This window comes from Paenibacillus sp. HJGM_3 (genome assembly GCF_045062745.1).
Classification (GTDB): domain Bacteria; phylum Bacillota; class Bacilli; order Paenibacillales; family NBRC-103111; genus Paenibacillus_AA.
In genome coordinates this window covers 57,672-288,357 of the sequence record NZ_JBJGED010000001.1, presented here as the reverse complement: position 1 = coordinate 288,357, position 230,686 = coordinate 57,672, and the positions used below count along the sequence as shown (strand labels likewise).

At 53.3% G+C, this 230,686-nt stretch carries 204 protein-coding genes and 1 riboswitch (1 of these 205 running past the window's edge); of the genes, 138 read left to right on the top strand and 66 right to left on the bottom strand.

From position 1 onward, the window contains the following. Positions 1-1,889 carry the 5' portion of an alpha-galactosidase gene (locus ACI5FR_RS01285; RefSeq protein WP_405449246.1) on the bottom strand. Its footprint begins 451 nt before the window's first position, so 1,889 of the gene's 2,340 nt are visible here — the first part of the coding sequence; the start codon lies at positions 1,887-1,889; the stop codon falls past the left edge of the window. 451 nt (positions 1,890-2,340) lie between these two features. On the opposite strand from ACI5FR_RS01285, the gene ACI5FR_RS01280 reads away from it, so the two are divergent. Beyond that, positions 2,341-2,472, top strand: coding sequence for a hypothetical protein (locus ACI5FR_RS01280; RefSeq protein WP_405449243.1), 132 nt, complete (start codon positions 2,341-2,343; stop codon positions 2,470-2,472). 371 nt (positions 2,473-2,843) lie between these two features. On the opposite strand, the gene ACI5FR_RS01275 is transcribed toward ACI5FR_RS01280, so the two are convergent. After that, a complete protein-coding gene (locus ACI5FR_RS01275) occupies positions 2,844-3,710 on the bottom strand; it encodes an AraC family transcriptional regulator (protein WP_405449241.1) in 867 nt (288 codons plus the stop codon). Positions 3,711-3,946: 236 nt separating this feature from the next. On the opposite strand from ACI5FR_RS01275, the gene ACI5FR_RS01270 reads away from it, so the two are divergent. The 3 genes from ACI5FR_RS01270 to ACI5FR_RS01260 all read left to right on the top strand — a co-directional run bounded on the left by ACI5FR_RS01270 (position 3,947) and on the right by ACI5FR_RS01260 (position 7,729). Beyond that, positions 3,947-5,233, top strand: coding sequence for a neutral/alkaline non-lysosomal ceramidase N-terminal domain-containing protein (locus ACI5FR_RS01270; RefSeq protein ID WP_405449238.1), 1,287 nt, complete (start codon positions 3,947-3,949; stop codon positions 5,231-5,233). Between the two features lie 100 nt (positions 5,234-5,333). Then, a complete protein-coding gene (locus ACI5FR_RS01265) occupies positions 5,334-6,668 on the top strand; it encodes a DegT/DnrJ/EryC1/StrS family aminotransferase (RefSeq protein WP_405449235.1) in 1,335 nt (444 codons plus the stop codon). A 50-nt stretch (positions 6,669-6,718) separates the two neighbouring features. After that, entirely contained in the window at positions 6,719-7,729 is a 1,011-nt protein-coding gene (locus ACI5FR_RS01260) for a Gfo/Idh/MocA family protein (protein ID WP_405449232.1), read from the top strand. A gap of 396 nt (positions 7,730-8,125) precedes the next feature. Here the strand turns inward: ACI5FR_RS01260 and ACI5FR_RS01255 are convergent, their stop codons facing one another. Continuing rightward, the gene (locus ACI5FR_RS01255; RefSeq protein WP_405449229.1) at positions 8,126-8,611 is read right to left on the bottom strand and encodes a DUF3574 domain-containing protein; all 486 of its coding nucleotides are present in this window, start codon (positions 8,609-8,611) and stop codon (positions 8,126-8,128) included. Between the two features lie 381 nt (positions 8,612-8,992). Between ACI5FR_RS01255 and ACI5FR_RS01250 the strand changes: the two genes are divergently transcribed. From ACI5FR_RS01250 to ACI5FR_RS01235, 4 genes are all read left to right on the top strand, one after another. Then, positions 8,993-10,264 carry a sensor histidine kinase gene (locus tag ACI5FR_RS01250; protein ID WP_405449227.1) on the top strand — a complete coding sequence of 424 codons (1,272 nt, stop codon included), beginning with the start codon at positions 8,993-8,995 and terminating at the stop codon, positions 10,262-10,264. After that, positions 10,246-10,845, top strand: a complete 600-nt coding sequence (locus tag ACI5FR_RS01245; RefSeq protein ID WP_405449224.1) for a response regulator — start codon at positions 10,246-10,248, stop codon at positions 10,843-10,845. Before ACI5FR_RS01250 ends, ACI5FR_RS01245 begins: the two co-directional genes overlap by 19 nt. Positions 10,846-10,919: 74 nt before the next feature. Beyond that, positions 10,920-11,405 carry a DinB family protein gene (locus ACI5FR_RS01240; protein ID WP_405449221.1) on the top strand — a complete coding sequence of 162 codons (486 nt, stop codon included), beginning with the start codon at positions 10,920-10,922 and terminating at the stop codon, positions 11,403-11,405. A gap of 156 nt (positions 11,406-11,561) precedes the next feature. Continuing rightward, a complete protein-coding gene (locus ACI5FR_RS01235) occupies positions 11,562-12,368 on the top strand; it encodes an MBL fold metallo-hydrolase (RefSeq protein WP_405449218.1) in 807 nt (268 codons plus the stop codon). Positions 12,369-12,404: 36 nt separating this feature from the next. On the opposite strand, the gene ACI5FR_RS01230 is transcribed toward ACI5FR_RS01235, so the two are convergent. Continuing rightward, positions 12,405-12,863 (bottom strand): DUF3995 domain-containing protein, encoded by a 459-nt coding sequence (locus ACI5FR_RS01230; protein ID WP_405449215.1) that lies wholly within the window; start codon positions 12,861-12,863, stop codon positions 12,405-12,407. Between the two features lie 290 nt (positions 12,864-13,153). Here ACI5FR_RS01230 and ACI5FR_RS01225 point away from each other — a divergent pair, with 290 nt between their 5' ends. From ACI5FR_RS01225 to ACI5FR_RS01210, 4 genes are all read left to right on the top strand, one after another. Further along, a complete protein-coding gene (locus ACI5FR_RS01225) occupies positions 13,154-13,291 on the top strand; it encodes a hypothetical protein (RefSeq protein WP_405449213.1) in 138 nt (45 codons plus the stop codon). Positions 13,292-13,416: 125 nt separating this feature from the next. Continuing rightward, positions 13,417-14,184 (top strand): RNA polymerase sigma factor, encoded by a 768-nt coding sequence (locus ACI5FR_RS01220; protein ID WP_405449210.1) that lies wholly within the window; start codon positions 13,417-13,419, stop codon positions 14,182-14,184. A 15-nt stretch (positions 14,185-14,199) separates the two neighbouring features. After that, complete coding sequence (locus ACI5FR_RS01215; RefSeq protein WP_405449207.1) at positions 14,200-15,189, top strand: cysteine peptidase family C39 domain-containing protein; 990 nt, start codon at positions 14,200-14,202, stop codon at positions 15,187-15,189. 221 nt (positions 15,190-15,410) lie between these two features. Further along, positions 15,411-15,827: a VOC family protein gene (locus ACI5FR_RS01210; RefSeq protein ID WP_405449204.1), complete on the top strand. Its 417-nt coding sequence runs from the start codon at positions 15,411-15,413 to the stop codon at positions 15,825-15,827. 169 nt (positions 15,828-15,996) lie between these two features. On the opposite strand, the gene ACI5FR_RS01205 is transcribed toward ACI5FR_RS01210, so the two are convergent. Then, on the bottom strand, positions 15,997-16,953 hold the full coding sequence (locus tag ACI5FR_RS01205) for a sigma-70 family RNA polymerase sigma factor (RefSeq protein ID WP_405449202.1): 957 nt from the start codon (positions 16,951-16,953) through the stop codon (positions 15,997-15,999). 219 nt (positions 16,954-17,172) lie between these two features. Between ACI5FR_RS01205 and ACI5FR_RS01200 the strand changes: the two genes are divergently transcribed. The 6 genes from ACI5FR_RS01200 (at position 17,173) to ACI5FR_RS01175 (ending at position 22,107) form a co-directional block, all read left to right on the top strand. Next, complete coding sequence (locus tag ACI5FR_RS01200; RefSeq protein ID WP_405449199.1) at positions 17,173-17,868, top strand: polysaccharide deacetylase family protein; 696 nt, start codon at positions 17,173-17,175, stop codon at positions 17,866-17,868. 12 nt (positions 17,869-17,880) lie between these two features. Next, positions 17,881-18,600 (top strand): kasugamycin N-acetyltransferase AAC(2')-IIb, encoded by a 720-nt coding sequence (gene aac(2')-IIb / locus ACI5FR_RS01195; RefSeq protein WP_405449197.1) that lies wholly within the window; start codon positions 17,881-17,883, stop codon positions 18,598-18,600. Positions 18,601-18,637: 37 nt separating this feature from the next. Beyond that, on the top strand, positions 18,638-19,171 hold the full coding sequence (locus ACI5FR_RS01190) for a cysteine hydrolase family protein (RefSeq protein ID WP_405449195.1): 534 nt from the start codon (positions 18,638-18,640) through the stop codon (positions 19,169-19,171). Between the two features lie 116 nt (positions 19,172-19,287). Beyond that, positions 19,288-20,154: an AraC family transcriptional regulator gene (locus ACI5FR_RS01185; RefSeq protein WP_405449192.1), complete on the top strand. Its 867-nt coding sequence runs from the start codon at positions 19,288-19,290 to the stop codon at positions 20,152-20,154. Positions 20,155-20,395: 241 nt separating this feature from the next. Next, a complete protein-coding gene (locus tag ACI5FR_RS01180) occupies positions 20,396-21,106 on the top strand; it encodes a copper homeostasis protein CutC (RefSeq protein WP_405449189.1) in 711 nt (236 codons plus the stop codon). After that, positions 21,103-22,107, top strand: coding sequence for an asparaginase (locus ACI5FR_RS01175; protein WP_405449186.1), 1,005 nt, complete (start codon positions 21,103-21,105; stop codon positions 22,105-22,107). The genes ACI5FR_RS01180 and ACI5FR_RS01175 overlap by 4 nt, the downstream gene beginning before the upstream one ends. A gap of 51 nt (positions 22,108-22,158) precedes the next feature. Here the strand turns inward: ACI5FR_RS01175 and ACI5FR_RS01170 are convergent, their stop codons facing one another. After that, the gene (locus ACI5FR_RS01170) at positions 22,159-23,007 is read right to left on the bottom strand and encodes an alpha/beta hydrolase fold domain-containing protein (protein ID WP_405449183.1); all 849 of its coding nucleotides are present in this window, start codon (positions 23,005-23,007) and stop codon (positions 22,159-22,161) included. A gap of 90 nt (positions 23,008-23,097) precedes the next feature. Next, entirely contained in the window at positions 23,098-23,814 is a 717-nt protein-coding gene (locus ACI5FR_RS01165; RefSeq protein WP_405449181.1) for a VOC family protein, read from the bottom strand. Positions 23,815-24,092: 278 nt separating this feature from the next. Between ACI5FR_RS01165 and ACI5FR_RS01160 the strand changes: the two genes are divergently transcribed. From ACI5FR_RS01160 to ACI5FR_RS01140, 5 genes are all read left to right on the top strand, one after another. Then, complete coding sequence (locus ACI5FR_RS01160; protein ID WP_405449179.1) at positions 24,093-24,947, top strand: alpha/beta fold hydrolase; 855 nt, start codon at positions 24,093-24,095, stop codon at positions 24,945-24,947. Between the two features lie 15 nt (positions 24,948-24,962). Beyond that, complete coding sequence (locus ACI5FR_RS01155) at positions 24,963-25,943, top strand: phosphotransferase enzyme family protein (protein WP_405449176.1); 981 nt, start codon at positions 24,963-24,965, stop codon at positions 25,941-25,943. A 103-nt stretch (positions 25,944-26,046) separates the two neighbouring features. Further along, positions 26,047-26,400 (top strand): hypothetical protein, encoded by a 354-nt coding sequence (locus ACI5FR_RS01150; RefSeq protein ID WP_405449174.1) that lies wholly within the window; start codon positions 26,047-26,049, stop codon positions 26,398-26,400. Between the two features lie 195 nt (positions 26,401-26,595). Next, positions 26,596-27,258 (top strand): VOC family protein, encoded by a 663-nt coding sequence (locus ACI5FR_RS01145; protein WP_405449171.1) that lies wholly within the window; start codon positions 26,596-26,598, stop codon positions 27,256-27,258. Between the two features lie 8 nt (positions 27,259-27,266). Next, a complete protein-coding gene (locus ACI5FR_RS01140; protein ID WP_405449168.1) occupies positions 27,267-28,607 on the top strand; it encodes a helix-turn-helix domain-containing protein in 1,341 nt (446 codons plus the stop codon). A 42-nt stretch (positions 28,608-28,649) separates the two neighbouring features. Here the strand turns inward: ACI5FR_RS01140 and ACI5FR_RS01135 are convergent, their stop codons facing one another. Beyond that, positions 28,650-32,255, bottom strand: coding sequence for a discoidin domain-containing protein (locus ACI5FR_RS01135; RefSeq protein ID WP_405449166.1), 3,606 nt, complete (start codon positions 32,253-32,255; stop codon positions 28,650-28,652). A gap of 18 nt (positions 32,256-32,273) precedes the next feature. Beyond that, positions 32,274-33,395: a HupE/UreJ family protein gene (locus ACI5FR_RS01130; RefSeq protein ID WP_405449163.1), complete on the bottom strand. Its 1,122-nt coding sequence runs from the start codon at positions 33,393-33,395 to the stop codon at positions 32,274-32,276. Positions 33,396-33,744: 349 nt separating this feature from the next. Here ACI5FR_RS01130 and ACI5FR_RS01125 point away from each other — a divergent pair, with 349 nt between their 5' ends. Both ACI5FR_RS01125 and ACI5FR_RS01120 read left to right on the top strand, forming a co-directional pair. Continuing rightward, a complete protein-coding gene (locus ACI5FR_RS01125) occupies positions 33,745-35,640 on the top strand; it encodes an FAD-dependent oxidoreductase (protein WP_405449160.1) in 1,896 nt (631 codons plus the stop codon). 2 nt (positions 35,641-35,642) lie between these two features. After that, the gene (locus ACI5FR_RS01120; protein WP_405449157.1) at positions 35,643-36,632 is read left to right on the top strand and encodes an FAD-dependent oxidoreductase; all 990 of its coding nucleotides are present in this window, start codon (positions 35,643-35,645) and stop codon (positions 36,630-36,632) included. Positions 36,633-36,665: 33 nt separating this feature from the next. Here ACI5FR_RS01120 and ACI5FR_RS01115 read toward each other — a convergent pair whose 3' ends face one another. After that, positions 36,666-37,523: an AraC family transcriptional regulator gene (locus tag ACI5FR_RS01115; RefSeq protein WP_405449154.1), complete on the bottom strand. Its 858-nt coding sequence runs from the start codon at positions 37,521-37,523 to the stop codon at positions 36,666-36,668. Positions 37,524-37,620: 97 nt separating this feature from the next. On the opposite strand from ACI5FR_RS01115, the gene ACI5FR_RS01110 reads away from it, so the two are divergent. Next, complete coding sequence (locus ACI5FR_RS01110; protein WP_405449152.1) at positions 37,621-38,418, top strand: sugar phosphate isomerase/epimerase family protein; 798 nt, start codon at positions 37,621-37,623, stop codon at positions 38,416-38,418. 70 nt (positions 38,419-38,488) lie between these two features. Here the strand turns inward: ACI5FR_RS01110 and ACI5FR_RS01105 are convergent, their stop codons facing one another. Then, the gene (locus ACI5FR_RS01105) at positions 38,489-39,559 is read right to left on the bottom strand and encodes a nitric oxide synthase oxygenase (RefSeq protein WP_405449796.1); all 1,071 of its coding nucleotides are present in this window, start codon (positions 39,557-39,559) and stop codon (positions 38,489-38,491) included. 257 nt (positions 39,560-39,816) lie between these two features. Here ACI5FR_RS01105 and ACI5FR_RS01100 point away from each other — a divergent pair, with 257 nt between their 5' ends. The 3 genes from ACI5FR_RS01100 (at position 39,817) to ACI5FR_RS01090 (ending at position 42,038) form a co-directional block, all read left to right on the top strand. Beyond that, a complete protein-coding gene (locus ACI5FR_RS01100) occupies positions 39,817-41,043 on the top strand; it encodes an MFS transporter (protein WP_405449149.1) in 1,227 nt (408 codons plus the stop codon). Positions 41,044-41,080: 37 nt separating this feature from the next. Next, positions 41,081-41,752, top strand: a complete 672-nt coding sequence (locus ACI5FR_RS01095; RefSeq protein WP_405449146.1) for a GNAT family N-acetyltransferase — start codon at positions 41,081-41,083, stop codon at positions 41,750-41,752. 100 nt (positions 41,753-41,852) lie between these two features. Continuing rightward, on the top strand, positions 41,853-42,038 hold the full coding sequence (locus ACI5FR_RS01090; protein WP_405449143.1) for a hypothetical protein: 186 nt from the start codon (positions 41,853-41,855) through the stop codon (positions 42,036-42,038). A 59-nt stretch (positions 42,039-42,097) separates the two neighbouring features. Here ACI5FR_RS01090 and ACI5FR_RS01085 read toward each other — a convergent pair whose 3' ends face one another. Next, complete coding sequence (locus ACI5FR_RS01085; protein ID WP_405449140.1) at positions 42,098-43,384, bottom strand: serpin family protein; 1,287 nt, start codon at positions 43,382-43,384, stop codon at positions 42,098-42,100. A 122-nt stretch (positions 43,385-43,506) separates the two neighbouring features. After that, on the bottom strand, positions 43,507-43,770 hold the full coding sequence (locus ACI5FR_RS01080) for a transposase (RefSeq protein WP_405449138.1): 264 nt from the start codon (positions 43,768-43,770) through the stop codon (positions 43,507-43,509). A 148-nt stretch (positions 43,771-43,918) separates the two neighbouring features. Here ACI5FR_RS01080 and ACI5FR_RS01075 point away from each other — a divergent pair, with 148 nt between their 5' ends. The 3 genes from ACI5FR_RS01075 to ACI5FR_RS01065 all read left to right on the top strand — a co-directional run bounded on the left by ACI5FR_RS01075 (position 43,919) and on the right by ACI5FR_RS01065 (position 47,313). Next, on the top strand, positions 43,919-44,374 hold the full coding sequence (locus ACI5FR_RS01075; protein ID WP_405449135.1) for a DUF2269 family protein: 456 nt from the start codon (positions 43,919-43,921) through the stop codon (positions 44,372-44,374). 65 nt (positions 44,375-44,439) lie between these two features. Next, the gene (locus ACI5FR_RS01070) at positions 44,440-45,912 is read left to right on the top strand and encodes a CAP-associated domain-containing protein (protein WP_405449133.1); all 1,473 of its coding nucleotides are present in this window, start codon (positions 44,440-44,442) and stop codon (positions 45,910-45,912) included. Positions 45,913-46,062: 150 nt separating this feature from the next. Further along, positions 46,063-47,313: an NAD(P)/FAD-dependent oxidoreductase gene (locus ACI5FR_RS01065; protein ID WP_405449130.1), complete on the top strand. Its 1,251-nt coding sequence runs from the start codon at positions 46,063-46,065 to the stop codon at positions 47,311-47,313. Here the strand turns inward: ACI5FR_RS01065 and ACI5FR_RS01060 are convergent. The 3 genes from ACI5FR_RS01060 to ACI5FR_RS01050 form a co-directional block, all read right to left on the bottom strand. Continuing rightward, positions 47,276-47,989: a 3D domain-containing protein gene (locus ACI5FR_RS01060; protein WP_405449127.1), complete on the bottom strand. Its 714-nt coding sequence runs from the start codon at positions 47,987-47,989 to the stop codon at positions 47,276-47,278. The genes ACI5FR_RS01065 and ACI5FR_RS01060 overlap by 38 nt on opposite strands. 197 nt (positions 47,990-48,186) lie before the next feature. Continuing rightward, a complete protein-coding gene (modB, locus tag ACI5FR_RS01055) occupies positions 48,187-48,855 on the bottom strand; it encodes a molybdate ABC transporter permease subunit (RefSeq protein WP_405449794.1) in 669 nt (222 codons plus the stop codon). A 175-nt stretch (positions 48,856-49,030) separates the two neighbouring features. Further along, positions 49,031-50,245, bottom strand: coding sequence for a threonine synthase (locus ACI5FR_RS01050; RefSeq protein ID WP_405449124.1), 1,215 nt, complete (start codon positions 50,243-50,245; stop codon positions 49,031-49,033). Between the two features lie 192 nt (positions 50,246-50,437). On the opposite strand from ACI5FR_RS01050, the gene panD reads away from it, so the two are divergent. The 23 genes from panD (at position 50,438) to ACI5FR_RS00935 (ending at position 71,692) form a co-directional block, all read left to right on the top strand. Next, positions 50,438-50,860, top strand: a complete 423-nt coding sequence (gene panD / locus ACI5FR_RS01045) for an aspartate 1-decarboxylase (protein ID WP_405449121.1) — start codon at positions 50,438-50,440, stop codon at positions 50,858-50,860. Between the two features lie 174 nt (positions 50,861-51,034). Continuing rightward, positions 51,035-51,436: a DUF6220 domain-containing protein gene (locus ACI5FR_RS01040; RefSeq protein WP_405449118.1), complete on the top strand. Its 402-nt coding sequence runs from the start codon at positions 51,035-51,037 to the stop codon at positions 51,434-51,436. Further along, positions 51,433-51,825 (top strand): hypothetical protein, encoded by a 393-nt coding sequence (locus ACI5FR_RS01035; RefSeq protein WP_405449117.1) that lies wholly within the window; start codon positions 51,433-51,435, stop codon positions 51,823-51,825. Before ACI5FR_RS01040 ends, ACI5FR_RS01035 begins: the two co-directional genes overlap by 4 nt. After that, on the top strand, positions 51,822-53,285 hold the full coding sequence (locus tag ACI5FR_RS01030) for a multicopper oxidase family protein (protein ID WP_405449114.1): 1,464 nt from the start codon (positions 51,822-51,824) through the stop codon (positions 53,283-53,285). The genes ACI5FR_RS01035 and ACI5FR_RS01030 overlap by 4 nt, the downstream gene beginning before the upstream one ends. A gap of 158 nt (positions 53,286-53,443) precedes the next feature. Continuing rightward, a complete protein-coding gene (locus tag ACI5FR_RS01025; RefSeq protein WP_405449112.1) occupies positions 53,444-54,553 on the top strand; it encodes a sensor histidine kinase in 1,110 nt (369 codons plus the stop codon). Beyond that, complete coding sequence (locus tag ACI5FR_RS01020) at positions 54,546-55,235, top strand: response regulator transcription factor (protein ID WP_405449109.1); 690 nt, start codon at positions 54,546-54,548, stop codon at positions 55,233-55,235. The genes ACI5FR_RS01025 and ACI5FR_RS01020 overlap by 8 nt, the downstream gene beginning before the upstream one ends. A 152-nt stretch (positions 55,236-55,387) precedes the next feature. Beyond that, positions 55,388-55,945, top strand: coding sequence for a hypothetical protein (locus ACI5FR_RS01015; protein ID WP_405449107.1), 558 nt, complete (start codon positions 55,388-55,390; stop codon positions 55,943-55,945). Next, positions 55,899-56,441 carry a cupin domain-containing protein gene (locus ACI5FR_RS01010; RefSeq protein WP_405449105.1) on the top strand — a complete coding sequence of 181 codons (543 nt, stop codon included), beginning with the start codon at positions 55,899-55,901 and terminating at the stop codon, positions 56,439-56,441. Before ACI5FR_RS01015 ends, ACI5FR_RS01010 begins: the two co-directional genes overlap by 47 nt. 211 nt (positions 56,442-56,652) lie before the next feature. Next, positions 56,653-56,997: a c-type cytochrome gene (locus ACI5FR_RS01005; RefSeq protein ID WP_405449102.1), complete on the top strand. Its 345-nt coding sequence runs from the start codon at positions 56,653-56,655 to the stop codon at positions 56,995-56,997. Between the two features lie 70 nt (positions 56,998-57,067). Next, positions 57,068-58,045, top strand: coding sequence for an ABC transporter substrate-binding protein (locus ACI5FR_RS01000; RefSeq protein WP_405449099.1), 978 nt, complete (start codon positions 57,068-57,070; stop codon positions 58,043-58,045). Then, on the top strand, positions 58,035-59,051 hold the full coding sequence (locus ACI5FR_RS00995; protein WP_405449097.1) for a FecCD family ABC transporter permease: 1,017 nt from the start codon (positions 58,035-58,037) through the stop codon (positions 59,049-59,051). Before ACI5FR_RS01000 ends, ACI5FR_RS00995 begins: the two co-directional genes overlap by 11 nt. Then, positions 59,048-59,830 carry an ABC transporter ATP-binding protein gene (locus ACI5FR_RS00990; protein WP_405449095.1) on the top strand — a complete coding sequence of 261 codons (783 nt, stop codon included), beginning with the start codon at positions 59,048-59,050 and terminating at the stop codon, positions 59,828-59,830. Before ACI5FR_RS00995 ends, ACI5FR_RS00990 begins: the two co-directional genes overlap by 4 nt. An 87-nt stretch (positions 59,831-59,917) precedes the next feature. Further along, entirely contained in the window at positions 59,918-60,793 is an 876-nt protein-coding gene (locus tag ACI5FR_RS00985) for a sensor histidine kinase (RefSeq protein ID WP_405449093.1), read from the top strand. 22 nt (positions 60,794-60,815) lie between these two features. Beyond that, on the top strand, positions 60,816-61,430 hold the full coding sequence (locus ACI5FR_RS00980) for a response regulator (protein WP_405449791.1): 615 nt from the start codon (positions 60,816-60,818) through the stop codon (positions 61,428-61,430). 57 nt (positions 61,431-61,487) lie between these two features. Then, positions 61,488-62,072, top strand: a complete 585-nt coding sequence (locus ACI5FR_RS00975) for an SCO family protein (RefSeq protein WP_405449090.1) — start codon at positions 61,488-61,490, stop codon at positions 62,070-62,072. 389 nt (positions 62,073-62,461) lie between these two features. Continuing rightward, entirely contained in the window at positions 62,462-62,800 is a 339-nt protein-coding gene (locus tag ACI5FR_RS00970) for an ArsR/SmtB family transcription factor (RefSeq protein WP_405449087.1), read from the top strand. A 12-nt stretch (positions 62,801-62,812) separates the two neighbouring features. Further along, the gene (locus ACI5FR_RS00965; protein ID WP_405449085.1) at positions 62,813-63,313 is read left to right on the top strand and encodes an SRPBCC family protein; all 501 of its coding nucleotides are present in this window, start codon (positions 62,813-62,815) and stop codon (positions 63,311-63,313) included. Between the two features lie 141 nt (positions 63,314-63,454). Then, entirely contained in the window at positions 63,455-64,033 is a 579-nt protein-coding gene (locus tag ACI5FR_RS00960) for a dihydrofolate reductase family protein (RefSeq protein ID WP_405449083.1), read from the top strand. Between the two features lie 39 nt (positions 64,034-64,072). After that, positions 64,073-64,981 carry an alpha/beta fold hydrolase gene (locus tag ACI5FR_RS00955; RefSeq protein WP_405449080.1) on the top strand — a complete coding sequence of 303 codons (909 nt, stop codon included), beginning with the start codon at positions 64,073-64,075 and terminating at the stop codon, positions 64,979-64,981. Positions 64,982-65,254: 273 nt separating this feature from the next. Next, positions 65,255-67,915 (top strand): family 78 glycoside hydrolase catalytic domain, encoded by a 2,661-nt coding sequence (locus tag ACI5FR_RS00950; RefSeq protein WP_405449077.1) that lies wholly within the window; start codon positions 65,255-65,257, stop codon positions 67,913-67,915. Positions 67,916-67,992: 77 nt separating this feature from the next. After that, positions 67,993-70,197 (top strand): glycosyl hydrolase family 95 catalytic domain-containing protein, encoded by a 2,205-nt coding sequence (locus tag ACI5FR_RS00945; RefSeq protein ID WP_405449074.1) that lies wholly within the window; start codon positions 67,993-67,995, stop codon positions 70,195-70,197. A 197-nt stretch (positions 70,198-70,394) separates the two neighbouring features. Next, positions 70,395-70,748 carry a VOC family protein gene (locus ACI5FR_RS00940; protein ID WP_405449071.1) on the top strand — a complete coding sequence of 118 codons (354 nt, stop codon included), beginning with the start codon at positions 70,395-70,397 and terminating at the stop codon, positions 70,746-70,748. A 62-nt stretch (positions 70,749-70,810) separates the two neighbouring features. Next, a complete protein-coding gene (locus ACI5FR_RS00935) occupies positions 70,811-71,692 on the top strand; it encodes a phosphotransferase family protein (RefSeq protein ID WP_405449070.1) in 882 nt (293 codons plus the stop codon). Between the two features lie 283 nt (positions 71,693-71,975). Here ACI5FR_RS00935 and ACI5FR_RS00930 read toward each other — a convergent pair whose 3' ends face one another. Further along, the gene (locus tag ACI5FR_RS00930) at positions 71,976-72,560 is read right to left on the bottom strand and encodes a TetR/AcrR family transcriptional regulator (protein WP_405449067.1); all 585 of its coding nucleotides are present in this window, start codon (positions 72,558-72,560) and stop codon (positions 71,976-71,978) included. Then, entirely contained in the window at positions 72,535-73,320 is a 786-nt protein-coding gene (locus ACI5FR_RS00925) for an alpha/beta fold hydrolase (RefSeq protein ID WP_405449064.1), read from the bottom strand. The genes ACI5FR_RS00930 and ACI5FR_RS00925 overlap by 26 nt, the downstream gene beginning before the upstream one ends. Before the next feature lie 556 nt (positions 73,321-73,876). On the opposite strand from ACI5FR_RS00925, the gene ACI5FR_RS00920 reads away from it, so the two are divergent. Together ACI5FR_RS00920 and ACI5FR_RS00910 are read left to right on the top strand one after the other, a co-directional pair. Further along, the gene (locus tag ACI5FR_RS00920; protein ID WP_405449062.1) at positions 73,877-74,605 is read left to right on the top strand and encodes a suppressor of fused domain protein; all 729 of its coding nucleotides are present in this window, start codon (positions 73,877-73,879) and stop codon (positions 74,603-74,605) included. Positions 74,606-75,060: 455 nt separating this feature from the next. Then, complete coding sequence (locus ACI5FR_RS00910; RefSeq protein WP_405449059.1) at positions 75,061-75,804, top strand: polysaccharide deacetylase family protein; 744 nt, start codon at positions 75,061-75,063, stop codon at positions 75,802-75,804. A 122-nt stretch (positions 75,805-75,926) separates the two neighbouring features. Here ACI5FR_RS00910 and ACI5FR_RS00905 read toward each other — a convergent pair whose 3' ends face one another. Further along, positions 75,927-78,416 carry a PQQ-binding-like beta-propeller repeat protein gene (locus tag ACI5FR_RS00905; RefSeq protein WP_405449056.1) on the bottom strand — a complete coding sequence of 830 codons (2,490 nt, stop codon included), beginning with the start codon at positions 78,414-78,416 and terminating at the stop codon, positions 75,927-75,929. A 302-nt stretch (positions 78,417-78,718) separates the two neighbouring features. Between ACI5FR_RS00905 and ACI5FR_RS00900 the strand changes: the two genes are divergently transcribed. The 3 genes from ACI5FR_RS00900 to ACI5FR_RS00890 all read left to right on the top strand — a co-directional run bounded on the left by ACI5FR_RS00900 (position 78,719) and on the right by ACI5FR_RS00890 (position 81,250). Beyond that, positions 78,719-79,462, top strand: coding sequence for an RNA polymerase sigma factor (locus ACI5FR_RS00900; RefSeq protein WP_405449053.1), 744 nt, complete (start codon positions 78,719-78,721; stop codon positions 79,460-79,462). 23 nt (positions 79,463-79,485) lie between these two features. Further along, on the top strand, positions 79,486-80,475 hold the full coding sequence (locus ACI5FR_RS00895; RefSeq protein ID WP_405449051.1) for a hypothetical protein: 990 nt from the start codon (positions 79,486-79,488) through the stop codon (positions 80,473-80,475). Positions 80,476-80,707: 232 nt separating this feature from the next. Further along, a complete protein-coding gene (locus ACI5FR_RS00890) occupies positions 80,708-81,250 on the top strand; it encodes a DoxX family membrane protein (protein WP_405449049.1) in 543 nt (180 codons plus the stop codon). A 60-nt stretch (positions 81,251-81,310) separates the two neighbouring features. On the opposite strand, the gene ACI5FR_RS00885 is transcribed toward ACI5FR_RS00890, so the two are convergent. Further along, on the bottom strand, positions 81,311-81,757 hold the full coding sequence (locus tag ACI5FR_RS00885; RefSeq protein WP_405449789.1) for an 8-oxo-dGTP diphosphatase: 447 nt from the start codon (positions 81,755-81,757) through the stop codon (positions 81,311-81,313). 220 nt (positions 81,758-81,977) lie between these two features. On the opposite strand from ACI5FR_RS00885, the gene ACI5FR_RS00880 reads away from it, so the two are divergent. From ACI5FR_RS00880 to ACI5FR_RS00870, 3 genes are all read left to right on the top strand, one after another. Beyond that, positions 81,978-83,009, top strand: coding sequence for a hypothetical protein (locus ACI5FR_RS00880; RefSeq protein WP_405449046.1), 1,032 nt, complete (start codon positions 81,978-81,980; stop codon positions 83,007-83,009). A gap of 94 nt (positions 83,010-83,103) precedes the next feature. Next, a complete protein-coding gene (locus ACI5FR_RS00875) occupies positions 83,104-84,339 on the top strand; it encodes an MFS transporter (protein ID WP_405449043.1) in 1,236 nt (411 codons plus the stop codon). A gap of 551 nt (positions 84,340-84,890) precedes the next feature. Then, a complete protein-coding gene (locus tag ACI5FR_RS00870; protein WP_483875157.1) occupies positions 84,891-85,790 on the top strand; it encodes a dienelactone hydrolase family protein in 900 nt (299 codons plus the stop codon). A gap of 149 nt (positions 85,791-85,939) precedes the next feature. Here the strand turns inward: ACI5FR_RS00870 and ACI5FR_RS00865 are convergent, their stop codons facing one another. The 8 genes from ACI5FR_RS00865 to ACI5FR_RS00830 all read right to left on the bottom strand — a co-directional run bounded on the left by ACI5FR_RS00865 (position 85,940) and on the right by ACI5FR_RS00830 (position 92,913). Next, positions 85,940-86,839 (bottom strand): 3'-5' exonuclease, encoded by a 900-nt coding sequence (locus ACI5FR_RS00865; protein WP_405449041.1) that lies wholly within the window; start codon positions 86,837-86,839, stop codon positions 85,940-85,942. A 50-nt stretch (positions 86,840-86,889) separates the two neighbouring features. Then, on the bottom strand, positions 86,890-87,873 hold the full coding sequence (locus ACI5FR_RS00860) for a DNA-3-methyladenine glycosylase family protein (RefSeq protein ID WP_405449039.1): 984 nt from the start codon (positions 87,871-87,873) through the stop codon (positions 86,890-86,892). After that, on the bottom strand, positions 87,833-88,438 hold the full coding sequence (locus ACI5FR_RS00855; protein ID WP_405449036.1) for a methylated-DNA--[protein]-cysteine S-methyltransferase: 606 nt from the start codon (positions 88,436-88,438) through the stop codon (positions 87,833-87,835). The genes ACI5FR_RS00860 and ACI5FR_RS00855 overlap by 41 nt, the downstream gene beginning before the upstream one ends. Next, positions 88,435-89,001, bottom strand: a complete 567-nt coding sequence (locus tag ACI5FR_RS00850; RefSeq protein WP_405449035.1) for a bifunctional transcriptional activator/DNA repair enzyme AdaA — start codon at positions 88,999-89,001, stop codon at positions 88,435-88,437. The genes ACI5FR_RS00855 and ACI5FR_RS00850 overlap by 4 nt, the downstream gene beginning before the upstream one ends. A 175-nt stretch (positions 89,002-89,176) precedes the next feature. Continuing rightward, positions 89,177-90,376 (bottom strand): cytochrome P450, encoded by a 1,200-nt coding sequence (locus ACI5FR_RS00845; RefSeq protein ID WP_405449032.1) that lies wholly within the window; start codon positions 90,374-90,376, stop codon positions 89,177-89,179. 155 nt (positions 90,377-90,531) lie between these two features. Beyond that, positions 90,532-91,470, bottom strand: coding sequence for a glutaminase A (glsA, locus tag ACI5FR_RS00840; protein ID WP_405449029.1), 939 nt, complete (start codon positions 91,468-91,470; stop codon positions 90,532-90,534). 26 nt (positions 91,471-91,496) lie between these two features. Then, the gene (locus tag ACI5FR_RS00835) at positions 91,497-92,198 is read right to left on the bottom strand and encodes an alpha/beta hydrolase family protein (protein ID WP_405449026.1); all 702 of its coding nucleotides are present in this window, start codon (positions 92,196-92,198) and stop codon (positions 91,497-91,499) included. Between the two features lie 127 nt (positions 92,199-92,325). Further along, entirely contained in the window at positions 92,326-92,913 is a 588-nt protein-coding gene (locus ACI5FR_RS00830; RefSeq protein WP_405449024.1) for a CGNR zinc finger domain-containing protein, read from the bottom strand. 169 nt (positions 92,914-93,082) lie between these two features. On the opposite strand from ACI5FR_RS00830, the gene ACI5FR_RS00825 reads away from it, so the two are divergent. After that, on the top strand, positions 93,083-93,583 hold the full coding sequence (locus ACI5FR_RS00825) for a DinB family protein (protein ID WP_405449021.1): 501 nt from the start codon (positions 93,083-93,085) through the stop codon (positions 93,581-93,583). Here ACI5FR_RS00825 and ACI5FR_RS00820 read toward each other — a convergent pair. Then, positions 93,580-93,843: a hypothetical protein gene (locus ACI5FR_RS00820; RefSeq protein WP_405449019.1), complete on the bottom strand. Its 264-nt coding sequence runs from the start codon at positions 93,841-93,843 to the stop codon at positions 93,580-93,582. The genes ACI5FR_RS00825 and ACI5FR_RS00820 overlap by 4 nt on opposite strands. A gap of 187 nt (positions 93,844-94,030) precedes the next feature. Between ACI5FR_RS00820 and mscL the strand changes: the two genes are divergently transcribed. From mscL to ACI5FR_RS00805, 3 genes are all read left to right on the top strand, one after another. Then, entirely contained in the window at positions 94,031-94,501 is a 471-nt protein-coding gene (mscL, locus tag ACI5FR_RS00815) for a large conductance mechanosensitive channel protein MscL (protein ID WP_405449016.1), read from the top strand. Between the two features lie 188 nt (positions 94,502-94,689). Beyond that, positions 94,690-95,772, top strand: coding sequence for a Gfo/Idh/MocA family protein (locus ACI5FR_RS00810; protein ID WP_405449013.1), 1,083 nt, complete (start codon positions 94,690-94,692; stop codon positions 95,770-95,772). Between the two features lie 56 nt (positions 95,773-95,828). Then, the gene (locus ACI5FR_RS00805; RefSeq protein WP_405449010.1) at positions 95,829-96,797 is read left to right on the top strand and encodes a sugar phosphate isomerase/epimerase family protein; all 969 of its coding nucleotides are present in this window, start codon (positions 95,829-95,831) and stop codon (positions 96,795-96,797) included. Positions 96,798-96,867: 70 nt separating this feature from the next. Here ACI5FR_RS00805 and ACI5FR_RS00800 read toward each other — a convergent pair whose 3' ends face one another. Both ACI5FR_RS00800 and ACI5FR_RS00795 read right to left on the bottom strand, forming a co-directional pair. Beyond that, positions 96,868-98,028 carry a serine hydrolase domain-containing protein gene (locus ACI5FR_RS00800; RefSeq protein WP_405449008.1) on the bottom strand — a complete coding sequence of 387 codons (1,161 nt, stop codon included), beginning with the start codon at positions 98,026-98,028 and terminating at the stop codon, positions 96,868-96,870. Positions 98,029-98,121: 93 nt separating this feature from the next. After that, positions 98,122-98,946 carry an AraC family transcriptional regulator gene (locus tag ACI5FR_RS00795; RefSeq protein WP_405449005.1) on the bottom strand — a complete coding sequence of 275 codons (825 nt, stop codon included), beginning with the start codon at positions 98,944-98,946 and terminating at the stop codon, positions 98,122-98,124. A 196-nt stretch (positions 98,947-99,142) separates the two neighbouring features. Between ACI5FR_RS00795 and ACI5FR_RS00790 the strand changes: the two genes are divergently transcribed. The 9 genes from ACI5FR_RS00790 (at position 99,143) to ACI5FR_RS00750 (ending at position 110,643) form a co-directional block, all read left to right on the top strand. Continuing rightward, complete coding sequence (locus ACI5FR_RS00790; RefSeq protein ID WP_405449003.1) at positions 99,143-100,141, top strand: D-2-hydroxyacid dehydrogenase; 999 nt, start codon at positions 99,143-99,145, stop codon at positions 100,139-100,141. Beyond that, positions 100,138-101,352 carry a glycerate kinase gene (locus ACI5FR_RS00785; RefSeq protein ID WP_405449000.1) on the top strand — a complete coding sequence of 405 codons (1,215 nt, stop codon included), beginning with the start codon at positions 100,138-100,140 and terminating at the stop codon, positions 101,350-101,352. The genes ACI5FR_RS00790 and ACI5FR_RS00785 overlap by 4 nt, the downstream gene beginning before the upstream one ends. Before the next feature lie 825 nt (positions 101,353-102,177). Beyond that, positions 102,178-102,453, top strand: coding sequence for a DUF2277 domain-containing protein (locus tag ACI5FR_RS00780; protein ID WP_405448997.1), 276 nt, complete (start codon positions 102,178-102,180; stop codon positions 102,451-102,453). Further along, on the top strand, positions 102,450-103,331 hold the full coding sequence (locus tag ACI5FR_RS00775; RefSeq protein ID WP_405448995.1) for a patatin-like phospholipase family protein: 882 nt from the start codon (positions 102,450-102,452) through the stop codon (positions 103,329-103,331). The genes ACI5FR_RS00780 and ACI5FR_RS00775 overlap by 4 nt, the downstream gene beginning before the upstream one ends. Positions 103,332-103,365: 34 nt before the next feature. Then, on the top strand, positions 103,366-103,902 hold the full coding sequence (locus ACI5FR_RS00770; RefSeq protein ID WP_405448994.1) for a hypothetical protein: 537 nt from the start codon (positions 103,366-103,368) through the stop codon (positions 103,900-103,902). 336 nt (positions 103,903-104,238) lie between these two features. Beyond that, positions 104,239-107,727 (top strand): CBM96 family carbohydrate-binding protein, encoded by a 3,489-nt coding sequence (locus ACI5FR_RS00765; RefSeq protein WP_405449784.1) that lies wholly within the window; start codon positions 104,239-104,241, stop codon positions 107,725-107,727. A gap of 205 nt (positions 107,728-107,932) precedes the next feature. Further along, positions 107,933-108,439: an SRPBCC family protein gene (locus ACI5FR_RS00760; protein ID WP_405448992.1), complete on the top strand. Its 507-nt coding sequence runs from the start codon at positions 107,933-107,935 to the stop codon at positions 108,437-108,439. Positions 108,440-108,487: 48 nt separating this feature from the next. Continuing rightward, positions 108,488-108,964, top strand: a complete 477-nt coding sequence (locus tag ACI5FR_RS00755; RefSeq protein ID WP_405448990.1) for a VOC family protein — start codon at positions 108,488-108,490, stop codon at positions 108,962-108,964. Between the two features lie 188 nt (positions 108,965-109,152). Next, entirely contained in the window at positions 109,153-110,643 is a 1,491-nt protein-coding gene (locus ACI5FR_RS00750; protein ID WP_405448987.1) for a sodium:solute symporter family protein, read from the top strand. An 83-nt stretch (positions 110,644-110,726) separates the two neighbouring features. Here ACI5FR_RS00750 and ACI5FR_RS00745 read toward each other — a convergent pair whose 3' ends face one another. After that, entirely contained in the window at positions 110,727-111,032 is a 306-nt protein-coding gene (locus tag ACI5FR_RS00745) for a hypothetical protein (RefSeq protein WP_405448984.1), read from the bottom strand. A 159-nt stretch (positions 111,033-111,191) separates the two neighbouring features. On the opposite strand from ACI5FR_RS00745, the gene ACI5FR_RS00740 reads away from it, so the two are divergent. Next, positions 111,192-112,607 (top strand): PQQ-dependent sugar dehydrogenase, encoded by a 1,416-nt coding sequence (locus tag ACI5FR_RS00740; RefSeq protein ID WP_405448982.1) that lies wholly within the window; start codon positions 111,192-111,194, stop codon positions 112,605-112,607. Positions 112,608-112,699: 92 nt separating this feature from the next. Here the strand turns inward: ACI5FR_RS00740 and ACI5FR_RS00735 are convergent, their stop codons facing one another. Continuing rightward, the gene (locus ACI5FR_RS00735; protein ID WP_405448980.1) at positions 112,700-115,255 is read right to left on the bottom strand and encodes a PEP/pyruvate-binding domain-containing protein; all 2,556 of its coding nucleotides are present in this window, start codon (positions 115,253-115,255) and stop codon (positions 112,700-112,702) included. A gap of 689 nt (positions 115,256-115,944) precedes the next feature. Here ACI5FR_RS00735 and ACI5FR_RS00730 point away from each other — a divergent pair. Then, complete coding sequence (locus ACI5FR_RS00730) at positions 115,945-116,652, top strand: aspartate/glutamate racemase family protein (RefSeq protein ID WP_405448978.1); 708 nt, start codon at positions 115,945-115,947, stop codon at positions 116,650-116,652. A 158-nt stretch (positions 116,653-116,810) separates the two neighbouring features. Then, positions 116,811-117,347 (top strand): dihydrofolate reductase family protein, encoded by a 537-nt coding sequence (locus ACI5FR_RS00725; RefSeq protein ID WP_405448975.1) that lies wholly within the window; start codon positions 116,811-116,813, stop codon positions 117,345-117,347. An 80-nt stretch (positions 117,348-117,427) separates the two neighbouring features. Here ACI5FR_RS00725 and ACI5FR_RS00720 read toward each other — a convergent pair whose 3' ends face one another. Next, the gene (locus tag ACI5FR_RS00720; protein ID WP_405448972.1) at positions 117,428-117,697 is read right to left on the bottom strand and encodes a zinc ribbon domain-containing protein; all 270 of its coding nucleotides are present in this window, start codon (positions 117,695-117,697) and stop codon (positions 117,428-117,430) included. Positions 117,698-117,773: 76 nt separating this feature from the next. Further along, a complete protein-coding gene (locus tag ACI5FR_RS00715; RefSeq protein ID WP_405448971.1) occupies positions 117,774-118,676 on the bottom strand; it encodes a helix-turn-helix transcriptional regulator in 903 nt (300 codons plus the stop codon). A gap of 678 nt (positions 118,677-119,354) precedes the next feature. On the opposite strand from ACI5FR_RS00715, the gene ACI5FR_RS00710 reads away from it, so the two are divergent. Continuing rightward, complete coding sequence (locus ACI5FR_RS00710; protein WP_405448969.1) at positions 119,355-120,293, top strand: carbon-nitrogen hydrolase family protein; 939 nt, start codon at positions 119,355-119,357, stop codon at positions 120,291-120,293. A 117-nt stretch (positions 120,294-120,410) separates the two neighbouring features. Here the strand turns inward: ACI5FR_RS00710 and ACI5FR_RS00705 are convergent, their stop codons facing one another. Beyond that, complete coding sequence (locus ACI5FR_RS00705) at positions 120,411-121,112, bottom strand: MerR family DNA-binding transcriptional regulator (RefSeq protein ID WP_405448966.1); 702 nt, start codon at positions 121,110-121,112, stop codon at positions 120,411-120,413. Positions 121,113-121,361: 249 nt separating this feature from the next. Here ACI5FR_RS00705 and ACI5FR_RS00700 point away from each other — a divergent pair, with 249 nt between their 5' ends. Both ACI5FR_RS00700 and ACI5FR_RS00695 read left to right on the top strand, forming a co-directional pair. Further along, on the top strand, positions 121,362-121,760 hold the full coding sequence (locus tag ACI5FR_RS00700; RefSeq protein ID WP_405448964.1) for a DUF6022 family protein: 399 nt from the start codon (positions 121,362-121,364) through the stop codon (positions 121,758-121,760). A 264-nt stretch (positions 121,761-122,024) separates the two neighbouring features. Next, positions 122,025-123,443, top strand: coding sequence for a serine hydrolase (locus ACI5FR_RS00695; RefSeq protein ID WP_405448961.1), 1,419 nt, complete (start codon positions 122,025-122,027; stop codon positions 123,441-123,443). Between the two features lie 443 nt (positions 123,444-123,886). Here ACI5FR_RS00695 and ACI5FR_RS00690 read toward each other — a convergent pair whose 3' ends face one another. Further along, the gene (locus ACI5FR_RS00690; protein WP_405448958.1) at positions 123,887-124,594 is read right to left on the bottom strand and encodes a metal-dependent hydrolase; all 708 of its coding nucleotides are present in this window, start codon (positions 124,592-124,594) and stop codon (positions 123,887-123,889) included. 321 nt (positions 124,595-124,915) lie between these two features. On the opposite strand from ACI5FR_RS00690, the gene ACI5FR_RS00685 reads away from it, so the two are divergent. From ACI5FR_RS00685 to ACI5FR_RS00655, 7 genes are all read left to right on the top strand, one after another. Beyond that, a complete protein-coding gene (locus tag ACI5FR_RS00685; RefSeq protein WP_405448956.1) occupies positions 124,916-125,116 on the top strand; it encodes a cold-shock protein in 201 nt (66 codons plus the stop codon). 235 nt (positions 125,117-125,351) lie between these two features. Further along, positions 125,352-125,621 carry a hypothetical protein gene (locus ACI5FR_RS00680; RefSeq protein WP_405448953.1) on the top strand — a complete coding sequence of 90 codons (270 nt, stop codon included), beginning with the start codon at positions 125,352-125,354 and terminating at the stop codon, positions 125,619-125,621. A 119-nt stretch (positions 125,622-125,740) separates the two neighbouring features. Next, on the top strand, positions 125,741-126,187 hold the full coding sequence (locus ACI5FR_RS00675; protein ID WP_405448951.1) for a VOC family protein: 447 nt from the start codon (positions 125,741-125,743) through the stop codon (positions 126,185-126,187). A gap of 265 nt (positions 126,188-126,452) precedes the next feature. Continuing rightward, complete coding sequence (locus ACI5FR_RS00670; RefSeq protein WP_405448949.1) at positions 126,453-126,860, top strand: VOC family protein; 408 nt, start codon at positions 126,453-126,455, stop codon at positions 126,858-126,860. Between the two features lie 216 nt (positions 126,861-127,076). Continuing rightward, entirely contained in the window at positions 127,077-127,541 is a 465-nt protein-coding gene (locus ACI5FR_RS00665) for a VOC family protein (protein WP_405448947.1), read from the top strand. Positions 127,542-127,865: 324 nt separating this feature from the next. Beyond that, complete coding sequence (locus ACI5FR_RS00660; RefSeq protein ID WP_405448944.1) at positions 127,866-128,513, top strand: RNA polymerase sigma factor; 648 nt, start codon at positions 127,866-127,868, stop codon at positions 128,511-128,513. A gap of 21 nt (positions 128,514-128,534) precedes the next feature. After that, complete coding sequence (locus tag ACI5FR_RS00655; RefSeq protein WP_405448942.1) at positions 128,535-129,017, top strand: GyrI-like domain-containing protein; 483 nt, start codon at positions 128,535-128,537, stop codon at positions 129,015-129,017. Between the two features lie 179 nt (positions 129,018-129,196). On the opposite strand, the gene ACI5FR_RS00650 is transcribed toward ACI5FR_RS00655, so the two are convergent. Beyond that, positions 129,197-129,880, bottom strand: a complete 684-nt coding sequence (locus tag ACI5FR_RS00650; protein WP_405448940.1) for a DUF1796 family putative cysteine peptidase — start codon at positions 129,878-129,880, stop codon at positions 129,197-129,199. A 270-nt stretch (positions 129,881-130,150) separates the two neighbouring features. On the opposite strand from ACI5FR_RS00650, the gene ACI5FR_RS00645 reads away from it, so the two are divergent. The 7 genes from ACI5FR_RS00645 (at position 130,151) to ACI5FR_RS00615 (ending at position 136,522) form a co-directional block, all read left to right on the top strand. Next, positions 130,151-130,732 carry a P-loop nucleotide/nucleoside kinase family protein gene (locus tag ACI5FR_RS00645; protein WP_405448937.1) on the top strand — a complete coding sequence of 194 codons (582 nt, stop codon included), beginning with the start codon at positions 130,151-130,153 and terminating at the stop codon, positions 130,730-130,732. Positions 130,733-131,561: 829 nt separating this feature from the next. Then, complete coding sequence (locus ACI5FR_RS00640; protein ID WP_405449783.1) at positions 131,562-132,716, top strand: DUF418 domain-containing protein; 1,155 nt, start codon at positions 131,562-131,564, stop codon at positions 132,714-132,716. 25 nt (positions 132,717-132,741) lie between these two features. Beyond that, positions 132,742-133,854, top strand: coding sequence for a sensor histidine kinase (locus tag ACI5FR_RS00635; protein WP_405448934.1), 1,113 nt, complete (start codon positions 132,742-132,744; stop codon positions 133,852-133,854). Between the two features lie 4 nt (positions 133,855-133,858). Then, a complete protein-coding gene (locus tag ACI5FR_RS00630; RefSeq protein WP_405448931.1) occupies positions 133,859-134,467 on the top strand; it encodes a response regulator in 609 nt (202 codons plus the stop codon). A gap of 249 nt (positions 134,468-134,716) precedes the next feature. Beyond that, positions 134,717-134,908: a RidA family protein gene (locus ACI5FR_RS00625; RefSeq protein ID WP_405448928.1), complete on the top strand. Its 192-nt coding sequence runs from the start codon at positions 134,717-134,719 to the stop codon at positions 134,906-134,908. Between the two features lie 407 nt (positions 134,909-135,315). After that, positions 135,316-135,660: a VOC family protein gene (locus ACI5FR_RS00620; protein ID WP_405448925.1), complete on the top strand. Its 345-nt coding sequence runs from the start codon at positions 135,316-135,318 to the stop codon at positions 135,658-135,660. A 55-nt stretch (positions 135,661-135,715) separates the two neighbouring features. Further along, entirely contained in the window at positions 135,716-136,522 is an 807-nt protein-coding gene (locus ACI5FR_RS00615) for a class I SAM-dependent methyltransferase (protein ID WP_405448922.1), read from the top strand. 96 nt (positions 136,523-136,618) lie between these two features. Here ACI5FR_RS00615 and ACI5FR_RS00610 read toward each other — a convergent pair whose 3' ends face one another. Genes ACI5FR_RS00610 through ACI5FR_RS00600 form a run of 3 tightly spaced genes read right to left on the bottom strand, consistent with a single transcriptional unit; the run spans position 136,619 to position 139,255 of the window. Further along, positions 136,619-137,626, bottom strand: coding sequence for an ABC transporter ATP-binding protein (locus ACI5FR_RS00610; RefSeq protein WP_405448919.1), 1,008 nt, complete (start codon positions 137,624-137,626; stop codon positions 136,619-136,621). 30 nt (positions 137,627-137,656) lie between these two features. Further along, a complete protein-coding gene (locus ACI5FR_RS00605; RefSeq protein ID WP_405448918.1) occupies positions 137,657-138,457 on the bottom strand; it encodes an ABC transporter permease in 801 nt (266 codons plus the stop codon). 6 nt (positions 138,458-138,463) lie between these two features. Further along, positions 138,464-139,255 (bottom strand): ABC transporter permease, encoded by a 792-nt coding sequence (locus ACI5FR_RS00600; RefSeq protein ID WP_405448916.1) that lies wholly within the window; start codon positions 139,253-139,255, stop codon positions 138,464-138,466. Between the two features lie 141 nt (positions 139,256-139,396). Here ACI5FR_RS00600 and ACI5FR_RS00595 point away from each other — a divergent pair, with 141 nt between their 5' ends. Together ACI5FR_RS00595 and ACI5FR_RS00590 are read left to right on the top strand one after the other, a co-directional pair. Then, positions 139,397-139,534, top strand: a complete 138-nt coding sequence (locus ACI5FR_RS00595; protein ID WP_405448913.1) for a hypothetical protein — start codon at positions 139,397-139,399, stop codon at positions 139,532-139,534. A 14-nt stretch (positions 139,535-139,548) separates the two neighbouring features. Beyond that, on the top strand, positions 139,549-139,944 hold the full coding sequence (locus tag ACI5FR_RS00590; protein WP_405448911.1) for a GNAT family N-acetyltransferase: 396 nt from the start codon (positions 139,549-139,551) through the stop codon (positions 139,942-139,944). Positions 139,945-140,707: 763 nt separating this feature from the next. Here ACI5FR_RS00590 and ACI5FR_RS00585 read toward each other — a convergent pair. From ACI5FR_RS00585 to ACI5FR_RS00575, 3 genes are all read right to left on the bottom strand, one after another. After that, positions 140,708-142,702 (bottom strand): hypothetical protein, encoded by a 1,995-nt coding sequence (locus ACI5FR_RS00585; protein ID WP_405448908.1) that lies wholly within the window; start codon positions 142,700-142,702, stop codon positions 140,708-140,710. 23 nt (positions 142,703-142,725) lie between these two features. Then, entirely contained in the window at positions 142,726-144,285 is a 1,560-nt protein-coding gene (locus tag ACI5FR_RS00580) for a glycoside hydrolase family 3 protein (protein ID WP_405448905.1), read from the bottom strand. A gap of 219 nt (positions 144,286-144,504) precedes the next feature. Then, positions 144,505-145,914, bottom strand: coding sequence for an extracellular solute-binding protein (locus tag ACI5FR_RS00575; RefSeq protein WP_405448903.1), 1,410 nt, complete (start codon positions 145,912-145,914; stop codon positions 144,505-144,507). Positions 145,915-146,344: 430 nt separating this feature from the next. Between ACI5FR_RS00575 and ACI5FR_RS00570 the strand changes: the two genes are divergently transcribed. Beyond that, positions 146,345-149,635, top strand: coding sequence for a hypothetical protein (locus ACI5FR_RS00570; RefSeq protein ID WP_405448901.1), 3,291 nt, complete (start codon positions 146,345-146,347; stop codon positions 149,633-149,635). Then, positions 149,625-151,196 carry an FAD-dependent oxidoreductase gene (locus ACI5FR_RS00565; RefSeq protein ID WP_405448899.1) on the top strand — a complete coding sequence of 524 codons (1,572 nt, stop codon included), beginning with the start codon at positions 149,625-149,627 and terminating at the stop codon, positions 151,194-151,196. Before ACI5FR_RS00570 ends, ACI5FR_RS00565 begins: the two co-directional genes overlap by 11 nt. A 498-nt stretch (positions 151,197-151,694) precedes the next feature. Here the strand turns inward: ACI5FR_RS00565 and ACI5FR_RS00560 are convergent, their stop codons facing one another. The 3 genes from ACI5FR_RS00560 to ACI5FR_RS00550 all read right to left on the bottom strand — a co-directional run bounded on the left by ACI5FR_RS00560 (position 151,695) and on the right by ACI5FR_RS00550 (position 154,510). Beyond that, on the bottom strand, positions 151,695-152,489 hold the full coding sequence (locus ACI5FR_RS00560) for an ABC transporter ATP-binding protein (protein ID WP_405448897.1): 795 nt from the start codon (positions 152,487-152,489) through the stop codon (positions 151,695-151,697). Then, positions 152,489-153,415, bottom strand: a complete 927-nt coding sequence (locus ACI5FR_RS00555; protein ID WP_405448894.1) for an ABC transporter permease — start codon at positions 153,413-153,415, stop codon at positions 152,489-152,491. Before ACI5FR_RS00555 ends, ACI5FR_RS00560 begins: the two co-directional genes overlap by 1 nt. Before the next feature lie 69 nt (positions 153,416-153,484). Continuing rightward, positions 153,485-154,510, bottom strand: a complete 1,026-nt coding sequence (locus ACI5FR_RS00550; RefSeq protein ID WP_405448891.1) for an ABC transporter substrate-binding protein — start codon at positions 154,508-154,510, stop codon at positions 153,485-153,487. A 323-nt stretch (positions 154,511-154,833) separates the two neighbouring features. On the opposite strand from ACI5FR_RS00550, the gene ACI5FR_RS00545 reads away from it, so the two are divergent. From ACI5FR_RS00545 to ACI5FR_RS00505, 9 genes are all read left to right on the top strand, one after another. Beyond that, positions 154,834-156,954 carry an ATP-binding protein gene (locus ACI5FR_RS00545; RefSeq protein WP_405448888.1) on the top strand — a complete coding sequence of 707 codons (2,121 nt, stop codon included), beginning with the start codon at positions 154,834-154,836 and terminating at the stop codon, positions 156,952-156,954. Continuing rightward, positions 156,951-157,637: a response regulator gene (locus ACI5FR_RS00540; protein ID WP_405448886.1), complete on the top strand. Its 687-nt coding sequence runs from the start codon at positions 156,951-156,953 to the stop codon at positions 157,635-157,637. The genes ACI5FR_RS00545 and ACI5FR_RS00540 overlap by 4 nt, the downstream gene beginning before the upstream one ends. Positions 157,638-157,793: 156 nt before the next feature. Then, a complete protein-coding gene (locus ACI5FR_RS00535) occupies positions 157,794-162,596 on the top strand; it encodes an Ig-like domain repeat protein (protein ID WP_405448883.1) in 4,803 nt (1,600 codons plus the stop codon). Beyond that, complete coding sequence (locus ACI5FR_RS00530; protein WP_405448881.1) at positions 162,593-169,045, top strand: S-layer homology domain-containing protein; 6,453 nt, start codon at positions 162,593-162,595, stop codon at positions 169,043-169,045. Before ACI5FR_RS00535 ends, ACI5FR_RS00530 begins: the two co-directional genes overlap by 4 nt. 185 nt (positions 169,046-169,230) lie before the next feature. Continuing rightward, positions 169,231-170,211, top strand: coding sequence for an aldo/keto reductase (locus ACI5FR_RS00525; protein WP_405448879.1), 981 nt, complete (start codon positions 169,231-169,233; stop codon positions 170,209-170,211). Positions 170,212-170,713: 502 nt separating this feature from the next. Beyond that, positions 170,714-172,015, top strand: coding sequence for an SGNH/GDSL hydrolase family protein (locus ACI5FR_RS00520; protein WP_405448878.1), 1,302 nt, complete (start codon positions 170,714-170,716; stop codon positions 172,013-172,015). A gap of 338 nt (positions 172,016-172,353) precedes the next feature. Then, entirely contained in the window at positions 172,354-172,713 is a 360-nt protein-coding gene (locus tag ACI5FR_RS00515; RefSeq protein ID WP_405448877.1) for a DUF6220 domain-containing protein, read from the top strand. Continuing rightward, positions 172,688-173,176, top strand: coding sequence for a multicopper oxidase domain-containing protein (locus ACI5FR_RS00510; RefSeq protein ID WP_405448874.1), 489 nt, complete (start codon positions 172,688-172,690; stop codon positions 173,174-173,176). The genes ACI5FR_RS00515 and ACI5FR_RS00510 overlap by 26 nt, the downstream gene beginning before the upstream one ends. 170 nt (positions 173,177-173,346) lie before the next feature. Next, on the top strand, positions 173,347-173,568 hold the full coding sequence (locus ACI5FR_RS00505) for a hypothetical protein (RefSeq protein WP_405448871.1): 222 nt from the start codon (positions 173,347-173,349) through the stop codon (positions 173,566-173,568). A 174-nt stretch (positions 173,569-173,742) separates the two neighbouring features. Here the strand turns inward: ACI5FR_RS00505 and ACI5FR_RS00500 are convergent, their stop codons facing one another. Next, the gene (locus tag ACI5FR_RS00500) at positions 173,743-174,564 is read right to left on the bottom strand and encodes an AraC family transcriptional regulator (protein ID WP_405448868.1); all 822 of its coding nucleotides are present in this window, start codon (positions 174,562-174,564) and stop codon (positions 173,743-173,745) included. A gap of 196 nt (positions 174,565-174,760) precedes the next feature. Between ACI5FR_RS00500 and ACI5FR_RS00495 the strand changes: the two genes are divergently transcribed. From ACI5FR_RS00495 to ACI5FR_RS00485, 3 genes are read left to right on the top strand one after another with little or no spacing between them, the layout of a single operon-like run. Further along, positions 174,761-176,107, top strand: a complete 1,347-nt coding sequence (locus ACI5FR_RS00495) for an ABC transporter substrate-binding protein (protein ID WP_405448867.1) — start codon at positions 174,761-174,763, stop codon at positions 176,105-176,107. 16 nt (positions 176,108-176,123) lie between these two features. Beyond that, the gene (locus tag ACI5FR_RS00490) at positions 176,124-177,698 is read left to right on the top strand and encodes a glycosyl hydrolase family 28-related protein (protein ID WP_405448865.1); all 1,575 of its coding nucleotides are present in this window, start codon (positions 176,124-176,126) and stop codon (positions 177,696-177,698) included. A gap of 21 nt (positions 177,699-177,719) precedes the next feature. Then, positions 177,720-178,754, top strand: coding sequence for a glycoside hydrolase family 26 protein (locus ACI5FR_RS00485; RefSeq protein ID WP_405448862.1), 1,035 nt, complete (start codon positions 177,720-177,722; stop codon positions 178,752-178,754). Here ACI5FR_RS00485 and ACI5FR_RS00480 read toward each other — a convergent pair. Then, positions 178,742-179,869, bottom strand: a complete 1,128-nt coding sequence (locus ACI5FR_RS00480; RefSeq protein WP_405448861.1) for a sulfite oxidase — start codon at positions 179,867-179,869, stop codon at positions 178,742-178,744. The genes ACI5FR_RS00485 and ACI5FR_RS00480 overlap by 13 nt on opposite strands. After that, positions 179,869-181,185: a serine hydroxymethyltransferase gene (locus tag ACI5FR_RS00475; RefSeq protein ID WP_405448858.1), complete on the bottom strand. Its 1,317-nt coding sequence runs from the start codon at positions 181,183-181,185 to the stop codon at positions 179,869-179,871. Before ACI5FR_RS00475 ends, ACI5FR_RS00480 begins: the two co-directional genes overlap by 1 nt. Before the next feature lie 64 nt (positions 181,186-181,249). Next, positions 181,250-181,329: riboswitch (ZMP/ZTP riboswitch) on the bottom strand. A 158-nt stretch (positions 181,330-181,487) separates the two neighbouring features. Between ACI5FR_RS00475 and ACI5FR_RS00470 the strand changes: the two genes are divergently transcribed. From ACI5FR_RS00470 to ACI5FR_RS00450, 5 genes are all read left to right on the top strand, one after another. Continuing rightward, positions 181,488-182,318 (top strand): GDSL-type esterase/lipase family protein, encoded by an 831-nt coding sequence (locus ACI5FR_RS00470; protein ID WP_405448856.1) that lies wholly within the window; start codon positions 181,488-181,490, stop codon positions 182,316-182,318. Further along, positions 182,319-183,242 (top strand): ABC transporter ATP-binding protein, encoded by a 924-nt coding sequence (locus ACI5FR_RS00465; protein ID WP_405448854.1) that lies wholly within the window; start codon positions 182,319-182,321, stop codon positions 183,240-183,242. It abuts the gene before it with no gap. Then, entirely contained in the window at positions 183,235-184,215 is a 981-nt protein-coding gene (locus ACI5FR_RS00460) for an ABC transporter permease subunit (RefSeq protein ID WP_405448851.1), read from the top strand. The genes ACI5FR_RS00465 and ACI5FR_RS00460 overlap by 8 nt, the downstream gene beginning before the upstream one ends. 162 nt (positions 184,216-184,377) lie before the next feature. Continuing rightward, the gene (locus ACI5FR_RS00455; RefSeq protein WP_405448849.1) at positions 184,378-184,824 is read left to right on the top strand and encodes a DUF5946 family protein; all 447 of its coding nucleotides are present in this window, start codon (positions 184,378-184,380) and stop codon (positions 184,822-184,824) included. 120 nt (positions 184,825-184,944) lie between these two features. After that, positions 184,945-185,298 carry a hypothetical protein gene (locus ACI5FR_RS00450; RefSeq protein WP_405448846.1) on the top strand — a complete coding sequence of 118 codons (354 nt, stop codon included), beginning with the start codon at positions 184,945-184,947 and terminating at the stop codon, positions 185,296-185,298. Between the two features lie 98 nt (positions 185,299-185,396). On the opposite strand, the gene ACI5FR_RS00445 is transcribed toward ACI5FR_RS00450, so the two are convergent. After that, a complete protein-coding gene (locus tag ACI5FR_RS00445; protein ID WP_405448844.1) occupies positions 185,397-186,005 on the bottom strand; it encodes a hypothetical protein in 609 nt (202 codons plus the stop codon). Then, on the bottom strand, positions 186,002-186,820 hold the full coding sequence (locus ACI5FR_RS00440) for a hypothetical protein (protein WP_405448842.1): 819 nt from the start codon (positions 186,818-186,820) through the stop codon (positions 186,002-186,004). Before ACI5FR_RS00440 ends, ACI5FR_RS00445 begins: the two co-directional genes overlap by 4 nt. Before the next feature lie 293 nt (positions 186,821-187,113). Between ACI5FR_RS00440 and ACI5FR_RS00435 the strand changes: the two genes are divergently transcribed. The 4 genes from ACI5FR_RS00435 to ACI5FR_RS00420 are packed head-to-tail and all read left to right on the top strand — an operon-like array spanning position 187,114 to position 192,885. After that, on the top strand, positions 187,114-188,049 hold the full coding sequence (locus ACI5FR_RS00435) for an ABC transporter permease (RefSeq protein WP_405448839.1): 936 nt from the start codon (positions 187,114-187,116) through the stop codon (positions 188,047-188,049). A gap of 13 nt (positions 188,050-188,062) precedes the next feature. Then, entirely contained in the window at positions 188,063-188,983 is a 921-nt protein-coding gene (locus ACI5FR_RS00430; protein ID WP_405448836.1) for a carbohydrate ABC transporter permease, read from the top strand. A gap of 31 nt (positions 188,984-189,014) precedes the next feature. Continuing rightward, positions 189,015-190,643 (top strand): extracellular solute-binding protein, encoded by a 1,629-nt coding sequence (locus ACI5FR_RS00425; protein ID WP_405448834.1) that lies wholly within the window; start codon positions 189,015-189,017, stop codon positions 190,641-190,643. A gap of 22 nt (positions 190,644-190,665) precedes the next feature. Then, positions 190,666-192,885, top strand: a complete 2,220-nt coding sequence (locus tag ACI5FR_RS00420; protein ID WP_405448831.1) for a helix-turn-helix transcriptional regulator — start codon at positions 190,666-190,668, stop codon at positions 192,883-192,885. A gap of 55 nt (positions 192,886-192,940) precedes the next feature. Here the strand turns inward: ACI5FR_RS00420 and ACI5FR_RS00415 are convergent, their stop codons facing one another. From ACI5FR_RS00415 to ACI5FR_RS00405, 3 genes are all read right to left on the bottom strand, one after another. Next, positions 192,941-193,549 (bottom strand): nucleotidyltransferase domain-containing protein, encoded by a 609-nt coding sequence (locus tag ACI5FR_RS00415; RefSeq protein WP_405448829.1) that lies wholly within the window; start codon positions 193,547-193,549, stop codon positions 192,941-192,943. Between the two features lie 26 nt (positions 193,550-193,575). Further along, positions 193,576-195,972: a sigma-70 family RNA polymerase sigma factor gene (locus tag ACI5FR_RS00410; RefSeq protein ID WP_405448826.1), complete on the bottom strand. Its 2,397-nt coding sequence runs from the start codon at positions 195,970-195,972 to the stop codon at positions 193,576-193,578. Between the two features lie 222 nt (positions 195,973-196,194). Next, positions 196,195-197,373, bottom strand: a complete 1,179-nt coding sequence (locus ACI5FR_RS00405; RefSeq protein ID WP_405448824.1) for a ParB/RepB/Spo0J family partition protein — start codon at positions 197,371-197,373, stop codon at positions 196,195-196,197. Positions 197,374-197,483: 110 nt separating this feature from the next. Between ACI5FR_RS00405 and ACI5FR_RS00400 the strand changes: the two genes are divergently transcribed. The 6 genes from ACI5FR_RS00400 to ACI5FR_RS00375 all read left to right on the top strand — a co-directional run bounded on the left by ACI5FR_RS00400 (position 197,484) and on the right by ACI5FR_RS00375 (position 201,786). Then, entirely contained in the window at positions 197,484-198,092 is a 609-nt protein-coding gene (locus ACI5FR_RS00400) for a GNAT family N-acetyltransferase (protein ID WP_405448821.1), read from the top strand. A gap of 176 nt (positions 198,093-198,268) precedes the next feature. Continuing rightward, a complete protein-coding gene (locus tag ACI5FR_RS00395; RefSeq protein WP_405448819.1) occupies positions 198,269-198,874 on the top strand; it encodes a TetR/AcrR family transcriptional regulator in 606 nt (201 codons plus the stop codon). A 381-nt stretch (positions 198,875-199,255) separates the two neighbouring features. After that, positions 199,256-199,795 (top strand): P-loop nucleotide/nucleoside kinase family protein, encoded by a 540-nt coding sequence (locus tag ACI5FR_RS00390; protein ID WP_405448816.1) that lies wholly within the window; start codon positions 199,256-199,258, stop codon positions 199,793-199,795. Beyond that, positions 199,792-200,724 (top strand): phosphotransferase family protein, encoded by a 933-nt coding sequence (locus ACI5FR_RS00385; protein ID WP_405448814.1) that lies wholly within the window; start codon positions 199,792-199,794, stop codon positions 200,722-200,724. The genes ACI5FR_RS00390 and ACI5FR_RS00385 overlap by 4 nt, the downstream gene beginning before the upstream one ends. Before the next feature lie 14 nt (positions 200,725-200,738). Next, entirely contained in the window at positions 200,739-201,029 is a 291-nt protein-coding gene (locus ACI5FR_RS00380) for a hypothetical protein (RefSeq protein ID WP_405448812.1), read from the top strand. Further along, a complete protein-coding gene (locus ACI5FR_RS00375) occupies positions 201,022-201,786 on the top strand; it encodes a hypothetical protein (protein WP_405448809.1) in 765 nt (254 codons plus the stop codon). The genes ACI5FR_RS00380 and ACI5FR_RS00375 overlap by 8 nt, the downstream gene beginning before the upstream one ends. Positions 201,787-202,448: 662 nt before the next feature. Here the strand turns inward: ACI5FR_RS00375 and ACI5FR_RS00370 are convergent. Beyond that, positions 202,449-207,386, bottom strand: coding sequence for a P-loop domain-containing protein (locus ACI5FR_RS00370; RefSeq protein WP_405448806.1), 4,938 nt, complete (start codon positions 207,384-207,386; stop codon positions 202,449-202,451). Between the two features lie 319 nt (positions 207,387-207,705). Between ACI5FR_RS00370 and ACI5FR_RS00365 the strand changes: the two genes are divergently transcribed. From ACI5FR_RS00365 to ACI5FR_RS00355, 3 genes are all read left to right on the top strand, one after another. After that, the gene (locus tag ACI5FR_RS00365) at positions 207,706-209,430 is read left to right on the top strand and encodes a sensor histidine kinase (protein ID WP_405448803.1); all 1,725 of its coding nucleotides are present in this window, start codon (positions 207,706-207,708) and stop codon (positions 209,428-209,430) included. After that, on the top strand, positions 209,408-210,937 hold the full coding sequence (locus ACI5FR_RS00360; protein ID WP_405448801.1) for a response regulator transcription factor: 1,530 nt from the start codon (positions 209,408-209,410) through the stop codon (positions 210,935-210,937). The genes ACI5FR_RS00365 and ACI5FR_RS00360 overlap by 23 nt, the downstream gene beginning before the upstream one ends. A gap of 88 nt (positions 210,938-211,025) precedes the next feature. Then, on the top strand, positions 211,026-212,336 hold the full coding sequence (locus ACI5FR_RS00355; RefSeq protein WP_405448799.1) for a glycosyltransferase family 39 protein: 1,311 nt from the start codon (positions 211,026-211,028) through the stop codon (positions 212,334-212,336). Between the two features lie 66 nt (positions 212,337-212,402). Here ACI5FR_RS00355 and ACI5FR_RS00350 read toward each other — a convergent pair whose 3' ends face one another. Beyond that, complete coding sequence (locus tag ACI5FR_RS00350) at positions 212,403-212,555, bottom strand: hypothetical protein (protein ID WP_405448797.1); 153 nt, start codon at positions 212,553-212,555, stop codon at positions 212,403-212,405. A 181-nt stretch (positions 212,556-212,736) separates the two neighbouring features. On the opposite strand from ACI5FR_RS00350, the gene ACI5FR_RS00345 reads away from it, so the two are divergent. Further along, positions 212,737-212,964 carry a DUF1128 domain-containing protein gene (locus ACI5FR_RS00345; RefSeq protein ID WP_405448796.1) on the top strand — a complete coding sequence of 76 codons (228 nt, stop codon included), beginning with the start codon at positions 212,737-212,739 and terminating at the stop codon, positions 212,962-212,964. 60 nt (positions 212,965-213,024) lie between these two features. On the opposite strand, the gene ACI5FR_RS00340 is transcribed toward ACI5FR_RS00345, so the two are convergent. Continuing rightward, positions 213,025-214,212, bottom strand: a complete 1,188-nt coding sequence (locus tag ACI5FR_RS00340; RefSeq protein WP_405448794.1) for a glycosyltransferase family 2 protein — start codon at positions 214,210-214,212, stop codon at positions 213,025-213,027. A 130-nt stretch (positions 214,213-214,342) separates the two neighbouring features. Here ACI5FR_RS00340 and yyaC point away from each other — a divergent pair, with 130 nt between their 5' ends. Next, on the top strand, positions 214,343-214,948 hold the full coding sequence (gene yyaC / locus ACI5FR_RS00335; RefSeq protein WP_405448792.1) for a spore protease YyaC: 606 nt from the start codon (positions 214,343-214,345) through the stop codon (positions 214,946-214,948). Positions 214,949-214,957: 9 nt separating this feature from the next. Here yyaC and ACI5FR_RS00330 read toward each other — a convergent pair whose 3' ends face one another. Both ACI5FR_RS00330 and ACI5FR_RS00325 read right to left on the bottom strand, forming a co-directional pair. Then, complete coding sequence (locus tag ACI5FR_RS00330) at positions 214,958-215,203, bottom strand: hypothetical protein (protein ID WP_405448789.1); 246 nt, start codon at positions 215,201-215,203, stop codon at positions 214,958-214,960. Positions 215,204-215,419: 216 nt separating this feature from the next. Beyond that, positions 215,420-215,731 carry a winged helix-turn-helix transcriptional regulator gene (locus tag ACI5FR_RS00325; RefSeq protein ID WP_405449780.1) on the bottom strand — a complete coding sequence of 104 codons (312 nt, stop codon included), beginning with the start codon at positions 215,729-215,731 and terminating at the stop codon, positions 215,420-215,422. Between the two features lie 129 nt (positions 215,732-215,860). On the opposite strand from ACI5FR_RS00325, the gene ACI5FR_RS00320 reads away from it, so the two are divergent. From ACI5FR_RS00320 to ACI5FR_RS00310, 3 genes are all read left to right on the top strand, one after another. After that, the gene (locus ACI5FR_RS00320; protein ID WP_405448787.1) at positions 215,861-216,259 is read left to right on the top strand and encodes a DoxX family protein; all 399 of its coding nucleotides are present in this window, start codon (positions 215,861-215,863) and stop codon (positions 216,257-216,259) included. Between the two features lie 158 nt (positions 216,260-216,417). After that, a complete protein-coding gene (locus ACI5FR_RS00315; RefSeq protein ID WP_405448785.1) occupies positions 216,418-216,648 on the top strand; it encodes an H-type small acid-soluble spore protein in 231 nt (76 codons plus the stop codon). 126 nt (positions 216,649-216,774) lie between these two features. Then, entirely contained in the window at positions 216,775-217,620 is an 846-nt protein-coding gene (locus ACI5FR_RS00310) for an aldo/keto reductase (RefSeq protein ID WP_405448783.1), read from the top strand. Between the two features lie 355 nt (positions 217,621-217,975). Here ACI5FR_RS00310 and ACI5FR_RS00305 read toward each other — a convergent pair whose 3' ends face one another. The 3 genes from ACI5FR_RS00305 to ACI5FR_RS00295 all read right to left on the bottom strand — a co-directional run bounded on the left by ACI5FR_RS00305 (position 217,976) and on the right by ACI5FR_RS00295 (position 223,087). Next, the gene (locus ACI5FR_RS00305; RefSeq protein ID WP_405448782.1) at positions 217,976-219,379 is read right to left on the bottom strand and encodes an MFS transporter; all 1,404 of its coding nucleotides are present in this window, start codon (positions 219,377-219,379) and stop codon (positions 217,976-217,978) included. Between the two features lie 92 nt (positions 219,380-219,471). After that, the gene (locus tag ACI5FR_RS00300) at positions 219,472-220,755 is read right to left on the bottom strand and encodes a DegT/DnrJ/EryC1/StrS family aminotransferase (protein WP_405448779.1); all 1,284 of its coding nucleotides are present in this window, start codon (positions 220,753-220,755) and stop codon (positions 219,472-219,474) included. Between the two features lie 124 nt (positions 220,756-220,879). Next, positions 220,880-223,087: an AraC family transcriptional regulator gene (locus ACI5FR_RS00295; protein ID WP_405448777.1), complete on the bottom strand. Its 2,208-nt coding sequence runs from the start codon at positions 223,085-223,087 to the stop codon at positions 220,880-220,882. Positions 223,088-223,357: 270 nt separating this feature from the next. Here ACI5FR_RS00295 and ACI5FR_RS00290 point away from each other — a divergent pair, with 270 nt between their 5' ends. The 3 genes from ACI5FR_RS00290 (at position 223,358) to ACI5FR_RS00280 (ending at position 226,901) form a co-directional block, all read left to right on the top strand. Further along, a complete protein-coding gene (locus ACI5FR_RS00290; RefSeq protein ID WP_405448774.1) occupies positions 223,358-225,022 on the top strand; it encodes an extracellular solute-binding protein in 1,665 nt (554 codons plus the stop codon). Positions 225,023-225,086: 64 nt separating this feature from the next. Beyond that, the gene (locus ACI5FR_RS00285; RefSeq protein WP_405448771.1) at positions 225,087-225,983 is read left to right on the top strand and encodes an ABC transporter permease; all 897 of its coding nucleotides are present in this window, start codon (positions 225,087-225,089) and stop codon (positions 225,981-225,983) included. 33 nt (positions 225,984-226,016) lie between these two features. Continuing rightward, positions 226,017-226,901 (top strand): carbohydrate ABC transporter permease, encoded by an 885-nt coding sequence (locus tag ACI5FR_RS00280; protein ID WP_405448768.1) that lies wholly within the window; start codon positions 226,017-226,019, stop codon positions 226,899-226,901. A 95-nt stretch (positions 226,902-226,996) separates the two neighbouring features. Here ACI5FR_RS00280 and ACI5FR_RS00275 read toward each other — a convergent pair whose 3' ends face one another. From ACI5FR_RS00275 to ACI5FR_RS00265, 3 genes are all read right to left on the bottom strand, one after another. Then, positions 226,997-228,517 (bottom strand): extracellular solute-binding protein, encoded by a 1,521-nt coding sequence (locus tag ACI5FR_RS00275; RefSeq protein WP_405448766.1) that lies wholly within the window; start codon positions 228,515-228,517, stop codon positions 226,997-226,999. A 27-nt stretch (positions 228,518-228,544) separates the two neighbouring features. Further along, entirely contained in the window at positions 228,545-229,414 is an 870-nt protein-coding gene (locus ACI5FR_RS00270) for a carbohydrate ABC transporter permease (protein ID WP_405448763.1), read from the bottom strand. A gap of 88 nt (positions 229,415-229,502) precedes the next feature. Then, a complete protein-coding gene (locus tag ACI5FR_RS00265; RefSeq protein WP_405448760.1) occupies positions 229,503-230,417 on the bottom strand; it encodes an ABC transporter permease in 915 nt (304 codons plus the stop codon). Positions 230,418-230,686 lie beyond the last annotated feature (269 nt).

Here is a 230,686-nt window from a genome sequence, read left to right as displayed (position 1 = left end):
TAGGTAGGGCCGTGTTCCAACTCAAGTTTGTCCAGCGAGAGCTCCATTTTTATGGTCGCAGGTTCGGTGTTCAAGACGCCGATAACGTTCCATTCGTCCCAATCCTTCTCGACCTTCAAATTGAATATTTTGGGCCAATCCGGATATACGGCGTCAAACAAATCTGCCGGTTTGGCCATCTTGTTGTATGGCGGAAGCGACTTCTTGATAAGCGCAAGCCGTTCTTCGCCAATGGTCGAAATGTCGTCCCCGAGCATCACGGGACCGCCTGACAAAGCAAACATGCTGACTGTGATAATCGCTTCGTTCAAAGGAACAGGCTTATCGATGGTCATCACATTGAAAGCGTCGTTATAATACAACTTCCGATCTGTAAAATAAGTGTTGGCCATTGTGGTCGATACGGTTCGAATCAAATTCCACGTATTGATCGTATACATGGCAGGGTATTCATTCATCCCTTTTATAAGCGGACGTCCTTCACCGCAATCGGGGGCAACCCTTACAGCATCGACACAACCGATGTTTTGGAATGTTGTTCCGGTCGAAGACAAAATATACGCATCCTCGCCTGCAGCTTCCCGGATCGTTTTCAAAGCCTCTCTGTATACTTCGGGACCTTTCACCTTGGAGCGGTCAAAATATTCATCATAGAGGAAGTGTCCCGGGGTCGAGCCCGATCCCGTATAAAGAAAATCGATCATATAGTACCTGATCCCCAGCTTCTGATAAAATTCAAAGGTTCGCTTCAAAAAGTCAACCGTATCGGGATGACTTCCATCCAGGCAATAGAAGCCAACCCGTTCGTCAGGCGGCAAATCCCCGGACTTCCCGAACCTCCACCTGGAATTGCTTTTGACGAACTCTCCTTGCCTTTTTAACAGGTGGTGCTTGTGTTCTTCAAACAGCGGACTCAACTTGTCCGGTATCCAGAAGGGAGCGACCCAAAAGCCAAGACGTTGTCCGTTTTTCGCCAATTTGGAAACAAGCCATTCGATATCGTGGGGGAACGACGTTTTGTTAAATGCTGTCCAGTTTCCCGGCAGCATATGCTTTAAATTGCCGATGCTTACCCAGAAATTCGTGACATCAAACCCTTCGAGTCTCGTTTGGATGGCGGCGGAATTCTCCAGCACAAGTTCTTCGTACGTTTGTTGGGTAAAACCGTCCCTCCATGTCCATCCTCCGAGCCAGCCGACGGACGGTTTCGGGGCTATCCGGGGCTTGTAATAATGGCTCACCTTCGCTGCCCAATTTTCCAAAGACGCGAATGGATCGTATGACCAATCGCACCCGATCGTTTCGGACTCGATTTCCTGATCCGGCTGAAGCTCATAATCATCAAAGTCGCAGTAACCATCAACATGAATCTTGTTGTGGGACGTGCTGTATGCAATCTCCGTATTTATTCGGTCAAAGGTCATAAAGCTGCAGTTGAATGCAAGTTTATGGGACCGATTATACAGCAAACCGACCGTTTTGCTCCGGTGACAGTTGTTTTCAGAATAAAGCTTTTTCACATAATTATCGGTAACCCAGGCCGTTTGACAAAGCGCCACCGTTTCCTCGGCTCCCTCGCCAAGATCAATACTGCCGCTCTTGTGCAATAAATGGCATTTCCCGAGCTTTATGGCTGTTTTTCCAACATTTTTGACCCGGGCTTTTATGGTCAAGAAGCATTCTTCTTCATATAACCGGAACGAAACCGCAAACTTCTTCCCCGTACCTGAGGCGCCGCAATCGGCAACAAGTTCCGAGTATCGTCCATGCAAGTCTTTGCCTTGATTCATTTCGACCGAATTGGTTTTCTCCAGACAGCGGATCTGGGAGCCATCTACTTCCCATACGAGCGAAAAGGATTCCATGACCAAGCGTTGATCTGCAGTCATTGACCATGTTCCTGCAACGGAATCAATTGAAATTGCTCCGAATTTGTTACTTAACGGGTATAACATGCCTATAAACACCTCAATGTTTGAATTTTTATGGTTTTTACTCCAGATTCGTCGATCCCGGAGTAACAACCATTAATTTAACTGGATGCGGTTTATTCGCCTGCGATGACTGTAAGGCATTTCGGTCGACCTCCTTCTTGTTGGTGCAAGCCGTTCCACAGCCAGCAAGATGCGATTGAAGCTAACATGACACTTTTTTTGTATTGCATGGCGGGTGCCCAGCCTATTTAATTATCTCTTGCTGTACGGTGCGGAAACAGCACATATCGTCTGCTTTTATTGTCATATTGGCTTTGCTTCTCAGTGTGTGACTGCGTGCACGTTTTTCTACAATAAAGGCGTACGGAAGACAGGGGCATTCGGTTATGGAGTTGGTCTTGTCGTCATGTCGAAAGCAATGGTAAGCGAGATCGCCAGCCAAGTTGGCTTCGACTATACCTTGCCTTTAAACCGGAAATCGATTTTGAACGGTTTGGGCGAGAAGAGCGACGGTGGTGGGGACGGAAAAGCCAAATAGACGAGGGGGCACCGCCTAAAAAAAGCGACCTGCTAATGGGATATTTTATGCGTGGGGGATACACCATTCGGCTGATAAGCTGACGGATTTAGTTGTGCAGCCAGTCAGCTTAGAGGATCTCCAGCTCCAGAGCCGAGGGGGGGAGAAATCGTTCCTGCTTGGAACAGAGAGAACAGCTATCGAGGAGCAATGGGGACAGGCCGAGGGGCAAAATGCTTTCCGGGGCGATATGTATGGCCAGCTTAGCGTTCATTATGGCTCAAGCGTCAATGCCTGATTTGCACGGGATTTAGTCAGATTGGGATGACGCCTCGGATCATACATGCCCCCTTACCCTTCCGCCTCTCGCGCAGCATTGTCACGCAAATCTGTTACGTCGATCGGTATTTATCAGGCGTTACTCCTTTAATCTTTTTGAACACCCGGTAAAACGTGCGGGATGAATTAAACCCGACTTCAGCGGCAATTTCCGTAATCGTCAGTTCAGACGACAACAGCAGACTAGTTGCACTACGAATTTTTAAGGCATGGATATAATCGTGGAAATATTGACCGGTATATTTCTTCGTTGCATGGCTGATGTACGACGGACTGAGATTGAATTTTTCGGCTATGCCATTCAAGGTCAGATGATGGTCCATATAATTCAGATGGAGATAAGAGATGATCTCCCAGATGACCGGCGCGGTCTCTGATCGGCCTTGTCTCGACAAGTCAGGCTGTGTCTGCTGCCGGGAACGGACAAACATAAGCAGCGCCTCTGCCAGCTTCATTCGGATCAAGCCGATTCTGCCGATCTGGTCGTCGTCGTATTCGCTGTTCAAGTCGGCCATTATGACCAGCATCCGCCTTAGGCTTTCCTGCTCGAAATAGGCGAATGACGGATGGGACGAGCCCGTTTTCCACAATAGATGGTACACGGAGGAGTCTAGAGACAGATCGGATAAGATGCCGATGCTGAACATGCAGCAATATTTGTAGATCGAAGAACCGGGATTGGAGTGAATCTCGTGATAGTGGTGCGGCAACAGCAGCGTAGCCGTGCCAGGTCGAAATGCATGCGGAACCCCGTTTATCGTCTCAGTTCCGTGCCCGTCGATCACAAATGAAAATTCGGCAAAGTCATGATAATGGAGGGAGGTGTTTTCAAACTGGTTTATGGAGATGTAAAAAGGAAATTGTCCTTTGGCCATCTTTGAATAAGCAACCGCATCATGATATACCGGATATGTCTTCATCCAACCCCACCGCCTGACAGAAAATATGGCACAACGAAACGATAGAATGGCACACTTTGCAACTATTCTCAGTTTATCATGAAGTTGCATTACAGATAAGGGGAGTCAAGCAATATCAAAACAGGGGGGATGCTGCCTCTTCTCTCGCGGAAGGATGGAAATGCAAGCCGGAGCTGTCCCCGGCTGCTCCGAATCTATGTTATGTAAACTTCAAGACGATGGAGCTGAAAACGGAAATGGAATTTTTGCTGGGCACAAACAAGATCGACATTACTCCCGACCCTCCCGTGCCGCTGGCCGGGTACAGCAGTCGCCAAGGCGTCTTTGAAGGCGTGCATCACCCCATCTACGCAAAAGTATTGCTGTTCCGACAGTGGGACGAAGAAAAGGGAAAGGCGCGCAACCGCCTTCTCGTCGCCGCCGACCTCATCTGGTGGGGAACGGAGCTTACAGAGAAGCTGCGTCGGGAGCTTGCGTTGCGCTGGGGCATGGGCGCGGAAGACATCGTCTTGAGCGCCTCCCACAGCCATTCCGGCCCACAAACGTCCCTGCTTATGCCGTCTCTCGGAGCGGCGGACGAAACGTATTTGCAGGAGGTCGAGCGAAAGCTGCTCGCCGGAGTCGAGCAGGCCGAGGCTAATCTCGAGCCGGTCGTAATCCAGCGGGGGTCCGGTACATGCGATATTGGCATTAACCGCAGAAAACTGGCGGACGGCAAAATCGTCGGATCGCCGAACGAGCAAGGACCGGCCGATCCTGAGGTAACGGTAATCCGTTTCGTCAACCGAACCGGAGAAGCGAAAGCGTTGATCGTCCATTATACGTGCCATCCTACAACGACCAGCGACAATTTTGTATCCTCGGAATTTTGCGGTATAGCGATGGAACGGTTGGAACAAGAAGCGGATAACCGCTGTGTCGCTTTGTTCTTGCAAGGATGCTGCGGCGATGTGCGTCCTTCGCTGCACCGCGACGGCAAGTTTTACAGCGGACACGATGAAGATGTGCGGCGGCTTGGAGCGCGTTTCTACGAATCGGCCCGGGAAGTGCTCGTCCGCCCGATGCAGACGCTGCAGCCCTGCTCGCCGGGAGGGGCGCACATCAAACTTCCGTTGTCGTTCGCTTCCGTCCCGTCCTTGGAGGAGCTTGCTGAATATAGCCAGTCGGCTGATGCCGGAGTACACGAATGGGCGAAGCTGCTGCTGGACCATCCGGAACTGGTTCGGCCGGCCGCAGAGTTCGATATGGTGCGAATGGATCTATCCGAAGGGTTGTCGCTTCTCGCCATGAACGCAGAGATGGTGGTGGAATACGGGCTGTTTGTCAAAGAGATGTCCGGCCGAGGCGTACTGCCGGTCGCTTATTGCAACGGAATGATCGGTTACGTGTCTACCGCCAGGCAGCTCGGTGAAGGCGGATACGAGCCGGTCGGCTCCTGCAAGTACTTCGGTCTCTGCTCTCCCTTTACGGAAGCGGCTGAGCCTGCGATCCGCGAAAAGCTGGCCGCCCTTATACGGATATAGGACGGAACTACGCCGATACGTATGCGGCTATGATCGATCGGCTAGAAGTCGAAGCTAACGCACTATTACAGAAAAGAAATCGGACAAGGAGTGGAAGAAAATGAGCAGTAACGAAAAGCTTGCCCTATTCGGAGGACCGAAAGCTCTCCATCTGCCGGTTGGTGACATGTTCAAATGGCCGATTATTACCGAGGAAGACGAAGCGGCCGCTTTGCAGGTCTTGCGGGACGGCTCGATGTCCGGCATTGACATCACTCAGAAATTCGAGAAAGAATTCGCGGAGTGGCTGAACATGGACTACGCGCTTGCTTTCAATAACGGAACGAACTCGCTGCTCGGCGCTTTTTACGGCTGCGGAATCGGCATAGGCGACGAGGTCATCTGCCCGAGCATTACGTATTGGGCCTCCGCCCTGCCTGCCTACTGTCTCGGAGCTTCCGTCGTATTTGCGGAAATCGATCCGGTGTCGCTTTGTCTGGACCCCGGAGATATCGAACATCGCATTACCGGCAAAACGAAGGCGATCGTGGTCGTACATTACCTTGGACATCCGGCGGACATGGACCCGATCATGGCGATAGCCAGAAAACATAATCTGAAAGTAATTGAAGATGTCTCCCATGCCCAAGGGGGCTACTATAAGGGATGCCGGGTCGGCACGATCGGCGACGTTGGCGCGATGTCGCTTATGGCAAGCAAATCGTTTGCGATCGGCGAGGGCGGCATTTTCGTTACGAACGACCGGGAAATTTACGAGAGGGCCGTCGCATTCGGGCATTACGAGCGGTACAATTCGGATGTTCGCACGCCTTATTTGCAGCCTTATGCGGGACTGCCGCTCGGCGGCTATAAATTTCGCATGCATCAAATCAGCTCCGCTGTCGGACGCGTGCAGTTAAAATATTATGACGAGCGGATTAACGAAATCGACAAAGCGATGAATTACTTCTGGGAGCAGCTTGAAGGCGTGCCGGGACTTAAACCGCATCGCCCGGAGCCCGGTACGGGCAGTACGATGGGCGGCTGGTATGCCACGCACGGACATTACGTGCCGGAGGAGCTTGGCGGGCTGTCGTTGACCCGTTATTGCGAAGCGGTCCGCGCGGAGGGTGTAGGGATCAACCCCGGCTGCAACCTGCCTCTACATCTACATGCCCTGCAGCACGAGGCGGACGTATACGGTCATGGCAAACCAACCATCATCGCCAACGCATCCCGTGACTTGCGGCAGCCAAAAGGTAGCTTGCCCGTCTCAGAAAGCGTTGCAGCGAGAACGTATTCCCTTCCCTGGTTCAAACATTACCGGCCAGAGATCATCGATCAATATGCCGCGGCATTCCGCAAAGCGGCGCTGCAGTACGAGGAGCTGCTTCCGGGCGATCCGGGCAATCCGGAAAAGATGGGCGGCTGGAACTTCTTCAAGGCAGGAAACTAACCTCGCCTGACTGTTCCAGGGTAATTTATCCGTCCAAAGGGGGCTCATCCATGTCTTATCGATTCGGAATATACGGCTGCCAGCACGGTCATATCCTCTCCTTTATCGATCAAATGCTGGCTTTAGGAGGAACGTGTTCAGGTATTTACGAGCCTGATTCCCCTGGCTTGGCGCAACAAATATCGGATCGCCACGGAATTCCGCTCGTAGATAACCCCGACGTCTTCATCGAAGATCGGGTAAGCATCATCGGATCGTCGGCGATCAATAACAGGAAGATCGATGTTGTGGAGTGGTGCGAGCGTCACGGTAAACATGTGATGCTGGATAAACCTGTCGTTACGAACCGCAAGCAGTTGGAACGGCTTGAAGCGGTATTCGACCGGGGGACGATTCAAGTAGGCGTATTGCTGACCGAGCGGTTTCGCCGTTCGATCTTTACGCTGAAGCAATCGATCGATGCCGGCCAGCTTGGCCGAATCGTCAGTATTACGATGCGCAAGCCTCACCGGCTCTCTCCGGCTTCCCGCCACGCCTGGCATTTCTCCAAGGAAGAGAACGGCGGCTTGCTGATCGACTTGTTCATTCACGATTTCGACCTGCTGCGTTTCCTTACCGGCCAGGAAATTACCGCGATCCAGAGCCAAATGGCCAAGCATATCGCTCCCGAGCATCCGACCTTCTTCGATACGGCTTCCGCACAAGTGATGATGAGCGACGGGACGCTGGCTCAACTGTATGCGGATTGGCATACGCCCGATCCGAGCTGGACGTGGGGTGATTGCCGACTCTTCATTACCGGCACGGAAGGATGCGCTGAGCTGCGCTTAAGCGGCGACCCCGCCGTGGAAGTCGGGGAGCTTTATTTCCAAATCACCCGCGACAAACCGTTCGCGAAAGCGGAACTGCTGCCCGATCCGGATACAAACCTTACTCAAGATTTCATCCGCCGGATCGAAGGGAGGACGAGCATCATCACGCACCGGGATATCGTGGAGACCATCCGTGCGACGGTGCTTGCCGATGAGAGTGCTTTGGTGTTTGATATTTTTAAACGGTAATAATTCATGGAGTAACAGCACGGCGGCTATTCCTGAATCCTCTATTAAAGTTCCCGAACCGAAGTGTCGAGTATATGGATAATCCGCGCTTTCCATCATTCGGTGCAGGTTTGGTTCTTCCTGCCACTATGTCTCGCTCCCCCTGACGTCTTTTTTCGTTCGTGAGGGGATCCCAGAGGATGGCAATATTTTGAGATTCTCGTCCGGGAATGGGGAGTATAAAGTATATAGTTTTTTGTAAGACGCAACGAAGGCGAAGCTGCCGGCATGATGGGCAGCTTCGCCGCTTTCTAATGGGATCGTCCTGAGTGTTATGGAGACAACACCCCATACCCAACGTTGGACGGTCGTTATGTCGACCCCGGCTTTAGCCGTAAACCGATTAAACGCTCCGTTTTATTCAATGAAATACATTTTGCCGTCCACTTCGAGGGAAACGGACGATTGCGTCAAATCTTTTTTGAGCTGCTTCGCGTAAGCCACGACTTCGTTCAACGATTGATTGTCGAGTTTGTCCGCGAAGCTGTAGACGATCGTAACCTTTTCTTTGATCAGCTTCTTGTCGCCGTCGATCCAACCTCCGATTCCGTCGATGGCGGTCGCCCCGCCGAACAAGTTCGAAAATTTCGTTAGCGCCTGGTCGACGAATCGATCGTGAGCTTCATCCGCGATCGGTATTGTTCCATTCACCGTCGAAGGCACATAAATTTTGACTACGTGATTCAAGCTCGCCTGCTTTTGCAGGTCGCTTCCGCCGTTATCCGCCGCGACCGCCGACTCGGCGAAAACTTGCAGCGGGTTCGTCGCCGATTGGAGCGGCAGCCATAAAAGCGCGACCGCCAATAAGCCCAGCAAACCGTATCTGATTCTTTTGTTCTTCATTTCCGTTCCTCCTCGCGATGATCGAATTTCAAGCTGTCTAGCGACAAATAAATGGTAAAACGTTCGGCGCGTTATGGGGAGGGCCGAAAAAATACCCCTTCCCACAATTCGCTTAACATGCTATTATAGATAATTTTTATTGCGACGATCGGCTTATCGAATTTGTCGAAAAAATGATTACTTAGAGCCGTGACTTTCGGCTCGGAATCGAATACCCTTTTTAAAGACTTGAGCGAAGGCATAAAGGTGTGAAGCATGGTTGTACTTTGGGCTGCACTGTGGCTGATCTGCGTTATCCTTATTTTCGCAGACCCCAAAAACGAAAAAATACGATGGACGTGCATCGTCGCTTTCTGCGGAGGGTGCGGAGGGTTAACCGTAATGCTCGGCCATGAAATAGATCGTCCTCCTTGGATACTGCTTCTCGACGGATGGCTGTCGTCGATCGGACATTACGGTACACCCTACTCGATCCTCATCTTCGGCCTCGTGTTCGCGGATGTGCCGAAATCGCCGCTGAAAAAGCGGTTGAGCAAGCTGTTGTTCTTCGCTCCCGTTGTTGCTATGTATCTGATGTATCCCGTTTATCCGGAGCTCCAAGCCGACTACAAAGTGCTATCCCTTTGGGTTACGCCGTATATTATCGGGTCCAATCTGATCATGATCGTCTCTACGTGGCGGGAAAAACGGCCGGCTATCAAAAGTCAGAAGCTGCTTACGACCATCGTAGTCGTGCCGATGACTTCGTTCGCGCTCATAACGAATATATGGCTCGAAGCAGTCGGCATCGTTGGGGTGTGGAACTACAACCCTTGGATTATCGGGGCGCAGTTTTTGCTTTTCGTCTACATAGCGATTCGGTATGGCTTCCTGGGCGTCCAGGTGCGGGTGGAGAAGCAGCGCCGCGATTCGACGATGAAAGCCGTCGCTTCGGGAACGCTGCTGCTGAACCATGCGATCAAAAACGAAATCGCCAAGATCGATCTTTTGGCTACCGGGTTGAAGGACAACGTTCCGGCGCATTACGCGAAGCCGCGTGAAGACATCGATCTGGTTTTACGTTCGACGAGGCACGTATTGGAGCTGTCCGCCCGCATCCAGCAAAAGCTCGACATTTTGGATCTCGAGCCGTCTGAATTCTGGCTTTCGGAGTGCGCCGAGCAAGCTGTCGAGCTGCTGAAGCCCCTTATCGAATCGAAAGGAGCAGGCATCATCAAGCAGTTTGACGTAGATTTGAAGATGGTCGGGGATTCCGTACATATACGAGAGACGATTGCGAACATCGTCAAAAACGCGCTCGAGGCGCTGGACGCTGGCGGAACCGTTTTATTAAAAGCTTACCGTACGCGCAGAACCGCTTATCTCGACATTACGGACACGGGAAAGGGGATCGAAAAAGCGAAGCGCGCCCTCGTGTTCGATCCGTTCTATTCGACGAAAGGAAGGACAGGGAATTACGGACTAGGCCTGACATACTGTTATAACGTGATGCAAAAGCACGGCGGATCGATTTCGGTCAAAAGCCGGCCCGGTCAGGGGACCACGTTCACGCTGTCGTTTCCGATGAAACGAGTGGCCTGCGTTTCCACATTCCCCTCCGTCCGATCGTCCAATCCATCTAGGGAAGGCGGCATATGGACAAAATTAAACTGATGATCGTCGAAGACGATCCGGTATGGATGAAAGGCTTGACCGAGTATATCGAAAAAGAAGGCGATATCGTCGTCGTGAAGCAAGCGTTATCCAAGGAAGAAGCGACCGGTATAACCCCGCCCGAGGTCGACGTCGTCTTGATCGATTTGCAGCTATCCGAAGACGGCGGGGAATTATGCGGTCTCGGGGTCGCGAGCCGCTTGGCGGAACTCGGCGTGGACAAAATGATTATGCTCACCTCGCGGGACGAACCGGACATTATACTGGAAGCGTTCGACCGGGGAGCGATCAATTATATTATGAAATCGTCCTATAAAGACATCCCCAGAGCGGTGCGGGATGCGAGAGACGGAAAAGTTAGCCTGCACTCCGACGTGTCCGGCGTCCTAACGGCCGAGTTGCGCAAGGAGCGAAAGCTTAAAAGATTGACGCCAACGGAGCGCGAAGTCTACGAATTGAAAAATCAAGGATTCAGCAGGGTGCAAATCGCGCAGAAGCTGTACAAGTCCGTAGAGACGGTCAAAAAACAGGTGAAGCTCATCCAGAGCAAATTGAATCCGACAAGCGACAATGAACAATAACTTAGCAATTCATAAGAAACGCGCTCCCTGGGTTTACCTTATAATTGAGATAGCCGACAAAGGAGGAGATTCATATGAGTACTGTACAGGAGTTGTTGGAAGAACTGCGTCGGGAGGCGCTGTCTACTCGCCGTGTTCTGGAGCGTATTCCGGAAGCTAGCCTGAGTTGGAAGCCGCATGCCAAATCGATGTCGCTTGGGCAATTGGGCTTGCATACGGCAGGATTGCCTGGAGGGCTCGCCGAGCTGCTGAATGTCCCTGTCCGTGAAATGCCGATTGTGCCACTCCCGGAAGCGGGATCCGTCTCGGAGATTCTCTCGGTGCTCGAGGAACAGGTAGCCACGGCGGAGGAAATCCTTCGTTCATGGGGAGACGAAGGTCTTCGCGACACGTTCAGACTGACCGTGCAGGGCGCCGTCGTCATCGAGTCGCCGCGAATCGAGCAGGTCCGCACGTTACTTCTCAATCATTGGTACCACCATCGGGGACAGTTGACGGTGTATCTTCGGTTGCTGGATGTTCCGGTACCTGGTATTTACGGTCCCAGCGCCGACGAGTGAGGCCTTACAGAATAGGAGAAGGACACCATGCCGCATGGTGTTCTTTTTTTTATCCACTCAGACACTCGACCCCCTTGTTGACGTATTGGCAGGATCATGCAATAGTGGTCTTGAATCATCCTTCTCATGAAAAATCGCTGCTAGGAGGAGAAAGTAATGAAGGTTCACTTTTTGGGAACGGCTGCGTTCGAAGGCATCCCTTCTATGTTTTGCCGATGCGACCTGTGTCAGAAAGCGAAGCAGCTCGGCGGCAAAAATATCCGGACACGGACATCGGTCATGATAGACGATGAGTTGAAGGTTGATTTTCCTCCGGATACATATCTGCACATGCTGCGGGACCAGCTCGATCTGGAGACGATTCGGGATCTGGTTCTCACCCACTCGCATTCCGATCATTTGTATGCCGAGGATTTGCTCGCGAGGTATCCGGGCTACGCGCGTTCTTCGGAACACAAGATAGGGGTCTACGGGAATGACCTTTCGATCCTCAAATGCAGGGAGGTGCTTGGAACGGGAAAAGATAAGTTCGACTTACGTAGAGTCGTTCCATTCCGGCGTACGGAATTGCAGACCGCGTCTATTGTACCCTTGCCGGCCTATCATGACCAGAAGGAGACTTGCCTCATCTACTATATTGAAAAAAACGGAAAAGCGATTTTATACGGCCATGACAGCGGGTGGTTTCCGGACGAGACGTGGGAGTGGCTGCGTGATAAAAAGCTGGATCTGGCCATTCTTGAGTGCACGAGCGGTTGGCTCGACGCCTCTACTCACATGAATATCGAATCAACTGTGCGGACCAAAGAGCGGTTTGTGGAGTGGAACATGCTGCAGCTAGGCGGCCAAGTGGTGGTCACCCATTTTTCCCACAATGCCCACCTTCTTCATGAGGATTTGCTGGCCATCTTCGGTCCGCACGAGATCACGGTCGCCTATGACGGTATGGTGCTGCAGATCTAACTTTATTGAAGCTGCCGGTTTATCGGCAGCTTCGGTTCATTTTAGTTTATAACCAGCCAGTACATACAAAAGTCCGCCACAGATCCAGTAGGGCTCCCAGAAGAGGAGTCTCCATCTAAACGCATATGGGGTCAAATCAAAATGCAATACGTTCATCGCGGATAGGGAAATGGTAATGAAATTACCGACACCATACAGAATCATAAAGATTCCGGCTATAAGGCAAACAATAGATAACGGTCTCCTTAACTTTGTACGGGCATTGCTGCTTCTAAGCAAACCGAATAAAAGAACCACACCTGCTAATTTGACAATCCCGGTGACCCAAACGAAGGCGATAAACCCCGGAGGACGGGTCAGCGCCATTTCGTAGATGCTCCCGCCCAACGATTCAACTCCGATCATCCCGCCGGCCGCCCAGTAAAAACTCATGAAGGCAAAAAGCGCGGTCCACATCATTCCGGCGTAAATAAACCATGGTGTACGGAATCTCATTTCGTTCTACCTCACTCCTTTCACCTTTTAGGAGCCCGACAAGTGCCTAATGTCCGTTGCAATTACCGAAGGCTTCCTTTTCAGTTGTCATCTAAACACCTCAACCGTTTTGTATACAATATTATATGATCAGGTAGATAATAGGAATGGACAACCACTAAGAGCTTTTTATATGTTGCAGGTTCATTTCATAGGGAAAGTTAGGAGTGAAGTTGTAGGTGGGATATTGAAATAGGAACATACGTTCGTTATAATGAGGATATGAACGTACATTCCTAGGAGGTTCTTGTATGCAACAACCCGCCGATCAGCAAGAGAAGTTCAAGATCATCCAATGCTACACCTGTCTGAGCGAGTACCCGGTGCCCATCGACGCCGGCTGTACAATCTGTCCTTCCTGCGGTCAAAGGTCTTGCTCGGAGGGATGAGCATTGTACAACATACGAATTATGATTCGAACAATTTTCGTATAGGTTGTAAGGTTTCTCCGACATGCGGCATCTAAGATTACATGACACGAATCAAGACCACGATGGCTTTCAGGGGTGAAGCTGTGTATACGCAAGAGCTGATGCAACCTCATGTTGCGTCTGAGCAAGAGGCTTCCGAGCCGGTAGCGTCGCTTCCGGACGCGCAGCTTGTCGAGTTTGCACGCACCGGCAATCGGGAGGCGTTCGGCGAATTGGTGCGGCGGCATCGGGAAAGAGCGTTAGGGTGGGCATCCTCGATCACGCAGGACGGCCATCTGGCGGAGGACGTTGTGCAGGAGGCGCTTCTCTCGGCTTTTTTGCATATCGAAACGCTGATGGAGCCTGGACGGTTCCAATATTGGCTGCAGCGGATCGTCCGCAATCAAGCGATGATGAAACTTCGCAGGGGAGGTCCGAATGGAAAAGAGAGCTCCTTTTCCGCTCTGGACGCCCGAAACGCGGATAGGCCGGCACAGCTAGGTGAAGTGTCCCTCCTGGACCGCTTGCTGTTCAGGATGACCAGCCGGTTGGACGAAGAGCGCTTCGATCGTCAAGATCCGCAAGTGCGGCTGATGCGAAAGGAGCTCTATGTCGGCTTGTACGAGCTGTTGCGATGTTTGACGCCGAGAGAACGCTCCATCTTCGAGGCACATGTGTTCCAACAGCTGTCGCCTGGTGAAATTGCGGATGCCCTTGGCGTTACGATAGGCTCTGTGTACACTTCCATTTCCCGATCGCGTACGAAGGTGCAGAGGGAACGAATTCGTGTCTATTTTCATGGATATGCGCAGGAGAAGAAGCGAGCCGGCTCTACGACTCGCCGAGTGCTTGCGCCGCCGATCCCCATGTGAGGAGATGACTGTATTATGAGAGAACGTTCTTGGGAAAAGACCTTTACAGCCGCAGCGCAATCGATTTATGCCGTCCTGCAGTACACCGATAAGAAAGATATGTACACGCTGGTCGACGTGATGGGGCTGACGGATCATGCATTCCGCATCAACATCCATCCGGGCGATGTCAGCCCGGCGGGACCGACGATGTTCTCGCCGACGGAGCTTTTGGAGAAGGGTCTCCATATTCTCGGCTTCACCTGCGAACACCTGCATGGGTTTCGTACGCCGGCCCCGCCGGAGAAGCTGGAGCAGGCGGTCAAATTCGCACAGGAAACGATTGACCGGGGCATCCCGGCCATCGGCTGGAGCTTGTTTATTCCCGAATTTGGCGTGATTTATGGATACGATGATGAGAAACAGGAGCTCTACTGCAAGGACCCGTCCCACGAAGGCCCGCTGCCTTATGCGAAATTGAACGAGTTGCCACTTAACTTCGTCTGTATGGTGCGCGTCCGGGAATCGATTCCGGTTGACCCGAAACAAGCGTGGAAAAGGGCACTCGACCGCATCGTACCCTTTGCCCGTGAGCAAGCCCCGACCTTGTCTAAAGAATTCAGGCATGGTCTGGCCGGTTACGAGGCCTGGATCCAAGCGTTCCGTAACCGTACGGTGAATCCCTTCGGCAATGCCTACAACGCGGAGGTTGTCGGGGATGCCAGGGAATATGCGACGCAGTTCTTACGGTCCCTGCCGGCCAAGTGGCCGGGGAATTCGGAGCCGGATCAACGGGTTCGGGAGTTGGCTGAGGAAGCGGCCGTCCATTATGAGAAGGTAGCCGAAGCGCTGCTCGACTTCCAGCAGCTGTTCCCGCACCCGCATGGCGGAGAGCCGAACGACCCGGCGAATGCGGCAGAGGCCATCCGATTGCTCCAGCTGGCCCAGACAAGCGAAGAAGCCGGTGTCGTCTTGTTGGAGCGGATGCGAGCGGAGCTTGCTGGAGTGGAAACCGTAACGTCTTGATGGATGACGAATTCCTTTTTATAGAGGTTCAATCTTTATCCCTGCCCAATAAGAATAAGCAACCTTAAGGTGAATGGCGGGTATCCGAACTCAATACCAAGTTAATTTTCAAAATTTACGCTTCCGAATCCATGAGACCGATGAATTCCCGGATCGGCTGTCGTCTATATAAACGAAGGCATAAATGAACACAACTAATTTGACGAAGAGGTGTTTTGAAAATGGCATTAACGTCCGCATTCACGAGCTTCAACCTGCCTGTAAAAAACGTAGAACAATCGAAAGCGTTCTTCACCGGACTCGGATTCGAGCTCAACCCGCAATTCCCCGATAACGAGAATTCGGTAGCCATCGTGATCGGCGACAACCTGCAGGTCATGCTGATCAATCAAGCATTCTTTAATACGCTCACGGAGAAGGAATCCGTCGATACGAGCAAGTATGCGCAGATGACGATCGCATTGGCCTTCGAGAGCCGGGAAAAGGTCGATGAAATCGTGAATACCGCGGTCTCCTTGGGCGGGAAATTGCACGCTGACCCTGAAGATCATGGGTTCATGTATCATTGGGGCTTCGTGGACTTGGACGGCCATCTGTGGGCCATTAACTACATGAACATGGATGCGGCACAAGGTTAAGGCTAACGGAGAGCACGCTCGTACTAGGGTTCAAAAAGAAAGACGCCGGGCATCTTCCCCGGCGTCTTCTTCGCGATGATTAGTTTTGTTCGGTATGGGATTGGAGCTTTCTCATGATATTCGTCGTTTGGTTATTCTCAATGAAATAGACGTAAGCCGATGACGAAATTCATTGGTCAATTCGCTCAGGCAGCCCAAATCGCGAAAATAATGGCGTATGAATGAAGTTTTGAACGTGCAGGATTTGATTTTCTTTGGTTTCGATGACATGGATGCCCCAGGGTACCAGGCCAGAGCCCTCTTTGCCCGGCATATACTGGGCCAACGCCGGATAACCGCCATTCACCGTAATGGGCACCAATCGCGAACCTTCGCAATGCCAGCGAGTAAGCGAATAGAAGGCGGACAAATCTTCCTTGCCGCGGATCCACATCTCGAAGGGCGGCATCGACATGCAGCCTTCCTCGTGGAACAACGCGACGAGCGCAGCAATATCGAATTGCTCGAAGGCCTCCACATACCGGGACAGCAGCTGCTGCTCCGGTTGAACGTCCATGCTGCTGAGCTCATCCGAGCGAAGCTGCGCCCGGTCCATCGTCTCTCGGGCTCTTTGCAAGGCGCTGTTCACCGCTGCCGGCGACATCGCCAACGTTTCCGCGATCTGCTTGGAGGACCATTCAAATACATCCTTCAAAATGAGTACCGCGCGCTGCCGCGGAGGCAAGGTCTGCAGGAGAGCGATGAAGCACAGTTGAAGGGTATCTCTGCGGACGAGCCGATCCTCCGGATTGCCCCCAAAGTCGGGAGACGGCCAGATCCAGGCAGAGTCCGGCAGCGTGTCGCGCGGCTCGACGATGGCGACGGCCGGATCGAACAGGTCAACGGGAAGCGCGCGGCGTTTGGATTGTCTCAGCTTGTCCAAGCACAGGTTGGAGGCAATCCGATAGACCCAAGTTTTGAACGAGGAATCCTGTCTGAACGTGCTCCAGCTCTGCCAGATCCGAATACTCGTCTCCTGAACGGCATCATCCGCATCGTCCATGGAGCCTAGCATGCGGTAACAGAACGAGGTTAAGCCCGGCTTCAAGCTTGCAAATAATGGTTCGTCAAATGCGGTCTCGTTCATCGCGGCCTCCCTTAACGATCTCCCCGAAGGGCGGTACCTTCATTATATGCAATGAAGCGGACAGCCTCAATAGAATAAATGAAGGCATGAGTACCCTGGCTGTCGCCTACATTCTGGGTGAGGCTGGAGACCTTAGCGCTACGCACATGACCATGCATTTTTTATTTCAATTTCCGGGCAATGTAGTAGACTTGGATTATAGGGAAGGAGGGAGTAGCCGTGTGGAGAAAAATAAGTATAGCTGGCCTGATCTTATTAGTGATCGTGCTGCTATTATACGGGATGCAGAGGCTGATGAACTCGCGGAGCTTTCAGTTATTCGGAGGCATTACGGATCATGTGGAGACGAGCGAGAAAGTCGTGGCTCTAACCTTCGATGATGGGCCGACTGGGAACGTAGAGCAAATCTTGCCGGTCTTGAGCAAGTACCAAGCGAAGGCAACCTTCTTCGTGATCGGCAACGAGTTGAAGAGCCACATGGAAGAGGCCCGACGGATCGTGGATGCTGGGCATCAACTGGCCAACCACTCGTACTCCCATGAACGGATCCTCTTCAAAAGCCGATCCTACGTGCAGCGTGAAATCGAACAAACGAACGACTTGATCCGGGAGGCGGGCTACAAAGGGGAGATTGTGTTCCGTCCACCCTATGGGAAGAAGCTGTTCAGCTTACCGCATTATTTGCACGATCAAGGCATGCCGACGATTATGTGGAATCTCGAACCCGATACCTACTATACTTCCGTGGCAGACAAAGTAGAGGCTGTGAGAAAAGAAGTAAAGCCGGGCTCCATCCTTTTACTGCATCCCATGTATGATAAGACGGGACAACAATTACAGACGATCGAGGGTATATTGGAACACTTGACCCAGCAAGGGTACCGCTTCGTAACGGTGAATGAGTTGAGAAGCTAGAGGGAGGGAAGCATGAGCGAACGTGAAGAAAGCAAACCAACCGTCCATGAACTGATGGAGAGGCATGTCGAAGCGATGTTCACACATGACCTGAACAGGCGCATTCGGACGATCAACGAGCCCTGGCCCGGTGAGGCTTTGGCCCCTCGTTTTTTCTTGGGGCGTACTATAGAGGGAACGGCGATCTGTCGATTTCGGTATGATATCCCGGAGCGGCTAATCGAGCCTTTGGAGGAATTGTGTGCCGACGAACCGGCGGTCAGTGACTTCCAGAGTAAACCGAAACATTTCGACGCTTACCTGAACTACCTCCAGGCGGACAAGTTTACGATGGGACCCTGCTTCCTTGTCCCTCGTGAAGCCGCGTCGACTAGGCAGGTCGTCCGGCTTACCCGGGACAATATCTCGGAAGTAGGGCTCGATGGGTTCGAATGGCTGGCTGAAGAAATAGACTACGTACAGCCTTGTATAGCTTTCTTACACGCTAACCGGGCTGTATCGATTTGCCGCAGCGTTCGCGTTACATCCCAAGCACACGAAGCTGGGCTCGAGACCTTGGTCGAATATCGTGGCAAGGGATATGCCGCCGCCGTTGTAGCCGATTGGGCCATGGAGGTGCGGAAGGGAGGAGGTCTCCCGTTATACAGTACTTCGTGGGAGAACCTAGCTTCCCAGAGGGTAGCGAGCAAGTTGGGCTTGTCCTTTTATGGAGTGAATTTCACAGTCGTTTAATCAGACGTACCGTGTGAAACGAGAGGAGAGCTTCATCATGAATAAGAATACAGCCCTTCTGGTCATTGATGTGCAAAACGGCATGTTTCTGGAATCCTATCCTGTCTATGATGGTGATGGTTTGCTAGAGAGAATCAGCGGACTGATCCAAAAAGCTAGAGCATCTGATGTTCCCGTTATCTATGTCCAGCATAATGAAGGGGAGGGGGAACCGCTCGAAACCCATAGTGAGGGCTGGCACATACACCCCAAGATCGCTCCCGCCCGCGGGGAAATCATCATTCAGAAGCAGAAGCCTGACTCCTTCCACGAGACGAATCTCCAATTGGAATTGGAAGCACTCGGGATTCAAAAAGTCGTCTTGGCAGGTCTTCAAACGGACTTCTGTATCGATGCCACATGCCGTCGAGCCACCGAATTAGGGTATCAAGTCACGGTGGTTCAAGACGGTCATAGTACGTATAGCCAAAGGGACCAAACGGCGTCACAAATCATTGAGCGATACAACGATCAGTTTCGGTCGTTCGCGGAGCTCCTGGAGTCGTCGAGTATTGAGTTTTGCTGGGATTGATAGCGTGGATCAAGCCCATCCGTGACAATACGAAGCACGCTCGAACAGGAAGGTACACAGCAACTCTTCTAAACTGGAAGAGAAAGGAGATGAGAGAACCAGTGGAGGGGCTCCGATTGCTTCGGCAAGCGATTGATTACGTGGAAGAACATCTGCATACGGACATCGAGATCGACGATATCGCTAGGGCTGCTATGTCATCGAAGTATCATTTTCAGCGGATGTTCCATGCTTTGACGGGTTTTACGGTAGCCGAATATATACGCAACCGTCGACTTACGCTTGCGGCGGAAGAGTTGGCCGGGACGGGAAGTAAGGTCATCGATATTGCGCTGAAGTATGGTTATGAGAGTCCCGAAGCATTCGCCAAAGCATTTCAACGGATGCATGGCGTAACGCCGCTTGCCGCAAAGAAAAAGAATGTGAAGCTCAAAGCTTTTCCTCGAATCTCCTTTCAAATCCAGATTAAAGGGGAAACCGAAATGAATTATCGCATTGTGGAGGAAAATGCTTCAACAGTAGTCGGCAAGGATGTTATTATCAAGAAAGATGCGTTCACTGAAATACCCGGATTCGTGGAGGAGATTTGGAAGAACGGCACGCATGACCGGATTAACGAAGTTGTCGGCAGACCAGCGGGCTCATTGTTAAACGGATATTACTTTGATTTTAGCGAGGATGGTACTAGGCGTTATTTGATGGGTACCGATCTGCTGGAAGGAACGGTCGCCCCGGAAGAGTTGACCATCCTTCATGTCCCTGATCAAAGCTATGCAGTGTTCGATAGTAGAGAATCGATTCCGGATGACGTTGAGATCGGGTTAGAAATCCAAAACGTCTGGAAACGAATATATACCGAGTGGTTCCCATCTTCAAATTTTGAACAGGTGGAAGGACCGTGTATGGAGAAATACTATTGGGCGAATGACAGTCACACCGAATCCATTTGTGAGGTATGGGTCCCGATAAGAAGAAAGGAATAACTTTCATATAAGGCTGCCACTTTGGCGGCCTTTATCAGTAAGTGAGGGAAAGAGGGCGGGCAGAGGGAGTGTAGAAGCGAAGCGTTCGCCTTTGAAATCCTGTGCTCACCTATACCAATAACAATTCAAAGTACAAGATTTCAACAGCGATCGGAACCCCTCTGCCTGCCCTCCCCACGCGCCTAACTGAACGCTACGACCAATGGAGAATTATATTTCGCATCAAGGTGGTGGAACCAAATTGATCTTGGAAATTATCGCGACGAGCGTAGAAGACGCGGTGGCGGCCGAGCAAGCAGGAGCTGGGAGAATTGAGCTCATCTGCGCGCTTCAAGAAGGAGGGCTAACCCCCAGCTACGGACTAATAGAACGGACACTTGCATCCGTCTCCATCCCGGTTCGCGTGATGATCCGGCCGCATAGCAGAGATTTCGTGTATACCGTCGATGAGCTCGAAACGATGCTGGCGGACATCCGAATGGCGAAGCGATTGGGCGCTTCCGGCTTGGTGTTCGGGGCATTAAATGCCGACGGCCGGGTCTCGGTGCCGGCTGTTCAACGTTTATGCGAGGCAGCGGCCGGGCTGCCCGTGACATTCCATCGAGCGTTCGATGATACTCCGGATTTGTATGAGACGCTGCAGGTGCTGGAGACGATTCCGGTCATAGACCGGGTGTTGACCTCGGGAGGCCACCCCGAAAGCGCTTGGAATGCGCGGACGACGCTGTGTGAGCTGCAAGCCGGGACACCGCTTCGTCTGATTGCAGGGAAAGGGCTGCAGCCGGACAATTTGGATTCGTTTCTGGCCGAGACGCAGTTGACGGAAGTGCATTTGGGTACCGGAGTACGCTTCGGACATCGGGCAAGCGGCGGGATCGACAAAGAGAAAGTAAGGCAAGCGGCCGACATCATTCATCAAACCGAGCAGAAAAGGAAGGCGAGGTCCAATTGAACAAAGCAGCATTACTGCTTGAGGAATGGCGGGGAACTATCGCCGAAACCGAATTTTGGGGTCACCTGGTTGGAGTCGACAGTCAGGGCGCGATTCGATATCAGGCGGGGGATCCGTACTACGTAACTTATTTGCGTTCGGCGGCAAAACCGTTTCAAGCGCTTCCCTTTTTCCGAAGACAGCTGCATAAGCGATACGGTTTAACCATGGAGGAACAGGCCGTCCTCACGGCATCCCACCGGGGGCAGCCGTTTCATGTGGAGGCTCTCGAATCTCTACTCCGCAAGCTCAACTTGAATGAGGACCAGTTAGTATGCGGCGCGACCTACCCGCTGCATGCGCCCAGCCACTATCAGCTGTGTCATGAATGCAGGGAGGAGCGGAGATTGTACCATAACTGCTCGGGGAAGCATCTTGGCCTGCTGGCGGTCTGTCTTGCCGAAGGGTATGCTCTGGAAGGATATGAGCAAGTCGATCATCCGCTTCAACGGGAAGTCCTCGCTGCCGTAAGTGAAATGGCGGGCCTGCCTCAGGAACACATTCAGCTCGGGATCGACGGCTGCGGCCTTCCGGTGTTCGCCATGCCTCTGTACAATACCGCTCAAGCGTTCTTGAAGCTGGCACGTCCCGAATTGATCGGAGACCCTGCAACCTCTGAGGCGGTCCGCGATTTGACGGCCGCGATGAACGGCCGGCCGGAGTGGGTGTCCGGTACCCGGCTCATTTGTCCGGCGTTGCTGATGGATTCCAACATTGTCGCCAAAGGGGGAGCCAAAGGCATTTACTGCTTCGCGCTTAAGCGGGAGGGGCTCGCTTTTGCCTTCAAGGTTTTAGACGGAAGCGAAGAGAAATGGCCTTACTTGGTTGCCTCGATCCTGCTACAAATCGGCTATCCCGATGAGAATACGATCGGCCGCTTGCTGGAGCTCTGCCCCGAAGAAATCCGCAACAGCAGAGGGGAGATTGTCGGTCGGCATCAAGCCGGATTCCGCTTGAACTAATAAGAACCTCTGGAGGGGCCGACTCCAGAGGATCTTACGCTGTTACATGAATTACCGGACCGCTTTGAAGCAATCTAACAAGAACTCGACCATTTCGCCGGGACGAACCGGGTCTCCCACGTGTCGTAGAATGAACGGTTTGCCGAGCGCGTCGTACTTCTGTTTTAGTACGTAACCATGCATAGGATGATGAATGACCTCGCCTACGGGAGCGTCTGCCGGGATGTGAGGCTTATCCATATCCAATTCGTAGTGGTACACCATAAAAGCAGGAGGGGCCGCCGGAGACATGTGATTGATCGCGGACGCCTCTTCGGCGAGCTTCAGGATTTCCGGACGGTACAGGTCGTCCAGAGAAGGGATGCCGTAAAACAGGGCAAGATTGGGTTGAATATGCGGTCCTTCATAAATGCCTTCGTAAAACCGCTGATCCTTCGAGGCCTGGGTTCCGAACCCGATGAATCCGCAAACCTCGGAAGAGATCCGCTCTATCGGGTCGGAGCTATCCGGCTTGGCCAGATTCCCTTTGAGCGCATTCCACAGGGCGATGTGCCCGCCGGCCGATGAACCGGATGAAGCGACTCTGCCTGGATCCAGTCCCCAGGAGTCCGCCATGCCGCGAACGAACTGGATCGCACGGGTTCCATCTTCCATAGGGGCTGGAAACGGATCTTGAGTAATGAAACGGTAATTGCATGTCACAACGGAAATGCCGGCTTCCAGGCACTCCTGCATTAAGCTATTGGAGAGAATTTCCGCTTTGCCGCCTCCCACATACCCGCCTCCATGGAAAAATATGAGTACCGGCGAAGGACGGCCTCCGAGGTCCACGATATAAGCATCCAGCACATTCCGGGTATCAGGACCATAGGAAACATCCTTGTATTCTTTTACTTGCATGAGACTAATCCACCCCTTCTATTTTATCCGCAAATCTCTTTTTTTCGTTTCCTATCATACCACAGACTTCCTGAATAGAGTTGAATCCTCCTATTCTACTTGTAAAATATCATGATATCTTCGATGCAGCTTTTTCCAGTTGGGTAATTGCAAGTCGCTTTCATGGAATAGCGCCAAAAGTTTGTCGTTTATCTTTTGATGGATCATTTGATCTCGCTGTAAATAAATATCCAGAGCAACCAGCAAGATTTTAGCGCGATCCATTTGACTCACTTCGATTGAAGACAGATCTTCCGGGAAAAATTTCACCAGCATCTTGAATGCAGTTAGGCAATCCTCTTTTGAATACAATAAATCGTATAATGTCTCAAAATGTTTGGCATACTCCTTGCTTTCCAAACTTCTATAAAAAGCAGACTCGGTCAAGTGAATAGTTCGAGTTCCGACAAATAAGGTATTCCCTCCCGGATCGGTAATCATAAATCTTCTGTCTTCTGCCAAATCCTTTAATTTAGATATTCGCGGAATTCCGGAACGGGGAATCTTTCCATTAGCCCGTTTGTATGCTGAGGTGAAAGTCTCATACAGTTGATCGACATCATCAACTTCTACATAGCACATGTTTGGATTTTCATGAGGTAATGTTTGTTTGCTTCCATAAAAATGCATCTCAATTGCACCATAGCTCAGGACTGCATATGGACTATGATGATTTAATTGATTCGTTGTTTTAAACCCCAGCTGTTCATAAAAAGCAACCTGATCTTTAATGGATGGACACGGTAAAATTGGAATGATTCTATTCATTTAGACTACAACTCCAAATCATATTGATTTTCTGTATTCACTTTACATATTACTATATTAGTGCAAATGCTAAAGTTTGATAGGTTTAATAGGAGAGAGTATTAAAAAAGGTTGGCATGTGCTTCAAGGTTATGTTGAAGTGCGTGTTCGCGAAGGCGATGGCGAATGTGACAGAGCAGCCGATTGATTGGTTGAAACGATTCTTGGCAACGTTCCGGAAGAACGATTGTGCTATGATTTTAGGTATTGGATTTCGATTAGGGAATGGAGGACTAGTAATGAAAGGAACAGTTGCGAGCGTTAATGGGGTATCTCTCTGGTACATCACGCAACGGGAAGGAGTTCCGATCGTGCTCCTGCATGGAGGTCCGGGGGGCTACGATTATATGGAGCCGGTGGCCGACTTGTTGGATCATCGGCGCTATCTAACGATCCGTTATGACCAGCGGGGAAGCTGGAGGTCCGAAAGGAAAGGACCTTATACCGTGGAGACCTTCATAGAGGATTTGGAACAACTTCGGGCGCATTTGCGTCTGGAGCGTTGGGTTGTGTGCGGCCATTCTTGGGGAGCCTCGCTTGCATTAGCTTATACGGTCAAGTATCCCTCCCGCGTGAAGGCGTTGATCTACATATCTGGGACGGGAATTAATCCCGCGTGGCATGCCGACTATCGGGTGAACCGTCTCAACCGGATGAACGCGGCCGACAGAGAACGATACGCTGGTTTGCGTGCGATCGTGGATACGTTGGAAGGCGAAGCGAAGGAGGAGACCCGTATCCGGATCCGGGAGCTTAGCTTGAGAACGGATGTAGTGAAACAAGATCAATACGATCGACTCCCCCGAATGGAGGAGCCTTTTGTGAACGATGAAGTGAATCGGACGGTAGGCTCCGACAGCAACCGCTATTTGGAGAATGAGGCCTTCCAATCCAAGGTTGCAACCATTACGTCTCCTTCGCTGTTCGTGCATGGGGACGTGGACCCTCGATCGTATCGATACGTGAACGAACTCGCGGATCGCGTACCGGGCGGTGAATTCCGATTGATTTCCGATGCGGGTCATTACCCCTGGCTAGACAACCCTGCTGCTTTGGGAGAGCATCTCAACGATTTTTTGGCCCGAAAAGTATAGGAAGGTGTTCGTGAGATGACGGATGAAGCAGTACACGGGGTGCTGAGCCAATACGGAATGCATCAATCTAGAATTGAGTTTCTCCGCCATAATGAGAATCGGACGTACAAAGTCACGGATCCAGATCAAGGGAGCTCCTACCTGCTGCGCATCCATCAACCGGTGACAGGCAATTTCAGAGGGGTGCAGCATACAGATCAAGGTCTATGGAATGAACTGGAGCTGTTGGAGGCGATTACAGCCCAAACGAATCTCAGTTTTCAATCCCCCGTCCGGAACGATCGCCAAGCGCTCATTACAGATATGGAATATGAGGGGAAGATCGTTCATTGTTCGCTTCTTACATGGATTGAAGGGAGGCAGCTGCTGAAGGAAGACGTATCGAATGATAGAACGGTGGTCCGATTGGGTGCTCTGACGGCTGAGCTCCACAAGTTCTTCCGGACCTACGATCGGGTCTCGCCCGAACATCGGCCTAGTCATGGCACGGAACGGCATATCCAAATGCTGCAGCAAATTCAAAACGGGGTTGAGCTGGGGCTGATTCTTCCTTCGGATTATCGTCTGATGGAAGAAACGATCCGCCTGATCAACTCCCGGCTCGAAGGGAAGGGCAAACGACAGGACAACTGGGGCCTCGTTCACGGGGATCTGAATATGGGCAATCTGATCGTATCCGGGGACGGAGAGCTCAGTTTTATCGATTTTAGTTTGTTTGGCTATGGCTACTTTTCGCTGGACGTTTCGATGGGGGCCTTAATGGTTCCTGCGGAACTAAGGAGTCGGTTTCTCGAAGGATATTACGGTACCAGCGAAGTTCCTGCAGTGGATTGCGACACGCTGGAAGGGTTTATGCTGGTTGCCATTCTTGGTTATTACGCCTTTCATATGAAAAACGAGGCGGTTCATCCCTGGATTCGGGAACGAGCGCCTATCTTGTGCGCCAGGCAATGTCGCCCTTTTCTATCGGGACAGCGAATCTTGGACAACTTGTAGGATAAGGGCTTCCGCCCATCCTGATAATTTTAGACATACCCCGGCTCCTAGCGATCCCTTATACTGGTAACAGAAGGTGCCAATTACTAGGAGGTTTCTGAAAATGGAGCATAGCGCCAAGAAATCCAACCCTCAACTCCCAGCAGAAGACTATAAGCCTACTTCCATCCCGCATGCGTGGAAGGTGCTCCACGGCAGCATGTTCCCGACGAAGGGGGAGCACGCGGTGACGCCGGCGGGACCGCTGCAAACGCTCGGAAGCATGAAATTCGCGGCGATTCGGTGCGTGGGCTTGGACCAATTCGGCCGACTCATCCCGGAGGCGGCGAAGCGATGGAGCGAGCGGCTGCACGCGATTCCGAACCGCGTTCATCCGGAGCTGCATTTCGGAATAGCGCCTTGTTCGAACTCGCAAGATGCGTCCGACACGCACGTATTATTTGGCCGTGGAGGTTAGCGATTTCGCCGGGATTCCGGAGGAATTCGACCGTCTGGACATTCGCGCAGCTCTATATGCGGTCGTCCCGGCGGCAAGATCGCAACGACCCTCGAGGATCACGAGGAAGCGGTCGCTTGGTTCGAACGGCACGCAGGATGGAAGATCGCCCGGTCCGAGAACTGGAAGCCGGCACCCCAGGCGGTTCAGGGACGCATGACGCATATGGGCTGGGGCGTATGGATCGAGTCCGGCGTTACGGAGGAAGGGGCTCCGGTACCGTCGGTAACGAAGGGGCGCTACGACCCGCACGTGCGTTGGCGGTGGAAAACGGCGGATCTTGCCGGGAAACGGCGGGAGCTGCTCGGTGCCGGGGTGCGGGTATCGGAAATGTATTCCGACCCGCAGGGCCGAGCCAGCTTCGATCTGTGGGCGACGAAGAACGAAATGCTATTGACGGTCGTGGAGGATCCGGCGTGGAACGACCCTTCGCTCGGCGACGCGAACCAGTTCCGGATTACGGTGTCGGATTTGCCACGCTCGATCGAGTGGTACCGCCACTATATCGGGATGGAGCTGGTGCTGGACCAGTCTGATCAGGGGTATGCGGTCATGACGCTCGGGATCAACTACCACCCGGAGGGAAGATCGGAATGGATCCTGGAGGAGCAGTCCGATCGCCCAGTGACCGGACCGGTGGATGGGATGTTCCGGCCGCGCTGTATCATTCAGAGCCGGGATGCCTTCTTCCGCTACCATCGGTTCTTGCAGGAGAGCGGTGCGCAGGTGTCGGAAGTATTCGGATTTCTTCAACGGGGCATGGTCTACTGCCATGTATACGATCCCGACGGCAACCGTTTCGATCTGGGCAGCATGTAGCTCGCGCGATGACGTATAGAGATTCCGTTCAACTGGCAATCGATTATATCGAGTCGCATCTTTTCGAAGAGATGGAGCTTGCCTGGATCGCGGAGCAAGCCCATCTGTCCCAAGCCCATCTGTATCGGATGTTCTATGCGCTGACCGGTCATCCCGTGAAGGAATACGTGCGCAAACGGCGGATCAGCGCGGCGGCCGACCATCTCCGTTATTCGTCGATTCCCGTCGGGGACGTAGCCGTCGCCTGCGGCTTCGACTCCTATTCCGTCTTCGCCAAAGTGTTCAAGCGGATCGTCGGGATGACCCCGACCGCTTACCGCGAGGCGGACTTGTTCTTCAGCTTCGAGCCGATTCAAATGCGGGAGCGGGTCCAATACGCGGAGGAACGGGAGCAGACGGAACGGTTCCCGGATGTCAGGGTGATCCGGATGTGGCCGCAACCGATGTTCAGCTATGTGCACATTGCCGGGAGGGAAGAAGGATTGGAGGAAGAGGCTTTTCGGAAGGTAACCTTTATGATTCGTTCCATGGAAGCCCCGATTTCCCAGTACCGGCTGTTCGGGTACAATGTGGACCTTCCTCCGGTCGACGGCCGCCCCCAATATGGGTACAAGATGCTGCTCTTCGGTACAGAGCGTCCTGACGCGAGCTGGGGTTTTCAGGAGGAGGAATTTCCCGGGGGCCTGTACGCGGTGCGCAAAACGAGTACGGCTCACCCGGCGACGGTCATCGAGACCTGGAATCGGCTGTTGGCCGAATGGCTCCCTGCCAGCCGGTTCCAGCGCGGGACGCAACCGTACCTGGAAGAGTTCGTAAGCTACGAGGGCGAGCCGATCCGGATGAATCTGTATATGCCGGTCGAGCGCCAGAATCGGCAGGAACGGATCGAAGTAGTGAGCGTGCCGGCTCAGGAAGCTTTATGCTTCCGCAGCTCGGGCAAGCGGGCCCAGGCTGAAGCCGAAGCGGGGCTCATCGCTTGGTACAAACATCACGGGACGGACTATCGGTCGTGGGGCTGCCGTTATTACATCGCTTTTTCGTACGGAATGTCGGAGGATGCCGACTACTGGTGGGAGAACGGCATTCTCGGCGGCTTGCCTCCACCCTCCTGCAGGGAAGGGGCTGCCTGCCGCAAGGTTGCCTCGGGGCTGTATGCCTGCATGGTGACGGGAACGTACGGGTCCTTGATTGGGTTCCTGACCCTTCTTCATCGTTGGGTGGACGCCAACCGGACCTATCGGATCGATGAGGAGCGTCTCTGGTATGCGGAGTATCATCCAGTGGAGGGTGCCAGTCTGGAGCGGGACTCCATTGTGAAGCTTTATTTGCCGATTAAGGAATCTATGTGAAGAAGCCCTGTCGATGGACAGGGCTTCTGCGTTGTTCTCTTCCTATGTTCCATCCCGGTTCAAGGGAACCTTTACTTCCACCGTGGCCTGCTTGGTATTCCCGGCAAGATCGGTGGCCGTATACGTGATCGTATATACCCTGCCGTTGCCTTGGCCAGACCGTTCCGCCCGAAGATCGAATACCGTGTCGGGCGTTCCGAAGGCTGCGTTTTGAATATCGTCTGTTGTGTCGCCATCGTCTGTTCCATTATCCGGCTCATTGCTAGCGATGGAGGTCAACTGCCACGAGGCGATTCCAGACAAGGCATCCGAAGCATACACGGACGCATGCACCGTCACCATCTTATGATTGGCCGGCCATAGCTCATATTGATCTAGCTTCACTTGAATTTCCGGCACCGTCCGGTCGATCTTCACATCCAACGTCCGGATCGGCTCGATGTTACCCGCATTGTCTATCGCCTGGTACTGGATACGACTGATCCCTTCCTCCTCAACGGGGAACGGAATGGAGTAATACACCCAGGTCGCTCCGCCATCCAGGCTGTACCGGGTTTCGGCACCGGACAAATTATCGGTCGCCGTCAGGTGAACCCACTCGTCCTGATTGGACCAGCTGCCTCCGCTCGGCTGAGAGACGGTCACAGGTGCCGTTCGATCGATTTTCACATCCAGCTTCTTGGGCGGTTCGATATTCCCGGACTGGTCTACGCTCCGGTACCAGATCGGATTCACGCCTTCCTCCGAGATCATGAGCGATCCGGTATACGGGCTCCATGTCGCTCCATTGTCCCGGCTGACCTGGATGCCCGCGAGACCCGACATCGCATCGGCAGCCGTCAGCGTCGCCCTCACCGGCGAGAACCAACCGTGCCAGAGCGGAGAGCTGCCCGTGGAAGGAGGGTTTTGAGGCGCTCCCGCTTCGCGGCCATAGATTTCAATCTCCGCCAGCTGCATGTGATAATTATGGTTGGAGTCCTGCCGTAAGTCCGTACCGGTTATCTTCACGAACCTTGCTGCTGTCCTCGGGAACGAGAAGCTCTCTCCCCCGGTCGGTTGGTGATAGCCGGTCTCTTCGACGACCGTGGTCCAGTTCGCATTGTCCTTGGAGACCTGGATGGTGAAGTCTTTGGGAAATCCGACTCCCAGATTGCCCGCATCGTTTCTCGGATAGAGCTCGACGAGATTGATATCGCGGACATTGCCCATATCCACGGTGATCCACTCGGTGTGATTGTTCTTGATGTCGTTGTAGCTGGTCCAGCCCATAGCGTTGATGGAATCCCTGGAGCCGTCCACGGCGGCCTCCTTCGACCAGCCCCACTTGGCCACATCGCTGGACGCCAGCACCTTCCTGCTCTTGGCAAAGTTGGTCCACGGCCCTACCGGTTCGAAAGGAGGCGGGGTAAACACCGGCGTTTGATAGTAAGGCATAAGCTGGACGGAAGTAGCAGGCGGCACCCGATCATCCGGCATCGAGCCGGGATCGAAGGGGAATACCGCGGATGCCGCGGAATTCCCGCTCGCGTCCGTGGCTGACGCATACCACCCGTCCTGGTTGTCGCCGATGCCTTGGATGGGAATCGTAGCCGTAGAGTTGCCAGGAACAGCCTGCACGGTCCCGATGGGGACCGTCTCAATTTTATGAATCCCAATATAGTCGGTCGCGAGCGCGATCTCTCCCTTGGCCAGGTTCAACGGGAAGGTTGCCTGCTCCAGTCGGTCTTCGAAGAAATTATAATCGTTCATATAGGGCGAGTATGTGTTCATATACATGCGCTTGCTAGCGGCGTCGAATTGCAACAGGCGCAAGTAGCCCTGCCCGCCAAGCGGCCCGCCTTGATAATCGGACAGCACCTCATAGACGACACGACCGTTGATCCGCTTTACGTTGTAGAATGCCCCGTGATAGTGGCCGCTTACCGTGAGAAACACATTTTCGTTGGGGGCTACGATCTTCTCCATGATGTCCTTCCCGTTCACCCCGTACTTCCCGCTCGGATCGATATAAGCATGGGTCCCGACGATAGCGTACCGGTCCTTGTATTGCTGAAGGACTTGATTGGCCCATGTGACGGTATCGGTGTCGATCGTGCCATACACCCCGAGGTAGAGGATGACGAAGTCCATGCCTCCCGCCGAGATCAGATCGTAGTGGTGCCGATTATTATCCTTGTCCCCGCCGTACCACGGCTTGCCCTCGTACCGGTCGCGACCGAAATATCTCCAGTAGTTGACATACTCATTGGCCTCATGATTCACGTCGTGATTGCCGGATACGACTCCATATGGCACAGAGGCATCATCCAGGATCTTCATGCTGGCGTTGGCCCGCTGCCACTGCACTTCGTCATTCCAGGAATCGACGATGTCGCCGGTATGGAGCACATACTGGATCTTCTTCGCGGACTGATTGTCGACGATCCACTGCGACATGGTGTCATAGATGGCCGGGTAGTTTTTGCTGTAATATTGCGTGTCGGTCATCCAGACGAAGGAGAAGTCGTATTCGCTCTCCCCAGGCAATTTTCCCGGCTCCGTAACGTTCTTCTGCGAGAGGCCAACCATCAGCTTGGCCGTCTGATCCTTGACCATCCTCGCAGGAACAAGCTTGCCCTTCACGATGAAATCGCTCTGACCGTCTCCCGTCCGGGCATTAAGCGCCGTCCAGGCGCCGGAAATATAGTCCCATGCATATAACGTGGTGACTTGATCGGTCTTGCCCTTCCAAGTGACGTTCAGCTCGCTCAAGCCACTGATGTCCTCATTGATATGCAGGTCGTACCGTTGATAAGGAGCGTTCAGCGCCTGGGTCGTGTAGTAGTCGCCGTCCGGCGCCGCCATGCCGGCTATGGCGGACGAGGAGAAGGCGGTATCTCCCGCCCCTTGCCCATTGCCGCTTGGCACCCCCGACGCTGTTTTGTTATCGAAGCCCGTGCTGCCGCTTGACGTTAGATCGGCGACAGGCACCGTATTCCGCCGGTAGAAGCTCACGTCCACCGGGGTGCCGGAGGCATGATGAACCTGCACCTTCAGCTCCCCGGACTCGTGTATGCCGTTCACCGGCTTGTCCGGCGCAGGCGTCCGATACACCTCGACCTCCGAGAGCTGCATCCGGTATTTGCTCTCGCTTACGGCGAACCTGAGGCTCGTTCCTTCGATCTTGACATATCTGGCGTCGACGGGCTGGAAGGAGAACCGCTGCGCTTCCATCCCCGGCTGTCCATAACCGTTTATTTCCCGTACCGTCATCCAGGTCGCACCGTCTACGGAGACCTGGATGTTCATGTCTATGGGGAAGGAATCGTAGGCTACGCCCGGGCTGATCTCCCGCGGGTAGAGGTCGACTCTCCCGATGCGGGTCGCAGCCCCCAGATCGATGGTGATCCATTCCTTGTGATTGCTCGTAAGATCCGAGTCACTGGTCCAGCCGTAGGATTTGGTGCCGTTGCCCCGGATCCCGTCCGTCGCTTTGGCCAGTCCCCAGCCGGCGGCAGCCTCCAGTGAACTGGAGGCCGTCACGGTTTTGCCGCGCGCCAGGTTGGGGTCTGGATCGTCCGCCGCCTGCGTCGGGAGGGACAGGGACACCATGATCGTACTGAAGAGCAGCGAAGCTACGAGCAGCCATACCATCGTTTTTTTATTCACCTGATGAACCTCCTTAGGTTATAGGATCCGTTCAAAAAACCAATAGGTGCCGAAGAGCGCGATCGCTCCGGATAGACTCCAATTCACAGGGGATTGAAGCTGTCTGGCCCGCAGAAATCCTAGAATGGGAACGATCAACAGGACTACAAGCAATTGACCCAATTCCACGCCCACGTTGAAGGAAATTAGCGGAAGGGACAAATCCGCCCCCAGCTTCCCGCGCAACAGATCGGCAAATCCGAGTCCGTGTACGAGCCCGAACAGCAGGGTAATGACCGGGCGCCATTCCATGGACCGTTTCCAGACGTTCTCTATAGCTATATAAACAAGGCTTACTGCAATCAACGGCTCTACGATCCCGATGGGAACCGTGAGGATTTCCGTCACCGAGAGCGCAAGCGTAAGGCTGTGCCCCACCGTAAACGCCGTCAAAAGCTTCACGTACCGCTTCAAGGTCCCGCCTGCGAGCAGAATGCCCAATAAGAATAGCAAGTGATCGTAACCGGACAGGATATGCTCGATTCCCATCTTGACGTATGTCCAGCCGGTCAGCACCCAGGAGGGCACAGAGACGGGCACCTTATTAGTGGCGCCGGATGGAGTTACGGTTGCTCTGAAGGTTTGTTTAGTTTGATCGAACACGATTTCCCTCTGTTTCCCTTCGGCGGTCAGGAGGGCGATGTTCTGGTGGCCGGGATCAAATCCGTCGTAGAAAACTTTGTACTCGATTGCATAGGCCGTTACCGGCTCAGAGAAAATGTAGTCCAGCAGAATGCGCAGCATAAGGTGACTCCCTCGCTCGACGAAGCTCGCCTCTGTCACCACAGGCTTTCCTACGGTATCGCCGCCGGTTACTTTCAAGTAATCCGATGCATATTCTCGCAGCATCTCCTTGCTGGCAATCGCCTCGTCGTTCTCCAAGCTACCGTTTCGGTTCAGATCCAGCTCGATTAGCTGCCCCATAAGATCCGCAGGCAAATAGAGATCGAATCGGATCGAGCGGCCGTCTACCGTAATGTCCGAATAACCGATCGAGGAGTAATGCGCTTCAGCCGATTGCGGCAGCCCTCCGCCGCCCATGCCAATCGCAGCGATGAGCAGCAGGAGCATTCTGCATCTGGTCAACCAGGATGTGATCATTAGGCATCCTATCCTTTCGTTTCAAGCATCCGGCACTTGTAGGAATCCATCCAACACCTCCCTTGCAACCGCAGTACAAGACGCCTGCCCTCTATCGACAAGGAGACTTATCCAGTTTCATTATAGAAATGGAAACAATCACCTGAATATAATACAAATCACAGAAACCTTGCCCATTTTATACCAAAAGGACAACCGCCAGCTCCAATACGCAGTAGCGACAAAATGACAAAAACAAGTGACCGCCTAACATTGTTTCATCGTCGGGGGCTCATATAAATTAGAGGTAGCGAGTCGTAAGCCATGCAGCAGGTTTTCAAAATTTGATGAGTGGTGAGGAAAGACGAAAATGGTAAAACTGCGCACAGACGTTTTGGTAGTAGGCGGAGGAACTTCCGGCGTTACGGCAGCCATTGCCGCAGCGGAGGAAGGCGTGCAAGTAACCCTAGTAGAGAGGGATAGCGCACTGGGAGGCGTCGGCGTTCGGGCCGGTATACACGCCTACTATTACGGCAGCCCCGGTGGCATCCAGGATGAGCTCGACGAGCTGACGCACGATTTGAACAAACGTTGGGGAGGCAAAGCGATTGGACTCCACCCTGAGGCCAAGGGAGCGGTTATCGAACAAAAAATGGCCCAATTAGGAATCCGGGTCGTATATGAAGCGACGGTAGCGGAAGTGCTGCTGGATGGCACCAAAGTCGTAGGCGCGATAGTGGAAAGCGAGCAAGACCGTATAACGATCGAAGCCGCTGTGACGATTGATTGTACGGGAGACGGGGATGCGGCATTTCTCGCCGGTGCTTCGTACACGCTGGGAAGAGAGTGGGACGGATGTCAGCATGCGTATTCATTAATTCCACGCTTTGTGAACGAGAAGCATGTGCTGCGATACAAAAACTATGATTTAGGATGGATAGATGTCACGGATTGTGCGGATGTATCCCGGGCCTATCGTATGGGGCGACGATATGCGTGGAGAGGATCGGAAACTCCCGAGAACACGCACTTCCTGGTCCTCGGTCCACAGCTTGGGGTAAGGGAAGGGCGCCGAATCACCGGAGCGTACATCTTGCGACAAGACGATCTATTGCTGGACAAACGCTTCGATGACGTTGTAATGCGATGTTATGCCCATCACGAGAATCACGCCTATGATTACGCGAATGAAAGCGACTTGTCGCAGATTTGGATCGGCGTTCTGGGCAAATGGAAGTTTTTGTTCGGCGGAGATGTGCCTTATCGATGTCTGCTTCCCGAGACGGTGGACGGGTTATTAATCGGGTGCCGCGCATTATCGCAGGATCATGATTGCGGGAACTTATTCCGCATGCAGCGGGATATGCAGAAGCTCGGCGAGGTAGCGGGAGTGGCGGCCGCGATGAGCGTTAACCAGGAGGTACCCTCGAGGCAAGTTGATGTCCATCTCCTGCAGCGGAAACTGATCGCCAGAGGGGTGTTAAATGAAGCGGACTTAACCAGAGAAAGCTCCCCCTGGTTGACGTTTGCCGGAGAGACGGGCGACGATCGTCAGCGGGTGATCCGGAATGGAGCTCAAGTCGAGGACATTCAAGCGATCATCCGGTATTTGGGGACCGAGGAAGAACCGACTGCGCTTTGGTGGTTGTGGCACTTCGGCGAATCGTCCATCCCTCCTCTATTGGACGCATCCCGGTTGGCAACAGGTCGAATTCAGCGCGGAATCGCATTCGCTCTTGGCTTGCTGAAGCACCCGGATAGTGTCCCTTGCCTCGTGGAGACGTTTAGGAGCGGAGCCCAGGATAAGCCGAACGAGCTCGACCGCACAATGGAAAGCTGGATGTCCGCCCTCGTCTTGCTGCGCCGGATGGGTGACGCTTCGGTGGTCGAGGATGTTCTTCAGTTGTTGCCTGCCGAACGGAGCAGCACGACGCTTTTGCTCTTTCTGCACTACTTGATTTCGATCTCGGGGCAATTGAACGACAGCCAGAAGCAACGCGCACAGCTGCTCATTCGATCCGTCATTTCCGACTCCGAAATCGGAAACGATTACACCTTGCACGGCTCGGGCGTGTCCATCCCGGCCACCCCATACACAAGATCCATCAAGTGGAGCATCGATGTAACAAGCTTTTATTTACTGGAGATGCTCGGCGGAGAGGGTCGGAGTCTCTTGCAGCAGGCTTGCCAAGATGACCGGGGTTATGTTCGCGTCGCGGCGGCCACATTGCTCGCACGGTTGAAGCCAATAAAAGGAGGGAAGTAAAAGTGGCACAAGCCTATGATGCCATAGTAGCGGGAGGCGGAATTGCCGGAGTAGCGGCAGCGCTTGCTTTGGCCCGACAAGGAAGGAGCGTCGTCCTCATCGAACCTTCCGGGACACTGGGACGGGAGATCGTGCGCGGTCGCAATCAACGGGTCGCGTTGTCTCGGTATACAGGCGAGTCCCCTTCGATCGATACGTTTTTGCGTTGTCTTCAACGGCGCCAAGGCTGGTTTCATCATCGAGAAATCGATCCCAGCGTTGCTGCGATCGCATTCGACGATATGGCCGAGCAGCATCGGATTCAGGTTTTGTTCCATGCCTGGCCCTCACGTGTAGAAGTGGAGGGGCGTGCGGTGACAGGACTCGAAATCGCCACCAAAACGGGATATTCCCGTATCGAAGCTCCAAGGGTCATCGATGCTACGGTTCATGGGAAGCTCGCCCAACATTCCTTCATCCGGGAGCGCAATCCTTTTGAAAAGTCCGTACTACACGTCATATTCAACGGAGTTGAGGGGGAATGCACAGCCAATCATGTGTTGTCGGCGAACAATCTTGGTGAACTACAGGTCATGTGCCGGCCCACTTATTGGAAGGAAGAGTGGAGGGTCTCGTTCATTGCTCGCAGCAGGGTAACCCGCCCGGAATGGATTCGCTGCCTTCCTTCCCTGCTCCCCGACTTGAGGCGGCTTATACCGGCGCTGGGCCGAGGCAATCTAACCCTCGTAAGTGAAGATGTGTGGCTGACGCCTGAGTTTCATCTCCATACCAACTCGAGGGATGATCGACACCTCGGCTATGTCGAGGCCTTAGACGGCAGTCCCTTCGAGATCCGCCATAACATGCTGGGCGATCCGAACACCATTCTGGGGTTAACTTTGTCAGGCACATGGCTGAAGAACTTTCCGTTCGATCCCGCCCTGGAAGTGAGGTCCATCGTGAACGCTTTTAGGCTAGGCGATCTTGCAGGCCAGTCACTGGCTGGTGTCTAACGGTCCGCCATCCGAATGAGCAGCAGTAAATCGTCAAGGCTGCTGTCCGCCATGTGTTTTTCGCCATTTTCCCGGCGGCATCCCGGAATACCTGCTGAATGCGCGCGTGAATGTGTAGGGGTCTGGATAGCCAAGAGTCATGCCTATCTCGCTGATCGAATACGTTGCCGATTGCAGCAGCTCCATCGCTTTCTCCATCTTTAACCTCTCCAAATAGCGCACGGGGCTCATTCCAACCTTTTGCGTAAATACTTTGGAAAAATAGCCCCGGTGCACGGAAGCGAAGTCGGCCACGTCTTGGACGGAGATGTGTTCCATATAGTGCGTGTTCATATAATTAATGCTTCGCGGTATCCAGTAGTCGGGACCCTCGTGGGATACGGAAGCTTCGTCCTCGGGCATCAAGTGGCTGAACATGCGGTACAACGAAGCTTGATGCTCCAAATGGCGCTTGAACCCATCCGTCGGGGGGACAAACACTTGCTCGAGCGTATGCTGCAATTCCTTCGTCATGACTTGCCTAAGGTAAGGGGCGGTCGGGCGAAAACCGGCCGTGGCCATAGACGCCGGGACTTGGGGACCGTCGAATGAAATCCAGATCATCCGGAGCCGCTTGTCATCCGGAAGGTATCGGTATTGGTAAGGGATTCCCGGATACATGCAAAATACGTCGCCTTTGACCAGGGCAACCTGCTGCCCGCCGAAAGTTAATTCGACCTTGCCTTCCATGACGAAGTGAAAGTTGTGATATTGGAACATGATGGGTCCTACTTGATACTCGGGCTTCGCTATGTTGCGGCCGGCCCGAAGCAGCCACATTCCCCCCTCTTTGGCAAATGCTTCAGGAACAAAGTAGATCATTTCCGCAAATTCTTTCGCATTTTCTTGCATGATCGGCATCCCCTAGCCCATGACGATTTTAGTATAATTTCACTGATTATAGCATGGGGCTATTTAAGGACGAAACTCTACGAATCGAGGATGACGGATGAAGCTCGGAATGCCCACTCTAGTAGAATATAGATCGATTGAGGAAAACGTGAGGTTGTGCAATGCGCTTGGGCTGGACTTTATCGAGTTAAATATGAACCTGCCTATATGCATCCCTGAACAACTAAGCGCGGAACAATTGAGAGGGTACAAGGAAAAGTACAGAGTAGACTTTATTGTGCATCTTCCGGAAGAGCTCGACGTGGCCTCCTGCCACCCTTCCATCCGGAGAGGACACTTGGAACGCTGCCGGCAAACGATGGAATGGGCGAGCGCAGCGGGCATCCGGACGCTGAACATGCACCTCAACCCGGGAATCTACTTTACATTGCCGCATCAAAAAGTATGGATACACGAGCAGTATGAAACCTTATACACCGAATTGCTGCACGAGGCTTATACGGAGCTGTATAAGTGGGCGGAGGCGTATCGGGTGGAGCTCTGTATCGAGAATACGGGAAACTTCCACATGCCATTTGTTCGCAAAACACTGGAGCTGTTAAGCGGGTTCCAGCGCTTCGCCCTGACGTGGGATGTCGGCCATGACGCAAAAGCCGGGTTTGTGGAAGAATCGACCTTCACGCGTCTGTACCCGTCCCGTATCCGTCACATGCATCTGCACGATTACAACGGAAAATCGGATCATCAGCCGCTTTACACGGGAATCGTCCCCATAGACGACCGGCTGGCGCTGGCCCGGAAGGAGAATTGGTCGGTCGTGATTGAAGTGAAGACGAGCGAGTCCTTGACGGAATCGGCTGCCGCGTTGAGGACGAAGGGCTATCTCCCGGAATAGAAGACGATTGCAGTTCGATTTTGCCATTGCAAAATCGAACTGCAGTGCATGCGAGCATAGTTACGCACGGCTAATAGGGTACCGGCAGCGCAAGAAAGTTCGGCTTCACCAGCTCGTTCGCGTAAGACTGGTGCCAGATCCCGGTCGTCGCCGGGGAGACAGGCGGGATGAGCCAGCTCCAGTCGCCGGTCACCCGGCGGCCCGCGCTCGTCTCCAACCGGTCGAACAGCTGGAACTGCTCCGCGGCCGTGTGGTGGTCGACGATGCTGACGCCGGCTTCCTTGAACGAATGCAGCACGGCGACGTTCAGCTCGACCAGCGCCTTGTCCTTCCACAGAGAGACGTTCGTGCCCGTGTCGAGTCCCATTCGGGAGGCGACGGTCGCCAGCATGTCGTAGCGGCCTGCGTCGGCGAGGTTGCGAGCTCCGATCTCCGTCTCCATGTACCAGCCGTTGAACGGGGCGCAGGGATACGCGAGGCCGCCTATCTCGAGCTGCATGTCGCAGATGATCGGGACGGCGTACCACTGCAGATGGAGGTCCTCGAACCAGCCGAATTCGGGGTGGCGGATCGGCACCTCCAGCGCGGCATCCGCCGGCAGCTCGAACCAGTGCGGCGGCCCGTCCCCGACCTGAATGATCAGCGGCAGCAGGTCGAAGGCCGTTCCGCGCCCGCGCCAACCGAGCCGCTCCGCCGCCTGCGTCAGACGGACGGAGGCCCGGTCGCCGACTACCCGGCCGTCCGAACCCAAATATCCGGCGTAGCGAAGCAGCTGATGGTTCCATAGCCGAATCGAAGGTTTGCCCGGGAGCGCAGGAGAGAACACGCTTATGGTCGGCACGATTTTGCCCCGATTGGTAGCTTGCCGGATATGCCGGAGCAGCGCCTCGAAGATCGCGTCCTCCTCCTCCAGCCCGCGGAAATCCAGCACCTGCAGCGACTTCCAGAACAGACGGCCGATACAGCGGTTGCTGTTGCGCCAGGCCAGGCGGGCGCCGTGCTCAAGCTCCTGGAACGTATGGTCATAGCTGCCCGTCGCGAGCAGCTGCCGTTCGATCTCGGCGAGCCGTCGGGGGATGTCGCCCGGCCGGCCCAACTCGGTGTAGCAGCCGCGGATGAACGATTCCACTTCCTGCAGCATGAGAGATGTTATTTGATGCCCTGCGTGTCCACCACTTTTCACGAGCAGATGCCCCTTCCTGAATTGACAGCCCTATGTCAATAGCTATTGTCGATAAACCTATTGTAGCGCTCCGATGCGTAGCCGTTCCACTTGGAGCAGGCTGCTGACACCGGTTTTGCTGCCAGTTGTCGGGTTTTCGCCACAATTCGGGTTTCATCTTGACTTGCCCCCCTAGCGTGCTATAATCGCTAGAATGAGAGCAAGGGGGAGTCCGCATGGCGAGAGCCGAGAGGAAGACGATGTCCACCGCGGCCACCGTCTTCCCGATCTTATTCGCAATCAGCATCGTGCACCTGTTGAACGACACGATGCAATCTACCGTATCGGCCTTGTTTCCGATTCTCAAAGATTCGCTTCAGCTTACATACGGCCAGATCGGCCTCATCGCCTTCGCGATGAACATGACGGCTTCGGTGCTGCAGCCGATCGTAGGCTGGTCGTCCGACCTGAAGCCCCGTCCGCTTATCCTGCCGATCGGGGTCGTCTTCACGCTGGCCGGTGTCGTCGGGCTGGCGCTTGCGCCGAACTTCGCGACGATTCTGCTCGCGGTGACCGCGATGGGCGTAGGCTCGGCCATCTTCCACCCGGAGTCCTCGCGCGTAGCTTACCTGGCCGCCGGAGCGCAGCGGGGGCTGGCCCAATCGATCTTCCAGGTGGGCGGGAACATCGGCAGCTCGCTCGGACCGATTATGACCGCCGTCCTGTTCGTCCATATCGGGCAAGGCGGGGTGCTCTGGTTCACGATCGCCGCAGCGGCTGCCATAGCGATTCAGGCCTACGTGGCACGCTGGTACGGCAATCGGCTATCCCAGCCGCGACCGGCGGCATCCGGACGTGCGCGCCAAGCCGGCTCGACCTTGGCAAGCAGCTTGTCAGGGAGCCGGATCTTCTGGGCGATGGTCATTCTGGTGTTTCTCGTCTTCTCGAAGCATGTGTACATGTCCAGCATTACGAGCTTCTACACGTTTTATTTGATCGGCGACTACGGGGTGTCCGTGCAGCATTCGCAATGGTTCCTGTTCGCCTTCCTGGCCGCTTCGGCCGCCGGGACGTTCTTCGGCGGACCGCTCGCCGACCGATACGGCCGCAGGTCCATTATCTGGCTGTCGATCCTGGGGACCGCGCCGTTCTCAATCGCGCTCCCGTACTCGAACTTGGTCGTTTCGGGCATCATGTGCGTGTGTGCCGGGTTCGTGCTGTCGTCGGCGTTCTCGATCATTGTCGTCTACGCCCAGGAGCTGCTGCCCGGCAAGGTCGGACTTGTCTCCGGTCTGTTTTTCGGGCTCGCGTTCGGGCTGGGCGGCTTGGGGTCGGCGGTGCTTGGCTGGATTGCGGATGCGACGAGCATTGCGTTTATGATGAAGATGTGCGCGTATCTCCCGCTGTTGGGCGTCATGGCGATATTCCTGCCGAAGGACCGGAACCGCGAAGCGGCTGCTTGAGCAGTATTCAACAATTAGAAGAGGAGTGGATGGGAAAATGGAGTATATCAAAATAGCGGGGATCGACGATCCGTATTTTCAAGCGATGCATCGACTCATGGGGCAAGTGTTCCCGGCGGAGGAAGTGCTGGAAGCTAGCGCTTGGGCCGAGCCGCTGCAGGATCCCGGCATTCAAGTGTTCGTAGCCGTGCACGAGGGAGAAGTGGTCGGAGCGACCGAATACCGCTATTATCCGGACATGCAGGTGGCGATGACGGATTTTACGATAATCGGTCGGGAGGGGCTCGGGATCGGGCCATTCTTGGCGCGCCGTCGCCAGAAGCACTTGTTCCAGCTCGTCGAGCAAAGCGGGAGCCGGCTGATCGGCATGTTCGCGGAGATCTACAACCCGTATCTGGCCCGGGAACACGCATTCGGCGGCGTAAAACCGATGGATCCGTTCGTCCGTCGGGAGGTGCTCGCACACTTGGGCTACCGGCGTCTCGACTTCCCTTACGTACACCCTTCCTGGCAGCAGGATGGTACAGGGGTGCATGAGCTTGATTTGTGCTTCCTCGCCTACGACGAGAACCTCTCCGATCTGCCGGCGGCGCTCGTCGTTCAGTTCTTGCGCACGTACTACGCCGTCCTGGAGCGGAAGCCCGAAGCCTGGTACGAAATGATCCGCCAGCTGGAAACGAAGGAGACGGTAGCGCTCCGTCCGATCTAACCAGAACCGTCACATATGCATAGCTATCGCCTCCAAGCGCATACTACGTTGGACTGCAATCCCATTGATGTCCAATTTGGTAAAGGAGAGCGCCTGCACAATGTCAAACAAATACAACAACAGCATGCATGACGCACAGCCGGGCGATAAGCAAACCCCGGACACGAACGAGATCGGCGAGCTGCGCAACGGCCGGCTGAGCCAGATCAAGAATTCCAACCCGACCGGAGAAGGCCGGGAGAACGAGTATATCAGCGAGCTGGAGAATTCCCGCTCCGAGGAGTAGGGCATAGACGGCCCCCGATCGATGTGGATCGGGGGCCGTACTTTATAATGTGGGGTTTCTTAGCCTTGCACGGGATCTTGGATCGAGCCGACGAACAGGACCGCTCCGGTTGACCGATCCTGAATCGCGATCAGGAAGGGCCGGTTCATCTCCATCCGGAAGGGTGGCGTGGTCGGGACCATCGCCGAGGAGGTTTTGACTCCGACGGAGGTGACCGCCGCCGCTTCCGTGCCTTTCTCATCGACTTGAATGAACGTTTTGTGCTTCACTTCGCCGATGAACGCCTGAACGGGCGGGGTCAGCAATCCGCTGAAATCAGCCTGACGGTCATCGAACGCGATCGACATCCCGAGCGATTTCAGCGCATCGTTCAGCTCGAGCTCGCTCTCCAGCTTGAAGCGCGGCAGCAGCACTTCGCCTTGCTGCGGCTTCCAGTCGGCCAGCGTCCGGTCCCACTCTCCGGCACGCGCCAGGCGCTCCGTGAATGTCTCTAGCTTAGCCCCCTCGTCCGGCAGCAGGATGAGCATACCGAGATTGCCGTCGCCGTAAGGGAGCCGAACGGCTTGGTACCCGTCCGCTTTTTTATACTCGAACGATCCGCTCCTCTGCATGAACGGATAAGTCTTTTTGGTTCCGTCGGCTAGCGTGAAGGCCGCGTCGCGTGTAGCGTCCTTGCTGAACGTTGTCGTCCAGGACCCCTTAAAATAAACCGCGTTCAGCAGCAGCATGATGACGTTCGGGTCCATGGGGGCTTTTACGATCGAATCGATTTTGCCCTTCGTCTGCTTGTCGACCCACTTATTGATCTTGTCGACGGTCTTCGGATCGCCGAAGTCGACGGATGCCGTCTCCGCTTTGTAGAAATCCTTGTTCGTCTTCAGGAAGGCTTCTTGGAACTTCAAGCTTCTCTCGTTCTTCGCCCAAATCGAATTCGCGATCGACAGCTCGACCTTCGGGTCGGCATGCGTCAGCCGGTCCTGCAGCTCGGCTGCCGAGCGGTTCCATGTGTCCGCGTCCAACACGTCGAGATGCAGCGTCTTGGCCATCGCCTCACGCGTAGCGCCTTGGGCACCGTTTAGCACCATCGACAGTGCGATCGCTACGCTGGCGGGCGAGATGAACACATTCTCCTTGGGTTTAGCCGCCGAGAGTCGAGCATACAGCTCCAGGCCAAAGGCGTTGTAGGCCGGAGCGATCGGGCTGACCGCCTCGACGCCGGGACTGGGGCTAGCCGGGCCGGACGAATGAACAGAAGGACGAGGGATGGCGGATTTGGCGTTCGTTCCGCATCCTGCAACCGTTGTCATCAAGAGCAAAGCGACGAGTCCGCTCAGGGTTCGCTTCATCTCCATTACTCCCCCTCGAGTATAATAAGGTACACCCTATCAGACGGGCGGGGCCGCGGAGATGTTGCAGGATGAAGCTGCCGGGGAAGGGATTAGCCCCTCCCGGCAGCGGGCACCAGCGGTTACTTATCCCCGCGGTCGATATGGCGTCTCGGGGAGTCGAGGACGGCGTGCTCCGGCACGAGCCGGTTCATATGCGGATGCTCGGTCTCGCTCGTCGTCCGGTCGACCTCATAGCGGACCAGCTCCCAGGCCGTCGTGCCGAGCATCGGATCCGCATCGAATACGTCGCCGCGGCGGTAAAATTGCTCCCGGCCCCATTCATTCGAATATACACCGTCAATCTCCACGGGTTCCCCGGAAATAGGGTTCATTGATTCTGGCATTTATTGCTCATCCTCCTTTGCATATAGACTTCCATAAGATTCCCCAAAATTTTTGTTCCAATGAAGGAAAATGCTTCCCTCTTGCGAATATATATGAGCTGTATTAGGACTAAGGTCCTGCATAAACGATGCAAAGGAGCCGTTCGAAATGAAATTTTTAGTCTTGATCCATGTGCTTTCGGCCATTATCGGAGTCGGTCCGACATTTTTCGCACACGTGCTGTACCGTCCGAAGCAAACCGTGAATGAACTGCGGCAATCCGCCAAGCTCGCGGGCCTGCTGGAGTTTTTCCCGAAGATCGGAGGGACGATCGCCGTCCTGAGCGGCCTACTGCTGTTCTGGCTTGGCGAGTATGGCACCTTCACGCAGCTGTGGCTCCTCGGCTCGCTTATCCTGTACGTGCTGATCCAGATTGTAGTCATCGCCCTCGCCACGCCTCCGGCCAAGAAGCTGGCCCAATGGCTGGCCGACCCGGCCAATAAGCATCATCAAGACACTTTGCCCGAAGCGCCGAAGCAGCTGCTGCGCCAAGTGAACAACTTGTTCTACGTCGCTACCAGTATGGGAACGCTGCTGTTCATTTTCATGATATTGAAGCCGTAAGCAACGTCTCGTACCGACAGTAACCCCTCCCGGGAATCGAATAGTGTAGGAAAGGAGGGACGGACATGTTGAACCCGAAGAACAAATGGAAAGCGCTAAAAGGATGCTTCGCGGTCTGCCTTGTAATCGCTTCGTTGGCAGGGGCAGCGCTGGCGGGAAAATATGAGTCGGACGCGGCCGGAAACGCCGGATTCTCCGATACAAGGGGACATTGGGCGACCGATGCGATCGCATGGGGCGTGTCGCAGCGAATTGTGAACGGTTACGAGGACGGGGGCTTCCATCCGGACCAGCCTGTGACCGAGGCGGAGTTCGTCGCCATGCTGCTGCGGGCTTTCCCGGTGGCGGGTACGAGCTATGTGGAGACGCTGACTCCGTGGTACGGCGCGTACTTCGCCTATGCGCAGGGGCAGAATTGGCCCGTAGAGCCGGTTCTGGCGAACGAGACTTATCCGCGGGGGGAAGTCGCCCGGCTGATCGCCGCTACGCAAGGGCAGCAGCTGGCGATGGACGATGCGATCCGGTTGCTGCTGCAGCGCGGCTTGGCCCAGGGCAAGACGTCCGCCACGGTCGAAGGCTTCAGCAAGCAGGATGCGCTGACGCGGGCGGAGGCCTTGCAGTTCATTCATAATCTAGTGCAGAAGAAGCTGACCTTGTCCTCGGCGCCTCCGCTGATCAAGAAGCCGGCGCCTTATATGGTGCGCGGCATCGCCATCGGCAATTTCGAGAGCGACGTCATCGCCAAGCTCGGGCAGCCGCAGCGCAAGGACAAGAGCGAGTACGCGTTCGAATGGTACATCTACAACTCGGATTACTCGAAATATGCGCAGATCGGCATTCAGGACGGCCAAGTGGTAGCGCTGTATTCCAACGCGGCGACATGGTCGACGGATTCGGGGCTGCAGGCAGGGAGCGCGGAAGCGGCTTTGAAGGCCGCGTACGGCGACCCGATGAAGACACTCACGAAAGGAAACACGCGCTACAGCTTGCCGAATCTCGATACCGAGCCCACCTATGAGCTGAACGGCAATTACGTCACCTTTTTCCTGGATGCGCATGAGGAGAACCGGCTGACGGCGATTCAAATTATTCGCAAAGATGCGGAGTCCTCGAAAGCGGACTTCTACGGCACCGGCAGCGAAGAGCTGAGGACCGCCTACGAGCGGGAGCTGCTCGATCTGGCGAATGTGGAGCGTACGAGACGCGGCAAACGGGCGTTCACATGGGACGAGAAAATCGCCGGAACGGCGCGCAAGCATAGTCAGGATATGGCGGTACAAGACTATTTTGACCACACGAATCTGGCGGGTCTCGATCCGTTCGCCCGCATGCGCGCGGATCAAGTGCTGTACAGCAAGGCGGCCGAGAACATCGCAGCCGGGCAGCGGAGCGCGATCTTCGCCCACAGCGGCTGGATGAACTCGTTCACGGGCCATCGCGAGGCGATTCTCGGCGACACGCTTCGTCTGGGCGTGGGCGTTTACTTCGGCGGCAGCCTGGACATCTATTATACGGAAAACTTTTATACGCCTAGATAGGCGGGGAATCGGTTCCTGACCGGCTTGTTCACCCGAAATATCCCTAAGCAGGATCGTAGGAGGAACGGCAAGGATATTGTGGGCGAATTCGGGCAACCCTTCTAAGATCGACTCATTATCGACAGACGACGGAAGGGAAGACGAACCGGGATGAACTTGCGCACTGGCACATTTCTATGGCCCTCCACCTTGCCAGAGGCGAGAACATACCCGTCCTTGGACAAGGACGCGGATTGCGAGGTGCTGGTGATCGGGGGCGGGGAGTCGGGATCGCTCGTCTCCTATCAACTGAACGAGCAGGGCGTCGATACGATTCTCGTCGACAAGCGGCCGGTGGCGCACGGTACGTGTTCCGCCAATACGGGGCTGCTGCAGATGTCGAACGACAAGCCTCTGACGGCGTGCATGCATACGTTCGGCCAGGAATTCGGCGCCCGGTTCTACGCGCTGTGCCGACAAGCCGTGGACGACCTGGAAGCGATCGCAGCCAAGCTGGTGTACAGCCCGGAGTTCCGGCGCCGGCCCAGCTTGTACTATGCGAGCTGCCCGGATGATGTCCCGCAGCTGCGCGACGAATACGAAGCGCTGCGGGGGATCGGGTTCCCCGTGGAATTCTGGGATCGCGACCGGATTGCCCGGCACTTTTCCTTCGAGAAACCCGGAGCGATCTATACGCAGGGCGACGCCGAGGTGAACCCGTTCAAGCTGGTGAATGCCCTGATCCATACGGCCCACGACCGCGGACTGCGCGTGTATACGAATACCGAAATTACGGATTGCCGGGTCCAGCATGACCGCGTGGTATTCCAGGCGGGAAGACACCGCATCCGGGCGAAATACGCGGTCTACGCGACGGGCTATGAAGCACAGGAAGAGCGTCGCCATCCGAACGCCGTGATGAGCAGCTCATTCGCCATCGCCACGAAGCCGCTGCCGGCGTTTCCCGGCTGGCATGAGCGCTGTCTCCTTTGGGAGACGGCCCGGCCGTATCTCTTCATCCGTACCACGGTCGATCATCGCATCGTTATAGGCGGATTCGATGAAGGGACCGTATCTCCCGAAGAGCGGGAGATCATGCTGCCCCACAAGCGGGAGGTGCTGCTCGAGGCCCTGCGCCGGCTATTCCCGGCCATACCGGACCTGGAGGCCGAGTATGCTTGGACCGCTGCGTTCGGCAGTACGCACGACGGGCTCCCGATGTTCGGGGAGCGCCCCGGGTATCCGCAATGCTTCTTCCTCCTCGGATATGGCGGGAACGGGACCGTCTATAGCATGATCGGCTCCAACCTGGTCGCGGATCGGATCGTACACGGCCGATCTTCTCCGGACCTCGAGCTGTTCCGGCTCGACCGGGCGGCGCATGCTAGGCCGACAGTACGTAGACCAGTACGTTCTTCTTGATGCCGAATTGGCGTGCTTGCGACAAGTCGTTCATGAACACATCGATACGAGCGCCTCGGATCGCGGATCCGATATCCTCGGCCGTGCGTACTCCGATTCCGTCGATGAACACCTTCGTGCCGATCGGAATGACCCCGGGATCGACCGCGATCGTGCGCCCTTCCGTGGCGCTGCTGCCGCTATAAGTCGTGCCGTAACCTGGGTCGGACGGACGTTTGCCGGTCGACTCCATACCGGCGGTGTAGGCGGTGAGCGTAGACACGAGCACCTTGCTGACGGTGGGTGCCGTGCCGGAAGGCAGCTCGATGTCGATGAATTTGTTCGGGATGATCAGCTCCTGGCCGATTTTCAGCGAACGCGGGTCCTTGATCTGGTTCACCGCAGTCAAGACGTCCACGGTGATGTCGAACGTTCTGGCAATATTATAGAGCGTATCGCCCGCATTGATCTGGTATTTCATCGGCTGGGGAGCCGCTGTAGGTTCCGGCTGGACCGGGATCGGGACCGGCTGTACGGCATAGGCTTCTTCGCAGCACCCGCCCGGAATTTCCGAGTGTGTGAATAACGCTTCGTAGGCGAGAGCGCGGCCCGCTCCCAGCGAGAAGAGAATGGCGACGGCAAGACTGAGGACGAGAATCCGACTTTTTCCATAACAACGATACAGCTGATGCAGCATGATGAGCCTCCTATCGATTGTTGCTAGAATGGCAAACTCGGTTTGCTAGTAACTAGAATTGCCACCGGATTGCGATTCTAAACGTACGATGGGAGATTCATAGTTTCTCATTCCAGAATGCTGGACGCAAAAGAAGCCGACCCCGGGAGACGGAGGTCGGCTATTCAATGTCGGACGAGTCCGACTCCTGCTAGATTTCAAGCGCGGGATCGGACGATATACAGCATGGCGAAGGAGAGCAGGACGATCATGGCCGTCCAGCTCCAGGCCTGGCTCATGTCGCCGGACTCCACCGCGACATAGATCGCGGTAGGGACCGTCTGCGTGCGGCCCGGGATGTTCCCGGCCACCATCAGGGTAGCCCCGAATTCACCCAGTCCCCGCGCGAATCCGAGGATGTAGGCGGACACGAGCGACCGTGCAGCGAGCGGCAAGGTGATCCAGCGCAGCACCTGCCATTCGCTGGCCCCGCTGGACCGTGCGGCGTTCGCGTAGTCCGGATTGATGGAGGAGAGGCCGCTCTTCATCGTCTGGTACACGAGCGGAAAGGCGACGACGACGGCGGCGATGACACCGGCCCACCAGGTGAAGATGATCGTCCGGTCGAACCAGCCTTCCGCGAGTCGGCCGAGCCAGCTGCGTCTGCCGAGCGCGACGAGCAGCAGGAACCCGACTACGGTGGGCGGGAGCACGAGCGGCAGCATGAAGACGGTCTCGACGACCGTCTTGCCGAACCATCGCGTCCGCGTCATCCACCAAGCGGCGGAGGTGCCGAGGAGCAGCACCGCGACGCTGGCGATTACGCTGATCTTAATCGAGAGCAGGACCGGCTCGAGGAAGGAGGTCAGATCGGCTTGACTCAACATAGCTTCGAGCGCTGGCGCTGAGCCGAGGGAGGGCTTGAGAGTGAGCTTGAGAGCGAATTTGGCAGTGAGCGTGATAGTAAGTGCATCGGCGGGCCGTCCTTTGGCAATAGAATATAGCCTCATTATACTATAAAGCTCCCTCAGGGAGGGAGGTCTCCGAGGGAGCTTCGATCGATCAGGACGGGAGCCACAGCTTCAGCTGTTCGTAATTTTCCACCGTTGGCGGCTCCGGAGACGGCTTCCACGGCAAGTACTTGTCGGCGTGCGCGGTATGGAACAACACGACCGACTCCTTCGGTCGGATCCAACCCTGCGCCCGCAGCTGAATCGCCCCTGCGAGCGTCGCGGCGGCTTCCGGGGAGGAAGAGAGGCCTTCGAGCCCTAAGCGCCGCTGCGCCTCGGCGATCTGCTCGGCGGTGACGGATACGGCGGTGCCGCCGGTTCTGCGGAGGATCGACGCGATCAAACTGCCGTCGGGCGGATTCGGGACGCGCAGCCCGGTCGGGCTGGAGCTGACCGGCTCCGGCGCCGGCTGCACTTGGGTGTCGCCGTTCCTCAGCGCGTCGACGATCGGGGTGCAGCCCCGCTCCTGGACGCTGACGAGCCGCGGCAGCTCGCTCTGCAGCCAGCCGAGCTCGTGCAGCTCCCGGAACGCCTTCCACAGCCCCACGATGCCCGAGCCGCCTCCGGTCGGATAGACGATCACATCGGGGAGGCGCCACCCGAGCTGCTCGGCGAGCTCGAGCCCCATCGTCTTCTTGCCCTCCACGCGTCCCGGTTCGCGGAGCGTCCCCGCATTGAACCAGCCTTGCTCGGCCTTGCCGGCTTCGATAATCGCGCCCGCGTCATGGATGAGCCCCCGGACTTGGAAGGTGAAGGCGCCGAAGCGCATGCACTCTTCTATAATGATGCCCGGGCAATCTCTCGGAACGAGGACGACGGCCTGCATGCCGGCACGGGCCGCATAGGCGGCCATCGCCGAGGCGGCATTGCCGTTGGACGGCACCGCCACCTTCGTCACTCCGTACTCGTGCAAGAGCGAGATCGTGGAAGAGAAGCCGCGAGCCTTGAAGCTGCCGGTCGGGTTCTGTTCCTCCCGCTTCACGAACAGCTGCCGGACCTCGAGCTCCCGCTCCAACCTGGGCATGCGGATGAGCGGTGTGCCGCCTTCCCCTAGCGAGACGATCGATTGCTCATGCAGAACCGGCAATAGCTCCTTGTAGCGCCACATGGAGGCAGTGCGGCCCAGGAGCGTGTTCGGGGAGAGCTTGGCGGCCACCTGCTCCAGGTCGTATTCCACGAGCAGCGAACCGCCGCAAGTACAGCGGCCTTTCAATTCAAACGCGATCGCCTTGTTACAGCAGGTACATCGCAACCGGAATCTGTCCATGCTCAACCTCCGTGTTGGAATTGGTCGGTTTGGGTCGACAGAGAATCGTCTTTCTCCAACATACACAAAGGCCGGGTTAGGGGAGACGGCCTCTACCTAAGCGTCCCATAGAAGGGTAGACGCCCAACCCATTTGGGCGAGCGCTACATAGTATGGGGTAGGGTTGCGATAACCAAGAAGGGGAGAGGCGCTGTGCAGAGGTGGATGTGCAAGGGGAAGCTCCATCGGGCCACCGTGACGGAGGCCCGGCTGGACTATGTAGGGAGCATCACGATCGATTCGCTTCTAATGCGGGAGGCGAACATTCTTCCGTATGAGATGGTGCAGATCACGAGCCTTCGCAACGCGACTCGCTGGAAGACCTACGCGATCCCGGCGCCGGAAGGGTCGGGCAAGCTGTGCCTGAACGGTCCGCCGGCCCATCTGTTCCAGCCGGGCGATCTTGTCATCGTGCTCAGCATGGGCATGGTGAACGAGGAGGAGCTGGTGCAGCTCAAGCCGAGCGTCGTGTTCGTCGACGAGGCGAACCGGATCACGAGCGTGGAACGCCACGATCTCGTCGTGGAGCGGCAGGAGGCCGAGCTGGAGGGGAAGAAGGGCGACGCGCCGTCGTGATGGGCATAGAATAGGCAAAGGGTCTCCGCGCACAATCTGATGCGGGAGACCCTTTGTGTTTAGAGTATAAGATTTGCTTAAGAATGGCTTAAGAATCGCAAAATAGATTTTCAACAACTCCTTGCTATGATAACTCCTGTCAAACGCATCCTAATCCGCTAGGGGAGATAAGAAGTGGCTAAAGTTTCTAGAAAGCTGTTCGTGCTGGCAGCCGGGTTGTTCGTTATCAGTGTCATGATCCAAATCTATTTTGCGGGAATGGCTATTTTCTCGGATTCATCGTACTTGTACAACCATATTGTATTCGTACGATTTATGGAAATTTTCCCCGTTTTGATGGTTATCCTGTCCTTTACGGGTAAATTGCCCAAGTATTGCAGGTGGATGAGCGTGCTCCTGTTCTTGTTGATTTATGCCCAGTACATTACGGCCAATATCCCTGAAGCCGGCGCCGTTCATCCTGTTCTTGCAGCCGTTCTTTTTACTGTTTCCGTCATGACGGTTTTACATGCCAAGAGGGTCGTGTTTCCCAATTCAAACGTGATTCTGAAATCCGGAGGAGTGGAAAAGCAATGAGAGCAAAGATGAATGGGTCTTTGATCATAGGCTTGGCAGCTTTGGCACTGGTAAGACCGCTGATGGATCTGGTCGGTTTGCATGATTTATTGGGTGAGCGGGCATCGGGTACGATCATAACGATCGGGGTTCTGATTATATGGTTAGTGGTCGTCGTGTCAAGGCGTATTAATCGTCCGTTGCTTCATTTGATGCTTACCGGACTGCTGTACGGGGTTTTTACGATTGTGATCAGCGCGACGTTTGCCCCGCTCTTCCCCAGTCAATCTATAGCGAATCCATATGCGATTACGGGTATCGTCATTGTGCATGCCATATGGGGAGTACTGATCGGATTGATTGCGATAGCGATTATTAAAATAAAGAGGAAAGTGAAAACGGACAAATGAAACGATATTTTCGATCTATACCGTGCCTACTGCTGTTCCTGGCACTCGGGCTGGCCGGATGCTGGGACGATACGACGAATGTCGGTACACTTCAATTTAAGAATCCGGTGAATATCCCGCCCCTCCTTGAACCGACAATTGATAACGCTGGCACGAAGCGCTTTACCTTGACCATGCAGTCAGGCACAACCGAATTTTTTAAAGGAAAGGATACACCGACTTGGGGGATCAACGGCTCCTATTTGGGGCCGACCATCCGTGTTTCGCGCGGCGATCAAGTTTCATTCGAGGTGAACAATAATCTGAAGGAAACCTCCACCTTGCATTGGCACGGAATGAGGTTACCTGCGGAGATGGATGGCGGTCCACACCAAATGATAGAGGCGGGTGAGACTTGGAAACCGCATTGGACAATCGATCAGCCTGCGGCGACAACATGGTACCATCCTCATCTGCACGAGAAGACCGCCCTGCATGTGTATCGTGGAATCGCCGGATTGTTTCTGATCGAAGACGAGGAATCGACCAAGCTGCCTTCTGATTACGGAGTTGACGATATCCCGATTATTATTCAAGATAAGCTGTTCCAAGGTAACGGGTCTCTAAGCGAGAAAGTGAATCTGGAGCCGTTCGGTTTGCTTGGCAATCAGATCTTGATCAACGGGACGCACGATCCGTATTTGAAGGTCACATCAAGCCAAATCCGGTTCAGACTGCTGAACGGCTCAAATGCCAGAGGGTATACGATCGGCTTCTCGGATAACCGGACATTTCGATTAATCGGGAACGATGCCGGACTTCTCCCTGAGCCGGTTTCGATCGAGCGGCTCTTATTAAGTCCCGGTGAGCGTGCGGAAATTGTGATCGAATTCAAGCCAGGCGAGGAAACGATCTTGCGCAGCTTCAAAGGCGGAGATGGAATACTTAACGGCGAGTTCGAATTGATAAAGATAATCGCGGACCAACAATTGGCGAATTCGCCGCCCCTCCCCAAACAAATTACCAAGGAGCCTCCGATCGAAGTGCCGGGTCAAGCGACTGAACGAAAGTTCCGCCTGACGACCGAATCGAAAATAAACGGCAAGAAGATGGACATGTATCGGATCGATCAGGTCATTCCGGCGGGCTCGCGGGAGATATGGGTGATTACGAATAATGGATGGGACCATAACTTTCATATTCACGATGCCGCCTTCACGATCTTGGATAAGAACGGGAAAGCTCCGCCGGTGTATGAACGAGGGAGAAAAGATACGGTCTTTATCCCAAAAGGAACCACCGTTAGATTAGCTGTAGATTTCGGAAGCTATCCCGACCCCGACACGCCTTACATGTATCACTGTCATCTGCTTTATCATGAAGATAGCGGAATGATGGGGCAATTCGTCATTGTCGAGCCGGGCACCGAATCCCAAGTTTCGAGGCAGCTTCCCGAAGGGGAGAACGATCACGGGCACTAAATAGCCGAATGTATGGAAGCTTTAGAAGAGACGATGTCAACAGGCAGCGTCTCTTTAGGTCGTTTCAAACCGGCGACGGAGGAAAGGAGTACAGGGATAAACGTCGAATCGTAAGAAGGAAAGCCATCCTAATAAAATTCCATTCAGGCGGTGCACCAATGTCGATTAGAAAAAAATTGGTTCTTTCGAATATTGCGATGATCGCAGCGCCTTTCGCACTCTTTCTCTTGATTGAAATGCTTGCCGGATATATTCTCCTCTACACCCGAGGGGGCAGGCTGGAAGCCGCGGACCTTGAGCAACTGACCCCGATACGAGTGACGGGCTTGCTATTTGCGATCACGGCTTCCAACGGAATCATAACCTATGTCGTTTCGAAGAGCATCTTGCAGCAGGTCCGAATACTCACACAGGCGGCAAAAGAAATATCCCAGGGCAATCTGGAGTTTTCCATGACGGTCAAGAGCAACGACGAGATTGGCGAGCTTGCGTCCATCTTCGAACAGATGCGGGGTAAACTGCTTGAGGCAAGAGAGTTGCAAACCAAATACGAGGAGAACCGCAAGGAATTGATCGCAAGTATTTCTCATGACCTTCGGACCCCGATGACATCGATTAAAGGATACGCAAGAGGGATCGTCGATGGAGTGGCCCGATCCCCGGACAAGGTAGAGCATTATGCACGAACCATCTATCACAATGCCGGCGCAATGGAGAAGATGATTAATGAGCTGTTCCTGTATTCCACGCTTGATTTGAAGAAAGTGTCGATGCAGCTGGAGGAAGTGGACTTGAGGTCGTTTTTGTTCGATTATCTGGAAGAGTTGTACGATAGGCTGAAGCAGGATGGGGGGCGCGTCGTATTTACCAATGATCCGGATGAATCTTATGTCGTTATGGCAGACCGATCCCAGATCAGGCGAGTCGTGGAGAATATCGTGCAAAATAGTTTGAAATACATGGATAAACCGGCGAAGTCAGTCGAAATAAGATTGTTGTCCGAAGCGAAACGGGTGAGGGTCGAAATAGAGGACAATGGGATCGGAATTGCGCCGGATGCCTTGCCTTATATTTTCGAGAGCTTCTACCGTGCGGATGCGGCCCGAAATTCCTCTACCGGCGGCAGCGGGCTTGGAATGGCGATCGCCAAGCAGATTATAGAAGCCCATGACGGGCACATCGGGGCTTCCAGCATCGTGCATCAAGGAACGATTGTTTATTTTTATCTCAACAAGCCACCGGAAAGGTTGGGAGAGCCGAATGCCTAGGATATTGATTATTGAGGACGAACAGGACATCGCCGAGTTGGAGAGGGACTACCTGGAATCATACGGGATCGAGAGCGATATTGCGGCTACCGGAGAAGAGGGCCTTCGGAAAGCTCTGACCTATACGTACGACCTTATCCTGCTTGACCTTATGCTGCCGGTAATCAATGGATTTGAACTATGCAAGAAGTTGCGACAAGAAATCGACATTCCGATCCTGATCGTCACTGCCAAGAAAGAAGACATCGATAAAATACGAGGCTTCGAACGCGGAGCGGATGACTATATCGAAAAGCCGTTCAATCCGAATGAATTGGTCGCCAGGATAAAAGCTCATATCGCCCGGTATAACCGTCTCATTCAGAAGGACGGCGAAGTACATGCCATTCGAATCGGAGAGATTACGATCGAAACGCGCTCCCGTCGCGTATTTGTCCGAGGAGTCAAACGTACCTTGACGGCGAAGGAATATGAGCTGCTTACGTTTCTGGCTTCCAATCCCAATATCGTATTCAGCAAGGAGCATTTATTTGAGCGCATATGGTCGCCGGATTCGATCGGAGATAGCTCCACGATCACCGTCCATATCCGAAAAATACGCGAGAAAATTGAAGAGAACCCGTCCGAGCCTCAATACATCGAAACGGTTTGGGGCGTTGGGTATCGGTTCAGAAAAGAATAGCCGAAGCTTCGTTTGCCTTTGACCCGTTTTTATGGGTTGAAGGCATTTTTTATTTAAGAATGTGTTAAGAATTGAACAAGCCGCCGTTAATGTCCCTTGAGTATGCTTATAGCCATACAGCCACAAAGGCATATTCAAGGAGGAAATCGCTCATGGATCGAAAACGAATGCTCACTTTGCTGACGGTTAACGTGCATCTCTGGATTCAATGGATCATGTTGGGTTCAATGTTTCTGAACACGTTCATGGTGTACCCCAATATCTTCCATGAAATCCCTACGTCGTTGAACACGGCGATGGAATTTATGCAAGTCGCCAGTCCGCACACCTATTTCCCGCCTCTAGGACTGGCAAGTTGGATTAGCGGAGTATTGGCGATTCTGTTTAGTTGGAAATACAAACAAGCCAGATTATTGGTTATCGGCAGCGTGCTGATGATGTTTGTCGAAGGGGCGGCTTCGGTCATCTGGGAATGGCCGCGGAACGAGATCATGTTTATAGAAGGGCCGGCCGTTCATTCCACTGAGGTGCTTCAACAAGTATACAACGAATTTATTAGGGTCCATTGGTTCCGCGTGATTTGCAATATTCTCGGCTCGATCCTTATTTTTCTCGGTTTCTTGAGAGTATACCGGCCAAATGAAGGCGAGAGGAGCAATATTCATGGCGGACCTAAAGAAATCAATCGGGAAAATGCTAACCTTCGCTAACGGCAATCAGATCACTTTAAAGCAATATGGAAAGGATCACGAAGGAGAATATTTGATTCTAGAGCACCTGATAAGTAAACCAGGGGCGATAAACGGGCCGCATTGGCATCCGGTTCTTGAAGAAAAATTCACAATCGTCGAGGGAAACATGCGTTTCCGGATTGACGGCAAAACATTGGATATCGGAAAGGGAGAGCACGTTCTGATCCGGCCGAAGCAGGTCCATCAGGCCTGGAGTGTCAGCGACGAGAGCGTGCGCATGATTCACGAAATTCGCCCGCCCGGCCTTCACTGGAGCATGTTCGAGCTTTTGCACAAGCTTGAGGCTGAAGGTAAATTAAACGCAAAAGGGATCCCAAGAAATCCCCTTTGGATGGGGCTTGCCTGGGAAACCATGGACGGGTTCATCGTCGGTCCTCCTGAATGGGTTCAGCGTGTCTTCCTGGGGTTGTTTGCCAAGCTTGCATCCGCCGTCGGATATACGTATGAAAAGTAAACGAGACGTATTCAATCTCTTTTCGGTAGAAAATGGTATCTTGTGTGCCGCAATTTTGCGGCTCCTTTTTATTTCCGCAATTGAAGCTCGAGGAGTTATTCGTCTTTCTCATTTTTGTCATATTTGTAGCTCTTTTTAGTCATTTAAGTCCGGAAGCCTATTGTTAGAATGTTGCCATAGATTGGTGAAAAGGAGGGAGTCGGTTGGCTCAATGATGAAAACATTTTGCTTGATGCTGCTATCGATGGCAACGTTCGTTCTTGCCGCCGGTTGCCAAGGGAACCGCCAGGGAGCCGAAGAGCACGAGGCTCTTGCCGACCCGAACAACAAAGCCGCCGTTGCGATCTATAAACGACAATGTATTTCTTGTCATGCGGCTGATTTGGGAGGTCGCGTCGGACCGAGTTTAAAGGAATTGGGGGCAATCATGTCGACGGAGCAGATCGCTGGGAAAATCGCCGAAGGCGGGAGCGGGATGCCGGCGTTCTCGAACAAATTGACCAAGGAAGAAATAAACTTGCTGGCGGTATGGCTGGACCAATTGGAGACGCGGTGACGTAGTCTTCTTAGAGTTCAACGTGCGATTCTATTCTATCAAAACGAAGCGAGAAAGAAGGAACAGAACATTGAACCGTAAAATCTCTATCACGCTGATGAGCCTCATCTTCATACTGATGCTGCTAGGCTGCAACTCCACCTCCAATACGGATGATATCCATAACCACGATAGTGCCGCGAGTACGGGCGATGCGGGCGAGCCGTACTTGACCTTTACCGATGATAGGGGCAAGGAAGTCGTCCTGCAGTCGAAGCCTGAACGCATAGTCATTCTGAATGAGGCGCTGGAATTGTTCTACCAGCTTGGGGGCCATGTGGTCGGGAGAGCGAGCGCACCTGCCGTTACGGTCCCGGAGGGGGCCGAGACTGCCGTTGACGTCGGGCTGATCAACCAGGTTAGTCTGGAAAAAATCACAAGCCTGGAACCGGACCTTGTGATCGGACATCCCTTCTTTCATACTCCATTGATTGACGCACTTGCAGTCGCGGATATTCCATTCGCCTTTCTTAAAATCGAAAGCTACGACGATTTCCAAAGCAAGGGGAGGCTGCTCGGGAGCATTATAGGAAACATGCCGGAGACCGAAAAAGCGCTGAAAGAGACCGACGAGCGAATCCGGAATATAGTACAAAAAGTGCCTGACCGTTCGCCGACGTTCGCTATTCTTACGATTATGCCCATGGGGATATCGATTGCAGTCCATGACAGCCTCGCACTCGACATCGCCGAACGACTGAAAATGAAGAATGTGGCAATCGCTACGCCGTCCGGGCACATTCCTGGCTCCGTTCCTTACAGCATCGAAAAGTTAATAGAAGCGGATCCGGATTATTTGTTCATCAGCGTGCACGGTACGGAGCAATTCGGCCAGAAGAAGCTGAAAAGCGACCTGGAGAGCAACCCGGCATGGGCTTCACTTCGGGCGGTCAAGGAAGGCAGGATGGCGTTTCTAACTTCGGATTTCGTAAATCCGGCTGGGTTGAATGTCGATCGGACATTCCAGTATATGGCCAAGCTGGTGTACCCAGAGATCTATGGAAGCTAGAACGGCATCGAATGTACGAGGCTCCTTGCCATGGCGGATGGCTGTCTTCGCTACACTCGCGCTGTTGGCTACAGCGGGTATCGTATTCAGCATCGTCAGCGGTGCGGTCCAAGTCGGCTTAACGGATATTTACCGCGTACTTACGGGCGAGGTGCAGGGATCCGTCCAGGCGATCATATGGAATGTCCGACTGCCCAGAACGCTAATCGCCGCTCTCGTAGGCATCAACCTATCGCTTGCAGGTACTTTGTTGCAGGGCGTCATGCGGAATTCGATGGCGGATCCGCACATTATTGGTGTTTCTTCAGGCGCGGGATTGTTCGGTATCGCGACGCTGGTCATGTTCCCTGCCTATTCCTACTTGATGACGCCAATAGCGTTTGTTGGGGCGATCGTCGCCTGCATGATTATTTATGCGCTCGCTTGGCAAAACGGCGTCAGTCCAGGCCGCCTCATTCTGGCCGGGGTAGCCGTCTCCGCGTTTTTCAGTTCGGGCATCTCGGGGTTGCTCGTATTTTACAGCGATCGAGTGGACGGAGCCTTGCTCTTTATGGTCGGCGGGCTTTCGGCAAAAAGCTGGCCTCATCTGCAGTTGCTGCTGCCGTACACCATCGTCGGCGTCTTGTTCGCGCTGATGGCTGCACAGCGTATAAACATCTTGATGCTCGGCGATTCGGATGCAAAAGGAATAGGCTTAAACGTTGAGAGAATGAGAGTTGGAGTGACAGCTGCAGCAGCGCTTCTATCCGCAAGCGCCGTCAGCGTCGTGGGTCTGCTCGCGTTTGTAGGCCTTGTCGTCCCCCATGCCGCAAGGCTGCTCGTCGGCAACGATTACCGGCTGCTGCTCCCGGCTGCCATGCTGCTTGGCGTCGCCGTGCTTACCATTTTCGACACGGTCTCCCGAATCGTATTCGCACCGGTCGAGCTGCCCGTCGGGATTATCATGGGAGCGGTCGGCGCTCCGTTATTTCTGTATTTGCTGAGAAAGCGAGGAAACAGGGAATGATTCACGCAGAGCGCCTCGTTGTCCGGTATTACGGAAATAAAGTGATGGACGATGTGAGCATCGGGTTCGAACCGGGACTCGTACACAGCATTCTCGGTCCGAACGGCTGTGGGAAAAGCACGTTGTTGAAGGTACTCTCCCGTCAGCTGCAAGGGGAGCATGGAGTTGTTTACGTGGACGGGAAAGATGTCAGGGCATGGGGGACGAAGCCGTTCGCGCGGCAGATGGCCATGCTTGCGCAGTCCCAGGAACGGTTGACGGATATTAGCGTTTATGATCTTGTTTCATACGGACGTTTTCCGCACAAAGGTTTCATGCAGAGGCTGGACGGAGGCGATCGCCAAGTAGTCGATTGGGCGCTTCAGTTAACTGGGATGAGCGCCTTCTCGACCAGAAGCGTGCAGGAATTGTCGGGCGGGGAGCGCCAACGGGCCCGCATCGCCATGGCGGTCGCCCAGCAACCCAAGGTGCTGCTGTTGGACGAGCCGACAACCTATTTGGATATTTGTCATCAACTCGAAATTATGGAACTAGTCGTCCATTTGAATCGTGTCGAGCAAATGACGGTCATTATGGTGCTGCACGAATTGAATCATGCCGCGGCATTTTCCGATCGCATTACAGTTATGAGACGAGGCGCCATATACGCCCAGGGAAAGCCTATCGACGTGATTTGCCCGAAGATGCTGCGGGACGTATTTCAGGTGGACGCCTTCGTAGAACAGGAAGTAGAAAGTGGTTGTCCCGTGATTAAAAGGATGAAACTATTGCGGAATTAGGAGAATGCGCTCGATGTTGAAATTGTTCGAGTACAACTGGCAAGTGCGCAATGATGACAGTGGATGAATTGTTAGAGAAAGGAGGGGGTGGGCTTGTCTTATCGTCAAATCAAGTGGCTCATCCTTGTAATCCCCACCATCACAATCGGCTTGTGGGAATATGTCCGGCATGAGTTCCTCTTGCCGTATATCTCCATGGAATTAGGCAATTGGCTCGCTCCGGTAATCGTATTCGCCGTGACTGTAACGTTTCTGGTGAAATTGTTTTCCATCATGGAAGCCGTGCAGGAAGAATTGAACCGCGAAAGAGCGCATAAAGCCGCTTTGGAAGAGCGGGAGCGCATCGCCCAAGAGCTGCACGACGGAATTGCTCAATCGCTCTTCCTACTGTCCGTCAAGGTGGACCAAATGAAGCTGGCAGGTGAAGCTCAAGACAATCTAGGCCTATTGGGCCTCCAAAAGACCGTGCACCAAGTCAATCAATATGTTCGTCAGGCGATTGCCAACTTGCGATTTCCGTCCAAACTCCCATCGCTACCTTGGTTCGAAACCATTCAAAATATGCTGCATGATTTTAAGGCAGAAACCGGACTGACCGTCGAGATGGATTGGACGTTAGGGGAAGACAAGCTGACCTCGAAGGAAAAAGTGGAACTCTCCGCCTTTGTGCGCGAAGCGCTGCTCAATGTAAGAAAGCACGCTGCGGCTTCACGAGTTCAGGTCAAGTGCAAAGCGGAGGGCGAAGGCTGGTTTTGCAGGATCCAAGACGACGGCATCGGATTCGATGGAGATCCGTTTCGCCACAAGGACCGGTTTGGTTTAAGGATCGTGAAAGAACGTTCTGAAGAAATGAATTGGCAACTGCACCTTGGTCGACAAGACAAATATACGGTAATCATGCTTCGCAAAGAAGGGAAGGTGAAGCCTCGTGAACCGGCCGTTTCGGATATTGATCGTGGATGATCATGAGCATGCGCGGGAAGGCATGAAAACCATCCTTAATATGGATGCGGGATTCGAGATCGTGGGCGAGGGGCGGAACGGGGCGGAAGCCGTCGAACTGATGGATCAGCTAATGCCGGGTCTTGTTCTAATGGATATTAACATGCCGGAGATGGACGGGCTTGAAGCGACCAAACAGATCAAGGAACGTTACCCGTATGCCAAAATTATCATCGTCACCGTATCAGACGAGATCACGTACTTATTCGAGGCGTTGAAAAGAGGTGCCCAGGGCTACTTGTTGAAAAACCTCACCCCGTCTTCGTGGCTTCAGTATTTGCGGGCGGTTGCGGTCGATGAGGTCCCCATGTCAAGAGAGTTCGCGCTGCGGCTGCTGCAGGAGTTCTCGCGCAAAAAGTTGGCTAGACGAGATACACAGCTTACAGGAAGGGAAAAAGACATTCTGGAATGCGTCGCCAGCGGAAGGAGCAATCGGGACATATCGCTGAAGCTCGCCATATCGGAACATACCGTGAAAAATCACTTGAAAAACATTATGCAGAAGCTTCATATGGAGAATCGCGTGCAATTGGCGAGGTTTGCTTATGAACAAGGATGGGTTTCGCAGTCTTTTTCAGACGACGGCGCACAAAAATGAAATCCTCCCTCTACAGGTACTCTCGGAATCAAAAAAATGTGAAAGGAGAGAAAACATTTGGTTAGAAGAAGCAGATATTTGCCTGCCCTGTCGTTACTGTTTGCATTCTTGTTCCTACTTGCCGCCTGCACCGAAGGCCAGTCGAGTAAAATGAACTCCAAACTGGAATCGTTCCGGTATACGAATCAGTCCGGAAACCCAATCGCGCTAGAGGATTTGAGCGATACGGTTTGGGTGGCGAACTTTATTTTTACGACTTGCACGACTGTGTGCCCCGGTCTCACCGCCAATATGGCACAATTGCAAAAGGAATTGAAATCCGCCGGCATTGAGGCTGAACTCGTAACGTTCTCTGTCGATCCCGAAAAAGATCGCCCCGATGTGCTGAAAACGTATCTCGGCAAGTTTGACGCGGACTTCGCAAACTGGCACGCATTGACGGGATATTCCTTTGAGGATATGCGACGCTACGCCAAAGATAATTTCAAAATGGCGATCGTGCGGGACACACGCTCAGATCAGGTCATTCACGGAACCTCGTTCTATCTGGTTGACAAGACTGGAACGGTTGTTTCCTACTATGACGGCAAAATGCCGCCTTATGATCAGATTAAAAAAGACATCAAAGCGTTATCCAAGTAATGTCCATAAAGAGGAGAGAAAGTGCATGGGAACAAGTAATTGTCTTTGCTTTTGACAAGAACTTATTCACATTGCCGATTGTGACTAGATTGCGAGGGCCAACAAGGCTGCCGGCTTGAGTCGGTAGCCTCTTTTCACCAAATCTTTTCACCAAACACCAAAGCTTCCATTTCCGTGCCGTTCGCGCTCTGTCTTCTGCTCAAAACTATCGTTTTCGGCGCGGCTGCCGCTGCCTTGTATGCCGGGTTTTCGCATTATCAATTTATTCCTTAATTAAGGCTTTACTTTATAAAACAAATGATGTATTATAAAACTACAGACATACGAAGACATCAATGGACCGTGCTACAGAACGAACAACGGAAAGGAAAGGAGGAGAACAACGATATATGCCTGTAGATATATTTTCAGCTTTGGCAGATCCGACTAGACGAAAAATATTGGAGATGCTGGCGGACCATGACGGATACCCCGCATCGGAAATTCACAGTCAATTCCAGATCAGCGCCCAGGCGGTTTCCCAGCATCTGAAGATCCTTCGGGAAGCGAACCTGGTGTACGTGGAGAAGAGAGCGCAGCAGCGCATATATCGGATTGACACCGAAGCCTTGGGCGAGCTGGAAGACTGGCTGCATAACATGAAACGGCGCTGGAGCAGCCGGCTGAATGCGCTGGACGCCGTCCTGAAAGCCGAGATGGAAAAGCTGAAAAAAAATCAGAAGGAATAGGAGCGATATCCGATGAATGCAAGTTCCAACAAGCAAGACATCGTCATTACGCGCGAGTACGATTATCCGGTGAACCTCGTGTGGAAGGCGTGGACCGACCCGAAGCTGGTTATGAAATGGTGGGGTCCCACGTACTATACGTCGCCCCGATGTGAAATCGATTTTCGTGAAGGCGGGAAATATGTGTTCTGCATGCGCGCACCGGACTCGCACGGCGGCTTGGAGTCGTACTCGGCGGGCATTTATAAGAAAATAGTGCCGATGGAGCGGCTTGAATTCAATCAATATTTGTCCGACCGTGAAGGAAACGCCATCGACCCGGTTCAGGCGGGTGTCCCGGCGGATTTCCCGGCGAATGTCGAGTTTGTGATCGAGTTCATCGCCAACGGAGCTAAGACGGAGCTCAAGATTACGGAGTACGGTTGGACGGTTGGAGAGATGATGAAATATGCCATCATGGGAATGGAGCAGTCGCTGGATAAGCTGGCGGCAAGTCTGGCTGATTTCAAGTAAAAAAAACCTCCGTAGCCTCCCGCCGCCTGTCATTGGGGAATGTCTCGCGGCCGGAAGCTCCATGAGGTTCGTAACTGTAAAGCAAATATATCATATGACAAATAAAAGTCAATCCAACCAATAAGAAACGAGGAGATATAGATGGGAAACCTTATTGCTTCGGTAAGCTGCACGCTGGATGGTGTTTTTACAGGTCCGCAAGGTGATGAAAATAACATGGTAAGCTGGGCGATGCCCGGAATTATGGACTCCGTCGGCGACAATCTGGTTATGTTCCAGAAAGCCGGCGCGATCTTGATGGGGCGGGTTACGTACGAAGGCTTTGCGGGCTTTTGGCCGTTCCAGGAGGGGGACTTTGCCGATGCCATGAACAAAACTCCCAAGTATGTGGCCACGCGCAATCCGGAGTTTACGGAAGTGCACTGGGGCGACTACGGCGACAAGATCTCGCTGCTTGCCGGAGATTTGAGCCGGAGCGCAGCCGAGCTTAAGAGCCATATCGAAGGTGATATCATCGTGCCGGCAAGCGCCGGTCTTGTACAGAGTTTACTGAATGCCGGGTTACTGGACGAAATCAATATGATCATCCACCCTGTCGTACTCGGGAGCGGCAAAAAATACTTGGATAGCATTGCCGCAAGAAACGACCTGAAGCTTATCCGTACCCAACATTATGAAACTAGCGGTTCCATAAGGCTGCGTTACGAGGTAGTCAAATAAGATTGGCATACAACCATATGAATGCGAAGGAGACCTTCCATGAACCATGTTAACCATCATAAACCGCAGGCGCGTTTAACCAAAAAATTCATGCTAGCCCTGCTCGTCGCTGTCGCGATTATCGCACTCCAATTCAGGCTTCCAACCCAGATCGGCGCGGAGCCGGCGAATCATCCATCCAACAAAACGGTAATGAAACATAGCGGTTATGCGGATGTAAACGGTCTGCACATGTATTACGAAGTATATGGTAAAAGAAATAAAGGAACGCCCCTTGTACTCCTCCACGGTGCATTTATGAACTTGGACAGTTCGTTCGGTCAGTTGATCCCGGAGCTTGCCAAAACTCGCACTATCATCGCTATTGAGCAACAAGGTCACGGCCGAACGGCGGATATTGACCGTCCGCTGAGCTATCAGCAGATGGCAGACGATACGGCGGCACTGCTTGAACAGATAGGTGTCGAAAAAGCGGATTTCTTCGGCTGGAGCATGGGCGGCAATATCGCAAGCCAGATTGCGGTCCGTCACCCTGAAATCGTGGACAAGGTTGCCGTTACCGGCGCGAATTTCGGACCGATCATAACCGCCTTTACCCCTGAGGGCTACAATGGCTTCGTGAGCATTCCGGACGATTTCGCGCCCCCCGCACTCAAGGAGCCTTACGATAAACTGGCGCCGAAGCCCGAGCAGTGGTCCGAAGTTGTCGTCAAGGTTCGCGAAATGGGAATAGCCTACCAAGGAATTTCAGCCGACCGGCTTCGCGATATCCAAGTTCCGTTCATGGTCATGGCCGGCGATCACGATACTGTCGATTTGAACCATCTCCTCGATACATATCGGCTGCTCCCAAAAGGGTCATTGGCGGTTGTCCCGAATAGCGACCACTTCCTGCCTGTGATGCGGTATCAAGATGTGCTAATGCTGCTGGAGGATTTTCTGAAATAATAACAATCGTAAAATGATAATTTTAAACCGGCTCGCCGCATTCGAAAAACCCTCCCAATCGGAGGGTTTTTCCTGCTGCTGGAGCGCACGAGCGCTCCGGTCAAGGTACGACTGTCACGTTTAGAGTGCATAAGCGGTAAGCCAAGATCAAAAAAACGAACATAATGTAAAAATCACGCGATATGATACCGAATGGCAAGCAACTATAATATTTTTTATAGGGCCTATATTTACATCTCTATCGAAACGGAACGTTCAGGAGGGATCACTGCCTTGTCGTTAAATACGGAAAATGCGGGCTTCGGTGGATGGAAGGCGCAGTGGATCACGAAGCCGACCACGCATCACAAAAGCTGGAGTCGGTACAGTGTCGAAGTTAAGATCACCGTGGAAACCCGCGGCGCAAACGTCCTCTTCGGCGTCCGGGATGAGAGCGATTACATCGGCTGTGCGCTGGATGCGGAAGAGCGTACGGTTTCGCTTTATGCGGTCGAAGGCGGCGTCCGCCGGGAATGGGGGAAGGCGCCGGCGCCGGAGCTCGAAGGGCAGCCCGCGAATGTCGCCGTGGCGATCGTGCAGAGCGCCGATACGGTGCGCGTTTACCTGAACGGGCGGCAAGCGTTGACGGCCAGCGACATCGAGCTCCGGCCCGGAACGGTAGGCTTCAAGACCGATGCGGGACAAACCGCCGTATATCAAGAGTTGCGTGTATATGCCGAAGACGGCCGCTCCTTATATGTGAATCGGTTCTATGAACCGACCGCCATTCAGTTCACCGCAAGCAGCGCCAATTCGCCCGGCATCGGCCTTCGGCTCGACGAGAACACCGTATCCGTATGCGAGTCGCCGGTATCCGTGGACAGCCCCTTGTTTCGCCGCACGTTTACGATACCTGCCGGCGTCGTCAAGGCGGTCGCACACGTCTATGCCGCCGGCTGGTACGAGCTGCGCATCAACGGCCGCAAAGTCGACAACCGCGTGCTCGCTCCGGCCAACACGCCGTACGACCGCATAATGCTATACGATACGTACGACGTGACGAGCGCACTGGTGCTCGGGGGCAACGCCATCGGGCTGTGGCTAGGGAACGGCTATAATCTTAATTACTCCCGGTGGGGCTGGAAATGGAAGCGGGATAAAGCGGCGATCCTCCAGCTTGACATCGAGTTGGCCGACGGCACCTCGCAGCAAATCATAACGGACGAATCGTGGCTGACAACCGATAGCCCGATTATGACGAACGACATCTACGATGGGGAGACGTTCGATGGCCGGAGGGAGCAGCTTGGCTGGGATACCTACGATTTCCAAGGCGAAGGCTGGTTGCCTGCGATTGCCGCCGTTCCTCCGGAAGGAGAGCTGCAGCCGAATGCGCAACCTCCCGTGAGGAAGTTCGATCCGCTTGAGCCGGTACGCATCCTTCGCCCGCGCGACGGCGTCCTCGTGTACGACTTCGGCCAGAACATCGCCGGCTGGGTAGATGTGCGGGTCGAGGGGGCGGCGGGCAGTAAGCTAACGCTAAAGTACAGCGAGTTGATCGATGCGACGGGAAACATCGATCCGTGGACGAATCGGCGTGCAAACGCAACGGATGTCTATATTCTGACCGGCCGCGGGGTCGAGAATTACGAGCCGCGCTTCACGTACCACGGCTTCCAGTACGTGGAGGTGAGTGGCGGACTCGAGCCAATCGAGATGTGGGCGGTGCCGATTCACGCAGACGTACGGGAGATCGGCCGCTTCGCCAGCTCGGATGCGATGCTCAACCGCATTCAGCGCAACATCCGCTGGTCGCTCTTGAACAACCTAGTCAGCATCCCGACCGACTGCTGCCAGCGCGACGAGCGGACACCTTGCTTGATGGATTCGGCGACCGTCGAGGAAGCGGCCATCCACAACTTCGATATGCGCCTCTACTATCGGAAATGGCTGGGCGACATCGCGGACAGTCTGGGCAATCCGGACTGGAGCGGGGACAAGGTGACGCTCCCGTGGTATTTATATTGGTATTACGGGGACACGGAAGTGCTGCAAGACAACTACGAGTCGATGAAATCGTACATCGACCATTTGCTGGCCAAGTGGCCGGGCGGCATCGTGGAGGAAGGCTTCGGGGACTGGTGCGCGCCGAACGAGGACGGATGGGAAAATTATTTTCGCGAAGTCGCCATTGTGAATACAGCCTTGTATTACCGGCAAGCTGCGGTGGTCTCCGAGGCGGCCGGCGTCCTGGGACAGGCGGAGGACCGCCGACATTACGCGGCGCTGGCGGCGGCGATCAAACGCGCTTTCCACGCGCGCTTCCATCAAGGCGGAGGGGTGTATGGCAGCGGCTCGCAAACCGCGCAAGTGATGCCACTCGCTTTTGGCATCGTGCCCGAAGATAACGTGATGCAAGCCGTAAGCAGCTTGGTCGCCGCTATCACCGCCAAAGATAACCATCTGGACACGGGCATTTACGGTACTCGCTATTTACTGGACGTCCTGGCCGATCACGGGCATATCAACCTGGCCTATACTCTGCTGACCCGGGAAGATTATCCGAGCTTCGGCTGGCAAATCGGGCAAGGAGCGACAACCTTGTGGGAACAGTGGAGCTTCAAGGGCGGCATGCACTCCCACGACCACGCGATGTTCGGGGGTATTGGTACTTCCTTCTATACGCGGCTGGGCGGCATTCAACCGCTGGCCCCCGGCTATGCCAAGATCGGCATCCGGCCCTACGTGCCGAACGGGTTGGAGTGGGTGGAAGCCTGTGTCGATACGGCGAAAGGGCGGATCGTCTCCGCATGGCGAAAGGAAGGAGACCGTCTCCACTTCGACATCGAAATTCCGGCGAAAACGACGGCGGTCGTCGCGCTGCCTGACGGAACGGCATCGTTTGCCCGGGTGGAGCATATAGTGGGTCCCGGCCGCCATCAATTTACGGTGTAACTGACACGGATGGAAAGCGAAAAACCGCAGGCCGGAGGGGCTTGGGGTTTTATTGCAAAACGTGGGGAGGTCACATCATGTCAGCAAATGATACAATCCGCATTGTCCGGCAGCATAAGGGAATCTGGGAGTTGCCCCCGGCCATCAACGACACAAATCGTTTCTCGGATGCACCGCTGTTGGGCAATGGAGATGTGGGGATCATCGTCTTAGGGACCATCGACGCCTTTACTTTTGTGGCAGGCAAAAACGAGTTTATTTCATTGGAGGAAGGAAGACCGAAAGCGATGGCGGCCATTGAGCTGCGCATTCCCGGCATGGCTGGCGCATCGCATCATGTGGAGCAAGAGATAGCCGTAGGGAAGGTGAACGGCACGTTCACCTTGGACGGCAATACGATTAGGATGACGAGCTGGGTGCAGGCGACGGACAGTTCCCGGAACTTATGCATCGTTACGTTCACGTATACGGGACAGACGGCCCAGCAAGCGATGGTGCAGCTGAGGCCGGGGCTGCAAAACAACTACGGGGCGATACAAGCGTCGATCGGACACATCCTGTACCAGGACGTTCGAGCCGATCACGAAGATCTGTTCGAAGGAACTGAAACCTGTCGAGTTCGTATGGCTGCCCGTATCGTCGGAACGACTGGGACGGTTAGCGGCGGCACCCTGCAATGGACGATGCTGCCCGGAGGCGTCTATTCGCTAGTTACTTGCATCATGAGCCAGGCTGACGATCCGGCGTTCAAGGCGGTTGCGCTAGATCAGGTGAATGGCATCACGGAGCTGGATATCGAGGCCAAGCTGCGCTCGCACGAAGCTTGGTGGGAAAGCTTTTGGAGCCAATCATTTGTCGAAATCCCCAATAAAAGCATTGAAAAACAATACTACGGCTCGCTCTATTTGCTGGCAAGCTGTATGAGGGAAGGGGAGATGGCGCCCGGCTTGTACGGGAATTGGCTTATCAAGGACCCGGCATGGGGCGGCACCCCTCCGCTTAATTATAACTACCAGGCCCCTTATTTTTGCACGATTCCGACCAATCATATCGAACTGGCGGCAAATTATGAGAAGGTTATTATGGATTGGGTGCCGACAGCGGAAGCCAACGCAGCCAAAATTGGCCACGCCGGCGTTTATTATGAAGCGTATATCGGCTTGCTGCCCCGCGGCCCCTTTTTTAGCAGCTACAATTGGACGGGGCTCGATCATCTTGACCGCGACTGCTTCATGATGCAGAAATCGAATGCAGTGTTCGCGGCGATCCCCATGATTTTGCGTTACTATTACACGAGTGACTTGGACTATGCGAAGGATGTGTATGAGCCGTTTTTGAAAAAGGTGGCCGATTTCTGGATCAGCTACCTTCGATGGGATGGCAGACGTTATGTGATCGATGACGATTACGTGCACGAAGGACCGAATAAAATCGGGCCGCAAACGAATCCGTTAACGTCCTTAGGCTTCGTCAGGCTGCTCTTCCAAGCGTTGATCGAGATGAGCATTGAACTGGGGACAGATGAGGCGCAACGGGCGATTTGGCAGAACAGGCTGGATCATCTTAGCGACTATCCTACCTTTGTTCGCAATGGGCGGACCGTGTTCCGCAATCAAGAGTCGGGTACATCGGAGGAATGGACCCGGGAATATTTGCCGGATGAAGACTTCTCTGTCTGGAGCACTCCCTGCGCGATTCCGGAGATGGCATTGATGTACCCGGGCAGCCAAATCGGCTTGCTAAGCGATCCCGCATTGCTCGAGATAGCCCAAGAAACGGTGAAACAGCAAGCGAAATGGGAAGACGACAATATGATCTGCTTTTTCTATCCGTCTGCGGCAAGGGTGGGCCATGATCCGGCTGATATTTTGCAGCATTTGGAACAACTGATCGCCAAGTTCACGTATCCGAACATGGTTTACTCGCTGAATGGCGGCGGCATCGAAAATTTCAACGCTGTACCGGCCTTGCTGACGGAAATGTTCGTTCAATCCCATCAGCATAAGCTGCACGTTTTCCCGAATTGGTTAAGTGCTGCCGACGCGGCTTTTGGCGATCTTATGGCGTATGGCGGGTTCCTTGTCTCGAGCCGAATTGCCGGCGATGTTGTGCAGGAGGTGAAGGTGCTCAGCCGGAAGGGACGTTGTCTCACGCTGTTTAACCCATGGCCGAACGAATCGGTGCGGGTCTATCGCAACGGCGTCGAGAGCGAGGTGCTGTCAGGCGGCGAAATAACCGCGGCCACCTCGGAGGGAGAGGAGCTGCGTTTCGTTCCTATTTAGCCGGCGGTCTCTATGGCTACGCTTACGGGGGAACGATTGTTAAATAAGGAGCAGTATTGCCAGACATGACGGCAGCCGGAGCACGATCGGCTGCCGTTTTCCGTTGAAGTGAACAGGCAGGATACTTCCAATAACTGTAGAATACATTCGGTTAAGTCGAACACTAGATAAATCATGGGGAAAAGGTGGTACTTGTTTTGGAATGGAAAAAGGCGTCCCAATGCTTGATAGTATCTGATGTGGGTAAATCCCAAGAATATTACCGTGATCGGCTTGGCTTCAAAATGGAAGGTCAGTTTGTGGAACGAGATGGAGTAAGTTTCTTAATCAAACAAGCTGCGGATAAAGATTTGATTCGGCCCAACCATACTGTAAATGGGTATATGGAGACATACATCTGGGTTGACGATGTAGATTCCGTTTTTGGTGAATTAAAGACAAGAGGAGCAATCCTAGACGCCGAACCGACAAATCAATCTTACGGAATGAGAGAATTCCTGGTTTATGATCCTGATGGTTATCGTTTTTGTATTGGTGGACCATTGAGGTAGATTTGCAGTCAGAGGTTTTTAATCGGGATTATCGTTTGCAACCCAAAACGAGGAGATAGTTTATGAGTTCCATTCTAAACGTTATTGAAAAGTTAAAGCTGAACGTCTTGAATGTTGAAGATGTTCCAGAGTCATTTAGTTCTGATGTATACAAACTTACTCTTGCCAGTGGAGAAAACGTTTTTGCAAAAATTCCATTTAACAAGGATAAACTGTATCGTGAATTTCAGATGCTTGAAACATTAAAGGGTATAATACCTGTTCCTAAGGTATTGGACATTTGGTACGGGGATGAAAGTACGACTGGAGCATTGATTCTTTCAGCAATTCAAGGTATGCCGTGTACAGGAGACATTGATGAGAAACTAGCTTTTCAAATTGGCGTGTTTCATGCGATGCTTCATGAGGTTAAAACTCCAGGTTACGGTTACCATGTGACTGATGGATTTAAGATTGTTGACCAAAATAATTGGAGACTACATATCAAAGGTAATTTTGAAAAGTGGAAAGAGCCTTGCAAAGAGATTCTTGATTCAGAGCTGTATGAAAGATGTATCCTTCACTTCGATGGAGTTTTCTCTGCTTTACCGGATCCTGACGGACCATGCATTGTTCACATGGATTTTAGACCAGGTAATATATTGGTGAATGGTAACGAGGTTGCCGGCATTATTGATTTCGAGAGTGCCCGTGGCGGATCGTCGGAAATAGATTTTACAAAAGTCAATCGATATTTTTGGGAAGTGAATCCGAGAACAAAGCTACCGTTCATGGAAGGTTATCAATCGATTCGACCTATGTTGGCTCTGGAAAGAGTGCTGCCATTTTATGATATTTACGATGCTTTCAGCGCAATTGTTTGGTGTAAAAACAGAGGAATTGAAAAAAATCAAACGTTTCTTCAGGAAAATATTGTTACTTTAAGGAATTCGGTGAGTTATTGAGTATAGTTGTTTAGATTTGATAGGGCAGGCCATCCCGCAAAGGATGGCTTTTTACTAGCTGATTCCCTAAGAGTTAGTCAAAAGAGAAAGGAATAGGGGAGACCGGAGGATTGGAATGGAAGCAGTTCACACATAATGGTTGAACTAACGGAGAAGTTAGTTCAATAATCCAGCGGCAGTCTAGGACTTAATTTTCCAGTCCAAGGCTGCCCGCTAGTTTTATATTGGAGTCATATGTCTGTACATTTTGTCGACTGCGGAATGCCCGGGCCTAACATAACGATCAAGTACAAAATTGTTGGATGATCTGCTCTTTTATTTCGTCGACCGGGTAACCGTCAGGGTAAGTGGATATCATCAGCATGGCTCCATGAAGCGTTGAGGAGAAGTATAGCGACCTTAATTGCTCGTCTGCGGCCCCAAGTCCGGCGAACATCCCGCACTGCACTTCGAATTGCTTGGCCATCGCCTCGTTGAGCATTTGACTGTATTTGGACAGCACCTTGTCTTCTTCCGGCTGGGTTTGCAAATGCAGATAAAAACGATACACCTGAGGACGCTTCTTGACGTTATCGAGAGCGCCTTCGACAATATGTTTCAGTTGATCGGACGGCGTATCGAGTGCGGAAGCCGCCTCCATCACTCGGCTAATTTCGTCGATCCGGAATTGTACCATCTCCGCAAGAAGCTCTTCTTTTCCTTTGTAATAATTGTACATCAAGCCTTTGGAGACGCCGGCCTGTTTCGCTACATCGTCGATCGAAGCGTCGTGGTACCCTCGTTCGATAAAAATCTCCATCGCCGACGTGCGAATATTTTCCTTGGCGGCTTGACGAATTCGTTCATTTTCTTCCCGGGTTCGAGGCATAGTCGAGTTCTCCCTGAACAAATTTCCGGATATGTTCGGCGAGCTCTACCGCGTGGGTTAAAGTCAGCATGTGATCCGCCCCCTCGATTTCTATAAATCGGATCGAAGGGACCCGCTTGAATTGCTCGGCGATCTTAAATATATCCGGCCATTCGATTGTACCATGAACGAACAGCGTCTTCACGGCGATCTCCTCCAATCTTTCCATCGCCGGCGGTTCGGGCCAACGGAGTTCGAAGCTTCGCCATTCGGTAAACACTCGGGTCATATAGAGTTCAGCCATTTCACGCAGGAAATCCCGGTGCAGGCCAGCCATCGTGAGGCGATAATTCGGCCCGGACAAGGACAATTCCACCAGTTTCGCGATATCGGGAGCGGCCGCATTAACGGACGTCATCCAATCGGTAAATTCCTTGGAAAAGGGGAAGCCCGTTAACGAAGGCGCAATCAATACAAGCCGCTCAACCATCGAGGGATGCGATAGCGTAAAATCCGTCGCCGCCTGCCCGCCCATGGAATGGCCGACTAGTGTGGCTCGATCGATACCCACATGTTCGAGCAGCTTGCGCAAATCGTTCACAAGGCTGGTCGGTTCTTGCGGAGCAGGCGAGCGTCCGGTCCCCCGGCCGTCGAAGGTAATGACTTTGTTCGATAGTGCCAAAATCGGCGCGACATATTTCCACTCTCTCGAATCGACGCCGGGGCTGTGAATCATTACGATCGGCGAGCCATCTCCCTGAATTTCGTAAAAAAGATCCATGGAAATCTCCTCCTCCAAATGGCAAAATCATCGCTTTCATCCCCATTATATCAATAGACTGAACAGTCAGTCAATATAAAATCCATCTTGTTATATCCCGCATTTCAACTGACAATTACTATTACGATATGCTCTAAAAATGCCCAGATCTAAATAGCAAAGGAAGGACTTAGGTATGGAACCGGGGGCGGTTTGCTGTTAAGAGAAAATAAACCATCTTACTGAAAATTATCAAGACCTTGCTAGCTGTATATCCTCGGAATGGGAAAATATATTGCAACAATCAAGAGTTAATATGCCATGAACATGATTTGTTTTTCACCAAAGCAAATGATTGTCTTGAATTTTATAATGAAAAGTTGGCAAAATTATGTTTCATTAAAAAAACGAACTAAATGAGCTTGATGGAAGTTGAGAAATTTTAACCCCAATGACTTCTCGATAATGTCTCGGGATATCCATAAGCAACGGGCACGATACCGTGACAGATAAACTGTGATTTACGCGAGATCATATATGGGTTAAAATGGTAGTAAATAGTTGATAGGTGATCCGAATGAGTTCAGAGCTTTCAAAATCAGGGCAGCCGATTTATCGTCATGAGGAGAGAAAATCGGATTTTCAATTTGCTAGTGGAAACGAAGAGAACATTGAAAGAATCAGCAGCCATGTGGAGAAATACATTGGAAAAATTGATAGAGTCTTTCACGAAGTCGTGTCCGATCTGATCCATCTGGATGTTCTGGCCGTCCATCCATCGCCCACGCGGAATTATTACACGTTCATTACATGCGGCATGAGCGATCTGCCGATGACGGTGCCTCCTGGAGCAGAGAAACTCCGATTTGCAGAGCTCTTGTTATGTGTACCCAGTGACTGGATGATATCCGAACAAGCCTTCCAGCAGGAAGAGCATTATTGGCCCATCCATTGGTTGAAGAAATTAGCCAGATTACCCCATGAGTATAATTCGTGGTTGTACTATGCGCATACGATTCCTAATGGCGATCCTGCTCAGCCCTTTGCCTCCAACACGCGCTTTTCGGGCATGATGCTGGGTCTCCCCACAATAGCCAGCCATGCCAAGGAGTTCTTCACGTTAACGATGCCTGATGATAAAGAGGTTCATTTCTTTAGTCTGATTCCGCTGTATACCGAGGAAATGGAGTATAAATTGCAGCATGGAGCTGACTCCTTGTTTGACAAACTAGGGAAAGCTGGCGTAAACGAAATCGTAAATGTTAAGCGGAAAAATGTTTGCAAGAAGTCCTTTTGGCTGTTTTAATTTAACCATTATAGGTACCAGGTTGAACGCATCTTGATCTATCACCCGGCCCCTAAAGCGTACCGAGACAAAGAACAACTGTGTGATTTTTATTGGCATACAAACATCTGGAAAATCAACCTTCTATTTTGAGAAGTTCTTTAAGAGACATATGAGAATCAACCTTGATATGCTCAGGACAAGCAAGTATTAGGGTAGCTCGTTCTATGTTAGGCACGGGCTAAGAAGAGTGGTACTGCGAAGGAAAAGCCTGTCGCCTCTTTGTAGGAGATAGGCTTTTTTGATATTTAAGGAGAGAGGGACGGAGAACGATCGTTGAACAAATAATTGGAGCGAAATTAAACGTTAATATTTATCATAAATTGGATCGCTTAACGTGAGGGCGGTGAGCTTATCTCGATTTGGTATTTCGGTTATAGTGGAGGAAGGAATATTTCTAGATCGGAGGTACTGGAATGAATCAAAGTTACATTTTACATATAGAGGGAACTTCCGAAACGATGTCGGACGCAGCGAGGGAAAAGCTGATCGGTTGGCGCGAGAGGGCGGTCGAACTCGCGCGTCGGCATGAACGACTTGTATACTTAAACGGTCCGGATGAGCGGCGGGTCGCTTTGACTTTCGACGACGGTCCCGATGAGCGGATTACTCCGATGATCGCGGAAACGTTAAGCCGATACGGGGCCAAAGGCAACTTTTTCTTTGTCGGCAGCAAAATGGAGCAGTACCCAGAAGTGGTGAAGGCGGTAGATGAAGCCGGTCACCTGGTTTTTGGCCACAGTTATAATCACGATCGTCTGACTACGCTGGCCATGCCCGACCTCGAGCTTAATTTCCGGCAAACGCAAACGATCATTCGAAAGATTATCGGCAAAGAGCCGGCGATGTTCCGTCCTCCGTTCGGAGATGCCAACGAAAACGTCATCCGTACGGCGTATAAGGAGGGCCTGACCACCGTCTTGTGGTCACTTGATACACTCGACTGGTCGCAAAAGGAGGAAGAGCACATCCGCTGGAACGTTGCCACTTACGTCCGTAACGGGGAAATTATACTGATGCACTCTAGCCCCGGCTGTATCGAAACGGCGAATGCACTGCCGCGAATGATAGAGGATCTTCAGAGCAAACAAATACGCATCGTCGATCTGGCCGAGCTGCTGCAGCTTCCGGCATATACAACAGGTGAACGGCGATCGTGATTCATCTTACTATGTGTACGGAGGTTACCTAAGTGCCGACGTCTTCACATAGCAAAAAGACGCTGCGTCATCTTGTGAAGATGGCGGCAGCGTCTTTTGTTAAATCGGAAAATTGTTTTTTCTCAGAATGCGTATCGCAGCAATCGCGAATTGTTCGTAAAATACAGGTTGCCGAATTCATCCTTCGCCAAATACGACCCCGCATTTTCCAACAGGACGGTAACTTGGTGGGAGTCCTTATCGATCTTGAACAAACGGCCATGGATCGTGCCGTACATATGTCCGCCTTGTCCGATCATCATCTTCGCGTCGCGGTTAACGCCGGATTGCGCGACCGCTGGCGGATAGACCACATCCGGGAACGTGTGGTCGAACGTATCGAACGTGGACGTCTCTGTGTTATAGAGGAAGAAATAGCCTTCGGCGAAGCCCCAGATGTTGCCGTCCGGCCCTACTTGTAAATCCGTGATCGCTTTCAATCCGCTTACCGGAAGATCCACGAGCTCGGTTTGCCCCGTATCGGTATGGAATTTAAACATCTTCGGATCGGAAGTAACCGGGTCGATGCCGGCACCGCCCCATACGGTCGATCCGCCGTAGACGATCTTATCCTTGTAGGCAAGTGCAATGATACTTTGGTTCGGTACGATATTCTTGTAAACGGTTTTGCTTGCGGTAACTGGATCGTAGACGGTGAACGCACCCTCCAGTTTGCCATAGTCGGGTTGAGTGCCGACGAACAATTTGCCTTCTCCCGTAGCCATTCCGAATGGCCGGTCTTGCTGCGAGGATCCAAGCTCGAATACTTGCTGCGGCGGGTTGTTCGGACCAAGCGGTTGCGTCGTGTCGAACCTTGAGATGCGGGCCCCGGGATACACGCCGAAATAAATGTCTGTTCCAAGTTTGGTCATGTTCTCCGATTGTCCAACCCCGTTATATTCATACGACAGATCGCTGCGGAGAGGGGTGTACACACCGGCACCGCCAACGAGATAACCGGTCGTATAGATTTTGCCGTCCGGGCCGTCAAGCAGACTGCGGATGAGGTTCGGAACGCCACTTACAAGGATATCTTCATAGGAAGTTTTGCCGGTTTGGAAGTTATACTTGAACAATCTCGGCGACTTCGACGAGTTCAATGCTGCAACCAGCGTGTCACCCGGCCAGTTGACCTGGTCGGACAATTTGGCGATGCTCATTCTTTGCGGAGTAGCCGGAATATTGACGCCAATCTCTGCAGTAGTTTTGGCCGTTAGGTCATAGCTGTAAATTTTGTTGTTAGCCACATAGTAGATCTTGTTGTCGCGAACGGGGGTTATACCTATGGAATGAACCAGATCAATTACCGCTTCGGGTCCGGAAGCTCCCCGATCATTAAGATCATAGACAAGGGTCTTATAGGTTCTCAGCACACGGACGAACATTTTACTGCCGCGTATGTCGATGTTATAAGTGAACGACTCGCTCTTGTAAGCTTGCGGGAGCAGGTCCACTTTCTCACCGGTCGTTTCGTTGATGCGGATCAGCGCTGCATGGGAGCCGATCCCCGCATAAATATCCTTATGAACCGGATCATAACCGATGCTTCGAACGTAGGCTTCTTTTGGAACGACCGGATTGTCGCCGATCTTGCTAATCCCTTTGCCTGGTTCGTATTTGAAAACAGCCGCATTGTTCGAGGTGCCGCCATACACGGAACCGTTGTCGCCGGCAGCGAGGTCCCACACGTAGGCTTCTCCGGCAACCGCTTGACCTAGGTCGACAGCTGCGTCCGAACCCGGCTTGTACTGGTACAAATGACCGTTCGAATAGGAGCCTACGTAGACGGTCCCGTCAGAGGCTGTAGTTGCAGCCCATCCGCCGGATGCGCCAACCAACGCAGCTTGATGCATCGTCTTGCCGGTTGTCAAATCGACAGCCACGATCTTGGCAGGGATAGAAGCGTCGCCAACGACGCCGTCGACGACGACAAAGACGGATTCGTTGCCTTTCTCGTCTTTACCGAACGTCGCGGAATGGATTGTAGAATTCGTAATCTGCACTCCGAGATCGGTCAGCGTAGTGGTCAGCAGGAGGTCGTCGAAATAAACGGTACCTTTATTGGAATGTTCGCTGTATAGCATCGCCGTATAGGAAGCTGTATTCGCAGGGGCATCCGCTTTCACTTTCAGCGTCGTCCATTGATTATCCGGCGATTCTGAGGTAGTCGCCTCGGTATGGAGCAGCTCGCCTGCAGCATCATAGAATCGTAACTGCAGCTGGGCCTCACGACCTTCCATGTAAGCCCGTATGTAGGCGATCATCGTTTCGCCCTGTTGAATTGGCTTGGATGCGCTTTCAAGTCCGAGGTTATGACATTTCGGGCTGCCGGCTAGCTTGGCGCTATGCGTGCCCGTGTACGCCTGTTCGTTCGAAGCGGTGATCTGACCGGTACAGTCTTTCTCCAGCGCCTTTTGCTCGTGCTTCTCCTTGTCGACGTCAAAACGCGGAGTCCAACCCGTCAGATTGGATTCGAAGCTGTAATTGTCCGCCAAAATATCTGAGGCGTAAACGGGTATTGCGGCGAATACGAGAATCAGCATAAGCATAATTCCTACTGCTTTTTTACCCAATTCAATTCTCCTCCTTCGAATGGTGTGCTCCTTTTCTAGCTGAATTACACATGGGCGGGTCTTCCACATTATAAACGTAGATATTCCTGTAAAGGAGACAAATCCTGAATGACGAAAGCCAGATTTTAATGTCTCTGGGAAAATAAGTCTTAAGACGCAGCTTCCCTGGGACCTTCACCGTTTCCTCGATTTGATTCATGGGAAATCCATATCAAGAATAGTTAAAAATTTATTTAAATGATGATAGATTTAGCAGGATAGTGGCATCTGAAGAAAGCGCAAAGAGAGAGGTGTATAAGCAGGTGCGTCAGGATTTGTGGAAGGAAGAAGAGCCTGAGTTTTCTGTGGAGCTGGCTCCGGAGCACGAACTTGTGGAGCGTGCCCGCTCAGGAGATCAACAGGCGTTTGGCGAATTGGTACGCCGGCACCGCGCCAAAGCGCTTGGTTGGGCTTCTTCGATTGCGCAGGATGCCTATTTGGCGGAGGATATCGTACAGGATGCGCTCATCAGCGCTTTCCTGCATCTAGGGACATTGATGAGCACCAGCCGCTTCATGCCCTGGCTGAAGCAAATTGTGCGCAACCAGGCCCATATGCGCCTTAGACGCGGCAGAGGTCCGAACGGCAGAGAACAGACCTTTACCACGGTAGAGGAGAACTCTTCAGTCTCATGGGATCAGGTGGACATGCGGAACATTGACAGCATTTTGTTCCACTTGAGCAAATCTGTACTGGAGCGGGGGCGCGAGCAGGATCCGTCCGTAGTCGTCGTTCGCCGCGAAATGATCGAGAGCATACGTTCCTTGCTGCAATGCCTCAGCCAGAAGGAAAGAGCGGTATTTGAGGCGCATTTCTTCCGCCAGCTATCCATTCACGAAATCGCCGACCTGTTCCATACTTCATCTTCGAACATTTACAACTTCCTCTCACGTTCGCGCAAAAAAGTACAGAAGGAGCGGATTCGTATTTATTTTGTCGACTTTGCCAAACGAAGAGTGGAGCAGAAGCTCCCGACTAAAAAGATATTGGCCATCCCATTTGAGTAACTCGTGAAGGAGCGATCGACCAGATGTCAACCAAGGTTCTAGGACCCGCGCTGTTAACCTGGACGCAGGCGGCACAAACGGTCTACGGTATATTGCAGTACACAGATAAGAAGGGGATGTTCAGTATCGAGGATGTCATGGGGTTTTCCGGCCATGCGTTCCGCATTACGATTCACCGGGAGACGGTAAACCCGGCCGCTCCTACGGTTTATTCACCCTTTGACTTGATGGGAAGAACGTTTCAATTATTCGGCTTTCAAGTCGAGCAAATCGGCATCCCCACTCCTGCCTCTCCTGAAAAGCTGGAGGAGTTCATAACATTCGTGCAATCGAGCATCGACAAGGGAATGCCGGTAACCGGCTGGGACTTGTTTGTCCCGGAGTTTGGTATTATATACGGCTACGACCATGATAAACAGGTGTTATACGCGCGCGATGTGGAAAAAGACGGAACGATTGCTTATACCGAAATCAACAACCGGCGCTATCAGTTTCTCCATGCGATGGCGATATCGGACTCTCAGCCTGTAGAAATGATGTCTGTTTTGCGGGAGTCGTTAAAACGGACTATAGCGTTTAGCAAAGGAGAGTTCCAGAAGCCCGATCACGAACCTTACCGTAACGGACTCGCCGGCTTTGACGCATGGATTGAAGCGTTTACCAACAAAAAGATAGACGTCCTGGGCAACTCCTATAATTTGGCTATCATTGCGGATGCACGGGAGTTTGCCGTGAAGTTTCTTAGAGGTTTTAAACAAAAATGGATGGGAACAACGGAGCTTGAACAGCAACTGCTGAAGTTGGCGGATGAGGCCGCCGATTATTATCAACAAGTGGCAGACCCTCTTATTAAAATGCGCGCGATGTTTCCATTTCCGCAGAGCGGCGAACCGAACGACCCGATTCAGGCCATGCGAGCGATCGAGCTATTGAAGCTGGCAAAAGCTGCAGAAGAGAAGGGCATCGATGTGATGGAGAGGATATTGGATCTTCTCACCAAAGAAGTTGTGTAACGGTTGGGCGTGGATGATGGAACCCAACATGTTGGATAATGCGATGGAACCGATCCATCGCTTACATCATCTATGGCGGTTACGTATCGATGAAAACGCTCGTTTGGTTCGACCAATCCAAGGCACAGAATCTGTGATTATTATCACAGCTCATATACGGCCGGCATGGTACATTATGGGTGGAGATGATCGGTCTCCAATGTGAAATTAATCACAAGAGGAGTGTTGGAAAATGGTAAACTGGATGCGCACGAACAAATGGGCCGCCGCACTGCTGCTCGTCGTGAGACTGTATATCGGTTGGACATGGATGACCGCGGGTTGGCACAAATGGACGGGAGGCTTCAATGCCGAAGGTTTCCTGAAGGGGGCGATCGCGAAGCCGATCGTTGACAAAGCGACGAATGAGCTCGTCTACCCCACATTCACCGGCTTCCTGGAGCATTTCGCGCTGCCCCATGTGAATTGGATTAACTTCATGATCCCGCTAGGTGAATTCCTCGTCGGCCTTGGGTTACTTCTGGGGGCGCTGACTACGGCCGCTGCGTTCTTCGGTCTGCTCATGAACTTCATGTTCCTGTTCGCCGGAACCGTAAGCACGAATCCTTGGATGGTGCTGATCGGCGGGATCGTGTTCCTGGCAGGCGCCAATGCGGGCCGGTTCGGAGCCGACTACTACTTGCTGCCGCTGCTGCGCGACCTGACGATGAAGCTGACCCCGAAGCGTAAAGGCAAGGACACGCTTGGCGGCAAGCACCGTCCGATGCATGCGTAACCGTCCAGGCGAATAGAAGAAAGCCGGAGGCCCGGTGGGCTCCCGGCTTTGTGTCTTCCATTAAGCATAGCGCCGATCCGTCTTCTTGAGCTCGATCCGGTCGCGGGCATCCCATTCCACGCTGCGTTCGAACGTGCCGGGTGCGAAGAACAGAGGAAATCTCCGCTTGAACCAATCCTGCATCGGCAATTGCAGCGCTTCGTCCTTCTCCACCCACAGCAGCTCACCTTCGGGCGGAGACTCCAGCAGTTCTCCTTCGAACGATGTCGCCAAATAATTGAACACCATATACCGCAGCCCTGCTACCGGATCGCAAAACTCATCCAGCCCCTTATAAACGATGTCCTTCACAAGCAAGCCGGTCTCTTCACGGACCTCCCGGATGGCACCGTTCACGATACTCTCGGGGAAGTCCACCTTGCCGCCCGGAGCGATGTAGCCCGGAAACCCTTTGCGGTCCGGCCGGTTCACGAGCAGCACTTTGCTGCCGTCCTGCACCATGCACATCGTGTAGAGCTTATATGTAACTCCGGCTCCTACTCCTACTTCCACTGTCACTGCCCGGTCCCTCCTCCTGGATTATCCTCGATAGCTCTTACTAGGAAAAGTACCTCTTCTCCACGGAGGCTGTCAAGCCGATACGCGAATCTACTGTTGAAAAAGAAGGAATTTTGTGGAAAAAGGGAGAATATAGGAGATAAATTCCTTTTTCAAAGGCAGGGAGCTTATGCTAATCGCTTGGCGATTGATAGACCCGAAGCTGCTCGCCCGGATCGACCTGATCAGTGCGGGGCTCGGCATCGTATACGTCCTTCTGAATCGGCTGCTGGGCTTACCCTGGTCCGGCTTGCCCAGTGTCTGCGTGATTGCGCTCAGCCTGCTGACGTTTGCGGCGAAGCGCCGGTCCAAAGCCGTCTATGCGGCGGCCGCTTATGCGCTCCTGACCGGGATTGCGGCATACTGGGTTCATAGGAGTTGGGACGTACCGTATCATGGGCTGGATGTGTGGCTGCCGGTGATAGCGTTCCTCGCGGCGCTGCTGTTCGAGTGGCAGACGGGTTGGCTGACGGGCATGCTGGTCGGCTGGTGGGGGATCGTACTGTTCGCTAGCTATACCCAAGGAGATCTCGTAGACGCTGCCGAGTTCGGAGATTTGCTCGTTCACATGCCGCTGCTGCTGATCGCAAGCTTGCTCACGTCCTTGTTCTCCCGCAGGCAGCCGTACGTCTATACGGGAGATCGAATGGACAAGTTGGATTTTATCTTGATCCTGCTCGGCATTGGGTATATGTGGTCGGCCTGGAGCGTGCCCGGGACGCCGACGCTGCTTCCAGTCCTGTATATGGGGCTGACTGTGACGTCCGCCTATGCGAGACGCGGGCATCCCTCGTGGGTGGGTGCCTCTGCCTATGGATTACTGGCACTCGTAATTGGTCTGCAGCTGCTTCCCATCCTGGGCGGCGGCGGCTTGTATCTCGTGATTCTGCTGCCGATGGCCGCATTCGGGCTGACGCTGGCGTTCGCGGTTCGCACGGAAATCCTAACGGCGCTCGGGGCGGGCTACTGGATCGCGATCGGTGTGGCCAGCCTGCGCGAGCCATGGGATGGAGCCTTGGAACATGCGGCTCATCTGTTCAGCTATGAGGCCGCGACGAGAGCGATGGGCTCGCTCTGGTGGATGCTGCCGGCGGCCGCGCTCTGGCTTGTGACTCCCTGGCGGTTCCGGCTGCTTCAGCGTTCGAAGGCGTCGCCTCGATAGACGGTTATATCGGTTTTGTCCCTTGTCTCGTGCCCCGGGATCGGCTATCCTTAGATTTCAGCCGGGACTCAAATGTTGTTAGGGGGTTTATGAAGTGTCATCGAAAGGAAGTTTTTTGAAAAATCGGTTTATCCAGTCTATTCTGCTCTCGGGGCTTCTGCTGCAAATCGGGATCTGGGTGCGGAATTACGCCATCTTGCTCTTTGTCATGGAACAGACGAACGAAGATCCGTTCGCGGTCTCGATGATCTTCGTCGCGGAATTCGCGCCGATCTTCATCTTCTCCTTCATTGGAGGCACGTTCGCCGATCGCTGGCGGCCGAAGCGGACGATGGTCTGGTGCGACGTCCTGAGCGCGGTCTCGATCTTCGCCGTTCTGCTCGCGATGACTCTAGGGTCTTGGAAGGTCGTCTTCCTGGCTACATTGGTGTCGGCGATCCTCTCGCAGTTTTCCCAGCCGTCCGGGATGAAGCTGTTCAAAATTCACGTGCCGGAAGAGCAAATGCAGCTCGGCATGTCGATGTACCAGACGATGTTCGCCCTGTTCATGATTCTCGGGCCGATTCTCGGCACGTTCGTGTACCAGACGTTCGGCATCGAAGTCGCGATCGGCGTCATGGGCGTGGCGTTCCTGCTGTCGGCCGCCGTGCTGTCGTTCCTGCCCCGCGATCCAGAGCAGACCGAAACGAAGGAGCCGACTACGATTCGCCAAGAGATGGCCGCCGGCTTCCGCTACGTGATGTCGAGCAAGGTGCTGGTCAGCCTCGGCGGTTGCTTCGCGGCGGCGGGCTTCGCGCTCGGCCTGACCCAGCCGCTCACGGCGTTCCTGGTGACGGAACGGCTCGGCCTCGCGAAGGAGAACCTGCAATGGCTCATGATGGCGAACGGTATCGGGATGATTATCGGCGGCGGGCTCACGATGGCGCTGGCCAAAAAGGCGAGTCCGCAAAAGCTGCTCGTCCTCGGGATGACCGTCAGCGCGGCAGGGTTCCTTACCTGCGGCTTGTCGACGAACCTGTACGTGACGCTGGCCGGCGAGTTCGTAAGCGGCCTCGTGCTGCCCTGCATCCAGATCGGCATCAATACGCTCATCCTGCAAAGTACGTCCGCCGACTTCGTCGGCCGGGTGAACGGCATCCTGAATCCGCTGTTCATGGGGGCGATGGTCGTCACGATGAGCCTGGCCGGCTTGCTCAAGAAGACGTTCTCGATCGTCATCATGTTCGAAGCGGCGACCGTGTTATTCGTGATCGGCATCCTGGCGATCATCCCGCTGCTGCGCTTGCCGACGCAACAGGCCCAAGCGCCTGCTGTACAGCAAGGAGACTAGACAAAAAGGCAAGAGCAGTTCGCTGCTCTTGCCTTTTTGAACTTAGTGTGAGTAACGTGCAGAATAACAGAATGAAAAGAAAGTTAATAAAAGGAGGATTGAGCTTTGTAACGAATTAAGTCATGATCCGAGAGAAGGGAGTCATGCATTATGAAAGAGTTCTTTGGAATAGATGAAGCACAAGAAACCGGGAAATATACTTTTACGCCCGCCTTAAAAGTCGGTAACATCGTATTTGTAATGGCCGGCTGAAGACGAGCTTACACAGGGAAGTGGTTCGCCTGGACAAGCTATTCTCAACAAGGAATGGATGACAACGCTTTACGAGCTATTAGAGTCGCTTCCCGGACGGAACCGGCACATTGTTGCGGCGCATGATGGAGGATGTGGGCAAAGGCGTCGATGTGAACACCGCGCTGCGCAATGCGGTGGAACGGAACGACAAGCAGATTCAGCCGTAGGATTTCGTGACGATGGCTTGGTTCGCGTAGAGCGTCAAGGCCATCGTCAACTGGTCCTTTAAATATTTTACTGATCCAAGGAGAATCGAAATGAACGAATTCCATGACGCTACGCAAAAATGGCTGGATTTGATCGGCAAGCCCAACAACTATGACTACAAGCATCGACTGCAGCTACTTCGCAAATTCGAGACGGCCGAGTTTAATGGAGAGTTGTATGAGCAAGCAAACGGCCCTGGTACCGTGCAGCGGACACTCATGATGTTTCCGAAAACGTATAAAGGAGATCTGCCAGCCGTAGTCGTTCCGTTCTACTACCCCGATCGGATGGCAGGATATAACCTCGACACGCTCGAGCCAACGGACGAGCCTGATTTGGCGATGGCGCTGCATCTTGTACGCCGCGGCTATGTAACGATCACGGCGGAGGCCTATCACTTGACCTACCAGAATCTCGAACTGGAACGTCAAGATTTCTCACGTTGGCGGCGAACGGCCGACATTCTGCTTCAAGACCACCCGGAGTGGACGGGCATGGGCAAGCTGATTGCCGATACGCAGCTGTTGGTGGATGCTTTGTGCGCCGACCCCCGGGTTGATCAAGAACGGCTTGGTATTGCCGGGCATTCGCTTGGAGGAAAAATGGCGCTGTACACCGGTTGCTTGGATCACCGCATCAAAGCGATCCTGTGCAGCGATTTCGGGATGGATTGGGATCGGTCGAATTGGTCGGAACCGTGGTATTGGGGAGACAAGCTCGATACCTTAAAAGCCGCCAATAGGGACCATGCGGAGCTTCTCCGAATTACCGGTCGGAAGCCTTTTGTTCTTATCGCAGGACTTTATGACAATGAAGACGCTTTGGACTCCATAAAGTGTGCTGGCTATACCGATCCGTCGCGGTATCTCTTTATCAATCACGCGACTGGTCACCGTCCGCCGCTGGATGTTCTTGAACAAGGATATGACTTCTTACAGAAGTGCTTCTAACCACATCGGAAAGTTTAAGTTCGGTGAAGCGCTGAGCGCGTCCGAACGCATCCGACCACATAAGCGAGCTTTTCTGGCAGAAGAACCTGAAGCCGTGCCATGACGTGCGCTCCAGGTTCTTCTTGCGCGTACGGCATCGGCGATAACTCCTATTCAGCTAAAATCGGTCTTTCCCCAGAACCCGCGGACTTAGCTGCGCCTGATGCACTTGCTGCAGTACCCGCATTACCCGCAGTTCCATCTACTGCACCCACCGCCTCGCTTGTCGCCGACCCCGGCTTCCCAGCAGTGCCCGCCTTCTGCACCTTCGCCAGTTCGTCGGCGAACACCTGCTGCAGCTCGGCTTCCTTCCGGGGATCGTCCAGCGGGATTTTGTCCTTGAAATAGTGCTCGACGACCCATTCCCACTTCGGAGCCACCTTCTGCGACACCATAGCGCGGATTGCGTTCTTCACCGTCCGCCGCTCCTTGGCGTTCGAGAACATGTCCTTGTACTGCTGGGTGTACGCGTAATCGAGCTTGTCCGCGATCGCCCGGAACACATGGGCGGTCATCCGGGCATCGTCCAGCGCCCGATGGGCGTTGCCTTCCGCTTCGATCCCCAGATCGGCCAAGGCGGTGTCGACGCTGACGTCGTTCGAGACGTTTTTGTAGCGCAGATAACCCTTCAGCAGATCGTAATAGTTCACGGCCAGCCAGAACGAATCGTCCAGCTTGTGCATCCGCGTGTCGAGCACGATGCGCTTCAAGTCTTCGCCGCCCCATGTGAACAGCAGGAACGACTCGCTGCGGTTCAGCCACTCGATGAACCGCCCGATCACCTTGGGGAACCGGGCCGCCCGGTCGATCGATTCTTGCGGGATGCCGGTTTTCTTCTTAATGAAGCTATTCAATTTGGAAAAATAAACGGGTTTGATAAACGACTCGAATTCATCGACCTGCTGCAGCTCGGCGTTGAGCCGAACGGCTCCGATCTCAATGACCTCCATAGGCAGGTCGCTCGCGAACTTGCGGCCGTTGAATTCGATGTCCAATATGATGTAGTCCATTGCTTGGTTAGCCCCCTGATCCTGCCGTGCGTACAACGATTGTCTGTCTCTTATTGTACCACATTTGGAGCGGGAGCAGGGGAAGGGGTCAAGCTGCGCCACAGATAGAAGACGGCGTAAGCCTCCCAGCCCCGCCAGCGGGAGAACAGCCGCTTCATTTCCTCTTCGGTCGGCTTGCGGTCCAGGCCCAGCTGCTGCTTCAGCGCATTGTGCAGGCCGGCGTCGCCGATCGGGAACGCGGCCGGGTCGCGCAGGCAGCGCATCATGACATAGTGCGCGGTCCACGGGCCGATGCCGCGAATGGCGAGCAGCCGGCGTTCGACGGCGCGGTCCTCTTCTTCGTCCCGCGCCGCGAGCAGCGCTTCCTTGGACAGCGCACCGTCCGCGATCAGCCGGGCCAGGCCGATGATGTATTCGGCCTTCTTGCCCGTGAATTGCAGCTCGCGCAGCGCTTCGGGTGAGAGGTGTTGGACTGCGGCGGGCTGCGGGAACCGCCACAGAACGAGCCCGTCCTGCTCGACGGGCTCGCCGAACGTGTGGACGAACCGCTGCTTGAGCGCATAGGCGAACGGCAGGTTGACCTGCTGCCCGATGATCGCCCAGCAGAGCGCCTCGAACAGGTTCGGGATACCTACGATACGCAGTCCTCTGAAGCTATCGGCGAGCGGCTGCAAGAGCGGGTCGCTCGCCGTCAGACGGTAGAACGGCGTCAAATCGGTGCGGAGATCGAGCCAGTCGGTCACGAAGCTGGCGACCTCAGGTACGGCTGCTGCTGGCGCATCTCCGGCTAGACGTACGGTGAGCACGTTCCGGTCGATCTCATGTTCCTTCACCGTAACCCATACCGGATGTCCGGCCGTCTCAATCAGCTTGTGCACGGTGCGGCCTTCAACAAGATGCATACATTCGGCAGGAGACCGGGTCAAATAATGCAAGGTCTCGTCATAGCTGTATGGCTCCGGCAGGGGAAGCGTCAACCGCCGGGCGTCCACGTCAAAACTGAAAGCGGGCATGTCCGGTTGCCGTATAGGCATGAAACCCCTCCAGCCGGAGCAGCTGCTCCTTGACATTGAGGCCCCCGCGGAACCCGGTGAGCGTCGCATTCTTGCCGATGACCCGGTGGCACGGAATGACGATCGGCACAGGGTTCGCCCCGTTGGCCGTTCCGACCGCTCTGGTCGCGGCAGGACTGCCGATTGAAGCGGCGATGTCCGAATAGCTGCGCGTCTCGCCGAAGGGGATCTGTGCGAGCGCGCGCCAGACGGACGTCTGGAACGCGGTTCCCCGCAGATCGAATGGCAATGTGAAAGCAGTACGTCTGCCCTCCAGATATTCCAGCAATTGCTCGGCATAGGGAGCCATACGGGACGGATCCTCAATCAACAGCGCGCCGGGAATATGCTTCTCGACCCAGCTCTGAAGCGTATCGAAAGCTTCATTCGGCCAGGTGATCCGGCACAAGCCCCTACCCGTCGCAGCTAGATAGAGCGGCCGGTTCTGGAACAAACCGGGCGTGATCGCGCTCCAGTACACTTCGGTTATGTCGGAAGGTTCAGTGTGCGATGTGGATGTAGGGGATGCGGTATATACTGTGGTCATGACAATCCTCCTTGAGCTCGATAAGTTTGCGGCGAGCATCCGTAGGTTCGATGGAATACGGCGGTGAAATGGGACGCGCTGCGAAACCCGACCGCTCTCGCGATATCGGCGACCGGATGGTTCGACTGCGTGAGCTTGCGCCTCGCGGTCTCGAGCCGCGTCTGCATAAGCTGTTCGGCGGGCGTCCTGCCGGTCGTTCGTTTGAACGTGCGCTGCAGATGAAACGGGCTGATGTTCAACCGGCTCGCCATCACCGCAAGCGTCAAGGGTTCGGCGTACTGATGCTGGATCAGCTTCAACGCCGCTTGAGCGAGCTGCGCGTCGGGACCGTTCTGTCCCGGGGTATCCGGCTTGCATCGCTTGCAAGGCCGGAACCCGGCCCGGAGCGCCGCTTCCAGGCTATCGTACACCCGGACGTTCTCCGGCTTCGGGATCCGGGAGCGGCAGGATGGCCGGCACACGATCCCGGTCGTGGCGATGCCGACATAGTAGATGCCGTCGTATCGGGTGTCGCGCCGCAATATCGATTCATAGACGGCTTGGAACCGTTCGGACTCCGTCACATGTGTTCGCCTCCTTCATGCGAACATTATACCCCGATGCCCGTGCCGGAATAAACCGTTCAACAATAGGACAGCAAGATTCCGACAGCCGCGGAACGCGAACAACCCGTTCATGGCCTTAAGCCGGAACGGGTTGCAGGGTCGGGATGTATGCGAGAACAAGATCGCCGTCATGTTACTCCGATACTTTAACAGAAAAAGATTTCACTCCGAACACGAACGGACTCGGGATCGGCTGAAGTGGCTCGTCCCGGTTGTGGGCAATGTGAGCGAACCGGTCGAGCAGCAGATTCAGCGCGACATTCGCTTCCAGACGTGCGAGCGGTGCGCCAAGGCAGAAGTGGATCCCGAAGCCGAATCCCAGATGGGGGTTCGGCTTCCGGTCCGGGAGGAACGTATCCGGGTCCTTGAATTTATCGGGGTCCCGGTTGGCCGCCGCGACCCAGTTCACAATCTGGGAACCGGCTCGGATCCGCTCTCCACCTAATTCGACGTCGCTAACCGCGACCCGGCCGATGGCCTGGATAGGCGGGTAATAGCGCAAAACTTCTTCCACGGCTGTCGGCATTAGTTCAGGCTGACTTCGAAGGAGCTCCTGGACGTCCGGATGCTCAGTCATGTAACGGACGGCGTTCGTAATCAGATTGGTCGTCGTTTCATTGCCGGCTACGAGCAATAGGATGCAGAAAGCAAGCACCTCTTGATGGGTCAGCTTCTGGCCTTCGATCTCGGCATCGAGCAAGAGAGAGATCAGGTCCTCTTCCCGCTGATGGCGGCGTTCCTCAATGATGCCCGTGAAGTAGCCGGCCAGCTGGCGGATCGCATTCTGGCGTTGGGCCATGACGGCGCGCATCGCATCGTCCGAGTTGTCTTGTGGTCCGGTAACAAGGGTATCGGACCATTCCTTGAACAGTTTGCGGTCCCGCGGATGGATCCCAATGAGCTCGGCAATGACAATGACGGGCAGGGGACCCGCAAAATCCCGCACAAGATCCAGTTCTCCGCCGCTTGCGGTCTCATGGATCAGCTCAAGGGCAATTTCCGCGATGCGCGGCTCAAGGGCGGCAATCGCTTTGGGCGTGAAAGCCTGATTGACCAGATTGCGCATCTGCGTATGTTTGGGAGGATCCAGGACCAGCAGGTTCTCCTGCTCGGAGATCCCCCTTTTGGAAGAAAAGAGCGCGGGATGTTTCAGAACGTATTGGACATCCTCATAGCGGAAGACGTCCCAGCAATCCCGGTTTTCATCATAACGGACCGGCGTACTTTCCCGAAGTCTGTTGTACACCTCGAATGGATGGACGGCGATCTCCGGCGACTCGATTTCTTGCATTGGAATGAGGTTGGAGTATCCTTTGTTCGCTTTCTGAGTCATGGGTGATCTCCTCTTCGTGGGATGAGTATCCGATAGTGCAACAAGAATAGAACGGATGGGTATTCTAATCTTAAATTGCCCCATTCAGGAAACGCAAACGTGCCCGAAAAAATGAATCGGAGGTCCTACACCCCGGCTCCCAGAGCGGTTAAATGTCAAAAAATGCTCCAGTCGTAGCGCTCGGACAGCTGCTTCAGCAGGTGAACGCCGGCGATGCTGTTGCCCTTGCCGTTCAGCGCCGGGCCGACGATGCCGATGCCGAGCTGACCGGGCACAAGGGCGAGAATGCCGCCGGAGACCCCGCTCTTCGCCGGGATGCCCACTCTGATCGAGAATTCACCCGACTCGTTGTACATCCCGCACGTAATCATGAACGACTTGGCGATCTGTACGTAACGGCGGGGGACGAGCTCCCGTCCGGTCTGCGGGTCGCGTCCATCGTTGGCCAGCACCGTAGCCATGCGCGCGATATGGCGGCAATTCACCTCAATGGAGCAATGGCGGAAATACACTTCAAGCGTTGGCTCCACATCGTCGTCCAACACCTCGTTGTCCTTCAGGAAATAGGCGAGGGAGCGGTTGCGGTTCGCCGTGCGCGACTCGGAGCGGCATACGCTTTCATTCACGGCAATAGAGGAATCCCCGGCAAGGCGGCGGATGAACGCTAGGATGCGCTCCGCCTTCTCAGCCGGGGTCTGACCTGCAATCAAGGATGATATTACGATAGCGCCCGCATTAATCAGCGGGTTGAACGGTTTGCCCGGTTCCACGAGCTCAAGCTTGAGCATCGAATTGAAATCGTCGCCGGTCGGCTCCATGCCCACTTTGTCGAATACCGCTTGTTCTCCCCGGTCTATAAGCGCGAGCAGCAGCGTGAACACTTTGGAAATGCTCTGCATCGTAAACGAGTGGCTGCAGTCTCCCGCTTCGAGGGTGTGCCCCTCCAGCGAATATATAGCGATGCCTAACGCATCGGAAGGAGCGTGTTGCAGCTCGGGAATATAGCTCGCGACGGCGCCCTGGGCGGAGATGCGGCGGCTCGCCTCCAGCCAGGAGGGCAGCATGGTGCTTAGCTCGCGGAGATCGGTGGACATGGGTGAATTCCTCGTTTCGTCTCGGGTTAGGTTTTGATCCCATTATATACGATTCCAGGTTCCCCTTGTATCCAACCCCAAATGAAATCCATCACTTTGTCCATATTCGATACGTTGTTCTCGTCCTTGCTCTGGTTGCAAAAATAATGGCGATGACCGCCCCGGATCGGAATCCGGGCCCGGACCTTGGCCGGCCGAAACCAATGAAACGCGCTGCGCGAGATCCAATCGCCGAACCGGCCGCCGTGTTCGATCGCGAACACCTTGTCGCGGCAGCTGGGGCAGATGGCGATCTGCGGGGAACCGACCATGAAGACCTTCATAACCGGATACCCTTCCTCCCCCAGCAGCTGAGCCGCTTTGTACGAGGCGATGCCTCCGCCGCTGTGGCCGATCAGGACAATCGAGCCGCCATTCTCCGTATCGTAGTCGTTGCGGATCTCCCGGTACAGGGTCCGGCCGCCGACCGTGTCCTTCGGCTGGCGATAAATATCCCGGCCTACGGTGAACGCTTGCCCGGCAATGAACCGGAGCTGCCCGGACTTCGTCGGAAGATGATCCAGCGTGCCGTAGGGAAAAAAGGTTTGCACCCGCACTTTCGAACAACCTCCGCTCTTGTACCGGCTCTCCACATGCCGCATCGCTTCCCGAAACATATCGGTCGTGCTCAACATGCTGATGCCGGCCGCGAAGTAGACGGATACGGCTGAGTCAGCCACCACGCTCATCCATTAACCACCTCTCCATGTGGGATTCACGTACGTAGCGTTAGTATGCCCGGAATCGACCTCGCCATTTGTGAGCGGAGTAAACAAAAAAGCCTTCCCGGTCATGCCGGAAAGGGCACCAAATCCTTTATTCAGACGGCGTATGCGGAGTTTCGGCAGCGGCTTCGGCTTCCATGAGTTCAGCTTTTTTCCTCGCCCGGAACCGGCGCACCTTCATCAAGTTCCCGCACATCTTATCGTCGCAATACCGCTTGGAACGGTTGCGGGTGTCGTCGTAATACACCCACAGACAGTCGGGATTGTCGCACACGCGAAAGCGGGAAGTGTCCCCTTCGCTCAACGCTTCGGCGAACGAAGCGGCGATATCGGACATGACCTGGCGCCAGTCCTGCCTGGCGGCGGAGTACTGCATCTGATAACGGCCATCCCTGGTGGCGATCGAACGGATCGTCTCGCCCTGGAGGAGCACCTCGTTCAGGGCTGCGAGTTCGTCCGCTTGCAACGTCTCCCCCGTCTCCAACCTCTGAATGAGCCGGAACAAAAGGTCTCGCAGCTGCTTGAGCTCGTTCAGCTGCCGTTCAGTAGGCGGTGCTGCAGCCAAGCTGTGCTTCGCCATCCACTCCTGACGCCAAACGGCGTCGTCGAGCCGATCCCGGGACGGACCGCCGCCCTTCCAGTCGCGCCACAAACTATTGACGAAATCGTCCCACAGCATAGTATGCACCTTCTGCTCCCTTTTTATGATATTAGGCGTAGTGTAACACTTAAAATTATATTTTGCTAGTTACTTGAACCGGAATCCAAGCGTGTGATATAGTTTTCGTGTAACCAATAAAAATATATTAGACCGTTACAAAAACGAATCCAATGATGGAGGAATCGACATGACTAAGAGCATGAACCGAATCGAGATGCTGTTGCAAGGATGGGATTATTGCTACGATGAGGAAGGCTGGTCGCCCCCGCTTAAGGACGCGTTGAACGGGGTGACGGCAGAGCAAGCGAACTGGCGTCCTGCCGGTGAACATGTTAACACGATCTGGGAGACGTTGGAGCATTTGATTTACTATAAAGAGCGGCTGCTGCAGCGGCTGACCAACCAGCCCGACAATTCGCCGGCCGGAGACAATGACTCAACCTTTGCCGTACAGGGTAGCGGAGAGGACGGGTGGCAAGCGGCTCAGACGCGGATGCGGGAAGTCCACCACGCTTTGCGCGAACAGATCGCGGCTTGGACGGACGCCGATTACGATCGGCCGATCCCGAAGAATCTGGCCGGGGATTGGGTCAGCAGCCTGATCCAACACGACGCTTACCATACCGGGCAGATCATTTTCCTTCGCAAGCTGCAGGGCTCCTGGCCGTCCCGCCGCTCCTTCGGCTAGCGGGTGCGGCCCCTTCGCTGCCGGATGGCCGCGATGAGCCAGACGACACTGGCCAGGATATAGAGGGGGAGGACCAGAACGAGGAGCGTAGCGACCGCGGCTAGATCCTCCCACCCGTCCTGATCGCGCAGCGTCGTGAATAAGAAGATGAGGCAGCCTAACGAATACAAGCCGCAAACAATCCAGCGCCGCCAATACAGCGCCATGACCGGGAACAGCAGCAGAACGATCCACAGAAACGTTTTTTCCACGATACCCATTCGCAATACCGCCTTTCTCCCTTCATATTCTCCCCACATTTTAGCACAAGTCCAAAGCTCATACGGATACACGCTCTACGCCTCGCAGTGAATGAACTGGACGCCCGGTGTTCTGCCATATACAATGACAAGAGAACCACCAGATTTGAGTTATTGGATTATGGGGATGCTGAAGGAGCGTGTACAGATGTGGAAAGAATTTAAAGAATTCGCGATGAAGGGGAACATGATCGATCTGGCCATCGGGGTCATCATCGGGGGAGCCTTCGGCAAAGTGGTGACGTCCATCGTGAACGACCTCATCATGCCTCCGATCGGGCAGCTGCTGGGTAGGGTGGACTTCAAAAACCTCTACATCAGCTTGAACGGGAGCAGCTATGAGTCGCTTGAGAAGGCAAAGTTAGCTGATGCGCCCACGCTCAACTATGGGCTGTTCATCAACACGCTGCTCGACTTCCTCATCGTGGCGTTTGTCATCTTCCTTGTAGTGAAACAGATGAACCGGTTCCGCCGCAAGAAGGAAGACGCTCCGAAGCCGGCTAGCAAAACATGTCCGGATTGCCTGTCCGACATCCCGCTGGCGGCCAAACGGTGCCGGCATTGTACATCCTACGTAGACGAGATCCCCGTCGCGGCAAACGATAATCGCGTCATGTAGCATGAGGGTATCCTCCTAGTTCGGGCTAGTCGGTTGTACAAGCAATTCGTAGCCAGAATGTTCATGTTGGTAGCATATACTTCATGTTCACTGGAGAAGCTTTATGTTTACATAGAAGCTGTGTGAATGTACTTGCTGTATCAAACATGTATGGGATTAAATTTAAGCTCCTGGGGAGGACGTTATTCATGGGGAAACTTAGAATTGGGATCGTTGGAACAGGCGGCATTGCGAACGGCAAACATATGCCTAGTCTGAAGAAGCTCAGCAATGTGGAAATGGTCGCATTCTGCGATATCGTGGAAGAGCGCGCCGTGAAAGCCGCGAACCAATACGGGGCGGAAGGCTCCAAGGTGTACACCGATTACCGGGAGCTGCTGAAGGACGAAACGATCGATATCGTTCATGTCTGTACCCCGAACTACAACCATGCCGAGATTGCGATCGCGGCTATGGAAGCCGGCAAGCACGTGATGAGCGAGAAGCCGATGGCGATCACCTCCAAGGAAGCTCGCGCGATGGTGGAAGCGTCCAAGCGTACGGGCAAGAAGCTGACCGTCGGCTACAACAACCGGTTCCGTCCGGACAGCCAGCACTTGAAGAAAGTGTGCGAATCCGGTCAGCTGGGCGAGATCTACTATGCGAAGGCTCACGCGATCCGTCGCCGCGCCGTTCCTACGTGGGGCGTCTTCCTGGATGAAGAGAAGCAAGGCGGAGGCCCGCTCATCGATATCGGGACTCACGCGCTGGACTTGACGCTTTGGATGATGGACAACTACAAGCCGGTCAGCGTAACCGGTTCGGTCTACCACAAGCTCGGCAGCCGCGCCAACTCCGCGAACGCTTGGGGTCCTTGGGATCCTGAGAAATTCACGGTGGAAGATTCGGCATTCGGCTATATCAAGATGGAGAATGGCGCTACGATCGTGCTCGAATCCAGCTGGGCGCTCAACACCCTGGACGTGAAGGAAGCGAAGACCACGCTGTGCGGAACCGAGGGCGGAGCGGACATGGAAGACGGCTTGCGCTTGAACGGCGAATCGTTCAGCCGGATGTGGGAGCAGGAAGTGAACTTGAAGTCGGGGGGCGTAGCTTTCTTCAGCGGCACTGCCGAGAAGGACGCCGACTTGGAAATGAGAGTGTGGGTCGACGCCATCCTGAACGACACCGAGCCTGTCGTGAAGGCTGAGCAAGCATTGGTCGTAACCGAGATCCTGGAAGCGATCTACGAATCCGCCAAGACCGGCAAGACCGTTTACCTGAACCAATAACTTATTTCCTGAGCAATACTGGATCGAAAATCTAAATAGAGGGTGGGTGCGCTCGTATGAAATTAGGAGTGTTCGCGGTGTTATTCGCCGGTCGTCCATTGGAGGAAGCGTTGGATCACATCGCGTCCAAAGGTCTGCAAGCGGTGGAGATCGGCACGGGCAACTATCCGGGCAACGCGCATTGCGATCCGGACGTGCTGCTGCAGGATAACGGGAAGCTGGAAGCGTTCCGCAAGGCCGTGGAATCCCGCGGCCTGATCATCAGCGCGCTCAGCTGCCACGGCAATGCGCTCCATCCGCAGAAGGCGATCGCCCAGGGCTTCCACGACACGTTCGTGAAGACCGTCGATCTGGCGGAGCGTCTCGGCGTCCCTGTCGTCAATACGTTCTCCGGCTGCCCGGGCGACCATGAGAACGCGCTGTACCCGAACTGGCCGGTAGCTCCGTGGCCGAACGATTATCAGGAAATCCTGAAGTGGCAGTGGGAGCAAAAGGTGATCCCGTACTGGACCGAGTGGGGCAAATACGCGGCCGACCGCAACGTCAAGATCGGGCTCGAGCTGCATGGAGGCTTTTCCGTGCATACGCCGGGCAACCTGCTCCGTCTGCGCGAAGCCGCTGGTGAAGTGATCGGCGCGAACCTCGATCCGAGCCATATGTGGTGGCAAGGCATCGATCCGGTGCAGGCGATCCAGATTCTCGGCCGGGCCGGCGCGATCCATCACTTCCATGCGAAGGACACGTCGATCGATCCGATCAACGTGAACAAGCATGGCGTGACCGATATGCAGTCGTACACGCTGATGCTGGACCGGGCTTGGCAGTTCCGCACGGTGGGTTACGGCCACGATCTGAAGACGTGGGCGGACATCCTGAGCGCGCTTCGTCTCGTCGGCTACGACTACGTCGTGAGCATCGAGCACGAGGACGGCCTGATGTCGGTGGAGGAGGGCTTCTCCAAAGCCGTCAGCAACCTGCAGCAAATTCTCATCTCCGAGCCTGTGGGCGAGATGTGGTGGGTGTAAGGTAGGAAAAGGAAATCGCCTGTTTCCCGGTTTGGCCGGGGAGCAGGCGATTTTTGTTGCATGATCAAGCTCAATCTTCGATAGCAGCTATGATAGCATTATTGAACAAATTCATACAAGGGAACCAAACATGGTGTCCGTCATTTCTTTTGCTTTCCACCGAAAAGATGACCTGGACCGTTTCATAGTGCGGATCTACCGTTATATTGACTCCGCCCGCACCTCCGCAAACTAGAGCTCTCGGTGAAAACAAGTCGCCGCTATCTTTTTTGTTGCCGTTAACCGGCCAGCAATAGCCATAGGAGGCATTCACAAAAAATTGCGAACCATAAGTTGCCGAGACATGCGGAATCTGGTCCCGTGTCATTTCCGTCACGGCTGCGGAGCTCAAAATTCGTTCCTTTCCATATTTGCCCTTGTTCAAAAACAACTGACCAAATTTAACTATGTCAAGCGCGGTAGAATAGGCGCCGCCTGCCGCGGACGGCAACGCCAGCGCTTCTGGCGTATGAAACCAGTTCCCTCCCGGTACATCTTCCGATCTCCTAATCACATGGCTATGCCGTGATTCCGGGACAGTAAAGTAAGTATCGTTCATTTCCATAGGATTGAAAATATTTTCCCTGCAAAACTGTTCAAGCGATTGGCCGCTTATTCTTCGAATAATTTCACCAAGAAGCTCGACTCCATACCCGCAGTACGACATCTCCGTTCCGGGAGTCTTCCATAACGGTGTGTCGTAGCCTAGAAACAATCTTCGTTGAATCTCAGGGTGCTGGGTTTCTTCAGCCTGTGGGATGTCGACCAGCGCTTCTTTGTTTCTGGAATGTTCGGCGACATCCACATTGCGGAGACCGGAAGTATGGGTCATCAGCTGATGAACGAGCACTTTATGTTTGTCTTCTCCGACAAATTCCGGAATGTAGTACGATACGGGAAAGCTTAAGCAGAGTAATCCCCGTTCAACCAAGATCATGGCCGCTGTAGCCGTAATCGGTTTGGAAATCGACGCGAGCGGGAAAAGCGTATCGGTCGACAGTGGAGCTGCGTGTGCATCGGGGGATGCGGTCCCATAGGCTTTATGACTCACGAGAATGCCTTTACGAGCTGCTGCGATGACAAAAGCCTGAGATACTTTTTTATGAGCCCAACCTTGCACCATTTTTTCCATTTCCACAATTCTTTGCGGATCCAGTCCTGCTTCTTCCGGTGAGCCTTGCCTAAGCTTCATGTGCCATCTCCTCGTAATTGTTTATGAAATTCACCTCGTACTGGTAAATTCTACAACTCCTAAGGGAAATCCTTTCCGGATTATGAGCCCGCGCTACTCGTCCAACTGGCTGTCGGCGTTCCGGTATTCTTTGGGCGACATGCCGTACCGGGCCCGGAACATCCGATAGAAGTACGTGTAGCTGTTGAAGCCGGACGCTTCGGCGATTTGCTCCAGCGACATTTTGCTGAACAGGATGCGCTCCCGGGCGATGGAGAGCCGGATCTGCAGCGTATATTGCATAATGGACTGGCCGAAAATGGATTTGAACAGGTGGACCGCGCGGGAGACGCTTAACCCTACGTGCCGGGCCACCTCTTCCAATTTCAGCGGAGTGAGCGCGTGCTCCTCGATATAGCTTTTCATCTGAACGGCGAGGAACGACTTGCCTTTCTTCGAATAAAACGCCTGCTCCGACAAGATCCGCTCAATGCTCAGGCATAGAATGCGCAAGTAGTAGTCCGAGATTTCCTTCGAGCGCCCCTTCACCCGTTGCTGCTCCAGAGCCGCATGCCGGCACAGGTTGAGGATGTCTTCGCTGAGCGGGATGTGCGCCTTCCGCGGCTTGGGCGACTTGTTCCACCATTCGTCGAGCCAAGTGCCTTGGCAGAAAAAATAGTAGTCCCCGCTGAATACCGCGAGTTCTCCGTTCGCCTGCACCTCCGGCTCTACGCGCAATTCGTACCGGTCCGTAGGCTTGTAGAGCAGCAGGTCGCCCGGCTGAATGAGGACGAGCTCGTCCCCGACCAGGGCGCGGCAAAGACCTTCCGTCTGGAAGCGGATCAGGTAGTTGCGCAGCCCTTTTCGCGACGCGACTTGGAACGGTTTAGTATGGTGGGAATACCCGGCGGACAATACTTCGCATGTCAATGCATTCATGAGGGCACGCCTTTCACAGGAAAAGATAGGTATCGCAAATGTAGAGGCTCTGGGTTATTATGGCTAAATTTGGGCATTTTATGGCAAAATACGGTTCGATTGCGGGACATATTCGACACCATTCCAGAAATTCCTTTCCGAAAAGGGGAGGAAACCGGACAATTCGCACGAATTGTATTACGGTGAGGTGAGGCAGATGAACATTGTAGTGTTGGACGGGTACACACTGAACCCAGGCGATCTTAGCTGGGCGGCTCTCGAGGAGCTCGGCGATGTGACCGTCTATGAACGGACCCCGTCAGAGCTGATCGTTGAGCGGGCCGCTCAGGCGGACATCGTGTGGACGAATAAAACGCCGCTTCGGGCGGACGTGATTCAACAATTGCCGAGGTTGAAATATATAGGCGTGCTCGCCACCGGGTATGACGTCATCGATGGAGCGGCCGCGGCCGCACGCGGCATTCCGGTGACGAACATTCCGGCGTACAGCACGCATTCAGTGGCGCAATTCGTGTTCGCGCTGCTGCTCGAGCTTTGCCACCGCGTCGGCGCACACAGCGAAGCGGTGCGCGGCGGAGACTGGGCGGCTAGCGCGGACTTCAGCTTCTGGCGCTCCCCACTCGTGGAGCTGTACGGCAAGACGCTCGGCGTCATCGGGCTGGGCCGGATCGGCGAACAGACCGCTCGCGTGGCGCAAGCGCTTGGCATGCACGTGATCGCCTCGACGCGCAGCTCGAAGCCGGCGCCGATCGAAGGGCTGCGGATGGTGAGCCGGGAGGAGCTGCTGCGCGAGGCGGACGTCGTCTCGCTGCATTGCCCGCTCACGCCGGAGACGGCCGGCATGGTGGATCGGGCGTTCCTCGCGCAGATGAAGTCCAGCGCGTTCCTGATCAACACGGCGCGCGGCAAGCTCGTCGTCGAGGAAGACTTGGCCGCGGCGCTGAATAACGGCGTGATCGCGGGGGCGGGGCTTGACGTCCTCTCGGTCGAGCCGCCCGCTGCCGATCACCCGCTCACGCGGGCCGCGAATTGCGTGGTGACGCCCCACATCGCCTGGGCGACGAAGGAAGCGAGAGCCCGGCTGATGGAGACGGCGCTCGACAATTTGGTTGCGTTCCAACGCGGCGAGACGGTGAATGTGGTAAACGGAGTGAACAGCACGAACGGATGGAATGGAGGGACACATCAAGCATGAGCAGCACGGAACATAACGAAGCATCAGCAGGGAAGCTCGCCTCTAGGGGGAGTGGAGTTCGTATTGTGGTCGCGCCGGACTCGTTTAAGGGCAGCCTGAGCGCGGTCGAGGTCGCGCGGTCGATCGTAACCGGCCTCGGCCGATCGGGCCTCGAGGCCGACATCGTGCAGGTGCCGATGGCCGATGGCGGCGAGGGCACGGTCGACGCGGTGCTGACCGCCATCGGCGGCGAGCGCCGCACTCTAACCGTCACCGGCCCGATGGGCGAGCCGGTGGAAGCGTTCTACGGCGTGCTGGAGGACGGCACGGCCGTGATCGAGATGGCGGCGGCGTCCGGCCTGCCGCTCGTGCCCGAGATGCGGCGCAACCCGCTGCAGGCGACGAGCTACGGCACCGGCGAGCTCATGCGCGATGCGCTCGATCGCGGGTGCACGCGGCTCTTGCTCGGCATCGGCGGCAGCGCGACCAACGACGGCGGCATGGGCATGGCCCAGGCGCTCGGCGTGCGCTTCATCGATGCCGCGGGCCGCGAGCTCGTCACGGGCGGGCAGCAGCTCGAGCGCATTGAGCGCATCGACGTGAGCGGACTGCATCCGCGTCTCGCCGCGGGCGAGGTGCCCGTCGACGTGTGCTGCGACGTGACGAACCCGCTCTGCGGCCCGAACGGCGCGAGCGCCGTGTACGGCCCGCAGAAGGGGGCGACGCCCGCGATGATCGAGCGGCTCGACAAGGGGCTCGACCTGTACGCCATGCGCATCGCGATGTATCTGGGCGTCCGCGTTCGCGATGTGCCGGGCGCCGGCGCCGCAGGCGGGATGGGCGCGGGCTTGCTCGCGTTCTGCCAGGCGCAGCTGAAGCCCGGCATCCGCGAGCTCACCGCGCTCACGCGGCTCGAGGAGTCGATCCGCGGCGCGAGCCTTGTCATCACCGGCGAAGGCCGCACGGACGCGCAGACGGCGAACGGCAAGGTGCCCGCGGGCATAGCCGCCCTCGGGCAGCAGCACGGCGTGCCGGTCGTCTGCTTGTCGGGCGGCCTCGGCGACGGTGTGGAAGAGCTGTACGCGCATGGGCTCACCGCGCTGTTCAGCATCGCGAACCGTCCGCTGACGCTGGACGAGGCGATGCGCGAAGGAGCGGCCCTGCTCGAGCAGGCCGCGGAGAATATCGCGCGGCTGTATGCCGCGGGGCTCGTGGGAGGCGCCGCGAGCTAGGCGGGCGCCAAGGCAATAGAACGCCGTTCGGTCCTACGCAGGGTACTCCTGTGTACGGCCGAACGGCTTTTTTGATATTATCCTAACGGGATGCACCTTCACTTGTATGGCGACTTGGAGCCCGTAGTAACCGGAAAATGAGCCGGATTGGGATCTCGCACTGATAACTGCAGATGTGTATTTCCTCCGAAATACGGGCTTTGGGCACCTGCCTGAAGTGACGGAATCCGATGACCCGCTTCGGCCCCTGAAGGGCATGAGGTGAAACCCGTACACACTTGGCGCTTACATGAGAGGGAAAACCTCCCTCTCCTTGGGCCGATTTTACGACTTCCGGCGATATCAAGGGGAAAACCTCCCTCTCTTTCCGAGCGAAAGCCCCGATTGGACGGATTTCGATTGAAAAAGAGGGAGGAATTCCTCTACATGGAGCCGATCCGGCGGCCTATCTATCAAAAAGGGGGAGGAATTCCCCCTCATGCTGAAAGCGGGCGTTGAACGTACAGTGTCCGCCTTTGAAATCTTGTGCTACCCTCTGATTAAAGTACAAGATTTTGAGCAAGCGGTCCGAACCCCTCTGCCTGCCCGCCCCACGCGCCTAACTGAACGCCGCCGCCAAGGACCATCCGTCATGATTTTCTTAGCCTAGATTAGTACGGGCAATCATGCGCAGTAGTTGGGTTGGGGACAATCGATTAGGCTCATTTACGTCGGTTGCTCACTGGAATTGACCTTCCCAACAAGCTGCATGCCATCCGTCGAAATGTGTTAAACTGGAAGATAGCAGATTTACGTATAATCCCGTCTCACGAGAGGAGAACCGCCATGTGCCGCAACATCAAAACGTTATATAACTTCGACCCGCCCGCTACTGAAGACGAGGTCCGGGCAGCCGCGATTCAGTTCGTGAGGAAGCTGTCCGGCTTCAACACACCATCGAAGGCGAACGAAGCGGCGTTCAACCGTGCGATCGATGAGGTCGCGGAAGTGGCCCAGCGACTGCTGGACGCGCTAGTGACGAACGCCGAGCCCCGCAACCGCGAGGTCGAGATTCAGCGCGCCAAAGTCCGGGCGATCAAGCGATTCGGTACGGTGAAATGAGCGAGAGAGAAGGGAACGATTGGAGCCGCGTCGGCTTGGTGCTGGAAGGCGGCGGGATGCGCGCAGTGTATACCGCGGGTGTGCTGGAATGCTTCGCGGAGCACGAGGTCATCTTCCCCTATGTCATCGGAGTCTCGGCGGGCGCCTGCATGGCGACGAGCTACTTGTCCCGGCAGCGCCACCGGAACCGGGTCGTCAATATCGATTATGCGACGGACCCCCGCTACCTGTCCTGGGGGAATCTATGGCGCAAGCGGCAAGTGTTCGGCATGGATTTCATCTTTGACGAAATTCCGAGCCGATTGGTGCCGTTTGACTTTGAGACGTTTCTCACTACGCCGGAGCAGATGGTCGTCGGCACGACGGACTGCGAGACCGGCGAGCCGGTTTACTATGCGAAGAACGAGCCCGATTTCAATACGCTGACCGTGCTTCGGGCTTCCAGCTCGCTTCCGTTCATGGCCCCGATCGTGGAATACAAGGGCCGGAAGCTGCTGGACGGCGGCATCTCCGATCCGATCCCGGTCCGTAAGGCGGAGCTGGACGGGTGTCCGCGGAATGTCGTCATCCTGACGAGAAATGAAGGCTACCGGAAAAAGCCGAACAGCTACGGCTGGCTCCTGCGGCGCGCTTTTCGAGCTTACCCGGAGCTGGTTCGGGCGATGTTGCACCGCCATGAGGTATATAATGCTACCCTCGATTACATCGAACACTCCGCCAAGGAAGGATCCACGTTTATTATTCGGCCTGAGGTTCCTTTGGTTGTGGGGCGCGTGGAGCGTAATCCCGCCAAGCTCGAGGCCCTCTACCGTCAAGGCTATGAGGACGCCGAACGGCTGCTGCCCGCTTTGCGGGAATGGGCGGGAACAGGCCTGTGAAGCGTTAATTTCGGGTAAAAGGGGATAACCGGGATTGAAATGGTTGCGATGGATTGGAGTCCTCGGCGGACTCTTATGGATCATTAGCTGGACGAAGGTTTCCTTGTATCCGCCCGCTCCTGCAGGGGGATATCGGGAAGGCGAAGACGTTCATGGGATATTGATTGCCGCGATCCTCTTATTGGCCTTCGGCCAGCTGGTTTGGCTAAGCGCCGAACGAGCGTTTCTCGGGCTTGCTGCAAAGATCAGCTTGGGCGTTGTTCCGGTAGCGATTCTACTCATGGCGATTGGCCGGTTCAATCAAGCTTTGGGCGGCGATCCCCAGCCTGCTGTGGCAATCGGATGGATATTGACAGCGGTCAGTATGCTCACGCTAAGTTTCGCCTTGGGCAAACGTTACGCATTGTGGATTCGGGCTCTGATCTTGGTGGCGGCGATTTGTTTCGGGTTGCTGAGCGAGCAGGATTGGCGGTCGTGGCTAGCCTTGCCTTACGGCATGTGTTGGTCCATTCTGTTTCTTCTACATACGCGAAAGCGGAGCGCAAACGCCCGGGTCACATCCAGTCTGTGACTACGGAATGAGAGAGAGAGGCCCATGCTGACAGCATGGGCCTCTTCTTTCGGCTCGCCCTACCGGATGGGATCGACACTCCAGTCGCCTCAATCTAAACAATATCCAAGACGACCTAAAGAAACTCCATAACCTTCTATCTGAGCCATCCTATATAATCGAATTGAAAACGCTACCAAAACGAGGAAGAGGAGTGAAAGGATGCGATTCAAAATACGTAAGAAACTCGTACTTGGTCTATGCTTTATGCTTATCGCACAATTTTTCGCTATGGCTGTACCGAGCTATGCTTACGAGACGGACGCCGGCACAGCGGCCATAACCGATGATGCGGTGATAGACAGCAGCAAGCCGACGACCAATATCGATACTTCCACCAACGGCACAACCTCCGGCCTTTTTAGTATCAACTCAAGCGGTACTACCAAAAAGTATGCCTACTTTAAATTTAATTTGGCCGGGGTGAACAACCCGTCTTACAAATTCATTTTAAATCTCGGCGCTAAAATGGGCTCCAGCAACACCAATGTAGATGTATCTGTCTTAGGTGTTGAGGACACTGCCTGGTCGGAGAAAACCTTGACGTGGAATAACGCATCGGTTATCGATCCGGCCCAAGCGACGCCGATCGGCAAGTTTACAGTGAATACGCCGAACGGGTCCCCACCCGTCGCTTATTCTGTGGATGTGACGGAGTATGTCAGAGGCCACATGGCGGACGGCTCGGTGACGTTTATGGTCGGAGACATCGCGGCGAAAAGCATCTCCTTCAATCTCTATTCCAAGGAAGCGACCGGCTCCAATCCGAAGCCCTCGCTTATCGCCAAAAAAGTGATCGATACATCTAACGATGTGACCCCGCCCACTTGGCCTGCAGGCAGCATGTTATCCGCCGTGAACATGGGCATGGACTTCATCACCCTTAAATGGCCCCAGGCGACCGATGATATCGGGGTGACCCAATACCGCGTTTACCAAAACAATGAATTGCTGGCTACAGTGACAGAGGGAACCTCTTACAATGTAACCGGATTGACAGCGGGAACGGCTTACGCCTTCAGAGTGGAAGCGGCGGATTCCGCGGGCAATTCCAGCAGCAATGGTCCCGCTTCTACCAAGTCTACGCTCTCGTCGCCGATCACGGCGCTTGGGGTAGACGGAGTTACGGCTAGCAGCAACGATGGGAACATTGAAATCGGCACGCTGGACAATAACTTGTATACACGCTGGTCTGCCTCTGGTGACGGACAATGGATTATGTTTGATCTCGGTGCAACCCAGCGTGTCGGGTATCTCGGCATTGCCTTCTACAAAGGAGATGTGCGATCGACCCAGTTGGATATTCAGACCTCGGAAGATGCTGTGAACTGGGTTACCCGATTTACAGGCACGACCCCTTATAGAACGACAGCGATGCAAGCTTTCGATATTCCGGATACCGAGGCACGATACGTACGGCTTGTCGGTCACGGCAACTCGGACGGTTCTACCTTTTTCAGTTTGACGGAAGTGCATGTGTACGCACCGTTCAGCGCGGGAGATACGCCGGTTGCGACGATCCCTTATTTCATTCCAGGGCCGCCTCCGGGTACGGTGCCATTCACTCAGCCCGGCATGACGAATGCCGACGGATCGGCCCACCCGCTTCATACGCCCAACCCGGTCACCGGTCAAACGATGAATGTGCTCCATTACGGTGCGGACCCGGCGGACAACAGCCAGGACGATACGGCCGCGATTCAGGCTGCCATTCAAGCTGCGAAGCCGGGTGATGAGGTGTATTTGCCGAATGGGACGTATAATCTGATCACGTCTCCTGACGGAGTGATTAACATTTCGTTGAAATCGGGAATCAATCTGCGCGGAGAAAGCCAAACCGGTACGATCTTGAAAACCGGCTTGAATAAGGTTAGAAACAGCACGGCGCTTAAAGCGGCGGCGCAAAATAACGTGGCCATCTCCAATATGACGTTGACCTCATCCTGGAACGGCACCTATTCAACGGACACAAGAGCGAACAACCCGGATGGCGGAGGGCCGGACAGCCAAATCATTATTGCCAATGCCGGCGATACCCCGTCCTATAACGTGACGATTGACCATGTGACGATCGAGAAATACGGCCGAATGGGGATTCGGATCGATAACAGCCATGATGTCGTCGTACGTGACAGCCTGTTCCGAAACGCTGCCGATGTAGGTCCAGGCGGAGCCGGGTACGGCGTTGCCATCCAAGGGATGCCGAAAGTCGACCGATTGGGCTTTGCCAATGATACGATCTGGAATTTGGCGGAAAATAATACGTTCGAAGGCCCGTATCTGCGTCACGGAGCATTGATTCAAAACGTGGCACACAATAACGTGATTCGAAACAATGTGTTCCGCCGTTCGCAACTGGATGCGATCGATCTACACGGCGAATTGGAGTACTTGAACGAAATCCACGGCAATGTAATTTCGGATATTTACACCGGCGGCGGTGTCGGGCTTGGCAATACGGGAGGAACCGCGCCGAGCAACCACAGCGCATCCGGGCCGAAGAACTACATCCACGATAACCATATTGTGAATGCCAGGGACGGAATTTCGATCACCATGGGCACGCCGGATACGATCATCGAGCGCAACCTGATCGAGAATACGGTCCTTGCAGGCGGCACCGGGATCGATGTGATGAACGCACCCCGAACCATCATTCGCGGCAACACGATCCGAAACAGTACCGGAGACAATTTTTGGGCGATTTTATTAGAGCACGATTTCGGGGATCGGAACGCAGGCAACATCGGCCAAGGCGACCCGCAAGACATTCAGATTTTGGACAATCAAATTGTCGGCAATACCGGAGGCATTCAGGTTCAGGCCGGTACGGGAATCATCCTGCGTGGAAATACGGTAAGCCATAACGGTGTGAATTATGAAAAAAGCGATACCGCACAAATTGCCGAAGGCTGGCCTTCCGGGAACAACGATTTAAACGGCTTAAGATTTACTTCCGATAACGGAGCATCGCTTCCCGGGTTGACGCCGGTTTTCGATCCTGCCGTCACCCAGTATCAGTTGACCGTTCATGGAGCTTCAGCCCAAATTCAAGTGACACCGACAACTGCGGATACCCAAGCAACCGTGAAAGTGAATGGAGCTGCCGTAACCAGCGGTTCGGCCTCCAATCCGATCGAACTCGTTCCCGGAGTGAATCCCATTGAGATCGTTGTGATCTCGGAACAAGGCACAAGCAAAACTTATGGCATTACGGTATCGCTGGACGTTCCTCCTACAGCAACGGTTTCTTACAATATAACTTCACCGACCCATCAGGACGTGACGGCGACAATAGAGCCGAGCGAGCCGATCACAGTAACGAACAATAACGGTTCGTTCAGCCATGTTTTCAGTGAAAACGGATCATTCACGTTCGAATTCGTGGATGCGGGCGGCAACCGAGGATCGGCTACAGCGGTCGTGTCCAACATCGATAAAAGGGTGCCTACCCTGAATATCACCGTCGATAAGCCGGTGCTCGGTCCTCCGAATCATCAAATGATCCCGATCGAAGTGGAGCTGCAGGCGGACGGGACAGGTTCGGGGATCGCTTCCCTGGTGCTTACTTCCATCACTAGCAACGAACCGGATAACGGAACAGGCGATGGAGATACGACCGGTGATATTCAAGACGCGGATTTCGGAGAATACGATACATCGTTCAGCCTCCGTGCAGAGCGTTCAGGCAAAGGAACGGGGCGTATTTATACGATCATTTACACCATTACGGATGAGGCAGGAAACATCGGAAATGCTACAGCACAAGTGACGGTGCCTAATTAAAATAAAAGTACAGAATGGTGCGAACCTAACAGGGGTTCGTGCCATTTTTTATTTGAAAAATAAGTCAGAAAAATTGTATTAAAGTATTTACTTTATAAATAAAATGTTTTAATATAAATACAGGAACAAGTTACCACTTTCGAGGCCGTCATAGAGCAGAAATGGCGAAAGCCGCCCAAAACAAGACCAACCAGGAGGATTCCTAATGAACTCAGATTCGAACAAGCAAGACCTCGTTATCACCCGCGTTTTCGACATCCCGGTCGAGTGGGTATGGAAAGGCTGGACCGATCCCAAGCTGGTGCCGCTTTGGTGGGGGCCGGCGCATTATACCTCGCCGAGCTGCGAGATCGATCTTCGCGAAGGCGGGAAGTACTTGTTCTGCATGCGGGCCCCCCAAGATCAGGGAGGCCAAGACTTCTACTCCGCCGGCGTCTATACGAAGATCGTGCCTTATGAACGGCTTGAATTTACACAGACTCTGGCAGACGCAGACGGCAATTCCATAGACCCCGCTCAAGTGGGGATGCCGCCGGATTTTCCGAGAGAGGTCCGATTCGTCCTCGAATTCAAAGCCCAAGGCGAGGCCAGAACGGAACTGACGATCACCGAACACGACTGGACGCTGGGCCAAATGTCCAAATACGCCGTTATTGGCATGAACCAGTCGCTCGACAAGTTCGCCGCCGGCATCGGCCCGCTGTATCGTTAAGCGAACAAAAGCATCGATAAACTTAAAGATCCAAGGAGATGAACGTTCATGGCAAACAAAATCACCCCTTTCTTGTGGTTCAATGACAACGCCGAAGAAGCGATCCAATTCTACAGCTCGGTTTTCAAAAATGCGAAGACGTACGACATGACCCGCTATGGCGATGGTGCGCCGTTTCCCAAAGGAACGCTGATGTCCGCGACTTTCGAGCTGGAGGGACAGAGGTTCATGGCGCTGAACGCCGGGCCGCACTTCAAGTTTAACGAGGCCGTCTCGTTCTATGTGAACTGCGCGACGCAAGAGGAAGTCGACGAGCTGTGGGAGAAGCTCACGGCTAATGGAGGGGAACCCGGGCGGTGCGGCTGGCTGAAGGACCGATTCGGCCTGTCGTGGCAGATCGTTCCGACGGTTCTGGGCGAGCTGCTGGCTGACCCGGATGCCCGGAAAGCGAATAACGTTATGCAAGCGATGCTCCAGATGGATAAAATCGAGATTCAAGCTTTAAAGCAAGCATTAGAGAAATAAGAACGCCCAAAGCAGTTGTCGCAGATGAACCCTGTGACAGCTGCTTTTTGTTGTGCCCTAGCTTCGTGTGATCCAATTTGGATTCCTTTTCTGTTTCATACAATTTCGGTTGATTTAATAACATGATAGGGATGCGTGGTCTCGCGGGATACCTACTGTATGCGTGGAGCAGAAAGGAGATTGGTTCAATGTCCGCAGCGGATTGGGTGGTAATGGCGCTCTATTTTTTGCTTATGATCGCGATTGGGATCTGGTCGTTCAGGCAGGTGAAGGGCACGAAAGATTTTTTTACCGCCGGCGGCAAGATGCCATGGTGGTTGTCGGGGATCTCCCACCATATGTCGGGCTACAGTGCTGCCGTCTTTGTCGCTTATGCCGGAGTCGCTTATACTTACGGATTTACGCTATACATCTGGTGGGCCGTTCCCGTTGCGATCGCCGTTTTCTTCGGAGGATTATATATCGCTCCGCGTTGGGCGCGATTGCGTTTGCGGCTGAACGTCGAGTCCCCGATGGAGTATTTGTCGAGCCGGTATAATGTTCCGACGCAGCAGCTGATGGCCTGGAGCGGGGTGCTGCTGAAGCTGTTTGACGTCGGGGCGAAATGGGCCGCAATTGCGGTCATTCTGAACGTTTTCGCAGGGGTCTCGATTACGACGGGGATATTAGTGTCCGGGATCATTTCGCTATTCTACATTACGGTCGGCGGTTTATGGGCGGATGCCTTGACCGATTTCGCTCAGTTCGTGGTGCAATTGGTCGCCGGGATCGCCATGTTCGTCATCGTCTTAGTGAAATTAGGAGGCGTCAGCTCCATCGGCGGCATCTGGGATCAGCTGCCCCCGAGCCACAGCGAGCCGTTCGTCGGTCCGTATACGGTCGGTTTCGTCCTTGCCTACCTGCTGATCGATTTTCTGAGCTATAACGGGGGAACGTGGAATCTCGCGCAGCGTTATCTCGCCTCTCCGCGAGGCTCGGATGCCCGGAAGGCGGCATACTTGTCCTCGGCACTGTACTTGATCTGGCCGCTCATTTTGTTTTTCCCGATGTGGGCCGCTCCTCTGTTGTTCCCCGGATTGGCCAATCCGACCGAATCTTATTCCATTATGGCCAAAGAGCTGCTGCCGCCGGGTTTGGTGGGGCTCGTGCTGGCCTCCATGTTCGCTCATACGATGGCAATGACCACCTCGGACGCGAATGCCGTCACCTCGGTCGTGACCCGCGATATATTGCCGGTGTTGTCGGCGAAATACCGTGCGTTAAGGGAAAAGGCTTCCCTGCGGGCGGCCCGTCTCACCACCGTCATCTTCACCGCCGCGACGCTGATCATCGCCATAAACGCCAACTCCTTCGGCGGCATCCTAAGCTTGCTTATCACTTGGTTCGGAGCGTTGGTGGGGCCTATCTCCATTCCGATGCTGTTCGGGCTGCTGCCCCTTTTCAAGCATAGCAATTCGACGGCGGCCATCGTGTCCTGGGTAGGGGGAATTCTCACGTTTGTCCTTGTGAAGTATGTATGGGTCGCGGGTACCGCCGTCCTGGTAGCTTCACCCGTATTGGTCTCCGCCGTCATCTATATCGGGATGGGGTTGTTAAGACGCGGCCGTGGGGCCGAACCGGAGGTGGAGCGCCTTATGGAATCGTTGAACCGCGACCCGGATCAGGTGCAGCAGGTATAGATAGGTAAAGTCGGGAATTTCAAACAAAAGGACACCGCATTGGTGTCCTTTTATGATATGTCCATCGTATTAAGTTACCATCATTATGGTCCTGGGTTTAATCGAAAAGTAAAGGAAGTGGTTATACCTTGTTTTAATCTTAAGTCTACTGCATCATATGAGATTACTACCCTTGGTGTTTCTCCTAAATCATTGAATATTCGTACCCGAGTGGGTGATTTGAAACCAGCTGATCTTAACAGTGCTCTCATTTGTAGAACTCTTTTACTTCTGGGTGCTTGGGTGTCGCCAATAATATCTTCAAATTTTTTTCTGAATGGTACGTCGTTGGCCAATCTCGTAGATAATCTAGCAATTTGAAGCAATACTTGTCTCGCTGTGGCAGCCATAAGATCCCTCCTAAAAAATAAGCTAGGATATCTTATGAACCGATGAATGACAGTGCTTGTACAAATGCCTTGTCAGCTTCCATTTCCCTAATTTTGTACTAATGGAACCTTTCTAATCATATTTTTTATTACTAAACAATCAGAAGGAGTGTAAAGTTGTTGAAAAAAGTTAAGGTTCATTTACGGCCCCTTGTAAGTAAGCTGAATTTACCCACTGTATTAAAAACGACTCTACTTCCAGGCGATACAATAGAAAGGTTATTTATTGCTACCCAGGTAGGAGAGATCTTTTACATAGGAAATGGAGGTATAAAAACCTTTTTAGATATTCGTCCTCGAATCCTAAAATTAGGCGGTTCTGCCGGGGGATATGATGAACGGGGATTGCTAGGGCTGGCTTTTCATCCCGATTTTTATCATAACGGTCTATTCTATCTTCATTATTCCGTAGCCGGAACACAAGGTCCGGGGGCTCTTCCTCAACCATTTAAGCCGAACCCGTGCGATCCCGGGACTTTAAACCTCAAGTGGATCAATCGAGAAACTCAATACGATCATATCGATACCGTTGAAGAATGGAGTTTACAATCGAATGGCGAACCTCAAAAACGACGGACATTACTAAATTTAAGAAGACCGTTTCTAAATCATAATGGGGTCAACAGCTTGAACTTTTCACCTGAAACAGGCAAACTTGTATTAACAACCGGAGACGGGGGGTCAGCCTACGATCCCTTTAATTTAAGCCAGGACGATATGGAAATCGCGGGGAAAATTATGGAAGTGGATGTAAGTAACAATACCGGGATTCCAACTCCACCCGTAGTCACACGTCTCCATGAACTTCCCGTACCTATTCAGGAAACGCTTACGGTTATCGCCAAAGGCGTTCGAAATATGTCGGGCCTCTCCTTCCAAAGATTTCATAATCAGTATATCAAATATGCAGGGAATGTCGGACAGGATTTGGTAGAGTCGATTTTTTCATTCGTTCATTATAGACCCATACCGGTTCCTCAGCTTATTCAAGCTTCCCAAATGAATGCCGATCCGGGCCATGAAGGGTTTATTAACTTTGGCTGGCGAGGGTGGGAAGGTGCTTTTCCAACTCCGTTTATGAGGGACTGCCCGTCAAATCCGGCTTTGGATGAGAAAACATTGGCTTATTACAATGAAACCGTAACCACTTCCGTGAGGCGTCTTCCGCCTTTAACCAGTTATTTTCATAAGGATCCCCGACCCGATAAATTTGGAGGAACTGCTCTTACAGGCGTACAGCCCTATATGGGGAATGCAATCCCCGATTTAACCGGAAGCGTCGTGTTTATCGATATTGCGCGGCAAGAAGAATCCCGACCTCCGGTCAGAGGGGTTTTAGCTTATACCAGGGTAAGACCGGATTGCAAACTGAATGATTTTAGTGTGATTGAAACCGATTATAATTTCGGATCCCAATCCGCTTATTATGTGAGTCTGGGAACGAATCTGGATCAGTCCAGACTTTACTTAGGGGTTTTTGGCTCTATGAAAGTGGCTGATTATAACCAAGGTACCGTGTTTGAAATTATTCCCTAAAACCATAATCGTGGCGATGAGTCCGCGGCGCAAGCACAACAAAAAAAAGCAACCCCGAACGGCCACGACACCGCGGAGGTTGCTTTTATTGTTCAACCGGGAATGCAGATTAACCTCTGGGTGACGATATCCGAGAAAACTTCCATTCCATCCGTTGCGGCGATATGGATGACATCGGTGAATTGTTCACTCATTGGCAGAATGGAGGCTAATAAGTTCTCGCGTTCTAAAATGACTTCCGGATTGTAAACCACGTCCTTCCGTCCTGCGAAAATGGCCGCATAAAAAATACCCGTCTCCACCAAATCCTGAAAGAAGTGGCTGCCATAAGACAATTCGGGCGCCATTCCTCCTTCAGGCGATGCTACCTCGCAGATCACGGACATATGGCTGAGCTCCGTGAAATGTACAGGCACACCAAGCGATGGAGTGGTAGTCCCCCATCTGCCGGGGCCCACCAGCATGGCATTCTTTCCCTTAAGCGCGCTATTGATCTTGCCCACCTGCCTGGCCACCGCGTATTTCCCCTGCTCGTTACGCTCCAAGTAAGTCTTCGCACGTACCAAGACGACATAGTCGATCGGCAGCCGCACATTGCCTCCAATGAATTCGCCTTTTAAAGAGAAGAAGCAATCCCGCACATCCGACAGCTTCGGGAATTCGACCGATTTGCCTAACCCTCGTGTTTGCAGCGGCCGGCATTGCACCAGATTGATGTTAAAGGTGTTGTCCCCCGTGAAATTTGCTGTAAATTCGATATCTACAGGATACTCGTATACCTTGGACAGCAAAGACAGCATATCTCGCATCAGGATAGGAAAATCGGTCCTTCTGAGCAATTGTTGAAAATCAACGATGTATGGAGTCTTTCCGCCCGCGATCCCCAGCTGTCTCAGCCGCTCCTCCGTCCGATAGTCTACCGAAGCAAACAACCCTTTGTTGACCTTTAGATCATGGTGCAAGATTTCATCCGAGCTGACGGTAGCCAACTTATTTTCTTTGAGCGACAAGACATCCACATAATGCTGAGAGAACTTCTTATAGTCTTGAGCGTCCATCAGCGGCAGCCGCGAAGGATCATCCAGGCTCACGATCCGGGCATAATCGCCGACGGTCCGATCCACCGCCCTGGTGCCCAGTCCGAACACCATACGCAGCATCCCGGCATCCATATCGATGTTCTTGTTCCATACGTATAGATTCGATGAATTTCCTACACCTGCGAGATGCGGGAAAAAGAGTTGGTTATAATGGTCCCCGGAAACGCGCTGTACGAGGATGGCCATCTGCTCGTCCTTCTCCGCGAGTCCCCGGTTCATTCGATACGTGATGGCATCTTCGCTCATCGTGCTGGCATATACGATTCGGATCGCTTGCTCGAAGGCTTCACAGCGCTCCTCCAGGGTTCCCTGGTTCACGCAGAACACACTCTCGTATTTCCCGGCAAAGGCGTTTCCGAAGTTATCCTCCAGCAAGGAGCTGGAACGCACAATAATGGGAGACTGACCGTAATATTCCAACACCTGGATAAACTTTTCCCTAATATTATCCGGAAATTTCCCGTTCAGCATCTTCTTTTCCAGCTCAGGGGCATATTTAAAATAACCTTCTTTTGTCCTTTGCTTGGTGCGCAGCTTCCACCACCCGTTCTGAACAATATAGGTGTAGAATACATCGGACCCGATATAGAAGGAATCATGGGGCTCCATATAGGGAGCGAACCTTCCCTTCCCGTCGCGTTCGAGAATTTTTCTTGCGATCAGCATCCCGACACTCTTGCCTCCGATAAAGCCGGTGCCTACCTCTCTTGATGCAATCTTCAGAATGTCCGCCAAGGTGAAATACTGATTGCACAGCTCCAACATTTTGGATTCATTGCCGATCAGAATGGACATTAACAGCCTCTTGGTGTTCTCCTTCTGTTCCGGCTCCAATCCAAGCGCTTCTTCCGCGTTCTTAAAGAGAACGTCCCAATAATCGAGCCTCTCCTCCCCGCGGCGGATGCTGGAGAACAGCTTGGTCGCTTCCGCGCTGGCCGTGATGGCCACAGCCTCCTGCCCTTGAATGAGATGCGGGAAATACATCGTCGAGGAATAGCGTTCCCACACCTTTAAGGGATGAATATAGTAATTATGGTCGACTTGATATAGATCCAACAAAACTTGTGTCGTTTCCCGAATCGAAGAAATCGTGCTGTAGGTATGAACATTCCGGATAACCGCAAAATACGCTATGGTTTCCATCTCATATAAGAAGGGGCACATCACCTTGAAAAAATTACCGATCATCAAATCGGAATGCCAGTATTCCAACAAGTCGGTCAGACAGTCGAACACATAGAACGCTCCTCGGCCCTCTTGCCGAACCAGACTGAATAAGTCCATGGCAAAGCTCTCGAAGCCCATCTCCGCGTTCATACGATAAACTTGAAAATCGTCGCTGTGCTCCAGAATCGGCGGATGGCTTCCGAAACGCACATATATCAGCTTTCTCCCGTCCAGCCTAGCCTGAGTCACGTAGGGGTCGACCATAATCCGGTATCCGGATACCGAGTCCACTTGCCACACCACATTGTCGCCTAGCCGAAGATGGTCGATCGCCTGATCAAACTCTCTTAACCCCGTGCTGACCTTTTCCTGCCTATTCAAAACTTAGACCTCCCTCATTCATCACCAAACGGAATTGCCAAGGCTTCATCATCAACATATTCTATCATATTTCCCTTTTAGCCCCGTCGTATTCTTCACCAAAAGGTTGAAGGGCGTATTGACGCTTCTCGCCCCGGCGCCATTCTGGAGTGACATAACGGGTCCGATAAAACGTATGGTAAAATAAGCGTACAAGAACAAAATACATAAGGAGGGCTATTTATCGCTTTAGTTCACGACTTATAATGGATTGGGGACGCCAGACGGTAGGTATGGATATAGCTAATCAAATTTTATTCGCCGTCTGCATGAAAAAGGGATTCAGCAAGCTTTTGCAAATACCCTGGGTATCCAGCATCTTGCATTTGCTGTTGAAGATATTGAAGCCGTTGTTGCCATTAGCGTGAATCGAACGATCAGTAGTGTAGGAGGGGGCTAGTTGATTTTTCAAACTTTAACAAGTCAACTAACTGTGGTATTAACATTTGGATTAGGAGCATTGTTAATTGCTCTATTCCCATTAATAAACAAGGAAAGTCGTATTTTTGCGTGGTTTAGTTTGATAATGGGAAGTATAGTATGGCTTTTATTACTATGGTTTACATTCGGTAATGAGGTAATCCGATATCAAATTATTCATTATGGACTTCATTAAAATCGTTGTTAACAATAAGTGAGGTGATGGGAGATTGAAAACGATAGGCCTTATTGGGGGAATGAGCTGGGAGTCCTCTCTACTCTATTACCAGATTATTAATCAACATGTAAAAAAGAAACTAGGTGGACATCATTCCGCTAAGAGTCTAATGTACTCAGTAGATTTTCAAGAGATTAAGACTTTACAGCATGAGGGGAACTGGTCTGAGGCTACAAGAATAATGATTGAGTCCGCCCAAAAACTTGAAGCGGGTGGTGCAGACTTAATCGTCATTTGCACGAATACCATGCACAAAATGGCACGTGAAGTTGAACAATCGGTATCAATTCCGTTCATTCATATTGCAGACTCTACTGCGAATGAAATAGTTAAAGATGGCATCAAAAAAGTTGCGTTACTAGGAACTGCTTTTACAATGGAACAAAATTTTTATAAGGGTAGGCTCATTGAGAAGTATGGACTTGAGGTAATTGTGCCGAATGAAGTAGATCGGGCGGTTGTGCATGACATCATATATCAAGAACTTTGTCTAGGGGTTATTAAGGAAGAGTCTAAGCAAACTTATTTAAGAATAATCAATGGTCTTATGCAGAATGGAGCGGAAGCAGTTATCTTGGGATGTACAGAAATAACACTACTGATCTCACAAGATGATTGCACCATACCCGTATATGACACAACAAGAATCCATGCTGAAAGTGCCGTTGAATTCGCTTTGGGAGTGGATTTTCAAGGGTAGAGGTGGGGGATAGTTGGGCCAGCGACTGGACACATTAGCAATCCATAAGAAACCGGGCATGCTGTTGGATGATAAAATGTAGACATAAAGGGGCTGCATATGGAACGTGTAATCCTGATAATGAATGTGCGAGAAAACCAGAGAGGAGAGTCAGTCGCATGGCAAAGATCGTTTTCGCATTAAACCAGTCTCTGGACGGGTTCGTCGACCACGACCACCCGGCATTTCAGCCCGACCCCGTGTTATTCCGTCATTTCATCGACGACGTGCGCGGCCTGGCGGGCTGCCTGTACGGGCGCCGCATGTACGAGATCATGCGGTTTTGGGACGGAGACCATATTGAATGGGATGCGCCGGAACGGGAATACGCAGCGGCGTGGCAAAGCAAACCGAAGTGGGTGGTGTCGAGGACGTTAAAGTCCGTCGGTCCGAACGCTTCTCTGATCGAGGGCGACCTCGCAGCGGCCATACGTGGGCTGAAGGCTCAGCATGAAGGGGAGATTGAAGTTGCCGGGCCGGAGTTGGCGCACAGTCTAACGGAGCTTGGTCTCGTTGATGAGTATCGACTCTATCTCCATCCAGTCGTGCTGGGTCACGGCAAACCGTTCTTCGCCGGTCCGCGGCCGCCGCTGCGCCTCGTGGCAAGCGATCGAATTGGCGAGCAAGTGATCAGGTTGACCTACGTTCCAGCTTAGTTGTGCGGTATGAATTTATTACATGAACTATTTGCTTTGTTCATGAAAAAAACGCAGGATTTATTCCTGCGCTTTTTGCTTTATTGATCCCGCCACCTCTTAAGCGTCGGGAACTGCTCGCGCATCATGCTTCTCGCGGTGTCCTCCGTCATTCCCTGCACCGAGGCGACTACGTGCGGGACGCAAGATTCGATCATCTGATCCATATTGACATCGGCGGTGAAGGCCCCATCCTTGTAGCAATACATGCAATAATCCGAGTTCTTGCTCCCGTCAGTGTTCGTTCCGTGCAGCTCAGCATTGCCGTCCGTCGGCATCCCGCAGCTTTGGCAAAATTCCGTATGTCCCATGTTCATCCTCCTAGACGGTCTTGCGACCGGTGATGCCCTTATTGTACGGCCTTTAATGTGACAACTGCGTGTCATATTATGAATAGCGTTCCAATGTTTTTCGCAGCCACACGATTAACATTTCCCGTACGTGAGCCGGCTCCAATACTTCCACATGGGGACCGAACGAGAGGAGATGCCCGTAGACCCAATCGTCGTCCGGATAGGAGACTGTGATTAGGAAGCTTCCATCGGCGTCCTTCGAGATCTCCGGCTCGTCGAACTCGTCGTAAACCCGGAACGCCTGCGAAAAATCAACCTTTAGCCGAAGCGTGACGACTGGGTGCTCCTGCGGACGACTCATGGTAGAAGGCGATTCTGCGGAGGGCAAGGTCCGGTCGAACGTCTCCTCGATGACCTTCAGATTTTTCATCCGAGTCAGCTTGAACGTCCGCATGTCCTGCTTCGATCTGCAGTACGCCCGGACGTACCAGGTCCGGCCCTTGAACCACAGCTGCAGCGGCTCAGCGATCCGGTGAGTTTTCTCACCGTAGCTGCTGTAATAGTCGAAGCTCAGGACCTTCTGGCGGAGGACGGCTTCTTTCACCTGGGCGAATTTGTGCTGCTGCGTGTCGCTCCAGTCGGAGAAATCGATCTCGACCCAATTCGGCGCGTTCGTGCCGAACAAAGCGCTCAGCTTGGATAGCACCTGGTCCGCTTCTGAGAATCCCGTGGCTTGCATTCCCTGAAGCGCGGACAAGATCTCGCCACGCTCCTCCTCCGACAGCACGGATTTGTTTAGCGTGAAGTTGTCCGTCAGGCTGATCCCGCCACCCTTGCCCTTGTTCGTGAAGATCGGAATGCCCGCCTGGCACAGCGTCTCGATGTCGCGGTAGATCGTGCGCTGCGACACCTCGAAGCGCTCAGAGAGTTCTCTTGCGGTAATGTTCTTTTTGTGTAAGAGCAGATATACGATTTCGAATAAACGGCTTATTTGCATGCGCATCACCTGGTTAGATTATATCACGCTGCGTCGGGCGTCGCTTCGCTGCGGCTTTCGGGCTTACTATGCACATTAGCAATCTTTGTCCGCGGGATGGGATAAAGTTCTTGTCATTTTCATGAAGTGCCATCCTTTCTGGCCGGGAGCCGGAATGTCCTTGGTGTACCACAGATTGCTTTCCCCCCTCCAAAGACAAATTTGTTCCACTTTTCGTTAATATTGCTCATATTCAAGCGGGGACAGTTCCATTAAGATGATGCTAACATGGTCATAGTCCTTGCGATCGCGACTGGGAGGGAAGGACATGGGTGAATGGCTCGGCAAATGGCTGCCGCAGAAATCAAGAATCGGTTTTTCTTCAGCTTCGTCCTCTTCGTGGACTTACGTATGGAGGTCCATCGAGCACCTGGGACCGGAGCCGACGACGGAGCAGAAGTTGGACTGCCGTCCGACAATCCGTACGGCCGCAGCGTCTGGCGCTGCGACAACGGGGGGCGGGGATCTGCTGTGCCCGCGGGGAGGAAGCCTCGTTGTCCACGACTTCGATCGACGATTCGATCTACGGGCACCTGCTCGGCTTCGGCGCGGACCAGACCATGGAAGCAGGCGTCTGGTTGACGCTGGAACGCCTGGAAGTGTAAGCGCGGAAAGACTAAACATCGGAGGGATGCATGCGTGTCCAGGTTTGTGAAAATCAGCTGTCTCGGCCCTCAGCCGTTCGCCATCGATTCAGCCGTACCGTTGGAGGAGGCCGTGGAGCGCATGAAGCAGCATTGGGAGCGGGAGCTCGACCGGGTGCTGCCCGACGGGCCGGATCTGATCGTCCTCCCGGAAGCGTGCGACCGGCCGTATTACGAGCCGGTGGAACTCCGCAACTCGTTCTATCGAGTCCGGGGGACCCGCATCCGCGAGATGCTGGCGGAGAAGGCGAGGCAGCATCGCTGCTACATCACGTATTCGGCCCATGTCGAGCTACCGGACGGCACATGGCGCAACGCCGTGCAGTTGCTCGATCGGGACGGGGAGATCTGTGGCGCCTATTACAAAAATCATCTCGTCCCCGTGGAGCATACGGTAGGCGGCTTGCAATACGGAGACGAGGTGCCGATCGTGGAGACCGATTTCGGACGGGTGGCGTTCGCGATCTGCTTCGACCTGAACTTTGAAGAATTGCGTTCGAAGATCGAGCGGCTGAAGCCCGACTTGATCGTGTTCGCCTCGTTGTATCATGGTGGGCTGATGCAGGCGTATTGGGCCTATTCATGCCGGGCGCATTTCGCCGGCGCCGTCGCAGGCCTGCCTTGCACGGTCCTGTCCCCGACCGGCGAGATCGTGGCGACCAGCACGAACTATTATCATTTCCTGACCACAACGGTGAACTTGGACTGTGCCGTCATACACATTGATGACAACGGACGCAAGTTTCCGGCGATAAAGCAGCGCTACGGCGCGAAGATCTCGATCCAGGATCCCGGGCTGCTCGGATCCGTTCTGCTGTCGAGCGAGACCGAGGAGATTACGGTCGAGCAGGTGATCGAAGAGTTCCGGCTCGTCCGGCTGGAGGACTATTTCGGCGGCTGCCTGGAGCATCGCCGAGCTCACGTCGTCCGGTAAAACGATTTTCAAACAAGCCTTCAAAGCTTTCGCGGGAACGCGTCTTTGAAGGCTTGTTTGGCTTGCGGCGAACCTGCGACAATATCGCTACACGATGATCCTTTGCGCGGGCGGCATTTAAATCGGGGCTTTTGACAGTTGAATTAATTTCCACAAATAAGATATCCCGCACATTTGGGACTCGATAGACTTATTTTGATAAGACTGAATTTGTTCAGCCAGCTTCATGATACTCTGCAGATCCGTATGTTCGGCAGCGGCGATAGATTGCTTAAGTTTTACGGTGTCCTCCGAATAAACGGAGCTTTGCAGCACATGGATCAACCTGATTTTTAATAGATGCCCTTTACTGTAATATCGATAACGGTTTTCATCGTCCCGGTCCGCCGTAACATAACCCGCTTGCTCCCAGTAGCGGATCGTCGATTTAGGTACTTTCGTCATCTTAGATACCTCGTTGATGGCGAACCGTTCCTTAGTATTCGGTGATTTATTTTCATTCGATTGTTGCCGAATATCCTCGATTAATCTCTCTAACTTCACTCTTTCCTCATATAAAGCGACTTCCTTTTTTCTAATGGCCCACAGTGCGTCATGCGGCTTGTCATGCTGAAGATCATGAAGCGCTTCGGTAGTTGTCTCCATCCCGAATGCGGGGGCCATGCCTTGAATACATCCTAGGTAAGCTGCATGCAGGTCCGTATACATGCGATGGCCTTTCGCTGATCTTTCCGCGGGAGGGATCAGGCCCTTAGCCTCGTAATTTCGTAAGGTGCTGGCACTAATCATGAATGTTGTCGCCATTTTTTTTGGACGCATCGTCAAGGACCCTCTTCTAAAAATGATCAGGATTAAAGTGCTTTATAAGTTTTCTCGAATAATACTCGACTTTCCTTCTCATTTATCGGAAAACCTTCCAATTGGCTTATATGTTATACAATGGAATTGAGTGTTGAAAAGGAGGCGTAAGTTTATGAGTAAACTATTCTGTCATGACATGACAATTGAAGAAATGTTAATGCGGCCAACCGTTATATTGAGTCCGAGTGGAAGTCCTTATACGAATTCATGCATAAGGACTTGACGGCAGCTTTTGAGGAAATTGAAGATGCGGCCTACGGTCTTTATTTGGAACAGCTTATGCAGGCAATATTTGAACAGTTGGAAAATGCGGGATTTAGCGCGAGTGATGAACTTGAGGAGAATGACTTCGTCATCGCCAATCACTTGATTTTCCGAAACTCCATTGAGAAATGGGGCGCGGAGGATAACAGATCGAGAGTCTTTTGGAACGTGATTCGTGACGGGCGAGGCCATGCGTTAGGTACAATGCTTACGGAGATTCCACACTCCCATCTGAAGTTCGACATTCCTTCGGCACCCGTCATTTATTCGATTCAGGAAGTTTTCAAAGAGCAGATCGTGCAAGGGATCTGGAGCATTAAAGAACCTGAGCTGGACCGGTAACGATTCTACGGCAATGAAATTGCGGGCCGGTGCAACAACCAAAATGGGTTATTCTACCCTACGTGCTACCCCTAAGGGTGCGACAGTCCGTGGTCACCGTGGTCGTCGAGGTCAGACTAGCGGATGGGTTCGCGACACCATAACTGGCTGACCTCATAATATGGGCAGTATAGTTCAATTATAAGTGTTATACTCGTTGTTGTTTGGAGTAAGTAGATGGTAGACTGGGGTCATTAAGCTTACGAGAAGCGAGGAGAAAGATCTATGTCCCAAGAAATTGAAAAAAGGATCGAGAGGATTACAAATAGCTTGCTTCCAGACACTTGTTTTAAGAATGTATATGGAGATGAGGCAACGCTAATTGATCGGATGAAACATTACCACACTCCAGGTGTTTCTATTGCCGTTATTAACAATTTCAAAATTGAATGGGCCCGAGGATTGGGCATCCGTGAAGTGGGAAACCCGGATCCTATCACGGAAAATACTCTTTTTCAAGCCGGATCTATCAGCAAGCCCGTGTTTGCACTAGCTATAATGCAATTGGTGCAGGAGGGGAAATTGAATCTGGATAAAGATGTGAATGAGTACCTCAAGTCCTGGAAAATACCTGCGAACGGGAACTGGCAGCCAAAGGTCACTCTTAGACAATTGCTAAGTCATTCCGCGGGACTCACCGTTCATGGATTTTCTGGTTATGAAGTAACCGATGTAATCCCCTCTGTAATTCAGATTCTTAACGGGCAGCATCCATCAAATACTCCAGCCATTCGAGTAAACCTCATACCGGGACTTCAAAGTCGTTATTCCGGGGGAGGTACTACAGTGGCACAACAGCTCCTTGTAGATTTTTTGAATAAACCCTTTCCCGAAATAATGAATCAGCTACTTTTCGAACCACTTGGCATGACTAACAGTACTTATGAACAGCCATTGGCACTCCGTCTACGCGAATCTGCAGCAACTGCACATCCTTGGAAGAGTCGACCAGTAAACGGCAAGTGGCATGTCTACCCGGAAATGGCGGCTGCCGGTCTCTGGACGACTCCTTCTGATCTTGCTCGTCTAGGCGTTGAACTACAGTTATCATTAAAAAATGAATCGAAGCTCCCAATTTCGGTGGATACACTCAACCAAATGCTGACTGCTCAAGTCGAGGATCACATTGGTCTTGGCTTCTTTTTAGAAGGAAAGGGAGAAAATGCTCGTTTTGGTCATGGTGGGTGGGATGAAGGTTTTGTAGCCCGAATGACTCTTTACAAACACCAAGGTTTTGGAGCCGTGATTATGATCAACTCAAATCAAGGCAGCCCAATGATTTCTGAGATTGAGCGAGCCATCGCTCGAGAATACAGTTGGCCTGAATACTTTCCTGCTGAAAAAGCCGATGTGAGATTGGCACATCATACCTTGGATGAATATGTAGGAGAGTTTTTGATTGCATCTGGTCTCGAAGTCACTATTACAAAGAATGATGATTTTCTTTATTTACAAGTAAAAGGTCAATCACCTATCAAATTATTCCCCGAATCAGAAACGAAATTTTTTACGGAAGCAGTTAATGCCGAGGTAACATTTGAAAAGAACGGCGAGGGGAAAACAACGGCTTTAATCATTCACCAGGAGGGTAAGAAATTCACAGCAAAGCGAAAAAGCGCTCGTGGATTGAACGGAGAACGATAGCTCAATGACGCAGACCACCAGGTAACGGTCCTGCACAAAACAACCCCTCGTCAGTGAACGTGCCAAGGTATTGTCTTTCAAAGGTTTCCACCTGGTTGCGCTGAATGATCTCGATCACCGCGTCACGGGAAGCTCTTTTTGTGTGCCGCTGATCAGCATGGTCGTCAGAGGGGGGAACGCTGAATTTGACGAGCTCCGAGTATTCGTTGCCGATCAGGCTGACTTCGCCGGGCACGTAGATACTGAATTGGCGGAATCCGGCGTTACGAATATAGTCCGGTTTTATTCTACTTGATTTTTAGCGGGATGGACTTGCCATGCGGAATGCTAGATCACAGAAAATCGAGAAGGTAATCTGGAATCATTGAGAGAGTTATTATTCTGCGGGAATCTGTTCTGCTCCAAATGACTAAACCGGCGGTCAACGGCAGCCGGTTATTCATTCAGATATGCAGCTTGATTGATTTTTTGTAAAGGGGATAAAACCATTTCACGCCGCTGGGGGTCAAGGTGTCTGCGAGCAAATGGGAGAAGTAACTAATCACGGAGACGATCATTATTCCTTGGACTTGAAGCTGCTGTTCCAACCCCCAGCCGATACCGCCCCACGCAAGAATCGCCCACACGGTATGAGTCATGCCTCTATGCTTAAGCCATGGTACCCAAGCCACATAGACGCCGAAAGCGATTAACCAGGTCATACTCCAGACCAAGCCTGAATAAATCAATCCGAGTCCGACTAAACTGACCAAAGCATTCCGGATGAAGCCTGCTCTCGCCACGAAACCGAGCAATAGGGTCGAGACGGCAATCACAGCAAAAGTCCGATCAAACGAGTGTTGGAAAAAGTGCATATACAGAACGGTTCCGGTTAAAAAAACGCCAACCCCAAGAACTAAGTTCTGAAGAAGCTTAGAAATGTTACCCAACTTGCTGCTCAGCAGGCTGGGCCCGTCCAGATCCGCACTAAGAGAGGAAAAGGAGGCAACTGCGATATACAACGCAGAGTTAGTTAAACTGAGCGGGTAATAGGCAACGGCTGCCACTCCAATGGCAACCCCGATGGCGAGGTGTGATGTTCCTTTCAAGTTTCCTCCAAAGTTGACTATGAGATAGGCATAGGAAACAAACATATGTTTGCATTTATTCATTATAGCTGCTCAAGCATGAATAGGCAATAGTTGGATTTGCAACCCTGACACTAAATACTACAGTTCGATTGTCGGGTGACAAGAACTTTATCTCATTCCCGACGGTGGACAGGGAGGAGTAGCAACTGATTAAGCTCTACCGGGTAACGATGATTCATAATGTAGGTGGTATTCAGATATAGTTTCACGATCTAAAACTAATTTATTAATATTTATTTTATATGACAAATTCCAACAGATTTTGTGTCTTATATGAGATATACTCGTGAATAGTCCGGCTTTGTTGGGGCATAATGTTTAAACTTTGGAGGTTATTTACTAATGGAAAAGGGTACTGTCAAATGGTTTAATGCGGAAAAAGGTTTTGGCTTCATTCAAAGGGAAAGTGGCGATGATGTATTCGTACATTTTTCTGCTATTCAAGGAGAAGGATTCAAGTCATTGGACGAAGGACAACACGTAGAATTCAATGTTGTTAGAGGCCAACGCGGACCTCAAGCGGAGAACGTTGTAAAACTGTAATACTGACATCCAGCCTGTTCTTGACGATTTGTCAGGAGCAGGCTTTTTATTATCTTTTTGAAGTTTCTTAACTTACGGAGAACAATAGTTCAATCATGACACTACGGCAGCCGGCCCAAAGATCGGTTGCCGTTTCCCGTTGAAGTAACTGGGCAGTTATGCATGGAAAATGCAAGACTGAGTGAATTGGCACTTAAGAATGAGAATATAAACCCAATTTCGGTTGATTATTATAATGCAAAGATCTTTAGAGAAAAAATCCAAGAATCAATTGAAAAGTTTTGTTGCTTTCAATTGGTTGTGGCTTCGATTCATTGAAAAAGAAATATTAGAAATAATAGATTGTGAAGTAGAAAAAGTTACTCAAGAAAACTGGGATGCACAAGTTGAACTAACGGGACAACATAGTTCAGCGATCGAGGGAGCAGTTTGCCGCCGCGGCAGTTGCTTAATAACTTATTATTTCAGTAAGTCAGGTTTGCCATATCATGTGGCATCAAAATAATTGTAAGTCGACTGGTGCGATCATAAAGACATACCGATTAAGGAGGAAAAATAAATCAAAGGAGTTGTAGAACAAATGGAACAATTGAACCTAAACCTTTTCCGTTGCGGAGGAGAACAATGACCTATCAAGCCGAAAAACAAAGTTTTCAGATAGGTTTCTCAAGTATTGCTACCGTTTATATTCCTGTATCGGATTTTTGGAAATCAAAAAAATGGTATGAGAATGTTCTAGGATTAGAATGGTGTGGACACTGCTTCAAATTAGATTCTGGTCCGACGCTCTTTCTTTGCGAAACAAAAGACCATGTAAGACCTAATTTTAATTTTAAGACTAAAGACGGCTACGAAATGTTTGTATTAACCTTCCAAACGAGAAATATTGAACAACTAAATGATTTGCACGCCCATCTGAAAGCAAATGGAGTTGAAATCGAAGAAATCGAAGATAGAGGACTTTGCGGTAACAACTTTAGATTTTATGACCCAGATGGAAATAAGTTTGATGTATGGAATGGAGATTACAAACACGAAACCGATCCCCAATGGGAAGAACCACAAGATTAACTGTTGTTGAACCGTTGCATACAACACCTTACAGTGTGACTAAGTTTACGATTGCAGATCCTGACGGGAACGAACTGGGCTTTGCATACTGAGTCAATCCCCGATAGCTTAGCCACCATATGACGGTAGCCAGCACACGATCGGCTGCCGTTTCCAGTTGAAGTAACGGGAGTTATGTAAAACAAAACATTCACCAAACAAAGGTATTTAAGATGAAATGTGGAACCATTTAGAAATCATAACTTAACTGAGGGAGTGAATAACCTTGGAGAGTGAGATTTATCTTAAGAATTTTCTTCAGGTACGATTAGTTTCGGATTTTGAAAAAGCTAAAACGTATTACCGAGATGTACTTGGCTTCAATGTAGATGGATGGGGACATACCGAACGCGGTAATAATCTTGGCTTTATCCTCCAACAAGCTATAAAGCCTGAAGACGTTCGCCCTAATCCAAAGCCGGATAAACCAACTGGGGATGAGCAAACTATTGGATGGGATTCTTATTTCTATAGTAATTTTGACGGGGTTGGCCAATTGTATAATGAATTTAAGTCAAAGGGAGCGATAATTGCATACGAACCAAGAATTTCACCCATGGGAAATAGTCAGTGGAAACATTTTGCTGTTAAAGATCTGGATGGATATGTCATGGTCTTTGGTGGAAGTAATTAAGCTATAGAGGAACGATAGTTTCATTTCACAAGACAAGCATGAGGCTGCCGGCACTAATCGGCAGCCTCATTAACGTAATGGGTAGTAGAGTTCAATTCAAAAAAAAGGAAATTGTTGCATAATCACGAAATAAAAAATGGGTTGAAAGTCAGGACCGCTTATCTCATGGCATCTTATAAATGATGACTCGAATTATGAGTAGAGAGGAGAAGCAAAATGAGCGAAAAAGTCGAAGAGGTACAGAAAGAAAAGATGAGAGGTAAATTCGGAGGAACGTTTCCTGTCCGTTTAGTTTCAGACTTTAAGAAATCGCAGGAATATTACCGTGATGTACTTGGTTGTGAGATCAGTAATTGGGGACACGTAACACGGGACGATATGACAGTAATTTTACAGCAGGCAGTTTCACCCGATGATGTGCGTCCAAACGCAATATCAAAAAAACGTTCAGATTATCCAACTGACTGGGAGGGTCCGGATCATGGCTGGGACTCTTTTGTACATGTCGAGTGGAATGACTTGGATCTTATAGTTGAAGAAGTACGTAGCAAAGGCGGAATCATTACAGTTGAACCATTTGAGAATTCCCATGGGAGATGGGAATTTAGAAACGCACATCTTTCTGATCTTGATGGGTATAACATTGTGCTAGGCGCAATGCGTGAGCGTGTTCTGGTATGAAATCTTATAACGACAGGAATCGTCCACAGCATCATGTTTACTTATGCAGCTGGTGTAGAACTTACGGGAGTCGATAGCTGAATAAATACACGAAGGCAGCCGGCCAGATCGATCGGCTGCCTTCGTTCACCTAACGGGCAGTTTTCTATAGCTTTATTTACATAAAAAAGGAAACCCGCGTATGTAGGGCGAAGATTAGTGACGGTTAAATTTTGATACTTATTTCGCTTATCTAAATTATTGAATACTACGACTAGCAAAAAAATACTTACACTGCACGTTTTCGTACTTTTTTAGCGTCAGTGTAGTAGAGGGGGAACAAGAATGTATTCGGATGCCCGTACCGAACATAGGGAAACGTTCACAGCCTTGTTTGCATCCTACTACCCGATGGTAAGAGCGGTTGCCTGTCGCATAGTACGGGACGAGCAGACCGCTGAAGATCTCGCGCAGGATGTATTCATTAAGGCTTTAATGAAGCTTGGAACTTTGCGAGAACCCGACAAAATTAAGTCTTGGCTCTTTACGATGACAAAGAGGAGAGCTATCGATTGGATTCGTCAGCAGCAACGGCAGCCCGAGCGGGTATGGACGAATCAAGAATTGTGCGGTCCGATTAAGTTAGAGGATGATTATATCCGAAGAGAGCAGTTACAAGAGGCGCTCTTGACGCTGGATGTTCTTTATCGTCGTGATTTTATATTACATGAATGGCGGGGCTACACAGCAAAAGAAATCAGTCTCATCACACAAGAGTCCTCTAATACGATAGAAAGCCGGATTCGTCGGGCTAGGGGCAAGCTCCGGAATTACCTGGACACGCTCAATGGTCAACGCATTATGGTAAGAGTCATAAAGCCACTTGTATTAAAGCAGCAATTAATTTTACCTAAACAAGCGGACTTTGAAAAGCAACTCGTAAGCCAATCCATTCTTGCCGTGATGCTCCACTTAAGACAGAGCGCCAGTTAATTGAAGAAAGGAACGATTCAGATGTCAAACAAACCAAAAGAGATTTCGATCAACCGTATCGAACTTCCTGAAATCATGTTTATTGGTTTACCAGTGAATGTATCATTTAAGCATGGAGATTTTAGTAAGATCGGACAGGTCAAGGAAGCTTTCATGCAGAGGCGGTCAGAGATTCCTAATATCGCGGATCCAGAGCATTTTTATGCACCATGGTACAACTGTGAGGTCATGTTTACTTATTTCTATTGCATGCAGGTCAATGGTCTGGAGCAAATTCCGGAAGGGATGATGGGGTTTGCTGTACCGGCTCATCATTATTTGCTGGCGCAGTATGATGGCGAATATCCCTTCAATCCAGATCCTTATGCAGAACTGCAAAGGTATCGGGAGGTGAACGATTTGCGACACGACAAGTCAGCAATGGTTATCGAGAAATATGCCTTTACCAATGAAGGGTTGGACGGTCGACTTGTCGTAGATGTTTACGGTCCTATCGAGCCCTAATTATACTCTCTTTAGTTCAAAAATGATTCAACTAAACCCGAGGGACGGGCACGATAGTTCAAGTCAAATAGGGCGAGGCTGCCGAACGATTCGGCAACCTCGCTGTGCTAACGGGAGATTTGTTCAGTAATGATAGGCAATCTATTTGACCAATATTTCTTATTGGATGGTATCCGACGTCAGGTTGAAGTGCTGAAGGACGGACACGAATGTTCGGGTCGGTGTGCAGATTCAACTAAGGAGGGAGCTTTTAATTTGAAGCCGTTCATACACGTATCCCAGGCTTGGTTCAAACCCGTCCAGTCTTCTCCTTTCGGCAGCAGCACTGAGTTAATTCCATCCAGCCCCCAATCCTCGTAAATCACGTCTTTGCGATCCTCCTGGTGGTTATTCACGATCAAAAGCTGGGATTCACCATGCATCAGCGTCTTTAATGCTGCGTGCAGCTTCTGTGCTTCCTTTCTTTTCGTTTGGGTTCTTATAAAGAGAATCGGTTGATCATGAATCGTTTTCAAAAATCGGTCTACGCGGCGGTTGAGCGTTTCTTTAAACGCGGGATAAGCTTCCTCCCATTGTCCCGCATAAAGAGGAAAATCATGAAAAGATACGACGTGATTTGTGCTATCTTTTACAACAAAGCAATCATTGGTGAAGCCAATGAGCTCTAGCTGGCTAAATTCCATAAATCCATTGAAACGATGATCGATCAAGCGTACCAATCCGCCGATCGAATCGGAAACAAACCAATCTAAGGGGCCTGCATATTTTCGTAAGCCCAGTCTTTTGAGTTGAAATGCCGTTTCGCATGTCGAACCCAGACTAATGCACGCCTCATAACTTCCTATGGAATCGTGCCATTTCATTACTTTCACTCCCGTCTCAAGAACCGATCTTCTCCACAGTGACGATCAGAATTAAAGTATGCAAATATCAAAGTAGCGCTTGGGCGAACATACGCCGTATGGCGAACGTCCTTGCATGACAAACAACTGGCTTACAAGTATGGCGCTAACGGGACAAGCAGCACCCAACTCTAATTCCGTCAAACACCGGAGTTATCAAGAATTTGCTTATACCTTTTTGAGCTATCGGGACACGTTAGTTGAACAAATGATTGGAGCGAAGCTGCCGGCATGAATCGGCTGCTTCATACGGGGACGAGATTGTCATATGCTTTTCACCAAAAATCAGTCTATCTTATCTCAGGTCCACTCGGTGTAGGGAAATCGACCGTCTCCAAGACACTGGCCAACGCGATGAACCAATGTGCGTTGATTGAAGGTGATCTCCTTCTTCATGTCTACCGAGGAGAGAACGAACCGCCCTGGGAGGAACGACTTCGGCTGGCTTGGCTTAATATCGCTGCGGTGACGCGGAATTTTCTTCTGGACGGTCTAGACGTGGTTATCGATTTCGTCGTCGAAGACGAATTGCAGTGGTTTTTTGACCAACTATCGGATCTCGAAGCGACTCTCCACTATGTTGTGCTGCACGCGGAACCGGACACACTTACCGCTCGACTCCAACAGAGAGGAGATATGCAATATATCCACCGTTCGCTCTTTCTTCGGAACAAGTTGATGGCGTCACCGAACAATGAGCCATTCCTGTTGGACACAGATCGTAAGCAGTCGGATGAACTTGCTGAGGAAATCATAAAAAATTCGAGGTTTCGGATTCATGATGAAGTGAGAAAATTATCTTGCGACAATTGAGGTAACGGGCACTATAGCTCAATCAAACATGACGGCAGCGGGCACTCGATCGGCTGCCGTTGTTCATTGAGCGAAAGGGCAGGATACGGGTTATGATGCGTGATCTAAGTATTTCGAATTATATTGATGAAATAAAATGTGTGACCAGTACCAAGCGAATGCGCAATGATGGTTTTGATATCCTACGATCGAAAATAAGCAAGTAAGAGATTACGTTAATCATTACGTATCCAGACTTACGATCTGATCATACGCCGGTTGTATTAACATCGCCAGTATGCGGCGATGTTTTTTATGTCCCGCGGGAATGGGATAAAGTTCATGTCATTTATGACATCAAGTTCTTGTCAACCGACAACTGTCGGATGACAAGAACATTATCTCATTAAAGGCCGCGTAAATCGCGGCTTTTTGCGTTTTGGGATAAAGTTCATGTCAAAATTGAATGACAAGAACTTGATCCCATTCCCGACGAAGTCATCCGATGAATCAAATCGTGTTATCGCTACAACGGGTGGTATTAAACTAATCGGCAGATTCCTAACGGAATCACGGATCCGTATGCGAGTTGCTGCTGCTGGTAATCGGCAGGATTACGTCGAAGACCAAGTAGTCAGATGTGGACAGGATCGGTTTGATTTTTACATGATTTAAAGTGAAATCCAATAAATGCGTATTCTCGGTTTATTGGAGAATGTGATCGATGAAACATTCAACCAAGCCTTAATATGACACTGTCATAATAAGTGACTGACTGCTGTGAATATCGCCCGTTCCGGTTCAGAGCTAAGATAAAGATACGAAAGGAACGGAAGGGATGATGGACGTTATGATTGGAAATGGCAGCAGATTACGTTTGTTGGATATTTTAAGAGGCTTTGCTATTTTGGGAACACTTGGAACAAATATTTGGATCTTTGCTCATATGGGAGACTTCAATTATGTATTCACCTTTAACCAATATGAGTGGTGGGACTTGCAACAATTTATAAGAGTATTTGTTTTGTTCTTGGTCAATGGGAAGCTGCTTGGCTTGCTCACGATTATGTTCGGGATCGGACTTGTAATGAAGTACCAGCAGGCCTTAAGAAGAGGGAACGCATGGCCTGGGGTCTATATATGGACGTCTTTTATTCTTATCGCAGAGGGGTTTATTCATTTCACCCTAGTTATGGAATATGATATTTTGATGAGCTATGGCATTACGGCAATCATTACCGCTTTTATTATAAAAGGCGGAGATCGTGCCATTCGAAGAGCGATGATGATCGTTGGCGGACTGCATGGGGCTATTATGTTGCTTATTTTGTGTTTCGGAATCTATCTCGCCGCAATCGGAGCGCATATATCTTTAGGAGAGGTACAAGGAACAGTGTTATTATATAAGGACGGCAGTTGGATTCAACAGGTAGGTTTTCGGCTTACCCATTTTATCATATTGCGGTCAGAGGCATTATTTGTGATACCGATGAACATTTTCCTGTTTCTGCTAGGTATACGTATGATGAGGTCTGGTTTTTTTGCTTCTGATGATGATGGCAAAAGGAAACGGGAAAAGCTTCTTCACATAGGATTGAGCGTGGGCATTCCGCTTAATTTGCTTATTTTTGTGCCTGGAGGCTACTTTGATTTTCCAGTGCGCTATTTATTTGCGCCGATTCTATCTCTTGGATATATCGGGTTAATCGCGAAGCTGGTAGAAGCAAATAGGAAGTTATGGCTGTGGAGCAAGCTTGAACAGGTAGGCAAGATGTCACTCAGCAGCTATGTGATGCAAAATGTCATTTCTGCAGTTATTTTTTATGGATGGGGTTTCGGATTAGGCGGCAAGGTGAATTCGGTAACCATTGTATTGATCTGGATGGCGATATGTTATTTTCAACTGATCTTTGCTTCACTATGGCTGAAACGATATAAGTACGGTCCAATGGAATCAGCGCGAAGATTCACTTCAGGTCTCATAGAAAAATCAAAAACTGATTGACGAACGGATAAGGTGTGTATGAACGATGTTGAAAAAAATGTATCCCGCAGATCAGATCGAAAAATATCTTATTATTGATGTTTTTGCGGTTTCCTTTTTAATTTATCAAGTTTTCATTGTAAATAGCTCCGTCCATCTCGTGTTGAAGGTAATAGTCTTCCCGCTGTTGCTCGTCTCCCACTATGCTGGATTGTGGTATCGGGACTGGCGTCTGCTCATGGCCAGTCTCGCAGGGACCTCCCTGCTTGTGGCGCTTGCTATTTACATCGACAGTTGGGTTTTGATGTATGGATTTGTTTTTGCTGATTTGCTTGGAAGAGCCAATCGGAAGGCAGTTATGATTACTGGGATGGCTGGAATTGTGGCTGCGTTTATTGTAAATGGTTGGATAAATGAGGGCAGCCCATTTGCTTTTTTTTCAACGATGTATTTGCCAATTATGATATCTCAGTTGGCAACAACGATCGTAGTTTTTACGAGAGAAAAGGAGAATATCTTAAAAGAAAAGCTGGCAATCGCCAATGCCCAACTTGAACGGTATATTCAAGAGGAGGAACGAAACCGGATTGCAAGGGATCTTCATGACACACTCGGCCAGACGCTAACGATGATAAAACTGAAAAGCGAGTTAACGATGAGATTGGTGGAGAATAGCCCGGAAAAGGCGAAGCATGAGCTGCATGATATTTTGAACACCTCAAGGTATGCGTTAAAGCAGGTAAGGGAGCTTGTCACCGACATGAAATTTGTTTCCCTTAAGAAAGAAATGGAGCTATCAAAGGATATTTTACAAAAAGCTGGCATTGAATTGGTCACGAAGGATGATGGGTCCTTGAATCCCTTATCCAATGTTGCTGAAACGATGGCGGCACTTTCCGTTAGAGAGGCCATTACCAATATTATTAAACATAGCGAAGCCAAACAATGTACGATTACACAATACATAGAGTCTGAATATTACTGTATTCAAGTGAGCGATAACGGGAATGGCCGCTTGAGACAAGGAGAAGGAAACGGTTTTCAGTCAATGAAGGAACGAATGGCTATGCTGCAGGGAGATACTCAAATAACGGCCAGCCCAGACAAAGGAACGGTCATTACGTTTAAGGTTCCACTAATGAGCAACGGGAGAGGGTAGCAGGGTGATACGTATACTTATTGCAGAAGATCAAAAATTGCTTCGAGGGACTTTATCGGCTTTATTATCCCTGGAGGGTGACATTGAGGTCGTTGCGGAGGCAGAGAATGGGCAGGAGGCATGGGAAGCTATTGGGCATTATGAGCCGGACGTGTGCTTGCTTGACATCGAGATCCCGTTTCTTTCAGGACTTGAAATTGCAGAGAAACTCAGGCAAGAAAGAAGTTCCTCGAAAATCATCATCGTCACCACATTCGCTCGTCCCGGTTTTTTACAAAAAGCAATGGAATTGAAGGTAGAAGGATACTTATTGAAAGATGAACCGATTGAATTTTTAATCCATTCCATACGCAAGGTGATGGCTGGCGAGCGAGTGGTTAGCACTGATTTGGCAGCGGTTCTTTTCCTGAAGGAAGAAAATCCCCTGACCGAAAGGGAAACGGCTGTATTGCGTTTGTCCAAGCAGGGACTGTCGACTAAGGAAATAGCTAAGCAATTATTTCTAACCGATGGAACAGTTCGGAACTATTTGTCTATAGCGATTCAAAAGCTGGGGGTAGAGACCAGGCAGCAGGCGACTGAAAAAGCGCATGAACGCGGGTGGATTTCATAAAAACAAAATAAAGAGCCCTTTCCTCGGACTTTGACGGAAAGGGTGATAAAGATGAAATTCGTTGGGGGCTTACGGGAGTATAGCTCGGAACTTTGCTTCTCAAGCTGGGCGATTAACGGGCAGAATAGCAGAATGAAAAGGAAGCTAATTAAGGAGGTTTGAGCTTTGTAACGAATTAAGTCATGATCCGAGAGAAGGGAGTTAATGCATTATGAAAGAGTACTTTGGGATAGATGAATCACAAACCTCTTGAACCAAGCTGGAGCAGAGATGTCTGATGTAGTTAAAGTCACATTAGTGATAAGCGATGACCAATACTACCCTTTAATAAATGAAATATATAAGGAGTACATCTCATATCCATATCCGACAAGGACAATCATAATCAGTCAGTTTGAATTTTTCGTCCAGGTAGACGCAATTGCATTTATTGAAAACTGACCTAATGGTATGAATAAAACCCGTGAATTTTCCGGAGATATAATGATCTCGAAAGAGGGAATTGAATTGGATCAGGAAAATTTGACCTGATCGAGCGCCCAAGAAACGTGAAAAGGGTTTTTTGAAGCCTTAGTGTCGAAGGAATTTTTCAATCTGTACCATGCAGGATTGTTTCGTGTTGAGGAACTAAATGAAATTAGGGAAAATGTTTACTAAGTTCGTTCTAACGGAGAACGATAGATCAATCCCCATATGACTGCAGCCGGTACCGATCGGGTGCCGTTTATCGTTAAAGTAAATAGAAGGAACCTATCACATCATGTCGAAAATATTTACAGGAAATTGCAGTAAGAGGAATTTATCAAACATTCAACAGATTGAAATTGACGCAGGAGGAAGATTGTGAAATGAAGACTGTATTGACTCATGTGAGAATAAATGTATCTGACGTAACAAAAGCGGCAAAATGGTATGAGGAAGTATTGGGGTTTGAAGTTTCTGTAAGATACCCTGAAGATAACCCCTATTACATTGGTTTCGAATCAAGAGGTGGTGCTGATTTTTCAATTCAACAAGATGAAAGTTATCCTTCAAAGGGGAGGCTTAATTTCCAAGTAGCGAACCTGGAGAAACTTTGGGATATGTTAAAAGATAAAGTAACTGTTGTTGAAGCGTTGTATACAACACCTTACAGTGTGACTAAGTTTACGATTGCAGTTCCAGACGGGAACGAACTGAGCTTTATGTACTGAAGTCAAGCCCCTTTACGTTTGGGCTCATATTTTTATATTTGGGGATGGTGCCTGCATGGACAAAAATTCTGTTTCTAGAACAAATATAATAGGCGGTAGTGAGGTTGTCGCCATCTCGGTCGACATGGATAAGAGTGTTATTCATGAAACAAATAGCTTATTTTGGGATACAAAAGGAAATGACGTTCTAGGAGCAACCTCACTTCCTCTTTACGGAGCATTTGTCTCAGAAGAAAACTGCCGACTTTTTGGCGATGTCTCAGGAAAAAAGATGCTGGAAATAGGATGTGGAAGCGGTCATTCTTTGCAATATTTGGGGGAACGCAAAGCAGCTGAACTATGGGGGATGGATATATCAGAAAACCAAATCGAAAAGACAAAGCAACATTTGACGGAGTGCGGTCTTTCGGCAAAGTTAATCTGTTCTCCCATGGAAGAAGAATGTGGCATACCAGAGGATTATTTTGACTTTGTTTATTCGGTTTATGCAATAGGTTGGACAACCGACCTTGAGGGTACATTTCACCGGATTTCTTCATACCTAAAAAAAGGTGGCGCCTTTATTTTCAGTTGGTCCCACCCTATACACAAATGCGTTGTTGAAGAGAATAATACTTTTGTTTTTAAAAAATGTTATTTCGATGAATCCTGGTATTCGTCATCTCTTGACGAAAGTACGCTAACATTATCAGACCGTACACTATCAACCTATGTGAATGCGTTGGCAAAGGCAGGCTTTCTAATTGAACAAATGATTGAGCAGTCTGATGATGAAATTATCCAATCGCGGGGTAGCAGCAAATTTGCAAAAAAAGCAAAGATGCTGCCTGTAACTTTTGTAATCAAAGCAAGAAAACTATAGGATCCGATAGCTTGACATAAGCCACCCATCGCACTTCGGTGGGATGGGTGGCTTTTCTATTTGATTGGAGTCCAGCCTTTTTCTGAGTATGGATTATTATTCAGCCTTTCGTAAGGAGGTACCCGATGTCCCCCCATAAATCTCTTTGATAATTTCCTCAATGTTCGGCTCCTTCAACTGCAAATCGAGTACCCGGTAGTGCTGGGTCACCCATGAGATCGCGTCGCCCACCGAGATCTCTTCGTGCCGGAACAAAATTTGTTTGCGCTGCCCCTCTTCCTTAACCAGCTGCAAGCGATTATCGCCAAGCCGGATCGGGGTATCATCCGACAGCACAACCGAAAGCAGGTGACCTTGGCTGAATTGTGCCTTGAAGCTAGCTAACGTGCCGTCGTAAATAATGCTCCCGCGGTCGATCAACACGATCCGGTCGCAAATCTGTTCGATATCGTCCATGTCGTGGGTCGTCAGCAGTACGGTTGTCCCTTTATCCCGATTGACCTCACGTATAAAGGTCCGGATCTTGCTCTTGGCGATGACATCAAGTCCGATGGTGGGCTCGTCCAAATAGACGATCTTGGGATCATGCAGCAGGGCGACGGCGAGCTCGGCGCGCATTTTTTGCCCCAAGCTCAGCTGACGAACCGGGCGGGACAGAAACTCTCCCATTTCGAGGAGCTCCACGTAGAAGTCCACGTTTCGTTTGAAAACGTCCGAGGGGATGTGGAACATTTTTTGGTACAGCTCGAACGTATCGAGCATGGGTAAATCCCAGTACAGCTGGGAGCGCTGACCGAATACAACCCCGATGTGCATCGCATTCGATTTGCGATCTTCATAAGGGATCCGTCCGTCTACTCGAATAGTGCCGGAGGACGGAGTAAGAATACCCGAGAGCATTTTGATCGTGGTGGATTTGCCGGCACCATTCGGCCCAATATAACCGATCAGCTCCCCAGGCTCAACGGTAAGGGAAATATGCTCGACAGCCTGTTTCGTTTCATATTCCCGGTGAACCAGCGATTTCAATGTGTTCCAGAAGCCGGTAGTCCGCTTCGCTACTTTAAACTGTTTGGATACGTCGTTCATCTCGATAATAGGCAACGCACATTGCTCCTTTCTTTGCGAATCGAATCAGGACCCGGTGCTGCGGTAATGTTTGAGGCCAAACCTCCAGAACCGGTAGGCAAGCAGGAATAACAGCAAACCGACGAGAGGAGCTGCATATTGGAAGGACGGGTGGAACAACAGGAAATCGTCTTTTCCCAAAAAATATTGAGCCGGGTAAAAGTTGATAAAGGCAAAAGGCAGGATGAGGGTCAACAGCACTTGGATAAAGCTATTGTAGGCCGAAAGCGGATACCGGATAAACCCTTTGAAGTCCCACATCAATCTTGAAAGACTGCTGCTCTGCGTAATCCAAAAGGCCGGAACGGCTGCAAAAACGAAGGCGGCTGCTTGAATCATCGCTCCGCCCAATATTACGGCGATTAAAAAGAGCAGATCGATCCAATCGAGTCCTAAATCCAGCTTGGCGAAAGCGAGCCCCATAACGATAACGGCAACACCCAGGTTACTGAAATATCCGGTGCTGAACTCTCGGCTCAGCAAGTAAAGAAACGGATTCATCGGTTTGGTCAGCATCTCGTCGAACTCTCCGGATTGGATGCGGCGCGGCAGGTAAACAAACGGATGATAAAAGAAAAAGCCGGCAAGCGCATAGGAGGATAGATTGAGACCGAACAGCAGCAACACCTCGTAGCTGCTCCAGCCCGCTATCGTCTTGAAGCGGTCGATCAAGATCCATAGAACGAACACTTCAACGGCCCACATTAACGTTTTGGAAAAGGTGATGATTAGAAAGGAACTGCGATAATCGGCCATCGCCTTCAGTTTGATTTTGACGAATTGCCAGTACAGCGGCATGTGGTTCATATGGTGTCACCCCCCATGAATGTCGATTTCGTCCTGAGACTTGGACCACATCCATTGCTCTAGCCCCCACAAGGCGGCCAGCCACAGCAGCTGAAGTCCAAGAACACCCCATGATTGCGGAATCGATAGCCTGCCTAGGAAGATCGAGATCGGTTGGAAGGTTACGAGGTGAAACGGCAAACATTTGGCAACGGTATACAGCCATTCGGGATAAAACCAAAGCGGCACGAACGTACCGGCAAACAGCTCGAAGGCGGCTCCCGTAATGGCGTTAATGAACCAGGACGTTTTCAGCCAGATGGCAAGCAGGCCGAATAAGTAGTTAATCTGATTCATCACCAGCAGCCCGAGCATCAAACTTACGAGGAACAGGGCTACCCGCAGCGGATTGTCAGGAAAATGAAACCCCCACAGCAGGACCGCTAGCAGCGTTGCCGGCATTGTGCTGAAGAGCAGGGCAAACGCATTTTCCCCCAACTGGTTCGCCAGGTAATAGCCCTTAAACGTGATTGGCCGAATCAAATCAATGCTGATGGAGCCGTCCGCCACCCGTTCTCCGATCTTCTGTCCCATATTGGAGTGAATCAATGATGCAACAAGCGTATTGATGACGATAAAATTGATCATATCCTCGAAGGTAATGCCGTTCACCGCGGTTTTGCCGCTATACAGCGCTCTCCAGGCGCTGACTAAGACAAATAAACCGAGCCAGGCGCTTAGGATCGTAATATACGAGTTGATCCGGTAGACGAAGCGCTGTTGAAATGACTTGACCACAAAGGTCCAATAAACCGACATTTTATTCCCCCTAAATAAAACGCTGCCGTGCCTGCGATCCAGTCAATCCGCCGCTTTGGGTTTTCCATATTGTAACAATCTAAACGAAAGGCTGTCTATTTATATTTTCAAGATCTGTTCGGATGAAGAGGGGGAGTTGAAATGATCAACGAGATCGAGATCAGAGAATTAACGATTTCCGAAATAGATCAAGCTTACGAGGTGTTCAGGCATTCCATTCCGCTGCCTTTGAGCAAGAAGGTTTGGTGGCGCACACAGAAGAGATCCGGCAAGAGCTAGAAAGCAAAAGACGTATGCTGCACGATGCTTTATTTATTGAGAGAGCAGCGGTCCGCTTTCTTGTCGCCTGCATGGACGGGAACATTGTCGGCATCATTTCATTCGGGCCTTGTAATGATGATATTATCAAATGTACCGGTGACAGGCTGAGGTACGTTGGTGAACTGGGCAGCTTATATGTGTTGCCCGGATATCAGGGAAGGGGAATCGGTTCCGCTTTAATTAAAGCGATGGCTAACCATCTGGCCGAACGAGGAATCGATAGCTTTTGCCTGGATAGCGGTTTCCGACATGCTCAAGCCAAATGGCTGCATAAATTCGGTCCGCCCTATACGACTGTGCAAAATTACTGGGGGCCAGGTTCTGTACACATGGTATGGTACTGTAAAGTCGCCGATTATGTCGGGTAATTTGTAAATCAAGAATGTGGAAGAGTCCATGGAAAGATCCGAAAAATAAAGGGGAAAACAAATAACAAGCAGGCTGTCGAATTAGTAACGACAGCCTGCTCATCGAACCGACAGGTTGGAATAATTGGAAACTATGCCCTTAAGTTAGTATAGAGTGGGAACTGGAGGACATGAAACCCCCCTAATAAGTCTTAGCTCAATCGGATAAAACCTCCAGAATCGCCCATCCCATCTATACCCCGAGACTACCCCGGTAGACTCAACTCGTGTCGGATAGTACCAGAAAGTTTCCCCATTCCATAACCAGACATACGTTTGGCTATTTATGCAATCAATGATATAGGTTGAAGTAGGTTGCAGGGGAGCGTGTTGAGGAGGAGGGGGGAGTTGAATATACGTCACTCGAAATCACCCCTTTACATAGTGCTTATTGGAACACGATCCGTTCTAACTGACTTCATCTTAGTATTAATCAACAGCATCACAAGGACTGGAGAGACTTACTCCTATCGCCTCCACAAATCCCCAAAAGTACTTCTATTCACACTATGCCTATACCTAGTCTGAGGTTCTTGTTAGGTGTTTGCTAACCAGCTACATTCACCGCTCGGTCACACTTAAGGTAAGAGTTCATTGAAATATCGGGACACTTGAAAAAGTCAAATAAAAACCTTCCATAGGCAGCAAACTTGACCGCTCCTTATGGAAGGTTTTATTAGTTATTAACGCTCGCGGTCCGGTGGGATTTGCAACGACCCAGCCGCTACTTCCCGCGACTGGCCGCATGCTGGGCGAGCAGGTCCTCCTCCAGCAGGCCCATATATAGCCCTGCGGCGATCTCGGCGACGGTCCATCCGGACTCGATCGCCCATGGGCCCCATCCGGCATCCGCCGGCGTACCGAATACCTCGTCGCGCTCCACATCGAACGCCCGCGCCCAACCTCCGTCCAGCTGCGGGTTGGCGCTTGTCAGCTGGGCGGTCAGCAGGAAGCGTGCGCTCGCCTGCCACCGCTCCTTGAACCAGCGGTCGCCTGTGGCGAAGTAAGCCTGCATCCAGCCAACCGGCAGCCAGTTGTTGGAGTACAACAGATCGGCGACCGGATCGCCATTGCGGCTGAGCAACGAGCTCTCGCCTTCGCCGGCCTTGTGCCGCATCGCGGCGGTGTACCCCTCGTCCCACTCGAGGTACGCCCCGCTCGGATGCGCGAACGCCTGCAGATCCCTGGCTACGCGATACAACCATCCCCGCGCTTCGTCAGCGCCTGTAATCTCATACAGCCAGCTGAGCGGCAGGAGGAGCCGGCACAGCTCTTGGGTCTGGCTCTGCTCCCGCTTGGTCTCGGGGTAGACGCTCATGATGGTCGCCAGCCCTCGTGCGGCGGTAGCCCGATAGGCTTCCCTGCCGGTCAGCCGGTAGGCGATGCATAAGGCCGCGTAGTAGTAGCCGTTGTAATGCGCGCTCGGCAGATCGCCCGGCGTGGAACGAAGCCGCTCCAGCTCGTCCGGCGTAAGCTTGTTGTTGTCCGTCCGGAACGGCCGCGTGCCGTCCGTACCGGTCGTTCGCACGAGGAAGTCCAGCGCGGCCGTGCAGTCGTCCAGCCGTTCCCGAGACCCCTCGTAAAGGCAGCGGAAAAGGTGCGGCAGTAGTGCGCGGGCCACGTCGTCCTGATAGCAGACGCCCCAGGCTTCGTTCGTCCAACGCACCATGCCATGCAGCGGACCGGGCTCCCGCACGAGATAGTGGTCGAGCACATAATCGGTCAGCTGCCTCGAGACCCGATCGCTGCGTGCATCCCCGCTCAGTCGGCCGTGCAGCCAGTAGGGGAAGGCGATCTCCCCGATGCAGTCCACGCGCAAAATGTCGCTGCGCCGCTGCCGGCCGGTGTACTCCACCTCGGTGGCCAAGCCTTCCCGCGCGCCTCCTCGGCCCTCGTCCACCAGGATATCGGCCCGGTCCATCCAGCCCAGGGCCCGATCGGCGGCCGAACGCAAGGCCTCGCGCTCGAGCGCCCCAGCCTCCGATCCGCCCCCGGTGCTGTCTATGTTGCATGTCGCCCCCGTGCTATACGTGCGGGGAATCAGCGTCTCCAGCTCGCGCCAATCCGTCTCGTCCAGCGAGACGTCGTAGATCCAGCCGAGCAGGAAGCCGACGAGCTTGCCCACGCGGGCTCGCGGCGCGAACCGGGCCCGCGCGAAGTTCGCGAGCCGGAACGCCGCGACGAGCAGGCGCTGCTCGTCCTCGAACCAGAGCGCCCGCTCGCGGTGCGTCTCGCGGGCGTCCAAGCCGCCGGCCGCGACGCAATCGTGCGCGTTCGCGACCACATACGCGGCGAGCGGCGGCGCCTGCGAGCAGGTGAAGCCGTGCGGACGCAGCCGCTCGCCGCACTGATCGTCGAGCAGGGCGCCGACCGGCTCGCCCGGCAGCCAGCCGCCTTCCACGACGGCAAGCCTCGCGAAGCGGGTCGTGGTAGGCGGCTCGAAGTACACGTGGCCGATGCTCGCCACGTACTCCGCCAGCACGCGCGTCCCCGCGCGGCAGGCCGCCTCCACGCGCTGCCGGAGCGGGGGGGCGAGCAGCATCGGATTGGCGCCGGCACCGCCTAGCAGCACGAGCGCGTCGGTCCCGGCGAAGTCCACGGTCAGCGCCTCGGCCGGCGTGACGATCCGCAAGCGAGGATCTACCATGCGCATCAAGTTCAGCAGATCGCTATCGTGTTCCGTAATCACAATCGTTCGCCGTTCGGTTCCAATTCTCATGTGTTATGGCTCCTCCATTCCTATCAATGATGCGACCCGAGTCCCAGCCATGTCTCGGCTGCCGCTTGCTGCAGCGAAGGGGCGCGATCGTACAGAACGATGGCAGGAACATTCGGCAGATGCTCCAGGTCATAAGGCGAGCCAAAATGAACGAGAACGACGGACCCGCCGGCACGCCCGGCTGCCAGTCGGTTCAACTCCTGCAGCACCTCAGAACGCATCCGTTTGTTGTACGTTATGGCAACCAGCACCGGATCCGGCGGGAGCCCCTCTTTTAGAAGAGGGAGAAGCTCTTCATAGCCCTTCAGCGTATGCTCGGTTTTGATCACACCGGCCGACCGGATCTGCTCGGCGAATGTCCCAAGCTGGTGCTCGCAGATGAGAGTCCAAGCGGGTTCCGGTGTACCTGCGCCCCTGCCTGGATACGGCTGAAAACCGTTCACGGGCGTAACGGCAGCACGGGCTACTCGGAGGCTAACCTCCTCGTACTCAGGCCGATGGAATGCAGCCGGATCATACGTTGGAATGTGGAAAGAGTGCGGTAACAGCTTGTACTTCGCCTTCATGCGCAGAATTCGATCGACGGACTCGCTGAGGCGCGCTTCGCTGATGGCCCCGGACAGGACTGCGTCCAGGACCGCCTTCACCATCGGGCCGGCCTCTTCCGCCGTCCGGGCCAAGGCCAGCAAAATGTCCGCCCCGGCCTGAATGGCCATCACGCAAGCCTCCGCTTGCGAGAAGCGGGACGTCACCCCCTTCATGGACAAGCCATCGGTAACGATCAAGCCTTGGAACCCAAGCTCCTCGCGCAGCAGACCGGTCGTCATCTTCGGAGACAGGGAGGCCGGCATCAGCGAGGAGTCCAGAGCAGGAACCGCAATGTGCCCGACCATAACCGCATCGGCACCCGCAGCGATAGCGAGGCGGAAAGGCTCCAGCTCGAACCGGGATAACCGCTCCCGGTCGAACGGAAGCACCGGCAGATCGAAGTGGGAATCCACGCTCGTATCGCCATGTCCCGGGAAATGCTTGGCCGTCGCTATGATTCCGTGATCCTGGTAGCCGCGAATCACCGCTTGGCCCATCCGGCCGACTTGATCGCGGTCCTCGCCGAACGAGTGCGTTCCAATTACCGGGTTGAGCGGATTGTTGTTGATGTCCACGACGGGACTGTAGTTGAAATTCACACCCATGGCGAGCGATTCCGTCGCCGTGATACGGCCCGTTTCGTACGCCAAATCGGCACTTCCGGCTGCGCCGATCGCTTTGTTCTTAGGAAAATGCACAGCTCCTCCCGAAGCCAGCTTGCAGCCGGCTCCGGCTACCAAGTCGGCTGAGATGAACAGCGGGATACCGCTGCCGGTTTGAAGCGCCGTCTCCTGCATGGCCCGGGTCAGCCGATACACCTGCTCAGGGTGATCCAGGCTGCCCATGTCCAAAAAAATGCCGCCGACCTTCCAATCCCGAATCATTTTCTCCGTAAGCTCCGAAAGCTCCTTTCCCGTATTGTAGAAGGTAAAGAGCTGTCCTACCTTTTCCTCTAGCGTCAAGCGCGACGAGTCAAAATGAATCCGGTCGTTCATACAAGCCATCTCCTCTTTTTTCCCGTGTTACGAAAGGCATTGATAAACTATATCATAACTATAACGCGTTTACTAGGCGATTTCTAGGATATTAATACTGCGCATTTTCAGATTTCCAGTAGTGTAGGCTACATAAGGGTATCATTGTAGGCGAAAAAATGACCTCAGCTCCCTCTTACAAAGGGAACTTGAGGCCATTTCACTTCCTATCTGCGACGGTTACAGCCCTAGCAGCATTTCAAGCCGCTCGCTAGCTTCCGCTTCATCCTCTACTCGGGACCAGTAAGCCTTCAGCTCCTCCCGAATGGCGAGCAGGACTGCCGCACTCATATTCAAATCCGAATATATTCTGGCCCTGTCCCACTGCTGCGAAACGGCTCCTTCCCCATACGGACGATTTCCGGCCAACCCCGTTGACATCTGAAGGGCTTCCGGGTGAACGGGAAGGGTCAGCGTGTTCTGACGGATATCGGTTTGCACATTCAACCCGCACAAATGCTGCACCAATCGCCGCGCCGCCTGTTGGCGGGGGGAACGCTCATGGATCGCCAACCCGGTCACGAGAAGCAATGTATCCTGCGTACGCAGGGACGGGAGCGGCGCTACTCCATAGTTCAAATCGGTATTCATGAGGCTGTTCATGCCATAGAAGGTTGTGAGAATCATGGATGCTCTACCTTCCCTGAACCATCGCTCGACATCGGAGTCGCTCTCCGTCCAGAGAATGGGCGCCCCTTGCTGATAAACAAGATCGCGCGAGATGCGAAGACTTTCCCAAAGCGCGGGATCTTCGGCCGCTTGTTGCGGTGCCTCGGCTTTGAAACGAAAGCCATTTTGCAGCAGGAATACCGGCCACCGGTTCACGGACTGAATATGGGCGACAAATCCACGCACTTGCAGCTGCTTGTGCAACAGCTTGGCATGCTTCAGCAAGGTGTACCAAGTCCAAGCTTCATGGGGTTCCTCGATCTGGCATTCCTCAAAATGATCGCGATTATAACAGAGCACCACAGGCGAATACACGAATGGGGAGGCAACCAGTTTGCCTTCACGCGATTGAAAGGGCGCAGTCAAACGGGGATGCGCAAACGGTTGGTCAGGCATGCCGGTTAGAAGCGTCTCGGAGGCATCCATTTCCTTAAGCTTGAGCGCATCCCAGGCGGATAAAGTAACTACATCCGCAATGCCGTGTTCTGCAAATTCCAGCGGAAAGGAAGTCGGAATCAATTTCACACGAATGTCGGGGTTGGACTGCTCGAATGAAGCGATGGCTTGTTGCAGCCTTCCCTCGTCGGACACCGACGGGTAATGGGCCAAGCGCAGCTCTGTGTACTCATCCGAATTAGGGAAGTGAGAGGCGACAGTTCCATCTTCATCCCCATTTCGGTCTATTTCGGATTTAGTAACCCGGTTCCCAACCCGCCGTATCTTGACAATGAGCCCATCCTCCACAAGAACATCCAGCGCCCGTCTGACGGATTCCTTGCTTAAACCGAACCTTTTGCCCAACTCCACCTCGGAGGGCAAATATTCGCCTACCCGAAGCGTGCCTGCCTTTATTTCCCCCCGCAGATACGCGATGAGCTGCTGAGTTCGAGCATTGAATTCAACACGATTGGGTCGGTGCATCGTCGTACCTCATTCCACAATTATGGATTTTATGATATGGATTATAGCACAGAAAAGTAAATTTTGTGCAATAATGCGCGCGTTGTAGAAGTATTCTGGGTGATTAAATATGATAAATTCCTAATTGACAGCGCCTTCAATCGTGGTTACGCTAAATATATAGCCTAGAATTCGCTTAGTGATAAGCGGGCGATCAAACATGAGAGGAGAACGAACTTTGAAGAGCATTCGGAAAAGGGTACTTGCCTTATTCATGGGGATTGTGCTGAGCTTGCCGGCTATTGTCCCCTTGGCGACTTCTGCCTCGGCGGGAGATGTGGAATACATCCCACTAACCGTCCCTAACAGCGGATTCGAGGAGCCTGTGACGGGGGGAGTCATCCCGGGGTGGACAACGACGCCAGCAGCTTCTGCATTTGGGAGTACATTGATGGCTGAAGCTTCGTCCGAGAGGGTTTCTTCCGGCGAGAGCAGTCTCAAAATGGTAGACAATGATCCGGTACGTTCCCTTGAAGTGTTCAGCAGCCGGATACCGATTACGGAAGAGCAAACGTATCGGGCTCGCGCTCAAGTCTACGTGGAGGCGAAAAGCGTACGCGTGTATGTCCGGTTCCTGAAATCCGGCAGTTCTGCGGACTTATCGAATGGCAGCTTCAACTTCCTGGCCAATACCGTCGGATCCTGGAATACGGTGGAGATCGAAGCTTTCGCTCCGAAGGGTGCCGACCAGGCACAGATCACCTTTTACTATGGGGGTTCCGGCACCGGTACGATCTCCTATATCGATGATGTGCGATTCGACCGAAAAAAGGAAGCGAGCTCCACATTGCAGCCTCCGTACGGATCCGCCGGGATCGACTTGGGCGAGCCGGTTAAGATCGGGCTTTCCCAGGCAGCCGCGATTGGAGTCGGTCCTGACGGAACCCTGGAGCAGTACATCACATCCGTTGCATCTCCTTCCGCCTTCACCGTCGTGGATGCCTTAACCGGCATATCCAAGTTTTCGGAGCGTGTTCCAGGTGCAACAGACCCTATATGGGGGATCGCCCGGGGCTCTGACGGCAATTATTATTTCACTTCTACCGGCAAATTGTATCGTTATGTGACAGCGGAAAGGCGCATTGAGAATCTCGGAACGAATCCTACCGGGAATACAACGATGTGGGATGTAAAGGCAAGCTCGGATGGGAAAATTTATGGCAGCACGTCCCACACGGGTAACATGGGCAAAGTGTTTGAGTATGACATTGCTACCTCGACTTTCAAAGACTTGGGGGTCGTCAAAGAGGGAGAAACCTCTGCCCGCGGCCTGGGGGTAACGGACCGGTACCTGTATGTCGGCACCGGCACGAAGGCCGGTCTCGTACGGATCGATCGCCATACGGGCGAAAAGCTGGATCTGACCGTACCGGGGGTCACGGGCCGAACCGGCGGAACCTTGACCGAAGTAGCCGTTTACAACGGTCTCGTGTTCGTGAATAGCGGAACGGAATTGTATGTCCTGAAGGATGGGACATACGAGCATGTCCGCACGATCCCCTATCAATCCAAAATATCGCCCCCTTCGCCGGTCAATCCCGACCTTATGTACTACAAAATGGGCGAAGAGTTTTTCAGCTACAATATGGCCACGGATACGATAACCAAGATTGCGGCCATCCAACAGCCTTTGCCGGATTCGGCTTTTAAATTTTCCGAGTGGGTGACTCCGGTCTCCGGCCCCTATGCCGGACAATCCGTGTTGTTCAGTATGGCGGCGTTTGGTGAAACGTTCCTGTTCGAACCGAATAAGGGGCAATATTCGACCGTTCTCGCTCAGCTCGATGTGAACGCGGCACAAATCAATGTGCTTGAGTATAACAACGGGAAGCTGTTCGCCAGTGGCTTTCAGCGCGGAATGAGCATTTATGACATTGCCACCAACCGGATCGTTTATGATTTTCCGACGTTTCACCAAGCGGAGAGCATTGGCTTCAATGGCGATGTTGCCTACTTCGGTACCTATACGGGCGCCAAGATGTATCGGATGGATTTGTCTCAGCCGATCCAATATAACGACTACGGCTGGGGAAACCCGGGTATCGCATGGGACATTGGCGATGATCAGAATCGTCCCTTCGCTTTCGCTAGCGGCGGTGAGAAACTGTTCGTGGGTACTTTCCCCGCAAGTGGCTTTCCGGGAGCTTTGACGGTCATGCAGGAAATACGGGACGACAGCGGCACCGTAACCGGCGTAACTGGCGAAACGTTCCGTAATCTCATGAAGGATCAGTCGATCATCGGTCTTGATTATAAGGACGGCAAGGTGTACGGAAGCACAACGGTCTATAGCGGATCCGGCTCCGTAAACCCGGCTCCTCTGGAGAAGGAGGCCAAAGTGTTTGTTTTCAATCCGGATACGAACCAAATCGAACGATCGGTTACTCCGAAGGTTCCTGGCGTAACGGGTGAAGTTAAGATTATTGGCGAGCTTTCCGTAGGTCCGGACGGCTTGATTTGGGGCATCCAGGATGCTTTCGTAAACACGACGGTAGGGTATGATGCTTCCATTTTTGCGCTCGATCCGGCTACGCTTGAGGTTGTAAAAGCGAAGAAGATCACGCAATCGCCATACAGTACGAGCAAATACCGCCCGTATTATATACGATGGGGGAACGACGGTCTGCTCTACACTACAATCGGGAGAAAGCTGTTCGCCATCGATCCGGTTACCTTGGCTGCCAAAGATCTTCTGCCGGGTAAAACCGTCAACTTGATGACTATGGCGGACAACGGAGATATTTACTATACGGATAATACCAAGCTGCTTAAGCTGCCGATTGCTATCGACGTAAGCAAGCCGTCAGTAGACCATTCCCGGCTAACCCCGGGTAAGACCACTCGAGTGTCGAGCGCATATACGCTCGTGGACCGCTCACAGACGGATCCGGATGCTACTACGGTGACTTACGTATCGAGCGATCCAAGTGTGCTCACGATTGCAGGAGATGGGGTAACGGCGGTGGGGAAAGGCACCGCATCCATCCGAGCGGTAGTCCGGTCCGGAGGAATAAAGGTGACCGGTCCAGCCCTTGAAGTTGAAGTGTATGGGAGTGAACCGAGCCTCAGCTCCATATCCGATCTTACATTGGACGAAGACACCAGTTCGGGGCTTATTCCGTTTACTGTCGAGGACTATGATACGCCAGACGGTTCCTTGACCGTAACCGCCGTTTCATCCAATGAAGCGCTGATCCCAGGAGCCAACATCCGATTGGGCGGTACGGGGTCGAACCGAACGATTCGACTTGTGCCGGCGGCCAATCAGTTTGGCAGCAGCTCCATCCAACTGACGGTTACCGACGGCACTTACAGTGCCAGCACCTCGTTCATGGTCCATGTTCTTGCCGTGAACGATGCCCCCACCATAAGTCAGATTGCCGATCAAACGGTAGCGCCGGGAAAACGCACCATAGAAGTCCCCTTTACCATTGGAGATGTCGATTCACCGCTGAGCGGATTAACCGTTACCGCCAGCTCTAGCGATGCAACGGTGGTATCACAATCCAGCCTTGTAATTACCGGGAATGAAGCGGAGCGTAAAGTTCGGATCACGACAGAACCCGGTCGCCCTGGAAGCAGTACCCGTATTACGCTCACGGTCAGCGATTCGGTTGATTCGACTACCCGCTCCTTTACTCTAACCGTGACGCCTGACGGGAGAAAAGATCATGACCTATAACTTACAAACGGAATATAACGCAGATTTGGTTGTTCTGGGGGGAGGGACCGGCGGCTGTGCCGCTGCCTTGGCGGCTTGCAGAACCGGCAAAACCGTCGTCATGACGGAAGAAACCGCCTGGATCGGCGGCCAGTTGACCAGCCAGGCTGTTCCCCCGGATGAACATCATTGGATTGAGACGCACGGATGTACCCGAAGCTACAGGCAATTCAGGGAAGGCGTCCGCCGCTATTACCGCACGTTGTTCCCTTTGACCTCGAATGCCAAACTAAAGCCGTTGCTGAATCCAGGCAGTGCGATCGTCAGCCGCATCAGTCATGAACCGAGGGCGGCCTTGGCGGTCCTTCATGAAATGCTAAGTCCTTATATCCATAGCGGCAAGCTGATCATCCTGTATGGATATAGAGCGGAGAGTGCCAGTGTAGAACGGGACGACGTGAAGGCTGTGACCGTTCGCCATCAGTCGACCGGCGAGAGGATCGTGTTAGTCGCGCCGTATTATCTGGATGCCACGGATTGCGGCGATATTCTTCCGTTGACGGGAACGGAATATGTCACGGGCGCCGAGTCCGTTCATGACACGGGCGAGCCCCACGCCGTCGACGGTCCTCCGCTGCCTGGCGACATGCAGGCGTTTACTTACTGCTTTGTCATGGACTATCTCGAGGGAGAGGACCATACGATTGAGAAGCCGCGGGACTACGATTTTTGGAGATCGTATCAAGCGGATTTCTGGCCGGATCGCATGCTGAGCTGGATCGCCGTCAAGCCGAGTACGATGGAACCCCGAGAGTATACATTGTTCCCGAGGAACGACCTGTTCCCGCTCTGGGTGTATCGTCGGATTATCGACCACAGCTTGTTTGAGCCCGGAACGTTTCGCAGCGATATGACCGTGGTCAATTGGCCTCAGAACGACTATTGGCTGGGCTCGGTCATCGATGTGCCGGAAGAGGAACGGTTGCGGCATCTCGATCAGGCCAAGCAGCTAAGCTTGTCCTTGCTGTATTGGATGCAGACGGAAGCGCCGCGCCCTGACGGAGGGACCGGTTATGCGGGGTTGCGGCTGCGCAGGGATGCGGTCGGCACGGAGGACGGTCTTGCCATGGCTCCCCATATTCGGGAGTCGCGTCGAATCCGGGCAGAGACGACCGTGGTGGAGCAGCACTTGAGCCCGGACACGAGACCGGACGGAAGAGCGCTCGCATATCCGGATTCCGTAGGGATCGGTTACTATCATATCGACTTGCATCCGAGCACCGGCAATCGGCCTTATATCGATACGGGGAGCCTGCCGTTCCAGATTCCACTGGGCTGCCTCATCCCGATCCGGATGAACAACCTGATTCCAGCCAGCAAAAATATCGGTACGACCCATATCACCAACGGCTGCTATCGGCTGCACCCCGTGGAATGGAATATCGGAGAATCCGCCGGCCTGCTCGTCTCCTACTGTCTGGACCGTTGCGTTCAGCCAAGAGCGGTAATAGGCAAGCCTGAGCTATTGGCTGATTTTCAGCGCGAGCTGGTCCGTCAAGGCATTGAACTTGCTTGGCCATAGGATTCCCTTTTCCCTTCCAAAGTCCAGAAGCAGCGGCGATCACCGCGATCGGTATCGCGGTATCGGTGTGGTAGATCTTGTGGATGGCCCAGACGGAACGGATACGTCCGGAACAGCTTGAGAGCAACACGGTGAGTAAAGACGGTAAGGAGCAGCTTGCATTTTGCTGCTCCTTTTTTGACCCGCTACGGCCCCTGAACCGCATTAGGCTGAAGCCCGTACTTTGCACCTACCTGAGAGGGAAAACCTCCCTCTCATTGGGCCGATTTTACGACTTCCGGCGGCATCAAGGGGAAAACCTCCCTCTCTTTCCGAGCGAAAGCCCCAATTGGACGGATTTCGATTGAAAAAGAAGGAGAAATTCCCCTTCATGGAGCCGATCCGGCGGCCTATCCATCGAAAAGGGGGAGAAATTCCCTCTCATGCCGATAGCGGGCGTCGAACCTTTCCGCAGCCAGCGGTTACAATCAAAGTTTGACCCAGTGGATGGGTTCAAATTCAGCCAAGAACTATCCGATCGTCGGACAGTTTATTGCCGCTGATTTTCTCAAATTCCCCGAGAAGCTGCGCTACGGTTATATTCTTCTTCCGCTCTTGTTCGAGATCGATTAAGACTCGGCCTTTATCCATCATGAGCAGACGGGTGCCCAGCCGAATAGCCTGCTCCATATTATGGGTGACCATCAAAGTGGTGAGCTTCATTTCGCGGACGAGCTGCTCGGTCAGCCTGGTAATCAGCTCGGCCCGAGAAGGGTCCAAAGCGGCCGTATGCTCGTCCAGGAGCAGGATATCCGGTTTGGTGAAAGTGGCCATCAACAAGCTGAGCGCCTGCCGTTCGCCACCTGACAGCAGCCCCACCTTGGCCCCAAGCCGGTCCTCGAGACCCAAGCCGAGACGCTGGATCTGTTCGCGGAACAGAGCGCGTTTGCCGGAGGTTACCCCGAACCGAAGCCCCCGCGATTGTCCGCGCCTATAGGCCATGGCCAAATTCTCCTCAATGGACATATGGGGAGCGGTACCGGCCATCGGATCTTGGAAGACGCGTCCGATCCAACGGCTGCGCTTGTATTCCGGAAGGGGATGGATCACTTTGCCCTCAATGCGAACTTCGCCGTAATCCGGTTTCGTGACGCCGGAAATAATGTTCATCAATGTGGATTTGCCCGCCCCGTTGCTTCCAATGACTGTGACGAATTCACCGGCTTGCAGCTTCAAGGTGATTCCGTTCAGGGCGACTTTCTCGTCCGGAGTGCCAGGGTTGAACAACTTCGATATTTTCGATAATTCAAGCATTAACGGTCACCCCCGGTTTTGTGATCGGTAGGAGTCCCGGCAAAGTAAGCGGAACGTTTTTTCGCCAAGTTTTTTTGCCTCCATGTTCGTTGAACCGAAGGAAGCACGAGAGCAATGATTACAATGACGGCCGTGATCAGCTTCAAGTCGGATGCATCGAGCCATTCAACCTGAAGGGCGATGGCGATCACAATCCGGTAAATGATGGAACCGAGCAAAACAGCCAGAGTCGCCCGAAAGACGGTAGGGGCACCGAATATCGCTTCTCCTATGATGACCGAGGCCAAACCGATCACGATCATCCCGATCCCCATCGAGATATCCGCGAAGCCGGACTGCTGGGTGATCAAGGCTCCGGATAACGCGACCAAGCCGTTAGACAGGCTGAGCCCTAAAATCGTCGTGTTGTCCGTATTCGCGCCCAGACTGCGAATCATTCGAGAATTGTCGCCGGTTGCCCGAAGCGCCATACCCATATCGGTATGCAGAAAACCATCCAACAGCAGCTTAACGAGGATCACCAAAATCGGCATAAGAACGAGCGGATGGACGACGGTGAATATCGTATCCACCCCGAGCAAGGAGACATTGGGTTTGCCCATGATCCTCATATTGACGGAGTACAGGGCGATCATCATCAAAATTCCGGACAGCAGCCCGTTGATTTTCCCTTTGGTGTGTAAAAGCCCCGTGCAAGCCCCCGCGACCAGACCTCCGCCTAAAGCGGCCAAACAAGCCAGCCAAGGGGAAGCTCCATGGGAGATGAGGATCGCCGCGATTCCTCCACCGGTGGCAAAGCTGCCGTCAACGGTGAGATCCGGGAAATCCAATATCCGAAATGTGATGTACACGCCCAGCGCCATTAAAGCATAGAGCAGCCCCAGCTCAATCGATCCGGGTAACGATTCAATCAAGGACCCCATCATGTGATTTGCCTCCTTCATCATGTAAAGAGGGTGGACATTAGGCGTCTGTCCACCCCCTTAAAATGACATTTATTGAATAATGTTATTCTTCTGGTCCTTGACCGCACTTTTCATAGCGTCGGTAACATCGATTCCTTGATCTTTGGCTGCTTTCAGATTCAAGATGACGTCGAGCTTGTCCGGTACGGTTACTTTCATCTCGGCCGGTTTCTTGCCGTTTTTCAAAATATCCGCCGCCATCTGGCCGACTTGGTAGCCGTGATCGTAATATTTGAAGCCTACGGTGGCAAAGGCACCTTTTTCAACGGTATCGCGGTCGCTGGAGAAGAAAGGAATCTTCTTGTCGTTCGCGACTTTCAAGATCGTATCCACGCCGCTGACGACGGTATTGTCGAGCGTAATGTAGAGCGCATCGACACGGCCTGCCAGCGATTCAGCCGCCTGCTTGACCTCCGATGTATTCGTAACCGGCGCTTTGATCAACTCGATCCCGTGTTTGGAAAGAGCCTTTTTAGCTTGATCGGCCATTACGACAGCATTCGACTCCCCTTCATTAATGACGATACCGATTTTTTTCACCTTCGGGAAATTAGCGGCGATAAAATCCATCAGACTGACAATGGCTTCCGGATTCGTATCGGAGGCGCCGGTGACGTTGCCGCCAGGCTTGTCCATATTGCTCACGATTTTGGCATTGATAGGATCGGTAACGGCCGCGAACAGAACCGGCGTATTCTTCACCTGCTGAACGAGCGCCTGAGCGGAAGGCGTGGCGATTCCAATGACCAAGTCGTTTTTCCCCGAGGCGATCTTCTGGGCAATGGATAAGTTGTTGGCGGAATCGTTTTGGGCGTTGTTGTAATCCACTTTTAAGTTGGTGCCTTCCGTAAGGCCGGCATCTTTCAGCGCCGCCAAAATGCCGTTGCGGGTCGCGTCCAAAGAAGGATGCTCCACATATTGGGATATCGCGATTTGGTAAGATTTCTTGTCGGTATTGCCGCCTGCAGACGTGGCATCCTTCGGTTTCTCTCCGCAGCCGGATGCTGCAGCCAACAGGGCTGTCGCAATAACAAAAATTCCTAGTTTCCTTTTCATAGTCGAGAACCCCTCCAGTAAGATTGGTAGCGTGGACTGGCATACGCTTATGCATGAAAGCGGTAAAGTAAGAGCGCACAGTCGAAAAAGACATGTCGGTACAGCCATTATTCTATAGTATAGGGCCCCGTACAACCCGTCAAAGGTAATGATTTCTACAAGAGGCGGCTTATGAAAGGCTACTTTCTGTGGGTGCTGAAACTCGTCGAATGCAGCCGGGCCGTTCCCAATTGCACCGAGAGCGGCTATGATAGGGATATCGCATCTTCTAACCGGAGCAAGGAGAATGGCCTATTTTACTGAATAAAACAATCCTTTGGGCGTTGATCGGGCTAGCGCTGATGCTGGCCGGTTCGCCGCATGCCCGAGCGGCAAGCCCGGCCGACCCGCCGGTGACCCGATCGGAGACGCCGGCCGCCGTGAGAGGAGTCCTCGATTTGTCCGAAAGTCCCGCAGGACGATCCGGCGGAACGAAGCTGGTGGGGGAATGGGAGTTTTATTGGCGACAGCTGCTCGCGCCTGATGACTTGAAGGCCGGCTCACAGACCGCGGTTCCCGCGTATGTGGCCGTACCCGGTATCTGGAGCGACTATCGGGATAACGGCGCCCCTATGCCGAACAAGGGCTACGCTACATACCGGCTCGTCATCCGGCTTCCAGCCGGCGAGGCGCAGCACATTCAAGCGCTGTACATTCCTAGTGTGGCTACGTCCTATCGCCTCTGGGTGGATGGGGAGGAGCTCGGGGGACGGGGCGTCGTCGGAACGTCCAAGGAGACGATGTCGCCCAAGAACGTGCCTAACGTCTACTATTTCCAGCCCGTCCGCGATCGGATAGAGCTGGTCGTGCAGGTGTCGAGCTTCGTTCAGCGCAAAGGCGGCCTCTGGGAGACGATCCGCTTCGGGGACGGAGAGACCATCACGCATTGGCGGAACCGCATGATCGTGACGGAGGTCATCGTATTCGGCAGCATCTTCATGATGGCGGTGTATCACCTGGGACTGTACGCTTTTCGCCGGGAGGACAAGTCCCCGCTCTACTTCGGGGGCGTCTGTCTGGCCGTCAGCTTGCGTATCGCCGTCCTGGGGCAGACGATGGCCGTATACTTATTCCCTTCCTTCCCCTGGGAGGCCGCAGTCAAGGTGGAATACCTGTCGGTCGCCTTCGGGTTTTACTGGCTGCTTCTGTTCACGCAATCGCAGTACCCCGAGGAATCGGTCCGGTTCGTGAAACGAATTTCGCTTGCGATTAACGGCGTCATGGCGGGGATCGTGGTTGCGACGCCCGCTTCCTTTTATACCGAGTTGTTCATCCCCTATATTCTGCTCGGAGCGCTCCCGACGGTCCTGTATGTAACTTATGTGTACGGGCTGGCCGCGGTCCGCAGACGGCAAGGGTCGGCTCTGAACGGAGTCGGTTTCGTATTCTTCAGTGCGACGATCGCGAACGATGTCCTGTTCTACACCCAATGGGTGAACGAGGGCAACTTCATCCCGTTCGGCTTGCTGGGCTTCCTGCTGACGCAGTCGCTCAATCTGGCCGGTCGATTCTCGCATGCATTCCGCCAATCTGCCCGGCTGTCCGCCGAGATGAAGACGATCAACGAGTCGTTGGAGCAAAAGGTCGAGGTACGCACCGCAGAGCTGAGGGAGTCGAACGATCAGCTGGAAGAACGCAATCGCGAGCTGAACCGGATGGAGCACTCCCGGCGGCAGCTGCTGTCCACGATTTCCCATGAGCTCGGGACCCCGCTCACTTCTATTCAAGGGTATATCAAGCTGATGCTGGACGGCGTCATTCGGGCCGACGAGCCCCGCACGCTGCAGCTAATCTACGGGAAGACATTGTACCTGGACCGGATTATCCAGGATTTGTTCGAGCTGTCGAAGCTGGAAGCGATGCAGCTGCGCTTTCACCTCCAGGACGTCCCGGCGGAAGCGTATTTGCGGAAGCTGGCAGAATCCCATACGTGGGCAGGCGGTGAGCCGGGGGAAAATACCGTGACCTTGGTGGCGAAAGGGATGGAATTGCCGAAAGGGGCTTCGCTGCGCATCGATCCGGTTCGTATCGAGCAGGTGCTGGCGAATTTCGTCACGAACGCCCGGAAGTTCACCCCGCCCGATGGCACGATCCACATCGGATGGGCCGCCGCGACGCTGCCGGGGACGGGCGAGCCCGCGGTGAGGGTGGAGGTTGCCGACACGGGGATCGGGATCGCCGCCGAGGAACTGGACAGCGTGTTCGAGCGATTTTACCGGGGGACAGGGAAAGGGCAGCTCAATGCCCGTTTGGAAGGTGCAGGTCTCGGTCTCGCCATCTCCAAGCAGATCGTCGTGCAGCACGGCGGCGTTATCGGAGTGAACAGCGAGCCGGATCGCGGGAGCGTGTTTTATTTTATCATTCCGCTTCAGGTTGAGGCGGCAGAGGAGTTGGCGACGGGATGAAAACCGGGACGAAGCTGTTGGTCGTGGAAGATGACGCCGATATTTTGGAGCTGATCCGGCTCACGCTGGAGAGTCAAGGCTATGACGTGCTGACGGCCGGGGACGGGAATCGGGGCTTGCAGCTGTTCCACCAGGAGAAGCCAGTGCTCGTGCTGTTGGATATCCTCCTCCCCGGCATGACCGGGCTTGACATTTGCCAGGACATCCGCAGGAGCTCCGCAACTCCCATCTTGTTCTTGACCTGCAAGCGGGATGCGGAGGATATCATCGGCGGTCTCGAGCTGGGGGCGGACGATTACATGACGAAGCCGTTCGATCCCGCCATTCTGGTCGCGCGCGTGCGAGCGATCCTGCGCCGAACGGGGGTCGCGGCAGACAACCGGATCAGCAAGTACGGTAGCCTCGAGATCGATTGGCCGGGACGGACCGTCTTGCGAGACGGAGAACCCGTCCCCCTGTTCACGAAGGAGCGGCAACTGCTGTTCGTCCTGCTGGAGCATCGGAATCAAGTGATCAGCGTTTCGCAGATTTATGCTCTGGTGTGGGGGCTGGACAACGCCAGCGACGAGCAGACGGTCAAGGTCCATATCAGCAACCTGCGCAAAAAAATCGAGGACGATCCGGCCCATCCGAAGTTCATCCAGACGGTCAGAGGGTTCGGCTACAAGTTTTCCACTTCTTAAGGATTTGTTAACAGGTAGGTCTTAATGCCTCTTTTTCGACGGCTCCCGAGTGGGCCGTTTTTCTCATTTCGCGAAAGTTGTCTCCGTTTAACCCAACTTTAACCTTCACCTCCTATAATCAGGATCGGCAACTTGATCCTAAAGTCAGGAGGAGCTATGAGAAAAATCGCCCTTTTATTCCTTGTCATAGTGCTTTGGGCGGGGGGTTCGCTAACGGCGGCAACGCCCGCGTTAGCTGCGAACCTGATCCCGCCGAACCGGTACCCGCTAGAGGTCACGCTCGATTCCCACGGCGTGCAACCGGTCAACGGCAAATATTTCTTCAAGGCGGGTCAGCGGATTACGATCGCGATCGCCTTCGACGCCAGTTCCTCGACGTGTACCCATGAAGGCTTCGTCGAGGCCAAAGTGGACATGCCCGGGTACAACCCTGTGTCATTTCAGATTGATGCCATCCCGGGGCAAGATTCGTATTACGCTCCGCTCTTTCACCATACGGTTGCGGCAGGCGCCACTTCCGGCAAAATCGCACTGGTGCGCGGGCCTACTTTATGCGGGACTGGAGACGACTATTATTTTAATCCAGGCGACAATTACCACTTCGACGACGGTTCGGAAATGCTCGCCAACGACTACTTCATCTCGTTGTTTACCCCCGAAATCTACATCGACACCAGCGCTCCGACGATTGCCTTCGGTAAAGCGGCCGACACCTCCTACCAAAGGACTCACGGGATCACGGTGTCGACTACGGACGCTCCGGTCAACAGCAATGTGTTGCTCTACTATGCATGGACCCAGACCGCGACGCCGCCTGCCGCCGCTTCGATCGACAACCTGATGATGAATGGGGCGCATGCGCTAGATCCGTCCGGGAGCGGGACGTATTACCTGCATGCCAAAGCGGTAGACGCAGCCGGCAATATCACGATCCGGACGGCAGGGCCGTTCAACTATGACCAGCAGCAGCCCGACATCGCGATATCGCCGATGTTCGGGGCGGCAGGCGCCGGCCATACGGTGCAATACGCGGCGACAGACGCTTTATCGGGAATTAGGGAAGCCTCCTACAAATGGTACAAGGATGGGACGTACCACTCCGGAAGCTCGGGCGCAAGCGGAACGCTTCAGGTTCCGAACGTCGTGGAGGGCGATTACAAGCTGGAGGTGACGGCCGTCGACACCGCAGGGAACAGCAAAACCGCCGAAAGCTTGGATTTCGTCATCGACCGGACGCCGCCTTCGATCGCCTTCTCCACCCAGGGCAGCGGCATTCCTGCTATGGGCAGGCAAGTCGATGTGACGCTGCAGGACGCCCGGGCGACTCTTGGCCCCGCGTATTATCAATGGTCAGGGAGTGCCGCCTCTCCGGCCGCGGACGATCCCGGCTGGCAGCCGTTCTTCGACGGCACCGGGTCCAAGGCGACGCATACGGCCACGGTGTCTACACCGCCGGGAGCGGACGGTTCGCTTTACCTTCACGTCAAAGCGCAGGACAGCGCAGGCAATGTCGGCTTCGCCGATACGCCGCAAGCGTTCGTGCTGGACAATACGAAGCCGGCCGTTACGTTCACGAATCCGGGCAATTCGGCCTACAGCGCTGCGGAGACCACACGCTTGAATATCACGGATGGCGGATCCTCCACACCGCCCGGCATCACGATCAAATATACGATCACCGAGCAGGCTGTGACCGACGGGGACGATGCGGCCTGGAGCACCTCCGGCGACGGACAGTTCACACTGGATAACCGCACCGGTATTTATTACATCCATGCCAAGGTGTACGACCAGGCGGGCAACTGGACGCTTGCGACCGGCGGTCCGTACCGTCTCGACCATTCGCCGCCTGCCGGCTCGATCCAGACGGCCAAGACGATGACGAACAACAGCTTGGTTCCGGTCGCGTTGTCCGCAACCGATCAGGGAACTCAGGCGGCTCAGTTCCAAGTACTGATCGATGGCGCTCCGTCAGGCGGGTGGCAGGAATATTCCGGGGCGATGGAAGTGGACGTTTCACTGCCGGAAGTGGAAGGCTCGCACTCGATCGGCGTCAAGTATCGCGATACGGTGGGCAATGTCAGCCCTGTATACGAGATCTCGGTCGTATACGACACGACGCCTCCGGCCGCGACGCAGATCGCCTACAACACGCAAGCGTGGACGAACGGACCGGTGACCGCGACTCTGTCGGTGACCGACAATCTTACGCCAGCCGGCGGCATCGCTTACGATCCCCCGGGAGCCGTTTACGAGTTCCAGGACAACGGGACGCACACGTTCCGGTTCCAAGACTTGGCCGGCAACATCGGTACGGCGGCTGCGAGCGTGACCTGGATCGACAAGCAGCTGCCGATCGTCAGCCTGAGCGTCGACGGGTCTCCCGAGCCGAGGCGTTCCGTCAGCACCGTCATCGCCGCGACCGATAACGGCCCGGGCCCTCTAGCGTACGAATATGCCTGGTCGCAGGATGCGGTGAACGAGCCGGCCGTCTGGACGCCGCTAGGCCCCGACTGGACTGCAACGCTGAATGGAGCGGACGGCATCTGGTACTTGTGGGCGAAGGCGACCGATCCGGCGGGCAATGCGGGCAAGAAGCGCAGCAACCCGTTCACGCTCGATAATACGGCGCCCGTCGGTACCGTCAGCTACAATCCAGTCGGACGAACGGCCGGGACGGTTACCGCCACGCTCGGCGCGAACGAAGCGATCACGATCACGAGTCCCGGCAGCGGGTCGGAGCATTATATTTTTGAGCAGAACGGATCGTTCGACTTCGTCTTCCATGACGCCGCCGGCAATGTCGGGACCGTTACGGCTTCGGTGTATCACATCGACAAGAACACGCCGTCTGCGAGCGTAAGCTATTCCACCACGGGCTGGACGAACGAGCCGGTACGCGTCACGATCGATGCGCAAGGCAGCCCGCCCAGGAGCATCATGAACCTTATCGTTCCCGCGGATGCCATCCCGGTCAGCCAAACCGTCACGAAGGTCGTATATGATTTTCCCTCGAACGGCAGCTTCCAGTACCAAATCATCGATTTGGATACCGGCATGACGAGCGACCTGATGATCCATTCGGTCCGCAATATCGATAAGATCGCGCCATCCGGGACCTTGAGCTACAACCCGGCCGGCGGGGTGGACACGAAGACGGACGTTACGGTTACGCTTGCCGTAGTCGATGACAGACCCGATTCGGTCATTACCATCCTGAACAACGGAGGCAGTCCGACGTATACGTTCACGGAGAACGGCACCTTCACGTTCCTGTTCCGCGACAACGCGGGCAATCTGTCCCAGGTCACCGCCACCGTCTCGAATATCGATCGAGAACCGCCGCACGCGGTCGCGACTTACAGTGAAACGGCATGGACCCGCAACAACGTGACGGCCGCGGTGACGTTCCCGAACGAATCGAAGCCGGTCACAATTACGAACAACAACGGCAGCTCGCAGGTCACCTTCACTGAGAATGGTACGTTCGAGCTGCATTATATGGATTCGGCCGGGAACACCGGCTCTACGCTGCTGAGGGTGGACAATATCGACCGAACCGCACCTGCTGGAAGGGTCGTCTACAGCCAGTCGGGCTGGACGAATCAGGTTGTGGTCGCCACCCTTGTCGCCGCTGATGCAGAAGGGCAAGTCACGGTGGTGAACAATGGAGGCCAAACCGCTTATACGTTCACGGAGAATGGGACGTACACGTTCGAATTCCGCGACGAAGCCGGCAATGTCAATACCGTCACCGCCGCATATGATCGCATCGACAAGGTTCAACCCGCTCTGCAAATCCAATACTCGACACTCGCTCCGACGAATGCCGATGTGCGGGCGATTGTGGTCGCGAATGAACCCATTACCGTCATCGGCAACAACGGAAGCGCCGGCCATGATTTCTCGGCCAACGGGAGCTACACGTTCGAAGTGCGGGATCGGGCCGGCAATGCGGGCACCGTGACGGCCTCCGTCTACTGGATCGATCGGACGCCGCCCGTGCCCACGCTCAGCTATAGCTCGACTGCCCCGACTAAGGACAATGTGATCGTGACCGTAACGGCTGGGGAGCCAATCGTCGTGCTGAATAACAATCGCTCTCCGCAGTACGTGTTCCGGGAGAACGGGCGATTCCCAATCATCGTGCAGGACATGGCGGGGAATGTGGCGGAGATCGAAGCCGCGGTCGGTAACATTGACAAGACGAAAGCGAACGTGACGTTCGCCTACAGCGAAACGGCGCCGACCCAAAACCCGGTGACGGTTACGATCGTCACGGACCGGCCGCTGGGCATCGAAGGCGTGACGGGGAACGCGCTCACGTTCGCGGAGAACGGTACTCGATGGCTGGTCGCCACGGATGAGCGCGGCAACCGCTACGATCTCCGCGTCGAAGTGAAGAACATCGACCATGTGAAGCCGGTTGTGCGCTTCGAGGGCGGAGAGCAGCTGCTGCTATCCGCAGGCTCGATCTTCGATCCGCTGGCCGACGTGCAGGCGACCGACAATCTGGACGGCAACGTCCTGCCGCAAGTAGCGGTCGTGCACAATGTGAACCCGCAGCAGCCGGGTACGTACACGATCACGTATAGCGTCACCGACCGCGCAGGCCATACGACCGTCGCGACCCGAAACGCCGTGGTCGTGGCGCCTACGAGTTTCACGTTGTATGTGAACTCGCAGCCGCTGACGGGCGACGAGGCACTCGCCTACGGCAACGCGATCCAACTGAAGGCATTCGGCACGCAGGGTGCGAATACCGTAAAATGGTTGCGCGGCTTCAAGGCCAAAGGAGACTTCAAGCTGGCCCGCACCTTGGTCGAGCAGGCTGGTCTGCCGATCTCGGAGTACGGGTACTACACGTTCTACGTGCAGGACCAGGAACGGCAGACGAAGCTGGTCCACATCTATATTTTGCCTGAATCCGTTCGGCAGGGAGGGGCTAGCGGCTTATGAGAAAACGGACTTCGCGCTCCATTATCCAATTTGTCGTCGCTATTGCGCTCTGTCTTACATTGGCGCTGCCCGCAAGCGGGATTCACGCCGCCACCGTCGCCGCGGTCCCGTCGATCGTGACGGTGGGCAATGCTTATCTCGACGTTGCGGTGAACGCGAACACGGGCCGCTTCAGCATCAAGACCAAAGAAGGCTCGCCGCTCAAGGCGGGCGACAACGACAAGCCGCTGCTGTTCCGGGACGAATGGCCGGAGACATCATTCACGACGTTCCGCATTGACGGCAAAGACTTGATCTACGGCAACGGCTACGGATTCCTTGGTCTGAACGGCTCGCTCGCCACGAGTCCGGTGAATGACGGGGCGACGAATCAATCGGTCTGGAAGGCCGAAGGCCTCGATATTATCCAAACGCTCACTTTGGTGGAGGACTCCACGAATCCGAATGCAGGGAATGTGAAGGTTTCGTATAAAGTCAAAAACACGACGAACCGAAGCATATCCGTCGGGACACGGATCTTGCTCGATACGATGCTGGGCCCCGTCGACTCCGCTCCGATCTCCGTGGCGGGACGGACGGATTACTTCCGGACGGAGACGAAGATCGAGGGTTCGATGCCGTCTTACTGGAAGGCGACGGACAATCCCGTGGGCCCGAAGGTGTTGTCGTACGGCTTCACCCAGGGATGGGGCAATGCCGCCCCCAATCGGATGATTATCGCGCATTGGAACGGCATCTCCGAGACCAAATGGGACTATGCGATCGATCCGAATCTCGATTTCACGACCGCGAACAACCGGTACGGGTCCGCCGACAGCGCGGTGGCGCTGTATTGGGATCCGTCGTCGATCGCACCCGGCGGGGAGCGCGTGTTCGAGACGTACTATGGGCTGGGCAGCTTCTTCACTTCGCAGAAGCAGGCGACATATCAGATTCAACTGGCCACGCCCAAGCAGCTGACTCTGAACGCGGCGCGTAACGGCTACCGGGAAGAGCCGTTCGAGATTCGCGTCGATATCGACAATTCGATCGACCGTTCGGTGTCGCACGACTCGGTCACGGCGGTGCTCGGCCTGCCGGTCGAGCTGGAGCTCGCGGAAGGGGAGCGGCGTACCAAGACGGTCGGTCCGCTGGCCAAGGGCGAGGTGAAGTCGGTCGGCTGGAAGGTGAAGGCGAAACCGCAATACGCATACAAAGCCGCGCCGTACCAAGTTGTCGTCCAGGCGGATGGAGGCGAGGAGAGCATACAGGCGTCGTTCGTCGTCGTGCCGGCGCTCTCCGGCCGAATTCCGGACGTTCAGCTGCTTGAGGCGCTGCCTCGCAAAGCCTATATGCTGGACGCGAATCCGACGATCTCGCTGCAGGGCAAGGGCTTCGAAGTCTTGAAGGGAACGTCCGACTGGCGCGTGTCGATGGTCCGCGAGCGGGACGGGGCGGAGGTGACCGTGCCCGGGCAGGATGTCACCATTCATGACGACAAGACGATCTCGGTTCGACTGGCCGATACGCTGTGGCCGTCACTCAAGTCCGAGCCGGGCATGTATAAGCTGCGTCTCGCCGCCGGCGTGTACGGTACGTTCGAGAAGCGGATCGAGTTCACGCTGGACGAGAGGTTCAGGCCGAGGAGCTACGGCATCCTGCTCGTCGTCGGCGAGAACATCAGCCCGAGCCGTGGCGAGCAGGGAGCCGGGGCGGAGCGGTATTCGATCGTTCCCGTCGAGAGCGAGGTGAAGCTGAAGGAGCTCCAGGAGCAGTACGTTCGGGCCGGCACGCCGGACGACAAGGCGGTGCTGCTGGAAATTCGGGGGGCGATTACCGCCCTGGCGGGCGAGCAGCCCATCTACGAGATCGGCGCCGGCGCCACGATCAATGCCGCCGTTCGCTACGACACGTCTGAGGAATTGAGCGCGATCTTTGGTCTGGCGTCGCAAAAGATCGTCGTACAAAAGCGGGCGAGCGATGCCGATCATGACGAGGATTACGTCAGTTTGAGCGGGAACGGCGTGCTGTCGATTCCGGGATTCCCGTTCGCCTTCGGTCCGTTCGGGATCGAACTGACGGATGGCACGCGCTATGCGCTGGAGGCGGACGAAGATGCGGGGCAGCAGCCGATCGAGATCGGCTGGGACGTGCTGAAGGGACTGTCGCTCATTCAGCAGATGGGCTTCTTCGAGGTCGAGATGAAGAACGCCGTCATCGGGCACGAGAGCATCTCTTTCGGAGGCAAGGTGTCGATGAACTTCAACGCCGGGAAGTCGGGGGATGAGGAGAACCCGCAATCGGGCTCCTCGGGTTCATCGGGATCTTCCGGTTCATCGGGCTCCTCGGGTTCATCGGGCTCCCCCGGTTCTTCTGGTGACGGAGAGGATGAAGAGGAGGAAGGCGAGTTCGAATTGGGCCTCGACTTGGATGAAGCCCGGTTCGGCATCCGCCAGCAGACCGATCTGTTCGGCCGCGCCGGGACGTTCGGCTTCCTGGGCCTGCGCGCCGAAGGCAACGCCGGGCTGCCGGACGGCATGGTGCCCGGGCTCGACCTGGGCGCCAGCGGACGCGTGCTGCTCGATACGTTCGACCGCAAGTTCGAGATCGAAGCGAACGTCGAGTTCAAGGTCGTGGAAGTGAACGGCTTGCTTACGTTGCGCTTCACCGAGAGCGGAGTCCCGATTCCGGACAATTTCATCTTCGTCGTGGGGGCCGAGCCGGGAATTCCGCTCATCCCCACTACGCCGGTCGCCTACATAACGAAGGGCGGCGGCGGCTTCCGCAACATGTACGATTCGCTTATGGGCAACTTCAATTTCTTGCCGCCGCTCAAGCTCGTAATAGTCGGAGGCATGAGCGTGGCGAAGGTGATCTCCGCCGACAACGTCACGCTCGGGCTGTCGATGCGCGGCGTGGAATTTTCCGGCGAGTTCGAGATCGCGAAATTCCCGATTCTCAAGGAAGTGAGCGGCAGCATCGAGTTCGCCGACGCAAAGAGCTGGAGTCAATTCGGCGTTACGCTCCGGGCGGGAGCGAAGCTGGAGATTCTGGATATTATCGAAGGCGAGGTGTACTTCGTCCTGTCCTACGACGCTTCCCGCAGCGGGTTGTTCGGCCCGATCTATATGGCCGGCGGCGGGAAGGTCGATGTCAAAGTGCCTAAGGCGATTCCGCTGGTCGGAGGCTTGGTGCTCGGCTCCGCGGAGGGCGAGCTCAGCACCGAGCGGGTCAAAGGGCAAGCGGAAATTATCGGCATCCCGATCGGCTTCGAATACAAGTGGGGCGATAAGCTGCCCAAGATCGCTTCCGCCCGGTTGGTACCCGGCATGCTGCCGGCGACCGCCGGACTGGGCGAGCAAAGCTTGTACAGCGAGTCCGGAGACCTGGCCGGCACGGTAAGCTTCGGGACGAACGTTCGCCGCATCGCCGGTTCGGACGGAGGCTCGAGCCCGGGCGGCAAAGCGGCAGCAGGCAACGTGCGGACATTGAGCGCCTCCCAGACGTATACCGTTCCGATGCCGGCGCAGCAAGAGATCGCCCTGCTCGAGCTGAAGTACAACGGGACGCTGCCCAACGTACAAGTGCAGGATCCGTCCGGTCGAGACTATCCGCTCATCCCTGATACGAATTACCTGACGCAGACGATTTCCGCGCAGGATTCTCAATCCGGGACGGAGGAGAAGCGCGTGTACGTTTCCTTCCGGCAGCCGGCAGCCGGCAATTGGACGATCACGTCGGATCAGCCACTCGTGTGGTCGCTTATGGATGTGGCGGTGCCAGCTTCGTTCGATAGCGTAACGGCGACGAAGCTCGGGGCTCAGCAAGTGAAGGTCGATTGGCAGGCGAGCCATGTCGCGGACGAGACCGTCTCGCTGTTCCTGGCGAACGACAATGAGCGCGACCCCGGTACGCTTCTAGCCGAAGGGATTCCCGCCGCAGCCGGGACGACCGTCGTCACGCTGCCGGAAGCTATGCCCGGCGGAACGTATTACATCCGTGCTGTGCTGGCCAAGTCGGGGGCGCATCTGAGCAACGCCTACAGCGGCACGGCGTTCTCGCATACGAACCCGCATCAGCCGAGCGCCCCGCAGCAAGTGACCGTGTCCCCGGCAGGGAGCGGCTTGTTCCGGGTCGCGTGGGAGACGGCTCAGCCGCCGGACGGCTACACGATCCAACTGCTGCAGGCGAACGGCCGGCCGGTCGCCAGCGCCGGGCCGGTGGAGGTGGCCGGAGCCGAACGGCAAGCGTTGGTCGGCGGGACGATGAAGGACGCATCCGGCGGCACGATCGGGCTCGTCCCGGGAGCGGAGTACCGCGTCTCCATCGCAGGCTACAAGCTGGTGGGCGAGGCGAAGGTTTACAGCGAGCCGGTCGTATCGGCGGCCTCCTATTTGCCGACGCCTGCGCCGCCTCGAGTTACGCTCACCCCGCTGCAGCGGGATCTTGCGCCGATCGTCAACCAATACGGCGCGAACGGTCAGTTCGCTTACGTGGTGAAGGATCCGTCCTTCAACCTGAAACTGGAGTCGTTCAGTCCGTCCAATCCGGTCGTCCGCACACTGGTGAAGGTGAATCAGACGACGGTCGGCACATACGGCGGCTCCGCATGGACGCAGAGCATCCCGCTCACGGAAGGGACGAATCTGATCGAGGTGCTCGCGGAGAACGCGGGCGGCGACAAGACACTCACCGGCATCCGGGTAGTCTCGGACACGACCGGACCGGATCTGAAGGTCGAGAGTCCGCGTCCGGGAGCGGTGGTCGCGAGCGGCTCCCTGCTCGTGAAGGGAGCCGCCGAGCCCGGCAGCGCGGTAACTGTGGATAGCCAGTCGGTATCCATAGATGCCAGGGGACAATTCGAACGAAGCGTGTCGCTGGACGGCTACTTGTCTAAGTCGATCGTTATCGCCGCGCGCGACGATGCCGGCAACGAGACGAAGACCACGGTCGAGGCGATGAACGTCGCCGCTGGCGGCTTCACGGAGCTGATGCTTCGTCCCGTCTTGCCTCCGGGCAGCCCTGCTGAGCTCGATGAACACGGCGTTCTCAAGCTGCCGGCCCAAAATGACATCGCCTTGCAAGCGGTCGGGATAGACTCGTCCGGCCGTGAATATGCGATCGATCCGGCCGGCGTGGAGTGGAGCATCATTCTGGGCGAGGCTTACGGCGCGGTGTCGGAGCAGGGCCTATTGTCGGCCCGTGACCAAGGCGAGCTCGTAGTCAAAGCGTCGTATGCGGTCACGAACGATTTCGCCTTCGAGGATACGTTAATCGTGAATATAGGTAAACCGAGCGGTGCGCCGAGCGATCCGGTGATCGATTACGGCAATTGGTACACACCGCCGGCGCCGCAGGACGATTCGCCTGGCGACCCGGGTTCGCCTCCGCCGCCGCCGACCGTGCCTCCCAAAGGGACGGAGGAAGCCGTAAAAAATACGCTCGAGGCGATTCTGAAGCAGCTCATCGAGCGCGAGCACAACGTGAAGTTTGTCGCTTCCGCCGCAGTGAGTCCGAATCGCGAGACGATTCTGAGGGTGCAGGACAACGCCGTGATCCGTATCGCGGCGCAGCCGCTCGCCGACAACGTCGGCTTGGGCGCCGGCGTCGTGACGAATCCGGCCGCCTACGCGGCGGATGGCGTCAAGATCGTCGGCGACATCTACGAGTTCCAATTCGATAAGCCGGTGATGTTGACGCAGCCGGCCGAACTTACCGTTCGTTTCGACCTGACAGCGGTCCCTGACATCCATCGAACCGCGATCTATTGGTGGAACGAGCGGACCAAGCAGTGGGAATTCGTCGGGGGCACCATCAACCCGGTAGAGGGGACGATCACCGTCTCCCTCCCGCATTTCAGCAAATACGCGCTGGTGTATAACGCGAATCTGCCGCAGTTCGAGGATATGCACGACCGTTGGTCCCGCGATCCCGTCTACCGTCTAGCCTCGATCGGCGCCGTGAACGGCGTCGAGAACGGCCGGGCGCTGCTCTACGAGCCGGAGCGCTCGATCACGCGGCAGGAATTCATCAAGATCGCACTCGGCGCGCTCGGCAACGAGCGGTCGAACGCAGCGCTGCCGGCGGACTTCGCCGATCGCGACCACGTCGCGGCCTGGGCGCAGCCCTATGTGGCCGCCGCCATAGCTCGCGGATGGCTCGGCGGCACGACCCGCGGCGACGGCAGGCTTTACCTCGAGCCGGCCAACCCGATCTCGCGGGCGGAGGCGATCGCCATCGTCGGCCGGTTGTTGAAGGCCGAGCCGGGACTGTCTACCGTCGGCGCCGGCATCGGCGGATCGTTCCTCGATTCCGCCGACATTCCGCCGTGGGCGAGCGACTTTGTGCCGCAGCTCGTCGGGCTCGGCATTCTCGGCGGTTACCCGGACGGCACGCTGCGTCCGGCGGCGCCGATCACCCGCGAAGAAGCGGCAGCCCTGATCAGCCGGCTGTTGGATGCGCGAAGGTAAGGCAATAGGGCCGTTCCCAAGGTCGAATTAGACCTGGGAACGGCCTCTTTACACTGTTCCCATTTCGTGGGGGCAGTTAACTTCAAGTAACTTAATATATAATTTTTCAGTCCTTCCCAAGTCCGGAATGATTCTCTATAGTTTTAATTAGCGGAATATTCTAAAAGTTGGGGAGGAATGAGCAAATGGAATACACATACTTGGGAAGGTCCGGGCTGAAGGTGAGCCGTTTATGTTTGGGAACGATGAATTTCGGGCCGGAGACGGATGAGCAGGAATCGTTCCGGATTATGGACGCCGCTCTGGACGCCGGCATCAACTTTTTTGATACGGCTAACGTGTACGGCGGGCAAGGCAACCGGGGAAGAACCGAGGAGATCATCGGGCGCTGGTTCGCCCAGGGCGGCGGCCGCAGGGAAAAGGTCGTCTTGGCCACCAAAGTATATGGCGACATGGAAGATCCCCTGGACGGACCCAATCAAGCGCGCGGTTTGTCCGCTTACAAAATTCGCCGTCACCTGGAGCAATCGCTCCGCCGATTGAACACAGATCATATCGAACTGTATCAAATGCACCATATTGATCGCAATGTAAGTTGGGACGAGCTGTGGGAAGCGTTTCAGGTTTACGTGAATCAGGGGAAAATCAGCTATGTGGGTTCGAGCAATTTTGCCGGAAGAGATTTGGTCAAAGCTCACTACGAGGCCAAAGCGAGACATACATTGGGACTCGTCTCCGAACAGCATAAATATAGCCTGATGTGCAGACTGCCGGAATTGGAAGTGCTGCCTGCTGCTGAAGAGCATGGGATCGGTGTCATTGCCTGGAGTCCACTGGATGGCGGCTTGCTCGGCGGCAACGCTTTGAAGGCGTCGGGCGGTTCGAGAAGCACGCGCTCCCAGGAGCGGGTGGAGGCTAACCGGGTCAAGCTGGAACAATTCGCCGCGCTGTGCCGGGAAATCGGAGAGAGCGAAGCGAATGTGGCCCTCGCTTGGACGCTGATGCATCCGGCTATGACGGCGCCGATCATCGGGCCGAGGACACTCGAGCAATTCATGGACACGCTGCGGGTAGTCGAAATCAAGCTTACGGACGAAACGATGAAGCGGCTGGACGAGATTTTCCCAGGTCCGGGCGGCGAGGCTCCGAAAGCTTACGCCTGGTAATACGCTAAGCCGTGGAGAGGGGAAATCGAAGTTAAAGAGTTTACGCCAATACTCCAATAATTGTTGATGGAAGTAGTGCCACTACTCGCAGTCAGTCCCTTTTGCTCAATGACAGGGAGTCGGAAACCGTCCAGAGGCGCGGTAGTTCGATTTTGCCGAATTGCAGGAAACTGGAAACGGTGTTGCGGATCTTTAGTTCGATTTCGCCGAATTGGAGCGCACCTTTACAACACGGACCCTGGAATACCGCCATTTAGTTGGGCAAAATCGAACTGCATAGCATGGACGTCCCTTAGGCACCGACACCAATTGGGCAAAATCGAACTACACGTCATTCGGATCCGCGATATTCCGTGTCCATTTAAGAAGGGTACGAGCTTAACCTCTCTACAGAAATTAAGTATATGCTTTTCAAACGGAAAGTGTATTTGAATGCCCCTCTACTCCTTTTATAATACGAATGAAGACAGGGTTTAGGTATGGATTCGAGGAGGCACAGGATATGGCTTCGGGAAAATCTCCCGGCTTGGATTATGGTGCGGGGATCAATGGGAAAGACATGGGGGATGGGATCCAAGATTATGGCCTCATGCTGCAGGAGTATGAAAATAGCCGCGAATTGAAGCGTAGAGGCGGCCTCCCGAATGTGCTGCACAAGCTGGCTGGCGGGCAAAGGGTAACGGTAGGGTATATCGGGGGCAGCATTACGTTCCAAGAAGGGTGGCGTCCTCGTACGACATCCTGGTTGAAATCCCGGTTTCCCCATGCAACGATCGGGGAAGTCAACGCGGCGATCAGCGGGACGGGAGCCGATCTGGGAGCGGCGCGGATCGAACGAGACTTGTTGGTGCATGAGCCGGATTTGATTTTTGTCGAATTTGTAGTCAACGGCGCAGGGCTGCAAGACGTAGAAGGCTTGGTCCGCAAGGTTTGGAGGATCAATCCGGCTGCGGACATTTGCTTCGTATATACGGTGCGAAGCGATCAAGTGGAATCGTACAAGCCCGGATCCGACCCGTCCTTGCCCGCCAGTTTGACCGCCTTTGAGACGGTTGCGGAGCATTATGGGATCCCCGGCATTTTTTTCGGATACGTGCTTGGCGAACTTTATGCGCTTGGCAAGCTCGTCCCGAAGGGGGAAGAGTTGTTCGATGCCGAGGGGAGAGTCGCTTTCACGAAAGACGGGATCCACCCTGTCGGGACGGGCGATCAGCTGTATGCCGGCGCCGTGGCTAGAAGCGTAATTAAAATGCAAGAGCAAGGAACCGAGCCAGCCGCTCATGTTTTGAGGTTCCCGCTCGACCCTTATAACTGGGAAGACGCGACCATGAGAGAGGCGGCGGACTTTACCTCTACGCTTGATGTCGTGGACACGACGACGCCGGAATACGATACGTCGTTCCCTTATTCCGGTCTCCACGCGACCGTCAAGAAGATGTACCCCAGCATTGTGAAGATGACCAAACCTGGCGATCGGATCACCGTAACGTTCAAAGGGACGAGGTTAGGCATTGCCGATGTGGGAGGGCCGTTCTCGGGTCAGTTGAGCGTCACGATCGATTATCGGGAGCCGATGACGGTCAACCGATTTATGGTCTACAACTCTTACTTGAGGCACCAGTATTTCTTTTTGCCGGAACTGGAAGATACGGAGCATACCGTGACCTTGACGCTAATGTCCGAAACCGCGGATAAACACGCCCTTGTGCTGAACAAAGCCGACTATGAGCAAAATCCGGACGTGTATCAAGGCAACGCCGTGTACATCGGCTATATCATTGCCGTCGGCCGGTTCTTGATGTAAGCCCTTATTCAAAGGGAGCGATCTCATGGACTAGTTAGATGAGTAGAGCTATGAAAGAAGCAGCGTGCATTTGGCTGCTCCTTTTTTGTTTATTAAAGTAAACGAGGTTTGAGACCAACGAGATTAGGTTTTTGAACAGGCTACATCGCCTTTACCCTATCTTGTCGTTTATCTTTGTAAAAATTCACAAGAACCGCAACTCATCGCAATAAGTTCACAATATTCGGCTGATATGATCATTACATGAACGAGTCACATGCAGATCTATATTTCTATGATATTGCCTTTAGCCCGGGGTATAGCCGCCGTCTTGTGGCCAAAAGGAGAGGAGATTAACCATGATAAGAGGTTCTAGATTCATCTTTTTAGGTGTAGCCTGTCTATTTGTCATCTGTATCACGACCCAAATCTTGATTGCAGGGATGGCGGTTTTTACGGATTCGTCCTACTGGCAGAACCATATTGTATTTGTTCGGGTTTTTGAATTGTTTCCGATTGTAATGCTTATCCTTTCATTTACGGGAAAGCTTCCGAATTTTTTGCGCTGGATGAGTGTAGTCATCCTTATATTAATCTTTGCACAGTATTTTACAGCAAATTTTGAAGGAGCGGGTGCTGCTCATCCGGTCATCGCTGCAATTCTGTTTTGGGTTTCAATCGTAGTGGCTGTACATGCCAAAAGAAGTGTTTTCACATGAGCCGTTGATTCATTTAACATTTACCGGAATCCAACAGCAATTAAAAAAATGCTCAAAATTTAATTTGACAACGAAATCTGCAATTAATGGCAAGAAAATGGACATGAATCGTATTGATGAGGTTGTTCCGGCTGGCGCACGTGAAATATGGGAGATCACGAATAAGGGTTGGGATCATAACTTCCATATCCATGATGCAGCATTCACCGTAATTGACAAGAATGGAGAATTGCCGCCATTATATGAGCGTGGGAGAAAAGATACAGTCTTTATTCCGAATGGCACTACAGTCAGACTGGCCGTCGACTTTGGAAGCTATCCTGATCCCGGTACGCCTTACATGTATCACTGTCACTTGTTGTATCACGAGGATAGCGGTATGATGGGGCAGTTTGTCATTGTCGAACCAGGCACCGAATCCCAAGTATCGAAAGAGGTAAGCAAGGGAAGTCATAACCATTAATATAAGATTCGGCGGCTGCTTGGCTGCCGTCTTTGTTTGTTCTCTAACGGAGACGATAGCGTAATGAAGACAGGCTGATTGCTTACTTTTTCTTGACCCTAACACTGAGTCAGGGTTTATTATGAGATTATATCGAGCAGAAATCCACAAGAAAGGAAATCGGATACTTTATGGATATTACTCCACAAGAAGAAAACATGATTAAGGCTCTCCGTGAGGCTGCATTACCCCCTTTATTTGTTCTCATACGAATTAGAAATGATATTTCAAATGACACTGTAAATGTCGAAGAAAGCCGAAGAGATGACGTCGTAAAGACCTTAGAAAAATACATCGGCCCGCTGTGGGAAGACTATCATGAGGGGAAGAATTCACAAGCCAAAGCAAGGTGAGACGATGTGTTTAACGATAAACTAAGACGAAGCTGCCGGCAGGAACGGGCAGCTTCGTTGTCTAACGGGCGGCATTCCTATTATGCAGAAATACGAGGTTTGAGAAAGAAAAAGGCTCCCTGGTTATGGGTCCCAGAGCTGCCAGCTACCGGATCCAAAAACAAACCAAGGAGACTACAAGATAGGCAAGTTCGCGGTTTGCGAGGAACGCGACGCGTAGACGTCGCTCTGCTTCGGCACGAATTCGGATGGAGGCAGACCGAGCGTTTTTTTGAACACCCGGTTGAAGTACGACGGATCGCAAAATCCTAGATATTCGGCGATCTGGACGATCGACAGCTCGGTTTGCATCAGCAAATCTTTGGCGGCGGATATGCGCAGGTGGTGTAAATAATCGATCGGAGTCATGCCGGTAACTTCGCGGAACGTCGTGATAACATAGCTGGGCGTCCTATCGACAAGCCGGCCCAGCTGACTGATCTGTAAAGGTTCCCTGTAATGCTCCGCAATGTATTGCTGGATCGCCTCGACCATCGACAGCTTCTTGGACGAATAATGCCTGCTCTCGAATTCGCCTGCGAACAGACACAAAATCTCGGTCAGAATGGAGCCGCACAACGTCTCATAATAGGGCTGCTTCTTGAACCACTGCTGGCCTAGCATGGTTAATCGCTGTCTAATATAATCGAAGCCGCGAATTTTGCGGAGCTCCGGAGTCCGGCTCGACAAGATCGGAATGTCCGTAGACGGTACGTTTTCCCGGAAAAACACCCCGTATTTTTGGTGCGGGTCGGGCGGCGGGCTACTCCCGATCCGTTCGGTTCCGGCAGGGATGAACAACATATCGCCTTTGCCCAAATGATAAGGTTGTCTATCCAGTATGTAGGTCATTCTACCCTGCACCACAAAGACGAGGATGTGCATGTCCGACCGGATTGCCGGTCTGTACCAGGACGGAATAAAATTGTCAAAGTAAAACGAGTGCAGCTGTATCATCGCATCGCCTCCTTCAAAGCCATTCTATCTTATCTCACCGCCCGGCGAAACGATTCGTTTCCTATTTTTACGCCATTCGGCAAAAGTGAAATTTCGTCCAACAAATAGAAGTTTTATTTATCGCGAGTTGAAAGCCCTTTCTTTATACTCATTTACATAACCGGTTATGAAGACAAAGCAAAGGGTGGGCAGTTAAATGAACGTCATGCACAAACGGATCAAAATGGCGGGAGCATGCGCGATGCTTCTGGCTGCAATGGCGACGGGCGGCTGCGGGGCGAGCGGCAATACAGCCGGCGAGAACGGCGATACAGCCGGTGAGAAGGCGGAAACGAAAGCGGAGCAGGCTCCATTCACGATGACGATTTATAACAATGCGGGAATCGCGGACGCGTACTATCAGGAGTATATCGAGAAGCACCTGAAGAGCAAATTTCCCCAAGGTACGTTTCAATACATGAAGCGCTCGCAAGGAAATGATATTCAGGATTTGGTCGCGGCCGGCACGGTTCCGGATCTAATTCTGTTCGGAGTGGACCGCATTTTAACGTACCGCGACTTGGGCGTACTGGCCGATCTGACTCCACTTATCAAGCAGATGAGCGTCGATACTAGCCGTTTCGCCGACGGGATCCTCGATACGATCAAATCGTACTCCGAGCACGGGGAGCTGTACGCCATGCCTTGGAGCTACAATCCGGCCGCCTTGTACTTCAACAAGGACATTTTCGATAAATTCGGAGTTCCTTACCCCAAGGACGGGATGACCTGGGACGAGCTCGGCGATCTCGTCAAGAAACTGAGCCGGACTGAGGGCGGGGTGGCGATCCGGGGACTCGATACGGCCCGCAAGTATTTGCTCGACAACAACCAGCTCTCGCTGCCCTTCGTCGATGCCAAGACCGGCAAAGCCGCGGTCAATACCGAAGCGTGGAAAAAATGGTTTGCCGCGATGAGCGACTTCTACTCGATACCGGGTAATGGGCTGCCGGCCAATACGCGCGACGAGACGGATGCGTTTCTGCTGGATCAGACGCTCGCCATGCGGATCGGGAACAACATTTTCTCGAGAGTGATCGAGATGCAGCAGAAGGGGCAGTCGCTTAACTGGGATCTCGTGTCGATGCCGACATTCAAGGAGGCGCCGGGAATGGGGACGCAGTATAACGGCGCGACGTTCGCCATCTCCGCGACCAGCAAAGTCAAGGAGCAGGCGATGCAGGCGATATCTGTGCTCGTGTCCGACGAAGTACAGCTGGAAGGCGCGAAGCTCGCCCGTTACCCGACATTGAAGAAGCCGGACATTCAAGCCGCCCTAGGGCAAGGAGAGAAAGTGTTCGAAGGCAAAAACATCAAATCGTTGCAAAAGAACAAAGTCGCGGCTACGCCGAAAGTAACCGAATACGACACGGCGGCGAAAACGATCGTTCTGAACAAGCTGAATGAGGTCGTCAAAGGTACGAAAGATATCAACACCGCACTGCGGGAAGCCGATGAGGAAATCAACAAGAAGATCGCAGAGGAGCAGGCGAAGCGCAAATAATGCGAGGAGGTAGCATATGGATCGTTATCGACTGATTGAGGATCTCTCTGCCAAAATAAGCCGCAGGAAGCTGCTGGCGAAGATAGGTGCGGTCGGGGTGACGGCGGCCGCCGGAGCGGTGCTGATTCCGGACCGGGAGCGCACTTACGCAACCGGGGTGTCCGACCTGTATGTCAATGTGAAGGATTTCGGAGCAGCAGGGGACGGAGTAACGGATGATACCGCATCGATTCAGGCAGCTCTTGCATCGCTGAATGCGACCTATGGCGGTACGGTGTTTTTCCCGGCAGGAGAGTATGTCATTAGTGCAACGATACAGCTGAAAGCGAATCAGGGTTTGCTTGGAGCGGGGGCCGCCTCCTCCAAGCTGCTGGTCGCAAGCGACGTAACCGCCATCGAGCTGTCCACGGCGGGGGCGGGGAATGCCATCGCGAGATCGGGCGTAAGAGACATGTACATCCGGTTTCAGAATGATGCGGGTACATGGACGAACGGGCACGGAATTCGTCTGGTCGCCGATGCCGCTCAGAAGCAAATTTGGAAAATAGCTGTAGAAAACGTACAAATTTATCTCGCTCCCCAATCGGGCGTCCATATGACGGCAAGCTTGAGCCAAACCGGCAACTATGTCGCAGAGACGTATTTGCGCAATCTGGAAATCAACCAATGCGTTAACGGCGTCTACTTGTCCGGGAAAGTGTACGACTTGTTTGCCGAGATGGTCTATGTGGAGAAGGCGCGCGATTACGGCTTTTTTATCAGTGGGGGCAGCAATACGTTCATTCATTGTCATGCCGTGAAATGCGGAACGAATACGAACGGGACGTTATCCGGCGGAGCGTTCCGGGTCGACGAGAACTACAACAGCTTCTACGACTGCCATGCGGACAAAAGCGTAGGTCACGGCTTCATACTGGGAGGATTCGGATCTACCAGGCGGAATGGCAACCGGTTCGTCGCGTGCTTTGCCTTCAACAGCGGGTCTACTCACGCTACGGACGGTCACGGGTTCAAGATCGGAGCGATCGGCCACACCGTTTTTGACGGCTGCTTCATCGGAACGTTGGGAGACGATACGCAACCGCAATATCACGGAATGCTGTTCGAGAGCGCCGACATAACGGGGATTACGATCCAAGGCTGCATGTTCCGCAAAAATACCGGTACGGCCGTCAAATACAATGCGGCGGTTCCGAAGAACCAGATCGTGTTCACCGGCGGCTCCTTCGAGCTGAACGGCCAAAACATCGACGGACGCGACAAACACGGCGCTTTCTACGAGGATATGGGGAATACGTTTCTCGGCAAGGGGATGCTTACGTTAGGAGCAGCGGAGCAGCTTGCGATGAGCGCAGGCATATTGAACGTCACCGGTTCCTACGTCGCGGCGAGCGGCTCAGGGAATATCGATACGATCAACGGCGGTTACGAAGGAAGCGTGTTGTTTTTGAAGCAGGCCCCCTCTTCCTCCTTGACCGTACGCCATCAGGTCGGCAATGTCGTGCTCCGGGGGGCGAGCAATTATGTCTTTGCAAGCGAGAATGATGTATTGATGCTGCTAAAATGCGGCAGCAACTATGTGCAGCTATGATTTAAAGGAGCATAAAGCATAATGGAAAAGGAAGCCATACTGGCTAACAGATGGGCGGATGAACCGGCGAGAAACCTGCTTCGCCTGCTGGCCGGACTGAAACACCGCACCGACAAAAAAGTGATATCCGGCCAGTTCGTATGTCCGCACTACGGCAGACCGGAGCATGGCCTGCCCGACGTGCAGGCGGCGTGGTCTTATCATATCGAGCAATTGCAGCGCGACGCCGGGCGGTATGTGGGGATGGTAGGCTTCGATCCGGTCGACCGTACGTACTTGGGAGGCGATGCTACCCGGAACATGCCTCGTTTCGAGAGCTTCCGAGAGCTCGCTTCCCAGTATCATTCGCAGGGAGGCCTCATTCACCTCACTTGGCACGCTCCGAACCCGTGGACGTCGGGGCATTCCTGGTCGACCATCCCGGCGGGGGGCGCATTGTCGGACTTGATTACCCCGGGGCACGCGGCGCATGAACAATGGATGGCATGGCTCGACGCGATGGCCGACGGCTTGGAATGGTTCCGGCAGCGGAGAATCAGCCTCATTTGGAGGCCGCTGCACGAATTGAACGGGAACTGGTTCTGGTGGGGACACGGCAGTCATGAGCATTATGTGAGTGTGTACCGCCATATGTTCGACTATTTTACAATCCGGAGAGGGCTGAACAATCTCCTCTGGTGCTGGAGTCCGGATCTTAGCGTCAAGCTGGGCTCCGCCACGAAATCCCGCTATCCGGGCAACGATGTCGTCGACATTATCGGTTTCGACCGCTATGCCGACCATTATACGGAATCGTCGTATTACGAAGAGTACCGGAATGAGAGGTACGGTAAAGTGTTGGCGCTGACGGAAGCCGGGCAATCGAAAGGGTCGGCAAACTACGATACGACGAACCTGTTGGAAGAAATTCGCCGGTATTATCCGGAGATTGCCTTCTTCATGTTCTGGATGAAGACGGAGACGGACTTCAGCATAGTAGGGAACGGGGACGGCAGGAAGCTTCTCCTGAACCCGCTTGTTTGCAACCGGGAGGACATCGAGGGTTATTCTACATAGACTTGAATCTGATGAATACTGTTGTTCTCATAGCCCTTTACGTTCCACTCTGCATATAGAGGCTGCGTATTCCCGACGGAATCCGCAGCCTTCGCTTTAATTACATATGTCCCTTCTTTTGAAGCGTCCCATTGCCAGACCCATCGCCGCCAACTGTACCGTTGTTCCGGATCTAACCAGACCGCGGTCTGCCACGTATGTTCTTTATCCAGGCTTATATGAATTTGTGTGACAGGATGTTCTCCCGCCCATGCAACTCCGAACACCTGGCGGATCCCTTTTTTTAGTACGGATTGATCTGTGGGTTGCACAATAGCGGAATTTACCTTCATGCTCGTTACTGGTCGGCGACCTAGATTAGGATTCATTTGGTAGATCATATAGTCCAGCTTCTGAAAGGGCCCCTCGAAAGGTTGATCGGAGACGAGCACTCTCCGCAGCCACTTCACGGAGGCCATGCCGTACCACCCCGGAACGATTAACCTCGCCGGGTAACCGTGCTTGAACGGCAGCGGTTTCCCATTCATAAACAACGCTACGAGCGTATCCGGATGCAGGGCTATAGCAAGCGGCAAACTTCTCGAATAATGGAAGGTGCCCTTGATATCCGTACGCTGTCCGAAATCCATTCCTTCAAATATAACCTCGTTCGCGTCGCTTAATAGGTTTGCAGCCGAAAGGATATCCCGTAAGCGGACTCCGGTCCAGACAGCATGACTAACCGCTCCAAGCTCCCACTGCTCGCCGCGTACTTTAGGATGAAAAAAAGCCCGTTTATTGCCGGCGCACTCCATTGTAACCGGCAAAGAGACCATTGACATTCTCATTAAGTCATCATAGTGCAGCCTAACCGGATTACGCACGAGACCTCCAATATCCAGATGCCAATCTTCAGGAGAAAAAGATGGATACGGAAAATGATTACGGATATAGTGCAGGGATTCCGGCGTTAGTTGACTTGAGAGGGCCAGCATGGGAAACTCTTGATTCTCAGGAACGACCGAACGGGGGATACGCCCAGGATTATAGAGCCTCATAGAAAACTCCTCTCCGAGAATAGCCATGATTGTTATTTTTATGAGGACATTGAATAATCCATGATGATCGCGATCCATTACTCCACGAATAACTCCCCCGCCGGGAATCCCTCTACGAACGCCGCCACCTCCGAGCGGATGCGCTGCAGCTCGCCCTCGTCCGAGGCGCCGCGCGTAGCGCGGACGATCCAGGCGGCGATGCGCGCCATGTCCGGCTCTTGCATGCCGAGCGTCGTCACCGCCGGGGTGCCGAGGCGGATGCCGGATGGGTACCAGGGCTTCGTGTCGCCGGGAATGGCGTTCTTGTTCACGACGATGCCGGCCTTCTCCAGCTGCACGGCCAAGTAATGGCCGTCTCGGACAGCGAGCCCGTTCATGGAGTTCACGACGTCGAGCAGGAGCAGGTGGTTCTCCGTGCCGCCGCCCATGAGGACGAACCCCGCTTCGCGCAGCCCTTCCGCCAGCGCCTTCGCGTTCCGCACGACTTGGCCGGCGTAGGCGTGGTACGCGGGGCTCGCCGCTTCCCGCAAGGCGATCGCCATGGCCGCGATCGTGTTCATGTGCGGCCCGCCCTGCAGGCCTGGGAACACGGCGCGGTCGATCGCGGCGCCCAGCTCCCGGCGGCACAGAATGAGGCCGGCCCGCGGGCCGCGCAGGATCTTGTGCGTCGTCGTCGTCACGACGTCGGCATGCGGGAACGGGTGCTCGTGGTAGCCCGTCACGCACAAGCCGCAGATGTGGGCGATGTCGGCGACGAGCAGCGCCCCGGTCTCGCGCGCGATCTCGCCGAGCAGCTGGAAGCGGATTTGCCGCGGATAGGCAGTCGCACCGCAAATGATGAGCTTCGGCTTATGCCGGTGGGCCAGCTCGCGAATCTGCTCGTAATCCAGCTCGTAGTCGGCATTGAGCCGGTACTGAACGGCGTTGTAGATCGAGCCGGTCAAATTGACAGGATGGCCGTGCGTCAAGTGGCCGCCATAGTCGAGCGACAAGCCGAGGAACGTATCCCCGGGCTCGAGGAACGCGTTCAGCACCGCCAAATTCGCGGGTGAACCGCTGAGCGGCTGCACGTTCGCGTGGTAGGCGTCGGGATTCGGCGTGAACAGCTCCAGCGCGCGCCGGATCGCGAGCCGTTCCAGTTCATTCGTGTTGGGCTGCCCCCGATAGTATCGCCCGTTCTTCGTCTCCTCCCGTGTATCGCCGGCCCACAAGTACGGGTATCCTTCCGCGTACTTGTTCGTGTACGAGGTGGCCAGCGCGAGCTGCACCGCCTTCGAGGTGTAATTCTCCGATGGAATCAGGCTCAGCGTGCTCCGCTGACGTCGCCCTTCCGCCGCCAGCAGCCGCCCTACCTCCGCATCGTGCCGCTCCACATAACCGATCCAGCTTTCCATGGCCATCCTCCCGCTTTCAACTGTTGTTGGACAACAAAAAAGAGCGCTCCGATCTGCTCGATCGTGCACTCGCCCAGGCGTACGGCTCTATATGAGATGTGCTCCCCCATGGTTCCCCATGTTCCGCCAGTTACACATCCTTGGTCCACGGGATTATTTTACCAAATATTCAGACTATATTCAACATTCTATCATCTTCCTTGAATCTTTAAGGTTATTTTCATTTTCGTATGTTATTGTGAAGGGTACGATACGTTTCTCTAGCAATAAGCGATATAGAATCATAGGACAAGGGGATACCGATGAGAGGAAAAATGCTGCAGGCGCTAATCGTAGTGTCGGCCATCTCCGGGCTCGTCTGGATGGGCGGTCTGGCTTGGGCGATGAAAGATTACTTCAGCGGAGGGGAACCGGTCGTGCTGACGTCCCCGCAACCATCTGCGACTACGCCTCCCGCACAACCGGTGCAAGCCGCCCCGGTGACATCGCCGGGTGCTAACAATCAGGCATATCGGGTGGTCGGTCTGGGCGACTCGCTTACCCGCGGATTCGGGGACCCGGAAGGCCTAGGGTACGGCGGGAAGCTGGCGAACTTACTTCGGGAGGGCGGCCAAGAGGTCGTATATGACAACCTAGGCGTGAACGGGCAGACGGCACCTCAGCTGGTCAGTTTGCTGCAGCAGCAGGACGTGCAGGCGAAGGTGAAGACAGCCCGGCTCTTGCTCGTAAGCATCGGCGGGAACGATTTATTTCGCGGCGGAGAGACGTTGTCGAATTTGGAATCGACTCGAATCGCGTCGCTGCAGACCGAGTACAACAAGCAGTTGAAGACGATTCTCACCCGGCTGCGCGAGCTGAATCCGGACGCGGCGATCACCCTGATCGGGCTGTACAATCCGTTCATCGAGCTGCAGAATTCCGCCGTGACGAGCAAAATCGTACGAGACTGGAACTACGCGGCAGGCGAGACACTGGCTGCATTTCCGAAAACAATGCTCGTCCCGACGTTCGACTTGTTCCAGTTCCAGAGCAAGGACGTGCTGTATATCGATCAATTCCATCCGAACGCGAACGGATACGAGCTGATGGCGGAGCGCATCGAGGCCGCGCTGGGCGAACAGGGAGGGGCGTAAGTGAGCGAAGTAACATTGGCGGTACACGGGCTACGCAAAACGATCGGCCGCCGCGATATCATCAAGTCCTTGGATTTCGAGCTGCACCGTGGTGAGGTGTTCGGCTTCCTCGGGCCCAACGGGGCGGGCAAGACGACGACGATCCGGATGCTGGTCGGCTTGATGCGGCCTACCGCCGGGACGGTTCAGGTGTGCGGGTACGATGTGCACAAGCAGTTCCCGGAAGCGATGCGCCAGATGGGGTGTATCGTCGAGAATCCGGAGCTGTACCGATACTTGAGCGGGTGGAACAATTTGCTTTATTTTGCCCGGATGATGGATGGAGTCGATGAAGCGCGGGTGAGCGAGGTGGTGGAGCTGGTCGGCCTGACCGCTCGGATTCACGACAAGGTCAAGACGTACTCGCTCGGCATGCGCCAGCGGCTCGGCATCGCGCAGGCGCTGCTTGGCCGGCCGAAGGTGCTCATCCTGGACGAGCCGACGAACGGGCTCGATCCGTCCGGCATCCGCGAAATGCGGGAGTTCATCCGCTTCTTAGCCGCGCAGGAAGGGCTCAGCGTTCTTGTGTCGAGCCACCTCCTAAGCGAGATCCAGCTCATGTGCGATCGCGTAGCCATCATCTCGGGCGGCGAGGTCGTACGGGTTGGAGCGGTGCACAGCTTGCTCTCTTCGCAGGAGAAGCTCTGTTGGCGGCTGCATCCTCTGGAGGAGGGCGTTGCCGTGCTGCGGCGGCTGTGCGGGGAGGAGCATGTGGATGCGGATACCGAGCCAGGAGCGGTATTGACTCCAAGCGATGCCGAACGGATCGGAGTCTGGAATCGCGAGCTGGTGAACGCCGGCGTCACGGTGACGGAGATGTCCCGGCGCGTGCCTACCTTGGAGGACTTGTTCCTCGAGCTGACGGGAGGGCGGGGCATTGATTAATCTAATCTACAACGAGATGGTCAAGCTTGCGGGCAAACGGAAGCTGATCGTCGTCACGCTCATCATCGGCGTCCTAATCGCCGTCTTCACCTACGCGCAGGGCCAGCAGGCGAAGGACAACCTGAGGCGGTACGGCGACGTCGACTGGCGCATCGTGCTGGAGCAGCGGATCAAGAGCTGGGAGAGCCGGTTGAACTCCCCGAGAACGGACGACGACCAGCGTCGCGAGCTGATCGTTCGGATCGCCCAGCAGCGTTATTATTTGAACGCGAATGTGAACCCGGCCGAGCCTGGTGCCGCTACGTTCGTGCGGAACTTCATCGAGAACGGGACGACGCTGCTCCTGCCGCTCATGATGATGGTGATGGCTTCGGACCTCGTCTCCTCCGAGCATAGCGCTGGCACGATGAAGGCGCTGCTCACCCGGCCGGCCCGGCGATGGCGTATCCTGCTCAGCAAATATTGGACGCTTGTGCTTTCCGTCTCTATCATCATCACGATCTTCGGCTTGCTGTCGACGCTCATCTCCGGCTTCGCGTTCGGCTTCGGCGGCTGGAAGGCCCCAGTGTTGACCGGCTTCGCCATGAACGGGGACGTACTCGATACGTCCGGCGTGCATTTGGTGCCGCAATGGCAATACATTTTCATGGAATTCGGTCTCGCCTGGTTCGTGTCCCTCGTAGTGGCGACGCTCTCCTTCATGCTCTCCGTGCTGATCCGTAGTACCGCGGCCGGGATGGGCATCATGCTCGCCTGCCTCATCTCGGGGATGATCCTGAAGAGCATGGTCGCTTCCTGGGAGTCGGCCAAATATTTGTTCAACCTCAATCTCGACTTGATCCCGTATCTGACCGACGCCTCTCCGCCGATTCCGGGCATGACGCTCGGCTTCTCGATGCTCGTGCTGCTCGTCTGGGCGGCGGCCGCGCTGGCCGTGTCATTCTTCACGTTCACCCGGCGGGACGTCGTCTGAGTAGGTTGGGTATCGAATAGCACAAGATGAGAACAAGGCTGCCGCAATGATGATCGGCGGCCTTGTTGCGCTAACACATGGAAAATAAATAAGTTGACCTATCGTAACGTCAATCTAGTAACCTTTTGTAAGGAGTAGTTTGAATAGGAGGATTATTCTAAAGTGGTTGATAACCGTACAGTAATGGAGTCTGGAAGATGTATGGAATGTGGAGCTAAGGAGATAGATGGGTTTTCCTGCTATGAATTATTCGGTTTTCCTCTTGTTTGGGAGCATAATGACCCAGAATTATACGCTTTACATTTTTGGCTTGTTTCGTGTTATATGATCCAACATCCTTCCAATTATACAGAAGAGGGATACCAATTAACGGTTCAATTATTTACTGAGGCTTATGACAATGCTTGGGATTCCGCGTATATCCTTAAAAGAAATCGAGAGTTAGTAAACCATGTTGGTAAAATAACGAACCCGCTTCCAAACAAAGAAAGAAATCGCAAGCCCAAATTTTGGTCAATGACAATTGAAGATCTATACTTGGGTGGTGAAAAAAACGCCATCTCCAACATAATCAAATGGAAAGAACAGATAAGAAGTGAGCTAGAGTAGAGGGAACGATAGTTACATTTACACAATTTTCATCGGGCGTCGAGGAAAACTATAGAAGGATTTAGGAGATTCGAATGGAATAAATAGGAGACTGTTGATTACAGAGGAGGGTTCCGATTGATGAAGGGCAGCCGAGCGTTGTTAATGGTTTTTGTTGTGGGCATGATGGCTATGGTGTTAGTGTTATCCCCTATCGGCAGGGTCAGCGCAAACGATGATTGCGGGTGCGGCCAAGTGGTAGGTGCCGAGAAGAACAAGATTGTGGCGGACCTGTTGAAGAGCGATGCTTTCAAAGCGAAGAAGCAAGAATTGCTGAAGCAGGGTTACAAGTGGAACGGGGTAGACGGTGCGGAAGTAGATAAGAATGGGAACAACGAAATCTTGATTGCCATTCCTTTGTTGAATGCGGACCGCGAAGAAGTTTTCTTGATTTATGTTTATGGGCAATTTTATGTCGTGGCAAAGCCTAATTGAGATGCAGTCCTTATCTTCGTAAAAACAATTGTAAGTAACGAACCCAAAATGAGCCCATTCCAGTTTTGCCTGGATGGGCTCGTTATTTTTGCGTCTTTTTAGCTAGGGACGTCGTCAGAGTCGAGCGGTGGCTCCGGCAGTACGGGCAGGCGCAGCTCATTGGCAGCCCGGCGGCAAGTGAATATGATCACGATCTGGGCCAGCAAACCCGAGAAAGTGAGCAGAAGGGGGAGCAACACGTTTACGTTCTCCGTCCCATTAAGGGTGAACGGCATGTAGAGCAGAGCTGCGGCCGAAACGAATCCATAGGCTAACCGGCGATTTTCGATCGCGTGGGCAAAATGTCTTCTCTGAACGTCCCGAGCGTGCTGCAGCATCTCGGTTAGCAGCTGGTGAACCATGATCCAAGTGAGCAGCATCACCAGAGCGCCGTAAAGGAGCATTGGAACGGTAGGAATCGCAGGTTGGCCAGTTATGGCAACGGGTTCTCCTAATACGGGTACGATCTCTTGCAGGGAGAGGATCAGGAGCAGCCATGCCCAGACCAGGCCTTTGCCATAGCCCGACCGGAAACGGGCCAACTGTTTGATCGCACTGATAATGAGCGCATAGCCGATGAAATCGACCAAGATATCGAAATACTGAATGCGGATATCCAATAATACAAGGACAAGTCCCCACGAATAGCGGAGAAAAGCTGGCGTCATTGCGATTCCTCCTTCCGCAGGCGGACATATCGGGCCAAGTCTTCCTCGTACAGTTGCGGTTGAATGTTCACGAACTGCGCGGCGGCGAACGAATCGGTGCCTGCTTCCTTGTAAGCGATCATAAGGTTGTATGCATCATATCGGCGCGCGTCACTCGGAGGCAACCGGAACTGATACCGCATCTCGAATCGTTCGTCCTTGGCCAGCGTGATCGGGAACAGTCCGGGGGTCGAGGCATTCCGGCCTTCGACCTCGATTTCCAGGGCGTCTGAGATTCGTTCCGGAAAGCTGGATTGGAACGAGACCAGGGTCAAGTCGCGTGCGGCTAGGGAAGCGGAATAGCCGGATCCATCGGAGGAGCCGCCGGAACCTTGCATTTGTAAAGGGTAATCGTTCCGTTGATCGGATAAGGGATGAACAAGGATCGTCCCAATCGGAACCGTATCGATCAAGCCGTGATTGTAGAAGACCGTCATCTGGTTCGCCGTTATGCTGGCGGTTTGCGAATTGCCAGTAGTCTTGACCACAGTGGCGATCGCTTCGTTCAGCTGCAGCCGTCCTCGTTCCGCTCGTTGCTCAACATGCATGACATTGAGCAACGTATTGTCAGGCAGCATGATCTGAGCCGGCTTTTGATTCATGTCCTTATTCGAGAGATAATAGAAGCTGATTCGCTCCAGCGACGACGCCCGAATTTCATAATAATGCCTCAAGAACAGAGGCTTCTCCAGCTCCTGCGCGTGATAATACCACAAGTTGCCTACCCATGAGGTGACTAATGCTACCCCGAACACGCCGATCACGATCTTCTTCATCCGGCACCGCCCTTCTAGTCCATCCAATCGTTGGCGAAAACACACATATATAGTAAACGTCAGCCGCGGCTATTAGTTGCGGGTAACGACAAATAAGACTGTTAGGACGAGACATTCACCCGGCGGTCTATTTTCTATTTTCGCGCCCGGACCCGGTCTATCGGGACCCTGCAAAAATTGTGAGCCCGAATAATTTTGTTGCTTGCCGTGAAAGCGTTTCGCTTTTATGCTGAATTCACATACGGACGGCCGCCGTAAATCGCAATACCGCGTGAAAGGCAAAGGGGAAAACGATGAATACGAATGTCAGACCGATGAAGCTAAAGCATCAGCGAAGGCGCGACAACATGCAGCTCTACCTGATCATGCTGCCCGTCCTGTTGCATATATTCATTTTTTCTTACATTCCGATGTACGGCATCGTGATCGCCTTCCAGAATTATTTCCCGGGCAAGCCGTTTCTCGCCTTCGACGGGAGCACCGATTGGGTCGGGCTCCAGCATTTTATCGACTTCGTGAACGGTCCGTATTTCGGGAGGCTTGTGCGCAATACGTTTATCCTCAGCTTTTATTACTTTATTTTCGGGTTTTGGGTGCCGATCTTGTTCGCCTTGCTGCTGAACGAGTTGAGGGGCGGCTTGTTCAAACGGTTCGTCCAGACGTCCAGCTACTTGCCTCACTTTATCTCGAACGTGGTCGTGGCGGGGATGGTTCTGTCGTTTATCGACCCGGACGGTCTCGTCAACGTGTTCATCAAGGGGTTCGGAGGCGAGGCGATCTCCTTCCATACGGAGCCGCGCTATTTCTCCACCATCTACACGATTACGACGATTTGGAAGTCGTTCGGGTGGAGCAGCATTTTGTACTTGTCGGCCATGTCGTCGATCGACCCGTCCCTGTATGAAGCCGCCAAGATGGACGGGGCGGGCCGGTTCAGGCAAATGCTGCACATCACGCTGCCTTCGATTCGTCCTACGATCTTCATCCTGCTGATCTTCGCGATCGGCAACCTGTTCTCGGCGAACACCGAATTCATCATGCTCATCTACAACCCGTCCTTGTACGAAACGGCCGATGTCATCGGCACGTTCCTATACCGCGACGGACTGTTGAACGGCAATTTCAGCGCGGGCGCCGCCGTCGGGCTGCTGACTGCCGTGATTAACTTTACACTGCTGTTCGGGGCTAACGCGCTTAGCCGCAAGTACACCGAACACGCTCTATGGTAAGGAGGCCGGAGCTATGATACCCGCACTGCAGTCTAACCGGCGAACCGGCAAACCAATTCGCCAAGGCTCGCGCACGGCTGACGTGATCTTCGTCCTGGCGGCCCTGCTCATCTGTCTCGCGACCTTGTATCCGTTCTACTTCGTCGTCATCATGTCGATCAGCTCTCCGATGGAGGCGGCGGCCATGAACGTGTTTTGGTATCCCAAAGGCTTTTATCTGGGGTCGTATGAACTCATCGTAGGCGATGCGAAAATGTGGCGCGCTTACATGAACACGATCATCTATGTCACGTGCGGAACCGTGCTGAATTGCCTGATGGCGGTATTGGGCGCTTATCCGCTCACGGTGCGGAATTTGGCCGGGCGCAAATGGGTGGTCCGCTATCTGCTTATCCCGATGTATTTCGGAGGCGGCCTCATTCCCTCTTATTTGCTGATCAACAAGCTCGGCCTGTACAATTCGATGGGGGCGATCATCATCCCCGGGGCGGTGGGCATCTGGAATATTATTCTCGTCCGGACTTACTTCTCGACCATTCCGGAATCGCTCAAGGAATCGGCGTTCGTGGACGGCGCCTCGCATTTGCAGCTACTTTTCAAAATCATGGTACCGCTCTCAAAGCCAATTATGGCCGTGATCGCCATCTATACGATCGTCGGCATCTGGAACAGCTGGTTCGACGCGCTCGTCTACTTGCCGAACGAGAAGCTGCATCCGCTGCAGATGTATCTGTACCGCGTCGTCGTGCAGCAAACCGTCGATCTCAAAATGCTGTCGATGCAAGACGCTCAGGAAGCAGCCGCCAGCATGCTCTCTAACATTCAACTGAAGTATTCGATCATCGTCTTTACGACGCTGCCGGTACTGTTTACGTATCCCTTTTTCCAAAAATATTTCGTCAAAGGCGCTTTGCTCGGCTCTCTGAAAGAATAGCCTGCCGGCGCTTACAGAGGAGGATTTCCCAATGTTACCAATGAAAAAATGGAGCGCGGTGACGCTTGCCGCCGCATTGACCGTATCGCTCGCCGCCTGCAGCGACAAAAAACCGGAGTCGGACCCAAGCGCGAGCCCAACCGCCGCTAAGGACAAGGCGAAGCTGAGCTTGCTCGGGCCGGCCGGCACGAATAAGTATATCAAGTTCGACGATCGCGAGAATTACCCGGTCTGGAAACAAATCCAATCGATGCTGGACGAAGCGGGCTTGCAGCCCGAGTACGAGCTGGTGCCGAGCGAGCAGTACAATGTCGTGATCAAGACGAGGATGGCGTCCGGGAGCAAGCTGCCGGATATCGTCAACGTGTCCGCGCTTGACAATACGACGCTGCTGAACCTGGCCAAGCAAGGGGTCATCCTCGATCTGAACGCCCTGATCGACAAGTACGACAACGGCAATATCAAGAAAATGTACAACGAGGCGTTCCCGTTCGCGAAGAAATCGACGACGTCCCCGGACGGCAAAATGTACTGGTTCAGCAACCTGCATATCAAAACGTACAAAGAGAAGGAGCTGGCGCCCGTCGCTCTCACGATCAACATCCGGAAGGATTGGCTGGATAAGCTGAACTTGCCGGTGCCGACGACGGCGAAGGAATATCTGGATACGCTCAAGGCGTTCCGCGACCGGGATGCGAATGGTAACGGCCAGCAGGATGAGGTGCTCGTCTACGATCCCTCGAATTTCTCAGGTGCAATCGCTCAGTGGTTCGGCCTCGGAACCGACATCACGGCGGTGGACGTGGAGAATAAGAAGGTGGTCTCCCCCTGGTACCAGGAAGGCGTAAAAGCTTATTTCACCTACATCCAACAGTTGGTTAAGGCGGGTGTGCTCGACACGAGCCTCATCGGCGCCAAGGCCGAGCAAATCCAGCAAAAGATCACGGAGAATAAAGTCGGTTCCATCCAGGAATACAATCTCGGCATGGGCCATGAGGCGACGATCAAGGGAGGGGGCGAATTGTTGCCGCTCATGCCGCTCAAGGCGGTCGAGGGGATCACGCCGGCCGCGCAGCTGGAGCCTCCTCATCTCGTGTGGCAGAAATACGCGATTACGAAGGACGCCAAAGATCCGGCTGCCGCAATCCGCTTCTTCGACATGATCTATTCCGATAAATACGCCGACCTGCTATACTGGGGCATCGAAGGGTTGACGTACCAAAAGGACGCAAGTGGCACGAAGCTGTTTATCAATCAAGGCAAAGACGAGGACAATGCCAAATCGGGCAAGGTCGCGGGCCGGCAGCTGTTCGGCGATACCGTGTTCCCGCGCGTGCAGAAGGCCAACCTTGAGTTCGAGCTGAACCAGGTCCCCAAGTACAAGGCCGAGCATGAGCTGAAAGTGATGAATTACAAGCCGTATTTCGTCAATATGAACCAAAATTATTTGGCCATCCCGGATGACAAGCAGCTCGAGAACAAGACGAAAATTTTGACGAACTTGACGACCTACTCAACCGAGCTCGCAACGAAGCTGGCGCTGGGGCAAAAGTCGCTCGACGCCTGGGACACGTACATCGCTGATTTGAAGAAGATGGGCCTCGATCAGCTCCTCGAGATCGATCAGCAGCTGCACGACCGGTACAACAGCGTCAAATAAGCTTGAAACGGAGGTATGAGCGATGCCCGGATACCGTTACAGCGGCAGCCTGTTCCGGAAAACGTTTCTGTCGTATACCGCGATCCTGATTATCCCGATTCTCATCTTCTGTGCGATCAATCTGGCCAAGAACATGTCGGAGGAACAGCGGGAAATGCACGGGAAGCACGAAGCGGACGCCCGCCGGATCGCGGAAGCGGCCGACAATAAGCTGAAGGAGCTCAAGCGCATCGGGGAAGTATTCGCCGATGAAGCTTGGGTCAAGAAGCTGATGCTGGAGGCAAACGTATACGAAGGCGAATTCGATCTTTTGAAGGATCTCGAGATGCGCAAAGATCTCTTGAATGCCGCCACCGGGCCGGGCATCCTCTCCTTCGCGGCCATCCTGTATCCAGGCAAGTCGCGAGTCGTTTCCCCTTGGGGGAACTTCGACGACGATTACTTTTTCGACGCCGTCGCTTCCCTCACCCCTGGCTCGCGTGACGCGTTGTTCGCGGAAGCGGTGGAATATCAGATCTTCAAGGTGATGCCGCAGGTGGAGATCCAGGTATGGGACCAGCCGAGAAGCGTCATCCCCGTGCTGCAAAGCCTGGAGCTGGTGAACCGCCCGCGGGCCGTGCTCGCGCTGTTCATCGACAGCTCGTATCTGGCTTCCTACCTCCGGCAATACGTCGGCGGGACGGGGCCGGCGGAGTTGGCCGTGACCGACCACGGATCGGCCGTGTTCGCGAGCGGACCGGTTCTCGGTCAGCGGGAAGCGGAGACGTTCGTCCACACCTCCCAGGTCAGCGAATGGAAGTATGTGCTGACGTACGCCAACGAGCGTGTGATCGACATTCACAGCATGCTGGCCTCGCTGATCGCCGCCCTTGTCTCTATCGTCGTCGGCACGGTGTCGGCGTACATGTTCGCCAAGGTGAGCTACCGGCCGCTCGGTGTCCTGCTGGGCAAGCTGGCCAGCGTCGTCAAGGTCGACCCGGCTCGCGACGGAGCCGGCCGCCTCTCGGAATACAGGCTCATCGAGAAATCGATCGACCGGCTGTTGAGCGAGAACGAGTCGCTGCAGCACACGCTGACCGAGTACAAGAGCACGGCCCGCTTCAATATGCTGCTGCGTTTGTTGAAAGGTTATTTTCAAGACGAGCACCAGACGACCCGGATGAACGAGTTGGGCCTTCGTTATACGGACGAGATGCACTACTGCACGCTGTTGATCGACTTCCATGCCGTGTACGTTGGGTTGGACCGGGAAACGATCAAGAAAATCGAAATTATCACCTTTATGGTCGCGGAAAAGACAATGGGCCGCCGGCAGCTGGATTACCAGTTGTTCGAGGTGACGAATGTGGAGAAGGCGGTCATCGTCTCGTCCGGGCAGCCGTTCGGCGACGAGCGTGTCATGTCGGCTATCGCGGAAGAGATGATGGAGGAAATTCGGCAGAGCTGCGGCATCCGGCCCGAGGTGCTGTGCGGGACGATCGAGCGGGGGCTGCTGGGCATCAGCAAATCGTACTATACGGCCAGCCAGCGCCTCCATCATCTGCTGTTCTCCAAGCGCCATCCTCAGGATGTCGAGGAAGGCTCGCCTTCGCTCGAGTACTATTACCCGACAGATTGGGAAGTGCAGCTGATCAACAACCTGAAGATCGGCAATCTGGATACGTGGGTTCAAATCGTCGACGAGATCCGGGCGGAGAACGTGCGCCGCGAGCTCTCCGGCAGCGGAGTCGCAAAGCTGGTGTCCTCCCTTATGGAGACGATGCTGCGCGTGCTTCACGAGCTGAATATCGACGCGGACTTGTATGCGAAGCAGTTCGCCAGCAAGTCGAGGGAGGGCAATGCCGACGAGCTGTGGGGGTATGTGTACGAGGTGGGTACCTTGATCTGCGAGCGGGTGCGCTACGCCAACACCTCGACCGAGATGGAGCTGGGCAGCCGCCTGCTGCAATATATTAACCAGCATTATACGAGTCCGGATATGTCGCTCAAGAAGCTGGCGGAATTGTTCCACATGTCGGTATCGGGCGTGTCCAAGACGTTCAAGGAAGTGACCGGGATCAACTTTTACGATTATTTGTGCCGGCTGCGAATGGAACGGGCCAAGGAGCTGCTGCGCGAGCGAAAAAGCGAGGTCGCGCAAATCGCCCAGCTGGTCGGCTACGAGCACGCGTACTCGTTCAAGCGCGCTTTCGTCCGGTACGTGGGCATCAAGCCGGACGAGTACATGCAGTTGTCGGGTTAGAGTAAAAAGCCGTTCGACGGGAAATCCGCCGGACGGCTCGACATAATAGTATAATTTACAAAAATTTGACCCAGTCATGGCCTTCCGGAAACTGCCGGTTTAAAGAAGCTTTCAGCCATGCTTTTTCTTGTTGCAGAAGGGACGGCAGCATGGTTTGGAAATCTTTATAATCCTTCTCCCGTACTTTCGAACCGCCTGCTTTATGGAGGAGTTGGATTTCGGGTCTCAAATAAGGGATGCCATCAGCAGTTTGCAAAATAATATCAGCCAGTGGCCTTCTAATGGATTTATCTCTCTTATAAGTCCAACAATCTCCTTCGGTATCGATGATCATGAGTTGAAATGCCCAAGGCGCCCCGTCGCTCTTACTAACCCATACATCATTTGTCGAGCTCAAATACTCTCCATCTTCCCAAAGACTAAGCTTGCCATTCTCAGCCCTGTATAACATCCAATGACGATTTAAATACTGATACGCGATTAATTGCTCTTCCCGAGTAATAATAACATCAATATCACTATGCTCCCTAGTTTGTTTACGCAGATGCAAGTCTAATGCCCAACCCCCGGCAATACACCAACGTATCGGAATGACAGAAAAAATTTTATTTATTTCCGACACAGATAGTGGCATCCAATTCGTTATATCCGTCCTCAAACCCATCCCTCCAAATCATGTTAGATTTTCAGCTAACTTCGCCATCCAATGCGATGGCCGTCCGGGTCGGTAAAGACTGTGAATTCCTTGCTTTCGCTCCCTGTACCCCGGTGGGTCAGCAGACCGCATACTGTCAAATGATGCTGCGCCACAGACGCATCTCTCACCGTCAGATTGAACAGGGGTTCGGTAGTCCTATGCAATGGTTTCGGATGATTAAGGAGGAGCTTGGCTTCAATACCAGGATCGCAGCCCTTAAACACGCTTTGCGAATGCAGGCCTTCGGTGGAAGGGTAATGAGCCAGAGATTTACTTGCGATCAGTATGTTATGGCCGTCCAACGTCCGATAGACGAAGTGATACATGCCTATCGGTGTTTTCTCGAGCGTCATCGGCATTTCACAGCCAAGAGACCGGACTGTATCATAAGAGGATCGGATATCGGAGCTCACCAGCATGTATCGGGGGCGCTCCAGACTGCATCGAAGATCGTGAAGCACGATGCGCGGCCCTTCCGGTAATCGGAACACATAAAACGCGCTGTCGAAAGACCCTGACATGATCGGTACATCAAACAAGCGGCTATAGAAGTGAATGGATTGCTTCAAATCGTGACAAAACACAAATACGGCTTCCACTTCATATTGCGTTTCGCCGTTTGGATCTAGCACAGGCGGTTCGTCCGATACGTGAAACGCATGGAAGGGATTGAGTTCGACAATCTCCGGCTCCATCTTCCCTTCAACGATGTCCATTTGTTGCAAGACAGCCTCCATCTGCTCGATCGCGGTTAATTCATCCTTCTTCGCCTGCTGAAGTAGGTGAGCAGCGGTGTCGGCCTGAACCGGGTCTTTCGGTGTGCCGCCTGCAGGGTATGGAAACATGATGCGCAACTTATCAAAACTGGCTACCACCGCTTCATATCTTCCTGCGATTTCCGTGACTATTCCCGCAAGCCAAGCGTCTCCTTCTAAGATTCGAGAATCTCCCCATTCCCGGAAAAACCGGCCCGCCGCGGAGCGCCCGTCACCTACGACGAGGAGGTTAGCCGCATTGCCGAGTTCGTCCGTTGTCCGCTGAAGAAATGTGTTAATCCAGGCATCGTAAGCCTCTAAACCGTTGACATAGGCGGGTTTGAATGTTTCTTCCGATCCTCTTGCATGCATAACGACTCTCTTCATCAGCCGCCTAATCGCAACTTTCGCATCAATCTCGAATGCCCCATCGATCGCGATAACATATAGATGAGCCGACTTACCGCGGCCCAGCCTCGCGTAATCCAGCATATGATGACCTTTGCCGTCAGCCGCGTATAATTTCTGATTCCGATCCTCATACCCGTAAACCAAGGCAAATTCTCGTTCGAACACGTCAAACACTATGGCAGGATAACCCCGGTCTACGGTTTGCCGAATCATGTACAGTGCGCGCTCATGGAAATCCATCAATTTTTGCGCGTATTCCGGATCATGAACGGCCCTTCCGGGGTTGAGGTTGAATCCATAAACGTCTAAATACGAAGAATGAAATCCTAAATTCGCAAGGCCGTTTGTAAAAAACGTATCCCAATCAAACATACCCGGTCCCGAAATGTCGATGTTGTTTGCCTTGACATTAATCTGGAATGCGGCACCGAACAGAGCGGTTACTTCCGTCAGTGTGAAAGGTTTGCCTGCGTACTGAAGTAAATGATACGTACAGTGAACGAACGATTGCATCCAGTTCCATTGTCTGATATCCGCCTTTTGAAACTGTGGCGGTTTGAGCTTAGCTTGTCGCATACTCGGCTCCTTCTTAGCTTTATTCACCGCAAGAGAGGTTTCGCGGTTAAGCTCTTTCATGAGCTTCTGCCGGGAACGAGACAGGGACATGTATACATTCGCCGTTGTGGTTTCCAGAAGATCGGCGATTTCCTTGGCCGACAGCTGCTGATAAAAATGCGCTTCGAAGATGGCGCGTTCCTTCCTGCTCAGATACGAAAGACAAGACTGAATCATCGCAATAAGGTCGTTGTACAGCATTTTTTGCTCAGGGTCAGCGTACACTTGCGCCGCGAGAATGTCAGGCTTCGCCAAATGATTCAGCAAGCTGTCCAGACCGTCTGCTTGCGAACGCGCCGATGCTTGCCGTTCCGATGCCAGGTCGGAAAAGTTTCGTTCCATTTTGCGATAGATCAGGTTGACCTTGTTCAGTGCCTGATTACGAACGATCCGTTGCAACCATGGGAGAAAGCTGCTGATGTCGACCAGCTTTCCAAGGTGAACGAATGCTCGTATGAGCGCCTCCTGCACGACATCCTCGGCAATATGGTGATCGGTCATAATAGACTTGGCCCAGCCAAGCGCCCTTGAGCGATGCCGCTGTACCAGCTCCGTAAACGCCGCTTCGTCGCCCTCCCGGGCTCTTGTCACCAGCAAATGTTCGTCCATTGAATGTACTTCATTTCCATGTCCGTTCAATTGTCGTTGTCCTCTCATTATCGGCTATATTACTAAGACCGGGTACTTTCGCTGAATCTAACAAATGAAAATTTCCGAAAAATAAAATCCGCCGGCAAGTAATTGTCAGCGGATCATTTACATCATCGTTACTTAACTGGAACACACACATCAACAGCGCGCGGGGATAGACCGGCGATTGTTTGGATCGGGCTAATCTCGCGCCCGGAACGCCTTCCACTCCGCGAGATGGAACTCGAGGGTGTCGATGAGCGCTTCTACGTCGCGCATGAGCCGTGCCTGCGCCGAGGCTTCCATGTCGGCGTAGGCGCCCAGCAGCTCCGGCTTCAGCGGGCTGCGCGGGGGCAGCTGCGAGAGCAGCTCGCGCACTTCGGCGGCGAGCTCGTCCGCGAGCCTGGCTGCGCCTGGCACGGCCGAGCCGCTCTGCGCGGCGGCGGTGCTCGCGCCGGCTTGGCCCGCGCCGCCCGCCGCCGGGCTTGCCGCCGTCGCGCCCGCGCCGCCCGCCGCCGGGCTTGCCGCCGTCGCGCCCGCGCCGCCCGCCGCCGGGCTTGCCGCTGCCTCGCCGGCTGCACCGCCCGCTCCGGCAGCCTCCACCGCCGGCTTGTCCGCCTTGGCCGCCGCCTTGGCCCCCGCTTTCGGCTTGATCTCCTTTTCCCGCTCCGCCTTGTTCTGCTTGTACGTATACCAAGTCTCCAGCAGGTCGCGTCCCGTCTTCAGCAGCAGCTTGCCCTTCGTATTGTCCGAGATGTCCGTCGCCTTGAACAGGTTCGCCAGCTTCTTGGCGTCGCTGACCGGCATCTCGTCCCGGGCGATGATTAGCGCGAGCGGGTCCCGATGTTCGATGGCGAGATCCTTGAGCGGCAGCAACTGCTCCTCGGTCAGCTTGTCCTTGCGAATCTCCGATCCGCTCACGATGAGCTTACGTACGGCCTGGCCGAATTTGAGCAGCTCGACCTTGTTCTTGATGAATGCCTCCGGCTTGCCTAGCTTGCTTGAGAGGAACTTGACCGAGCTGCTGAATTTCGGATCGTGCAGCAGCTTGTGGAACGCCTCCGCCTCTTCGATCGGGGAGAACCCCTCACGGGTCAAGTTCTCGGCGATCTGCTCCAGATAGATCTCCATATCGTCAGTCGCTTGGGAGATAATACAAGGGATCGTGGGCCGGTTTAGCGTGGAGACGGCTTTAAATCGCCGGTTGCCGTATATAATTTTGTAACGTCCGTTGGAAGTCGCTCTGACTTTGATCGGAGACAGCAGACCCAGCTCGGCGATGCTGTTCATCAGCTCTTGCAGCGCCGTCTCATCGAATTGATAACGGGGCTGGTCCGTATCCTCGTCAATCAACCCGATCGGCAGTTCGATAATGTTCATGGCAGATTCTCCTAGTTTTTCGATATGTCTATTATAGTACACATAGAGAGGAAGGAGCACCGCTTTTGCCGAATTATTTCAGAAGAGACGCCAGAGGAGGTTGAAGGTGAATGGAACAGGGAGCAAGAGAACCGCTCCAGATGCGGAGGCTGTCCGAGCTGGAGGAAACGGCGCTCAAGGAGGCTGCGCGGGTTTTTGTGGAAGGCTTTTACCAACATCTGAAAATGTTCTCTTCCGATAAAGAAGCCTTGATCCGGGCGTTCGAGCATGCGCTAGTGCCCGAGCAGTTTTTCGTCGCGATGGAGGATGGCCGGATTGTGGGCATTACGGCGTTCTCGACGAACAGGAAACGGTCCATTCGCATTCGAAAGCCACTGCTGCAAACCGCCTTCGGCCGATTCCGCGGATGGCTGATCTTCTCATTCTTAAGCCAAGAGCTGGAGCGGCCGCTCTCGATCTCGGACCATCAATGCTACATCGAGTCGGTGGCGACGGCTCCGGAGGCACGGGGGAAGGGCATTGCCTACGCTTTGCAGACGTACATCCTCGAAACTTTGCCCTATACGGAATTTATCCTGGAAGTGGTGGACACGAATGCAACCGCGATTCGCCTCTATGAACGGCTGGGCTACCGGGTATTCGACAAGCGCAAGCAGCGTCTGTTCCGCCGGCAAGCCGGGTTCAATGAAAGGTGGTATATGAAGTTGTCGCGCGTGTGACTAAGCCTTCAGCCACTACTGTCACGTGCACGCACTTACAGCTGCTCGAGCCACGGGCTGCTTCTTGATCGGCCGTTCCAGCGAGTGGTGTTGGTTGCAGAATTCGGATACAATCATGATGCAGGGACTATGACCAGGGAACCTGCATGAATTCTATACTTATAGGGGCGTTCGTTTTGAAAAAAAATAAGTTCCAGCTAAAAAGAGAAGCTACTTATCGAAAGCTCATCGAGGCGGCGGATAAGTGTTTTTTGGAGAAAGGATTCGCGGCTACGACGATTGGGGATATCGTCGGGCTAACCGGGCAAACGAATGGGGCTTTTTACGGTCACTTCGAGAGCAAGGAACAGCTATTCCTTCATATACTGGAGTATCGTCAGCAATTAAGCACCGGCTGGACGGAAACGCCGAAACAGTATCGTCCCGAAACGACGACGCTTGAAGAAGTCATCACGATAAGTGTCATGAGGCTGCAAGACATGCTGAAAGGAAATGAAAACTTCCAAAACTGGATTCTCGTATTGGTTGATTTCTACTTGCAAACCAAACAAAATCCGGAAATGCGCAGCATTCTTGAAAAGAAGTACCTGGAATGGGTTGCCGGGATCGAAAGCTTCATAGATGCGTTAAAAGAACAAGGATGGGTATCTCAAGATAAAGACAGCCATCAACTCGCCAAGCAAATTCTTGCGTATAACGACGGCATTTCCATGAATTCGGTCCTGTTCGGAGGCCCCGATGCGCAATCCTATATTCAAGGATTGGTCAAGTTGCTGTCATAGCCCGAAAACATCTATCATCGAGTTGACCTCAAACTAGTAGAGGCTATCCCTTTCAAATCTGGGGTTGTTAGTCTTGTTTACCAGGGGTAAAGCTCAGAAGGCTAACGCAAAAACAGCAGCATTAAAAAAAGGATGAGCAAGATTCACGTTTCGTAACCGGTGGATCTTGCTCATCCTTTTTACGCGCGTTTGGTTGGCAGGATGGATAAAAATGTTTGTAACTTATATTCTACCGGCACATGGTAAGATAGAAGCGGAAGTGATTCACCGGTTCTATTCTCTGAAGTAAACTTATCATTAAAACGAAACTTTCCCTTCCCTAGGCTAGGCATCAAGCCGACAATCAGTTCATGGGATTCCATGAGGGAGGAGTTGTAACAGATGGAGCGGAAATTGCCGTTATTCATCGTGACAGGTGCGAGCGGTGTAGGCAAAACGACCGTGATGCGCGAGCTAAGGGGGCTCCTGCCGGAGTTTGACGTGTTAAGTACCGATCTGGATTTGTTCGGCTCCACGGGTAAGCTGCTGGACTATCCGAGTCGATTCAACATTTTGCTAAATGTGGCTCGTTTTGTTGCCCTGTCAGGTAGAGGGACGATCATATGCGGTACGCTGATGCCGTGGGATGCCGAGAAATGCGATGCTTATTCCCATTTTAGCGAGATGGTGTTCATTAATTTGCACTGCGACGACGCGACCCGGAATCATCGGCTTCGCAATCGGGAGGATCGAGCCACCTGGACGGATGAAATGCTTCGTTCCCATGAGGAGTTCGCCCGATGGCTGCTGGCCAATGCAGCGACTGCCTATAATCCTCCGATGCCAACTATTGACACTACGGCCGCTCCGCCATCCGAAGTAGGAGAGCAGATCAAGCGCTACGTCCTGCAGAAATGGAATGAACGGAAGGGGAGCCTATGACCCGCTTCTTTCACAGAGAGATCACCGATTGGACTTCTTGGGGAGCCGTCTATCAATCGTTGCCGGATTTTCAGGAGCTGATCGAAGAAATATTCAAGCGAGAGCAATTAAGAGAGTACGAGCCTTTTTCCCTGCTGACGCCCGGCACGAATGCCGTTTTTCGAGCAGGGGGCTATGTGATCAAGCTCTTCGCACCCGTAGAATCCGGAGCCCAAACCGATAAGGACTATGAAGCGGAGCTGCAATCCATGCAGAGAGCGATCCGACTGGGCGTTCGAACACCTCGGGTAGTGGCCGCTTCCTATATTCAGGACAAATATAGATTCCGCTATCTGATCATGGACTATATCGAGGGTCAGGCGGCGGGCGGTGCTCTTCGATCCTATACATCGGCGCAGAAAAAGAGGTTCGTTCAGGTCCTGTTGCAAAATTTGGACAAGTTGAACGGCAAGCCGCAAGGAAACGCGAAGCAAAGCTTCGTTCAGGAGAGAGTTGCCCGTAACCCGCGATGGAATCGATACCCAAGCACGATCCGGTCCGAAATCATAGATCTCGTTCAGCGGCATGAGTGGTCGGAGAACGTTTACGTGCATGGGGATCTGACGGCAGATAATTTGATCATCGACCCCCAGGGCGTGTTGCATATCATCGATTTTGCAGACAGCCAGCTCGCCCCTGCGGAGTATGAATATCCACCGATCCTATTTGATTTATTCGATTGTGACCGCGAGCTGATCCAGGAGTTCCGCTTGACCTTGGAGTTGGATGAGGACACGTTTCTCGAGAAGGTGTTTATGGGTACGATTCTGCATGAGTTTGGAGCTTCTTTCGTACATTCACTCTACGAGAAGTTGGCCGGGAAGCCGGTCAGTCGGCTGAAGGAGATCACAGAGCTCAAGCGCCTCATGCGCACGGGACTACTGAATTGACGGGAGACACCACGATGTTGAACTTGCGAAGAGCGGATCGGGGGGATCATGCGTTTCTGGTTCGCATCGATTTGAAGACTGACGGCTACACCGTTTCGGAGCAGCATAATAGGACGGAACGAGAAATCGAGGAACATAGCGGCAAAACTACGGAAGAAACGAATCCGCATGTCATCGAGTTGAACGAGAAGCTGGGCTATCGGACGGTTCGACGGGGGCCCATTTGGGACGATGTGATCCGGGTCAGCTTGATCAAGCCGCTTCCACATCTTCAGGAGGAACAAAAGGAGTATCCAAATGACTAACATGCTTCGCATGGCCCTACTCATAGCCATGTTCGGGCTGGCGAGCTGCGGAAGGGGCACAGCGGACCAGACCAATGGAGGGACGCCGGTCCCGACGGCCCACATCCCTACGCCAACAGCTTCGTCAGCTCCTACATATATGCCGATTCCGGTTCCATCAGCTCCGGAGGCTGGTCTCGATAAAGCGGACACCTCCGTTAGGGCCGTCGGCAAGCATCCCGAAGGGCGGCTGCTCGTCAAACCCGTCAGCCATGCCCGCGTCGCACCCTTGGGAGCTCCAAGCTGCTATGGCCTCGAGACGGACCTCCGCTGGGCGGGTGACTATGAGGCGGTGTGGGAATCCAAGGCGACCGGAATGTCTACCCACATCCTGACGTTCCCGGTGGATTTCGAAATCGTGCAGCCGGGGGATGCTCCAGTGACGATGCAGAAATTCACAATGGAGGGGACGGACATTTACTACTATGTCCCCCGGTATACCGACTGCCATGGGCTCGAAACGTACTTTTTCGGAGTCGGCGACGGCAAAGCGTTCCCCATCCCGCTCGAGCTCAAGCCGGATCTTGTCTGGAAAAACATAAGCCAACTGCCGAAGCAGTCCCTGCGGATCGCCGACGGGGAGCTGATCCTGACCGGGGGGTACGGGGCGGGGCAAGATTTCATCGATGTGTATCACTTCCGATACGATCCGAAGAAAGCGACGTTGGTATTGAAGCTTACCGAACAAGTGAAGCCGAACGAAATTGTGTATGATTAATTTTTGGATTGAATGGGAAGATCACATTTGATTCATTTTTTCGGATATCCCATCGCGTATGTACATGATGTCCTGAGATCAAAATTGGAGTACTGAGAATTCAGAGGATCCACTATGTCGTCACGGAGTTAAAATAGATCAGACAACGCGAGCAAACCAGAGGGTATTACCGCGAATCAATTCCGGAATTCACCAGTCTGCTTGATGAGCCGGCATGATGGCGCTTATCTGTGGATTAGCTTGAATTGCGATACTGATAGTATGGCGGTACTGATACAATGTCCGAAATTCTTATTATAGTCAGGACTGGAAGGAGAAGGCGTGCCACTCCGAGGACGAATATTTTTTCTAGCATTGGATTGACGTGGCTGCCGAACGATCTTTCATAAGTATGGGCTAAGTTGGATAAGTTCAAGCAGTTGGATGCAGCCGGATCACGTGCTGCGGCGCTGAATATCTTATCGGATTGCAAGACGGGTCCATAATTTGCTGCAATTTTCGGGTTAATAAAAAAAGACATAGTATAACATTTGGAATTTTTAATTACCTATAATTCTTACATCAGTTTGTGTTTATTACTTAAGGCGTTATGAACACAAACTGATGTAGATAAATAATTTTACCTTGGTGATACAACTTGTGTAAAAATTGGTTGTAGGATTTTAAATTTCAAACGTAAATGTCCTATTATTTAATCTTTCTTCCCCGACAAATCGAGGTGGATTTGTAATTAGTCCGTCTATAAATTGTTGTTCAATTTTATATTTTTCTTCTTTATCAATGATATTTATAACGGTATCACGATTTCCTAAACCATTTAAAGATGTACCTAAGACAAGCCCGGCTCTGTCTGTCACGATAAATCTATCATGTTGGGGTGTACGCCCAGAAGGAGTCGAGAAAATATAAACTAATGTTTCTGGTGGTGTTTGGTCGCAGATGTTCCTCCATTCAGATTTATAACTTTCTTGAATCCGTGTCAAATCTAAGTCCTTTTGTTTTAATGAGCATAATATCTTTACATCGACATTTTGTGAAATAAATTTAATTATTTCAAGGTCGTTCGGACTAAAATATGCATCATATATTTTCACATATTCAGTTGCATTTTCTGTTAACCAGGCTTTTAAGAACTCCATAGCTTTATTCCTTTCACCAATTGTGAATGTTTGCATTTTTGGTGCAACATTTTCCAAAAAGGATAAAGGTTCTGAAGTAGTTGCTGAAATATTATTAACTACATTCCCCATAGTTGATATCATATCAAGTAATTGTAAAGTTTCTGAATAGAGGGCTTCAAGTTTTGGATTACTTAAAGATTTACTTCGTGATAGTATGGAGTTCTCTACGTACCATAGGGCAATACTATAAATAGTTTCAAATTCATATCCTAAAAAACAGTACATCCATTTCGATATTACATTCTCATGTTGTACTACTCCCCTGCCTGAATATAAAGAATTTAGTATTTTTGTACAAGCACTTGTAATTACTGGTAGATATTCCTCTCGTCGAGAAATATCAAGCTTTGATGGATCACTTCTAAGATTTAAAGCTAAGATTTTTTCCCGTGATTTAGTCATAAACATTGGAGAATCGATATTTGTAGCCAAACTACTTGCAAAATTAGGATCAATTGTATGTGCTAATTCGACTGCACCACCCAGGAGTTGGTCTCTTGTGTCTTGACTTGAAAAAGCGTTGGATTGTTTAACGGATTCTTCCAATAAAAATTTCGCAGCTTTTTCGTTTGAGATTTGGTGATACGATTTCGCAACTACATGAAAGCGATCGGCCCTATCCACGGAATTTGTTATGTTTTCTAAATCTTTCTCAGCAATTGTAATAATAAGTTCAGAGAAGTTCTTATCTGAGAGATAAGATTCTGCCGCAGCTGTTGCCTGCAAGAAAACTTTATCAGCTAAATTTGGGATATTTATAATTTCCTTCTTAATCTCATCCCAAGATAAATTCATAGGATCCCATCTTGAATTTGCCCTAAACGTACTTGAGTTTTTAAGCGATTCTTTTAGCTTATTAATTGAAATTCTACATGCAATTTTATACCCATCGTGAGTAATGTTAACTAGGTCGGGTAGTTTTTGATTCACAATATTAACAAGTTTTTCTGCAATTGTTAATACTTGCCTCTCATTAAAGTTGGTTTTCAACTTATTATCTTTTCTAAATGTGATTGAGTCTATCAGTTTCTCAATATAGCAATGAATTACAATGTCAGTTTGTACTTGATCTAGTATTTCAAGTACTTTTAGAGCTTCAGCAAAGTTTAGTGTTGTAGGATAGTTTGAAATATCTACAGGATCTATCGGTATTCTTTTACAGAACAGATATTTTAAAACCTCATCAAGAGCTACATCCTTTAAATAACGCGGTAAAAGATTTAATTTGTCGAATAAAATGTTTCTCTCAACTTCATAAAGGAGCGGTGCTGAATTAATTATTACTTGTTGCATAGTTAGACCATCGTTACAAGTCTCCATTTCAGCTAGAAACTTTGTTGAGATCTCATTAAATAAATCCTTTTTATTATATGTCAAGCATTTTATGGCCAAGCTGCTTAAAAGGATACTTCTTTCCGCAAGCGATGGTATCTGTGAGATGGCTTTTATACAATAAGTTATCCTTTTATCAATGTCTTTACTATTCAAAATATCGGGTACTATTCTGATAATTATCTTACAAGTTTCGATATACAGATTAGTAACACGTTCATCAGCAAAAACTGAACTATTCTTTTGTTTTTCTGTTATGGTAAAAATCTCAATTGACAATTTTCTATTTGCCTTAGCGAGTACACTGGAAACATCGAATCCACAAGAAACTTGCTCCCATAAGGAGTCAATCTTTAAGTAAGATTCTTTAAGAAATTCGAATAAGTTAGATACTTTTTCTATATTATCTTTATGAATCCAAACTATAAAAAAAGCAATTGCATAAGTACGTCCGATGGAGTCTTGAATCGAGAGGATTCTTTCTAAATACCTGAGTTTTTCAGAGTACTCCATATTCGTTCTTGATCTAGTGAATCGCTTAATAATTTGAACAAACACCCAATCGCGGTAAGATCTATTTTCTATTAAATCCAATGTACTATAGATAAACTCTACTGAATGATCACTTAGATTATTTGAAGTATATGCTCTTAAGACTTCTCCGTACGCATAATCTCTTCTTCTTGCACGATTTAGTTTACTTGAAAAATTAGCCGCTAATCTATGATCATACTTTGTTAGAGCAGCAATTAACTTTTTAGTTATCTCAAGATGATCGGCTGAGGTATTAAGTAAGTTTTCGAAAAAAATTCTTAACTCGGAAACAAATTCATTCTCCAATTCATGATCATCAGGCGCTAATTCTTTTAAGGTAAGTAGAAGCCTGACAATGACGAAACAACGAATATCCATATCACATATCTTATCTATCCCAAAATACACATCATAATATCGAGTAGTAGCCTCATCTGAAGACCATCTTTTTATTATTAATGCGAGAATTAACTCTAGACGTGCATTTTCATCAATTGGATGCTTTATGATTGTTTCTTTCATTCGGTCAAACTCGTCAACTAATTGTTTTAATTTACTCTCATTGTGCACCTTCAATTGTGGGAGAAGACATTGAGCAAATCTTCTTAAGTGCAATTGAGTAGGAGAATAATCTTCACTTAGTTTCATTAAGTTTAACGAATAAGCCAAAACATCACATAATTGCTCACTTTCATTATTCATATTGCACCAAGATTGTAATAAATATATTTTTGCAGAAATGTCGGAAATTTGATCAATTTTTTTGTATAGCTCTTCTACAGAAACCTTTTCAAGAACTGACGATGCAGCTTTTGCAAAATCATTTAATGAATCATTACTTATTTGTGATTGAATTTTTTCTGTAGTACTATCATCCGGACCGGCCTTAATCAAAACATTTGTCAACAATATATCCATTAGCTGGTTTTTATGGTTGGATGTTCCTTTTGCTTCCGCTATTTTTTCAATTAATTTCAGAGCAAGTGTGGTTTGGACAGTTATTAAATCTGCACAAATTTCCAATAATTTGTCTGCTAAATTCTCGGTTAATTCAATCGTGTTATCAATTAGCTCAACAGATTCTTCTAATGTTTTTAATATTTCAATTGGTATGGGTTGTTCTTTCTTTATTAATTCATTACCAATTTTTGAAAAAAGCATTAACCGGTCTTCAGGTAGTATACAAGAGTATGCTAACTGGATTGCATTCTCAAAGTTATCTTGAGATAACAAAGCATTTATTTGGTTTTCAACTGCAGGAGGATTAGAGATTAGTTCATTAAAAAATGATTCTGTCAGTGCCCCCCAAAATAATCTTTGATTATCTTCTCGACTATATGCCATTTCAGAGAGAGAGCGGATCATTTTACGTATAATAGAAAAATTCCGTTGAGTACCTAATATCTTTGTTAAATTTTCGACACTTATTAAATTGACTAAGGAATCATAATTATTGTTTTTTATGTATAAGCTGGGAAGAATTAAGGCTGAATCCTCCACTTGTTTGTTCTCATAATAAGTAATCAATTTTTGAGTAGCTGAATAGGTGTGATCTTTTAATTTTTCTGAAATAAAGGCCTTGTAAACATTGTATATTTCAATTAATTCAGTATCTTTTGTTACTTCTATAAAGTTAATCGTTATGAGATGATTTTGTATTTTTTCTTTATCTATTTTCAAAATTTCTGAGAGATCAATAAGAGTTATTGGTTCAGGAGCAGTAACAATTACGGAGAGGATACTGATTAATTCCGTGTTTTGCATATCAATTTGATTCCATGCTGTCTCAATTAGCTTATTATACGTACTTGGTAAGTTAGAAAGTATTTCATTATATTTTGAAATATCAGATTTTTTTAATGACTTCATAATATCCGATAGATACCCAGGCATGCCTTTTGACACTTCAAATAATTTCTTGACAGCGGTTTTGTCGAGTACCCCATTAAAATATTCCGTCGTCTCTTCTAGTGAAAAATTTTGAATTGGGACAACATCTGCCTCAATTAAGAATTCTTTTCGCCCATTTGAGCTTAATAACAAAAAAATACCATCTGGATCATCTGCTGGTAGATGATTTAAGATATTTTCTACACCAGGGTTACTTCTGATTTTATCTAACCCGTCAATAACGAAAAAATAAGGGCCTTCTCCTGTCCTCTTGATGTGTGCAAGTAACTCTCTATACATGCGATAAAAGAGTTGTTTTATTAGATGCTCTTCATGTAACGTTTGATGAGAAATCTCTCTGGTGAAAATTGAAGAAATTGCGGGGCATTGTTGCATTTGAAGACAAAGTTCTAGCAGGAAATATGAGAGACTTGAACTCCAATGATTATCCTTAATAAAATATGAAATACATTTGTCTTCTTGATACCTCACAAACTGTGAAAGTAAGACTGTTTTACCACTGGAACCTTGCCCATCGATTAGTATCCTTGTTCGATCTTTATTAAACAAATCTCGAATATGTCTTATTAACGACTCCCTAAAGATTTCATTCTCAGGTGGGAGGGGGAGTAAAACATGTTTCTCAGAAGCTACTATGTCCACAGTTATCCTCCTTTTCAACATTTATACAGTACATGGTTCTACATAAAATCTCAAAATCCTTCCTGAAATAGTTCCAAAGTATCAGTGATACCACAACAGTGAGTTATGTCAATAGATGTAAGGTATAACCGGCTCGCACGCATTTATTTTTTGAGATAAAAATAGAACATTTATTATGATTTCTGCCTAAGTGATGACCTATGTGCATTGACTTTACGGTTCTTCTTGTAAGTCTAGTCGCTGCTTTTCCCACCATGGTACAATGAAGAGTACAGCTGCAAGGGAAATTGCTCTTGAGAAGCATAAAGGAGTCTGAGCCATGTTTAAAAAATGGAGTCTGCTAACCCGGTTGTTGGCCATCTATGCCCTGATCGTGTTCCTGGTTATCCCGCTCTCCTACGTGGGCTTTTATAAATACTACCAATCCCTGGCTTACCGTACGCTGTCGGAGTCGTTCCGCTGGGAAGTGACGAGTTTGGCCGAGCGGTTGGACAATGCGATCGCGGCGGCCGACGGGCTGGCGGTGAATACGCTGGCGAATCCTTCAATCGAGAACTGGATGAAGGAGACGCCCGACGCGAACACCAATAACAAGGTGATCAACGTGTTTAATAAGATGCGGTTGGACTTGGAGATCGAACCGGACAGCTTCAACCGGATTTCGATCATCAAGGAGAACGGCACTTTCCTCACATTCGGCTCGTCCTACAACCGGGAACAAGTGCGAAAAAGTATTGCCGGGCTGTCCTGGTTCGGCGAGCTTCAGGCGAAGCCCGTCCTGGTGGTGCCTCCGCATCGGGACGACTGGGACTCCAAGGGGAAAATGGTCGTGTCCGTCATTCGCAGCGCCGTGCCCGGAACGATCATCGAAGTCCAGATTCCTTACTCTTATCTGGAAGCGATGTTGTCCCAGGGCACTCCTAACACAACAAGCAAACAAGTGATTCTCTATGGCGACAACAATGAGATCCTGTATCCGGCTTCTCCTCCTCAGCCTGCATCGGCCAATGAGGTTACCGCGGAGAACAAGCTGCTTCACTCCGGCTGGAGGCTGGTCGTGACCCAGCCTATGGATATGCTGCTTACGTCCGTGCGCAAAACCGGCTATTGGATGGCGGCCATTGCCGGGGGCCTATCGCTCATTTCGCTCGTCTTATTCTTCATCTTCACATCCAGGACGACTCGGCCGCTTGTCCAGCTTAGCCAGGCGATGGCTCGCATTCCGGGAGACGCCCGGACGAACGAACAGCTGGAGAAGCGGTTTGCCGGCCTGGACACGAAGGGAACCCAGAACGAAATCGTTCACCTGTACCATGCCTTTACCAGCATGCTGCAGCGGATGGAGGAATCCAAGCGGCAAGCGGTCGAAGCGCATTCCAGGGAGCTGCAGGCCCAATTTATTGCCTTGCAAGCCCAGATGAACCCCCATTTTCTGTACAATACGCTGACGCTGATCGGCATGCTCGGCATGGAGGAGGGGAACGAAGAAATTCCCAAGATTACCAACGGGCTGGTCCGAATGCTGCGATACGTCACATATGACAGCGGGGAGCTTGTGTTCTTGCAGGAAGAAGTTGACCATACGCTGCATTATATCGAGATCATGAAGACACGTTACCGGGAGCATCTCGTGGTGGACGTCAAGCTGGAAGGGGATCTTTCCTCGGTTCGCGTGCCCAAGCTGTCGGTGCAGCCGTTCGTGGAAAATTGCATGAAGCATGGCTTCGTCGGCAAAAAGTATCCGTGGCGTATCGAGCTTCGCGTGTCGGTTAAGAGAGCCGGCTGGGAGGTGCGAGTCCAGGATGACGGCGACGGGTTCCGGGCCGATTATTTGGAGGAGTTTTCTCGCAAACGGGAGCGGGTGGGCCGGCTCGGCCTGCATGCCGATGAAGGAGGCCTGGGCATGCTGAACACGTACAATCGGCTGCTGCATACGTTCGGAGATAAGCTGCGGTTTGAACTTTCCAACAATAAGGCGGGAGGCGCCTCAGTCTACATGGGGTGCGAGGGAGAGCAGACGGATGTTCAAAATATTGCTGGTTGATGACGAAGTGGCGATCTGCCGCGGGATGAAAAAACTGATTCTGAAAGCGGATGTCGAAGGGGTGAGCGTGGCGGAAGCGTATGACGGGGTGGAGGCGCTCGATCTGATGAAGGCCTTCGACCCGGACGTGCTGCTCACGGATATGAGAATGCCGCGGATGGACGGCTTGCAGCTGCTCGGGGAAGCGAAGAAGCGGAAGCCGGAGCTCCTGACGGCGGTTATTAGCGCGTATTCCGATTATGAGTATGTGCGGGAGGCCATCCTGACGCATGCCTCGGACGATTATTTGCTGAAACCGGCTACGGCCAAGGAGATTCAGGAGCTGCTGCACAAGCTGAAGGGGAAGCACCGTGAGCTTGCCAGCAGCCGGGAACAGGAGGCGCTTGGCAAGCTCATGCAGGGCATCCGGGTGGACAACGTTCCCCAGACGATGCTGCATGCTGAGTATGCCCTGCTTCTCTTGTGCGCGGGGCCTTACTCGAACGGAGTGGCGGACTTGAATGCCGGCGAGGCATGGTGGTCCTCCAAACTGCTCGAGGAGGATTTAGCGAGCTGTGAGGAACTCGGGATTCGGCATTGGGTATTGCCAGGCGAGAGGCCGAATGAGCGGATGCTTCTTCTCGCTTCCGCGGGCGACGCGAGGGACCGGTTACAGGCTTGTCTGGACCGGTTCCTGCCCAGCTTGCAGAGTCAGCCGATGCCGGTTGCCGGGGTCATGGCGTCGGGCTTTGTGCTGAATGAGCTGCATGCCACTAGCAAGCAGCTCCGCCGAGAACTCGTACACTCGCTGATTTTCGCGAAGACCCATGTCTGGAGCCTTTCCCACTCCGGGCTGAAGGAGCCTGAAGCCGATCGCACATTCGCAGAGAAGACGGCCGAGGCGATCGCTGCGGTCGGACAGAGGCTGGAGCAGCGGTTTCAAGAAGCGCTGGATGCGCTGATGGCAAGCTGGGAAATCGGGAATGCCACTCAGTATAGGATCCAGCAAACGCTGTTTCGCCTTTTGACCGAGTTTGGAGAGCAGGGGTTGAAGAGTCAGCTTGACTTGGAGATGGCTGTCTCCGGTTCGCGATCCTATGCTGAGCTGAAGGAGCATGTAACCGCACTGTTTCACGACCTGTTCAAGGGGCTTCAGCCCGCCCCTCAAGCCGCCCCCGTCCATAAGCTCGTGGGTCAGGTGGAGCACTATTTGAAACAGCACTACCGGAAGACCATTACATTGCACAGCTTGTCCAAGGAGTTTAAGCTCGTCCCCAACTATTTGAGCGTCTTGTTCAAAAAGGAAATGGGGATCACGCCCCTCGAATATTTGATGGAATATCGAATTCGGGAGGCGAAGCGCCTTATGGACGAACGTCCCTATATGCTGTTAAAGCAAGTGGCAAGCGAGGTAGGGTACCCGGATCCGCTCTATTTCAGCAGGGTGTTCAAAAAACTGACAGGCCAGTCTCCTTCCGAATACGCCAATTCCCGGCAGCGGGGAGGCAATCCTTCTAATCGTCCATGAACAACTGCGATTCGTGTATTTGCCCCTTGGATTTCGCTGATTATAATGATTGCAAACGTTATCACAGCGAATGGAACCGGGGGTATTCATGCTCGCATTATTCGAAAAGTACGGACGCCCAGTCGCGCGATTCATAATCAAATGCAACAAGTGGGATTGGCTCATCATGCTGCCGTTTATCCTGCTGTCGCTCAAGGTGAGATTGCAATATTTCTTTTTCCTGCGGTCCCCTGGGCAAAGCTTCCCCAAGGCCGCAGATTCGGAGTGGTACCTGAGATATGCGCATGCTCTGTTGGCAGGCAAGCCGATCGGCGGGCACATGGACGACATCTTGTATATGGGGTACAATTTCTTGCTGGCGCTGCTCCTCGCCATTGGGAAGCAACCGGTTGCCGTACTGTTCCTCCAATCGGTGACCGCAGGCCTCGCCGTTATTCTCGTCTATCAAATTTCACGCATGCTGTTTAACCGGACGACGGCCATTATCGCCTCATATTTGTATTGTTATTATACGTGGCCCATCACCTTATGGTCCGTCTACATTTTATCCGACAGCTTCTTTATCACCCTGCTGCTCTTATGCGTGTATTTTCTTATCAAGGCTCTGGATTCCGGAAGGCGCACATTCCAAATTTTGTTCGTTGTGACCGCCTGCTACGTGCTCATATTCCGTCCGACCGGCATCCTTGTAATCGGGTGCGTAGTGATCTACTTGCTGATCAATGCGAATCGAAAAAGGTTAGTCGAGTGGCTGCACCGTTACAGGTGGGTACTAGGAGGCGCTGCGGCAACGGTACTTATAGCCTTGGTTTATGGATGGGCGACCGGCAAGCTGGATCCGTTCATGGAATCCCTGCGGTTCAACGCCAAGATGGTGCTGTACAATATTTACGCCAAGGGCTGGATCTACGACCGGGCGACGCCGTCGGATCATAGCTATAAGCCCGACTATGAGATCGATGTGATGGATAGTCTGATCGTGAGCTTCCTGGTCAACAATTGGAATGATATCGCCGTCCTGTACGCCAAGCGAACGGCCGCTTTTCTCGGCACTTGGGTGTGGAGGACGGATCTGACCACATTGCACGGGATGGTCCAGTTCGCCAAGAACATGCTGCCGACCGGGCTATTCCTGCTGGGGGTTGTCGCCGCCGTGCGCAACGGCCTGTTCCGGAAGGCGTCCATCCTCCTCTGGATCGTGATCGCCGTCTTCCTGTTCTGCATCCTCTTATTCATAGACGGCATGTACAGGTACAAGGCGCCCAGCACCCCCTTCATCCTGATCATGGCCGCGTATGGGATCGAGAGGATCGTGCACGGCGTCCTTCAGCTGGCCCGAGCGGGTCTCGCCCTCTGGGTCCAATTCAGGAAAAGAAATGACGCTTCATATAGCGCCTAACGACACCGACATAGCCAAGGGCAGTGCGGAATCTTACCTCCGCGCTGCCCTTGTGCTGTCCTCCACCTATTCCTCGTCCTCTTCCTCTTGGTTCGTGCCGCGAATCGTCTGCTCGGACGCTTCCTTCTCGAGCACGTCGTTGACGAAAGCCATGTCCTGATTTTCCGCACTCATATGGGCGGTGCCTTTGTAATTGCCGGCGTGGGTTTTGTTCTCCATGGGCGCTCCTCTGAATACGATGAAGTATTGGCCAGTCAAGCTGGCTTCGCCTCCATACTGTTCCACCAGAAGAAGGGGGCTATTCGCACGAGCGTGTGAGCGGAGGGAGGTTGCCTGAGACTAGTCGTTTGTTTGCCCCGCGTGTTACAATGAGAGGAGTCACTGCGAAAGGAGCCATCACATGAATTTGATGACGCCAAGCGAGGCGAACATCGCTTACATGGTCGAGCAGATCAAGAGCAAGCTGAAGGTCGTGACGGCCGCTTCCATCAAGCCCGAGCATTTCGGGATCGACCGCTACGAAGACATCAAGGACATCTATGACCTCATTATGAGCAAGACCAACTTCAGCATCAGCGAAATCGAAGCGTTGTGCGTGGAACTGAAGCAGTTGAAAGAGCCAGTCTGACGCCAAGCAGATATTAAGATTAGCCGAAAAAGGAGGCCCGTGCCTCCTTTTCTCATAAATTCAGCTTCGACGCCGCTTCAGTTCGCGAAGCGAATAAAACGTGCCTCGCCAATAGATGCCGCCTCTGCGCAGCGTCAGGTAGACGGAACGGCTCAGTACATAGACGAGCAAACAGACGGCGAGCGGGAAGGCGATCGCCTCCCGGCCCGACTCCCCTGACAATCGCCTCGTCGTGAGGAGGTACAAGCCGATCGCGATCACCGCGCTCCCGATATAGGCGAGCCTCGGCCAGCCTGGGACGATCCAGATCGCCAGGAAGGGGAAGGCGAAGAACAGCAGCTGCCCCACAACGGCCGCCAGTGCATAGGAGAAACGGTAGCGGAAGCCGGAGAAGAAGTTTTTCTCCAGTCCCTGCACGGCGCTGGACAAGCTCGGGTACCACTCCACCTCCAGGTGACGGACGCCGGTGACGAACCGCTGCTTGTACATCGCCCGCTTGACTCGGGACCCGAGGATCAGATCGTCGTCGGGCCTCAAGGCGAAGGCTTGGTGCGTGCCGATCCCTTCGTAGGCGTGGCGCCGGATCAGATTGAACGCGCCGATCCCCATCCCATGGCGGTGCTGGTGATCCAGGTTGGCGCGCCAAGGGCGAATGAACAGGCAGAGCGAGAACAGGAAATAATGCACGAACGCGCGAAGCCAAAAGGAGCCCGATTTCATATAGGGACTCATCGTGACGTGGTCCGCGCCTTGCCGCTCCGCATATTGTATAGCATCGCGAATGGTGCTCGGCTGGAATTTCACGTCGGCGTCGGTGAACAGCAGGTATTGTCCTTTCGCTTGCTTGTAGCCTTGATACAGCGCATGGTTCTTACCGAGCCACCCGTCCGGAAGGGACGTAATATGAATAATGGTGAGCGGGATGCCGTCCGGACGCCCCTGCGACCAGCGCCGCAGCTCTTCCAGCTTCCGGCCGGTCGCGTCCTGGGAGCGGTCGTTCACGGCGATAATCTCGAAGCGGGGGTAGTCTTGGAGCAGCAGATGCTGCACCGTCTCCCGGATCGTCGACTCCTCTTCCTTTGCCGCGATAATGACCGATACGAGAGGGAGCTTCTCCTTCTCGGCACTCCCTCGAGCAGCGACAGCGGCAGGGAGCGGGTGCAGAAGCTTCAGGCCGACAACGGTTTGAACGAGCATGAAGAGCCAATAGAGCAAAGTAATGGCAGCCGCGGCTTCTATAACCGACATGAGGGGTCCTCCTCAGCTAAGCTATAGATTCCATTGTACATCGATTCCTTGGGCGGTTCCAATAGGGACTGCTCCTCATTTCGGGCTTCCGCCCGCCACATTCCAGCATGAAGAAGGAGCGCGTTGCCCAGTGTCCTCGCAACCCCCAGAGCCGACCCCGAACAGGCCGCATGCGGCTGCACAGAGCCAGAAGGTCTCCCATTTATACCGGTACAAGCTGCGGAGCGAACAGCTCGCGGGCTTTTTCCAGACGATCCGGGACGAAGGCGTACGACTGGAAGCGATCACGTTCTTATGTATCGGCACCGACCGCTCGACCGGCGACGCGCTCGGCCCGTTGGTGGGCACGTTCCTGGAGGAAGCGGGTTATAGGCAGGTTGTCGGGACGCTCAGTGCGCCTTGCGACGGAAGCAATATGGAGGAGCGCGTCGCGCAGTTGCCCCCGGATGGCGTGATCATCGCGATCGACGCCTGCCTGGGCAAGCCGCAGTCGGTCGGCCAATACCAGGTGGCCAACATGCCGATCGAGCCGGGCAAGTCGGTAGGAAAGCGGCTGCCGCCGGTAGGCGACTACTCGATCGCCGCCATCGTGAACGTGGACGGTCCGAAAAAATATTGGATCCTCCAGAACACGTCGCTGCACCATGTCGTCCGTATGGCCAAAGATGTTGTAGCCGCAGTGCAAGCGGTGTTCCCTACAGGCGGCGAGGCCGATGAGTTTGTACGGGGACGTTAAAGCCCGAGCTTACGCTCGGGCTTTTCTGGCATTCAGGAAGCGGTCGCCGATCATGCCGAAGACCATATATGAGGCGATCGTCAGAGCGTAGACGAAGTAAATGTTGTAGTAATGAATGTCCGAGAATATTTCGAGAATCCAGACGGGTACGCTGAACATAAACAAGAAGATGTTGTCAGGGTCAATCCCGGTGTAATTGAACAAGCAGAGCGCGATGGCGAACAACGTAAACACTAGGGTCGCTTTTCTCTTCATGGCATCCTCCTGGGGCGCGTAGGAATCCCTGCAGCCGTCATCGCGTAGACAGGCCGCTCCTGGCGGGGACCTCACAGTTTGCCCTTAGTATGCGACATGCGGGCGGCTTCCATACTGTTACGTTCCATGGGACAGGCAGTATTGACCAGACAATAAAAAAGACACTTGGCCATCCCAGAATGGGAACAGCAAGTGTCTTTTTGGCTTCCTTATCCCTTAACCAAGCCATTGATCGCTCCACTTCTGGACTTCATCCATAACGTGCTGCAGCGCACGGCCCTTCTCCGTCAATTCGTATTCAATACGGATCGGCATCTCCGGGTAGACGCGGCGGTTGATAATCCCCTGCTGCTCCAGCTCCTTGAACCGCTCGGTCAGCATCCGGTCGCTCATCCCGGGAATCATAGCCGAGATATCCTTGAACCGCTTGGGGCCGTTTAACAAGACGCGAATGATCAGACCTGTCCAACGTTTGCCCAAGAGCTCGAAGGCATTCTCGAACTTGGGACATAAGTGCATCGAGTCCATAGAATCCATGATCATCATCTCCTGAAATTATTATAACATAGTTACTTGACAAAAGTAAGTGCAGAGAAGTAATATACTAACATAAAGTAAGAAACAAACAAAAAATCATCTCGAAGGAGTGTTGTTATTATGTTAAGCGTAGGTTTACTAATTATTCGGATCGTGATCGGACTGACGTTCGTCGGCCACGGCGCGCAAAAATTGTTCGGCTGGTTCGGGGGCTACGGGCCCAAAGGAACCGGCGGCTGGATGGAATCCATCGGCATCAAGCCCGGCGTGCTCATGGCCGTGCTGGCCGGATTGGCCGAGCTGGGCGGCGGCTTGCTGTTCGCGGCCGGCTTCCTGACCCCGCTCGCAGCCGCGCTCATCATCGGCACGATGCTCGTGAGCATTGTGAAGGTGCACGGGAAGAACGGCTTCTGGGTTACCGCAGGCGGTATCGAGTACAATACCGTTTTGATCGCCATCGCCCTTGGGGTTGCTTTCGCCGGCGCCGGGGACTATTCGCTCGATCAACTGCTGTTTTAAGGACGAACCCGCTTCACTGAAATACACCGATAGAAGCTTATTTTATCTTAATGGAGTTGTGGGCCCGATTCAAGACATTCATAAGGAAACGGTCTTTGGAGCACAATAGGGCAGTACTTTATTTTCATCCAGGATCCCTTGGGCAGGAGTTGAACCTTATGAATACGCAGCGTGCGCAAGAAATATCCGTATCCCCCGTGATGGCGGACGTCCGGTGGAACGGCACCCCGATCTACATTCAGCATGTGGATGCGGCTAACGAGATGGCGAGGATTTTCCCGCTGGGCCGTCCCGATCAGGAGCAGGAGGTTCCGGTTCGCAGTCTGGTCGAGGGTGGGTATGAAGTTCCGGATGTGCCGGTCGTTTGTCCGGCGGACGCGGGTGAATAAGTGGCAGGCGCCTTGTGGGTGCCTGCTTTTTTTGTATTGGCGGAGATTGCTTTGCGGGTGAATATTTCGTGGTTTACACTTAGGGGGAAGTAATCGTAGCGAGACGGCAAGGAGAGGAGTGGGGTTATGCTGTACCGTACTTTAGTGTCCGCATGCGTGAACGTACCCGTGATCGGGCAAGGAACATGGAAATTCGGAGAAAATCCGGCCACTGCCGGGCAAGAGATTGAAGCGTTGCGGTTCGGGATTGCCCAAGGCATGTCCCTCCTCGATACGGCCGAAGAGTATGCGAAAGGCGGTTCCGAACGGATCGTCGGCCAAGCGATCGAGGGGATGCGCGATGAGGTGTTTCTGGTAACCAAGGTGTCGGCACGAAATTGCTCGTACGAAGGCGTGCTGCAAGCCGCCGAAGCGAGCTTGGAACGGTTGAAGACGAGCTATATCGACTTGTACCTGCAGCATTGGCCGAGCGATACATATGAGGTTGCGGAAACGATGGAGGCCATGGCACAGTTGGTGCGAACGGGGATGATCAAGCACGTTGGCGTAAGCAATTTCTCCGTGAAGCTGATGGAGCAAGCACAAGCGGCATTGGGCGACATTCCGCTTGCGTGCAATCAGGTGGCATATCACTTGAACGATCGGCATATCGAGCTTGAGATCTGGCCTTATTGCAGGGAGCATGGAATCCTGGTCATGGGCTATTCCCCATTCGGCTATGCGCCTCATGTGTTCGGCAAGCCCGGATTTCCAGCGGCCGGCACCCCGGAACGCGAGCTGTTGGAGGCGATCGGCGCGAAGTATGGCAAGACCGCTTATCAGGTGGCGCTGAACTGGGCGATCCGGTTGGACGGCCTCATCTCGATCCCGAAGGCGGTCAAGCCGGAGCATCTGCTCGACAACGTCCGCTCCATCGGTTGGGAGCTGGAGGCGGAGGATCTGGAGCGGATTGAGCTTGCATTCCCACGATGAACGAGAAGACGAGCAACCGCTGTTCATTAAAACGGTATTCCTCCAAATCCTCGTCCGCCTCGTCTGAGAAACAAGAAAAACCCGGCATGAGGCCGGGTCCTTGGACATCGCATAGTAAGTCAATCTTTACTAATAACAAACCTTATTTACAATTTCAGCCTCAACTTGACTTTATTTCGCCGTTTAGTAAACACATCTTCTGTTAATTGTAAGCTCGGCCTCACTATTAACAGAAGTTTGGTTTACAAATCGCCTGAATCGCCTGATTTTCGAGTTGGGTTGTTAGCTTGGCTTTCCTATTTGTAAACATAGGTTTACAACAGCCATATTATGGGGTCTTACCCGGCCTAACCCCTCACTCCGCCCGTTTCTTCGGCCGAGTCCAGCTGAGCGCGATCAGGCCGAGCGAGAAGGCGCCGCATACGGCGAACAGCCAGCGCACCTTCGGCGCGATCTCGGCCGGATCCACGGCGTCGCCGCCGAGGTGGCCGACGAGCAGCACGGCAAGGGCGATGCCGACGATCATCCCGAGGTAGCGGATGAGCGCCAGCATGCTGCCGACGAGGCTCGCCTTATGTGCCGGGGCGCCGGCCATGATGTCCGCGTTGTTCGAGGCGAGGAACAGGCCGCTGCCCGCGCCGAACAACGCGCAATACACGGCCGCGTCCCAGGCCGTCACCTCGCTGCCGAGCATCGCGGGCAGCATGGCGAGCGCGCAGCAGACGGCCCCCGCCGTCGTCGGGATGCGCGCGCCGTAGCGGTCGCGGTACCACCCGGCCACCGGCCCCATCAGCCCCATGAAGATGGGCTGAATGGCCAGGAGCAGGCCGGTGGACCGCGTAGACAGCTGCAGCACGTTCTGCATGTAGAACGTGATCGGGATGAGCGACGCCATCTGGGCGGCGTAGAACAAGAAGGCCGACAAGTTGCCGAGGCCGATCGCCCGGTTCGTGTACAGCACCTTGTCGAGCACGCCATGCTCGAGCCGCCGCTCGTATAGGAGAAGCGCGGCCAGCAGCGCCAGACCGGCGACGCCGTACACCAGCGCTGTCGGATTCAAGCCGTGCTGCTCGGCGACCACCGCCGCATAAAGCAACAGCGCCGTGGCTGCAGCGAGCAGCGCCGAGCCAATGAGGTCGAGCGGATGATACGCCTTCTCCGTATCGGGGAACCAGCGAAGGCCGAGCACGAGCGACACGATGGCGAACGGCACATTGATCCAGAACAGGAGCGGCCAGCCGCCGATCTCCATCAGGAAGCCGCCTACCGCCGGACCGGACAGCGTCCCGATCGACATGACGATCGTGTTGATGCCGAGCGCCTTGCCGCGCTCATGGTCCGGGAAGATCGCCCGCACCATCGCCTGGCTGTTCGCCATAATCATCGCTGCGCCGACGCCCTGCACGCAGCGGGAGAGCACGACGGTGACGAGGCTCGAGGAGAGGGCGGCGAGCGCCGAACCGGCACCGAAGACGAAGAAGCCCCAGCTGTAGATGCGGCGGCGGTCGAGCCGGTCCGACAGCTTGCCCAAGATCGGCAGCAAGGCCACCATCGTGAGCAGGTAGGCGGTCACGACCGCTTGCACATAAGCGAGGGTCGTATTGAATTGATGCGCCATGGTCGGCAGCGCCAAGTTGACGATGCCGACGTCGAGCGTATTCATGAACGTCCCCAGGTTGATCACCTGCATAATGACCCAGCGATTCGGCAACGGGGCCGGAGCCTGCAGGGGAGCCTGGTTATATTGCGTCTGTGCCACAGGGGACAACTCCTCGATAAGCAAGAAGCTGCTTCCAGCCCCGGATCGGGGAAAAGCAGCTTCTTAATGATAGATTTACCTAACCCTACGATCTACTGCCGTACGAGCTGCTGATCACGAAGCGCTTGATACACCTTGGAGGTGCCCTCGATGATCTCCTCCACGTCTTGTTCCGTCAAGGTGGGAGCGATCGGCAGGAACGCCGTTCTCGGGATCAGATCGATCGCAACAGGGCACATGTCTTCGGTGTACACGACCGGATTCTTGAACGGGTAGTTGAACGGGAAGTTGTCCTTATCCGACGTCCTTTGATGGAAGATCGCAGGCGTCCGATAAGCGGGCAAGCCGGCATACAAGATGTAGGTCCCCATATTCTCAGCCGCCATCGCCTGATTGAATTTAACGGTCGCTTCCTTCGAAGGCAGGATGATGCCCAGGTTCGAGCCGATATGGCCGCCGTCCGGATCCGGGCAGCGCCGGAACTGCATCTCCGGGAAGCGGGAAGCGAGCTCGGAGCGAATCGCTTCATGGCTGCGGCGCATCGAGGCGACGATGTCCGGCAGCTTCTTCCACTGCTCGAACACGACCGCACCGGTAATGTCGCTCATCCGATAGTTTTGTCCGACGAAGGCGAACTCCTCGTCCGGGGAGTCGATGCCATACCGGGCCTTATGACGCGCGAGGCCTTGATCGTGATAGCGCAATGCGCGCTCGAACAGCTTCAGGTCGTGGGTCGCTACGGCTCCTCCCTCGCCGGCGGTTATGATCTTGTTCATCTGGAAGCTGAACGCCCCGATCGTGCCGATCGTACCACCGTACCGGCCCTTGTACTTCACGCCGCACGATTGGGCGATGTCCTCGATGACAGCGATGTTCTTGCGGCGGGCGAATTCCATCACCGGGTCCATATCGACCGGGTTGCCCAGAATCGGCACGACGATGATCGCCTTCACGTCTTCGTCGTACACTTGCTCGAGCGCGGCCGGATCCAGGTTCAGGCTGTCGTCGATATCGCAGAACACCGGGACGGCGTTGCAGCAGACGACTGCTCCGGGCGTGGCGAGGAACGTATTAGCAGGCACGATCACTTTATCGCCATAGCCGATGCCGAGCGCTTTCATCGCCACGATGAGCGAAGCGGTGCCGGAGGTGACCCCGAGTACGTAAGGGACGTTCATCTCGGCGGACATGGCGTCTTCGAGCTGTTCGGCGGCACGCTGCGGGTTGGGCGAGTAATATCGGAAAGGAGACTGTCCCAGGATGACTTTGGACGCGAAATCGGCCTCTTCCTGCCCCATGACGACCGCGCCGGGATAGTTGGGCGGCAACGGTTTGCTGCGGGCGGGAGTACCGCCTTCGATCGCAAGCTTGTTCATCGTACAACCTCATTTCATGTTAGGTTTTAGTGAATACACCCCCATTGTAAACGATTCCCGAGGCTATGGCATATCTTTATTATGTCTTTAATTGTATCGAACCTGTACTCTTTTAAAAGAATGCTCAATTCACCATCCGCCGATCGCGCCTGTACTCTCCCGGCGTGACGCCGGTCAGCCGCCGGAACATGCGCGTGAACGAATTGGCGTTCTGGTAACCCACCTTGGCCGCAATGTCCTGGATTCGCTCCTCGGTGTCCGCCAGCAATTCCTTCGCCTTGCCCATCCGGTATTCGTTCAAGTAATCGCTCATGTGCCGGCCGGTTTTGTCCTTGAAGTAATGGCGCAGATAGCCGGTGGAGATGTTCAGGCGGTCGGCGATCAATTCCTGATAAATATCGTCGCCGTAATGCTGTTCGATGAAGCGGATGACGAAGTCCACGATCGGATCGTTAGCCTCGCGTTTGTCGCGAATCAACGCTGCGGCCCGTTCGACCATATTTCCTAGAAACGCTTCATATTCCTCGGGTTCCATCAAACTTTCCATCGTGTCGAACGGCGAAGGCTCCCCTTCCGGCTGCAGCAAACCGGTATCGATCTTATGCGCCATTAACGCCATGAGCAGCTTCGACAGCAAATCGCCTGCGAATTGCGCATATTGCCAGGCGGCCGCCTCTTGCTTGCCAAGCCATTGCAGCTTGGTCTGCACGAACGTTCGCAGCGGCTCTGCATTCCCAACGTCCAGGTGTGCGGCGAGCGTACGCTCATCTTCAGGTATCCACAGCGCAAGCGCAGGTCCGCTCCCCGGTTGGGTCACGATCTGCGTCTCCGCCCGCAGCTTGCGCTGCCGGATCATCTCGCTCGCCGCCTCATAAGCGGCCGTGAACTGGGCAGGCTCCCACAATCGAGTCTGGAAGGCGATCGTCACCTGGCCGTAAGTTCGATCTTGATCGAGCTGCAGCTTCAGACCGTCCAGCATGTTCATGATGGCCGGGGAAATATCCTGTTCGGCGAAGATAATGGACAATATTCGGTTTTTCTCGATTTGAATCGTCATGGAGTCCGGGAACGCCTCCATGACGTTCCGGTTAATGCTCTCCAGCAGAGGATGGGCTTTCAATAAACCATGCACCTGGAACATTAGGAAGTGAAACGGCCGTTCGGTTTCGACCCGGCCTTGCAGCTCGGTGTCGAGCGAATGAATGCTTTTGATTTGGTCCAAGTAACTGTACTTCTGCAGCAGACTGTCTTTGCGATGGAGGGAGGCGATGATGTGCTGCATGCTCTCGCTGATTACATTGAACTCATAGACTTTGCTGCGGTGAGGGATGACGGGATTCATCTCGCGAAGTCCTTCGATGATGCGCTGGACCGGATTTTTGAACCGCACGCTGAGCAGCACCGAGATGGCGATACTGACGAGGATGGACAGCCCGAACAAAGTGAGCAGCAAGGCGCTCATCCGGTCCAATTGCGAGGCGATCGCTTCGTAAGGGACGATGCTGACGTAGGTCAGCCCGGACACAGGTCCTTTCTGATAAAAATAGTAATTGTTGTCGTACAGCATATGCGACCGATCGGTCTGCAAGGCAGGCAGGGCTCCCTCCGGCATCGCGCCGGAACCGAAGTATAGGGAACCGTTGCTATCCGTAATATAAAATCCTTCGGATGCTCCGCTGCCGGACAAGCTGCCAAACATGCGCTCCGTATCCACGAGTGCCGCCATATAGAATGGGCTGCCGATCTGATTGCGGACAATAACGGGCATATAACGGGAACTCTTCGATTCCTGGAAGGAGTCTAAGGGGGATCGTTTGAATTGGGCGGCCGGCAACACCTTCAAATGAAAATCCTCCCTGAACTGGGCGGCCCAGAATTCGGGCCCGTAGCCGGGGCTTATATAATATTTGCCAAACATGTCCTCCGCGCTGCTGTACCCGTTTTTGTCGATGACGAAGTTTTGGCCTTTATAGTAAATGAAGGCGTTTTCAACGCTCGAGTTGTATTTGATCGTAATCGCCCTGAATTGGTCGGCCAACTCGTTCACGCGCGGGAAGTTGGAATCGAAGCTGCTCTTCTTAAGCGACATTAAGGAAGCGTCGAAAAAATGCATCGTAAGCAGATCGTCAATCTGCGAAAGCTGCTTCTCGTAGCCGTCGACCTTATTCGCCAGACCAAGCGTGCTTGAATGAACCAGCTGATCGATCATCTGCCGATGGAAGAACCGGTACGCCCACCCATTGAAAGCAAAGGAGACGAGAATGATGATCATAAAGCCCAGGAGCAGCTTGCTGAACAGCGATCTGCGATTGAATCTTAACGATCTCGGCATATCGTTCCCCCTCCGGATTTTCAATCCCCGTTCTTATGAGTATAGTTAAAGAAACCGCTTTCGTCCATGGAGCCGCTCTATTCCGTTTCGAATGTTTTATTCCGTTTGGTAACAATCTGTACACGGATGCGGCTTCGAGGAAGTTCCTTCGGGGAGGAATAAAACTGTCGAAATGGTTTCTTGTTTGGCCGATCAGCCTGTTACTATGATGGGGATACGGATGACCGAGAGGTTGTTCGAACATGGGACGAAGAAAGGGGCAGAAAGAGGATGAAGCGTCAACTCGGGGCACTCGTAAGCTTATGTTTGGTAGCGGTTCCACTGATGACCGCTTGCGGCAGCTCGGACGGGAAGGAGGAGACGAAAGGCACGCCCGCTCCCGGAGCTACAGCCTCCGCAGAGAAGCAAGCGGTTCCGGACAAATATTCACCCTCCATCGAATTGACTACGGTAGGCTACAGCTTTCCCACCACGAAATTTTTCAACAATGAAGACATCAACAACAACATCTGGATGCGCACCATCGAGGAGAAGTTCGGGATAAAAGTGAAGTTCCAATGGTACGTGCCTCAAACCGAATATGACAAAAAGACGAACCTGATGATCGCCTCCGGGGAAATTCCCGATTTCTTCGCGGCGACGCCGCAGCAGTTCAAGCAGTTGGCGGAAGCCGGGCTGCTCGAGGACATGACGAAGGCGTATAACGACTTCGCGCCGGAATCGGTCAAGAAAGTGATGCAGGGAGCCGGGGAGACGGTATTGAAGTCGGCAACCCTCGACGGGAAGCTGATGGCGATTCCTTGGACAGGCGTAGCGAAGGAAGGGCCGGCGATTTTGTGGATTCGCAAAGACTGGAAGATGAAGCTGAATTTGCCCGATCCCAAGACGATTGACGATCTGGTCGCGATCTCGGAGGCGTTCACGAAGAAAGATCCCGACGGCAACGGCAAGGACGACACGTTTGGTCTCGCGATGGATAAAGATATGAAGCTGGCTGGCGGGTTCATGCAAGGCTTCGGAGCGTATCCGGACTTTTGGCTGAAGGATGCTTCGGGCAGCCTGGCGTACAACGACATTCAAGCGGAGACGCGCAAAGCGCTTGTCAAACTCAGCGAAATGTACAAGGCGGGACACTTCGATCCGGAGTTCATCGTGAAGGACACGAACAAAGTGAACGAGACGATCGGCGCCGGCAAAATCGGCATGATGATCGGCGGCCGCGGATCGGCGAATTCCCCGCTCGTCACCCTCACGCCGGAGCAGGAATGGCAGGCCTATCCGATGCCGACGACTGTCGACGGGAAACCGTTCCAGGCCGGACTGCCGCTCAACACGTTCGGCTACTACTGGGTCGTGAAGAAGGGGACCAAACATCCGGAAGCGATCTTCAAAATGATGGACTTCTGGCTGCAAACGTACTATTACAACAAGTCGGAAGAGGTTTACTACAAATACATCGTGCCTAGCGTAACCGATCAATCCGCACTATGGACTTACTCGCCGGTGAAGATCTACTTGCCGGACAACAACATCGAGAACTACCGCCAGGCTACCGCCGTTCTGGACGGCAAGCTGAAGCCGGAAGACCTGGCCCCCGAGAAGAAAAAGGTGTACGACAAAATCATGCTGTACAAGAACGGGCAGAAAAACGTCTGGGGCGAGTTCGCGCAGAACGGTCCGGGCGGCTCGGCGGGTATCATCGATCAGATTATTAAAGACAACCGGTTCGTGACGAACTTGTTCTACAGCACGCCTACGCCGACGATGGTGGAGCGGACGCAGCAATTGGACAAATTGAAGAACGAGACCTTCGTGAAGATCATTACGGGGAACTTGGGCATCGATGCGTTCGACAAGTATGTGGCCGACTGGAAAAAGCAAGGCGGAGACTTGATCACCAAAGAAGTGAACGAATGGTACTCGAAGCAAAAGTAAGGCGCAGCCCGACGTGCCGATGTACAGGGGACGCTCGGAAATATGACGGAGGAGGGCGGCAGCAATGAACGCCAAACGTCTCAGGGAGCTCCCGCTCCATCTTATGATCCTGCCTGGCGCGATCATCGTGTTCATCTATCATTACATTCCCTTGGGCGGACTGGTGATGGCGTTTCAGAAATACATGCCGGCGAGAGGCATCATGAGCTCGACCTGGGTGGGCTGGCGCAACTTCGAATACATGTTCTCGCTGCCCAGCACGCTCGAGGTGTTCTGGAACACCATCTTCATTGCCGTGATGAAGATCGTCGCCGGACTGGTCGTCCCGATCTTCACGGCCATCCTGCTGAACGAAGTGAGCCGCGCCGCGTTCAAGCGGACGGTCCAGACGATGATCTACTTGCCTCACTTCCTGTCCTGGACGATCCTGGCCGGCATTCTCATCGACATCCTGTCCCCCGGCCAGGGGATTGTGAACCAAATGCTCGGTTGGGTAGGGATCCAGCCCATCTTCTTCCTCGGCGACAACGATTGGTTCCCCTACACGATCGTCATCTCGAACGAGTGGAAGGAATTCGGCTTCAGCACGATCGTCTACTTGGCGGCCTTGTCCAGCGTCGATCCGGCGCTGTATGAGTCGGCCGTCATCGATGGCGCGGGGCGCTGGCGCCAGACGTGGCACATTACGCTGCCCGGCATCCGGCCGGTTATCGTCCTGCTGATGACGCTCAGTCTCGGCCAAGTGCTGAACGCCGGGTTCGAGCAAATCTTCAATCTGTACAGTCCCTATGTGTACGAGAGCGGGGACATTATCGACACGATGGTGTATCGGATGGGCTTGCTGGATGCCCAATACAGCTTATCTACGGCAGTAGGGCTGTTGAAATCGGTCGTCTCCCTGATCCTGATCTCGGTTTCGTACGGACTCGCCAGCCGTTTCGCCAATTACCGCATCTTTTGACGTCCAACGTCCAACAACAGGAGGGATAGCAGCATGGTAGAGAGCCCGTCCATAGGCCGCAGGCTGTTCCTGATCAGCAATTATGCATTTTTGGCGCTGCTCGCCTTTCTATGCCTCTTCCCGATCATCCACGTCCTGGCGGTGTCGTTCAGCTCGAGCGGGGCCGCTGCGGCGGGGCGGGTGGGGCTGTGGCCGATCGAATTCACGACGAAGGCGTATGCCTTCGTCTTAAATAAAGCAGAGTTTACCCGCTCCTTCGGAGTGTCGCTGCAACGACTCTTGCTAGGCACGGCCATCAATATGGTCATGTGCGTGCTGATTGCGTATCCGCTCTCCAAGGAACCGCGGGAATTCAAGTACCGGACCGTGTACGTTTGGTATTTTTTCGTGACGATCTTGTTCGGCGGGGGTCTCATCCCCACGTACATGACCGTGAAGAATACCGGATTGATGGATACGATCTGGGCGTTGGTGCTGCCGGGCGCGGTACCGGTGTTCAATATGATTTTGCTGTTGAACTTTTTTCGCGGGCTGCCTAAGGAACTGGAGGAGGCCGCGTTTATCGACGGCGCGGGACACCTCCGGACTCTCTGGAGCTTGTTCATCCCGCTGTCGAAGCCGGTGCTGGCGACGGTGCTGCTGTTCACGATGGTCAGCCACTGGAACGCGTGGTTCGACGGGCTGATCTATATGAACGATCCGACCCATTATCCGCTGCAGAGCTACCTGCAGACCGTCATCATCCAGCAGGACATGAGCGCCATGTCGGACAGCGAAGTCGAGCTCATGAAGCAGCTGTCCAATCAGACCGTCAAGTCGGCGCAAATCTTCCTCGGCGCTCTGCCGATCATTGCGGTGTATCCGTTCCTCCAGAAGTTTTTTGTAAAAGGGATCGTGCTTGGGAGTGTCAAAGGGTAGAGATGACGACCGCTCGTAAGGTTGAGGGGGCATAGCCCTAATTCGGCTAGCCCCTTCTTTCCATCCCTATTACGCACTCCATATGTGCTTAGTGCTTACTTCAGCCGATCGTAGGCGGTCTGCGTCAGCTTCATCAGCTCGTCGACGCCGATCTTCTTGGCCTCGGCTACGTATTGATCCCACTGGTCGAGCGGGCGCTCGCCCAGGACGAAGCGGGTGAGCTGCTCCGTACGGTGCTTGTCGACCGCGGTCTGCAGCAGCGCGACGGTCGACAGCTCGCCTTCGTTGAACTGCGGCTTCACGCGGTACACGCTGTCGTACTTGCGCGCCTGGTCGTAGGCCGCCCGCTGCTCGGGGGTTGCAGGGACTAGATGCGCGTCGTAGTCGAACCACGTGTAGGTTCCGTTCGTCGCGAGCCCCGTCTTCTTGCGCACGTCCGAGACGTCGAGGAATTCGGGCCGCAGCTTCTTCTTCCCGTTCTCCGTGATATACACCTCGTCGCCCGTCCCCCAGCTCATCAGCTGCTTTGCTTCTTCGCTGTAGAACCAGTCGTAGGCTTGCATCGCTTCCTTCACTTTTTTTGATTTCGCGGAGAAGGTCACGCCCGATTCGATGAAATGCGTGTACGGATTGACGGCAGAGCCGGGAATCCCGGCCGGAGGCGGCATGAACGCCAGGTTGAACGCCGGGTTCGTCTTTTTCATCGGGATGTTGAACAGGTCGAGCCGGCCGATATAGTCGAGAATCATGAACGTCTGGTCGTTCGAGACCATGTTCTGCCATTGCTGCACGTTCAGCGTCAGCCAGTCGGGCGGGATGAGACCTTCCTTATTCATCCGATGGAAGAATTCGACCATCTTCTTGAAGTCGTCCTCGATCGGACCGTAGCGCACCTTCTTCGTCTTCTCGTCGAGGAAGAACGTGTTCGTCGTGCCGAACTGGGCCGAGGTGTAGTTCATGATCGTAAGCGAAGGGCCGGTGCGGAAGGCGAACGGGAAGCTGTTCGGATACAGCTCCTTGAGCTTTTTCCCTACGGTGATGAACTCCTCGTATGTTGTAGGCGGCTTCAGGCCATGTTTGTCGAAAATGTCTTGCCGGTACATCCAAATGATGCGGTTCGTCTCGCCGAAGCCTTCATTCGGCAGCATGTACATTTTGCCGTTGGCTGCGAGAGCGGCTTTGGCGATGTCCGGGTATTTCTTCATCCACGCGGTCAGATTCGGCATCACGTTCTTATACTCGAGAATGTCGGCGAGCACGCCTTGCTGCCCGAACTTATCGGCGTCGGCCCGGCTGGCGAAAAAGGTGATGTCGGGCATATTGCCGGAAGCGACGTTCAAATTGATCGTGTCCTTCAATTCCCCGGACGGCAGCTGAACCTGGAACGTAGCGCCGGTTTTCTCCTCGATCGTCTTCCAGACCGGCCAATCTTTGTTGTACGGCCAGTTCGGATGGGCTTCGAGCAGCATCGTGAACGTGTTCTTCGGTTTCTCGGCCGCGGCTGGCTTGGAGGTTCCACCGGCGTCGGGGGACGGCTCCGCCGATTTGCCCGAGCAAGCGGCGAGCAGCGTCGTGCACAGCATAAGCGTGCTTAAAGCGATAGACCATTTCTTCATACCAGAACCTCTCCTTTTTGGTATTGGTTAACCCTTGACCGCCCCGATCATGACGCCTTTGACGAAATACTTTTGCAGGAAGGGGTAGACCAAGAGAATGGGAACGGTGGACACCATGATGGTCGCGTACTTGAGCGTTTCCTCCAGAATCACGTTGGCGTCGCCGATGGCGGTACTGTCCGCCTGATTCATCTGGCCGGCGAGCACGATGTTGCGCAGGATGACCTGAAGCGGGAAGAGATCCTGATCGCGCAAGTACAAGAGCGGCAGGAGAAAATTGTTCCACAGCCCGACCGCGTAGAACAGGCCGATGGTGGCGAACACCGCTTGCGACAGCGGGACGACGATACGGAAGAACACCCCGATATCGCTCAGGCCGTCGATACGCCCCGATTCCTCGAGCTCGGCCGGCATATTGGAGAAGAACGTCCGCATGATCAGCAGGTTCCAGGTGCTGACGGCGCCGGGCAGGACCATGCCCCAGATCGTGTCGATGACGCCAAGCGACTTCACGACGAGGAATGTTGGGATCATGCCGCCTCCGAAGAACATCGTAAAAATGATGAGCAGCGTGAAGCCGCGGTGGAACAGCATATCTCGTTTGGCCAGCGCATACGCCCCGAGGGAGGTGACGACGAGCGAGATCGCCGTCCCGACGACGACATAGGTGATCGTGTTCCGATACGCGGTGCCGATACGGGGGTCCTTCAGGACAAGCCGGTAAATGTCGAACTGAAGGCCCTTCGGATACCAGCTCACCTCGCCGCGCATGACCGGGACGTTGCTGCTGAGCGACACGGCGGCCATATGCACGAACGGATACAAGGTGGCGACGACGACCCCGAGCAGCAGGATCGTGACAACGACCGAGAAAACGGAGAACGAGCGGCGTTTCATGGATGCATCCTCCTTTCATGTTTCGGGGCCCCCCGCAAAGTACTTGGAATACCTCCAGAGCGAATCTTCACTTTGTGGGGATAGGTTTTTACCACAGACTCGTCTGCGACAAGCGACGGCTAAGCGCATTCGTGGTGACTATGAAGACGAGGCAGACGACGCCGGTAAACATGTCGATGGCCGCTGCATAGCTGAAGTTGCCGCTGATGAGCCCCGTCCGGTACACGTACGTACTCAGAATGTCGGCAGTCGAATAGGTGGCCGGGTTGTACAGGAGGAACACTTTTTCGAAACCGATCTCGAGCACGCGGCCGACGTTCAAGATGAACAGGATGATGATGGTGGAGGAAATGCCGGGCAACGTGACGTTCCACAGCTTCCGCCAACGGCTCGCGCCGTCGATGTCGGCGGCTTCGTAGAGGGCCGGATCGATCGAAGTAAGCGCTGCCAAATAAATGATCGCTTCCCACCCGATATGCTGCCAAATTTCCGAGCCTACATAGATGAAGCGGAACAGTTCGGGCTTGATCATGAAATGAATCGGTTCGAAGCCGAACGACGCGATGATCCGGTTCACGAAGCCGGTGGACGGCGACAGGAACATGACGACCATGCCCGCGACGACGACGTTCGAGATGAAGTGCGGCAAGTAGCTGACCGTCTGGACGAACCGCTTGAACAAGACGTGCTTTACTTCGTTCAGGAGCAGCGCCAGGAGGATCGGGGCGGGAAAGCCGAAGATCAGCTTATAGACGCCGAGCAGAAACGTATTGCGCAGGAGGACCCAGAAGTCCGGGCTGTGGAAGAACAGCTTGTAATACTTCAGCCCGACCCAATTGCTCGCCCAGATGCCTTTATACAGGCTGTAGTCCTTGAACGAGATCACGATGCCGACCATGGGCAAATACTTGAAGATGACATAATACAACAAGCAGGGCAGAAACATCAGCAGCAAATATTTGCTTTTGACCGCTCTCCTCCATAACACAGGCGTTTGATTCATGTCCGCAATCCCCCGATCTACAGGCTTGATGACGCTTTCAACGGATGGAGTCCACAGGCGGCACCGGCCGTCGGCGCGACGTGAACATGCTCTCAGCATACCACCCGACCCGGGATTTGGAATCCATAGCAATTCGGAAAAGTACGCAGATCTGCGGATTTCGAAAATTTGTTAACTATTCTGGAATTTGCGTAGAAAGGGGACCGGAAGCACTCTTCCGGTGGCAACCCCGGTCATGTATGATAAAATCATCCCCAAATCGCATGCCA

Bases quoted from the DNA above. Each gene is read 5' to 3' on its own strand.
- ACI5FR_RS00690 (WP_405448958.1), bottom strand. From the start codon at position 124,594: ATGAATAAATGCAAACATATGTTTGTTTCCTATGCCTATCTCATAGTC.
- ACI5FR_RS01015 (WP_405449107.1), top strand. From the start codon at position 55,388: ATGGATCGAAAACGAATGCTCACTTTGCTGACGGTTAACGTGCATCTC.
- ACI5FR_RS01080 (WP_405449138.1), bottom strand. From the start codon at position 43,770: ATGCCAGAATCAATGAACCCTATTTCCGGGGAACCCGTGGAGATTGAC.
- ACI5FR_RS00980 (WP_405449791.1), top strand. From the start codon at position 60,816: ATGAAAACCATCCTTAATATGGATGCGGGATTCGAGATCGTGGGCGAG.
- ACI5FR_RS00540 (WP_405448886.1), top strand. From the start codon at position 156,951: ATGAAAACCGGGACGAAGCTGTTGGTCGTGGAAGATGACGCCGATATT.
- ACI5FR_RS01170 (WP_405449183.1), bottom strand. From the start codon at position 23,007: ATGCAAGTAAAAGAATACAAGGATGTTTCCTATGGTCCTGATACCCGG.
- ACI5FR_RS00270 (WP_405448763.1), bottom strand. From the start codon at position 229,414: ATGAAACGCCGCTCGTTCTCCGTTTTCTCGGTCGTTGTCACGATCCTG.
- ACI5FR_RS01250 (WP_405449227.1), top strand. From the start codon at position 8,993: ATGCTCGGCCATGAAATAGATCGTCCTCCTTGGATACTGCTTCTCGAC.
- ACI5FR_RS00965 (WP_405449085.1), top strand. From the start codon at position 62,813: ATGAATGCAAGTTCCAACAAGCAAGACATCGTCATTACGCGCGAGTAC.
- ACI5FR_RS00280 (WP_405448768.1), top strand. From the start codon at position 226,017: ATGGTAGAGAGCCCGTCCATAGGCCGCAGGCTGTTCCTGATCAGCAAT.
- ACI5FR_RS00500 (WP_405448868.1), bottom strand. From the start codon at position 174,564: ATGATACAGCTGCACTCGTTTTACTTTGACAATTTTATTCCGTCCTGG.
- ACI5FR_RS00560 (WP_405448897.1), bottom strand. From the start codon at position 152,489: ATGCTTGAATTATCGAAAATATCGAAGTTGTTCAACCCTGGCACTCCG.
- ACI5FR_RS00285 (WP_405448771.1), top strand. From the start codon at position 225,087: ATGAACGCCAAACGTCTCAGGGAGCTCCCGCTCCATCTTATGATCCTG.
- ACI5FR_RS00650 (WP_405448940.1), bottom strand. From the start codon at position 129,880: ATGAAATGGCACGATTCCATAGGAAGTTATGAGGCGTGCATTAGTCTG.
- ACI5FR_RS00580 (WP_405448905.1), bottom strand. From the start codon at position 144,285: ATGAACGACCGGATTCATTTTGACTCGTCGCGCTTGACGCTAGAGGAA.
- ACI5FR_RS00775 (WP_405448995.1), top strand. From the start codon at position 102,450: ATGAGCGAGAGAGAAGGGAACGATTGGAGCCGCGTCGGCTTGGTGCTG.
- ACI5FR_RS00555 (WP_405448894.1), bottom strand. From the start codon at position 153,415: ATGATGGGGTCCTTGATTGAATCGTTACCCGGATCGATTGAGCTGGGG.
- ACI5FR_RS01065 (WP_405449130.1), top strand. From the start codon at position 46,063: ATGAACTTGCGCACTGGCACATTTCTATGGCCCTCCACCTTGCCAGAG.
- ACI5FR_RS00785 (WP_405449000.1), top strand. From the start codon at position 100,138: ATGAGCAGCACGGAACATAACGAAGCATCAGCAGGGAAGCTCGCCTCT.
- ACI5FR_RS00375 (WP_405448809.1), top strand. From the start codon at position 201,022: ATGACTAACATGCTTCGCATGGCCCTACTCATAGCCATGTTCGGGCTG.
- ACI5FR_RS00920 (WP_405449062.1), top strand. From the start codon at position 73,877: ATGAGTTCAGAGCTTTCAAAATCAGGGCAGCCGATTTATCGTCATGAG.
- ACI5FR_RS01035 (WP_405449117.1), top strand. From the start codon at position 51,433: ATGAGAGCAAAGATGAATGGGTCTTTGATCATAGGCTTGGCAGCTTTG.
- ACI5FR_RS00930 (WP_405449067.1), bottom strand. From the start codon at position 72,560: ATGCCTCGAACCCGGGAAGAAAATGAACGAATTCGTCAAGCCGCCAAG.
- ACI5FR_RS00880 (WP_405449046.1), top strand. From the start codon at position 81,978: ATGCTAATCGCTTGGCGATTGATAGACCCGAAGCTGCTCGCCCGGATC.
- ACI5FR_RS00960 (WP_405449083.1), top strand. From the start codon at position 63,455: ATGGGAAACCTTATTGCTTCGGTAAGCTGCACGCTGGATGGTGTTTTT.
- ACI5FR_RS00340 (WP_405448794.1), bottom strand. From the start codon at position 214,212: ATGTCGGTTATAGAAGCCGCGGCTGCCATTACTTTGCTCTATTGGCTC.
- ACI5FR_RS00860 (WP_405449039.1), bottom strand. From the start codon at position 87,873: ATGCCTATACGGCAACCGGACATGCCCGCTTTCAGTTTTGACGTGGAC.
- ACI5FR_RS00590 (WP_405448911.1), top strand. From the start codon at position 139,549: ATGCTGCACGATGCTTTATTTATTGAGAGAGCAGCGGTCCGCTTTCTT.
- ACI5FR_RS00695 (WP_405448961.1), top strand. From the start codon at position 122,025: ATGTCCCAAGAAATTGAAAAAAGGATCGAGAGGATTACAAATAGCTTG.
- ACI5FR_RS00360 (WP_405448801.1), top strand. From the start codon at position 209,408: ATGTTCAAAATATTGCTGGTTGATGACGAAGTGGCGATCTGCCGCGGG.
- ACI5FR_RS00535 (WP_405448883.1), top strand. From the start codon at position 157,794: ATGAGAAAAATCGCCCTTTTATTCCTTGTCATAGTGCTTTGGGCGGGG.
- ACI5FR_RS01085 (WP_405449140.1), bottom strand. From the start codon at position 43,384: ATGAAGCGAACCCTGAGCGGACTCGTCGCTTTGCTCTTGATGACAACG.
- ACI5FR_RS00825 (WP_405449021.1), top strand. From the start codon at position 93,083: ATGACTAAGAGCATGAACCGAATCGAGATGCTGTTGCAAGGATGGGAT.
- ACI5FR_RS00565 (WP_405448899.1), top strand. From the start codon at position 149,625: ATGACCTATAACTTACAAACGGAATATAACGCAGATTTGGTTGTTCTG.
- ACI5FR_RS00355 (WP_405448799.1), top strand. From the start codon at position 211,026: ATGCTCGCATTATTCGAAAAGTACGGACGCCCAGTCGCGCGATTCATA.
- ACI5FR_RS01255 (WP_405449229.1), bottom strand. From the start codon at position 8,611: ATGAAGAACAAAAGAATCAGATACGGTTTGCTGGGCTTATTGGCGGTC.
- ACI5FR_RS01050 (WP_405449124.1), bottom strand. From the start codon at position 50,245: ATGGACAGATTCCGGTTGCGATGTACCTGCTGTAACAAGGCGATCGCG.
- ACI5FR_RS01090 (WP_405449143.1), top strand. From the start codon at position 41,853: ATGTCAAACAAATACAACAACAGCATGCATGACGCACAGCCGGGCGAT.
- ACI5FR_RS00425 (WP_405448834.1), top strand. From the start codon at position 189,015: ATGTTACCAATGAAAAAATGGAGCGCGGTGACGCTTGCCGCCGCATTG.
- ACI5FR_RS00660 (WP_405448944.1), top strand. From the start codon at position 127,866: ATGTATTCGGATGCCCGTACCGAACATAGGGAAACGTTCACAGCCTTG.
- ACI5FR_RS00745 (WP_405448984.1), bottom strand. From the start codon at position 111,032: ATGGCTGCCACAGCGAGACAAGTATTGCTTCAAATTGCTAGATTATCT.
- ACI5FR_RS01245 (WP_405449224.1), top strand. From the start codon at position 10,246: ATGGACAAAATTAAACTGATGATCGTCGAAGACGATCCGGTATGGATG.
- ACI5FR_RS01275 (WP_405449241.1), bottom strand. From the start codon at position 3,710: ATGAAGACATATCCGGTATATCATGATGCGGTTGCTTATTCAAAGATG.
- ACI5FR_RS01230 (WP_405449215.1), bottom strand. From the start codon at position 12,863: ATGAGATTCCGTACACCATGGTTTATTTACGCCGGAATGATGTGGACC.
- ACI5FR_RS00505 (WP_405448871.1), top strand. From the start codon at position 173,347: ATGGATATTACTCCACAAGAAGAAAACATGATTAAGGCTCTCCGTGAG.
- ACI5FR_RS00780 (WP_405448997.1), top strand. From the start codon at position 102,178: ATGTGCCGCAACATCAAAACGTTATATAACTTCGACCCGCCCGCTACT.
- ACI5FR_RS00365 (WP_405448803.1), top strand. From the start codon at position 207,706: ATGTTTAAAAAATGGAGTCTGCTAACCCGGTTGTTGGCCATCTATGCC.
- ACI5FR_RS00605 (WP_405448918.1), bottom strand. From the start codon at position 138,457: ATGAACCACATGCCGCTGTACTGGCAATTCGTCAAAATCAAACTGAAG.
- ACI5FR_RS01030 (WP_405449114.1), top strand. From the start codon at position 51,822: ATGAAACGATATTTTCGATCTATACCGTGCCTACTGCTGTTCCTGGCA.
- ACI5FR_RS00470 (WP_405448856.1), top strand. From the start codon at position 181,488: ATGAGAGGAAAAATGCTGCAGGCGCTAATCGTAGTGTCGGCCATCTCC.
- ACI5FR_RS01165 (WP_405449181.1), bottom strand. From the start codon at position 23,814: ATGAATAGAATCATTCCAATTTTACCGTGTCCATCCATTAAAGATCAG.
- ACI5FR_RS00325 (WP_405449780.1), bottom strand. From the start codon at position 215,731: ATGGACTCGATGCACTTATGTCCCAAGTTCGAGAATGCCTTCGAGCTC.
- ACI5FR_RS00310 (WP_405448783.1), top strand. From the start codon at position 216,775: ATGCTGTACCGTACTTTAGTGTCCGCATGCGTGAACGTACCCGTGATC.
- ACI5FR_RS01105 (WP_405449796.1), bottom strand. From the start codon at position 39,559: ATGCTGCAGGAAGTGGAATCGTTCATCCGCGGCTGCTACACCGAGTTG.
- ACI5FR_RS00895 (WP_405449051.1), top strand. From the start codon at position 79,486: ATGTCAACCAAGGTTCTAGGACCCGCGCTGTTAACCTGGACGCAGGCG.
- ACI5FR_RS00420 (WP_405448831.1), top strand. From the start codon at position 190,666: ATGCCCGGATACCGTTACAGCGGCAGCCTGTTCCGGAAAACGTTTCTG.
- ACI5FR_RS00400 (WP_405448821.1), top strand. From the start codon at position 197,484: ATGGAACAGGGAGCAAGAGAACCGCTCCAGATGCGGAGGCTGTCCGAG.
- ACI5FR_RS00885 (WP_405449789.1), bottom strand. From the start codon at position 81,757: ATGTGCATGGTGCAGGACGGCAGCAAAGTGCTGCTCGTGAACCGGCCG.
- ACI5FR_RS00705 (WP_405448966.1), bottom strand. From the start codon at position 121,112: ATGCGTCCAAAAAAAATGGCGACAACATTCATGATTAGTGCCAGCACC.
- ACI5FR_RS00945 (WP_405449074.1), top strand. From the start codon at position 67,993: ATGTCAGCAAATGATACAATCCGCATTGTCCGGCAGCATAAGGGAATC.
- ACI5FR_RS00675 (WP_405448951.1), top strand. From the start codon at position 125,741: ATGACCTATCAAGCCGAAAAACAAAGTTTTCAGATAGGTTTCTCAAGT.
- ACI5FR_RS00575 (WP_405448903.1), bottom strand. From the start codon at position 145,914: ATGCACCGACCCAATCGTGTTGAATTCAATGCTCGAACTCAGCAGCTC.
- ACI5FR_RS00330 (WP_405448789.1), bottom strand. From the start codon at position 215,203: ATGAAGAGAAAAGCGACCCTAGTGTTTACGTTGTTCGCCATCGCGCTC.
- ACI5FR_RS00655 (WP_405448942.1), top strand. From the start codon at position 128,535: ATGTCAAACAAACCAAAAGAGATTTCGATCAACCGTATCGAACTTCCT.
- ACI5FR_RS00640 (WP_405449783.1), top strand. From the start codon at position 131,562: ATGATTGGAAATGGCAGCAGATTACGTTTGTTGGATATTTTAAGAGGC.
- ACI5FR_RS01270 (WP_405449238.1), top strand. From the start codon at position 3,947: ATGGAATTTTTGCTGGGCACAAACAAGATCGACATTACTCCCGACCCT.
- ACI5FR_RS00685 (WP_405448956.1), top strand. From the start codon at position 124,916: ATGGAAAAGGGTACTGTCAAATGGTTTAATGCGGAAAAAGGTTTTGGC.
- ACI5FR_RS00415 (WP_405448829.1), bottom strand. From the start codon at position 193,549: ATGGGTTTGAGGACGGATATAACGAATTGGATGCCACTATCTGTGTCG.
- ACI5FR_RS00495 (WP_405448867.1), top strand. From the start codon at position 174,761: ATGAACGTCATGCACAAACGGATCAAAATGGCGGGAGCATGCGCGATG.
- ACI5FR_RS00935 (WP_405449070.1), top strand. From the start codon at position 70,811: ATGAGTTCCATTCTAAACGTTATTGAAAAGTTAAAGCTGAACGTCTTG.
- ACI5FR_RS00345 (WP_405448796.1), top strand. From the start codon at position 212,737: ATGAATTTGATGACGCCAAGCGAGGCGAACATCGCTTACATGGTCGAG.
- ACI5FR_RS00810 (WP_405449013.1), top strand. From the start codon at position 94,690: ATGGGGAAACTTAGAATTGGGATCGTTGGAACAGGCGGCATTGCGAAC.
- ACI5FR_RS00805 (WP_405449010.1), top strand. From the start codon at position 95,829: ATGAAATTAGGAGTGTTCGCGGTGTTATTCGCCGGTCGTCCATTGGAG.
- ACI5FR_RS00515 (WP_405448877.1), top strand. From the start codon at position 172,354: ATGATAAGAGGTTCTAGATTCATCTTTTTAGGTGTAGCCTGTCTATTT.
- ACI5FR_RS00955 (WP_405449080.1), top strand. From the start codon at position 64,073: ATGAACCATGTTAACCATCATAAACCGCAGGCGCGTTTAACCAAAAAA.
- ACI5FR_RS00750 (WP_405448987.1), top strand. From the start codon at position 109,153: ATGTCCGCAGCGGATTGGGTGGTAATGGCGCTCTATTTTTTGCTTATG.
- ACI5FR_RS00700 (WP_405448964.1), top strand. From the start codon at position 121,362: ATGCATAAGGACTTGACGGCAGCTTTTGAGGAAATTGAAGATGCGGCC.
- ACI5FR_RS00755 (WP_405448990.1), top strand. From the start codon at position 108,488: ATGGCAAACAAAATCACCCCTTTCTTGTGGTTCAATGACAACGCCGAA.
- ACI5FR_RS00530 (WP_405448881.1), top strand. From the start codon at position 162,593: ATGAGAAAACGGACTTCGCGCTCCATTATCCAATTTGTCGTCGCTATT.
- ACI5FR_RS01160 (WP_405449179.1), top strand. From the start codon at position 24,093: ATGAAAGGAACAGTTGCGAGCGTTAATGGGGTATCTCTCTGGTACATC.
- ACI5FR_RS00490 (WP_405448865.1), top strand. From the start codon at position 176,124: ATGGATCGTTATCGACTGATTGAGGATCTCTCTGCCAAAATAAGCCGC.
- ACI5FR_RS01095 (WP_405449146.1), top strand. From the start codon at position 41,081: ATGGAGTATATCAAAATAGCGGGGATCGACGATCCGTATTTTCAAGCG.
- ACI5FR_RS00925 (WP_405449064.1), bottom strand. From the start codon at position 73,320: ATGGATCTTTTTTACGAAATTCAGGGAGATGGCTCGCCGATCGTAATG.
- ACI5FR_RS00585 (WP_405448908.1), bottom strand. From the start codon at position 142,702: ATGAGAATTGGAACCGAACGGCGAACGATTGTGATTACGGAACACGAT.
- ACI5FR_RS00440 (WP_405448842.1), bottom strand. From the start codon at position 186,820: ATGAAGAAGATCGTGATCGGCGTGTTCGGGGTAGCATTAGTCACCTCA.
- ACI5FR_RS00480 (WP_405448861.1), bottom strand. From the start codon at position 179,869: ATGGATCGCGATCATCATGGATTATTCAATGTCCTCATAAAAATAACA.
- ACI5FR_RS01155 (WP_405449176.1), top strand. From the start codon at position 24,963: ATGACGGATGAAGCAGTACACGGGGTGCTGAGCCAATACGGAATGCAT.
- ACI5FR_RS00990 (WP_405449095.1), top strand. From the start codon at position 59,048: ATGATTCACGCAGAGCGCCTCGTTGTCCGGTATTACGGAAATAAAGTG.
- ACI5FR_RS00380 (WP_405448812.1), top strand. From the start codon at position 200,739: ATGTTGAACTTGCGAAGAGCGGATCGGGGGGATCATGCGTTTCTGGTT.
- ACI5FR_RS01235 (WP_405449218.1), top strand. From the start codon at position 11,562: ATGAAGGTTCACTTTTTGGGAACGGCTGCGTTCGAAGGCATCCCTTCT.
- ACI5FR_RS01010 (WP_405449105.1), top strand. From the start codon at position 55,899: ATGGCGGACCTAAAGAAATCAATCGGGAAAATGCTAACCTTCGCTAAC.
- ACI5FR_RS00680 (WP_405448953.1), top strand. From the start codon at position 125,352: ATGCAAAGATCTTTAGAGAAAAAATCCAAGAATCAATTGAAAAGTTTT.
- ACI5FR_RS00645 (WP_405448937.1), top strand. From the start codon at position 130,151: ATGAATCGGCTGCTTCATACGGGGACGAGATTGTCATATGCTTTTCAC.
- ACI5FR_RS00910 (WP_405449059.1), top strand. From the start codon at position 75,061: ATGAATCAAAGTTACATTTTACATATAGAGGGAACTTCCGAAACGATG.
- ACI5FR_RS00475 (WP_405448858.1), bottom strand. From the start codon at position 181,185: ATGGAAAGCTGGATCGGTTATGTGGAGCGGCACGATGCGGAGGTAGGG.
- ACI5FR_RS00510 (WP_405448874.1), top strand. From the start codon at position 172,688: ATGCCAAAAGAAGTGTTTTCACATGAGCCGTTGATTCATTTAACATTT.
- ACI5FR_RS00290 (WP_405448774.1), top strand. From the start codon at position 223,358: ATGAAGCGTCAACTCGGGGCACTCGTAAGCTTATGTTTGGTAGCGGTT.
- ACI5FR_RS00635 (WP_405448934.1), top strand. From the start codon at position 132,742: ATGTTGAAAAAAATGTATCCCGCAGATCAGATCGAAAAATATCTTATT.
- ACI5FR_RS00725 (WP_405448975.1), top strand. From the start codon at position 116,811: ATGGCAAAGATCGTTTTCGCATTAAACCAGTCTCTGGACGGGTTCGTC.
- ACI5FR_RS00315 (WP_405448785.1), top strand. From the start codon at position 216,418: ATGAATACGCAGCGTGCGCAAGAAATATCCGTATCCCCCGTGATGGCG.
- ACI5FR_RS00275 (WP_405448766.1), bottom strand. From the start codon at position 228,517: ATGAAGAAATGGTCTATCGCTTTAAGCACGCTTATGCTGTGCACGACG.
- ACI5FR_RS01190 (WP_405449195.1), top strand. From the start codon at position 18,638: ATGAATAAGAATACAGCCCTTCTGGTCATTGATGTGCAAAACGGCATG.
- ACI5FR_RS00520 (WP_405448878.1), top strand. From the start codon at position 170,714: ATGGCTTCGGGAAAATCTCCCGGCTTGGATTATGGTGCGGGGATCAAT.
- ACI5FR_RS00830 (WP_405449024.1), bottom strand. From the start codon at position 92,913: ATGCTGTGGGACGATTTCGTCAATAGTTTGTGGCGCGACTGGAAGGGC.
- ACI5FR_RS01140 (WP_405449168.1), top strand. From the start codon at position 27,267: ATGACGTATAGAGATTCCGTTCAACTGGCAATCGATTATATCGAGTCG.
- ACI5FR_RS01145 (WP_405449171.1), top strand. From the start codon at position 26,596: ATGACGCATATGGGCTGGGGCGTATGGATCGAGTCCGGCGTTACGGAG.
- glsA (WP_405449029.1), bottom strand. From the start codon at position 91,470: ATGTCCACCGATCTCCGCGAGCTAAGCACCATGCTGCCCTCCTGGCTG.
- ACI5FR_RS00350 (WP_405448797.1), bottom strand. From the start codon at position 212,555: ATGGAGAACAAAACCCACGCCGGCAATTACAAAGGCACCGCCCATATG.
- ACI5FR_RS01240 (WP_405449221.1), top strand. From the start codon at position 10,920: ATGAGTACTGTACAGGAGTTGTTGGAAGAACTGCGTCGGGAGGCGCTG.
- ACI5FR_RS00450 (WP_405448846.1), top strand. From the start codon at position 184,945: ATGAAGGGCAGCCGAGCGTTGTTAATGGTTTTTGTTGTGGGCATGATG.
- ACI5FR_RS00855 (WP_405449036.1), bottom strand. From the start codon at position 88,438: ATGACCACAGTATATACCGCATCCCCTACATCCACATCGCACACTGAA.
- ACI5FR_RS00525 (WP_405448879.1), top strand. From the start codon at position 169,231: ATGGAATACACATACTTGGGAAGGTCCGGGCTGAAGGTGAGCCGTTTA.
- ACI5FR_RS00405 (WP_405448824.1), bottom strand. From the start codon at position 197,373: ATGAACATTATCGAACTGCCGATCGGGTTGATTGACGAGGATACGGAC.
- ACI5FR_RS00300 (WP_405448779.1), bottom strand. From the start codon at position 220,755: ATGAACAAGCTTGCGATCGAAGGCGGTACTCCCGCCCGCAGCAAACCG.
- ACI5FR_RS00430 (WP_405448836.1), top strand. From the start codon at position 188,063: ATGATACCCGCACTGCAGTCTAACCGGCGAACCGGCAAACCAATTCGC.
- ACI5FR_RS00410 (WP_405448826.1), bottom strand. From the start codon at position 195,972: ATGGACGAACATTTGCTGGTGACAAGAGCCCGGGAGGGCGACGAAGCG.
- ACI5FR_RS01020 (WP_405449109.1), top strand. From the start codon at position 54,546: ATGCCTAGGATATTGATTATTGAGGACGAACAGGACATCGCCGAGTTG.
- ACI5FR_RS00970 (WP_405449087.1), top strand. From the start codon at position 62,462: ATGCCTGTAGATATATTTTCAGCTTTGGCAGATCCGACTAGACGAAAA.
- ACI5FR_RS01130 (WP_405449163.1), bottom strand. From the start codon at position 33,395: ATGATCACATCCTGGTTGACCAGATGCAGAATGCTCCTGCTGCTCATC.
- ACI5FR_RS00890 (WP_405449049.1), top strand. From the start codon at position 80,708: ATGGTAAACTGGATGCGCACGAACAAATGGGCCGCCGCACTGCTGCTC.
- ACI5FR_RS01150 (WP_405449174.1), top strand. From the start codon at position 26,047: ATGGAGCATAGCGCCAAGAAATCCAACCCTCAACTCCCAGCAGAAGAC.
- ACI5FR_RS00795 (WP_405449005.1), bottom strand. From the start codon at position 98,946: ATGAATGCATTGACATGCGAAGTATTGTCCGCCGGGTATTCCCACCAT.
- ACI5FR_RS00295 (WP_405448777.1), bottom strand. From the start codon at position 223,087: ATGCCGAGATCGTTAAGATTCAATCGCAGATCGCTGTTCAGCAAGCTG.
- ACI5FR_RS01025 (WP_405449112.1), top strand. From the start codon at position 53,444: ATGTCGATTAGAAAAAAATTGGTTCTTTCGAATATTGCGATGATCGCA.
- ACI5FR_RS01210 (WP_405449204.1), top strand. From the start codon at position 15,411: ATGGCATTAACGTCCGCATTCACGAGCTTCAACCTGCCTGTAAAAAAC.
- ACI5FR_RS01215 (WP_405449207.1), top strand. From the start codon at position 14,200: ATGAGAGAACGTTCTTGGGAAAAGACCTTTACAGCCGCAGCGCAATCG.
- ACI5FR_RS00820 (WP_405449019.1), bottom strand. From the start codon at position 93,843: ATGGGTATCGTGGAAAAAACGTTTCTGTGGATCGTTCTGCTGCTGTTC.
- ACI5FR_RS00835 (WP_405449026.1), bottom strand. From the start codon at position 92,198: ATGAGCGTGGTGGCTGACTCAGCCGTATCCGTCTACTTCGCGGCCGGC.
- modB (WP_405449794.1), bottom strand. From the start codon at position 48,855: ATGTTGAGTCAAGCCGATCTGACCTCCTTCCTCGAGCCGGTCCTGCTC.
- ACI5FR_RS01125 (WP_405449160.1), top strand. From the start codon at position 33,745: ATGGTAAAACTGCGCACAGACGTTTTGGTAGTAGGCGGAGGAACTTCC.
- ACI5FR_RS00485 (WP_405448862.1), top strand. From the start codon at position 177,720: ATGGAAAAGGAAGCCATACTGGCTAACAGATGGGCGGATGAACCGGCG.
- ACI5FR_RS01280 (WP_405449243.1), top strand. From the start codon at position 2,341: ATGTCGAAAGCAATGGTAAGCGAGATCGCCAGCCAAGTTGGCTTCGAC.
- ACI5FR_RS00845 (WP_405449032.1), bottom strand. From the start codon at position 90,376: ATGACTCAGAAAGCGAACAAAGGATACTCCAACCTCATTCCAATGCAA.
- ACI5FR_RS01205 (WP_405449202.1), bottom strand. From the start codon at position 16,953: ATGAACGAGACCGCATTTGACGAACCATTATTTGCAAGCTTGAAGCCG.
- ACI5FR_RS00615 (WP_405448922.1), top strand. From the start codon at position 135,716: ATGGACAAAAATTCTGTTTCTAGAACAAATATAATAGGCGGTAGTGAG.
- ACI5FR_RS01265 (WP_405449235.1), top strand. From the start codon at position 5,334: ATGAGCAGTAACGAAAAGCTTGCCCTATTCGGAGGACCGAAAGCTCTC.
- ACI5FR_RS01005 (WP_405449102.1), top strand. From the start codon at position 56,653: ATGATGAAAACATTTTGCTTGATGCTGCTATCGATGGCAACGTTCGTT.
- ACI5FR_RS00570 (WP_405448901.1), top strand. From the start codon at position 146,345: ATGGCTGAAGCTTCGTCCGAGAGGGTTTCTTCCGGCGAGAGCAGTCTC.
- ACI5FR_RS01225 (WP_405449213.1), top strand. From the start codon at position 13,154: ATGCAACAACCCGCCGATCAGCAAGAGAAGTTCAAGATCATCCAATGC.
- ACI5FR_RS00445 (WP_405448844.1), bottom strand. From the start codon at position 186,005: ATGACGCCAGCTTTTCTCCGCTATTCGTGGGGACTTGTCCTTGTATTA.
- ACI5FR_RS00790 (WP_405449003.1), top strand. From the start codon at position 99,143: ATGAACATTGTAGTGTTGGACGGGTACACACTGAACCCAGGCGATCTT.
- ACI5FR_RS00320 (WP_405448787.1), top strand. From the start codon at position 215,861: ATGTTAAGCGTAGGTTTACTAATTATTCGGATCGTGATCGGACTGACG.
- ACI5FR_RS01075 (WP_405449135.1), top strand. From the start codon at position 43,919: ATGAAATTTTTAGTCTTGATCCATGTGCTTTCGGCCATTATCGGAGTC.
- ACI5FR_RS01115 (WP_405449154.1), bottom strand. From the start codon at position 37,523: ATGCAAGAAAATGCGAAAGAATTTGCGGAAATGATCTACTTTGTTCCT.
- ACI5FR_RS00390 (WP_405448816.1), top strand. From the start codon at position 199,256: ATGGAGCGGAAATTGCCGTTATTCATCGTGACAGGTGCGAGCGGTGTA.
- mscL (WP_405449016.1), top strand. From the start codon at position 94,031: ATGTGGAAAGAATTTAAAGAATTCGCGATGAAGGGGAACATGATCGAT.
- ACI5FR_RS00865 (WP_405449041.1), bottom strand. From the start codon at position 86,839: ATGGACTACATCATATTGGACATCGAATTCAACGGCCGCAAGTTCGCG.
- ACI5FR_RS00760 (WP_405448992.1), top strand. From the start codon at position 107,933: ATGAACTCAGATTCGAACAAGCAAGACCTCGTTATCACCCGCGTTTTC.
- ACI5FR_RS01110 (WP_405449152.1), top strand. From the start codon at position 37,621: ATGAAGCTCGGAATGCCCACTCTAGTAGAATATAGATCGATTGAGGAA.
- ACI5FR_RS01070 (WP_405449133.1), top strand. From the start codon at position 44,440: ATGTTGAACCCGAAGAACAAATGGAAAGCGCTAAAAGGATGCTTCGCG.
- ACI5FR_RS00435 (WP_405448839.1), top strand. From the start codon at position 187,114: ATGAATACGAATGTCAGACCGATGAAGCTAAAGCATCAGCGAAGGCGC.
- ACI5FR_RS00620 (WP_405448925.1), top strand. From the start codon at position 135,316: ATGAAGACTGTATTGACTCATGTGAGAATAAATGTATCTGACGTAACA.
- ACI5FR_RS01100 (WP_405449149.1), top strand. From the start codon at position 39,817: ATGGCGAGAGCCGAGAGGAAGACGATGTCCACCGCGGCCACCGTCTTC.
- ACI5FR_RS00600 (WP_405448916.1), bottom strand. From the start codon at position 139,255: ATGTCGGTTTATTGGACCTTTGTGGTCAAGTCATTTCAACAGCGCTTC.
- ACI5FR_RS00595 (WP_405448913.1), top strand. From the start codon at position 139,397: ATGATCAACGAGATCGAGATCAGAGAATTAACGATTTCCGAAATAGAT.
- ACI5FR_RS00385 (WP_405448814.1), top strand. From the start codon at position 199,792: ATGACCCGCTTCTTTCACAGAGAGATCACCGATTGGACTTCTTGGGGA.
- ACI5FR_RS00995 (WP_405449097.1), top strand. From the start codon at position 58,035: ATGGAAGCTAGAACGGCATCGAATGTACGAGGCTCCTTGCCATGGCGG.
- ACI5FR_RS00665 (WP_405448947.1), top strand. From the start codon at position 127,077: ATGAGCGAAAAAGTCGAAGAGGTACAGAAAGAAAAGATGAGAGGTAAA.
- ACI5FR_RS00870 (WP_483875157.1), top strand. From the start codon at position 84,891: ATGAACGAATTCCATGACGCTACGCAAAAATGGCTGGATTTGATCGGC.
- ACI5FR_RS00720 (WP_405448972.1), bottom strand. From the start codon at position 117,697: ATGGGACATACGGAATTTTGCCAAAGCTGCGGGATGCCGACGGACGGC.
- ACI5FR_RS00800 (WP_405449008.1), bottom strand. From the start codon at position 98,028: ATGAAGCTTAGGCAAGGCTCACCGGAAGAAGCAGGACTGGATCCGCAA.
- ACI5FR_RS00265 (WP_405448760.1), bottom strand. From the start codon at position 230,417: ATGAATCAAACGCCTGTGTTATGGAGGAGAGCGGTCAAAAGCAAATAT.
- ACI5FR_RS01060 (WP_405449127.1), bottom strand. From the start codon at position 47,989: ATGCTGCATCAGCTGTATCGTTGTTATGGAAAAAGTCGGATTCTCGTC.
- ACI5FR_RS00715 (WP_405448971.1), bottom strand. From the start codon at position 118,676: ATGCAAATAAGCCGTTTATTCGAAATCGTATATCTGCTCTTACACAAA.
- ACI5FR_RS01260 (WP_405449232.1), top strand. From the start codon at position 6,719: ATGTCTTATCGATTCGGAATATACGGCTGCCAGCACGGTCATATCCTC.
- ACI5FR_RS00550 (WP_405448891.1), bottom strand. From the start codon at position 154,510: ATGAAAAGGAAACTAGGAATTTTTGTTATTGCGACAGCCCTGTTGGCT.